Annotated in this window: 160 protein-coding genes, 4 tRNA genes, 1 rRNA gene and 1 pseudogene (1 of these 166 only partly in view); 106 read left to right on the top strand and 60 right to left on the bottom strand. The window is 59.0% G+C overall.

Going from position 1 to position 219,521, the window contains the following annotated elements; genetic code table 11:
- The first annotated feature begins 2 nt into the window (after positions 1-2).
- From rrf to AACP62_RS06910, 5 genes are all read left to right on the top strand, one after another.
- Positions 3-119 (top strand): 5S ribosomal RNA (gene rrf, locus AACP62_RS06930).
- A 192-nt stretch (positions 120-311) separates the two neighbouring features.
- Positions 312-977: an NAD(P)H-binding protein gene (locus tag AACP62_RS06925; protein WP_339347274.1), complete on the top strand. Its 666-nt coding sequence runs from the start codon at positions 312-314 to the stop codon at positions 975-977.
- A 185-nt stretch (positions 978-1,162) separates the two neighbouring features.
- Positions 1,163-1,915 (top strand): tyrosine-protein phosphatase, encoded by a 753-nt coding sequence (locus tag AACP62_RS06920; RefSeq protein WP_339347272.1) that lies wholly within the window; start codon positions 1,163-1,165, stop codon positions 1,913-1,915.
- A 68-nt stretch (positions 1,916-1,983) separates the two neighbouring features.
- Positions 1,984-2,922 (top strand): aldo/keto reductase, encoded by a 939-nt coding sequence (locus AACP62_RS06915; protein WP_339347271.1) that lies wholly within the window; start codon positions 1,984-1,986, stop codon positions 2,920-2,922.
- 208 nt (positions 2,923-3,130) lie between these two features.
- Positions 3,131-3,382, top strand: coding sequence for a hypothetical protein (locus AACP62_RS06910; protein WP_029677529.1), 252 nt, complete (start codon positions 3,131-3,133; stop codon positions 3,380-3,382).
- A 160-nt stretch (positions 3,383-3,542) separates the two neighbouring features.
- Here AACP62_RS06910 and AACP62_RS06905 read toward each other — a convergent pair whose 3' ends face one another.
- Positions 3,543-4,361: a nitroreductase family protein gene (locus AACP62_RS06905; RefSeq protein WP_339347269.1), complete on the bottom strand. Its 819-nt coding sequence runs from the start codon at positions 4,359-4,361 to the stop codon at positions 3,543-3,545.
- A 106-nt stretch (positions 4,362-4,467) separates the two neighbouring features.
- Entirely contained in the window at positions 4,468-4,833 is a 366-nt protein-coding gene (locus AACP62_RS06900) for a DUF4235 domain-containing protein (RefSeq protein ID WP_339347267.1), read from the bottom strand.
- Between the two features lie 40 nt (positions 4,834-4,873).
- Here AACP62_RS06900 and AACP62_RS06895 point away from each other — a divergent pair, with 40 nt between their 5' ends.
- The 6 genes from AACP62_RS06895 to AACP62_RS06870 all read left to right on the top strand — a co-directional run bounded on the left by AACP62_RS06895 (position 4,874) and on the right by AACP62_RS06870 (position 11,743).
- Positions 4,874-5,584: a histidine phosphatase family protein gene (locus AACP62_RS06895; RefSeq protein ID WP_339347265.1), complete on the top strand. Its 711-nt coding sequence runs from the start codon at positions 4,874-4,876 to the stop codon at positions 5,582-5,584.
- A 228-nt stretch (positions 5,585-5,812) separates the two neighbouring features.
- Positions 5,813-6,868, top strand: coding sequence for a LacI family DNA-binding transcriptional regulator (locus tag AACP62_RS06890; protein WP_198206114.1), 1,056 nt, complete (start codon positions 5,813-5,815; stop codon positions 6,866-6,868).
- Positions 6,869-7,035: 167 nt separating this feature from the next.
- Positions 7,036-8,319: an extracellular solute-binding protein gene (locus AACP62_RS06885; protein WP_339347263.1), complete on the top strand. Its 1,284-nt coding sequence runs from the start codon at positions 7,036-7,038 to the stop codon at positions 8,317-8,319.
- A gap of 48 nt (positions 8,320-8,367) precedes the next feature.
- Positions 8,368-9,252 carry a carbohydrate ABC transporter permease gene (locus AACP62_RS06880; protein WP_339347339.1) on the top strand — a complete coding sequence of 295 codons (885 nt, stop codon included), beginning with the start codon at positions 8,368-8,370 and terminating at the stop codon, positions 9,250-9,252.
- Positions 9,245-10,168 carry a carbohydrate ABC transporter permease gene (locus tag AACP62_RS06875; RefSeq protein ID WP_229281740.1) on the top strand — a complete coding sequence of 308 codons (924 nt, stop codon included), beginning with the start codon at positions 9,245-9,247 and terminating at the stop codon, positions 10,166-10,168. The genes AACP62_RS06880 and AACP62_RS06875 overlap by 8 nt, the downstream gene beginning before the upstream one ends.
- A gap of 171 nt (positions 10,169-10,339) precedes the next feature.
- Positions 10,340-11,743, top strand: coding sequence for a GH32 C-terminal domain-containing protein (locus tag AACP62_RS06870; protein ID WP_339347260.1), 1,404 nt, complete (start codon positions 10,340-10,342; stop codon positions 11,741-11,743).
- On the opposite strand, the gene AACP62_RS06865 is transcribed toward AACP62_RS06870, so the two are convergent.
- The 3 genes from AACP62_RS06865 to AACP62_RS06855 form a co-directional block, all read right to left on the bottom strand.
- Positions 11,740-12,531 carry a LacI family DNA-binding transcriptional regulator gene (locus AACP62_RS06865; protein ID WP_425332927.1) on the bottom strand — a complete coding sequence of 264 codons (792 nt, stop codon included), beginning with the start codon at positions 12,529-12,531 and terminating at the stop codon, positions 11,740-11,742. The genes AACP62_RS06870 and AACP62_RS06865 overlap by 4 nt on opposite strands.
- Positions 12,532-12,546: 15 nt before the next feature.
- Entirely contained in the window at positions 12,547-12,768 is a 222-nt protein-coding gene (locus AACP62_RS06860) for a LacI family DNA-binding transcriptional regulator (protein ID WP_339347256.1), read from the bottom strand.
- An 83-nt stretch (positions 12,769-12,851) separates the two neighbouring features.
- Positions 12,852-14,603 carry a glycoside hydrolase family 13 protein gene (locus AACP62_RS06855; protein ID WP_339347255.1) on the bottom strand — a complete coding sequence of 584 codons (1,752 nt, stop codon included), beginning with the start codon at positions 14,601-14,603 and terminating at the stop codon, positions 12,852-12,854.
- A 445-nt stretch (positions 14,604-15,048) separates the two neighbouring features.
- Between AACP62_RS06855 and dnaK the strand changes: the two genes are divergently transcribed.
- From dnaK to AACP62_RS06830, 5 genes are all read left to right on the top strand, one after another.
- Complete coding sequence (dnaK, locus tag AACP62_RS06850; RefSeq protein WP_024627812.1) at positions 15,049-16,947, top strand: molecular chaperone DnaK; 1,899 nt, start codon at positions 15,049-15,051, stop codon at positions 16,945-16,947.
- Between the two features lies 1 nt (position 16,948).
- On the top strand, positions 16,949-17,674 hold the full coding sequence (gene grpE, locus AACP62_RS06845) for a nucleotide exchange factor GrpE (protein WP_232339225.1): 726 nt from the start codon (positions 16,949-16,951) through the stop codon (positions 17,672-17,674).
- A gap of 145 nt (positions 17,675-17,819) precedes the next feature.
- On the top strand, positions 17,820-18,824 hold the full coding sequence (locus AACP62_RS06840; RefSeq protein ID WP_198206119.1) for a DnaJ C-terminal domain-containing protein: 1,005 nt from the start codon (positions 17,820-17,822) through the stop codon (positions 18,822-18,824).
- Between the two features lie 52 nt (positions 18,825-18,876).
- A complete protein-coding gene (locus AACP62_RS06835) occupies positions 18,877-19,407 on the top strand; it encodes a heat shock protein transcriptional repressor HspR (RefSeq protein ID WP_198176978.1) in 531 nt (176 codons plus the stop codon).
- Positions 19,408-19,609: 202 nt separating this feature from the next.
- On the top strand, positions 19,610-21,304 hold the full coding sequence (locus AACP62_RS06830; RefSeq protein WP_339347336.1) for a DEAD/DEAH box helicase: 1,695 nt from the start codon (positions 19,610-19,612) through the stop codon (positions 21,302-21,304).
- A 57-nt stretch (positions 21,305-21,361) separates the two neighbouring features.
- Here AACP62_RS06830 and AACP62_RS06825 read toward each other — a convergent pair whose 3' ends face one another.
- On the bottom strand, positions 21,362-22,474 hold the full coding sequence (locus AACP62_RS06825) for a LacI family DNA-binding transcriptional regulator (protein ID WP_029677544.1): 1,113 nt from the start codon (positions 22,472-22,474) through the stop codon (positions 21,362-21,364).
- A 333-nt stretch (positions 22,475-22,807) separates the two neighbouring features.
- Between AACP62_RS06825 and AACP62_RS06820 the strand changes: the two genes are divergently transcribed.
- From AACP62_RS06820 to AACP62_RS06790, 7 genes are all read left to right on the top strand, one after another.
- Positions 22,808-24,454, top strand: coding sequence for an ABC transporter substrate-binding protein (locus tag AACP62_RS06820; RefSeq protein WP_339347252.1), 1,647 nt, complete (start codon positions 22,808-22,810; stop codon positions 24,452-24,454).
- Between the two features lie 173 nt (positions 24,455-24,627).
- Positions 24,628-25,527: an ABC transporter permease gene (locus AACP62_RS06815; protein WP_232346830.1), complete on the top strand. Its 900-nt coding sequence runs from the start codon at positions 24,628-24,630 to the stop codon at positions 25,525-25,527.
- Between the two features lie 5 nt (positions 25,528-25,532).
- Positions 25,533-26,501: an ABC transporter permease gene (locus AACP62_RS06810; protein ID WP_339347250.1), complete on the top strand. Its 969-nt coding sequence runs from the start codon at positions 25,533-25,535 to the stop codon at positions 26,499-26,501.
- Positions 26,501-28,168, top strand: a complete 1,668-nt coding sequence (locus AACP62_RS06805; protein ID WP_339347248.1) for an ABC transporter ATP-binding protein — start codon at positions 26,501-26,503, stop codon at positions 28,166-28,168. Before AACP62_RS06810 ends, AACP62_RS06805 begins: the two co-directional genes overlap by 1 nt.
- Positions 28,169-28,192: 24 nt before the next feature.
- Positions 28,193-29,086 carry an alpha/beta fold hydrolase gene (locus AACP62_RS06800; RefSeq protein ID WP_339347246.1) on the top strand — a complete coding sequence of 298 codons (894 nt, stop codon included), beginning with the start codon at positions 28,193-28,195 and terminating at the stop codon, positions 29,084-29,086.
- A 42-nt stretch (positions 29,087-29,128) separates the two neighbouring features.
- Complete coding sequence (locus AACP62_RS06795; protein ID WP_339347244.1) at positions 29,129-32,845, top strand: hypothetical protein; 3,717 nt, start codon at positions 29,129-29,131, stop codon at positions 32,843-32,845.
- A gap of 239 nt (positions 32,846-33,084) precedes the next feature.
- The gene (locus tag AACP62_RS06790) at positions 33,085-34,272 is read left to right on the top strand and encodes a glycoside hydrolase family 1 protein (protein ID WP_029677551.1); all 1,188 of its coding nucleotides are present in this window, start codon (positions 33,085-33,087) and stop codon (positions 34,270-34,272) included.
- An 83-nt stretch (positions 34,273-34,355) separates the two neighbouring features.
- On the opposite strand, the gene AACP62_RS06785 is transcribed toward AACP62_RS06790, so the two are convergent.
- The 4 genes from AACP62_RS06785 to AACP62_RS06770 all read right to left on the bottom strand — a co-directional run bounded on the left by AACP62_RS06785 (position 34,356) and on the right by AACP62_RS06770 (position 38,265).
- On the bottom strand, positions 34,356-36,245 hold the full coding sequence (locus AACP62_RS06785) for a cellulase family glycosylhydrolase (RefSeq protein ID WP_339347241.1): 1,890 nt from the start codon (positions 36,243-36,245) through the stop codon (positions 34,356-34,358).
- 245 nt (positions 36,246-36,490) lie between these two features.
- Positions 36,491-36,563 (bottom strand) — tRNA-Ala (locus AACP62_RS06780).
- Positions 36,564-36,703: 140 nt separating this feature from the next.
- Positions 36,704-37,429: a DedA family protein gene (locus tag AACP62_RS06775; RefSeq protein ID WP_339347240.1), complete on the bottom strand. Its 726-nt coding sequence runs from the start codon at positions 37,427-37,429 to the stop codon at positions 36,704-36,706.
- A 185-nt stretch (positions 37,430-37,614) separates the two neighbouring features.
- Positions 37,615-38,265 (bottom strand): YesL family protein, encoded by a 651-nt coding sequence (locus tag AACP62_RS06770; protein WP_044097609.1) that lies wholly within the window; start codon positions 38,263-38,265, stop codon positions 37,615-37,617.
- Between the two features lie 398 nt (positions 38,266-38,663).
- Between AACP62_RS06770 and AACP62_RS06765 the strand changes: the two genes are divergently transcribed.
- The 12 genes from AACP62_RS06765 to AACP62_RS06710 all read left to right on the top strand — a co-directional run bounded on the left by AACP62_RS06765 (position 38,664) and on the right by AACP62_RS06710 (position 57,045).
- Positions 38,664-39,635, top strand: coding sequence for an ABC transporter permease subunit (locus AACP62_RS06765; RefSeq protein ID WP_172636693.1), 972 nt, complete (start codon positions 38,664-38,666; stop codon positions 39,633-39,635).
- A gap of 19 nt (positions 39,636-39,654) precedes the next feature.
- Positions 39,655-40,596, top strand: coding sequence for a carbohydrate ABC transporter permease (locus AACP62_RS06760; RefSeq protein WP_029677556.1), 942 nt, complete (start codon positions 39,655-39,657; stop codon positions 40,594-40,596).
- Positions 40,597-40,958: 362 nt separating this feature from the next.
- Positions 40,959-42,707 (top strand): type 2 periplasmic-binding domain-containing protein, encoded by a 1,749-nt coding sequence (locus AACP62_RS06755; protein WP_198183506.1) that lies wholly within the window; start codon positions 40,959-40,961, stop codon positions 42,705-42,707.
- Between the two features lie 159 nt (positions 42,708-42,866).
- Positions 42,867-44,618 (top strand): type 2 periplasmic-binding domain-containing protein, encoded by a 1,752-nt coding sequence (locus AACP62_RS06750; protein ID WP_029677558.1) that lies wholly within the window; start codon positions 42,867-42,869, stop codon positions 44,616-44,618.
- Between the two features lie 247 nt (positions 44,619-44,865).
- Complete coding sequence (locus tag AACP62_RS06745; RefSeq protein WP_232342861.1) at positions 44,866-45,543, top strand: SGNH/GDSL hydrolase family protein; 678 nt, start codon at positions 44,866-44,868, stop codon at positions 45,541-45,543.
- Positions 45,530-47,053, top strand: a complete 1,524-nt coding sequence (locus tag AACP62_RS06740; RefSeq protein WP_198183510.1) for an alpha-L-fucosidase — start codon at positions 45,530-45,532, stop codon at positions 47,051-47,053. Before AACP62_RS06745 ends, AACP62_RS06740 begins: the two co-directional genes overlap by 14 nt.
- Positions 47,054-47,127: 74 nt before the next feature.
- Positions 47,128-49,155, top strand: coding sequence for an alpha-xylosidase (yicI, locus tag AACP62_RS06735; protein WP_198183512.1), 2,028 nt, complete (start codon positions 47,128-47,130; stop codon positions 49,153-49,155).
- Positions 49,156-49,364: 209 nt separating this feature from the next.
- On the top strand, positions 49,365-50,444 hold the full coding sequence (locus tag AACP62_RS06730; RefSeq protein WP_029677562.1) for a glycoside hydrolase family 5 protein: 1,080 nt from the start codon (positions 49,365-49,367) through the stop codon (positions 50,442-50,444).
- A 12-nt stretch (positions 50,445-50,456) separates the two neighbouring features.
- Positions 50,457-51,959: a glycoside hydrolase family 43 protein gene (locus AACP62_RS06725; RefSeq protein WP_198178580.1), complete on the top strand. Its 1,503-nt coding sequence runs from the start codon at positions 50,457-50,459 to the stop codon at positions 51,957-51,959.
- 88 nt (positions 51,960-52,047) lie between these two features.
- Positions 52,048-54,087, top strand: coding sequence for a beta-galactosidase (locus tag AACP62_RS06720; RefSeq protein WP_198178581.1), 2,040 nt, complete (start codon positions 52,048-52,050; stop codon positions 54,085-54,087).
- Positions 54,088-54,123: 36 nt separating this feature from the next.
- Positions 54,124-55,170, top strand: a complete 1,047-nt coding sequence (locus AACP62_RS06715; protein ID WP_044097610.1) for a LacI family DNA-binding transcriptional regulator — start codon at positions 54,124-54,126, stop codon at positions 55,168-55,170.
- 126 nt (positions 55,171-55,296) lie between these two features.
- Positions 55,297-57,045: an extracellular solute-binding protein gene (locus tag AACP62_RS06710; protein WP_198178582.1), complete on the top strand. Its 1,749-nt coding sequence runs from the start codon at positions 55,297-55,299 to the stop codon at positions 57,043-57,045.
- A gap of 122 nt (positions 57,046-57,167) precedes the next feature.
- On the opposite strand, the gene AACP62_RS06705 is transcribed toward AACP62_RS06710, so the two are convergent.
- Together AACP62_RS06705 and AACP62_RS06700 are read right to left on the bottom strand one after the other, a co-directional pair.
- Entirely contained in the window at positions 57,168-57,995 is an 828-nt protein-coding gene (locus AACP62_RS06705) for an alpha/beta hydrolase (RefSeq protein ID WP_198178583.1), read from the bottom strand.
- Positions 57,996-58,071: 76 nt separating this feature from the next.
- On the bottom strand, positions 58,072-60,573 hold the full coding sequence (locus tag AACP62_RS06700; RefSeq protein ID WP_198178584.1) for a glycoside hydrolase family 94 protein: 2,502 nt from the start codon (positions 60,571-60,573) through the stop codon (positions 58,072-58,074).
- A 414-nt stretch (positions 60,574-60,987) separates the two neighbouring features.
- On the opposite strand from AACP62_RS06700, the gene AACP62_RS06695 reads away from it, so the two are divergent.
- The 6 genes and pseudogenes from AACP62_RS06695 to AACP62_RS06670 all read left to right on the top strand — a co-directional run bounded on the left by AACP62_RS06695 (position 60,988) and on the right by AACP62_RS06670 (position 68,097).
- Positions 60,988-61,890, top strand: a complete 903-nt coding sequence (locus tag AACP62_RS06695; protein WP_081708956.1) for a TetR/AcrR family transcriptional regulator — start codon at positions 60,988-60,990, stop codon at positions 61,888-61,890.
- Positions 61,891-61,910: 20 nt separating this feature from the next.
- Positions 61,911-63,383, top strand: a complete 1,473-nt coding sequence (locus AACP62_RS06690; protein ID WP_339347230.1) for a glycoside hydrolase family 1 protein — start codon at positions 61,911-61,913, stop codon at positions 63,381-63,383.
- A 396-nt stretch (positions 63,384-63,779) separates the two neighbouring features.
- Positions 63,780-64,664: pseudogene (locus AACP62_RS06685) on the top strand (ABC transporter permease); the annotation flags it as partial.
- Positions 64,665-64,698: 34 nt separating this feature from the next.
- The gene (locus AACP62_RS06680) at positions 64,699-65,619 is read left to right on the top strand and encodes a carbohydrate ABC transporter permease (RefSeq protein WP_253269646.1); all 921 of its coding nucleotides are present in this window, start codon (positions 64,699-64,701) and stop codon (positions 65,617-65,619) included.
- Between the two features lie 85 nt (positions 65,620-65,704).
- Complete coding sequence (locus tag AACP62_RS06675; protein ID WP_339347229.1) at positions 65,705-66,376, top strand: YesL family protein; 672 nt, start codon at positions 65,705-65,707, stop codon at positions 66,374-66,376.
- Positions 66,377-66,474: 98 nt separating this feature from the next.
- Positions 66,475-68,097 (top strand): type 2 periplasmic-binding domain-containing protein, encoded by a 1,623-nt coding sequence (locus AACP62_RS06670; protein ID WP_029677574.1) that lies wholly within the window; start codon positions 66,475-66,477, stop codon positions 68,095-68,097.
- A gap of 532 nt (positions 68,098-68,629) precedes the next feature.
- Here AACP62_RS06670 and AACP62_RS06665 read toward each other — a convergent pair.
- Entirely contained in the window at positions 68,630-70,186 is a 1,557-nt protein-coding gene (locus tag AACP62_RS06665; RefSeq protein WP_339347332.1) for a dolichyl-phosphate-mannose--protein mannosyltransferase, read from the bottom strand.
- Positions 70,187-70,413: 227 nt separating this feature from the next.
- Here AACP62_RS06665 and rsmI point away from each other — a divergent pair, with 227 nt between their 5' ends.
- A complete protein-coding gene (gene rsmI / locus AACP62_RS06660; RefSeq protein WP_339347330.1) occupies positions 70,414-71,367 on the top strand; it encodes a 16S rRNA (cytidine(1402)-2'-O)-methyltransferase in 954 nt (317 codons plus the stop codon).
- Here rsmI and AACP62_RS06655 read toward each other — a convergent pair.
- Complete coding sequence (locus AACP62_RS06655) at positions 71,331-71,606, bottom strand: variant leucine-rich repeat-containing protein (protein ID WP_339347226.1); 276 nt, start codon at positions 71,604-71,606, stop codon at positions 71,331-71,333. The genes rsmI and AACP62_RS06655 overlap by 37 nt on opposite strands.
- A gap of 194 nt (positions 71,607-71,800) precedes the next feature.
- Positions 71,801-72,277, bottom strand: a complete 477-nt coding sequence (locus tag AACP62_RS06650) for a hypothetical protein (RefSeq protein ID WP_339347224.1) — start codon at positions 72,275-72,277, stop codon at positions 71,801-71,803.
- A 396-nt stretch (positions 72,278-72,673) separates the two neighbouring features.
- On the opposite strand from AACP62_RS06650, the gene metG reads away from it, so the two are divergent.
- From metG to AACP62_RS06620, 6 genes are all read left to right on the top strand, one after another.
- On the top strand, positions 72,674-74,545 hold the full coding sequence (gene metG, locus AACP62_RS06645; RefSeq protein WP_339347222.1) for a methionine--tRNA ligase: 1,872 nt from the start codon (positions 72,674-72,676) through the stop codon (positions 74,543-74,545).
- 226 nt (positions 74,546-74,771) lie between these two features.
- Positions 74,772-77,792: an HAD-IA family hydrolase gene (locus tag AACP62_RS06640; RefSeq protein WP_339347220.1), complete on the top strand. Its 3,021-nt coding sequence runs from the start codon at positions 74,772-74,774 to the stop codon at positions 77,790-77,792.
- Between the two features lie 226 nt (positions 77,793-78,018).
- Positions 78,019-79,857: an ABC transporter ATP-binding protein gene (locus AACP62_RS06635; protein WP_339347218.1), complete on the top strand. Its 1,839-nt coding sequence runs from the start codon at positions 78,019-78,021 to the stop codon at positions 79,855-79,857.
- A gap of 29 nt (positions 79,858-79,886) precedes the next feature.
- Positions 79,887-81,794: an ABC transporter ATP-binding protein gene (locus AACP62_RS06630; protein ID WP_339347216.1), complete on the top strand. Its 1,908-nt coding sequence runs from the start codon at positions 79,887-79,889 to the stop codon at positions 81,792-81,794.
- Between the two features lie 114 nt (positions 81,795-81,908).
- Positions 81,909-82,976, top strand: coding sequence for a glycoside hydrolase family 43 protein (locus AACP62_RS06625; RefSeq protein WP_339347214.1), 1,068 nt, complete (start codon positions 81,909-81,911; stop codon positions 82,974-82,976).
- A 51-nt stretch (positions 82,977-83,027) separates the two neighbouring features.
- The gene (locus AACP62_RS06620) at positions 83,028-84,386 is read left to right on the top strand and encodes a glycoside hydrolase family 27 protein (protein ID WP_339347328.1); all 1,359 of its coding nucleotides are present in this window, start codon (positions 83,028-83,030) and stop codon (positions 84,384-84,386) included.
- Positions 84,387-84,391: 5 nt separating this feature from the next.
- Here AACP62_RS06620 and AACP62_RS06615 read toward each other — a convergent pair whose 3' ends face one another.
- Positions 84,392-85,975 carry a glycoside hydrolase family 43 protein gene (locus AACP62_RS06615; protein WP_339347212.1) on the bottom strand — a complete coding sequence of 528 codons (1,584 nt, stop codon included), beginning with the start codon at positions 85,973-85,975 and terminating at the stop codon, positions 84,392-84,394.
- A gap of 245 nt (positions 85,976-86,220) precedes the next feature.
- Here AACP62_RS06615 and AACP62_RS06610 point away from each other — a divergent pair, with 245 nt between their 5' ends.
- The 8 genes from AACP62_RS06610 (at position 86,221) to AACP62_RS06575 (ending at position 97,998) form a co-directional block, all read left to right on the top strand.
- Positions 86,221-88,413: a family 43 glycosylhydrolase gene (locus tag AACP62_RS06610; RefSeq protein ID WP_425332926.1), complete on the top strand. Its 2,193-nt coding sequence runs from the start codon at positions 86,221-86,223 to the stop codon at positions 88,411-88,413.
- Positions 88,410-89,492: a LacI family DNA-binding transcriptional regulator gene (locus AACP62_RS06605; protein WP_029677586.1), complete on the top strand. Its 1,083-nt coding sequence runs from the start codon at positions 88,410-88,412 to the stop codon at positions 89,490-89,492. The genes AACP62_RS06610 and AACP62_RS06605 overlap by 4 nt, the downstream gene beginning before the upstream one ends.
- Positions 89,493-89,799: 307 nt before the next feature.
- Complete coding sequence (locus AACP62_RS06600; protein ID WP_339347207.1) at positions 89,800-92,484, top strand: family 43 glycosylhydrolase; 2,685 nt, start codon at positions 89,800-89,802, stop codon at positions 92,482-92,484.
- A 138-nt stretch (positions 92,485-92,622) separates the two neighbouring features.
- Complete coding sequence (locus AACP62_RS06595; protein ID WP_045935977.1) at positions 92,623-93,615, top strand: glycoside hydrolase family 43 protein; 993 nt, start codon at positions 92,623-92,625, stop codon at positions 93,613-93,615.
- 228 nt (positions 93,616-93,843) lie between these two features.
- Positions 93,844-95,163, top strand: coding sequence for an ABC transporter substrate-binding protein (locus tag AACP62_RS06590; RefSeq protein ID WP_339347203.1), 1,320 nt, complete (start codon positions 93,844-93,846; stop codon positions 95,161-95,163).
- A gap of 111 nt (positions 95,164-95,274) precedes the next feature.
- The gene (locus AACP62_RS06585; protein WP_339347201.1) at positions 95,275-96,225 is read left to right on the top strand and encodes a carbohydrate ABC transporter permease; all 951 of its coding nucleotides are present in this window, start codon (positions 95,275-95,277) and stop codon (positions 96,223-96,225) included.
- Entirely contained in the window at positions 96,222-97,103 is an 882-nt protein-coding gene (locus AACP62_RS06580) for a carbohydrate ABC transporter permease (protein WP_029677591.1), read from the top strand. The genes AACP62_RS06585 and AACP62_RS06580 overlap by 4 nt, the downstream gene beginning before the upstream one ends.
- Positions 97,104-97,266: 163 nt before the next feature.
- Positions 97,267-97,998 carry a hypothetical protein gene (locus tag AACP62_RS06575; protein ID WP_339347200.1) on the top strand — a complete coding sequence of 244 codons (732 nt, stop codon included), beginning with the start codon at positions 97,267-97,269 and terminating at the stop codon, positions 97,996-97,998.
- A 120-nt stretch (positions 97,999-98,118) separates the two neighbouring features.
- On the opposite strand, the gene AACP62_RS06570 is transcribed toward AACP62_RS06575, so the two are convergent.
- Positions 98,119-99,183: an alpha-arabinofuranosidase gene (locus tag AACP62_RS06570; protein WP_339347199.1), complete on the bottom strand. Its 1,065-nt coding sequence runs from the start codon at positions 99,181-99,183 to the stop codon at positions 98,119-98,121.
- Between the two features lie 187 nt (positions 99,184-99,370).
- On the opposite strand from AACP62_RS06570, the gene AACP62_RS06565 reads away from it, so the two are divergent.
- The 3 genes from AACP62_RS06565 to gndA all read left to right on the top strand — a co-directional run bounded on the left by AACP62_RS06565 (position 99,371) and on the right by gndA (position 104,403).
- Positions 99,371-100,327 (top strand): TatD family hydrolase, encoded by a 957-nt coding sequence (locus AACP62_RS06565; protein WP_339347198.1) that lies wholly within the window; start codon positions 99,371-99,373, stop codon positions 100,325-100,327.
- Positions 100,328-100,502: 175 nt separating this feature from the next.
- Positions 100,503-102,824 carry a KUP/HAK/KT family potassium transporter gene (locus tag AACP62_RS06560; protein ID WP_198206146.1) on the top strand — a complete coding sequence of 774 codons (2,322 nt, stop codon included), beginning with the start codon at positions 100,503-100,505 and terminating at the stop codon, positions 102,822-102,824.
- Positions 102,825-102,936: 112 nt separating this feature from the next.
- A complete protein-coding gene (gndA, locus tag AACP62_RS06555; RefSeq protein WP_339347196.1) occupies positions 102,937-104,403 on the top strand; it encodes an NADP-dependent phosphogluconate dehydrogenase in 1,467 nt (488 codons plus the stop codon).
- Positions 104,404-104,472: 69 nt separating this feature from the next.
- Here gndA and AACP62_RS06550 read toward each other — a convergent pair whose 3' ends face one another.
- Entirely contained in the window at positions 104,473-105,507 is a 1,035-nt protein-coding gene (locus tag AACP62_RS06550; RefSeq protein ID WP_339347195.1) for a LacI family DNA-binding transcriptional regulator, read from the bottom strand.
- Positions 105,508-105,692: 185 nt separating this feature from the next.
- Between AACP62_RS06550 and AACP62_RS06545 the strand changes: the two genes are divergently transcribed.
- From AACP62_RS06545 to AACP62_RS06530, 4 genes are all read left to right on the top strand, one after another.
- Positions 105,693-106,943 carry an ABC transporter substrate-binding protein gene (locus AACP62_RS06545; RefSeq protein WP_339347193.1) on the top strand — a complete coding sequence of 417 codons (1,251 nt, stop codon included), beginning with the start codon at positions 105,693-105,695 and terminating at the stop codon, positions 106,941-106,943.
- A gap of 13 nt (positions 106,944-106,956) precedes the next feature.
- A complete protein-coding gene (locus tag AACP62_RS06540) occupies positions 106,957-107,886 on the top strand; it encodes a carbohydrate ABC transporter permease (RefSeq protein WP_339347191.1) in 930 nt (309 codons plus the stop codon).
- The gene (locus AACP62_RS06535) at positions 107,883-108,740 is read left to right on the top strand and encodes a carbohydrate ABC transporter permease (RefSeq protein WP_029677600.1); all 858 of its coding nucleotides are present in this window, start codon (positions 107,883-107,885) and stop codon (positions 108,738-108,740) included. Before AACP62_RS06540 ends, AACP62_RS06535 begins: the two co-directional genes overlap by 4 nt.
- 83 nt (positions 108,741-108,823) lie before the next feature.
- Positions 108,824-109,753 carry a family 43 glycosylhydrolase gene (locus AACP62_RS06530; protein ID WP_339347189.1) on the top strand — a complete coding sequence of 310 codons (930 nt, stop codon included), beginning with the start codon at positions 108,824-108,826 and terminating at the stop codon, positions 109,751-109,753.
- Here AACP62_RS06530 and gnd read toward each other — a convergent pair.
- From gnd to AACP62_RS06515, 3 genes are read right to left on the bottom strand one after another with little or no spacing between them, the layout of a single operon-like run.
- Positions 109,743-110,699 (bottom strand): phosphogluconate dehydrogenase (NAD(+)-dependent, decarboxylating), encoded by a 957-nt coding sequence (gene gnd, locus AACP62_RS06525; protein WP_339347326.1) that lies wholly within the window; start codon positions 110,697-110,699, stop codon positions 109,743-109,745. The two genes, AACP62_RS06530 and gnd, sit on opposite strands and share 11 nt — an antisense overlap.
- A gap of 9 nt (positions 110,700-110,708) precedes the next feature.
- Positions 110,709-111,386 (bottom strand): gluconokinase, encoded by a 678-nt coding sequence (locus AACP62_RS06520; RefSeq protein WP_232339229.1) that lies wholly within the window; start codon positions 111,384-111,386, stop codon positions 110,709-110,711.
- 36 nt (positions 111,387-111,422) lie between these two features.
- Positions 111,423-112,868: a GntP family permease gene (locus tag AACP62_RS06515; protein ID WP_339347187.1), complete on the bottom strand. Its 1,446-nt coding sequence runs from the start codon at positions 112,866-112,868 to the stop codon at positions 111,423-111,425.
- A gap of 232 nt (positions 112,869-113,100) precedes the next feature.
- Between AACP62_RS06515 and AACP62_RS06510 the strand changes: the two genes are divergently transcribed.
- Positions 113,101-113,877 (top strand): FadR/GntR family transcriptional regulator, encoded by a 777-nt coding sequence (locus AACP62_RS06510; protein WP_339347185.1) that lies wholly within the window; start codon positions 113,101-113,103, stop codon positions 113,875-113,877.
- 29 nt (positions 113,878-113,906) lie between these two features.
- On the opposite strand, the gene pgl is transcribed toward AACP62_RS06510, so the two are convergent.
- The 3 genes from pgl to zwf all read right to left on the bottom strand — a co-directional run bounded on the left by pgl (position 113,907) and on the right by zwf (position 117,265).
- Positions 113,907-114,698, bottom strand: a complete 792-nt coding sequence (pgl, locus tag AACP62_RS06505) for a 6-phosphogluconolactonase (RefSeq protein ID WP_339347183.1) — start codon at positions 114,696-114,698, stop codon at positions 113,907-113,909.
- A gap of 81 nt (positions 114,699-114,779) precedes the next feature.
- Positions 114,780-115,787, bottom strand: a complete 1,008-nt coding sequence (locus AACP62_RS06500) for a glucose-6-phosphate dehydrogenase assembly protein OpcA (protein ID WP_029677605.1) — start codon at positions 115,785-115,787, stop codon at positions 114,780-114,782.
- Positions 115,784-117,265: a glucose-6-phosphate dehydrogenase gene (gene zwf, locus AACP62_RS06495; RefSeq protein ID WP_253269647.1), complete on the bottom strand. Its 1,482-nt coding sequence runs from the start codon at positions 117,263-117,265 to the stop codon at positions 115,784-115,786. Before zwf ends, AACP62_RS06500 begins: the two co-directional genes overlap by 4 nt.
- 233 nt (positions 117,266-117,498) lie before the next feature.
- Here zwf and AACP62_RS06490 point away from each other — a divergent pair, with 233 nt between their 5' ends.
- The gene (locus AACP62_RS06490) at positions 117,499-118,164 is read left to right on the top strand and encodes an HD domain-containing protein (RefSeq protein WP_339347180.1); all 666 of its coding nucleotides are present in this window, start codon (positions 117,499-117,501) and stop codon (positions 118,162-118,164) included.
- Here the strand turns inward: AACP62_RS06490 and AACP62_RS06485 are convergent.
- The 4 genes from AACP62_RS06485 to AACP62_RS06470 all read right to left on the bottom strand — a co-directional run bounded on the left by AACP62_RS06485 (position 118,143) and on the right by AACP62_RS06470 (position 122,908).
- On the bottom strand, positions 118,143-119,024 hold the full coding sequence (locus AACP62_RS06485) for a hypothetical protein (RefSeq protein ID WP_339347178.1): 882 nt from the start codon (positions 119,022-119,024) through the stop codon (positions 118,143-118,145). The genes AACP62_RS06490 and AACP62_RS06485 overlap by 22 nt on opposite strands.
- Positions 119,025-119,106: 82 nt before the next feature.
- Positions 119,107-120,102: an ATP-binding cassette domain-containing protein gene (locus AACP62_RS06480; RefSeq protein WP_339347176.1), complete on the bottom strand. Its 996-nt coding sequence runs from the start codon at positions 120,100-120,102 to the stop codon at positions 119,107-119,109.
- Entirely contained in the window at positions 120,099-121,334 is a 1,236-nt protein-coding gene (locus AACP62_RS06475; protein WP_339347175.1) for an FtsX-like permease family protein, read from the bottom strand. The genes AACP62_RS06480 and AACP62_RS06475 overlap by 4 nt, the downstream gene beginning before the upstream one ends.
- 101 nt (positions 121,335-121,435) lie before the next feature.
- Positions 121,436-122,908, bottom strand: a complete 1,473-nt coding sequence (locus AACP62_RS06470; protein WP_339347172.1) for a DHA2 family efflux MFS transporter permease subunit — start codon at positions 122,906-122,908, stop codon at positions 121,436-121,438.
- A 160-nt stretch (positions 122,909-123,068) separates the two neighbouring features.
- Between AACP62_RS06470 and AACP62_RS06465 the strand changes: the two genes are divergently transcribed.
- Positions 123,069-126,563: an SNF2-related protein gene (locus tag AACP62_RS06465; RefSeq protein ID WP_339347170.1), complete on the top strand. Its 3,495-nt coding sequence runs from the start codon at positions 123,069-123,071 to the stop codon at positions 126,561-126,563.
- Positions 126,564-126,815: 252 nt separating this feature from the next.
- Positions 126,816-127,586 (top strand): MIP/aquaporin family protein, encoded by a 771-nt coding sequence (locus AACP62_RS06460; protein ID WP_339347169.1) that lies wholly within the window; start codon positions 126,816-126,818, stop codon positions 127,584-127,586.
- A gap of 82 nt (positions 127,587-127,668) precedes the next feature.
- On the opposite strand, the gene AACP62_RS06455 is transcribed toward AACP62_RS06460, so the two are convergent.
- Together AACP62_RS06455 and AACP62_RS06450 are read right to left on the bottom strand one after the other, a co-directional pair.
- A complete protein-coding gene (locus AACP62_RS06455) occupies positions 127,669-128,085 on the bottom strand; it encodes a glycerophosphodiester phosphodiesterase (RefSeq protein ID WP_198187578.1) in 417 nt (138 codons plus the stop codon).
- A 238-nt stretch (positions 128,086-128,323) separates the two neighbouring features.
- A complete protein-coding gene (locus AACP62_RS06450; RefSeq protein ID WP_339347167.1) occupies positions 128,324-134,428 on the bottom strand; it encodes a Spy0128 family protein in 6,105 nt (2,034 codons plus the stop codon).
- A 204-nt stretch (positions 134,429-134,632) separates the two neighbouring features.
- Here AACP62_RS06450 and AACP62_RS06445 point away from each other — a divergent pair, with 204 nt between their 5' ends.
- Positions 134,633-135,883 carry an MFS transporter gene (locus AACP62_RS06445; protein WP_339347165.1) on the top strand — a complete coding sequence of 417 codons (1,251 nt, stop codon included), beginning with the start codon at positions 134,633-134,635 and terminating at the stop codon, positions 135,881-135,883.
- A 230-nt stretch (positions 135,884-136,113) separates the two neighbouring features.
- Here the strand turns inward: AACP62_RS06445 and AACP62_RS06440 are convergent, their stop codons facing one another.
- The 12 genes from AACP62_RS06440 to AACP62_RS06385 all read right to left on the bottom strand — a co-directional run bounded on the left by AACP62_RS06440 (position 136,114) and on the right by AACP62_RS06385 (position 155,254).
- Positions 136,114-136,494 carry a hypothetical protein gene (locus AACP62_RS06440; RefSeq protein ID WP_339347163.1) on the bottom strand — a complete coding sequence of 127 codons (381 nt, stop codon included), beginning with the start codon at positions 136,492-136,494 and terminating at the stop codon, positions 136,114-136,116.
- A 98-nt stretch (positions 136,495-136,592) separates the two neighbouring features.
- Positions 136,593-137,183, bottom strand: a complete 591-nt coding sequence (locus tag AACP62_RS06435; RefSeq protein WP_198183585.1) for an SAV1803-related protein — start codon at positions 137,181-137,183, stop codon at positions 136,593-136,595.
- Between the two features lie 988 nt (positions 137,184-138,171).
- A complete protein-coding gene (locus AACP62_RS06430; protein WP_339347159.1) occupies positions 138,172-138,540 on the bottom strand; it encodes a TIGR02328 family protein in 369 nt (122 codons plus the stop codon).
- A gap of 111 nt (positions 138,541-138,651) precedes the next feature.
- Entirely contained in the window at positions 138,652-139,392 is a 741-nt protein-coding gene (locus tag AACP62_RS06425) for an SDR family oxidoreductase (RefSeq protein ID WP_339347157.1), read from the bottom strand.
- A 59-nt stretch (positions 139,393-139,451) separates the two neighbouring features.
- Positions 139,452-140,984 carry a galactose-1-phosphate uridylyltransferase gene (locus AACP62_RS06420; protein ID WP_339347155.1) on the bottom strand — a complete coding sequence of 511 codons (1,533 nt, stop codon included), beginning with the start codon at positions 140,982-140,984 and terminating at the stop codon, positions 139,452-139,454.
- The gene (locus AACP62_RS06415) at positions 140,981-142,060 is read right to left on the bottom strand and encodes a phosphotransferase enzyme family protein (protein WP_339347153.1); all 1,080 of its coding nucleotides are present in this window, start codon (positions 142,058-142,060) and stop codon (positions 140,981-140,983) included. The genes AACP62_RS06420 and AACP62_RS06415 overlap by 4 nt, the downstream gene beginning before the upstream one ends.
- Positions 142,050-144,242, bottom strand: a complete 2,193-nt coding sequence (gene gnpA, locus AACP62_RS06410) for a 1,3-beta-galactosyl-N-acetylhexosamine phosphorylase (RefSeq protein ID WP_339347151.1) — start codon at positions 144,240-144,242, stop codon at positions 142,050-142,052. The genes AACP62_RS06415 and gnpA overlap by 11 nt, the downstream gene beginning before the upstream one ends.
- 49 nt (positions 144,243-144,291) lie before the next feature.
- Entirely contained in the window at positions 144,292-145,197 is a 906-nt protein-coding gene (locus AACP62_RS06405; protein WP_339347150.1) for a carbohydrate ABC transporter permease, read from the bottom strand.
- Complete coding sequence (locus AACP62_RS06400; protein ID WP_198187570.1) at positions 145,197-146,153, bottom strand: carbohydrate ABC transporter permease; 957 nt, start codon at positions 146,151-146,153, stop codon at positions 145,197-145,199. Before AACP62_RS06400 ends, AACP62_RS06405 begins: the two co-directional genes overlap by 1 nt.
- A gap of 131 nt (positions 146,154-146,284) precedes the next feature.
- Positions 146,285-147,610, bottom strand: coding sequence for an ABC transporter substrate-binding protein (locus AACP62_RS06395; protein WP_339347146.1), 1,326 nt, complete (start codon positions 147,608-147,610; stop codon positions 146,285-146,287).
- A gap of 294 nt (positions 147,611-147,904) precedes the next feature.
- A complete protein-coding gene (locus AACP62_RS06390; RefSeq protein ID WP_339347144.1) occupies positions 147,905-153,400 on the bottom strand; it encodes an endo-alpha-N-acetylgalactosaminidase family protein in 5,496 nt (1,831 codons plus the stop codon).
- Positions 153,401-153,928: 528 nt separating this feature from the next.
- On the bottom strand, positions 153,929-155,254 hold the full coding sequence (locus tag AACP62_RS06385) for an MFS transporter (RefSeq protein ID WP_339347142.1): 1,326 nt from the start codon (positions 155,252-155,254) through the stop codon (positions 153,929-153,931).
- 153 nt (positions 155,255-155,407) lie between these two features.
- Between AACP62_RS06385 and AACP62_RS06380 the strand changes: the two genes are divergently transcribed.
- Complete coding sequence (locus tag AACP62_RS06380; protein WP_425332919.1) at positions 155,408-156,403, top strand: glycosyltransferase; 996 nt, start codon at positions 155,408-155,410, stop codon at positions 156,401-156,403.
- Here AACP62_RS06380 and AACP62_RS06375 read toward each other — a convergent pair.
- Together AACP62_RS06375 and AACP62_RS06370 are read right to left on the bottom strand one after the other, a co-directional pair.
- Entirely contained in the window at positions 156,376-158,427 is a 2,052-nt protein-coding gene (locus AACP62_RS06375; protein ID WP_339347138.1) for a DUF6541 family protein, read from the bottom strand. The genes AACP62_RS06380 and AACP62_RS06375 overlap by 28 nt on opposite strands.
- A gap of 3 nt (positions 158,428-158,430) precedes the next feature.
- On the bottom strand, positions 158,431-159,354 hold the full coding sequence (locus AACP62_RS06370) for a glycosyltransferase (RefSeq protein WP_339347136.1): 924 nt from the start codon (positions 159,352-159,354) through the stop codon (positions 158,431-158,433).
- Between the two features lie 219 nt (positions 159,355-159,573).
- On the opposite strand from AACP62_RS06370, the gene AACP62_RS06365 reads away from it, so the two are divergent.
- Complete coding sequence (locus AACP62_RS06365) at positions 159,574-160,320, top strand: SDR family oxidoreductase (protein WP_339347133.1); 747 nt, start codon at positions 159,574-159,576, stop codon at positions 160,318-160,320.
- 18 nt (positions 160,321-160,338) lie between these two features.
- On the opposite strand, the gene AACP62_RS06360 is transcribed toward AACP62_RS06365, so the two are convergent.
- Positions 160,339-160,959: an isochorismatase family protein gene (locus tag AACP62_RS06360; protein ID WP_339347131.1), complete on the bottom strand. Its 621-nt coding sequence runs from the start codon at positions 160,957-160,959 to the stop codon at positions 160,339-160,341.
- Positions 160,960-161,306: 347 nt separating this feature from the next.
- Here AACP62_RS06360 and AACP62_RS06355 point away from each other — a divergent pair, with 347 nt between their 5' ends.
- Positions 161,307-162,077: a GNAT family N-acetyltransferase gene (locus tag AACP62_RS06355; protein ID WP_339347129.1), complete on the top strand. Its 771-nt coding sequence runs from the start codon at positions 161,307-161,309 to the stop codon at positions 162,075-162,077.
- 26 nt (positions 162,078-162,103) lie between these two features.
- Here the strand turns inward: AACP62_RS06355 and AACP62_RS06350 are convergent, their stop codons facing one another.
- The 3 genes from AACP62_RS06350 to AACP62_RS06340 all read right to left on the bottom strand — a co-directional run bounded on the left by AACP62_RS06350 (position 162,104) and on the right by AACP62_RS06340 (position 166,024).
- A complete protein-coding gene (locus tag AACP62_RS06350; protein ID WP_339347127.1) occupies positions 162,104-164,377 on the bottom strand; it encodes an ATP-binding cassette domain-containing protein in 2,274 nt (757 codons plus the stop codon).
- The gene (locus AACP62_RS06345; protein WP_339347126.1) at positions 164,377-164,811 is read right to left on the bottom strand and encodes a MarR family winged helix-turn-helix transcriptional regulator; all 435 of its coding nucleotides are present in this window, start codon (positions 164,809-164,811) and stop codon (positions 164,377-164,379) included. Before AACP62_RS06345 ends, AACP62_RS06350 begins: the two co-directional genes overlap by 1 nt.
- Before the next feature lie 364 nt (positions 164,812-165,175).
- Positions 165,176-166,024, bottom strand: coding sequence for an HNH endonuclease (locus AACP62_RS06340; RefSeq protein WP_339347124.1), 849 nt, complete (start codon positions 166,022-166,024; stop codon positions 165,176-165,178).
- A gap of 185 nt (positions 166,025-166,209) precedes the next feature.
- Here AACP62_RS06340 and AACP62_RS06335 point away from each other — a divergent pair, with 185 nt between their 5' ends.
- Entirely contained in the window at positions 166,210-168,636 is a 2,427-nt protein-coding gene (locus AACP62_RS06335) for a hypothetical protein (RefSeq protein ID WP_339347122.1), read from the top strand.
- 178 nt (positions 168,637-168,814) lie between these two features.
- Here the strand turns inward: AACP62_RS06335 and AACP62_RS06330 are convergent.
- The 3 genes from AACP62_RS06330 to AACP62_RS06320 form a co-directional block, all read right to left on the bottom strand.
- Positions 168,815-168,902 (bottom strand) — tRNA-Ser (locus AACP62_RS06330).
- 126 nt (positions 168,903-169,028) lie between these two features.
- Positions 169,029-170,471 (bottom strand): catalase, encoded by a 1,443-nt coding sequence (locus AACP62_RS06325; protein WP_339347121.1) that lies wholly within the window; start codon positions 170,469-170,471, stop codon positions 169,029-169,031.
- Between the two features lie 337 nt (positions 170,472-170,808).
- Positions 170,809-172,251: an Nramp family divalent metal transporter gene (locus AACP62_RS06320; RefSeq protein WP_339347119.1), complete on the bottom strand. Its 1,443-nt coding sequence runs from the start codon at positions 172,249-172,251 to the stop codon at positions 170,809-170,811.
- A gap of 175 nt (positions 172,252-172,426) precedes the next feature.
- On the opposite strand from AACP62_RS06320, the gene AACP62_RS06315 reads away from it, so the two are divergent.
- From AACP62_RS06315 to AACP62_RS06290, 6 genes are all read left to right on the top strand, one after another.
- Positions 172,427-173,140, top strand: a complete 714-nt coding sequence (locus AACP62_RS06315; protein WP_339347117.1) for a metal-dependent transcriptional regulator — start codon at positions 172,427-172,429, stop codon at positions 173,138-173,140.
- 203 nt (positions 173,141-173,343) lie between these two features.
- Positions 173,344-175,413: an RICIN domain-containing protein gene (locus AACP62_RS06310; RefSeq protein ID WP_339347115.1), complete on the top strand. Its 2,070-nt coding sequence runs from the start codon at positions 173,344-173,346 to the stop codon at positions 175,411-175,413.
- A gap of 176 nt (positions 175,414-175,589) precedes the next feature.
- Positions 175,590-176,306 (top strand): glycosyltransferase family 2 protein, encoded by a 717-nt coding sequence (locus AACP62_RS06305; protein WP_339347113.1) that lies wholly within the window; start codon positions 175,590-175,592, stop codon positions 176,304-176,306.
- A 96-nt stretch (positions 176,307-176,402) separates the two neighbouring features.
- On the top strand, positions 176,403-178,100 hold the full coding sequence (locus AACP62_RS06300; protein WP_339347112.1) for a glycosyltransferase: 1,698 nt from the start codon (positions 176,403-176,405) through the stop codon (positions 178,098-178,100).
- Positions 178,100-179,032 (top strand): glycosyltransferase family 2 protein, encoded by a 933-nt coding sequence (locus AACP62_RS06295; protein ID WP_232339232.1) that lies wholly within the window; start codon positions 178,100-178,102, stop codon positions 179,030-179,032. The genes AACP62_RS06300 and AACP62_RS06295 overlap by 1 nt, the downstream gene beginning before the upstream one ends.
- A 17-nt stretch (positions 179,033-179,049) precedes the next feature.
- Positions 179,050-181,050, top strand: a complete 2,001-nt coding sequence (locus tag AACP62_RS06290; protein WP_339347109.1) for a DUF6020 family protein — start codon at positions 179,050-179,052, stop codon at positions 181,048-181,050.
- Between the two features lie 33 nt (positions 181,051-181,083).
- On the opposite strand, the gene AACP62_RS06285 is transcribed toward AACP62_RS06290, so the two are convergent.
- Positions 181,084-182,217 carry an acyltransferase family protein gene (locus AACP62_RS06285; RefSeq protein WP_339347108.1) on the bottom strand — a complete coding sequence of 378 codons (1,134 nt, stop codon included), beginning with the start codon at positions 182,215-182,217 and terminating at the stop codon, positions 181,084-181,086.
- 158 nt (positions 182,218-182,375) lie between these two features.
- Here AACP62_RS06285 and AACP62_RS06280 point away from each other — a divergent pair, with 158 nt between their 5' ends.
- The 10 genes from AACP62_RS06280 to rplI all read left to right on the top strand — a co-directional run bounded on the left by AACP62_RS06280 (position 182,376) and on the right by rplI (position 190,508).
- A complete protein-coding gene (locus AACP62_RS06280) occupies positions 182,376-183,215 on the top strand; it encodes an ABC transporter permease (protein ID WP_045934991.1) in 840 nt (279 codons plus the stop codon).
- Positions 183,215-184,492, top strand: a complete 1,278-nt coding sequence (locus AACP62_RS06275) for an ABC transporter ATP-binding protein (RefSeq protein ID WP_045934992.1) — start codon at positions 183,215-183,217, stop codon at positions 184,490-184,492. The genes AACP62_RS06280 and AACP62_RS06275 overlap by 1 nt, the downstream gene beginning before the upstream one ends.
- Before the next feature lie 38 nt (positions 184,493-184,530).
- Positions 184,531-185,289 (top strand): IspD/TarI family cytidylyltransferase, encoded by a 759-nt coding sequence (locus AACP62_RS06270; protein WP_339347104.1) that lies wholly within the window; start codon positions 184,531-184,533, stop codon positions 185,287-185,289.
- Positions 185,289-186,419: an NAD-dependent epimerase/dehydratase family protein gene (locus AACP62_RS06265; RefSeq protein ID WP_339347103.1), complete on the top strand. Its 1,131-nt coding sequence runs from the start codon at positions 185,289-185,291 to the stop codon at positions 186,417-186,419. Before AACP62_RS06270 ends, AACP62_RS06265 begins: the two co-directional genes overlap by 1 nt.
- A 100-nt stretch (positions 186,420-186,519) precedes the next feature.
- The gene (locus tag AACP62_RS06260) at positions 186,520-187,560 is read left to right on the top strand and encodes a LicD family protein (protein WP_339347102.1); all 1,041 of its coding nucleotides are present in this window, start codon (positions 186,520-186,522) and stop codon (positions 187,558-187,560) included.
- 61 nt (positions 187,561-187,621) lie between these two features.
- The gene (gene rfbB / locus AACP62_RS06255) at positions 187,622-188,617 is read left to right on the top strand and encodes a dTDP-glucose 4,6-dehydratase (protein ID WP_339347322.1); all 996 of its coding nucleotides are present in this window, start codon (positions 187,622-187,624) and stop codon (positions 188,615-188,617) included.
- Between the two features lie 139 nt (positions 188,618-188,756).
- Positions 188,757-189,053, top strand: coding sequence for a 30S ribosomal protein S6 (rpsF, locus tag AACP62_RS06250; RefSeq protein ID WP_015021308.1), 297 nt, complete (start codon positions 188,757-188,759; stop codon positions 189,051-189,053).
- Between the two features lie 88 nt (positions 189,054-189,141).
- Positions 189,142-189,759, top strand: coding sequence for a single-stranded DNA-binding protein (locus AACP62_RS06245; protein ID WP_339347100.1), 618 nt, complete (start codon positions 189,142-189,144; stop codon positions 189,757-189,759).
- 36 nt (positions 189,760-189,795) lie between these two features.
- Positions 189,796-190,044 (top strand): 30S ribosomal protein S18, encoded by a 249-nt coding sequence (rpsR, locus tag AACP62_RS06240; protein WP_015021310.1) that lies wholly within the window; start codon positions 189,796-189,798, stop codon positions 190,042-190,044.
- A 14-nt stretch (positions 190,045-190,058) separates the two neighbouring features.
- Positions 190,059-190,508 (top strand): 50S ribosomal protein L9, encoded by a 450-nt coding sequence (gene rplI / locus AACP62_RS06235; protein WP_045934996.1) that lies wholly within the window; start codon positions 190,059-190,061, stop codon positions 190,506-190,508.
- Positions 190,509-190,628: 120 nt separating this feature from the next.
- On the opposite strand, the gene AACP62_RS06230 is transcribed toward rplI, so the two are convergent.
- From AACP62_RS06230 to AACP62_RS06220, 3 genes are all read right to left on the bottom strand, one after another.
- Complete coding sequence (locus tag AACP62_RS06230) at positions 190,629-190,976, bottom strand: phenylpyruvate tautomerase MIF-related protein (protein WP_045934997.1); 348 nt, start codon at positions 190,974-190,976, stop codon at positions 190,629-190,631.
- Between the two features lie 108 nt (positions 190,977-191,084).
- Positions 191,085-191,591, bottom strand: a complete 507-nt coding sequence (locus AACP62_RS06225) for a GtrA family protein (protein WP_198206235.1) — start codon at positions 191,589-191,591, stop codon at positions 191,085-191,087.
- A 78-nt stretch (positions 191,592-191,669) separates the two neighbouring features.
- Positions 191,670-193,007, bottom strand: coding sequence for an MFS transporter (locus tag AACP62_RS06220; RefSeq protein ID WP_339347095.1), 1,338 nt, complete (start codon positions 193,005-193,007; stop codon positions 191,670-191,672).
- Between the two features lie 214 nt (positions 193,008-193,221).
- Between AACP62_RS06220 and AACP62_RS06215 the strand changes: the two genes are divergently transcribed.
- Positions 193,222-193,878, top strand: coding sequence for a histidine phosphatase family protein (locus AACP62_RS06215; protein WP_339347094.1), 657 nt, complete (start codon positions 193,222-193,224; stop codon positions 193,876-193,878).
- Positions 193,879-193,959: 81 nt separating this feature from the next.
- On the top strand, positions 193,960-194,820 hold the full coding sequence (locus AACP62_RS06210; protein WP_339347093.1) for a hypothetical protein: 861 nt from the start codon (positions 193,960-193,962) through the stop codon (positions 194,818-194,820).
- A 51-nt stretch (positions 194,821-194,871) separates the two neighbouring features.
- Here AACP62_RS06210 and AACP62_RS06205 read toward each other — a convergent pair whose 3' ends face one another.
- The 3 genes from AACP62_RS06205 to AACP62_RS06195 form a co-directional block, all read right to left on the bottom strand.
- The gene (locus AACP62_RS06205) at positions 194,872-195,855 is read right to left on the bottom strand and encodes a DUF805 domain-containing protein (protein ID WP_339347092.1); all 984 of its coding nucleotides are present in this window, start codon (positions 195,853-195,855) and stop codon (positions 194,872-194,874) included.
- Between the two features lie 189 nt (positions 195,856-196,044).
- Entirely contained in the window at positions 196,045-196,833 is a 789-nt protein-coding gene (locus AACP62_RS06200; RefSeq protein ID WP_029677666.1) for an ABC transporter permease, read from the bottom strand.
- Complete coding sequence (locus tag AACP62_RS06195; RefSeq protein ID WP_425332918.1) at positions 196,830-197,933, bottom strand: ABC transporter substrate-binding protein; 1,104 nt, start codon at positions 197,931-197,933, stop codon at positions 196,830-196,832. Before AACP62_RS06195 ends, AACP62_RS06200 begins: the two co-directional genes overlap by 4 nt.
- 314 nt (positions 197,934-198,247) lie before the next feature.
- On the opposite strand from AACP62_RS06195, the gene AACP62_RS06190 reads away from it, so the two are divergent.
- The 14 genes from AACP62_RS06190 to AACP62_RS06125 all read left to right on the top strand — a co-directional run bounded on the left by AACP62_RS06190 (position 198,248) and on the right by AACP62_RS06125 (position 215,643).
- Positions 198,248-199,252, top strand: coding sequence for a LacI family DNA-binding transcriptional regulator (locus tag AACP62_RS06190; protein WP_339347090.1), 1,005 nt, complete (start codon positions 198,248-198,250; stop codon positions 199,250-199,252).
- A gap of 230 nt (positions 199,253-199,482) precedes the next feature.
- Positions 199,483-200,793, top strand: a complete 1,311-nt coding sequence (locus AACP62_RS06185; protein ID WP_339347088.1) for an MFS transporter — start codon at positions 199,483-199,485, stop codon at positions 200,791-200,793.
- 35 nt (positions 200,794-200,828) lie between these two features.
- Positions 200,829-201,695, top strand: a complete 867-nt coding sequence (locus AACP62_RS06180; protein ID WP_339347086.1) for an MBL fold metallo-hydrolase — start codon at positions 200,829-200,831, stop codon at positions 201,693-201,695.
- A gap of 432 nt (positions 201,696-202,127) precedes the next feature.
- Positions 202,128-204,524: an anaerobic ribonucleoside-triphosphate reductase gene (nrdD, locus tag AACP62_RS06175; protein WP_339347085.1), complete on the top strand. Its 2,397-nt coding sequence runs from the start codon at positions 202,128-202,130 to the stop codon at positions 204,522-204,524.
- A gap of 69 nt (positions 204,525-204,593) precedes the next feature.
- Complete coding sequence (nrdG, locus tag AACP62_RS06170; protein WP_339347084.1) at positions 204,594-205,316, top strand: anaerobic ribonucleoside-triphosphate reductase activating protein; 723 nt, start codon at positions 204,594-204,596, stop codon at positions 205,314-205,316.
- A gap of 56 nt (positions 205,317-205,372) precedes the next feature.
- On the top strand, positions 205,373-206,899 hold the full coding sequence (gene gltX / locus AACP62_RS06165) for a glutamate--tRNA ligase (RefSeq protein WP_339347083.1): 1,527 nt from the start codon (positions 205,373-205,375) through the stop codon (positions 206,897-206,899).
- A gap of 68 nt (positions 206,900-206,967) precedes the next feature.
- Positions 206,968-207,040, top strand: a tRNA-Glu gene (locus tag AACP62_RS06160).
- Positions 207,041-207,081: 41 nt separating this feature from the next.
- Positions 207,082-207,153: transfer RNA gene (locus tag AACP62_RS06155), tRNA-Gln, on the top strand.
- A 315-nt stretch (positions 207,154-207,468) separates the two neighbouring features.
- Entirely contained in the window at positions 207,469-208,644 is a 1,176-nt protein-coding gene (locus AACP62_RS06150; RefSeq protein ID WP_029677674.1) for an NAD(P)/FAD-dependent oxidoreductase, read from the top strand.
- Positions 208,645-208,697: 53 nt separating this feature from the next.
- Positions 208,698-208,928, top strand: a complete 231-nt coding sequence (locus tag AACP62_RS06145; protein WP_339347082.1) for a hypothetical protein — start codon at positions 208,698-208,700, stop codon at positions 208,926-208,928.
- The gene (gene cydB, locus AACP62_RS06140; protein ID WP_029677677.1) at positions 208,925-209,977 is read left to right on the top strand and encodes a cytochrome d ubiquinol oxidase subunit II; all 1,053 of its coding nucleotides are present in this window, start codon (positions 208,925-208,927) and stop codon (positions 209,975-209,977) included. Before AACP62_RS06145 ends, cydB begins: the two co-directional genes overlap by 4 nt.
- Positions 209,978-210,038: 61 nt before the next feature.
- Positions 210,039-212,009, top strand: coding sequence for an ABC transporter ATP-binding protein/permease (locus AACP62_RS06135; RefSeq protein WP_339347080.1), 1,971 nt, complete (start codon positions 210,039-210,041; stop codon positions 212,007-212,009).
- Positions 211,987-213,888: a thiol reductant ABC exporter subunit CydC gene (gene cydC / locus AACP62_RS06130; RefSeq protein WP_339347079.1), complete on the top strand. Its 1,902-nt coding sequence runs from the start codon at positions 211,987-211,989 to the stop codon at positions 213,886-213,888. The genes AACP62_RS06135 and cydC overlap by 23 nt, the downstream gene beginning before the upstream one ends.
- 261 nt (positions 213,889-214,149) lie before the next feature.
- Positions 214,150-215,643 carry a cytochrome ubiquinol oxidase subunit I gene (locus AACP62_RS06125; RefSeq protein ID WP_029677680.1) on the top strand — a complete coding sequence of 498 codons (1,494 nt, stop codon included), beginning with the start codon at positions 214,150-214,152 and terminating at the stop codon, positions 215,641-215,643.
- Between the two features lie 259 nt (positions 215,644-215,902).
- Here AACP62_RS06125 and AACP62_RS06120 read toward each other — a convergent pair whose 3' ends face one another.
- The gene (locus AACP62_RS06120; RefSeq protein ID WP_339347077.1) at positions 215,903-216,862 is read right to left on the bottom strand and encodes a polyprenyl synthetase family protein; all 960 of its coding nucleotides are present in this window, start codon (positions 216,860-216,862) and stop codon (positions 215,903-215,905) included.
- Between the two features lie 228 nt (positions 216,863-217,090).
- Here AACP62_RS06120 and AACP62_RS06115 point away from each other — a divergent pair, with 228 nt between their 5' ends.
- The gene (locus AACP62_RS06115) at positions 217,091-218,560 is read left to right on the top strand and encodes a metallophosphoesterase family protein (protein WP_339347076.1); all 1,470 of its coding nucleotides are present in this window, start codon (positions 217,091-217,093) and stop codon (positions 218,558-218,560) included.
- Positions 218,561-218,570: 10 nt separating this feature from the next.
- On the opposite strand, the gene AACP62_RS06110 is transcribed toward AACP62_RS06115, so the two are convergent.
- The gene (locus AACP62_RS06110; protein ID WP_044097623.1) at positions 218,571-219,359 is read right to left on the bottom strand and encodes an IclR family transcriptional regulator; all 789 of its coding nucleotides are present in this window, start codon (positions 219,357-219,359) and stop codon (positions 218,571-218,573) included.
- A 151-nt stretch (positions 219,360-219,510) separates the two neighbouring features.
- Between AACP62_RS06110 and leuC the strand changes: the two genes are divergently transcribed.
- A protein-coding gene (gene leuC / locus AACP62_RS06105; RefSeq protein WP_029677684.1) for a 3-isopropylmalate dehydratase large subunit crosses the window boundary here: on the top strand, positions 219,511-219,521 show its 5' end (the start). Its footprint extends 1,393 nt past the window's final position; only the first 11 of its 1,404 coding nucleotides appear in the window; its start codon is at positions 219,511-219,513; the stop codon falls past the right edge of the window.

The raw sequence follows: 219,521 nt of genomic DNA, 5'->3' as shown, positions 1-219,521 counted from the left end.
TTCGCGGCGGTCATGGCCTGGGGGAGACGCCCGGTCCCATTCCGAACCCGGAAGCTAAGACCCAGCACGGCAATGGTACTGCACCCGGAAGAGTGTGGGAGAGTAGCACACCGCCGCCACAACACGTGAATATGGGAGGCATATTCAGGAGGAGATCCTGAATATGCCTCCTTTTTCATATTCGCATCCGATATTCAAGGCAATAATCCGTGAATTTTGGCTTGCTTTGCCTCCTGTTGTTTATGGCACGGGACACCTAGAATGAAAAGCAGCCAAATCAGGTGTGCAAACACCGTATGCGAAGAAAGCGGATGAGCATGGGCAAAAGAATCATTCTTGTAGGAGCCACCGGCAGGGTGGGTGCATCGGCCCTCGAGGACCTGGTCAAAGCCGGCCATGAAGTCGTCGCCTGCGCGCGGGGGGCCTCGAAGATTCAGGCAAGCCAGCAGGTGGAGCCTCTGACCTTGGATCTGCACAACCCGCTTTCCCAGGTAACCGACGCATTCCGCAAGACGCAAGCGGACGCTGTAGTCTTCACCGCAGGTTCGCGCGGCAAGGACATCAACCAGATCGATGCCCTGGGAGCCATGAAGACCATAGAGGCCGCAAAAGCGGTCGGCATCACCAGGTACATCATGCTGGGGGCCATGTATGCAGCCGACTGGCTGCGCTGGGAGCAGCCCCAGGTCAAGCCCGCAATCGACGCCCTCGCCGACTATTACGTGACCAAGAACATGGCCGACCAGTACCTGATCGGCTCCGGGCTGGACTACACCATCATCGAGCCAGGCAGCCTCACCGAGCAGGAAGGCACAGGGAACATCCAGGTGGAGCCGGACGGCCCCGGACCCATACCGATCCCTGACGTGGCACAATGCCTGGCCGACTGTGTCGACCTCCCCCAGACCATAGGCCGGATCTACAACATCACCGGAGGCAGCACGCCCATCAGACAGGCCCTCACCGAAAAACGGTGACGGAACTCGCTGATTCTTCAAGAGCAGTTCTGACGGTAAGCTTCGGCGTGTATGTACAACAACGGCAATAGTACCTTAGTTGCAATGCATGTTGCCGCTAATCGCGCGTTGGCACGCTGCGTCCCTATAATCTCGGTGAAGATGAGGTTGCCTTGGGGACCGGACGAATCCTAAGGAGGTCGTTAATGAACATCACCAATTTTCGTGATCTGGGAGGCATTCGGACCATTCACGGCCGCCGGATACGTCCCTATAAGTTGATCCGATCTGGACAGCTGGTGGGTCTGGACGAAGATACGAAGAGGGAACTGGTCGACCGCTACCGGGTGACGCAGGTCGTGGACTTCCGCCGGCCCTTCGAGAGACAAGAAAGTCCGGACGACAGGATTGATGGTGTGACCTTTACCAACATTGATCTGCTGGAACAAAGTGGTACCAACGGCGCCAGCTTGGACGATTTCGCCTCGCTGGGTTTAGCGGATCAGGTCAACGGCCACATGTTGAATGTCTACCATGACCTGGTCATGAATCCCGCGGCCCAGCAGGGGTATGGGCGCTTCCTGCGCATTGTTGTGGACAACACCCAGGGTGCCACGCTCTTCCACTGTTTCGCCGGCAAGGACCGGACCGGGTTCGCCGCGGCCCTGGTGCTCTGGCTGCTGGAGGTGGACGACGACCAGATATTCGCTGACTATCTGAAGACCAACCAGGAGAGGGTCGCGGCCAACAACCAGCTGCTGGACCAATTCCGCGCCAAGGGCTTCGACCAGGATTCACTGGATGCACTGCAGATTGCGCTCTGCGTCAAGAAAGAATACCTGGCTCATGCTCAACAGACCATGCTCCAGGCATACGGGGATGTCTTCGCCTACGCCCAGCAGGCTCTGGGGTTCGGCCCCGACCAGGTGGAGGCCCTGCGCCGCAACCTGCTGGAGTAATCGCACAGGGCTTGAGCTGGCCGGGACGGGTAGACTCGAGCCTAGACGCCAATCACGAGGAGGACATTGTGCGATACATGAATTTAGGACGGTCAGGATTCCGGGCCTCCCGTGTGGCCCTGGGGGTCATGCGGATCGATCAGAAGAGCCGCGAGGAAGCGCGGACCATTGTGGAGACGGCCATGAATGCGGGCGTGGACTTCTTCGACACGGCAGACTGCTACCATGCCGGGGCCAGCAGTCGTGCCCTGGGACAAGCTTTGAAGGATCTGAGCGTAGATCGGGACAGCGTGGGCATCCAGACCAAGTTCGGCATCTTCCGCAACCCGGACAGCGACCAGATCACCCGCTACGACTTCTCCAAGGATCATCTGCTGAAGGCCCTGGATGAGGAGCTGGTCAACCTGCAGACTGATCATGTCGACTTCGTGCTGCTGCATCGACCCGATACTCTGGTCGACTTGGACGATCTGGCTGAGGCTTTCAATGAACTGCAGTCCAGCGGGAAGGTTCGGCACTTCGGTGTCAGCAACGTCAACCCAATGCAGGTGGAGCTGCTGCAGAGCGCGGTAAGCCAACGGCTGGAGGTCAACCAGCTGCAGTTCGGACTGGGGCACACCGGCATGGTCGACCAGGAGATTCACGTCAACATGGGCGATGATCCCAGCCTGGACCATGATGGCGGTCTTCTGGCCTATTCGCGGCTCAAGTCCATGACCATTCAGGCCTGGAGCCCCTTCCAGACCGGATACTTCGACGGTGTCTTCCTGGACAATCCCCACTATCCCGAACTCAACGCCGAGCTGGACAAACTGGCCGAGCAGCATGGAGTGGCCAAGAGCGCTATTGCTGTGGCCTGGATCCTGCGGCATCCCGCTGGCATACAGGTGCTCCTGGGATCCATGAACCCCGAGCGCATCACCCAGATGGCCGCTGGTGCAGATGTGGATCTGACAGCTCAGGAATGGTACGACCTCTACCTGAGCGCCGGTCACGACCTGCCCTGATCCCCGGCTGTAGGGCCGCTCGCGTCCGCATGGTTTCTGTTCAGTTTCGCCGTTTCAGATTATGAAGGTTTGTGTCCTGCCAGTCTGATCTTGCATCAATCTTCTTGCGTCAGCTGGCAGGATCTGCCTGGTAGGGCATCGGACGCCGTGAGTGTATAAGATGCACAGAAGGATAGTCAGATCGGTTTCGAGGTAGTCGTACGCTGTCATGCATTATTTCACCCCACGACGTTGCGCTGCTACGTCCAAGATCATGTATCACGATCGGGTCAAGGCCCAGCAGGCCGCCGACCGCAGCATGGTCGAACGCGACGTTCTTCTATGGGTCTATCGCTGTGACTACTGCGGAAGCTGGCATTTGACCAGCCATGAGCCGGGCTCCTATCAGCGCGTGAGAGCGGTCTCACGCGCTTCAAAACCACACAGTCGCAAACGTGGGTACAAGCCACGTCACAGGTGAGGCAGTCATTGCCTACCAAGTTAATTTGGATTGATTCTGCCGGCCCCAAGCAGCAAGATTGGATTCCGTTGATTTCGCTGCTCGGGGCCGATTGCACTCGTCTGTCCAACTAAAGCTGGTCAACTAGGCCGGTGAACTTATCGGGTGGCCGTTACGTTGTCTAGCAGGCTGGGTCGAAGCCCTGTCGGCGGATCGAATCCAGCATTGGCTCATGGCCGGAGGCCGGGTTACGAACCTTGTCAGCCATCATGGCGCTGAATGAGCGGTGGGGATCATCCATGTGCCGGATGTCGCGATAGTAGCGGGTGACGGTCTGGTCGAAGTCGGCCAGGGCATCCTTCATGTCTGCATCATCATCGGCCAGCTGATAGGTGTTGGTAAAGATTTGGGCCTGACGAGGCATCCTGGGCTTGGGATCCGGATCCTGGGCTGGGTGACCGATGGCGAGACCCAGCACCGGATAGACCAGTTTGGGCAGTTTCAGCAAATCAATCAACCTGTCTGTGTCATTGATGACGCTGCCCAGAATGACTCCGCCAAGGCCCAGCGCGTTGGCCGCGGTCTCCATGGCGTGTAGGGCCAAGACAGCATCGTTCTGCGACTGCAGGAAGACATAACCGGAGTTGAGCAGGGTGGTATCCGGGTCCAGATCATCGGCGAATCGTCGGACCAGGTCGGCATTGCGACGCTGGTCTGCCAGGAAGATGTAGAGCAACGGGGCTTCGGCTACATAGCGCTGATGGGCCATATCGGCGATGGCAAGTGCCTCATTATGATCCGTTACTCTGATGGCCGACCATTCATGGAAGTACCGACTGGTCGCTGCGTGTTGGGCCGCTTGCTCAAGCAGGGCGACGGTCTCTTCGTCAACGGGTTCTTCTGTGAATCCGCGGATGGAGCGTCGCTCTAGCAAGGTCCGTATGGTGGGATTGTCGGCCGGATTCGTGGTCGGGGTTTTCTGCGAGTTTGCTAAGGTCATTTTGACATTCTGACCGTCAATGCCTTCCAATGCAAGACCTTGTCGTCAAAATCACGCAATCAGCGTTATCTGGACCGGTCTGGTTATCAGTCAGCGTCCCTTGCTTTCAGCGCTGGTGACGGCGGTCGATCAGAGCCTGGGAACCCCGCTCGGACAGACCTGTGACCAAGGCGATAACGGCTGCCGACAGAACGCTGAAGAGAAGACCGTCAGTAGCGCTCTCCTGATCTTCTTCGGGGTTGTCAACGCCTCCGTTGCGCTTGCGGACCAGTCCGCTCCAGAAAGACTGGAAGAGTTTGCCTGCCAGCAGTGCCGCAATGCTGGGAAGTGCAAACTTGACCAGCTTGTCTGTCAGCGAGTCCGGATCCGATTCAATAGAGTTGCGCATGTCATTCACCTTGTCGTCCACCTGATGAAACATGCCGACCACTTGGTCGGCCATCCCGCCAGGTTCCCGTCCTGAGTCCGTCATAGGTCCATTATCCCACACGCATGGGGTTAAAATACCATGCATGGATACTGAGAAAAACGCGGCGGGCAATGATGCCTCGGCTGAGAGTGAGGGCTACGCCGTGCTGTTACGGCATGGTCAGACTATTTGGAGCAAAACTGGACAGTATACGGGACGCACCGATATTCCCTTGACTGACCAAGGATGTGAGCAAGCTAGAGAGGCTGGTCGGAAACTGGCCAAAGCCTTTCCTAAGGGGTTTGACGCTGGTTGTGTTTTTTCCAGCCCTCTACGACGTGCCAGGCAGACAGCCGAGCTGGCCGGCTTTCCTGATCCGACACCGATGGATGAGATTCTGGAGTGGGATTATGGTCCGGCTGAGGGGCATCGTCCTCAAGATGTGGTGGCTAGTCTCGGCCGTGACTGGAAATTGTGGGTCGACGGCCCGCGGGCCTTGGGCATCAAGGAACTGACTGGTGACCGAGTGGTCGTTCTGCCTTCAGGTAATCGTGTTCCAGTGCACGTGACCCGCGGTGAAAGTCTGGATCAGGTGGCCGCTCGTGCGCGAGAGATAGTCGAATGGCTTGAACCCCAGGTATGTGCTGGGCGGCATGTGCTCCTGGTGGCGCACGCCCATATCCTGCGCATCCTGACCACGCAGTGGTTGGCCCTGGACCCAAGCAAGGCCCAGTTGTTCAGGATGAATACGGCGCGTTACGGTGTTCTTGGCATCTACCAGGGGGAGCGCGTGCTCAGGCAGTGGAATGTGTGACTCGACTCTTCACCATTACCTTTGCTGATGGTGTAATACCTTGCCTCTAGGCAACAGTCTTTTATGTGCGTCAGCTGTTCCTTACTTGGTTGACTTGCTGCTTAGGAAACATTTGCGTGACAGGCCGTAGCACCGACGGTATTATCACAGGTATTAGGGGAATAGCAGCAGCTCCGAATAGTGCTTTTTGGTATTCACGAGCGGTCTGTGGCATTAGGATTGGCATTTATGGTCACACTGCAGGATGTCGCCCGCGAGGCTGGGGTGTCGATAGCTACGGCGTCTTGGGCCATTAATGATAATAGACATGTCAGGATTCCTGAAGCGACGCAGGAAAGGGTTCGCAAAGTAGCTCAGAAACTTGGGTATAGGCAGAATGCGCTGGCTCGTGGTCTGGCGCGAGGGCAGTCCGATTTGATTGGTTTTATCAGCGATGGAGTTGCGACATCTCCATTTGCCGGTCAAGTTCTCCAAGGAGCGCAGGATGAAGCTTGGAGGAGTAATAAGCTGCTGCTCGTCATTGATACGAATGGAGATGATGAGATAGCAAGCAAAGCTTGTGCCTTCATGCTGGAACATCAAGTGGAGGGAATAGCATATTCCAGTTGGGTACATCATTTGGTTACTCCGCCAAATGAATTGTCCAAAGTGAATACTGTACTCATTAATTGTTTTGACTCAGCAATGCGATACCCAGCGGTAGTGCCGGATGAGGTGCAGGGGGGTGAGGCTGCCACAAATCTGTTGTTGGCTGCTGGACACACTCGAGTGGCATTTATAAATGACAAAGTCCGCACACCGGCTTCAGTTGGCAGGTTAAGGGGTTATAAGCAGGCTCTTGCTAAAGCAGGTATACCGTATGATCCCTCGTTGGTTATCCTGCGGACTGCTGATCAGGAGGGTGGCTACAGCGCAGCTGAAGCGGTTTTAGCAAGCGGCGCAGATTCGGTATTCTGCCATAATGATCGCACGGCAATGGGTTTGTATGATGCCTTGAAAAGTAGAGGGAAACGCATACCAGAAGACTTCTCGATTGTCGGATTTGATAATCAAGAAGTAATAGCGAATCACTTGCATCCTGCACTTTCAACGGTAGGGCTACCTCAATACGCGCTCGGAGTTCTCGGGATACGTTTATTGCTCGCAAACAATAGGCAAACGAAACAAAGTTCCGTCGCAAACGATAATAAAGAGTCCGCAAAAACCAATATGAGAATTGTATCCAGGCAAGAAACGTTGGTGCCGTGTCCAGTGGTGAAACGTCGATCGGTCAAACATGTTTGACTGATAAGCATTAGATAACCAATGGCATTGCTGGCTTAACGGAATAGTGAGTTGACAAACATAAAACCACCGGTCTATATTAATGCTTAATCGCTTAAATGTTTAAGCGATTAAGCGGTGTGATGGAGCCAGCTATAAGCCTCATCAATCTGATCAAGGAGGTTCAGATGCAAGTCCGGATGAAGGCCATCGGAGCTCTTGCAAGCATAGCGTGCATGATCTCAATCGGTGGATGTGGCAGACAAAGCGATTCATCTTCGGCCCAGGACAATACTGCATTAAAGACGATTGATGCTAAACCAGCCAAAGGCGAAATAACAATGTGGGCTATGGGTGCCGAGGGGGAGGCTATGCCCAAGTTCATTAAACAATTCGAACAGGAGAATCCCGATGTGAAAATCAAGCTCACCACTCTCCCCTGGAGCAGCTATAGAGAGAAATTCCGTACTGCTGTTGCCTCAGGTACAGGTCCGGACATCTCGATGGCGGGCAATGCCGATCTAGCGGCATTTTCTGATGCATTCTCGCCTGCGCCATCGAATTTTGACCTAACGGATATTCCGATGTCATTGCGAAAAATCTCGAATGTCAACGGACGACAGATAGCAATACCCTTCTATGCCGATCCGCGAGTCATGTTCTACCGCACTGATATCGCCCAACAAGCCGGATGGAACCGCGCTCCCAAAACATGGGATGAACTGAAGCAAATGGCTTCAGACGTTCGGAAGGTAGATGGAGTCAGCTCTGGAATTTATATAGGACCGGCAGGTACTGACTCCTTCCAGAATTATCTCTTCTGGGCTTACTCCAACGGAGCTTCAATAATGAATGCCGATCATTCGAAATATACCTTTGATACGCCTGAGTTCAAAGGAGCTTTGGAGTATACCACTGATCTATTTAAGACTGGTATCGCGGATCCGAATGTAAGTATTGAAGCGGGAGCGGATTTGCAGCAGTTCGTAGCCGGGAAAATACCCATTATGTTCACCTCGCCATATGCGCTCACAGAGCTTAAAAAGCTAGGCGGCGAAGATTTTAATAATAGGTATGCAACTGCTGTTTTGCCAAAAAGCAAATCTTCAACTTCCTTCGTTGGCGGTGCCAATGTGGCTGTTTGGAAAAATTCGAAGAACAAGCAGGCGGCTTGGAAGTATATTCAATGGTTCCTTAAGCCAGAGACACAAGTTGAATTCTATAAGGCATCCAGTGATTTGCCTGCGTCAACCAAGGCTACTCAGAATAAGGTCCTGTCCGACAATCCAAAGATGGTCCCGTTCCTCGAACAGGTTAAGGATGTTAAGTCTGTGCCATATGCCTCTACTTGGCCCCAGCTTCTTGCATACTCTGATAAAGAGTTTGAACATATTTGCAAAGGTACGGTAACTGTTGATGCCGGACTAGCAGACATTCAAAAGCAAGCCGACTCCTTGGGCGTAGGAAAGTGAATTGGTTTTATGCGTCGAGATAGGAACCAATCCTCTGACGTGAAGGCGATGACGGTCCTGCGCCGCCGCAGGACCGTCATCGCCTGGGGATTCTCTTTACCATTCGTCATTGTTTTCGTGCTGTTTATGCTGGTGCCTCTGTTGTCATCGCTGGCAATGTCTTTCACGGACATAGGCTCTAGTGATATTCAGACGCCTTTCAACGTGAACTTCGTGGGGTTCCACAATTTCATGTCTTTGTTCAGCGATAAGCAATTCTGGAGTTCCATGCGGGTTACGGCCTTGTTTGTTTTGGTTGGTTTGCCCCTTACCATGGCTGTCGCTCTGGCTTTGGCTGTGGCTCTGAACAAGGGACTGCGCCGTGTTAATGCCTTTTTCCGGGCACTGTTCTATGCGCCAGTGGTGGCATCAACCATAGCCATAGCAGTCGTGTGGCGATACATTCTTCAGAACGATGGCTTACTTAATTCATTGCTTGCGATAATTAATATGCAAGGTCCTGACTGGCTACATGATACACGAACCGCGTTGCTTTCTTTGATCGTAATGGCAACCTGGCGGAATGTAGGAACCTTGATGATTATCTTCATCGCAGGTTTGCAGGCCATACCAACTGAGGTTTTGGAAGCCGCATCTATGGATGGGGCTGGAGAATGGACAAAGTTCAGGTGCATTGTGTTGCCGCTGCTGAAACCTACGCTTCTGCTTGGCGCGGTTCTGCAATCAGTCTCGTATCTGCAATTCTTCGATGAACCGTTTGTAATGACTGAAGGAGGGCCTCTTGGGTCTACCTTGTCAGCTTCGTATTACATTTACGAAAAATTCGGATTCGGGCAATATGGTATTTCTTCCGCAGCCAGCTATGTCCTATTTATCATCATCGCAGCGGTCAGTGCTCTTCAATTCAGATTGATGAGGAATAAGGATGACTGAATCAATGAAATCATCGGTAGCAGTTCCATCGAGTCGACAGCGTCAATTGAGAATGACGGACGAAATCGTCCCTGATAACCGCCCTTCGTTATGGAGGAGGTTTCGTAAAGCTCACGGTATTACATACACTGTTCTTACTCTCTTCGCTTGCATTTGGATCTTTCCCTTCTTTTGGATGATTTTGGGATCGCTGAAAACCCAACGCGAGATCATGAGAATACCTCCTACCTTTCTTCCCCAGAACCCGACTTTTAGTAACTTCACGCGCTGGTTTACCGAACTTGATTTCGGCACTTTCTTTATAAACAGTGCTATTGTTGCCGTCGTCACAACATTAGGGAATCTCGTATTCTGTTCAATGGTTGGGTATGCTCTGGCCAAAATCGATTTCGCCGGCAAGAACTTACTCTTCGGACTGGTAATGATAACTTTGATGGTGCCGAGTGTGGCAACTTTTGTGCCGTTGTTTGTCATCATTACGAACATGCACATGCTCAATACGTACATGTCCCTGATATTGCCTTTCTTGACGCAGCCGTTAGGTGTCTTTTTGATGAGACAATTCATGATGGGTATTCCAGATGCTCTATTGGAGGCTGGAAGGATAGACGGTGCAGGCGAGTTGCGAATTTTCTTCCAGATCGTTCTTCCTCAATGCAAGCCACCTATGGCGACTCTGGCTGTCTTAACATTTCTCTCTTCTTGGAATAACTTTCTTTGGCCACTCGTTGCGGCGCAGTCAAACAAAATGTATACGCTGCCTGTTGCCTTGTCCTTGTACTCCACGGGTCAGCAGGCTACGGACTATAGCATTCTTTTAGCGGGTGCGGTACTGGTCGTTACCCCGATTCTCTTGCTGTTCATCTTCCTGCAGAAGTACTTCATCCAGGGGGTGACAATGAGCGGTATCAAATAACCAAGCATTGGAATCGATTCTCGGTTTAAGTGGAGCCCAAACGTGTCGACTGCAACTGAATGTAAAGGTGTTGCTGTTTAGCCACGGAATTCGGTCCGCATCTCCGCAGATCGTAAATTCCTTTAATTGCAATTAACCTGTTGCGCATAATCGCCCAGCAGGTTGTGGCTCATGAAAGGGCGCATGATGAACAAATTGTATTATCAATTTCCGGGCACTTGGTTCGGTGACTGTATGCCGTTTGGCAAAGGTGATGAATTCTATCTATTCCACCAGAGGGATACGCGTAGGCCTGTTCCGTTTGGTGAGCCATTTGGGTGGAGCTTGGTAACGACCAAGGATTTTGTCCACTATCAGGATCACGGGGTGGTATTGCCCCCTGGAGGGAAGGATGATCAGGATCAGTTCATATATGCAGGGAGTGTGTGTGAGGCAGAAGGTCAATATCACATTTTCTATACTGGCTATAATCGTGACTATTCAGCAAAACAGCTAACTTCTCAAGTTCTCATGCATGCGACCAGCACGGATCTGCTTCATTGGCATAAGACTAATGATGAGCTTACTTTCAAACCTCAGCCAGGATATGATGCAGATGACTGGCGTGACCCATGGATTATATGGGATCCTGACAATAAGCGGTATTTACTGATCCTAGGGACTCGCTTGGAAGGGCCGAAAACTATGCAGACAGGCCGAACCGTTCAGTTTTCCTCTCAGGATTTGCAACATTGGAATTTTGAAGGTGACTTCTGGGCTCCTGGAATGTATACCATGCATGAAATGCCAGACCTTTTTAAAATTGGGGATTGGTGGTATCACATTGTCACTGAATACAGTGATCGGCATGGAATGACATATAGGATGTCCCATAGCTTGAAAGGTCCCTGGATTGCCAAATGGGATGATGCTTTTGATGGCAGTGCATATTATGCTGGTCGTACTTTCGAGCTGAATGGCAAAAGAGTGCTATTTGGCTGGGTTGGTACCAAAGAGCATAATGCCGATGATGGCAATTACGAATGGGGAGGTACTTTCGTGCCTCACCAGATATCTCAACGCGATGACGGAACACTTGCAGCCGCACCGGTTGATACCTTGTGGTCGGCCTTTGCTGAAGGAGAGTGTCTGCCGAGTCGCACTTTAACTGGAGTGTATGAGCGCAGCGTTCAGACGCTCGCTTCAGAATGCGGCTCCCTATTCGCATTTGAAGCTGATTTGTCATATGACAAGGGAACGAGCTCATTTGGTGTTTTAATCAATGGTAATCCGAAAACTGGCGAAGCCTATAGATACATATTCAATGTGAGTGAGCAACGCGTTGAATTCGATGGTGTGCCTAATTATCCTTGGTTTACAGTTATGAATATAGGTTTAAATAGGCCTATCCAATTGGTGCCGGGGCAAGTTTGTCATCTTCAGGTGATTGTCGATGACACAATAGTTACAATGTATGTTAACGGTGTGGCGTTGACCAGCAGAATGTACAGCCACCATGGCGGTACGCTCGGGGCTTTCGTGACGAACGGATCAATTCATCTTTCGCATATGGAGTTGCATCGCGGATTACGCTAATTGACCAGTATCGCATCAAGATTCTTCGGTGGAGCTGTACTGTTTCGCTCGATGAGAGCGGCAGTACAGCTTTCAAAAGGAGCATTCGTCTTTCCTGTACTGAGCAGGTCAAGTATTTTAGCGCCGGTGATTATACCCAGCTGAATCGGCAGTTGCCTTATGGTTGTCAATCCCATTTCTCTGGCATAACGGCTATCGTCGAATCCGATTATGGAGAATTGACCAGGGACCGCAACGTTTCTACGTCGTAATTCCAATAACAATGGAATGGCAATTTCGTCGTCCTGACAAGCTACAGCTGTCGGTCGGCTCTTCATCGTCAAAAGTCTGTCAGATAGGACTTCTGCCATATTCGGCTTGCGCTCAGTCATTATTAGTCGCGGATTGATATCCTTGAGTTTACAAGTCCGAGCGAATGATTCCCAACGTCTATTTGCACTGAAGCGCAGTATATGTTCTGCCGTTCGAGTTGCGACAAAAACGATGTTCTGGTGTCCTAATGACATGAGGTGGTTGGCCATAATAGTTCCTCCGTGAAGATCATCCGTATTAACGGAGGCGGCCATCCTTGAATCGATAGGCGAATTTATGCCGATTAGTGGGACACCCATAGTCGCTAATCGGTCGATTTCGCGGGTCTTAATATCGAATGATGAGACAATGACGGCATCTACGTTGCGGCGCTCAGGCAGATCATCGAAAAAACATTGCTGTTCCCCGTAAGTTCCGATTTGCCAGATTGCGAGATCGTACTCTGCTGGGCGAAGAACCGCATTCAATCCTTCCAGAATCGAAGCGTTGAACTATGAGCGGATTGGGCCGCTGACTAATAAAGCAATCCTGAATGCTCTGCCGGATTTTAGAGCTGTTGCTGATCGAAGAATAGTAAAGTCAAGTTTTCGAGCCATTTCTATAACGCGATGCCTGGTTTTCGCCGAGACGAGGTCGGGCCTGTTGAACGCTCTGGATACAGTTGATACAGAAACATGCGCAGCGGCGGCAACTTCTTGTATGGTTGCTCCCATCGATACCTTTCTATCAAGAATCCCAATGAAATGAATAAGGGCGAGTTGTCATATTCTTGTGGACATGCAACGCGCCCTTGGAATCATATGTTCAGGTTGACCCACGCTGTCGTATCTTTTGGTAGCTTTCCTCCAGGACAATCTGAGGAGGCAATGATGATTCTCCCGTCAGGTAGAGAGATGGGCGTTTCTCCAAAGTTGGTTATTACAGCTAATCTAGAGCCTTTATGAATAGTTGGTCTGCTGTATGCTATGACATGTCTGCTATCGTATTTCCGTAGCCACGAAAGCTTTGTATCCCTTGTTTTGGTGAGGAGCTTTTTCCTCACCTCTATAACGCTCTTGTACAGCATCAACATAGAGGAGCTATCTTCACGCTCACCTTCGACGGTGAAGTCTTTGAACCATAAAGGCTGTGGAAGATGGGGGTTAGAGGGAGTGCGACTTTCAGTATCCGAAAATCCGAAGGATGCGCCAGTACCAAAATGCTTGTTCCAAACGGCTGGATCTGGCATATCCCGAGAGGACCAGGGGAGTGGTACACGACATCCGTCGCGTCCCTTTTCCTTTAAAGCCCCTTGTGATCGAACGGCAGTGGGGTCTTCGAGCATGTTCCATGGTATGTCTGCAACTTCGAACAAACCCAGTTCTTCGCCCTGATAAACATATACAGATCCTGGTAAACCCAGTTCAAGAAGAATAGCTGCTCGTGCTCTTTTAGTTCCAAGCGTTCTGTCCTCAAAATATGATTCACCGTTCCTGAGTACCCAGTCCTTGGCAATTTGATGCTGAGTCCTTGCGGGCACTTGTGGGAGCGCGTATCTGCTGGCATGGCGCACAATATCATGATTACTCATGACCCACGTAGCAGTTGATTTCGATCGGTCGGCTGACATCAGTCCAGCCAAGATTGCACGTTTCATCGATTCGGCTGTCCACGCGGCCTTTGCAAATTCGAAATTGAAGACTTGGCCTAGTTCATCTTCAGAGGAATACAAGTATTGATGATCCGGGTCCACCCAGGCTTCCCCTACTGCAAACCTAGGAGGGGTATACTCATTGAAAACTTTCCGCCATTCCTTGTATATATCATGCACTTCCGGTCGGTCCCATAGTGGGTTGGCCCCGTCAGGATTATGTTTATCTTGCAGACTCCATTTGTTTAGATCATTGAGATCACGAGTCAATACATCTTTAGCCAGTCCATGGGCAACATCGATACGGAATCCATCGGTTCCATGATCGGACCAGAACCGCAGGGTCTCAAGAAAGTCCTTGCGCACATCTTGATTAAGCCAATTGAGGTCGGGCTGTTCTTTCGCGAAAGAATGCATATACCACTCACCATCGCCAACAAGCTCCCATGCTGAGCCGCCAAATTCTGCAATCCAGTCAGTCGGCGGTATCTCACCATTCTTGCCGCGGCCATGACGGAATATGTATCTATCTCTGGCTGGTGAACCCTTTGGAGAAGCCAGCGCTTCCTTGAACCAAGGGTGTTGATTGGAGGTGTGGTTTGGGACGATGTCTACGATCACACGGATGTCAGCCTTATGCGCGGCGGCGACCATGTTATCGAAATCCGCTATTGTGCCCAAGCGTGAGTCAACATCACGGTAATTGATGACATCATAGCCGCCATCAGCTAAGGCCGATGGGTAAAAAGGGGAAAGCCAGATGGCATCAATGCCCAAATCTGCGAGATAATCGATTTTTGAAGTGATTCCTGGAATGTCGCCGATACCGTCATTGTTTGAATCTTTGAAGCTGCGCGGATAAATCTGATATACGACAGCCTGTTTCCACCAATCGCTGCTGCTCTGATATGAATGCATGTTCTTCCTTTTGCTGCTTCGCTTTAGAAGCGTCGTCGTTGACTTGTGTATGTGATTTTTCCTGTGTCTAGTGCTAATGCAAAGCGCATTGGTCCGCACTCGTCTTTTATCATATGAAGCATTGATGACAACGTTTGCAAATACTAACCATGCTGCGTCTCAAGTTGTGTCTGGTAAGTGGCGAAAACGGCATATTAGGGGTCTGGCCGTTGTGGGATATGAAGTGTCTGACATGACTGAAGTCAGGATTATCGTGAAAAAGGGAATAATATTTGCCAGAAGAAGTTGAGTGATGTAGGCTCAAGTTTCGAAGTGGTCATGATGGCTGCTTGCCCGGGACGACGGAAGTCGGCCATCGGGGCCACGAACGAAGCGCGAGCGGAGAACGTGAACGTCGAGGTGCGGGGTCAGACCCTACGCCCCATTTCATCAGGAGGTAACGAGTATGGCACGTGCAGTTGGCATCGATCTGGGAACCACCAATTCCTGCATTGCAACCCTTGAGGGCGGCGAGCCCACGGTAATCGTCAACGCTGAGGGCGCGCGGACCACGCCGTCGGTGGTGGCATTCAGCAAGTCCGGCGAGATTCTGGTCGGCGAAGTGGCCAAGCGCCAGGCGGTCACCAACGTGGACCGGACCATCAGCTCGGTCAAGCGCCACATGGGCACCGACTGGTCCGTCGAGATCGACGGCAAGAAGTGGACCCCTCAGGAGATTTCGGCCCAGATCCTCATGAAGCTCAAGAGGGACGCCGAGTCCTACCTGGGCGAGCCCGTCACCGACGCGGTCATCACCTGCCCTGCATACTTCAACGACGCTCAGCGCCAGGCCACCAAGGATGCCGGCAAGATCGCCGGTCTGAACGTCCTGCGTATCATCAACGAGCCCACCGCTGCAGCTCTGGCCTACGGTCTGGAGAAGGGCAAGGAGGACGAGCGCATCCTGGTCTTCGATCTGGGCGGCGGCACCTTCGATGTCTCCCTGCTGGAGATCGGCAAGGATGACGATGGCTTCTCCACCATCCAGGTCCAGGCCACCAACGGTGACAACAAGCTGGGCGGCGATGACTGGGATCAGAAGATCATCGACTGGCTGGTCAGCGAGGTCAAGAACAAGTACAACGTGGATCTGTCCAAGGACAAGATCGCCCTGCAGCGGCTCAAGGAAGCTGCTGAGCAGGCCAAGAAGGAGCTGAGCTCCTCCTCGTCCACCAGCATTTCCATGCAGTACCTGGCCATGACCCCCGACGGGACCCCAGTCCACCTGGACGAGACCCTGACCCGGGCGCACTTCGAAGAGATGACCTCCGACCTGCTGGGCCGCTGCCGCACGCCCTTCAACAACGTGCTGCACGATGCCGGCATTTCGGTTCAGGACATCGATCATGTGGTGCTGGTCGGCGGCTCCACCCGTATGCCCGCCGTCAAGGACCTGGTCAAGGAACTGACCGGCGGCAAGGAAGCCAACCAGACCGTCAACCCCGATGAGGTCGTGGCTGTCGGTGCTGCCGTGCAGTCCGGCGTCATCAAGGGCGACCGCAAGGACGTGCTGCTGATCGACGTGACCCCGCTCTCCCTGGGCATCGAGACCAAGGGCGGCATCATGACCAAGCTGATCGACCGCAACACCGCCATCCCCACCAAGCGGTCCGAGGTCTTCTCGACCGCCGAGGACAACCAGCCCTCCGTGCTGATTCAGGTCTACCAGGGCGAGCGTGAGTTCGCCCGCGACAACAAGCCTCTGGGGACCTTTGAGTTGACAGGCATTGCCCCGGCTCCGCGTGGCGTTCCTCAGATCGAGGTCACCTTCGACATCGATGCCAACGGCATTGTGCACGTCTCCGCCAAGGACAAGGGCACCGGCAAGGAGCAGTCCATGACCATCACTGGTGGCTCCGCCCTGCCCAAGGACGAGATCGACCGCATGGTCAAGGAGGCCGAGGCCCACGAGGCCGAGGACAAGCAGCGCCGTGAGGATGCCGACACCCGCAACGCCGCCGAGTCTGCTGCCTACCAGACCGAGAAGCTGGTCAACGACAACAAGGACAAGATCTCCGACGAGGTGGCCAAGGAGGTCACCGACAAGGTCAACGCTCTGAAAGAGGCTCTGAAGGGCGAGGACATGGACAAGATCAAGAACGCCCAGAGCGAGCTGATGACCTCTGCCCAGAAGATCGGCCAGGCCCTCTACGCCCAGCAGGGCTCCGCTGACGGTGCAGGCGCTCAGGGCGCTGCAGGTGCCGCCGGTGCTGCCTCGGGTGCAGGCTCCTCCTCGTCCGCCGATGACGACGTGGTGGATGCCGAGGTCGTGGACGACGACGACAAGAAGAAGGACGGCGAGTGACATGTCGGCCTTCGACAAGGATGATGCCGGGCCACTGAAGGGTGACCCGGCCGCCGCCGGCGGACCGGACGGGAACGAGGCCAAGGCCTCTGACGCCGCCTCGACGCCCGACCAGGAAGCGGCTCGCGGACGTCACGCCGACAAGGGCGCAGCAGACGGGAGCCAGGCTGCCGGACAGACCACGTCGGATTCCTCCGCCAAGGACGCGTCGTCAGCGGATGCTCAGGCTGATGACAAGACTGATGCTGACTCGGCCAAGGAGGAGAGCACCGACAAGGGATCAGACGGGCTGACTCCTCTGGGCCAGGCCAAGAAGGAGGCCGCCGATTATCTGGAGGCCCTCCAGCGCGAGCGGGCCGAGTTCGTCAACTTCCGCAACCGTGCCAAGAAGGAGCAGGACATCTTCCGCCAGCACGGCATCGTGGATGTACTGACCGCCCTTCTTCCGGCCCTTGATGACATTGACCGGATCAAGGAGCACGGGCAGATGGACGACTCCTTCCAGGCCGTGGCCAAGAAGATCGACAAGACCTTCGAGAAGTTCGGTGTCGAGAAGTTCGGTGAAAAAGGCGAGGACTTCGACCCCACCAAGCATGAGGCCATCCTGCACAAGCCGGACCCCGATGCCAAGAAAGAGACCGTTGACACGGTTGTCGAGGCAGGCTATCGGATCGGTGACCGGGTGATCCGGGCCGCCAGGGTAGTGGTGACCTCGCCCGGGCAGTAGCAGGGACGGTGATTGCGGACCTTCCGCAGGCTGAATCGACGCCTTTGCATGCGGCGGCTGGTGGGTATGGTCCTGCCCGCCGCCGCACGCGAAAGGGCGGATTCCAATTCGATATATTCGTAGCTTATGAGGAAAGGAGACATGGATGGCTGAGAATGAATGGCTGAGCAAGGACTATTACAAGGTCCTTGGTGTCTCCAAGGACGCCAGCGAAGCGGAGATCACCAAGGCCTACCGCAAGCTTGCCCGCAAATACCATCCCGATCTCAATAAGACCAAGGAGGCCGAGGAGAAGTTCAAGGACATCTCCGAGGCCTACGACGTGCTCAGCAACAAGGAGCAGCGTCAGAAGTACGATGCCATCCGCCAGTTCGGCATGGGGGGAGCCCGGTTCGCCGGAGGCTCAGGCCAGGGTGGCTTCAACACCGATGCATTCTCGGACATCTTCGGCTCCATGTTCGGCGGGGCCGGGGCGCCGGGAGGCACCCGAATCCGTTTCGGCGATGGTTCGGGACAACCCGACTTTGCTGACATCTTCTCCTCCTTCGGTGGGGGTGCCGGCGGTGGAGGTCGGACCACTTACCAGGAGACCAGGCCCAGGCCCGTCAAGGGTGAGGATCGCAACTCGAAAATCGGCCTGTCCTTCCGTCAGGCGGTCAAGGGGGCCACGGTCTCCCTGAGTGTGGGCGGCAAGCGCTTCAAGACGCATGTCCCCGCTGGGGTTCGCAACGGCCAGCGGATCAGGTTGGCCGGCAAGGGTCGGCCCGGCAGGGACGGGGGCGCCAATGGCGACCTCTACCTGCAGATCAGCGTCCAGCCCAGCCAGCGGTTCACCATGAAGGATAGGGATCTGGTCATGACTCTGCCGGTGACGGTCTCCGAGGCTGCCCTGGGGGCCAAGGTCCAGGCCCGGGACATCGACGACCAGGTCGTCACCTTCAGGATTCCGGCCGGCTCCTCCAGCGGCGACGAGATCCGCATCGCCGGCAAGGGAGTCCAGGACCGGCGCGGCAAGGGCGACCTGGTGGGGCGGCTTGAGATTCGCATGCCTGGTCGGTTGGGCATGGCCCAGAAGAAGGCCATGCGTGACTTTGCCAAGTCCAGCGGTGACTTCGACGAGCAGATCGCCGGGGAGCGCATGAAGATATGACAATCCGGGTGCCGGATTAAGTCGGAACGAACAGCGGGGAGGAGTGATGATCATGGTCAGGGTGGATCCCGAGACCAGGCGGATTTATCTGGCCTGCGCTCGCGGCCTGGTGGCCGGGCACATCAGCCTGGATGCTGCCGACGATGCCGGCTTGGACATCGAGTTGCCGGTCTTCACCGTCGGCCAGGTCGGGCAGTTGGCCAACATCCATCCGCAGACCCTGCGCCAATACGACCGGCTGGGTCTGATTGTGCCGGAACGGACCGAGGGGGGTGCGCGCCGATACTCCCTGCGGGATCTGGACCGGCTGGGCCAGGCCCAGCATCTGAGTCAGGACGAGTCCATCAACCTGGCCGGTGTGACCAGGATCCTGGCCCTGGCAGAGGAGAATCGTCAGCTGAGGCGCCAGCTGCGGCGCTCCCACCAGTCACAGGGGTCCAGTATGTTCGCAGCCGCTGCCGACGGCCGGGTTGTCGAAGTCAGGCGGTCCAGCAGGGCCCGGCTCTGGCGGCAGGATACGACGCATGACGAGGCTGATCCGACTGATTCCAAATCGCTGATCGTCTGGAGCGTACGCTCCTGAGACAGGTGAGGGGCCTGTGCTATGGTGTACAGGTTGGCCGCTCGCCCAAGAGCTGCGGCTGACTGTCGCCTGAATGCTTTGAGTACGGGGAAACCGCTTGCGCGAAATTCGTCATTCTCTGCTTTGCACGCGGCCTGCGAACTGTCGACCGACAGTACCGTTTTCTTCCCTGTTGTGAAAGGTCATTGTGACTGCTTCATCCATGCCCGATTCCAATTCATCCAATTCCGGCCAACCCGCCGCGGAGCCCGTGACCTTCGAGCAGCTGGGGGTGCCAGAACCCTTGGTCCGCGTCCTGCGCAAGGACGGCAAGACCAGCGCCTTCCCCATCCAGCGGGATACCTTGCCCGATGCCCTGGCTGGCCGTGACATCCTGGGCCGGGGCCGGACCGGTTCCGGCAAGACCCTGGCTTTCAGCATCCCTCTGGTGGCTAGACTTGCCGCCGATCAGGAAGGACGGGCCACCCATGGTCGCGGTGGAGCCGCCGGATCAGGCAGTCTGCCACGCCCGCGCGGTCTTGTCCTGGCTCCCACCCGCGAGCTGGCCAATCAGATCGATGAGGTTCTCAATCCGCTGGCCCAGGCCTACGGCATGCGGACCTGCACTGTCTATGGCGGGGTAGGCCAGGGCCGTCAGGTCGATGCGCTTCGGCGCGGTGCCAAGATCGTGGTGGCCTGCCCGGGTCGCCTGGAGGATCTGCTCCGCCAGCACAAGCTCAGCCTGGAGGACGTGGAGATCGCCGTGCTGGACGAGGCCGACGAGATGGCCGACATGGGCTTCCTTCCCGCCGTGGAGCGAATTTTGGCCCAGGTTCGTCCGGGCGGTCAGCGCATGCTCTTCTCAGCCACCCTTGATCATGGAGTGGATGCCGTGGTCAAGCGTTTCCTCAAGGATCCCAAGATTCACGAGGTGGATTCCGCCACCCAGCATGTGGATCTGATGACCCACCACATCTTCGAGACGACGCAGGCTGCCAAGCACGACCTGGTTCGCACCTTGGCCGCAGGGCAGGGCAAGAGGATCCTATTCACCAGGACCAAGTTCCAAGCCAAGAAGCTGGCAAAGAATCTGATTGACAACGGCATCCCTGCCGTCCAATTGCATGGCAACCTCTCCCAGAGGCAGAGGGATCGGAACCTCAAGGCCTTCTCGGAAGGTCTGGTCCGGGTCATGGTGGCCACTGATGTGGCGGCCAGGGGTATGGATGTCAGTGGGGTGGATCTGGTGGTCCAGGTGGACCCTCCAGCCGACTACAAGTCTTTCCTCCACCGTTCCGGGCGCACGGCGAGGGCTGGCCACTCCGGCGACGTGGTGACGGTCGTCCTACCCGATCAGCGGCGGGATACACGACGGATGCTGCGTATGGCCCATATAGATGCCAAGCCGATTGGGGTCACGGCCAACTCCCAGGAGGTAGGCGATCTTGTGGGACCCCACGCCCCCTTGGTTGAGGGTTGGTCCTTGGAGGCCGCCATGGCTGGAAGCCGAGGGTCACAGGACGGCAAGCAGACCGGTTCTCGTGGCCGTCGATCCGGCGGCCCTGCCCGTAGGAGACGGAAATACGATCGGTTCGAAAGGCGGCCGAGGGGCTCTGGCCGAGGATCTGATGGTGATGGGAGGAATCCCTATCGCAAGTGGGCTGACGAGCTTGATGAGAATCGCCCCTTTGACGGGCGTAGGCGGCACGGCCATGCCGACTCTAATCATTCCGCTCAAGCCGGTAGCTACCGAGGCAGGGGCAATCGTGGCCGTGCGGGCGGAGCTCGTGGGCGGGGTCGTCACGATGACGGTCGTTTCGATGACGGCGGTCGCACCTACCGCAACGGTAATCACAGGCATGGCGGAGGCAGGCGGAGGCGGGACGATAATCCTTTCCGTCAGGTCAAGTCCCACTGATCGCTCCCGCTGGGAGGATATACCTGTCGTGTTCATTGACCGGTCAGACCGCATGGGTCAGACCATGGTCCCCTCGCAGCTCTCCCGGAGTTGGACCTGTACAGGGAGTTCGGTGGAGATGGGCGGGCACTCCGGTGAGCCCAGGCGCCTGACCAGGGTGGAGACGGCGGCCCGGCCCAGATCAACCATGGGCTGGCGGACTGTGGTCAAGCGGGGTTGGGAGACGGAGGCCTCCTTGATTCCGTCGAACCCGGTGACGATGACCTGGTCGGGAACGCTGATACCCGCATCTGACAGGGCTCGCAGGACCCCAAGCGCCATCTGGTCGTTGGCGCACACCAGGGCTTGGGGGAGAGTGCCCTGCCTGGCCAGGCTGGCGGCGATCTGGTAAGCGACGGACTGGGAGAATTGCCCCCTGTAGATTGGCGCGGCGGAGGGCTCCAGCCCCTCTGACTTCAGACCCTCACAGAACCCTTCGTAGCGTTTGCCATTGTCTGGAGAATCATCCATGCCCGTCATGTAAGCCATCTGCCGCACCTGGTGTTTCTCGAACAGGTGCCTGACCAGGGTGTACATGCCCTTGCGGTTGCTCACGCGGACCAAGTCGAATTCGCTTTCCTGGTTGACCGGGGCATTGGCGATCATGACCACGGGCAGGCGTTTGCGCAGGAAGGCCAGGACGCTGTCAGGCACGGACCTTGCCAGGACAATCAGGCCGTCCACCTTTTCCGACATACTGTTGATCAGTTGGGGAATGTCGCCATCTTTCCCCTTCAATCCGATACTGACCATGAGGCTGAGGCCCTGCCGCCAGGATTCCAGTTCGCACCCCCTCAAGACCTCGTCGAAGTAGAGGGAATCCGAATTATTCTCCTGGGCGTGGGGTGGGTCGACGACTATGTCGGCGGCATCCTCACTGACCAGTTCGAAGTCACCGATCTGGTCCAGCTGATCGATGTTGGGCAGGAAAAGACCTATGGTATTGGTTCGCCGGGCGGCCAGACTCCGTGCGCTGCCACTTGGGAGGTAGCCCAGGAGGTTTATGGCCTTGAGCACGGTCTGTCGGGTTTCGGGCCTTACCCTCTCCGGGGTGCGCAGGACCCTGGAGACGGTGGCTATGGACACGTCGGCCTCGCGGGCGACATCGTAGACGGTCGGTTTCCTTGCCATCCGCTTTCCCTCTTTCATACATCTCATACAGCATATCATTGAAGCGTGCAGTTGATCGCAGGATTTGATAGCGCTAACATTTTTGCTTTGATTCGGTAATATGGGTAGTTATATCTAGTAATCTAAGGAAAGCATACGCTAAACTCCCATGACAAAAGCAGATTTGCACATTTTAATGTAAGCGCATACACTAGAAAGCGCGATGGTTGATCCGGTCCGGTCACAGGAAGCCGTGCAGGTCCGGGAGCCCACTCGTGCATGCACGTGCCGACTGGATTCCAATAGCAGAGGACGGATTTGGCCCGTGAATGTCAATGCGGACAAAGGAGACATATGAGACGGAAAACAGTGGCGGTGAGGATTCTCGCAACACTGGTTGCGGGGGCCACCCTCCTGGGACTGGGGGCGTGCGGCAGTAAGTCCGGGGAAACGCAGCAGGCTGCCGCAGGCAATCAGATCCTCTTCGGCGGTGACAGTGGCAGTCCAACTTTCACCCGTAATTTCAACCCATTCTCGACCAGCAAGAGGATAGGCATCAACTTCATCTACGAACCCCTCGAAGTGGTTAACAGCCTGGATGGGACCTCAACTCCCTTCCTGGCCAGCGAGCACAAGATCGTGGACCCCAAGACGGTCGAGTTCCAGATTCGTGACGGGGTCAAGTGGAGCGACGGCAAGCCCTTCTCGGCGCAGGACGTGGTCTTCACTTTCAACCTGGTCAAGAAGGATGCGGCCATGGACTCCCTGGGGGTCTGGCAACACATCTCCTCCCTTGAGGCCTCGGGATCCAAGGTGACCTTCCACTTCAAGGACAACGATGTGCCTGCAGTGTCGATCGTCAGTCAGCAGAACATCGTCCCGGAGCACATATGGAAGGGTGTGAAGGACCCTCTCAAGTGGACCAATGAGAATCCCGTCGGGACGGGCCCCTACAAGTTGGACACCTTCAAGCCCAACCAGTACACCCTGACGAAGAACAAGAACTACTGGCAGGCCGAGAAGGTCGCGGCCGACACCATCGTCCTGCCCGCTTCCAACAAGCAGTTGGACCTGGTCAACAAGAAGTATGACTGGGCCTACTCCTTCATCAACAACGTGGACAAGACCTGGGTGGGTGCTGACAAGCAGCACAACCACTACTGGTTCCCCCCGGGGGGCACAGTCTCCCTTTACCCGAACCTGACCAAGGCCCCCTTCAACGACGTGAACTTCCGCAAGGGCCTCAGCTATGCCCTTGACCGTGACAAGATCGCCAAGGATGCCGAGGAAGGTTACGTGGACGGTGCCACCCAGACCGGCCTCATCCTGCCCAACCACGACAAGTGGGTCAACGATTCCATTCCCAACAAGGGAAAGGTCTCCCAGGACGAGTCCCAGTCCCTGGAGTACTTCGCCAAGGCCGGTTACAAGAAGCAGGGTGACCAGTTGGTGGACTCCAACGGCAAGCAGCTCGAGGTCAACATCACCGTGCCCAGCGGCTACACTGACTGGCTGCGCGGCGTGCAGACCATGCAGGGCCAGCTGACCAAGCTGGGTATAGCCGTCAAGCTCACCCAGCCCCAGCCCGCCGCATACACACAGGCGCAGAACAATGGCGACTATGACCTCCTGATCTCCTCCTTCGGAGGTACCGGCAGCGTCTTCCAGGACTACAACGGCCTGCTCAACAGTGAGTTCGCGGTTCCTGTGGGTCAGTCGGCCAACGCCAACTTCGAGCGCTACAAGAACCCCAAGGCTGATGAACTCCTGGCCCAGCTCAAGCAGGCGGCCGATGAGAAGTCCCAGAAGGCCATAGTCGACCAGCTTCAGCAGATCGTCTACGACGACGTGCCTGTGATCGGTCTCTTCTACGGCGGTCTTTGGGGCCTGTTCAGCACACGGAACTACACCGGCTGGCCCAGTGAGGACGACCCCTATACCTCACCCAGCACCTGGACCCAGTCGGTCCTCATGGTGGTAACCCATATCAAGAAGGCCTGAGAGGCCGGGCCCATCAGGGTGGACGGGAGGACAGCCCCTCCCGGCCTCCCTGTCGGGCCGCCCCCCGCCCCTGACGGATGAAAGGTCGTCACGTGCGATATTTTTTCGGGAAAATTGGTCTATTCTTCGTTACCCTCTGGGCGGCCATAACCGTCAACTTCATACTGCCCAGGATGATGCCTGGATCACCTGCCGACGCGGCCATAGCCAAATTGTCCCAGAACGGGCCGGTCACTCCTGAGGTCAGGGCTTCCATAGAAGCCCAGCTGGGCATGCCCAAGGGCAACCTGCTCAGCCAGTACTGGCAGTATCTGGGGGATGTGGTCCACCTGAACTTCGGCGTCTCGTACAGCAACTTCCCGCAGAACGTATCGGATCTGGTGGGAGCGGCCCTTCCTTGGACCCTGACACTGGTAGGGCTGGTCACGATTATCTCCTTCATCATCGGGACTGCACTCGGGGCTCTCATGGCCTGGAAGCGGGGGACCGCCGTCGACGTGACTGGTACGATCTCCAGCTCCTTCCTCTCGGCCTTCCCTTCCTTCTGGCTGGCCCTCATGCTCCTCTTCTTCCTCGGTTACAAGGCCGGCATCTTCCCGACCTCCGGCGCCTACTCGTCCACCGCGATACCCAACTTCTCGATGGACTTCATATCTGACGCCGTGGAGCACTCCATACTGCCGGCACTGACCATCCTGCTGACCTCCCTGGGCAGCTATGTGATGGGCATGCGCAACACCATGATCAACACATTGGGTGATGACTACGTCACCTTCGCCGAGGCCAACGGCCTGCGTCAGCGGACGGTCATGCTCAAGTACGCGGCCAGGAACGCCCTCCTTCCCAACCTGACCTCCTTCGGTCTGGTGCTGGGCGGCGTGGTCGGCGGTTCCCTACTGGTCGAGCAGGTCTTCAACTATCCGGGGGTCGGCCTCCTCCTCTACCAGGCCGTGACCAACCAGGACTACCCCCTGATGCAGGCCATCTTCCTGATGATCACCATCAGCGTGCTGGTGGCCAACTTCATCGTGGACATTCTTTACGGGGTCCTTGACCCGAGGACGAGGAGGTGAGGGCGATGACGAACAGCATCGTCAGCACAGGGATGCAGACTTCCGCACAAGGGGACGGGAATGACCCTCAAGGGCCGCAGGTCCGTACAGCCAGAGGCCAGAACCCTGTCCTCAGGGCCCTGGAGGTGATAGGCAAGGGGTTCAGGACGGTCTGGGAGGTGCCCAAGGCCAGGTTCGGCCTGATCCTATTGGCCTTGATTGTCCTTTCGGCCCTCTTCGCCCCTTGGCTCAGCCCCTATGATCCCAAGGCGGGTGATTTCGAGGCCAGTATAGGACCCAGCGCCCAGCACTGGCTTGGCACCACCAGCAACGGGCAGGACGTCCTCTCCCAGCTCCTGTGGGGCGGAAGAGTCTCCGTCATGGTGGCCATGGTCTCCGGCCTCCTATCCACCTGCATAGCCGTGTTGGTGGGCCTGAGCTGGGGCTACATCCGTTCCTTCGCCGGGGAGTTCGTCGGTTTCATCGTCAACCTATTCCTGGTCATCCCATCCCTCCCTCTGATGATCATCATCGCTGCCTACCTCCAGAACGGAGGCATGAGCGTAATCATACTGGTCATCGTCCTGACCGGGTGGGCCTGGGGATCCCGGGTTCTGCGCTCGCAGACCCAGTCCCTGCGTTCCAGGGATTTCGTCACTGCAGCGGCCTTCAGCGGGGACAGCTCTTGGCGGATCATCTTCCATGAGATCTTCCCCAACATGCTCTCTCTGATCATCAACAACTTCTTCGGTGCGGCCACCTCCGGCGCCTTGTCGGAAGCAGGCCTGGAATTCCTGGGCCTGGGCGACTCGACCACAGTCAGCTGGGGCACCATGCTCTACTGGGCCCAGAACAACAATGTTATCCTGACCGGCCAGTGGGCACTCCTGCTGGCGCCCGGTCTCATGGTCGCCCTCCTGGCGGTCTCCATGACCTTCATCAACTTCGGTGTGGACCGCCTGAGCAACCCCCGTCTGCGTGAAGGGAAGGCATGATGGAACTGCTACGTGTCGAGAACCTGTCCGTCGAATATGACAGCCCCGATCAGGAACCGGTCAAGGCAGTCGAGGACGTGAGTTTTTCACTGGATCAGGGTGAATTCGTGGGCCTGGTCGGGGAGTCGGGGTCGGGCAAGTCCACCCTGGGCTTCGCCGTCACGCGACTCTCCAAGCCGCCGGCCCGGATCAGCAAGGGGCGTGTGCTCTTCGCGGGCAAGGACATTACCACCCTCAGCCAGGAGGAGCTTCGTAGGCAGCGGTGCGGCGGATTCGCCATGGTCCTCCAGTCGGGTATGAACGCCTTGAACCCGGTGCGGACCGTCCGCAAGCACTTCGTGGACATCTACAAGGCCCACGGGAACGTGGAGAAGAAGGATTACGAGGCCCATTCCAGGCAGCTGGTAGAGAAGGTAGGTCTGCAGGACTCCGTTCTCAACGCCTACCCGGGCGAACTGTCGGGCGGCATGAGGCAGAGGGTCTCCATATCCCTGGCACTGGCCTTGGAGCCCAAGCTCATGGTCTTCGACGAGCCGACCACCGCTCTGGACGTCCTGGTCCAACATGAGGTGATGGGGACCATCCGAGAGCTGCAGAAACAGGAGGGCTTCACCGCCATTCTGATCAGCCACGACCTCGGTGTGGTCCTCGAGTCCACCCAGAGGGTCCTGGTCATGCACAACGGGCGGATCGTGGAGGATGCCCCCAGCGAGCGGATCCTGACCGATCCCCAGGACGACTACACCAAGATGCTTCTCAGCCATTATGGCGACCCCAGAGCCGAACACGTTTCAGTGCCCGGCTTGAAGCCGCGCGATGAGGCCGCCGCCTCCGGCTCGGTTGGCGGAACCCCTTCGCAGGCCGACGATGAGGAAGACATGACGGTCACGGTGACCGGCGTCTCCAAAATCTATCCCGCCCGCAAGCGGGGTGAGGATTCAGTGACCGCCGTCAACAATGTCTCCTTCACCCTCTCCCCGGGTCAGTCCTTGGCCCTGGTGGGGGCATCCGGATCCGGCAAGTCCACGATAGCCAAAATGCTCACCGGTGTGGAAAGGCCCACCTCAGGCAACATCACCCTGGGTGGCAGGCGTGTGGATCAGATGAAGCGGCGCAAGGATCTGAGGTCACTGCGTTCCGACATCCAGATGATCTTCCAGGATCCCTATTCGGCACTCAACCCCCTCCACACGGTGGAGTACACGCTGACCAGGCCCATCCTCAATTACACGGACCTGAGGGGGGACGATGCCCGCAGGCGGATGTTGGAACTCCTGGACACGGTGGGTCTGACCCCTGTGGAACAGTATGCCGCCAAACTCCCCCACCAGTTGTCGGGAGGACAGCGTCAGAGGGTGGTCATAGCCCGGGCGCTGGCCAGCAATCCCCACGTCCTGGTGGCCGATGAACCGGTCTCCATGCTGGACATGACCCTGAGAGCCGGAATTCTGGCCCTCCTTGACGACTTGAGGGTCCGGTTGAATGTGAGCATGCTCTACATTACCCACGATCTCTTGTCGGCCCGACTGATCACCGATTCGATCATGGTCCTCAACAAGGGCACCGTGGTGGAGCGGGGACAGACGGCCCAGGTCCTTCAGCATCCTGAGAACGACTACACGATCAAGCTGCTCGACGCCATCCCCAGCCTGCGCACGCAGGCCTGAAGGCGGAAATCTATAGGAGAAACAATGATATCCCACCATGCCGTGGACAGGGGTGTGCCCTTTGGGGATCTACCCCTGCCGGAGAACATCGAGGCCATGGTCATACATGCCCCCGTGGGTGACCTTACCGCCCTCCATGCCCCCAAGGGGGTAAGGGGAAAGCGGGGAGTGGCCATGATGATTCCCGGTTTCACCGGTTCCAAGGAGGACTTCTACCAGATCAGCTCCATCCTGGGAGAGGATGGTTGGGATGTCTGGTCCTACTCGCAGAGGGGGCAGGCAGATTCGGTGGCCCCTGAAGGGAGGATGGCCTACGACAGGCGGTCCACGGCCGGTGATGCCCTGGATGTGGCCCGTATCCTGATCGAGCACACCGGGGCCAAACGGGTCCACCTTCTGGGCCACAGCTTCGGCGGGGTGGTTGCCCAGGCGGCCCTCCTGGCCGACCCTGACCTCTTTGCCAGCCTCACCCTCATGTCGTCCGGCCCCCACGGTTGGCCGGGCCGGAAGGCGGACCTGCGCCAGCGACTCCTGGACCACCCTGGCGGGGACCTGTGGAGGCTGGACAATCCGGACAGGGCCAGCCTGCCGGACGAGGAGCTGAATCCGCAAGACAGATTCCAGCGCCTTCGGGCAGAGCGGACCAGCCGAGACCAGCTCATCGGAGCCATAGACCAGCTGGCCGATCTGCATGACAGGACCGAACAGCTGGCTGCCACCGGCCTGCCCATGATGGTTTTCCATGGCGAGCACGACGATTTCTCCTGGCCCCAGGACTGGCAGGCCCGGATGGCCCGCCTGCTGGGTGCCCGCTATGAGGTGATTGCGGATGCGGGTCACTGCCCCAACATCGACAGGCCTGAGGAGACGGCGGCCCTCCTGGACGACTTCTGGGCTTCTGCGCAAGACAAACGGTGAATTTCAGCAGGAACAAGCCTATTAGCAACGAAAGCGGAGAAGATGAACACAGACACTCCACGCAGCAAGTCTCCCGATCAGGATGCAGGTGACGGCGAGGGAGACGGGGGCAGGATGCGACAGCCCAAAGGCATGACCGTCGAGAGGGGGGACTTCTCGGCTTCGTTCAACTTCAACGGGGACCTGACACTGATTGATGCAGGAGGCATCCAGATCAACCAGTTCAGGCCCGGCATCCATGACTGTCCCCTGGCTGGTCTCTGGCTGCGCCGCCATCGGGAGGGGCGGATCGACTCCATCCGACTGACCGGATCAGGTTCCCAGGCCTCTTTCGATCCGGTAGCCGACAGCCCCGTCTGGGAGGGGAGGGACCTGGGCGTCCGCTGGCGAGTTCGACTTGTTCCAAGCGCCATATCTCCTGCACTTTCCCGGGCTCTTCCATCTGGCGGCGAAAGCGGCGGGTCTGGCAGAGGGGCGTCCTGGACCTGGGAGGTATCGGTCACGATCGACCAGGGTGGCTCGACTGCCGATAGCGAGAGGCGGGAATGGGATGATGCCGCCTTGCCTGACGATCTGTGGGACCTGGTTTCCGCCCAGGATCTGGCCCTGGTGGAGCCGGCCATGGCTGCCGGTGCCGAGTCCTACATCTCCCAGTACATCGCCTATCATGTGCAGGACGTCCCCAATTTAGGCAGCGTCCTGTCAGCCCGGCAGACGATGGGTTGTGCCCCTCGACTCCCCTTGTACGTTACGGGAATCTCACAGGGATGCAGGGCATTCATGACCGACGGTTACGACTTTTACGGGCTAGGTGCCCGTCTGGGCGGTCAGCCTGCGGCCCTCGCCGATGCCGACTGGGACCGGGGGGGCATAGACCAATATGAGTTCGCCATGGCCTGCCTGCTCTCCCCCGGGGTGCCGCTGACCCAGGGAGGCCTCACCTGGCAGGTGTGGAACATGGCACTGTCAGATTACAGGGGTGACCTGGGCAAGGCCTGCGTCGCCTGTGCAGAGGCCTCTGAGGAAAGTCGGGGTCGGGCAGGCAAGACCGAGGCCGATGACGGTCCGTCCACCGGCTGCCACGACACCTCGCCTGCCTCTCCCGTTGCCTCTCAGGCTCAGTCAGCAACCTCACTCCTGATCTCTTCCGCACTGTTGAATGGCGACCCCCTGCCTGAGGATGAGTTCGGACAACTGGGAGGAGGGCCCATCCGCCAGCCAGAGGCGGACCAGACAGGCCATCTGCTTTCTTACTTCGGAAATGATGCCTGCCATGTGGTAAGCACACGCAAGGAACTGGAGGTGGCTCGCTCCCACGGACAGATTCTCCTGTCCGGCAACCCGGATACCGACCCGTCGCAGCCCACCATGGCAGCCACCACCTATGCCGGGGGTGTCTTCGCATCCCAGGTGGTCCTGGGCAACACCAACATGAACCAGCTGATTTCAGTCCAGAAGACCGGTTTGGGCCTCCTGCGCTCGCGGGGGGTCCGTATCCTGGTCCGGGTGGACGGGACCTGGTGTCTCCTGGGCCTTCCCTCGGCCTACATCATGGATCTGGGTGGATCCCGCTGGGTCTATCGTCTGGGTGATCGGACCCTGACGGTGTCCACCATCGCCCACCTGGACAGGGCCGCCATCGATATTCATCTGGAGGCCGATGGTCCGATTCGGGCCCTGTTGACTATCAGCCTGGAAGATCCGTCCGCCTGGCTCCGGAAGTTCGCTCCTGCCGAGCCCGCCCGGGGGATAGGAGGGTCCGTTTCCTTTACCCCTGCATCGGGCAGCCCGGCAGCTGAACGTTGCCCGAGTCTGAAATATGTCATCTCATCGCCCGACGCAAGGGCCGGGGACGACGGCCCCCTCTTCGATCCAGGCGCAGGGGTGCACACTACCGATCCGGCCATGGTCACCTTCCTGTCGAACGGGGGCCATACCCTGTCCGTCACCATCGCCGGATCCATGGATGGCGGCGCAATCGAGGAGAGCTCACCCGCTGCGGCTTCCGCCGCCTCCGAGCGGGAGCTCCTCCACGCCCATTACCTGGCTATGACATCCTTTATGCAGGGTCTGCATGTGGCAGGAGAGGGAAGATTCGCTGAATTCAATGACCTCCTGCCCTGGCTGGTGCAGAACGCCCTGGTTCATTTTCTGTCACCCCATGGGCTGGAACAGTACGGGGGCGCCGCCTGGGGTACACGTGACGTCTGCCAGGGGCCCCTGGAACTGGCCCTGACCTTCGGTCATACCGACCTGGCACGGACCATCCTTCTCAAGGTCTTCGCCCACCAGAACCCCGATGGCTCCCTGCCGCAGTGGTTCATGTTCGACCAGTATGCGGACCTCTACCAGCACGATTCCCATGGGGACATCCCAGTCTGGCCCCTGCTGGCGCTGGCTGAGTACATCGAGGCGGGCGGTAGGCCGGACCTCTTGGATGAGCCCGTGGCTTTTTGGCGAGATGATGCTCTTCGCCCCTCCGCATCAGTTGGACCGGTCGAAGCTAAAAGCCCGGTCACACACGGTAGCCCCTCATCCGACCTGCCTACGGTGGCCGACCATCTGGCTCGGACGCTGGACTATATCCAGTCGCATAGGGTCCCGGACACCGACCTCTTCTGTTATGGCGAGGGGGACTGGGACGATACCCTTCAGCCGGCCCAGGAGTCCATGAAAAGCCAGATGGCCTCCACATGGACCATCGCCCTCCTCTACCAGGCCTGTTGCGGATTGCAACCGCTCCTTGAGGCCGCCGGCCGCACCGACCTGGCCTCCCGCTTTGCGGGTGAGGCTGGCAGAATCAAGGCTGACTTCGCCGATAACTTTATCTTCCAAGGGGTCCTGGCCGGATACGTCAACTTCGTTGATGGACAACCCCTCCCGGTCATACACCCCTCGGATACCAGGACCGGCATACGGTACAGGTTGATTCCCATGACCCGCTCCATCATTGCCGGTCTGCTCACACCCGATCAGGAGGTGGACCACGAGAGAATCATCGAAGGCAATCTCCATTATCCGGACGGAGTGAGGCTCATGGACCGCCCGGCCTCCTTCCATGATGGGGTGACCAGGGTCTTCAAGAGAGCCGAGCAAGCCGCCAACGTGGGCCGGGAGATTGGTCTGATGTATACGCACGCCCATGTGCGTTACACGGAGGCCCTGGGCCTGCTGGGCAGGACCCGCCTGGGCCAGGAGCTCCTAAGAATCAGTCCGGTGGGCCAATTCCGCCGTCTGACCACCAGCGAGCCCAGGCAACGCAACTGCTACTTCGCCTCGTCGGACGCCGACTTCCCCGACAGGTACACGGCAGCCTCCCAATGGTCGAGACTCAAAGAGGGGTCCAAGGACCCCATAGGCGTGAGAGGGGGGTGGAGGATTTATTCCTCCGGTCCGGGCATCTACTGCCGACAGGTGGTCCAGCACCTCTTCGGCCTCCAGTTGCGCGATGGGCGGGTTGTCTTCGACCCGGTCCTGTCCCAGGAAGATGACGGACTGGAGGTGACCATGACCATATTCGGCCAGCTGCGTACCATCCGCTACCATGTGGCTGGTGGGCCGGTCGCTGGACCAGGAGACACCGGTTCAGAGGGTACAGGTTCGGATCGCTTGAGGGTTGAGGCTGATGGACGCAGGCTTGAGGGCCGGATTCTGGATCTGCCTTACCGCAAGGGCGGATTGGAAGTGACCCAGAGCCAGTTGGCCGATGCCGCCCATATCGACATATTCCTCACAGTCGACGGACAGACTGTACAGTAAGTGCCGACGCCCATGCTTACAAATGTCCGCCAGCCCGTGTCGGCAAGGAAGATAGCCGGGCAGCCAGCTGTCTGAGAGTGCTGGAAGTTTCAAAGCGGCTGCGTTACATTCCGAGTACAAGTTCGCGCGACATGACCAGGGGAGGGCTGGCACCCCCGCCGGGAAGGTGCAAACAGACCGGTTCAACGTGGGTTCCGGCAGGGGCCGCCCACCAAATCCAATAAGGAAGGTACATTCTCATGCCAAAGCCTACATACATCTTTCCAAAGGACTTCCTCTGGGGAGCGGCCACGGCTGCCCACCAGATAGAGGGCAACAATGTCAACGCGGACTGGTGGGAGCGTGAGCACCGGCCGGACAGCGACCTCAGCGAGCCCTCGGGAGACGCCGACGACAGCTACAACCGTTATAGGGAAGACATATCCCTCCTGGCCGACAGCGGGTTGAACACCTACCGCTTCTCAGTGGAGTGGGCCAGGGTGGAGCCTGAGGAGGGGTTCTTCTCCCAGGCCCAGCTCCTGCACTACCGAGCCATGATTGACGCCTGCCTCCAGGCCGGAGTGACCCCCATGGTCACCCTGAACCACATGACCCTGCCCCGCTGGTTGGCCAGGCGAGGGGGCTGGCGCGATCCTGCCTCCGCAGACCTCTTCGGCCGGTACGTGGAGCACCTCATCCCCATTCTGGAAGGTGTCACCTGGGTCTGCACGATCAACGAGCCAAATATGGTGGCTCTGACCCAAGGGGGGCGGGAGGGCAGCGACATGGCTGCCGCATCCCTGCCCACCCCTGACCCGGTCATCTCCGAATCCTTGGTCAAGGCCCACAGGAAGGCTCGTGCAGTCCTTTCCCGCCGACCGGGAATCAAGTCCGGTTGGACCATTGCCTGCCAGGATTTCCAGGCCTTGCCGGGCTGTGAGCAAGACATGGAGGAGTATCGCTACCCTCGTGAGGACTTTTTCACCCAGGCTGCACGAGGTGACGACTTCATAGGGGTGCAGGCCTACCTGCGCACCTTCATCGGCCACGATGGCCCCCGACCGGTCCCGGAGGATGTGGAGAAGACCCTGACCGGCTGGGAGTATTACCCTGCCGCCCTGGGCGAGGCCGTGCGCCACACCTGGCAGACCGCCGAGCACACCCCCATCGTGGTCACCGAGAATGGAATCGCCACAGCCGATGACAGACGGAGGATCGACTACACCTTCGACGCCCTGGTCGGTCTTCGTCAGGCCATGGAGGAAGGCGTGCATGTGGAGGGCTACCTCCACTGGTCCCTCCTGGACAACTACGAGTGGGGGTCCTACAAACCCACCTTCGGTCTAGTCTCCGTGGACCGCGAGACTTTCGAGCGTCACCCCAAGCCCTCCTTGGCTTGGTTGGGGCAGGTGGCCCGTTCCGGCCTTCTTGCCCATCCCCGGGGCTAATACAGGCACAAGCAGAAAGGTCCGGCCCCGAACCGACTTTGTATCGGTCCGGGGCCGGACGCTGCCACATACCGCCCTTGTGCTTACTGGTCGGCCGGGCGCGATGCCCCTGCCTGCACGGATCCAGATGAAATGGTCATTGGGACCACGATCGAGGACCCGTTGAAGAACTCGATGGTCACTTCTACTGTTCCATCAGCCACGCTGGGGTCGGAGAAGAAATTCCCGTTCAGGGTGAAGGTGCCGGCCCTCCTGTCACTGGAGAAGGCGGAACCGGCCTGCAGATAGGACCACCAGGACGAGTTGGGGCCGACGGCTCGCCCGTATTCCTTGGCGGAAACCCTGCGGACGGCGTTTCCCTCATAGTTCATGGGAATTGTGATTCCGCTGCGCTGTCCAACGGCGGGCGAGGAGGTGGCCTGCCCGGCACGAACCAGATACTCATGCCAGTCGGCGCCGGCGGTGAATGTGAGGGTCAGATCGGCCAGCTGACCGTAGGCCGGTGCCTTAGGGGCAGACAGAATCCAGTTCAGGTAGGAGGCGGTCAGGGTCACCGTCTGGGAGGAGGCGTCGTAGGTGTAGTCGGAACCGGCCTTGAGACCCTTGATCGAGTTGAAGGAGTTCCCGTTCAGGGCCAGGGGAATGGTCAGTCCCGATTGAGCCTTGGAAGCAAGATAAATAGTGTCGGAGCCTGTGGCATAGGAGGAGGTGGCACTCATGGCTGCCTGGAGTTCGGAGCCGATCCGAGGGCTCTTCCACCCATATGGGGCCTGACGTGAAATCATGGAGCCGTTGTCCCAGAGCATGAGCCCAATTCCGTCTTGGCGGGCCATCTGGTTCATATAGTCGTAGTACTTGAGTTCCTCTCCCTCCTGGAGCACGTCGCTGCCAGTGTCATAACCCAGGAGGCCGTACTCGCCAATCACTGTCCCGATGCCCTGACTGGTCAGGTTGTCCTGGATGGTCTTGAAGGTGGCGGCGGCCGAGGTTCTGGCCGTGGTCGGGCGGCCCTGGTTGTCGGTGCCGATCCTCTCGTCGAAGCCGGTGATCCCAAGGTTGGCGCTGTAGAGCCACTCACTGTAGTAGTGGACCGTGGCAGCGAGGTACGGGTCGTTGAAGCCCTTGATCAGGGAGGCCAGATGCCTGGTGTACTCGTCAGAAGGGGTGGTGGAAGGGGTGGGCATGACGATCATGCGGTGCTCGTTGCCGGGCACGGAGCGGATGATGGAGCGTGCTTCCGTGTTCAATCTGTCCAACTTCTCCTGGGCGGACGGGTAGTCCCAGGTGTTGAACTGGGGTTCGTTGATGGTTTCGAAGGCCACCTTGTCCGACTCGTCGGCGAAGGTTCTGGCCAGCTGTTTCCAGAAATCCGAGAACATGACCTCCTCCTTGGCCCCGACCTGACCATTCCACTGCTTCAGCCAGATCCAGGAGTCATGATGGATGTTGACCAGAACGTGCATCCCCAGTCCGGTCGCCTGGTCGACCACCTGGCGATACCGATTGAGCCAATCCTGATTGATCAGGTAACGGTAGCCGTCCTTGTTGGTCGAGCCCAGATCCTGGTATCGCCGGTAGACGGTCATTGGAATCCGAATGCTGGTGTAGCCCTTGTCCTTGACGGCCTTGAGCAGGTCGGGGGTCACCTTGGGATTCCCCCAGGCCTGTTCGCCCTGATCGGGGGAGGACCAGTTGGTGTCCACCGCATCGAAGGAATTGCCCAGGTTCCATCCCCTGCCCATCTCCTTGGCGAACTGGAGAGAGGGCGTCTGCCCGGTCTTCGGCAGGATGGTAGTCGAGGCAGCGGCAGTCTCTGGGTCGGCTCCAGATCGGGTTTGGGTGTCTGCGCTCGCCGCAGGTGCCAGGACCAGCCCCATGGCGGTCAGGGCTGTCGTGGCCGCGGTCAGGGCCGGACCCCAACCGTTCGTTCTCGTCTTGCCTGTCTTCGTGATAAATAATCTGAATCGCTTCATTGTCAATTCAATCCCCCGTTCCGTAACTGGGCAGGCTCTGCCTGCAGGGCAGGGCCTGCCAGATGTTTCCTGTGTGCTGCGCTGAGTATGCAGCTGCACGGCACAACCGTACTGTGCCGTCTCAGTAAGCCCGCCAACCGTGGCAGAATCTCATACAGATATTATAGTTCAATCATTAGAATAAATAGCGGAGGCTGAACCAGCTGACGGGCCAGGCATGCATGCCCGGAATCACTGGCGAAAAGTGGAGCTGAGGGTAGTCGAAACCCCGACCTCTTCGATGCGAACGAAGCGCTCTACCAACTGAGCTACAGCCCCATTCGTTGCCCGACCGTAGCCGAACAACAGACTGTACTGTATCGCACGGTGGGCACAAACGCAATCCGGACGGTCTGTGCCATGGCTCCGTGTTACAAACCAATGGCGCGGTTTCCGCGGCTGCCGGATGGTTGTCATGTTCAGTCGCTGAGGTTCCCGTCCTGCTTGATTTCCTGGAGCTCGTCCCGGTCACCGGCCATCTGCTTCGATTCGGCCTTTTTGCCCTTGCCTACCCTGGCCTTGATCAGCCCGATGATGGTCGGCATGACGGATATGAGCAGAATGAGGATGATGACCAGTTCGAAATGCTCCTGGACGGCCGGGATGCCGCCGAAGAAGTAACCCAGGAGGGTGAAGAGGGTGGACCAGACCAGGCCCCCCAGGACACTGAAGGGAGTGAACCGGCTCCACTTCATTCCCGAGATTCCCGAGATGAAGGGCATGAAGGTCCTGATGAAGGGGAAGAAACGTCCCAGGAATACGGCCAAGGGCCCCCACTTGTCTATCATTCCCTCTGTTTTGGCCAGTCGTTCCGGGGTCAGGGCCTTCACCCTGCCTGACCTGATGATGGCCCGTCCGAAAAAGTGCCCTATGAAGTAGTTGCTCTGGTCGCCGATGATCGGGGCCAGCCAGACGACCGGCAGGAGGATGTCCAATGTCATCCCGCTGGTGGGGTCGTGTGCGAAGACGCCGGCAGCGAATAGGAGGGAGTCACCGGGCAGAAAGGGCATGAAGACCACGCCCGTCTCGATGAAGATGATCAGGAAGATGAATGCATATGTGGGCACCAGTCCCATGGCAATCCACCCCGCGATGGCGCTGCGCGGATCCTTGAGTAGGTTGATGAGCCAGTGTATGAATCCCATTTGCCAAAGACCGTCCTGTTATGTTGAAACACGAACCGTTCCAAACTGTAGCAAGCCTGGTCCACAGCAGGTCGGTCTTCATCAGACCCTTGCGAGGAAGACACAACCGTTGTCCATCTCGGGTCTTGCCCTGTGCCTATTTCGCGTGAAAGGGATGCCAGCCATACGCCTACTTCCATACGACCTCACAGGGAACCGTTCTTGTAGGTAGTCTTGGTGTCTCCCTTGGTTCCGCGTTCGAAGCGGTCGAAGGCCCGTAGATAGATCAGCGACTTGGCATATGCCAGCCAGGAGAAGCCGAAGATGATGACCAGGACCCGCAGGAAGGGCACGGAGTAGATGAGGAAGGCGAAGGCCACGTCGATGGCCAGAAGGCAGATGGCGTAGAGGGGAATCCCCATGGGAACCCCCACGGAAAGCTTGAAGAAACCCCAGACCGTATTGGTATAGCGGGATTGCAAGGGGTAGAAGAACTCGTATGAGAGAACCAGTAGGACGGTCCCGATAATCAGGATGATGAGGGCCGGGTAGGTCGCCGCCCCCTTCATGTTCAACCAAAAGGCCAGTGAGTAAATGATGATGGCCCCCAGCGCCACGTGGATGATGAAAGCGACGATGGATTGTTTGAACTCCCGGATGAAACGTTGCAGGTACTGTCTGCAGAGGGGGATGTCCTCATGGTCGTCATAGGCGAAGACCGTACCGTAGAGGGCGCTGCGGGCGGGACCTATCGTGACCAGGGGTATGCAGGTGACGACGAAGAGCAGGTTCAAGGCTGTGAATCTGAGCAGGGTGTTCACGAACTGCCAGAAGGGGCTTTCGAGGTTGAAGTGCATGATCCGCCTTTCCTCTTCGACTCTACCTGCCGGTCCTCCCGGCAGGTGCGGTGACGCGGACAGAAAAGTGGGTCCGGCAACCCCCGTGTCGTGCTGTCCTCTGCCCCGTCGGCTGCAGGACCGTTTGCCGGACGGGCTTGTCGGGAAAGTGCCCGGTCCTGACCCAGTCTGGCCAATCTGTCGGATTGGAGTGCCGACGGTCTGGTCCTGCCTCACGTGGTGACATGCCTGGCGGGGGAATGCGGCTTGACAGCTTAGTAAAATCGGTGTACTAATCTATTTACAAACATATAAATAAGCCGACTACGATCTACGCGGCGCCGAGATGTAGCGGATACATACGGCGCATGGCTGGCAACGCAAGGGAGCGGGCTTATGGGAAAAGACAGGAGGGCAGGATGTCAACTGGCGACATTCCGTTGAAGGTCACCCGGCGGGGTAAGACTAAACGCCAAGGGGGCATAAGCGGTAGGAAGAAACATAGCATCAACCTCTTCCTCTTGACCATCCCCTTTCTGATACTGGTCATCCTATTCAGTTACTATCCCCTGCTCGGCTGGGTATATGCCTTCTATGACTACCAGCCCCCCATCCCACTGTCGGAGAGCCAGTTCGTCGGCTTCCAGTGGTTCAAGATGATTGTCCAGAACCCTGCCCAGCTGCATACGGTCGGTCAGGTCCTGGTCAATACTTTCGTGATGAGCGGCCTGGGCATTCTGACCTCGTTCTTCCCGCTGTTCTTCGCCATCGGCCTCAATGAGATTCGCAATAAACACTTCAAGAACGTCATCCAGACACTGACCACCCTGCCCAACTTCATCAGCTGGGTCCTGGTCTACGCCGTGGCATTCGCCATGTTCTCCTCCACCGGCATGGTCAACCAGCTCCTGCAGAACATCCACCTGATTTCACAGCCCATCCACTTCCTGGATTCCGACAGCGGGACCTACTTCAAGATGCTCCTGTGGAGCCTGTGGAAGGGTCTGGGATGGGGGTCCATCCTCTACCTGGCTGGCATATCCGGCATCGACCCCGAACTCTACGAAGCCGCCCAGGTGGATGGTGCCAACCGCTTCCAGCAGATCATCCACGTCACGGTTCCGCAACTCATGCCCACCTACCTGGTCATGCTGATGCTGAGCGTCTCCAACTTCCTCAACAACGGGATGGATCAGTACTTCGTCTTCCAGAACGCCTTCAACCTCAAGCACATTCAGGTGCTTGACCTCTACGTCTACAACGTGGGCATGGGTCAGAACAGCCTCTCTCTGGCAACGGCCATATCCATGCTGAAATCCTTGGTCAGCGTGGTCCTCCTGTTCCTGGTCAATTGGGCCTCCAAGCGGACCCGTGGCGAGTCAATTATCTGAGCGTGAGGGGAAAGCAATCATGAGCGACAGCATGGCAATCGAATCGAAGGGCGTTTCTCCCCTCCTGCAGCGGACCAAGGGCGAGAAGGTGTTCAATGTCTTCAACATCGCCTTCTTCATCCTCTTCGCCTTCATCTGCGTCTACCCGTTCTACTATCTGATCATCAACAGCATCTCCGACAACACCCTGAGTGCCGCCGGCAAGATTACCGTCCTGCCCAAGGGAGTCCACTGGAGCAACTATGTGGAGGTCTTCAAGCTGGAGGGTCTGGGCACAGCGGCCATGGTCTCCCTGGGACGTACCGTGATCGGCGCCACCCTGACCGTACTGGCCAGTGCCTTCCTGGGCTTCCTCTTCACCCAGCAGGGCATGTGGCACCGCAAGTTCTGGTACCGCTTCATCATCGTGACCATGTACTTCAACGCCGGGCTGATCCCCATGTTCATCACGATGAAGAACCTGGGCCTGACCAACAACTTCTGGGTGTACATCCTGCCGGCCATCGTGCAGCCCTTCAACATCATCCTGGTGAAGACCTACATCGAGTCCATTCCCTCCTCCCTCCAGGAGGCGGCCGAAGTGGACGGCGCCGGCACATTGACGGTCTTCTTCAAGATCGTCCTGCCCATGTGCACGCCGATTCTGGCCACGGTGGCCATCTTCTCGGCCGTGGGGCAGTGGAACTCCTTCCAGGACACCTTGATCTACATGACTGACTCCAAGCTCTACTCCCTGCAGTACCTGCTCTATCAGTACATCAACCAGGCAAGCTCCCTGGCCAGTGCAGTCAAGGCCAGCGCTGGTGGGGCCCTGAACATGGCGGCCCTGGCCACCCAGCAGACCCCGTCGTCGATCAGGATGACCGTCTCGGTCATCGTGGTCCTGCCCATCCTCTTCATCTACCCGCTCTTCCAGCGCTACTTCGTCAAGGGCATGATGCTCGGCGCCGTCAAGGGCTGATCGAGAGGAGGTACAACCTCGCCGCCGTGTGGACTTGATTCCACGCGGCGGCCAGGAAGCGTTCATGTCGATTCATCAAGGAGGACAAATCGATGAGAGATGCAAGGCCGGCAGTGGCCCCGCCGGTCCGAAGGAGATCAACCACTGGGTTGACCATCACCGCTCACGGAGTCGTCGACGGTGGGCAGGGGCTGGAGGCCGGGCGTATGGACCGAGAAGGGCCTCGCAGGCCGTTGAGACAGTCGTATAAGCCACAAGGATGTAAGCGGAAGTCAGAACCCTCCCGATGACCTGCGGTCCGCCGACCTGCCGAAGGTGACAGGACGGGCCCAGGAGCCGGACGGTGTCTGGAAAGGGGAAACATGCAAGCCAAGAAGCTGACGGCGGTGGCTGCCGCTGTCATAACCGTGTCCATGGCCTTGGCGGGCTGTGGTGGTGGCGGTAACTCCGCCAACGAAAAGGACGACGGGTCGCTCATGCAGGTGGACGTCTTCGATGGCCTGGCCAACTATCAGGGCATCCAGAAGGGCTGGTTCGCCAAGATGGTCAAGGACAAGTTCAACCTCAAGCTGAACATAGTGGCCCCCAATGTTGCGGGCGGGGGCAATACCCTCTTCGATACCCGTTCGGCAGCTGGGAACCTGGGCGACATCGTCATTACCGGCTCGGGTTCCGGGCAGGCGGCCAAGTTGGTCAAGGCCCATTTAATTGACGACATGACGCCGTACATGAAGAATGCCAAGAACATCAAGAAGTACAAGTCCGCCACCGACGCCTTCAACAAGGTGGCCGGGCAGACCAGCGGGGTCTGGGGAGTGCCCGGGTCGGTCACTTCCCTGCCACCCACGGAGCCCTCCGAGGGGCTGGAGCCCACCTTCGGCCCCTACGTGCGGTGGGACATCTACAAGGAGGTGGGCTATCCCAGGATCGCCGATATGGATGACCTGGTCAATGTCCTCAAGCAGATGCAGGACAAGGCCCGGGCAGATACCGGCGACAAGAACATCTACGCCATGTCCCTCTTCAAGGACTGGGATGGCAACATGATGAACAACGCCAAGCAGCCCACCTGCTACTACGGTTATGACGAGATGGGCTTCGTCCTGGCCAAGGCTGACGGCTCTGACTACCAGTCGATCACCCAAAAGGGCGGAATGTATGAGAAGGCCCTCCAGTTCTTCAACAAGGCATCGCAGGCCGGCCTGGTCGACCCCGAGTCGACCACCCAGAACTACGACACCATGTATGCCAAGTACCAGCAGGGCAAGATTCTCTTCTCCTTCTGGCCCTGGCTGGGGCAGGCAGCCTACAACACCACGGACAACAAGGCCCAGGGCAAGGGCTTCATGATCGCTCCCCTGGAGGATATGAAGATCTTCTCCTACGGCGCCACGCCTGACGGGGGCAGCACCTTCATCGCTCTGGGTTCCAAGGCCAAGAACAAGCAACGCCTGGTCAACTTCATCGACTGGCTCTACTCGCCTGAGGGGGTCTACGCCTCCGGTGCCCAGACCGGCGGGTCCGCTGGTCCCAAGAACCTGAACTGGACGGTCAAGGACGGCAAGCCCGAGCTGACCGATTTCGGCGAGAAGGTCCTCTTCGGCAACGGTGCCAATGTACCGGCCGATTGGGGCGGCGGCACCTACAAGGACGGGGTCTCGGCCTTGAACTACCCGACTGTGATCGTCCAGGACAAGGATCCCTCCACAGGCTATCCCTACAACGCCAGCATGTGGCCCTCGCAGCTGGCCAAGAACACGGACCCGCTCAGCACCGACTGGTCCGCCCACATGGGCGGGGCCAAGACCACCATGGAATATCTGAAGAAGAACGACAAGATCATGGTGGCCCCAGGTTCCAGCTACGTGACTCCTGATGAGTCCTCCCAGATCAAGACCCTCCGCGGCCAGGTGAAGACCGAGATCGTCAACGCCTCCTGGAAGGCCTCCTTCGCCAAGGATGACAACGAGTTCAATGCCCTCCTCGATGAGATGCGCTCCAAGGTTGACGGGATGGGCTACAAGCAGGTTCTCGATGTGGACATGAAGGACGCCAAGGATCAGAACACGGCCCGGGTGGACATCAAGAAGCAGTTCGAAGACAAGAAGTGAACAGGAAGATGAGCGTCCGGCCCCCGTCGGGATTCCCGGGGGATTCGGACCTCACATGAAGACTTGACCACCTTGGTCGGCCTGTGTCGTACGACCGGCCCGAGCCGACCAAGGGAGTCTGAAAACCAGACTATGGCAGAGAAAGGTAACAAGGAAACCATGAAGAAAAGCAAACTCGCAGTGGTGACGGCAGCGGTGCTGTCAGCCTCGCTGGCCCTGGCCGGCTGTGGTGGCGGCGGAGGCAACTCCGCCAATGAGAAGGACGACGGCTCCCTGATGAAGGTGGACGTCTACGACGACCTCGCCAACTACCAGGGCGTCCAAAAGGGCTGGTTCGCCAAGATGGTCAAGGACAAGTTCAACATTAAATTGAACATGATCTCGCCCAATGTGGCCGGTGGTGGCAGCACCCTCTTCGACACCCGTTCAGCAGCCGGGAACCTGGGCGATCTGGTCATCACCGGAGCCGGCAATGGCAGACTGACCAAGTTGATCAAGGCCCACCTGATCGAGGACATGACGCCGTACCTGAAGAATGCCAAGAACATCAAGAAGTACAAGACCGCCACCGACTCCCTCAACAAACTGTCGGGTCAGAGCAGCGGGGTCTGGGGGGTGCCGCAGAGCGTCTCCACCAAGAGCCCGACCGACCCCTCCGAGGGTAACGAGCCCGTTTTCGGCCCCTACATCCGCTGGGACTACTACCGTGAGCTCGGCTACCCCAAGTTCAACAACCTGGATGACTTCCTGCAGGTGCTCAAGCAGATGCAGGACAAGGCCCGGGCCGAGACCGGTGACAAGAACGTCTACGCCTTCTCCCTCTTCAAGGATTGGGACGGCAACATGATGAACAACGCCAAGCAGCCTACAACCTACTTCGGTTATGACGAGATGGGCTTTGTCCTGGCCAAGGCCGACGGCTCCGACTACCAGTCGGTCACCCAGAAGGGCGGGATGTACGAGAAGGCCCTCCAGTTCTTCAACAAGGCCAACCAGATGGGTCTGGTCGACCCTGAGTCTTCTACCCAGAACTACGACACCATGTCGGCCAAGTACCAGCAGGGCAAGATTCTCTTCTCCTTCTGGAGCTATCTGGGGCCCGCTGCTTACAACACCACGGAAAACAAGGCCCAGGGCAAAGGCTACATGCTGGCCCCCATGGGTGACATGAAGATCTTCTCCTACGGAGCCACCCCCAATGGCGGGGCAGCCATCATCGCCGTCGGATCCAAGGCCAAGAACAAGCAACGCCTGGTCAACTTCATCGACTGGCTCTACTCCAAGGAAGGCGTCTATGCCATGGCCGGCAGTGTCAAGGGCATGAACTTCGACATCAAGGACGGCAAGCCCGAGCTGACCGACTTCGGCAAGAAGCTCCAGAGCAACAAGTCCTCCAAGGTCCCCGCCCAGTTCGGTGGCGGTTCTTACTCCGACGGTGTATCGGCCCTGAACTTCACCACCGAGCTGGCCACTGATATCGATCCCGACACCAAGGAGCCCTATGACTCCAGCATGTGGCAGTCCACCATCGACCAGTTCAGCAACTCCGCCCTGGACAAGGATTGGTCCGAGCACATGGATGGGGCCAAGACCTCCATGCAGTACCTGGAGAAGGCGAACAAGCTCATGATCGCCCCTGGCTCCAGCTTCATCCAGCCCGATGAGTCCTCCCAGATCTCCACCCTTCGTGGTCAGGTGAAGACCGAAATCGTCAACACCTCCTGGAAGGCAGTCTTTGCCAAGGACGACAACGAGTTCAACAGCCTGATGGACGAGATGCGTTCCAAGGTCGACGGACTGGGCTTCAAGCAGGTCCTGGATGTGGACATGAAGAACGCCAAGGATCAGAACACGGCCCGTGTCAACATCAAGAAGCAGTTCGCCAACCGCGAGAAGGCGGAAGGCAACTGATTCCGCACCGGACGGTAAGGCGGGGGAGCTCTGGTGACCCTGCCCATCGTCAGGCATGTACCGGTGGGGGAGCGTTAGCCGGGCGGGTGGTCAACCACCCTCCGTCGCGCTCCCCTTGCCATGTCGGTGACACGGTGGATGTGTTTCCGGTTACCGGTTACCGGTTATGAATGTGGCCTTTGTTCCAATCAGGGGCCGTGCCGCGAATGATAGAAAACAGAGAAGGAAAACGAGGTGCGAGAGCTGCATGCTCCCATTTGAAAAGAATTCAAGAATTGTCTTCTGCGGAGACTCGGTCACTGACGTCAACCGTGATTACAAGGCCATTCCCGCCGGCTGGGGCTCCTTCGGTGATGGCTATGTCAACCTGGTTCACGCCCTTCTTACCGCCGTCTACCCTGACCGGGAGCTCATGATCATGAACGAGGGAGTCAGCGGGGACGACATCAAGTTGATGGCAGCCCGGTGGGACAGGGATGTGCTCGACATGAAGCCCGACTACGTCTCGGTCATGATAGGGATCAACGACGTCTGGCGTCACTTCGACGGTCCCTTCCGCCAGGCGGACCTGGTCTCCCTGGATGAATTCGAACACACTTACGAAGATCTGTTGGGCAGAACCGAGCCCCGGGTCAAGGGTCTGATTGTTATGAGTCCTTTCATGATGGAGCCAAACAAGGATGATCCGATGAGGGCCATGGTCGACCGTTATGCCGAAGTAGCCAGGAAGGTGGCGGACCGACATAAGGCCATCTACGTGGACGTCCAGGCTGCCATGGACCACTTCCTCGAGAAACAGAGCAGCTACATACTCAGCATGGACCGTTGCCACCCCGGGATCGAGGGGCATATGCTGGTGGCCCGGACCTGGCTTCAAGCCGTCGGCTTCGACTGGGAAAGGACCACATTCGATGACGAAAAGTGAACAGGAGCCTCGTCCCCTGCGTGAAGACGTGGTCGGGGCCGATGACCTTTCGCGGGTGGATGCCGAGATCAGCCGGGGTGCCTTCAAGGCCGATTGGGCCTCCCTGTGCGCCATGGAGCTCCCCACCTGGTTCGCCGATGCCAAGTTTGGCATCTTCACCCACTGGGGCCTGTACAGCGTGCCCGCTTACCGTAACGAGTGGTACTCGCGCAACATGTACATCAAGGGGTACCCGGAGTTCGACCACCACGTGAAGACCTACGGACCCCAGAAGGAGTTCGGCTACAAGGACTTCATCCCCATGTTCAAGGCGGAGCGTTTCGACCCCGACCAGTGGCTGGACCTCTTCCGTCGGGCCGGCGCCCGCTACTACATGCCTGTGGCCGAGCACCACGACGGATTCCAGATGTACCGCAGTGACCTGTCGGAATGGAATGCCTTCGACAAAGGGCCCCACCGCGACCTGATCGGTGAGCTGCGGCGGGCCACTCTGGATGAGGGCCTTCACTTCGCCCTGTCCGACCACCGGGCTGAGCACTGGTGGTTCATGGGTCACGGGCAGGAGTTCGACAGCGATGTGCATCAGCCCATGAAGAGGGGCGACTTCTACTGGCCTGCCATGCCCGAGCCCGACAACCAGGACCTCTTCAGCAAGCCCTATCCCACCAAGGAGTACCTGGATGACTGGCTCCTGCGGGTTTGCGAGGTGATCGACGCCTATCGGCCCGAACTCCTCTACTTCGACTGGTGGGTTCAGCACGAGGCCTTCAAGCCTTATTTGCAGCGCCTGGCTGCTTACTACTACGACCGGTCCGTCGAGTGGGGGATCCCGACCGCCATCTGTTACAAGATGGATGGCATGGCCTGGGGTTCGGGCATCGTGGACGTGGAGCGCGGCGGCTTCGCCAACCCCACTCCCTTCGTCTGGCAGACTGACACTGCCATTGCCCGCAACTCCTGGTGCCACACAACCACCCTGGAGCACAAGTCGGTGGCTGAAATCCTGGCTGCCCTCCTCGACGCGGTCAGCAAGAACGGCAATCTCATGCTCAACGTGGGTCCTTGCGCCGACGGGTCCATTGACCCCGAGGAGGAGGAGATGTTGGAATCCATCGGTCGTTGGATGGATGTGAACGGGGAGGGGATTTACGGGTCCCGCCCCTGGTGGGCCGCTCAGGAGGGGCCCACCCACCCGGCAGCGGGGTCCTTCGCGGACCAGACCGAGACCGTCTTCACTCCTGAGGATTTCCGGTTCACCTCGGCGTCAGGCGCTATCTACGCCTACCAGCTCAAGCCGTCCACAGACGGACGGGCCCTGATCAAGGCCTTTGCTCCACGAGGCAAGGAGGGGTCGGTCTTTCAGGGGATCGTCCGCCAGGTCAGTCAGTTGGGTGCAGGACCGGTCAGCTATGAGCTGACGGACCGGGGACTGTTGGTTCAGGGTCTCAAGGATCCCGTTGGGACCACGGCCACCGGCCTGCCTCTGGGCATCCGGATTGATGTGGAGTGAGATTCGGCCCTGCAGAATTTCTGTCACCGGCCGAGGACGTAGTGATCGACAATAACAAGGAAAGATAGGAAAACATGAAGTTCCTCAACGGAGAATGGCTTGTGCGCGACGGTTTTGACGTCAAATATGCGGCCAACATCTACAGCGCGGACGTCGAAGAGAAGAGACTGACTCTCTACGCCCCCTTCCAGGTGATCAGGAACCCGGGCATGACCCTGGACGGAGGACTGCTCACCATCGAAGTCACCTCTCCTCGTCCGGACATCATCACCACCCGGATCATCAACTACAGGCAGGATCACAGCCATGACCCCCAATTCACACTGAACCGGACTGATCCCCCGGTGAAGATTGAGGAGGGTGAGAAGGGATGGACCTTCACCAGTGGCAGGCTGGCCCTGAAGATCGCCAAGGGTGACGCCATCGACTTCGAGTATGAGTATGAGGGCCGTCCGCTGACCAAGTCGGCGTGGAGGGGCAAGGCCTTGGTAACCGATGACGATGGCATGCCACACGTGGTCGAGTCCCTCAACCTGGGCGTGGGAGAGAAGATCTACGGCCTGGGCGAGCGTTTCACCAACTTCGTCAAGAACGGGCAGACGGTCACCATCTGGAATCAGGATGGTGGTACAGGCACGGCCCAGGCCTACAAGAACGTCCCCTTCTATATGAGCAACCGGGGGTATGGAGTCTTCGTGGATTCCACTGACAAGGTGGAGTTCGAGATCGGTTCCGACGAGGTCTCCAAGGTCCAGTTCTCCGTCCCCGGCCAGGAGCTGACATACTCGGTGATCGGCGGCCAGGACCTCAAAGGGGTGCTGAACACCTATACCGATCTGACCGGTAAGCCCCCTCTGGTCCCCGACTGGAGCTTCGGCTTGTGGCTGTCGACCTCCTTCACCACCGACTATGACGAGAAGACCGTCAACGAGTTCGTCGACGGTATGGCGGAGCGGGACATCCCCCTGTCGGTCTTCCACTTCGACTGCCGTTGGATGGACGACCTGGAATGGTGCAACTTCGAGTGGAAACACTCCGCCTTCCCGGACCCCGAAGGGATGCTGGCCCGCCTCCACCAGAAGGGTCTCAAGGTCTGTGCCTGGATCAACCCCTATATCGCCCAGAAGTCCAAGCTCTTCAAGGAAGGGGCCGAGAAGGGGTACTTCATCAAGCGTACCGACGGCCAGGTCTGGCAGTGGGACAAGTGGCAGGCAGGCATGGCCATCGTCGACTTCACCAACCCCGAGGCGACGGCCTGGTACCAGAGTAAGCTCAGGCACCTGCTGGACCAGGGCGTGGACTGCTTCAAGACCGACTTCGGCGAACGCATCCCCACCGAGGGCGTCGTCTATTACGACGGTTCCGACCCGGTCAAGATGCACAACTATTACACCCTCCTATACAACAAGGCCGTCTATGACCTCCTGGTCGAGGTGAAAGGGGCCGACCAGGCCATCCTCTTCGCCCGTTCGGCGACGGTGGGCGGACAGTGCTACCCGGTCCACTGGGGCGGGGACTGCACCTCCAACTACCCCTCCATGGCCGAAAGCCTGAGGGCCGGTCTCTCCTTCGGTATGAGCGGATTCGGCTACTGGAGTCACGACATCGCCGGCTTCGAGGACCAGCCCACCCCCGACATCTACAAGCGCTGGACCCAGTTCGGCCTCCTTTCCTCGCACTCCCGCTACCACGGGTCCACTGCCTACAAGGTTCCCTGGCTATACGGGGATGAGGCCGTCGAGGTCACCCGTGAGTTCGCCAAGCTCAAGCAGCGTCTTGTGCCCTATCTGATAAAGATGTCGCATGAGACCCATGAGACGGGCCTGCCCATGATGAGGGCCATGGTCCTGGAGTTCCCCAGCGACCCGACCTGCGAGGACATCGACACCCAGTACATGTTGGGGGACGACATCCTGGTGGCCCCAATCTTCAATGAGGACGGGACCGCACGCTTCTACGTTCCTGATGAGGGCACGGGCCGACCCTGGGCCAACATGCTGACAGGAAAGACCTATGAGCCCGGACGCTGGTACCAGGAGACCTACGACTACCACACCCTGCCGGTCCTGGTCAGACCAGGTACCGACCCCCTCCACGTGTGAGGCGGATTCTGGTATCACGCGGCCGGCACTTCCCTGTGCCCGGTGTGGTTCTCCCCGGATCGGCAGGTCAGGGGAGGACCTGGATCGCATAAATGAAAACTCCAGTGGATGCATGTGTCCGTCGGCTTCCCTCCGTTCGGCGGCCCTGTCTGTCAGGCGGTGCATCCCTTATCAATACAGCCTTATCGGCAGAAAGAAGTGGACGGTTTATGACGACCGCTCTTGAATTCGTCAGACAGTTGGGCCTGGGATGGAACCTGGGCAACACCTTCGATGCTTTCCCGCTCCAAGGGGAGCATGAAAGGGCCATAAAGGAGGGTCGGACCTGGACCCCGGAGGATCAGGAGAAACTCTGGTTCAATCAGCCCTTCACCCCTGGGTGCGCCCGCCTGGTCAAGCAGGCCGGGTTCGACACCATCCGCATCCCGGTCACTTGGGTGGAATGGATTGACGAGGAGGGACACGTGGACTCCATCTGGATGAACGCGGTCCGCCGGGCCGTCGACTGGAGCCTGGATGCCGGGCTCAAGGTGATCGTCAACGTCCATCACGATGGTGGTGAGGGCGACCTCCCTTGGATCCGCAAGGCGGACAAGGACCCGGATGGGGTCTGCAGGCGATTCGCCGGTCTCTGGCGTGAGATCGCCGACACGTTCAAGGATTACGGGCAGGACCTCATCCTGGAGGGCGGCAACGAGATCGGTTTCGATGACATGGACCGGGATCAGGCCTATGTCCTCCTGGAAAGGCTCAACCAGATCTTCGTCGACACGGTCAGGGCCAGCGGATCGCACAACGCCGACCGTTTCCTGCTGATTCCCGGTTACAACACCGACACGGCCATGACCTGTGATTCCCGTTACCACCTGCCCAAGGACAGCGCAGCGGACCGGCTGATCGTATCCATCCACTATTACTCACCGGCCGATTTCGCCCTGGCCACACACGACACCACCTGGTGCAAACCCAGGCAGGAGTGGGGCAGTGAGGCGGACATCAAGGCGGTGGAGGCGGATTTCGCCACTCAGCGCCGCCGTTTTGTCGATGCCGGCATCCCCGTGATCATCGGAGAGTATGGTCTGCTGACCGAGGCCGTGGACGGGAAGGACCACGCCAGCAACCTCAAGTGGATATCGACCGTTCTGAACTGCTGCCGCGAGAACGGATCCTGCCCGGTCCTCTGGGATACCTCCACCAAGGAGATGTGTTTCCTGGATCGGGCCACTGGCCGTTTCTTCGACCCGGACATGGCCTCCTTATTCGCCCAGGCCAGGGCGGACCGCCGGTAGGGAGGTGCCGCGATGACCCTGTTCAACTGCAAACCCGCCCGTCGGATCGCGTCGGGATTCCACCCGGACCCGACTATCTGCCGGGCCCCTTCGGGCCGCTACTTCCTGGTCAACAGCTCCTTCGAGTATTTCCCGGGCTTGCCCATATACGAGAGTGGCGACGGGAAGCATTGGGCCCTGGTGGGGAACGCCATGGACCGCCCCTCCCAGTTCCCCTGCGAGGGCATGGGCAACAGCGGGGGCATCTATGCTCCCACCCTGCGCTGGCATGACGGCCTGTTCTACCTGATCGTCACCAACGTCAACAAGGGGACCATGATCATGACCACGCCGGATCCCCACCAGGGATGGTTCGATCCTCTGTGGATCAAGGGGTGGCCTGGTATCGACCCCACCCTGCTCTTCGATGACGATGGAACCGTCTACATCTGCGGCAATGAAAGCGACCAGGTTGACCAGGAAGGCAGGAGGGAGGTCCCCGGTATCTACCTGTCCCGCCTGGATGTGGGTACGGGGACCGTCCTGACTAAGAGGGAGAGGATTTGCGGAGGGACCACCGGGGCAAACCCTGAGGGGCCTCACATGTACAAGAGGGATGGCCTCTACTATCTGATGTGGGCGGAGGGGGGCACCGAGGCTGGCCACATGGAGAACATGGCCCGTTCCGCCTCCCCCACAGGCCCCTACGAGATGTGTCCGGGCAACCCACTGATCACCAACCGGAGTACCCACCTGACCCTTCAGGCCATCGGCCACTGCGACTGCGCCGGATTCGATGAGGACCGCACCCTGATGGTCTTCCACGGAACGCGGAACAACCATGAGTATCCTGCCCAGGGCTGGCTGGGCAGGGAGTCCTATGCGGTCTGGTTCGATTGGCAGGATGGCTGGCCCACCTTGGCCGATCAATCCTACGATGTGCCCCTTCTGGGCAAGGGGGATGCACTTGAGGATCAGATTGACTGGATCACCCCCTCCCTGGACAGCGCTGGTCGTTTCAGCGTGACCGGTTCGAGTGACCCGACGGCGGCCCGCATACGCGTGGAGGCCGCCGGCCATGACTTCGGCCTGGATGACGGGGCGCCCATGATCGGAACCCGGCAGACAGATTTCCGCTGCAGCTTCGAGGCCGCCCTCCCCGATCCGGCCCAGTTGACTTATGGCCAGGCCGGATTGGCCGTCTACGCCAATGCCGGCCATTACATGGATCTGTCGGTGGAACCTGCGCGGGATGGTCTGGTGCATGTCCAGGTCCAGGTACACAACGCCGGCCTGGTCAGCCTGGTGGGGTCCGCAGACCTGCCTGCTGGGGCACCCATAGGTCTTCAGATCAGGGGGGACGAGATGGGCTACGCCTTTCGTGCTGTGGGTCGGGACGGGGGTCACGACCTGGGTCATGCCCCGGGCAAGGTCCTCAGCTTCACCAATGCCGGTGGCTTCACCGGAATCCTTCTGGGGGTCTACGCCCACGGTTCCGGACGAGTTACCTTCGATCCGGTGGCCTACCGGGTCTGAGCAATCTGTTCGTTCGCAAAAACAACAAGAGAAGTCGCCCGCTATGGTGCCATCTGGTGCCCGTCGGACGACCTGAAGGAGATCGATCATGAAACCCACTTTCAGCAGCTTCCTGTTCGGGGGCGATTGGAATCCGGAACAATGGCCGGAGGACACCTGGGAACAGGACATCGAAAAACTCGAGGATGCCCACATCAACGAGGCCACCATCAACGTCTTCTCCTGGGCCCTCCTGCAGCCTTCGGAAGACAAATATGACTTCTCCATGCTGGATAAGATTGTGGCCCTCCTGGTCAAGCACCGGTTCAACATCGTCATGGCCACAGGTACGGCGGCCCTGCCTGCCTGGATGGTCAGGACCCACCCAGAGGTGATCCGGACCGACCAGGAGGGCAGGCATCGCGTTTTCGGTGGGCGACACAACTTCTGCCCCACCAGTGAATACTTCCGACAGGCTTCCGGGGCTTTGGCAGGCCACCTGGCCGAACGCTACGCCGACACCCCGGGCCTGGTGGCCTGGCATGTGGGCAACGAGTACGGCGGTGGCGGCGGCTTGTGTTACTGCGAGGGCTGTGCCCGAGCCTTCCGTGTCTGGCTGAAGGACAAGTACGGTACGATCCAGGCCCTCAACCAGGCCTGGTACGCCAACTTCTGGAGCCACACCATCTACGACTGGGATGACGTGGTTCCACCTGTGACCTACGGGGATGGGATCGGTGAGAACAAGTGTGTGATCTCCGGGTTGCAGATGGATTACCGCCGTTTCCAGGAGCAGGCACAGCTGGCCTGCTTCACCAATGAGCGCGACGCCATCCGCCGCCACGACGGTTCCACGCCGATCACCACCAACCTGATGGGGACTTTCAAGGACCTGGACTACTTCGAGTGGGCCCAGCAGATGGACCTGGTTAGCTGGGACAACTATCCGGGCATGGACACCCCACCCAGCTTCACCGCAATGTCCCACGACCTTATGCGGGGGGTGGGCGGTGGCCGTCCCTTCATGCTGATGGAGCAGACGCCCAATCAACAGGGCTGGTTCCCCTTCTGCAAGGTCAAGCGGCCCGGCGAGGTCCGCAAGCTCAGTTGGCAGGCCGTGGCTCATGGGGCCGACACGGTGCAGTTCTTCCAGATGAAACAGTCCCTGGGCGGCTGTGAGCGCACTCATGGGGCCGTCATAGACCACAGCGGTAGTGAGGAATCCCGAGTCTTCAAGGAGACCGCTGCCCTGGGTGCCGAGCTGGATCGGGTGGGGGCCCGTCTCATGGGTAGCCGAGTGGTGGCCAGGGTGGCCATCATGTTCGACTGGCAGAGCTACTGGTCCCTGGAAGGTTGCGTGGGCCCCACGACAGGCTTTTCCTACCCCCAGGAGGTCCACCGCTTCTACCGCCCTCTCTACCGCCGCAACCTGGCCGTGGACTTCATACCCAGCACGTCCTCGGTCGAGACCCTGAAGAAGTATGACCTGGTCCTGGCCCCGGCCCTGATCTCCCTATTGCCCGATGTGGCAGACCACCTGGAGTCCTATGTGTCCGATGGGGGCACCTTCGTCACCGGCTATATGGCCGGTATCCATGACGAACGCGACCTGGTGGTTCCAGGTGGGTACCCGGGTGTTCTAAGGAGGCTGACCGGGGTCTGGGTCGAGGAGATCGATGCCCTGGCGCCTGATGAAACCATACCGGTGGAAGGTCTGGCAGCTGTTGACGGCCAGCCTGCCGGTCAGATCGTGGCCAGCCTGATTCATTGCGAGGGAGCCAAGCCCCTTGCCTCCTACGGGGGTGGCGACTTCTACGCCGGTAGTCCGGCCTTGACGGTGAACGATTTCGGCAGGGGGAAGGCCTACTTCGTTGGCACCCCCCTGGACGAGGCTGGCATGGAAGCCTTCATGGATCCCATTGTTGACAGCCTTGGGCTTCCTGCGGTCGACACTCCCAAGGATGTCAGCCTTTCCGTCCGCCAATCGGATGACGGGACCCGGTATGCCATCGTGATCAACTCGGCCCGCTCGCCAATTACCGCCGACCTTCCCCTCCTGAGGGGAGGTGAGGACCTCCTTGCAGGAGGTCGGGTGTCTGGCCCACTGGATCTGCCCCCCTACGGGGTGGCTCTGGTCGCGCTGGCCTGACCGGCTAACGGCGAACCTGAGTATCCAGGTCCTGTTATGGCTGGCATCAAGGAGGTGGCCGCACGAGTCGGCGTCTCCATCAGCACCGTCTCCTATGCCATAAGTGGGAAACGGTCGGTTAGCGCCTCTACCAGGGCCAGGGTCATGCAGGCCGCCCGCGAACTGGGCTATGCCCCCCGGTCGCATGGACGCCTGGCCCGGGGTGGAGAGACCAGGATCCTTGCCCTGAGCTCACCCATGGACGAGCGGACGGTCTACGGGGATTGGTCGCCTTACTTCTTCGGGGTGGCCCGGCGTTCCCATCTGCGCGGGTATGACATCCTGGCCCTTATGGGTGAGGATGAGGACCTGGCTGGTCTGGCGGATTCAGGCCAAGTGGACGGAATCCTCCTGATGGATGTGACGGTGGACGACCCACGTACCGCACTGGCCGCTTACTCACGGGTTCCCGTGGTGTCCCTCGGTTGTCCGGACAGCCTGGACGGGGCCTACGCGGTGGATCTGGACTTCGAGCAGATGGGCCGTCTGGCCGTCCACCGTATGGTCGCGGCCGGCCACACCCACCTCCTCTTCCTGGGGGCCGACCCCGATGCCTACGAGGAGGGCGTTAATTTCCTGGTCCGGACCAGGAAGGCGGTCAGGTCATCGGCCGCCGGTGCCCATGTAGCTGTGACGGAGGAGTACCTCGACGGTGAGGGGGCTCGTCCCATGAAAAGCCTTGTATGTCGCGCTCTGGCCGTTGATCCGGAGATCTCGGCCGTTCTGGGACAGGTGGACACTATGGGAATGTTCAACCTGACAAGAGCCCTGGCTGCTGTCGGCAGACCAGTTGGATCGGCCATGTCGGTCATCCAGTTGGGCTCCTTCGGCAAAGGGGCCGTGTTGGACCCGCCTCTGGACGAAATCCCCCTGCGCCCTTACCTGGCGTGCGGCCGTGCCGTCGATGTCCTGGTCGAGATGGTGGAGGGAAGACGCCCCAGGCCAGGCAGGGGAATCAAGGAGTTGATCCCGGTCACATACCTGGACCGGGGTTCGGTCAGGTCTCCGGTCAGGTCCGGGAACTGTCGAAATCCTTCGAAATGATTCGTTCCCACGCTTCAGTCCCTTTTATGCTAATCAGTGCGTTCTTGCATGGCGATGAGGCCATGGCGTATGGCTCGTGATGGAAGCGAGGTAGATATGCACAGTCAAAAGACGAGGAAGTCGAAGATGTGGACCAGGCCGATGGCCCTTCTGGCCACCCTGGCAATCTCGATGACCGTGGGGGCCTGTGGATCGGGTGGCGAATCGGAGGCCGAGGGGGTTGACGACGGAGCATCGATGACGGTGGAGGTCTTCGACCAACTGGCCAACTATCAGGGCAAGCAAAAGGGTTGGTTCGCCAAACTGGTAAAGGACAAGTTCAACATCACCCTCAATATCGTGGCCCCCAACGTGGCAGGCGGTGGCAACACGCTTTTCGACACCCGTTCTGCTGCTGGCAATTTGGGTGACCTGGTGGTCATAGGCTCCAACGGCGGTCAGGCCAAGAAGGTGGTCAAGGCGGGCCTGGTGGCCGATCTGACCCCTTATATGAAAGATGCCAAACACCTTAAGGCCTATCAGGGGGCCATGGATCAGCTCAGGGCCGATGTCGGCCGTAAGGACGGTACCTGGGGAATCCCTATCTCCGTCTCGGCCCTCTCGCCTACGGAGCCCAGTGAGGGGGTGGAGCCCACCTTCGGCCCCTTCGTCAGATGGGACTACTACAAGGAGGTCGGCTACCCCAAGGTCGCCACCCTGGAGGATCTTCTGCCTGTCCTTGAGAAGATGCAGGAGAGAGCCCGTCAGGAGACCGGCCGCAAGGACATCTACGCCCTGAGTCTCTTCAAGGACTGGGACGATCAAGCCATGCAAAACGGCTTCCAGTTGCCAGCCTTCTACGGTTATGCCGAGGGAACCGGATATGTGATGAGCAATGCCGACGGGTCGGATGCCCAGTCCCTAATCGCCCCGGACGGGATTTATGTCAGGGCCCTGAAATTCTTCAACAAGGCGCAGAGGATGGGTCTGGTCGATCCCGATTCCACCACGCAGAACTACGACACCATGTTCGCCAAGTACCAGCAGGGCAAGATTCTCTTCTCCTTCTGGCCCTGGCTGGGGCAGGCAGCCTACAACACCGAGACCCACAGGCAAGAGGGGAAGGGGTTCATGATGCTCTCCATAGACGACATGAAGATCGCCTCCAAGGGGGCGCAGCCCAACGGGACCTCTACTTTCATCGGGGTTGGGGCCAAGGCGAAGAACAAGGCCCGCCTGGTTAGATTCATCGACTGGCTTTATTCACCGGATGGCATACAGGCCTCCGGCTCCCAGACCAACGGAGCCGCCGGGCTCAAGGGGCTGACCTGGAAGGTAGAGGGAGGCCGACCGGTCCTGACGGATTTCGGTGTCAAAGCTCTGTCCGGTGAGAAGGTAAACGTCCCCGAGGAATACGGGGGAGGGGGCTACACGGATGGGGCCTCCCAACTCAATGTCAACACGGTCCTGAACAAGGGGTTGGATCCCGCCACTAAAGCCCCCTACAACTATCAGATGTGGGATTCGGAACTGGACAAGCGGACCACGGCCCTCGACAGGGACTGGCAGGCGCACATGGGCGGTGCCCGCACCACGATGGAGTATTTGGAGAAAGCGAAGAAGCTGGCTGTGATACCCGGGGCCAGCTATTCCACCCCCAAGGAGTCCTCCGTTATCTCGACCATCCGGGGACAGGTCAAGACCGCAGTGGTTAACGGCTGCTGGCAGGCCGTCTTCGCCAAGGATGACGAAGGGTTCGACTCGGTCTGGTCCTCCATGGTGAAGAACGTGGACGGGCTGGGCTTCCAGAAGGTCTATCAAGTGGACATGGATAACACCCATAGTCTCTTCTCGGCGCGCAAGGCGATCGAGAAGCAGTATGCCGATCGGAAGTAAGCCCGGCTCATCCGATGCGGCCCCAGAATTCCGGTTCTTGATTGCAGGATCGGAATCCTGGAGAATGTGGATGGCAGGGACTTGTCACCTTCTTGGGGTGTGAGCAAGAGTCAGACGGTCGGCTACTCCTGCCCCCTGAAGGTCCGCTTGATCCAGGCAGCCGCGAGACGGGGCCAGATCTGCACGCAGGGCTCGATTCCATTGGTTCCCTGCCAGGCGGTCTCTTCGGTCCCCAGGCCCAGACCGTGGCCTCCATGGGGGAAGAGGTGGGCTTCCACGCTGACCCCGGCCTGCTTGCATGCTTCTACCAGCATGAGGGTGTTCTCCGGAGGGACCAGACCATCCTCCATGGTGTGCCAGACGAATACGGGTGGGGTCTTGCTGTCTATGTGCTTCTCGATGGAGACCGCCTCCAGGGCCGTAGGGTCCTCCTTCTTGTCGCCCAGGAGGTGGTCGATGCTCCCTCGGTGAGCGAGGGGACCGGAGGTGATGACCGGATAGCCCAGCATGAGGCCGTCGGGGCGGACGGCATCGGGGTCGTAGCCGTGGGCCCGGAGGTCCTGGTCTCCGGCGGTTGTGGCCAGGTTGGCTGCCAGGTGGCCACCGGCTGAGAAGCCCATGATGCTGATGGCCTTGGGGTCCACGTGCCACTGGTCGGCGTGCTCACGGATGCGCTTCATGGCTTCGGCCGCTTCGACCAGGGCTGTCGGGTACACGGAGGGCCAGCAGGAATAGCGTAGGACGAAGGCATTGCAACCAGCCGCTAGGAACTGTACGGCGATGGGTTCGGCCTCCCTGTCCGAGGTCATTTCATAGCCGCCTCCGGGGATGACCAGGACTGATGGGCGAACCCGGTCCGGCAATACCTCCTCGCTGTTGTCCAAGCTGTAGCCGACGAATTTGGCCCGGCTGCCGTCAATCCCCTCAATCTCCTGCTCAAAATACTGCATCTGCTCTCATCCTCTTCGATAGTTAGGGCCCTCAGGCCATGGCTCATTGTAAATCACCAGGTGACTCGGCGACCCCTCAGAAGGTCACGGTCACGTTCACCGGATTCTCGCTTGTCTGGGGTGGTACCATCCCGCTACTCAGTTCGTGGCCGTCCAGGCTGACCGAACGCCTTCCAGTCCGCTTCATGGAAATTCGATAGGTGACCCCCCTCCAGGTCCTGCCGACGGTCAGTTCGTTGAATTCGGCGGGCAGGTGGGGTTCGATAGCCAGTCCGTCCAAGGTGGGCCTGACCCCCAGCAGATACTGGGAGACATCCACGAAGGACCAGGCGGCCGTGCCTGTCAGCCATGAGTTCTTTCCCTCGCCGGGGGTGGGAGACTCAGGACCGGCCACCATCTGGCAGTAGACGTAGGGCTCCACCTTGCGGATGTCGGACTTCTCCTCCAGGTAGGCGGGGCAGGTGCGTCTGTAGACCGCGAAGGCCTCTTCGTCATCGCCGACCATGGCGTTGGCTATGGAGATCCAGGGGTTGACGTGGCAGAAGACGCCACCATTCTCCTTGTACCCCCTGGGGTAGGAAGAGATCTCGCCTAGTTCGATTCGGTAGGTGGAATAGGCGGGGGCCAGAATGGCCGTTCCCCAGGAGGAGGTCAGCCTCTCCTTGACCGAGGTCAGGGCCTGTCGGGCCTTGCCGTCATCGAGACCGATACCGGCCATTACACACATCCCCTGGGGTTCGATGTAGATCTGCCCTTCGGTGTCAGTGTGGGAGCCGACGGGACGGGAGTAAGCGTCGTAGGCCCTGAGGAACCACTGGCCGTCCCAGCCGGCCTCCTCCACGGTATGGGTCATCTTCTCGATGGCCTGGCGGACCGAGGCGGTCTCCTGGGCCACAGCATCCCTGTCCATCCCGCAATCCGTCCCGTAATGGTCCAGGATGTCGGCGTAGTGGCCGGCATAGAGGACGAACATGCCTCCGATCAGGACCGACTCAGCCACACCTGTGTCATTGTTTTCGACAGTCTGGAAACTCTCTCCTGGTGTATCGGAGAAGCAGTTGAGGTCAAGGCAGTCGTTCCAGTCGGCCCGTCCGATCAGGGGGAGGTCATGCGGGCCCATGTGGTTCATTGTGAACCCGATCGACCGGCGCAGGTGTTCCAGGAGGGGTTTCTCGGTCCCTGCCACATTGTTGAAGGGGACGGGCTCCTCCAGGATGGAGGAATCCCCGGTCTCGGCCAGGTAGGCGTAGGTGCCGGCCACCAGCCAGAGGGGGTCGTCGTTGAAGCCGCCGCCAATGTCGGCGTTCCCCCTTTTGGTCAGAGGCTGGTACTGGTGCCAGGCCGACCCATCCTCCAGCTGGGTTGAGGCGATGTCGATGATGCGCTGACGGGCGCGGTCGGGGATCAGGTGGACAAAGCCCAGGAGATCCTGGTTGGAGTCGCGGAAGCCCATCCCCCTCCCTGTGCCTGATTCGAAATAGGAGGCCGAACGCGAAAGGTTGAAGGTGACCATGCACTGGTACTGGTGCCATATGTTGACCATCCGATCCAGGCGGGGGTCGCCGCTGTCCAGGGTGAACCGGCCCAGGAGATCGGCCCAGTAGGCCTTGAGGTCGGCGAAGGCCTGGTCGACCTGGTCGTCCCTTCTGAATCGGTCGAAGAGGGCGTGTGCGGGCTTCTTGTTGATGATTCCCACCTTGGCAGGGTCATCGGGGTCCTCCCACTTGTCCTCCTTGGGCAGCTGGACATAGCCCAGGATGAATACCAGGCTCTCCTCCTGGCCGGGGTCCAGGGATAGCCTGACCCTGTTGGCGGCTATAGGGAACCAGCCGTGTGCCACGGAGTTGCGGGCTCTGCCCTCGGTGATGGCTTCGGGGGTGTCCCAGCCGTTGAACTTACCCAGGAACTCGTCCCGGCTGGTGTCGAACCCGCAGGTGGGCTGGTTGACCCCGAAGAAGGCGTAATGGTTTCGGCGTTCCTTGTACTCGGTCTTGTGGTAGAGAAGGGTGGCTTCCGATCCCTGCTCGACCTCCACTTCGCCCGTAGACAGGTTGCGCTGGAAGTTGCTGGAGTCGTCCACGGCGTTCCACAGGCACCACTCAACACAGCCGGTCACATCCAGAAGGATGGGGGAGTCGGTGGTGTTCCTGATTTTCAAACGGTTGATTTCGGCATCGGCATCCACGGGGACGAAGGCGGTCATGACTGTATCGATGCCCTTATATGAGGATTCGAAAATGGTATATCCGATCCCCTGACGGCAGCTGTACCGGTCCAGGGGAGTCCTGGAGGGCAGGAAGGTGGGCGACCAGGTGGCCAGGGGGGCGGACTCTGGGTTGTCCCGATCCATAAGGCTCAGGTAGTAGCTGCGGCTGCCGTTGTCGGCAGGTACCCCGTTATAGCGGTAGCGGGTTATCCTCTGGAGCTTGGCATCTTTGTAGAAGGAATAGCCACCGCCTGTATTGGAAATGAGGGAGAAGAAGTCCTGGTTGCCCAGATAGTTGATCCAGGGCAGCGGGGTGGCGGGTGTGTCGATGACATACTCTCTGGCTGCGTCGTCAAAATGACCGTATTGCATGTTCTCCCTATCCTCAATGCAACCTTGGCCCAGCCCCGTCGGGTTGGGGCCGGTTGGGCAGGCCGTAGGCGGCCCTTCCGGACTGTCCCGAGGCGTCACAACCCCTTGAAAGCAGCAGTGCCTGATAGGAATAGCTGCCGGAATCGTGCCCCATTTCGGGAAAGACTGCTAAGGCTTGCGACCCGCGTTTGTATTATCGTTTGACTAAGATGATAGCATTAATTAATAAACCTATAGATAAGCGTGTGCGGATTCCCTATAATGGTTGAACTCATGTGGCTTCCAATAGGCCGGAACCCCAAAGGTTGGGCAGATTGGAGCCGCCTGCAGTCATGATGGGGACCCGCAGGGGCGGGCGGCACTGTAAAGAGACAGGATCCCACCACCCGCCAAGTGCCTGAGTAAGGGGGGTTCATGACTGGCGTAGAGGATTGGAACCAGTACCGGGCAGGAAAAAGTGTCACCGGATCCGGTCCGACGGTCGGGTCCACCTTCTCGGAGAACCCTCGTGCCCGTCAGGTCTTTACTGGCAAGGGCTTCCCCCGGCGCAAGCGCATGACCGCCGATGAGCGCAAGGAACAGATTGTCAAGGCGGCCGTCAAGGTGATTGCCGCCAAGGGCTTTTGGGGGATGTCCCTGCAGGACGTGGCCGATCAGGTGGGCATCACCGAGGCCGCCCTCTATCATTACATCGACTCCAAGAACGACCTGTTCAGGATGGTCATGGAGCAGGCCTATGATTCCCCTGAGGCCGACGAGTTCATCTACACGACCTGCACGGGGACGGATGCGGACGGACACAACCTTCTCTTCTTCCCTCGGTTCTGCGCCAACAACGTCATTTTCAATGCCCGCAGGCCGGAGATGGTCAAGCTCTTCTCCATCTTGAACGGAGAGGCTCTCAGCCCCTCGCACCCGGCCCACCGCTATTTCATAGGCCGAAACCAGAAGTTTTGGCAGACCATCAAGTCACTGAACTGGTGCCTGCCCAGAGGGTACGACCTTGACCGCTTCCACCACATGTGGGTGCTGTGCATGTCGGCCATGGATGGCCTGCAATACCGCTGGCTGGCGGACGGGTCAGCCGACCTGGTGGCCGAGTGGCTTGCCTTCTCCGATGAGCTCTTCCCCCAGGAGAAGTGGCATGGGTTCATGGACCCCAGTGACATCGACCCGGACTCAGAAGAATGCCTGGCCTCCTACGGCCTTATTACGGGTGGAGGACCGGCGGTGCAGGACCAGCGGCTACGTCCAGACGACCCCTCCGGTGGGACAGCGGCCACCGAGGACGTCCAACGGCCGGGGGACAGCAAATGACTGCAGGAGAGAATAGCGCCATGGATATGAAAGAAACGAAAGAGAGGATTGGCATGGGCCAAGAGAGCAAGTTCATCTTCCCGTCCGATTTCACCTGGGGAACGGCCACGGCAGCCTTCCAGGTGGAAGGGGCGGCACATGAGGACGGCAGGACGGATTCCATCTGGGACACATATTGCGCCCGGCCGGGCGTGGTAGTCGACGGGTCCAACGGTGATGTGGCCTGCGATCAGTATCATCGCTACCCGCAGGACATAGCCCTGATGAAGCAGATGGGTGTCGGTGCCTACCGCATGTCCATATCCTGGTCCCGTATTTTTCCCAGGGCTGATGGTCCGGTGAACCAGGCCGGGCTGGATCACTACCTGAAGGTCCTTGATATGCTGCGCGACAATGGAATCAGGCCCGTCGTCACCCTATATCACTGGGATCTTCCCCAGTACCTACAGGATGAAGGCGGCTGGCCCAGCAGGGACACAGCCCTCCGTTTTGGCGACTACGCCTCCGCTCTGGCGGCCTCCTTCGGCGACCGGGTGGACACCTGGACCACCTTGAACGAGCCCTGGTGTGCGGCCTATCTGGGCTATGGGAACGGGGCCCATGCCCCAGGGATCAAGGACTACGACCAGGCCCTGTCCGCCGTTCATCATCTGAACCTGGCCCATGGCCTGGCCTGCCAGGCCATCAGGGCCCAGGTCGGTCAGGCTGCCCAGCTCTCGGTCACCCTCAACCTTCAGGTGACCCGGGCGGCCTCTGACAGCCCGGAGGACCTAGCCGCCAAGAAGAGGGCCGATCTCTTCGCCAACGAAGTCTTTCTGGCCCCCATGCTGGAAGGTGTCTATCCGGAAGGTGTCAGTCAGGCGGCAGGGGAGGATACCGACTGGCGCTTCGTGCAGGATGGTGACCTAGAGACCATTCATCAGCCCCTTGATGTCCTTGGACTGAACTACTACGCCACGACCTATGTAAAGGCCAGGAAGGCTGATGATGAATCCGCCGATGCGTCGGTCGGTCCCGAGGGCAAGCTGGTCGATCGTCATGCCAACGCCATGCCGGCCCAGGATGGCGTGGAGGGACTGGCCCCGCAGGGGGAGCTGACAGGGATGGGTTGGAATCAGGAACCTAAGGGTTTGACTGATGTGCTGGTCGAGCTGGGCCGACGTTTCCCCGACATAGAACTCATGGTGACCGAGAACGGTTCCGCCTGGGATGATCAGGTCAGTCGGGATCCGGACGCGCCCAGCGGAAAGATCGTTCACGACCCCAAGCGGGTAGCCTATCTGGAAGAGCATGTCAAGGCCGTGGCCAGGGCCATTCAGGCCGGGGCTCGGGTTACCGGCTACTTCGCCTGGTCCCTGCTGGACAACTTTGAGTGGGCCCTGGGCTACACCAAGCGCTTTGGGTTGATCAGGGTCGACTATGACACTCAGGAGCGGATCTGGAAGGATTCGGGAAAGCGCTACTCCCAGATTGTGCAGGCCAGTGCCATCTGAAAGAGCTCTGATATCGATTGGTCTGCGATCGGTAATGGCTCCGCGTGCGATTGGTGGTCCGCACTGCCGATCCTGACCATTTAATCAGGTTGATCATGCCGACGGAGGGGGGTGCTCTTCTCGTCGGCATGTAGGGCTGAATTGACATTTTTTACAACGTTAGATAAGCTTGCGTTGTCATAGCGGCATAGTCGCCGGATATGGATTCCCCCAGGTTCAAGGATTGAGCCGGATGGGAACGAAACTAGTCATAGAAGGGCAGAGCATGACCGGAACCGATGAAGAAGTCGACCGTCAGGTCAAGACTTCCGGTAAAACCGCGCGCCTCGCCTCCTCCAAACCCGCCAAGGCGCATAAGACCCTTTCTCGCGGGGGGGGGGGGGGTATAAATCTTCCCTGAAGCGCTGTTGGCCTTTATGGGTCATGGTGCTTCCAGCTATGCTGTTTGTGGCCGTATTCAACTACGGCCCCATGTACGGCATTCAACTGGCATTCAGGAAGTATGATTTCACCAAGGGCCTCACCGGAGGCGACTGGGTGGGCTTCCAGTATTTCAGGCAGTTCTTCGCCTCACCTATGTTCAAGCCCCTCATGGTTAACACGATCAGGATTAGTCTGTGGACTCTGGTCATGGGCTTCATCGCCCCCATCATCCTGGCTCTCCTGATCAACCAGATCCACTCCACCAAGGTCAAGAGCTTCGTACAGACCATCACTTACATGCCGCACTTCATATCTACGGTCGTGATCGTGGCCATGATCAATCTCTTCCTGACCCCGTCCACGGGTCTGCTCACCCGTTTCCTCTCCTTCCTTCACATTGACAATGCCAACTTCATGGGGAACCCCAGCACCTTTACGCCAATCTACTGGATCAGCGAGGTCTGGCAGCATATGGGCTGGAACTCGATCATCTACCTGGCCGCACTCAGTTCGGTCGACGTGGCCCTCTACGAGGCAGCCAAGATGGATGGGGCAGGCCGCTTCCAGTTGATTCGTTACATCGATATACCTGCCATAATGCCTACCGCCGGCGTCCTCCTGATCCTGAACATGGGCGGTGTGCTCAACGTAGGCTTCGAAAAGGTGTTCCTCATGCAGAACACCCTGAACCTGCCGGCCTCCGAAGTCATATCGACCTACACCTACAAAATCGGCATTCTGCAAAATCAATTCTCATATTCCACGGCTATCGGCCTATTCAACATGCTCATTAATTTCGTCTTCCTGGTCATCGCCAATCAGATCTCCAGGAGGGTGTCTCATACCGGCATCTTCTGAGGGGGAGGAAGACAAAATGGAAAACACGCAAGATATGGCACGCTCCGGGGCCCGCAGGGTCAGACGGCTGATTGGGGGCAGAACGCTGGGAGACTGGGTGGCTGACCTGATTATCGTCCTCATCCTGCTACTGATAGTGGCCTCCATCCTCTATCCAATTTGGTTCATCATCATCGCTTCGGTCTCGGATCAGACCCTGGTCAATACAGGCCAGGTCACCTGGTTTCCCAAGGGCATTTCAGCCTATGGCTTCCAGCAGATTCTGGGGGATGACAGAATCTGGAACGGCTACCGGAATACGTTGATTTACACTGTGGCAGGCACCGTTTTGAACTTGGTGGTCACGATGCCGGCGGCTTTCGCCCTCTCCCGACCCGAGTTCAAGTGGCGCCGCCTGATCATGCTCTTCTTCACCATTACCATGTTCGTCAACGGCGGTTTGATCCCCACATACCTTCTTTACAAGCAGCTGGACCTCCTGGACTCCTGGGCGGTCTTCGTCATTCCCCAGGCCCTGAATGTCTACAACCTGATCATCGCCCGGTCCTTCTTCGAGAGCTCCATCCCCGAGGACCTCCACGATGCCGCTCAGATTGACGGGGTGGGGTACTTCCGCTACTTTACGCGGATTGTCATCCCCCTGAGTTCTGCGATCATCGCCGTCATCGGCCTGTACTACCTGGTACAGCACTGGAATGACTTCTTTACCGGTCTGGTATACATACGCACCTACGACAAGCAGCCACTCCAGATCGTCCTGCGTGACATCCTCCTGTCCAACCAAGCTTTCCAGGGAGGGTCGGGCTCGACAGCCGGCGCTGGATACGGACAGGAGTTCGCTGATCAGATCAAGTACGGGGTGATCATCGTCTCCACCCTACCTCTCCTGGTCATCTACCCCTTCATACAGAAGTACTTCAACAAAGGTGTCATGATCGGGGCAATCAAGGGCTGATTGCACCGGACCGTCCTACTGACGGGGAACAAAGACAAGACGTATGGGCCGGACAGCTATGGCTGTGCCCGGGGAAGGAGGAAGCATGCACAGATTCGCCCTCGGATACGAGCAGGCGGCCCGCTTGGTCCTGGTGACCTTCATCACGAACCTGGCCCTCCTGGCACATACCATCATGGGGCTTGTTCTGGTAGGCTTCTTCCCCTCCCTGGCCGCGACCTGCGGGGTTTTCAGGAGGTGGCTGACAGATGAGGACAGGGAGTGGGGGATTGCTCAGACCTGGCGGACCTTCCACCGTCTGTGGAAGAGGGAGCTCAGAGAGGCCAACATCTTCGGTTGGGGGCAGGCCGCCATCTGGGCCCTCCTGCTGGGGGATTATTGGATTGTCAACTTTCATCGGACCGGCAGGGTCGGGGTTTTCGTCTCCGGCATCCTCTTCTGCCTCATGGTCTTCCTGATTCTCGCCACTGCCCTGTCCTGGGTCCTCTTCGCCCTTTACGACCAGGGGGTCGGTTGGATCCTGGTCAGGTCCGTTCAAATGGTCCTGGCGCGCCCCTGGATGAGTGTGGTTCTCGCTTTCGGCCTGGCCCTTATGGCCTTTGCCTGCTGGTCCTGGCCTGGCCTGGCTGTGGTCTTCGGGCCTGCACTGCCCTGCCTCCTGTCGTCGTCAGCGGTCTGGTTCTACGGCAGGCTCGATGGTTTTTCCGTCCGGATGCGCCAGGGCGCGCAGGGCGGGATGGCAACGAAAGGAGAGTGACGGATTCGTCCTTTTAAGTACATTGCCCGGATCGATGCGATTGGTGCATGGGCCCGGGGTAAGCAGAGAAGTTCACTGTCGAACAGGAGAAGCGAATCATGAGTTCGTTTGGGAAACACAGTTTCAGAAACCGTCTGGTGGCCGTGGGGGCCATGACGATGGCCATGTCGATGATGCTGGCCGGTTGCGGCGGTTCCAAGGAACCCACCACCAATGCCCAGGGCCAGCCGATTATCACGATAGCCGTGGCCAAGCACCCATTGACCAAGAAGATATCCAAGATGAAGTGGCCCAAGCAGCTGGAGAAGGAGTGTGGCTGCGAAATCCATTGGCAGGAGGCCAGCTCGGACTGGGACCAGAAGAAGCAGGCCATGCTGGCGGCCGGCGATGTGCCCGACCTCATCCTCAAGGGGATCAACCTGGCAGACATAGCCACTTACAGCACCCTCTTCGAGGATCTGAGCCAGGACCTGGATAAGATGCCGAATGTCAAGAAGATGTTCAAGACCGACCCCACGGCCAAGCAGGTGGTCTCCATGCCTGACGGGAAGATCTACATCCTGCCCGCCGTCAAGAAGGGAATCTGGCCCAAGGCAGTCAGCCACATGTACATCAACAAACAGTGGCTGGACAAGCTGGGCCTGCAGGTGCCGACCACCTGGGATGAGCTTGAGGAGGTGCTCAAGGCCTTCAAGACCAAGGACCCCAATGGCAACGGACAAGCCGACGAGATCCCCTTCGACTTCCAGTCTCCCGGTACCGGAGGCTTCGGTGACTATCAGCCCACCCTCCTGTTGGGGAGCCTAGGCATCGTGACGTCGGTAGGTGGCACCCAGGGCTACTATGCCGACAAGGGCAAGATCAAGTCCTTCCTGACCGATGACCGCTACAAGGAGCTGATCCAGTTCCTCAACAGGCTCTGGGGTGAGGGGTTGATCGCCAAGGACGCTTTCACCCACGACTACTCCAAGTCCCAGTCCACCGCACGAGGACAGGGCGACAAGGCCAAAATCGGCTTCACCTGGGGGTGGACGGCTTCCGACCGCTTTGGCGACAAGTTGGCCAGTCAGTATGTGGCCATGCCGCAGCTGAAGGCCAAGGCCGACCAGAATCCGGATGAGCTGGTCTACGACACCCAGGGGGACCGGTTGGACTACAGCGAGTTCGCACTGGTGGTCTCGGCCAAGAGCAAGAACAAGGAAACCGCCATCAAGGTGGCCAACGCCTTCTATGGGCAGGACATGTCCCTGCAGATGCTCTGGGGTGACCTAGGCACGGACGTGCAGAAGACAGGGCCGGACTCCTATAAGGTCCTGCCGCCTGCTGACTCCAGCAAGGACCCCTCCACCTGGAAGTGGACGGAGACCCTGGCTGATGATTCTCCCTACTGGATTCGTCCCAATCTCAAGATCGAGCTGCCAGCAGATCTTGAGGAGGTCAAGAGCCAGGAGCAGCCCCTTGAGCCGGCCCTGTCCCATGTGGACCCCAAGTTGGATGTCATTCCAGGCGCTCTCAAGTATTCCTCCGAGGATCAGACCACCATGCAGAATAACAACACGACCCTGATGAACACCGCTATGACCAAGTTCGCCCAGTGGGTGACCAAGGGTGGTGTGGACCAGGATTGGGACAACTATGTGCAGACCCTGAAAAAGGCCAATTTGGATCAGAACATCAAATTGGTGCAGAAGGCCTACGACCAGTACTACTCAAAGAATTGACAGATGCGGACGTGCCCTGGGGTCCCCAGTGATTCAAGGAAGGTCTCCAGGGTTCGTCGGACCCCGTGCCCGCCCAACTATACGATATGGTCTTCGGGAGGACCGATGAGGCGGCCGGGTTGGTGACTGGCCGGTTGGCAACTGGCCACCGTTTGAGTTCAGGGTGGTCTCAGTCCACCTCTCAGAGCTCGGCACAGTCTCTAGAGCGCTGCCGTATTCACGGAACAGGAGGGCTGCCCGCCGGGCTCTTGCCTTCTCCCGGTGGGTTGCCCTCTTGCACCATTGTAGCCGGCCGCCTACATTCCCTACCGGAGTGATCATGACCGGTAATCATGAGAAAGTGGTGTAGGAGCTCTATGCCTGTTTCGACGCCGTCATCGGCTACCTGTCGGCATGCATCGAGCTTTGGGCTGATCAGAGTCGACTATGACACTCAGGAGCGGTTCTGGAAGGATTCCAGTCTGAGCACGACGGCTTATAAACGCGTCCGCGAGGCGGTCGGGCATCGCTGTCCGACCGCCTCGCCTTTGTCTTAGATCCAGCTGGACAGCCACATGTGCATGCGCCAGAAGTCATAGGGGATAGGCATGGCAGTCCACAGTGGATAGAAGAAGACCGAGGTCAGGCCCAGCAGGGTCAGGCCCATGATCATGGTCTGTCGGTAGAGGACGCTGTCCGAGTTCTGCCGGAGCCAGTTGACCACGTAACAGATTGCCAGGATCATCCAGGGCAGGATGACGATGGAATAGAAGGTGAAGGTAGTTCGGTTCATGTATTGCACCCAGGGCAGCCAGCCGGCCAGCAGGCCTGCCAACACACCCCAGATGCGCCAATCTCCATGCTTGACCACGACGGCGACGAAGATGGCCAGAATCACGCAGATGCTGCCCAGCCACCAGGTCAGGGGATTGCCCAGGGATGTGACGGCGGCCACGCAGGGTGAGTCCTTGGCCAGTCCGCACAGGCCGGGGAAGCCCGTGAGCTTCTGCCAGTAGAAACTGGTGGGCCTGATCTGCAGGGGCCATGTCAGGGGATTGGCCATATATGGGTGACTGGTATGCAGGGTGGTGTGGAAGTGCCACATCTGCCGGTGGTATTCAGCCAGGGACCGCAGCCCCTCCGGCAGCCATGTCAGCCCCTGGCCAGGGTGCTGGTCCGCCCAATTGTGCATGAATGAATCGCCGTGCAGGAACCATCCCGTCCAGGAGGCCAGATAGGTGCCCGCCCAGATGGGAATCATAAGCAAGGCCGCCGGCAGCCCGTCCCTGAACACGGCACTCTGCAACCAGGATCCGTATCCTGCCTGATGGCGCTCCCAACCGTCCCAGAGCACTGAGATCAGGGCAAAGACGGCGAAGAAGTAGGCACCTGACCACTTGGTGCCGGTGGCCAGACCCAGTAGCAGGGCGGCGCCGGTCCGCCACCAGGACCAGGCGATGAAGGGGCCGGTAGTTGCCACGGGCAGCTCGACACGGCTTTCCTGCCCTTGATGCCCCTGTGACTGAATGACCTTCACCCGGTAGTGCAGACGGAAGTCAGCCTGGTCCTTGGCCCAGGATTGTCGCAGCCTGGCCCGAGCCCAGTCCCGATGGCCCATCAGGCACAGCCAGGCTCCCAGGACGAAGATCATGACGAAGTTGTCCAGCAGGCCGGTACGGCTCATGACGATGCCCAGACCGTCTATGGCCATGAGGAAGCCGGCCGTCAGGGCGATAGGCAGGTTATGGAAGAGGCGCAGGGCCACACGGCAGAGCAGCAGGATGGCGATGGTGCCGGCCAGGGCGGTGGCCACTCGCCAGGCGAAGGGGTTGCCGGCTCCACCGAAGAGCTTGAGGCCCAGGGCGATGCACCACTTGCCCACCGGCGGGTGAACCACGTATTCGGCCTGGGGCAGCCAGCCGTTGGTGTGCCCCTGGGCGAAGATCTGGTCGATGGGAAGGTCCAGCGGGCCGGCTGTTTTCGGCCAGTTGCGGGGCTCGCCGGTCATCAGCATGGTCCAGGCGTCTTTGACGTAATAGGTCTCGTCGAAGACGATGGCCCGGGGGCTGCCCAGCCGCACAAATCGCAGGAGCCCGCCTAGAAGAGCCATGAGGATGCAGGCCAGCCAGCCGCTCTGCCGATGGGAGAGCCGGGGAATCCGGTTGATCCCTCTCTTGGTATGCTGACCCTTGGGCCTGTTGAAGATGGACAGCATGGCAGGGCGACCGGACCGGTGGGCGGCGTGCCTGCCGTGTCTGGAGGAGCGATGCTGCGAAGAAAGCCCTGCCAAAGATGTCATCACCCCCTAGATTAGGCCATACTAAAGGCATGAGCAGCATGAATGGCCGGAGCGATGGACATATACAGGGCGGAGAAAGTCATGAGGAGCCGATTCCGCCCAGTGTTTCACGTGGAACGGTGGTGCTGGCGGCCACGCCTATAGGCAATGTCGCCGATGCCTCGACACGTTTGGTGAAGCTCCTGCAGTCGGCGGATCTGGTGGCAGCAGAGGACACGCGGAGGCTCTATGATCTGGCCAACCGGTTGGGGGTGCGCGTAGGCGGCAGGGTTATGGCTTATCACGATCACAATGAGAGGCGGATGGCTGATCCCATCCTGGACCAGGTTCGTGACGGGGCCTGCGCGCTGGTGGTTTCGGATGCGGGCATGCCCACTATCAACGATCCGGGCATGGCCATCGTCAGGCGAGCCATCGAACGAGGCATACCGGTCACCTGTGCTCCTGGACCCAGCGCCGTACTGGACGCCCTGGCCCTCTCTGGCCTGCCCACCGACCGCTTCTGCTACGAGGGGTTTCTTCCCCGTCGACACCAGGAGCGGCTGCGGCATCTGCGCACCCTGCGCAGCGAGGAGCGGACCATGGTCTTCTACGAGACGCCCCACCGCATCGATCAGGCTATGCAGGACCTTCAGGAGGTCTTCGGCCCCGATAGGCTCATGGCCCTCTGCCGGGAGCTGACCAAGGAGCATGAGCAGATCCGGCGGGGCACAGTTGGCGACATCGTGCAATCCCTGCGAGAAGATCCCCCCAGGGGAGAGATGGTCCTGGTCGTGGCTGGTGCCTCCGCCCTGGAGGCCAGGCGCAACGATCCGGATGCTATGGATGACCAGCAGCTGGCCACTTTGGCACGTGATCTGGCCAGATCCGAGGGCCTGCGGCTCAAGGAGGCCATCGCCCGGGTGGCTGCAGAGCATCCCCTGACCGATGGTAGCCTGCCCAATCGCAAAAGGATTTATGCCTTGGCTGTTGAAGAGGATAAGGAGGACTGATTCCCGTTCCCTTCATCAAGCAGCACCTCCAATGCCCTGCGCACACCGGGTCCGCCTAGTTGGGAGACGGCCTCCAGCAGGGCCGGCGAGGCGGCGGGATTGGCTACCAGCCATCGACGCAGCTGCGGTTCTTCTCGGGCAATGGCCCAGAGGATGCTCGGGTCGGTCTCGGGGTCTGTGGCCATCAGGGCCGTCGGCACCAGAGGAGGCTCTGGCGGTGGGGCGCGCATCTCGGTCATTGGTTCCAAGTTATCGGAATCGTCTCGGTTCAAATTGTCTTCCGCCCAGGGGTGCGACCGGCTGCTGACGGCAGTCATGAGCCGGGCCATGCGTTCAGCAGCGGAGAATCCACGACGATCCTGATTCCGATTTCGGTCGCGGCCCCGGTGTCGATGATGGCCATGACCGTGTCGGCCACCTCTCATCGCCTGGTTCATAGGATCGCCTTGAGTCGTCTTATGGTCTCCAGTCCTTGGGCGTGGCCAGGCCAGCGCGGGTTGAAGGACAGGAGCTCCTCGCAGGATCCGCAGCTGACCTGATACCGCTCCATGAGGTCATGCAAGACCGCCGTAATCTCCTCCCCGTTGCATCGGCCCGAGGAATCGCAGGCCAGATCGCAGGCCGTCCAGAGTGGCGAAGTCACCCAGAGCTTCCCGAGCTTCATCAGGTAGCGGGCATCCAGCTGTCGCTGGTGGGGTCGCAGGGGCCTGCCGTGAACCGGCGTGCGGAAGTGGGAGTTGGAGATGATGTCCAGCGTATCGGGGAATTGGCCGTTGATCCATATCCAGAGCGCCAGACCGCCGCATGCCGCTGCGCCGTAAGGAACCATGGGCGTGACGATGGAGGCGCGACCGTAGAGTCCCTCAGCCTGTTCGTTCAGGTAGCAGCAGGATTGGTCCAGACAGGTCACGATCCCCTCCTTCACCAGCAGGCTAAGGCTGAGCGGACCGGGCAGGTCCTCGGTTTGGATCAGGCTGGGCAGCGGTTTGGGTTCGGGGATCGGTGCCCCAAATTCGGCCGTAGAAGGACGGCTGCGGGTATGAGTCGGCGCTCCCCCGGCTTGTAGTGGTCGACTTGGCGGCTTGGTGGTAGCTCTAGGAGGGCGGCTGGCGCTAACGGCAGTGGTAGGCGTCCACGATGCTCCCCCGAGCGCGTGTTCTCGATTCATGGTTCGACTGTAAATGGTCCTTCCCGGGTTTGCCTGAGGGAGAGCCAAATTTGTGCATTTGTGGATAATTCGCTTGCTCGGCGGCAGTCCTGTGGACGAGCAGGGGGATTGTAGGCCTGAGCCGATAATCTTGCTGATATGAGTCATATCCTTGTTTCCGTCGCCTGGCCCTACGCGAATGGGCCCCGTCACATCGGCCACGTCGCTGGGTTCGGCGTTCCCTCGGACGTCTATGCACGCTACGAACGCATGAAGGGCAATGATGTCCTTATGATTTCGGGGACTGACGAGCACGGCACTCCCATCCTGGTGGAGGCTGACGCCGAAGGTGTGGGACCTCAGGAGATCGCTGACCGTTATAATCGGGTCATCGTCAAGGATCTGTGCGATCTGGGGCTCAGCTATGACCTTTTCACCAGGACCACAACCGGCAATCATGAGAAGGTGGTGCAGGAGCTTTTCCGCCAGTGCCGGGCCAATGGCTACATCTATGAGGGCCAGCAGAAGGTGGCCATATCGCCTTCCACGGGCCGGACCCTGCCGGACCGCTATATCGAGGGGACCTGCCCCATCTGTGGCGCCGACGGCGCTCGCGGCGACCAATGCGACAACTGCGGTAACGAGCTGGATCCGGACGAGCTGATCAACCCTGTGTCCAAGATCAATGGGGAGACCCCTCGGTTTGAGGAGTCAAAGCACTTCTTCCTTGATCTTCCCGCTCTGGCCGAGGCCAACCTGGCCTGGCTGAAGACCCGCAAGGGCTGGCGCAGCAATGTGCTCAACTTCTCCCTGGGGCTCTTCAAGGAGGTCAAGCCGCGGGCCATCACGCGCGACATCGACTGGGGAATTCCCGTACCTGTGGACGGCTGGGTCGACGACCCCAACAAGAAGCTCTATGTCTGGTTCGATGCCGTCATCGGCTACCTGTCGGCATCCATCGAGTGGGCCCGCCGTCAGGGCGACCCCGAGGCCTGGCGCAAGTGGTGGAATGACCCCAAGGCACTGGGCTACTACTTCATGGGCAAGGACAACATCACTTTCCATTCGCAGATCTGGCCCTCGGAGATTCTGGCCTACAACGGCCAGGGTTCCAAGGGCGGACAGCCGGGATCCTACGGCAAACTCAACCTGCCTGAGCAGGTGGTGGCCAGCGAGTTCATGACCATGGAGGGCAAGAAGTTCAGCTCCTCCAGGGGCATCGTCATCTATGTCAAGGACATCCTGGCACGCTATCCGGTCGATGCAGTCCGCTACTACATTTCCATCGCCGGGCCGGAGACTTCGGACTCGGACTTCACCTGGGCTGAGTTCGTCCGACACAACAACGAGGAGCTGGCCGCCTCCTGGGGCAACTTGGTCAACCGCGTGGCCAACCTGCTCAACAAGGACTTCGGCAGCATCCCCCACATCGAGGAGGACTGGCTGACCGAGGAGGACAACGCCCTGCTGGACCGCAGCCTGCAGGCCTTCGATACCGTGGGGTCTCTGATCGAGAATCACCGTCAGAAGGCCGCCCTGGTCGAGGCCATGGCTCTGGTTGGCGACATCAACAAGTACATCTCCGCCCAGGAGCCTTGGAAAATTAAGGACGACCAGAACCGATTGGCTGCTGTCCTGCATACCGCCGCCCAGGCCGTGCTGGACGCCAACATCATGCTGGCCCCCTTCCTGCCTCATGCCTCTCAACGGGTCTGGGAGACCATGGGCGGCAAGGGTACTTTCTCGCCCCTACCTCATGTCGAGGAAGTTGACGACCTGGATCGGTCCGATTTCCACTATCCCATCATCACCGGCGACTATAGGCTGGGGGAGACGGTCCATCCTTGGGCTCGTGAGCCCCTCAGGGACGGTACGCCGATTGATCGGCCCACACCCATTTTCCCGCGCATTCCCAAGGAAGCCGTGCAGGAGGAGCTGGACCGCTTCCAGGAGCAGCTGGACCGCCGCAAGGCCAAGGAGCGCGCCAGATTCGAGGCCGAGCAGGCCAAGTTGGGCGACCAGGGCAAGTAAACAGTCGACGCGCCCGGGACGGTATTCGTGATTCACAGAGAACTTTGAGGTTTTCGGACACTTCCTCCAAGGTAGCGCTGGTTATATTTGTTCTGTCGGTTGAGGTACTGGCCGATGGGGGTCATGCGGCCCCGATAACTGAACCCCTTCTTCTCTCTCTTCTCGCCCGGCGGCTCTTCGAACCGCCGGGTTCTTTCGTCATGGAAGACTCATAGGATGAGTAACCATGAAGGTTGCCCAATTCGCCTGTGTGCTCTTCGATCTGGACGGGGTGCTGGTGCCCACGACCATCCTGCACAAGGCCGCCTGGAAGGCGTTGTTCGATCAGGTCCTGCCCGCGAACGTCCCAGCCTACACGGAGCAGGACTACTACGCTTACGTGGATGGCCGGCCCCGCTATGACGGTGTCGACGCCCTGTTGCGCAGCAGGGGCATTGAGCTGGACTGGGGCAACCCCGATGACGATCCGCAGCTGGACACCGTCTGCGGATACGGCAATCGCAAGAACATGACCTTTGAGCGGATGCTGAAGCAGAAGGGCATCGATCCCTACCCGGACACGGTGGATCTGCTCAGGCACCTGCGCACCGACAAGAAGCGTCTGGCTGTGGTGTCCAGTTCGCGCAACACGGCCCAGGTCCTCCAGGCTGCCGGGATTGCCGGATACTTCGATACCGTGGTGGACGGCAATCTCAAGGACAAGATGGGTCTTCAGGGTAAGCCTGCTCCGGACACCTACGCCTATGCGGCCAAGGTGCTTGGACTGCGTAATGAGGATGCTGTTGTGGTCGAGGACGCCATCTCTGGCGTGGCCGCCGGTCATGCGGGCAGGTTCGGCCTGGTTGTGGGCGTGAACAGGGGGGCCGGCCGTGAGCAGCTGCTCAAGGCAGGTGCGGACCTGGTGGTGGACCAGCTGATCGAACTGATCGACGATGATGCTAGCGAGCGTGGGCAGAGGGAGGACCCCAGTCTGGATGAGGATCGCTTCCCTGTGGAGGACTGGGGGCTCAGCGAGGTCGGTCGGCCCGACGCGGTCAGCGCCACGGTTTTCTCAGTCACCAACGGCTCTGTCGGCGTCAGGGGCGAAGGCGGCGGGGAACGCTGCCTGGGCAACGGTACTTTCCTGAGCGGCTTCCATGACACCTTCCGGATAGCCCATCCCGAAAGCGCCTACGGATATGCCAGGGTGGGTCAGCTGATCCAGGGGGTGCCCGATGCCTCGGACTTCACCCTCAAGGTGGAGGGGCTGCCCTTGGGTCGGCCGGAGAAGACCACTCAGCGTCTGGACTTCCGAACCGGAATCGCGACCACCACCAATCTGTACGATCTGGGCCACGGCATCCACCTGAAGACCGTGCTCACCCGCATGGTCTGCCTGTATGACCGCAGCCTGAGCGTCTGCACGTTGACTGTTGAGTCGCCCGACCAGGACATGGCTGTGGTGGTCGAGGGGCCGGTCAACGCCGACAACCCCCGCCATGTCAACTCCAGTGACCCCCGAAAGTCGACCTTTGTGGACGGCTGCGGAATCCATGAAGTGCTGGACAATGCGGTCTACGGTGAGCTGAGTGCGGATTGCAGGGTCTATCGCTGCAATAATTCACGGCTCAGCCTGGCCCTGGGCGTCCGGCAGTTCAGGGACGGACGGCCTGTCGAGGGATCCGGCTGGCGCATGGACGTGCCCAAGGGCGGTTCCACCCGTCTGGTCCGTTACGCCGTCTACCGCAGTCACCCCATTCTTCCGGCCGGCACCAGCGGCAACGGTCTGGTTGTGCAGACCCGGGGCGAGGGGACCAGGAATCTGGTCGAGGACTGCCGCGATCGGCTGGAGGAAGTCAGCACCCTTTCTCTGGATGAGCTGGAGCAGCGTCAGCACGAGTGGCTGGACAGATTCTGGGAGCGGCAGGATATCCGCATCCAGGCCGACGATGGCGGTCGTACCCAGCAGATGGTGCGCTGGGAACTCTTCCAGCTGGCCCAGTCCACGGCCCAGATCGAGAACGGCGTAGGCGCCAAGGGCCTGAGCGGATCCGGCTACAGCGGCCACTACTTCTGGGACACTGAAATCTACATTCTCCCCTTCCTGATTTATTCGGCCCCTGCCCGGGCAAGGGCCGTCCTTCACTATCGCTACCTGATGTTGCCGGCGGCCAGGCGCAGGGCCTGCGCGCTCAATTTGAACGGTGCCCTCTTCCCCTGGAGGACCATTGACGGCGAGGAGGCCTCCGCCTATTTCCCCACGGGCACGGCCCAGTACCACATCGATGCCGACATCGCCTACGCGGTGGCCCAGTATGTGCAGGTCACCGGCGATGAAGACTTCCTGCAGGCCGAGGGCATCGACATCCTGGTGGAGACGGCCCGTCTCTGGATGGGCCTGGGACGGTACAAGGAGGACGGCCGCTTCCACATCCACTGTGTGACCGGCCCCGACGAGTATACGGTCCTGGTTGACGACAACCTTTACACCAACCAGATGGCCCGGTTCAACCTTCTGGCCGCTTACAAGGCCTACCAGTCCCTGTGCGAGAAGCACCCGGATCTGATCGGCGGCATACGTGAAAGGCTGCATTTCGACGACGATGAGGCCGCCAAGTGGTCTCGTGCGGCTGAGGCCATGTTCGTCCCCTTCGACGATCAGGAGGGGGTCCATGCCCAGGATGCCCAGTTCATGCAACGCCCCCGCTGGCACTTCGACCGGTTTACGGCCAGGCCCCTGCTGCTGCACTACCATCCGTTGGTCATTTACCGGCACAAGGTGCTCAAGCAGACCGACGTGGTCATGGCCCTCTACCTGCTCAGCTCCTGGTTCACTCCGGAGCAGAAGCTGGCTGATTTCGACTACTACGATCCACTGACCACCGGGGATTCGACCCTGTCTGCAGCCTCCCAGTCCATCCTCGCCGCCGAGGTGGGGCATGAACAGTTGGCCATGCAGTACTTCCGTCGGTCCTTGTTTACGGACGTGGACGATCTGCATGCCAATACGACCGATGGTATCCATCTGGCCGCCTGCGGAGGCGTCTGGTCCAGCCTGGTCTGCGGCTTCGGCGGCCTGCGGGACACCGGCGGGACCGGGCTGAGCATCGACCCCCACCTGCCTTCATCCTGGCGCTCGCTGACCTACCAGCTAGAGGTGCGGGGCACCAGGTTCCAGGTTGTCGTAACATCAGACGGTGTCGATCTGAAACGCTTGTCAGGACCTGAGTTGGACCTTCTGGTCCAGGGGCACCCACGTCGCATATGATCTCCGGATTCTAGGTCTAGACACGCCGAGAGCCGGGGTTGCATCTGGTTGAGGCTCCAATAAAATAGGCCACGCTTGGACGAATCCAGGGCGGACGCGCGCGGCCTTGCGGCGGTGAAGAACATAGCCGAGCGTCATCATCGGTCAGTCACACTCCCGGACGGTCACGGCAATGAGAAGAGACCAGATCAGAGAAGCTCAACAGGGAACGTGAGGGTGTCCTCCAATGTACGTCGATTCTGCGAAGAATCAGCACAGCAACAACCTTCGATGGATTCTCCCCTACTGCAGGCCGGACGCCGGTAGAATCGCCGCCGCCCTCGTGCTCTTTGCGGGGGATAAGGTCCTGGTCATGCTTATGCCCATTCTGGCAGGCATGATTGTGGATCAGGTCATTGGCCAGGGGCATGAGGATCGGCTGCCCAAGCTTTGTTTCGCCATGATAGCCGTCACCCTTGGTCGTAGCATCTGCCGCTATGGCTATCAGATGTTCATGGAGCGGTTCGGCCAGAACACCATCTATCGACTGGTCAGCGACGAGTACGAAAAGCTCCACGACATGGACTTCACCTACTTCAACCACACCCGTAATGGCGACATCATGAGCCGGATGACCTCGGACACCGATGCCATCCGCCACTTCGTCTCCTGGGTCTCCTACAACATCCTGGATGCTGTCTGCCTCTTTGCCGGGTCCCTGGCCGTCATGTTCACCATCGAATGGCGGCTGGCCCTGGCCTTGCTGGCTGTGACCCCATTCCTCTTCTACTTCACCTGGCAGCTCTCCAAGCACGCCCACCCGCTCTTCTACGCCATCCGCAACTCGCTGGCATCCCTTAATTCCATGGTCGAGGAGAACATCGAGGGCAACCGAGTGGTCAAGGCCTTCGTCCGCGAGCCTTATGAGACCGAGAAGTTCGATCAGCACAACGATGACTACATGCAGCGCAATATGGACTCCGCCCGCAACAGCCGCACCTACATGCCCTGGCTGGACGGCTGCTCCTACATGCTCCAGCTGATCACCCTGATTCTGGGTGGTTGGCTGGTCATCCGCCAGCAGATGACCCTGGGCGCCCTGGTCTCCTTCAACAGCTTCCTGTGGATGATCGACGGCCCGGTGCGCCAGTCCGGCTGGCTGATCAACGACGTGGAGCGCTTCAACGCCTCCTGCGTCAAGATCCGTCGGCTGCTGACGGCCGAGCCCAGGATCGTCGAGCGCAAGAACGCCCAGGCCGGCGTGGTCCAGGCAGCCACGGTCCGTGCCAAGGTCAACGGCGAGCAGACCGAGGACCCGGTCAGGATCCGTGGGGACATCCGCTTCGACCACGTCAGCTTCGCCTTTCCCGACGATCCGGAGACCCCCATCCTCAAGGACATCGACTTCCACGTGGCGGCCGGCACCCGGCTGGGCATACTGGGGGAGACCGGCTCGGGCAAGTCCACCCTGGTCAGCCTGGTGGCCCGCTTCTACGACCCCACCGTGGGACATGTGCTCATCGACGGAATCGACGCCAGGCAGTGGCCCCTGGACCTGCTGCGGCGGCAGGTCAACATCGTGGCACAGGACACCTTCCTCTTCTCGGACACCATCGGCGACAACATCGCCTTCGGAGCCCAGCGCGACGACGAGCAGTACGTCAGGACCATGGCCTCCATGGCTGGCGCTGATTCATTCATCAACCGGATGCCCGAGGGCTACGACACCGTGGTAGGCGAGCGCGGCGTGGGCCTGTCGGGCGGGCAGAAGCAGCGGCTCAGTCTGGCCCGAGCTCTGGCCGACGACCCGGCCATCCTGATCATGGACGACACCACGTCGGCCGTCGATATGGAGACCGAGGCCACCATCCAGCGGCATCTGCAGGAGATGGAGGGCACCAGGACCATGGTCACCATCGCCCACAGAATCTCCTCCATCAAGGATTCCGACCTGATCCTGGTCCTGGATCACGGCAGGATTGTGGAACGCGGGTCCCATGAGGATCTGGTCCACGCGCATGGCCGCTACTACCGGATCTACCGTAAGCAGCTGGGGCTGCAATCCGGACAGTCAGCGGGATTCTGATACATCAGCAGGCTTGGCAAGGTGAGACGATGAAGCAGCAAAAACAACGTTCGACGGGCACCGCGCGCAGGAACACCTTCCGTGAGGACGAGGACCTGGAGGAGCAGATCGACTTCGGTGACATCAAGCGCATAGGGGCCTATCTGAAGCCCTACCTGCGCCAGGGGGTGATCATCCTGGCGGCGGTCCTGTCCATGAGCGCCATCGCCGTGGCCATTCCCTACATGACCAAGACCATGATCGATACGGTCATCCCATCCAAGGACCCGGTTCGGCTCTTCGCCCTGGGCGCGGTCTTCCTGCTGGCCATCGTGGTCTACGAGCTCCTCCTGCGCTACCGGACCGTGGCCATCACCCAGTTGGGCCAGCTCATGCTCAAGGACATGCGCCGGGACCTCTTCACCCATATACAGACCCTGCCTTTCTCCTATTTCGATTCCCGGCCCCACGGCAAGATCCTGATCAGGGTGGTCAACTACGTCAACACCCTCTCGGATACCCTGAGCTCGGGTCTGATCAACGTGATCGCGGACATCTTCACCTTCCTGCTGACCCTGGTGGTCATGTTCGTCATCGACTGGAGGCTGACCCTCTGGTCCCTGGTCCTCATGCCCCTGCTGGTGCTCTATGTGCTGGTCCTCCAGCGCTTCCAGCGGAGGGCCTACCAGCGTCTGTCCAACAAGCAGAGCAACCTGAACGCCTACATCCATGAGTCCATCGCCGGGGTCAAGACCACGCAGACCTTCGTCAGGGAGCGCGAGCAGTTCCACACTTTCCAGGAGCAGCAGGGCCAGGTTCGCAGCGCCTGGATGCGGGCCGTGCACATCCAGTACCTGATGTGGCCAGGAGTGCAGAACATCTCCACCATCACCATCGCGCTGATCTACTATCTGGGGATCACCGGCCTGGGCGGCGTGCAGGTGACCACGGGTATGCTGATCGCCTTCGTCGGCTATGCCAACAACTTCTGGAACCCCATCATCAACATCGGCAACTTCTACAACCAGCTGATCACCTGCTCGGCATACCTGGAGCGCATCTTCGAGACCCTGGACGTCCGCCCGGAGATCGAGGACCGACCGGGGGCCATAGAGCTGCCTCCGGTCAAGGGCAGGGTGGACTTCAACGATGTGGTATTCAAGTACGAGCCCGGAGGCCGCAACATCCTCAACCTGGTGGACTTCCATGTACCGGCAGGCAGCACGGTCGCCCTGGTGGGGCCCACGGGTGCCGGGAAGACCACCATCGTCAACCTTCTCTCGCGTTTCTACGACGTGACCGAGGGCAGCGTCTGCGTGGACGGGCATGACGTGCGCGACGTGACCCTGGCCTCCCTGCGCCGGCAGATGGGAGTCATGCTTCAGGACACCTTCATCTTCACCGGTAACGTGCGCGAGAACATCCGCTATGGCCGTCTGGATGCCACCGACCAGCAGATCGAGGAGGCCGCCAAGGCCGTCCATGCCCACGAGTTCATCATGGAGCTGCCCGACGGTTACGATACCAAGGTCGAGGAGCGCGGATCCACCCTCTCTGCAGGACAGCGGCAGCTGATCGCCTTTGCCAGGGTTCTGCTGGCCGACCCCCGCATCCTGATCCTGGACGAGGCGACCAGCAGCATCGACACCCGCACCGAGGAGGCACTCCAGGCCGGACTGGCCCACCTGCTCAAGGGGCGGACCTCCTTCGTCATTGCCCACCGGTTGTCCACCATCGAGAATGCTGACCAGATCTTCTATATCGATCATGGGCAGATCGTGGAGCATGGCACCCACCAGGAGCTCCTGGCCAAGAAGGGAGCCTACTACCGGCTGCATGAGTCCCAGTACGCCATGATTCGCACAGCCAACGGCGACCAGACGCAATCGGCACAGCCTGGCGATGATGCAGGACAGGACAACCAGGTTCGGCAGGATTCGGCTGTCTCTGCCCAATAGCAGGCTGACCTATGTGTCGGTACCGGTCTCCAGCTAGCAGTATTACATCGTTGTAAAATAAATAACGACAAGTCAAAGCCGACAGGTTCGGCAGCCAGGGCAAAGGAGCGGACGTTGAGCAATACGGTTCACAAGGACGTCGAGGGAGCCGATCCCTACGGGTATCTGATGGTGCACTTCATCGAAGACCCCCAGGGGTATGCCGAGCGCCTCTACTTCGACCTGTCGCGAGGCGACAATCCTCTGAGCTGGGATCCGCTGTACGGGGGCAGGCCGCTGCTGACCTCGCACCTGGGCACCACCGGTCTGCGTGATCCCTACATGGTACGTGACCCGCGCAACGGCCGGGTCTATGTCATGGCCACCGATCTACGGGTGTTCGGCGGCGATCAGTCGCAGGGCAGCGGCTGGGATCACTGGTCCCGCCATGGCAGCACCAAGCTGATGATCTGGTCCACTGACGACCTGATTCATTGGTCAGGTCCCTGGCCGCTGGATGTGTCCTTGCGGCAGGACGGCAGCAGGGTCCCGCTGGGCATGGCCTGGGCGCCGGAGTGCCTATGGGTGCCTGACTACGAGGGGTCGGGTCAGGGGGCTTTCGTCCTCTACTGGTCATCCAAGCTCTTTGACCAGGATGATCCTGACCATGCCGACCCGTCGGCCTACGACCGGGTGCTCTGGGGGTCGACCACAGACTTCGCCCAGGAGCATTTCCGCTATGGGGGTGTGCTTATCGATACCGGTCGCAATTCCATCGACACCACCATGGTCCAGCGTCCCCTTCCCGGCGGTGGCCTGCGCACCTACCGGGCCACCAAGGACAACGGCTTTGGCCGGGGTATCTGGTTGGACAGCACCGACGATCCCCGCTGGTGGCTGCCGCAGGCCCGGTGGACCACCATCCAGGAGCGGATCGGCGCCGGCTGGTGCGCCGATGGCAACCCCTCGGGCGTGGAGGGTCCAGCCCTCTATGCCGACCATGCCCGGAACCGTTGGTACCTGCTGGTGGATGTGATCCCCTCCGTGGGCTACAGGCCCATGGTCAGTGATGATCCGGATGCCGGGTTCGACTACGCCCGGGAGCAGGACTTCCACCTGCGCCCCCATACCAAGCACGGCGGGGTCCTGTCCCTGACCCGACAGGAATACGAACGTCTGCGCCCTCTGGCGCAAGAGGACTGAACCAAAGGACTGAGAAAGGAGCAAGAAATGGATAAGGCCTGGAGACCACCCATGGGGTGGAACAGCTGGGACAGCTACGGGACCACCGTCACCGAGCAGGAGGTGCTGAACAACGCGCAGGTCATGCGCGACAGGTTGCTTCCGGTGGGCTGGGATACGGTCGTCATAGACATCGCCTGGTATGACCCAACCGCCAGGGCCCATGGCTATAACGCCAAAGCGCCTCTGGTCCTGGATGACTATGGCAGACAGCTGCCCGATCCGGTCCGGTTCCCATCGGCGGCCGACGGCCAGGGGTTCGCTCCTCTGGCCGCCCGGATTCACGGTCTGGGGTTGCAGTTCGGCATCCATGTCATGCGGGGCATCCCGAGGCTGGCGGTCGAGCGGGACCTGCCCGTCCTCGGCACTTCCTATACGGCCGCCCAGGTGGCTGATACCACCCATGTCTGTGCCTGGAATCCCGACAATTACGGTCTGGACCAGTCCCATCCGGGAGCCCAGGCCTGGTACGACGCCCAGGTCGACCAGTTCGCCCGTTGGGGGGTGGATTACCTGAAGGTGGACGACATGCAGGCCCCCTTCATGGACCGGGAGATCGAGGCTTACGCACGGGCCATCCGCAAGGCCGAGCAGGCCCATGGGCATTCCATGACCCTCTCCCTGTCCCCGGGCACCCGGGTGCCCACCACCCATCTTGGTTTCCTGCGGGACCATGCCCAACTCTGGCGGATTTCGGACGACCTTTGGGATCGTTGGCAGGACCTTTATGCCCAGTTCGCCCGTCTGGCCCGCTGGGCACCTCTGCAGAGCACAGGCCACTGGGCCGATGCGGACATGCTGCCCCTGGGGCATATCGGACTGCGGGCCGAGCGGGGCGGGGACCGGTCCAGCCTTCTGACGGCCGATGAGCAACGCACCATGCTGACCCTTTGGGCCATGGGGCGCTCGCCGTTGATGGTGGGCGGCGATCTTCCCAACAGCGATGAGGCCACCCTGTCGCTGCTGGACAACCCGGCCCTGGAGGAGGTTACCGCCGGTTCGGCCGACAACGGTGAGATCATCCGGGAGCCGGTCGAGGGCGGGGATGAACAAGGCACGAAGACCTTAGGCGAGGAGATCGTCTGGAGGGCCCTGGCCAGCGACTGGGCCGACGGAACTCCCTCGGCCCATGCCGGCGGGGTCTATGCGGCTGTCTTCTGGACCGGGGATCGCCCCCGGCGGGTCAGGACGGCCCTATCCTCCCTGGTGGGTCTGGATAGGGCGGATAGGGCCTGGACCCCGGTCGACCTGTGGCGGGGCCGGGCCACTGAGTCCGCCCAGGTCAGCCTGGAAGGGCAGGGTGCCGACCGGGTTCTGGTGGCCCTGGTGCCTGCACACGGCGTGGTCTGGGCGGCTCTGGATCCCCGCTGAGGCGATCAGCGCTTGGAGCCCCAGATGCAGACGTTGTTGCCCAGGGCGCTGAAGGTCATGACCTTGCGGTGGTCCTTGTCCCTGGGCAACCGGGCGAAGACGCCCTGGTAGGTCACGGTCCCATCTTCCTCCTGGAGGTCCATGGACAACCGTCCCTGGTCGTCGACCTGCCAGTGGCCCTGGCGCGCTCCGGTCACCTGGCCGCCGGGCTCCAGACGGATGTCCACGGCCTTGACCACGCCCCGGTAGCGGGTGCTGTGAGTGTCGGTCACCTTGCGCGGTCCCTTGAAGAAGATGGTCGGATCATGCTCCACCAGCTCATAGGTGCCGGCCTCGTCCTTGGCGCTGTAAGGGCCGCCGGCCTTGGTGCCTAGATATTCATAGGGTGCGGCCACCAGCCATCCGTCTGCTGTGGGCATCAGCTGCCGGACCCGGATCTGATGCTCCTCCTTGCGGTCGGAGAATCTGGTGTGGTAGACCACGTAGTCCCGGCCGTCCTTGTCGTGCAGGGCCGTGTTACCGCCCTGCGAGACCTCGATGTCGCCCTGCTTGTCCCCGCTCCACTGGTAGGAACCCATCAGACGGATGCCTGTCTCGCTGGTCCAGTTGTCGGCCTCGCCGCTGGTGGCGATGGCCGGGTTGCCCCGCTGGTCAAGATAGGGGCCGGTGATGGAGTCCGAGCGGAACATCCGCATCTGGTAGCCGCCGGTCTGCACCAGCTTGCCGTAGGAGAGGAAGAGGTACCAGTGGCCGTTGGTGTGCAGCAGCGCCGATCCTTCGCCTGAGTTGCCGAAGCCTCCGGCGAGTTTGTGTCCGTAGTAGGCGTCGGACTGGTTGGCCTGGGTGGGGTAGGTGGTGGAGTAGTCGCGCAGCCCGGTCTTGGGGTCCAGGCGGATCATCCAGATGCCACCGAACCAGGAGCCGAAGCTCATCCACAGGCCCCCCTGCCCGTCATCCTTGACACAGGCATCAATCGCATTGATACCCGTATCCGTGTAGGACTGATAGCGGTCCAGCTCCGGGTCCGAGCCCAGCACCTTGGGAACGTCGGTGCGCATGTAATTGGCCCGGGTGAAGCCGGAATAGACCACTGGCCCCACGTAAGTCCAGTCGCCGTCCACCCGGTCGGCGGTCAGCAGGACGATGACCGAACGATGCTCGGCCCCGTTCAGGCTCAGGTACATGCACCACTTCTTCATGGTGGCGTTGTAGTAGACGTCGGGCGCCCACATGTTGCCGGTCACATCCGGATTGGAGGACTGCTTGGGCCAGTCCTTCCATATCTTGGCAAAGATCTTCTTGTAATCGCGGCTCAGGTTGTTGGTGAAGGGGGTCCAGTTGACCAGATCCGTACTGCGGGCATAGGCCCGATGCGAGCCGAAGACATAGTAGTTCTTGCCGGAGCGAACCACGGAGGGATCGTGTACCGAGACGCGCTTGGGCTCCTGGGTGGCGGCGGTTTTTGTTCCGCCGGCTGACGGCTGCTGGCTCGAGCAGGCGGCCAACGCCCCTGTCAACAGCATCGCCAGACCCGCCGTCAGGGCAGTCAAGGCCTTCATGGCCCGTCCGGTGCGTTTGGGTCTTCTCATGGTTCCTCGCTTTCCGTGAAGGCAGCCCGATCGACATCGATAACGACCCGCGACGTATGGCCGACCTTGCGGAGTCGGTTTGGATGAGCGAACAGCCCGGCCTCATCCATGCGGGCATCGGGCGTCGGGGACTGGTCTCCATGTATAATTTCTATCGTTAGAAACGATAGTCGTCGGCGTTGAAGCCGGCAAGCCGGATGGAAGGAATCGTCATGGGTGAGGATGCTCTGGACGGTGGACGCGAAATTGGGAATGGGGTTGCACTCATGTGCTATACCCGGCATCCCACTGATCGGCAGGAGGCCAACAACGAGGATGTCGCCCTGAGCATGCACCTGGCCCTGCGTTCACGGGCGACCGGTCGTTGGGAGCCCCTGAACGGCGACTACGGCATCTTCTTCGCTGCGGCTGTGCCCACCAGGGCTGTGCCGGATAGCGCCCGCGGGGCCTGCACGGCCGGGGCTGCCCTGCCAGGCGAGGTGGCGCCGCAAGAAGGCGAGCAAAACCCTGGACTGGACGCTCATCAGGGCGAGGGCTCCAATGCTGATGCTGATGGCGGTGACAATGTCGATGATGGCCAGGCTTCACAGGCGGCTCAGGAACTGGCGGTGGTCCCGGGGCAGGATCTGATCCTTAAGAGTCTGATCGACCCCTTCCTGCTGCCCTTGAGGGACGGTACCTTCGTCATTCTGGCCACCAGGACGGCCAGGGGTGGCCAGCCGGACGGTTCCCAGTCCGACTCCTTCCTGACGGCTCTTTCACCGGATCTGTTGACCTATCGACGACTGCCGCAGGTCCATATCCTGGGCGCTCATGGGGTCCACAGACCCAGGGCGCGGCTCCTGGACGATGGCCAGTGCTGCCGGCTTTACTGGGACGACGACCGCGGGCGGCTGTGCACGGCCACGGTGGACGACCCGACACGGATGGGCATGGTGGCCGACATGAAGGTTCTGGAGGATGATGATCCCCTGGCCCAAGGCGACCCCCTGCCCCTGGATCGGCGGCGCGCACTGGAGGAGGACTGCGGCATGAAGGGCATCCTGGCTGGCAATGTGGTGCTGGTCAGCGCCGATTGCGAGCGTGGCCTGCTGGAACGCTTCGGCCGCATCTACAACACGGGCGTGAAGGTGGATCCGGTTCAGGTGTCCCAAGGCGACGGCCTGGAGTCGGTCCGGCAGGCCCAGGCAAGGCTCCTCTACAGTGACGGATCCACCGCCCTGCGCGGGGTGGATTGGGACCAGGGTCAATTGGATCGTCTGGCCAATGATCTGGCCCAGGGTCGCCTGAATCCTGGGCAGACCAGGCTGATCGGCGGACGGGTCCGGCAGACGGCTTACCCGGTCCCCTTCGCCCGGCAGCGAGCCGATCCCTCCATTTTCCGCTGGTCCTGGAGGGGACAGCGCCTGTTCATGTTCATCGCCACCGAGGATGCGGATGGCAACTGTGTCGACCCCTTGAACGGGCACACGCACATGCCCCTGAGGGTCGCTGACTCCATTGAAGGTCTGAGCGATCAGGCCGGTGGCCATGAAAAGGAGGTGGACCTGCTGCGCAGGGGCGATCGCAACAGCGAGGGCCGGGTCATGACCGGCTGCTTCTGGGCCCCGGAGATTCACCTCATCGGCGGCAGGCTCTCCATCCTCTTCATGCCCTGCTTCGATGGTCCGCAGACCAACCCGGACGGGACCGCCAATGATCGGGCCGGAAAGCCGGACATGTGGACGGGCTGCTGCCACATCATGCAGCTTCGCCGCGACGACCAGGGCCGGGATCTGGACCCTCGCCAGCCTGAGAACTGGGACAGCCCCCGACCCATCCTGCGGGCTGAGGGCACCCCTCTCAACCCCATCCAGCGAATCAGCCTGGACATGACGGTCCTGCACGATACCGGCCGCTGGTATTACGCATGGCAGCAGCTGGGCTCGGTCTGGATCGCCGCCTTCGACCCGGCCCGCCCCGACCGTCTGACCAGCACGCCGCGCCAGATCATCGTCCCAGAGTTCGCCTGGGACAACATGATTGCCGAGGGGCCCAACGCCGTGGTCCACGACGGCCGGATCTTCCTGATCTATTCCGGCTCCCTGGTGGGCATCGACTACACTACCGGACTGGTGACCGCGCCGGCCGGAGTCGGGGCCGATCTATGCGATCCCGGCGTGTGGAAGAAGCTGGACTACCCATTGCAGAAGTCCGGGAAGTACAATGGCCACTGGCAGCTGGGCACCGGCCACGGAATGTGGTCCCAGGACGAGGACGGCACCATGATCTACGTCTTCCATAATGCCGAGCATGACCAGGACCGCTACCTTGGCCGCGACAGTCAGGTACGGCGGGTACATTGGTCTGCTGAGGGGATGCCCGTATTGGATATGCAGACGGATGAGGAGCTCGACCCCACCCGCGCCACGGTAACCTTGGAGGTCAGGGTCTTATGAGTTTAGCCGCTTCCCCCGGCACAGGACGTGGTTCCACCCCGACCATGAAGGATGTGGCCCAGGCTGCAGGAGTGTCGGTCAAGACCGTCTCCAACGTGGTCAATGACTACGAATTCGTCTCCGAGGCCACCAGGGGCAAGGTCAACAAGGCCATAGAGGAGCTGGGCTACCGGGTCAACGTGCCGGCCAGAAACCTGCGGCTGGGCTATACGGGGATGATTTCACTGGCCATACCGGATCTGGCTATGCCCTATTTCGCTCAGCTCTCCTCCCTGGTCATCGAGGAGGCTAAGAAGCTGGGCATGAGGGTGCTGGTGGAGCCCACCCTCTACTCGCGCGAGGGTGAAATCGAGGCCCTGCACGGCTCACAGCGATCCATGATCGACGGCCTCATCTACAGCCCGCTGGAGTTGGGCATGGACGACCTGGACCAGCTGCGGGTGGACTACCCCCTGGTGGTTGTGGGGGAGCGGATCTTCAGCGATCAATTTGATCATGTGGCGACGGAGAACGTGGAGGGTGCCAAACACGCAACCGCTTATTTGATCAACACCGGCTGCCGTCGGGTGGCGGTCATCGGCACCCACCCCGGCGAGAAGCTGGGTTCGGCCGCTCTTCGCCTGGAGGGGTACAGACAGGGCCTTGAGGAGGCCGGCCTGGACTATGATCCCCGGCTGGTGGCCCCATCGCGCATGTGGCACCGTATCGACGGGGTCAACGCCATGAACTCCCTGCTGGACCAGGGCATCGTTCCTGACGGGGTGGTGGCCTTGAACGACATGCTGGCGGCAGGGGTTCTGCATTCCATACAAATGCACGGTATGTCGGTGCCGGACGACATCTCGGTCATCGGCTTCGACAATTCCGACGATTCCCAGTATCTGTCGCCCTCGCTGACCAGCATCTCGCCCGGGCTCAAGGCAGTGGCCAGGCTCTCGGTCCGTGTTCTCAAGGACAGGATCAACGGGGTGCAGCCGCTGAACACCAAGGAAAGCGAGCACGTCTTCCGCAAGGTATCCTCCTCGCTGGTGGTCCGCAATTCAACCCGTGCCCTGCCAGGAAACGAGATTGCCGTCTGATTGCTGATGTTCTTTTTCGTGTGTTCCTGGTTTCTTGATTTCTAACGTTGTAATATACTGAAGACGTTCTCGAACGATTCGAGGTGGCATCGGCGGACCATGGAGGCCTGCCGGTCGGAGCGCAGTCGCTCCGATGCCGACATGGAAAGGTGTGAACATGCGTCATCAATCGTCATCAGGCGCAGGACGACGGAGCCGAGGAGGGGTTGCAGCGGCAGCCCTCGTGGGCATGGTACTGGCGGGCGGCACAGTCGTTTCTCCAGCATGGGCGGATCAGTCCCCAGCCGACGGCAGCGTCACAACAAGGATGTCAGCCAGTCAGCCCCAGCCCCTGCTCGGCTACGATTTTTCAGCCCTTGCTACAGGAGACAAGGAGGCAAACAATACTGTCTCAGGCTCATCCTTTGGCCCGGCCCGTATCCTGGACGCCGATGGCCAGCCGACCGGGGCAGTCAAGGCCGACGACGCGCTCCTGTTCGATGGATCCACCTATGTCAAGCTTCCTGATGACATACTGAGCGGACGCGCCAGCGCCACGGTGTCCATTCGCGTGCGCAATGACCGGTTCAACGTCTCAGGCCCCTGGACCTACCTCTGGTCGCTGGGGGGGACCGGTCAGCAGGCCGTCGGCTCCTGGACCACATCCACCCACACCTCCCTGTACACCTCCATCACCTCCAAGGCCAACGGCCAGGGCGAGACCTATCTGCCGGCATCCAAGAACCTGCCCGATGACCGCTTCTCCACGCTGACCGCCACCATCGATGGCAAGAACAATATGGTCCGGCTCTATATCAACGGTCTACAGGTGGCTGAGGGCAAGGCTGCGGTCAATCCTGCCGCCTTTGGCGACCATCATCACAACGTAATCGGCCAGTCCCGATACCCCGGCATAGGCGATGCGCTCTTTCACGGCGCAGTGCAGTCATTCGCTGTCTATCCGCAGGCCCTGAATGCCGACCAGATTGTCGCCACCCTGCCTTCGGAGGACCTTGGGGATCTGATCGACCAGCAGGCCGCATCCCTGGCGGTTCCCGCAGCCGTGGACGGTGATTTCAACCTGCCGGTCTCAACAACTGTCGCATCAGTGGGGTGGACCTCTTCGGCTCCTGGAACGGTCAGTGTCAATGCGGCCACCGGCAGGGCCCATGTGGTCCCCGGCAAGCGGGATGTCCCAGTTACGCTGACGGCCCGGCTGCAGGCCAACAAGGTCTCGAGGTCATCCCGGGACGCTAAAGCCATCCAGCAGGACTACCGGCTTATCGTCAGGGGCACCTCCAAGGACGGTCAGAACGCCTACTCGCGCGTCTCCGTGCATGACCCTTCCGTGGTCAAGGCCGGAGGGCGCTACTACATCTTCGGCTCCCACCGGGCCTGGGCCCGCAGCACCGACCTCAAGCATTGGGAGCCCTTCACCAACAATCTGAGCCGGGATTACCAGCGCATTCTGGATCCCATCTGGAAGGCATGGCCCAAGCAGTCCTCCAATCCGGATGTGACCGGCAACATGTGGGCGCCCGAGGTCTACTACAACGCCACCATGAAGAAGTGGTGCATGTACCTGAGCTTGAACGGGGGAGGGTTCCCCTTCCAGAAGTCGGTCATCGTCCTGCTGACCGCCGACGACATCGAGGGGGACTGGAGCCTGGTGGGTCCGGTGGTCTACTCCGGCTTCCAGAAGTCCAATGTGGCGGCCACCGACGTTCCCAAGGTGCTGGGTCCCAATGCCGATTTGTCGCGCTATGCCAGCCTCACGGATACGGGTATCAATGCGATTGATGCCTGTGTCAAGGATGACGGTCAGGGGGGCCTGTGGTTGAGCTTCGGCTCCTGGTTCGGCGGCATCTGGATGATCCGCCTGGACCCCAAGACCGGGCTGCGCGACTACTCCACCACCTACCCCACCCAGGCCAACCAGTCCGACGCCTACTACGGGCACAAACTCGCCGGAGGCTTCGGCAACTCAGGCGAAGGTACCGCCCTGGTCCATCGGGGGGACTGGTGGTATCTGATGCTTTCCTACGGCGGACTCGGGCAGACCGGGGGCTACCAGATGCGTGAATTCCGCTCCCGTTCCATCACCGGCCCCTACCTGGATCAGAACGGCAAGCCGGCCGTCTATGGGCGCGCAATGAATGATCTGGATGCCAACCGGGGCCTGCGGATCGACTCCTCCTTCGCCCAGCCCGGGCAGGACCAGGTGCTGACCTCGCAGGGGGGCAACGCACTGTTGATTGACGACAATCGCGTCTTTAACGTTTACCACACCCGCTTCGTGCGCGCTGAGGGCAACCTGGAAGAGCATCAGGTCCGGGTCAAGCAGATGGTGCAGACCCCTGACGGATGGCTGGTCATGACGCCCTTCGAATACCGGGATTCGGTGGGCAGGGTCTCCGCCAGCCAGGTGGTCGGCGACTACCAGGTGGTGGTCCATGATCCGGTCCGTTACTATGCGGGGTCCGGTCTGTCCAGCCCGGCCATCTACCGGTCGGTGTCAGTGAGCCTGCTGTCCGGCGGTCGGCTGGGCGGCCAGGTGCAGGGCTCCTGGAAGGCGACCGCCGGCAATCTGACCATCAAGGTGGACTCGGCGGATCCGGGCACCCTGTTGCACGGCGTCTATCGGGCCAGGCTGGGCCGACAGCTTGACGAGCAGGGCCATCCGGTCGTCTTCTTCTCAGGGCTGGGCGGCGATGTCTTCACCGATGCCGGTGCCGATGTCTCCAGGGCAGCAGGTGCCGCGGCAATCTGGGGTTCGCGTCCCCTGACCGATGCCAAGGTTCAAGAGGAGGCCGATGGCGATGCCAATCATGCGACTGTTCCCGCCGCGGACCCCACTCCTGCACCCGCAGGTCGGTCCGGCAAGGAAGGCAAGGCCGGTCGCCTGCCCTTGACCGGATCGGCCCTGTCGGCTCCCGTCGCTGCCGCATCTGCGGCCCTTGTCCTGGGGCTGGGCGCACTGGTGTTCACCGCCATTCGCCGAGCCCGGGGCTGAACCCGAACGGGCCCGCTGCACAAGCCACCCTCCGCCTTCAACTTCGTTCGCCCGGCGGAGGGTGGCGGCCCGTTAATATTCAACGTTGTATATTGGTCATACAGACCAGTACCTCTGTCTTCGTGATAGGAACACATGATGAGCGCATACCACAATCCCCTGGTACTCCAGCGGGCCGATCCCTGGGTCATCAAGCACAGGGACCTCTACTATTTCACCGCCTCCTACCCGGCCTACGACAGGATCATCCTGCGCGCCGCCGCCAGGCTGGACGACCTGCAGGCCGCCCCTGAGCGCACCATCTGGCGCAAGCACGAGTCCGGTCCCATGAGCAGGTACATCTGGGCGCCCGAACTCCACCGGATCAATGGGGCCTGGTACATCTACTTTGCGGCTGCAGAGGAGGACTTCGGCTCTGCCGATCTGCCCACCCACCGCATGTACGTACTGGAGAATACCGGCGAAGACCCCATGGATGGCGAGTGGACCGAGAAGGGGCAGATCCATACCCCGATCGATTCCTTCTCCCTGGATGCCACCACAACGGTGATCGGGGGCAGTCAGTACCTGATCTGGGCCCAGAAGGATCCGGCCATCGAAGGCAATTCCAATCTCTACATCGCCCGCATGGCCGATCCCTGGACGCTGGCCACCGATCCTGTCCTGCTCTCCAAACCCGAATATGACTGGGAATGCATCGATTTCAAGGTCAACGAGGGGCCGGCCGTTCTGCTTCACCAGGGCATGATCTACCTGACCTACTCAGCCTCGGGCACCGGGGTCCCCTACGCAGTGGGCATGCTGACCGCCCGTGAGGATGCCGACCTGCTGGATCCGGCCTCCTGGACCAAGAGCGATCATCCCGTCTTCAAAACGGCTGAGGAGAACCACCAGTATGGGCCCGGCCACAATTGCTTCACGGTCAGCGAGGACGGCAGCCAGGACCTGATGATCTACCATGCCCGCAACTACACGCATATCGAAGGGGACCCACTCTTCGATCCCAACCGCCATGCCAGGGTGGGACTGGTCACCTGGACCGACCATGGCCCGGACTTCGGACGGCCTCTGCCTGACGATCGGTGGACCCCGACGAGCCGCCAGATCCTGCCTCCCGATGGCAGTCATTGAGGGCATTGCCGGGCCATGCCCGACACGCTTGTACATCGTTGGAGAAGCGAGTATTATATAATTTGCAACGTTAGAAAGATGTCGGTTTACAAAGGCGTGGGCTACGTTCACGTATCTGGGAGCGTGACCAGGCGATGCAAGCCATTGGACCAGATGGGCAGGACATGGTTGTTCCGGTCGTCATCGGTTCCTTTGTAACCGTTGCTTGATGTCGAAAGGACAGAGACAATGAAGGCAATCAGAAAGGCTGCGGTAGCCGCAATCGCGCTCGCCACGCTCAGCACCGTGGGGCTCTCGGCCTGCGGTTCCGGCAGTGGTGGCAAGGATGCCAAGGGCAAGGACGGCGTCACCAACATCGTCATGTGGCACGGATTCTCCGAGGCCGATGGCAAGACTCTGAAGAAGATCGTCGAGAACTTCAACAAGTCGCAGAAGAAGTACCACATCGACGCCCAGCTGCAGCCCTGGAGCACCATCGGCGAGACCATGGTCACCAAGGTCACCTCGGGCGACGGCCCCGACTTCGTCACCACCGGCGCCGACAACGGCCAGGGTTGGTCCATCGACGGCACCTTCCAGTGCGTGCAGGACTTCTATGACGATCCCTCCAACGAGACCAAGAACTACCTGCCCAACGTGACCAAGCAGACCGAGTTCACCATTGATGGCAAGAAGCAGCAGTGCGCGGTCCCCATGGGCTACGCGCCCACCACCGTCTGGTACAACACCGATATGTGGAAGGCTGCCGGTCTGACCGATCAGGACTATCCCAAGACATGGGACCAGCTCCTGGATGTGGCCAAGAAGCTGACCAAGGGTGACGGTTCCCAGTACGGCATGGCCCTGTCCGACTCCGGATGGGCGGCCTTCATGAAGGGCAACGGCACCGGTCTTTACGACACCAAGGGCAAGGTCACCATCAACTCCGAGCAGAACAAGGCCTTCCTGCAGAAGATGCGCGAGTTCTACAAGGGCGGTTACTCCAAGACCGGCATGGATGACACCGCTGCACGCGAGTCCTTCGAGTCCGGCCAGTCCGCCATGGTCATCGTCGGCCCCTGGGAGGACCAGGCAGCCACCGACAAGGGCATCAAGCACGATCTGTTCCCCGTGCCCAACGGAGACGGTACCTATGTCTACCCCGACGGCAAGAAGGGCTCCAACACCGGTTCCACCGGCCTGTATTGGTGGGTCACCTCGCAGGTCAAGGACGAGGCCAAGAAGAAGGGCATCTACGCCTTCTTCAAGTACTACAACAACCATGACAACCAGGTCATGTGGTCTCTGGGCTCCGCCTATCCGCCGAACAACAAGACTGTGACCACCGAAGAGCTCTCCAAGCGTCCCCTGATCGCCAAGGTCTCCGAGAACACGGATAACTCCTACATCGGCATCGCCGGCCTCAAGGGTGGCTTCGGTGATATCTCGGCCACGCTGGATTCAGTGACCCAGAACACCGCCCGCACCGACGATGACATTTCCGCCTCGCTGTCCAAAGCCTCCAACAAGATCCAGAAGTATCTGGACGAGTACAAGGCTGAGGACTGATTGACCATCCGCCCATGAGAAGCCGGTCTGGCGGCCAGTAGTGCCGCCGGCCGGTCCCTCATGGCTGACCGTCGCCCGGGCCCGGTGTCCGGGCGGCACTTTGGAGTACCTATGTCCACTACCACTGGGATCCCACCCGCGCAGGGCGCCGACGCGGCCATCAAGGAGAACAAGAAAACTCTTTCCAGGCGCAATATCCGCATCGGGCTGAGCTTCATAGCCCCGGCCCTGATTGTTCTGTCGGTCTTCGTCTTCTACCCGACCATCAAGACCTTCTTCACCTCGCTGACTACAGACCGCATCAACCGTAAGGGCATCTTTGTCGGTCTGCACAATTACGCCGAGCTGTTCACCAATGCGGACTTCTGGACAGACTTCCGCAACACGGTCATCTACGCGGTCGCCTATGCGCCGCTGGTGGTCATCGTGGCCCTGGCCTTCGCCCTGTTGCTCAACCGCAAGGACATCAAGGGGGTCGGCTTCTTCCGCACCTGCCTGTTCATGCCCTACATCATCTCGCTGACTGTGGCCTCCATCGCCTGGAGCTTCCTCCTCTCGCCCTCCCTTGGTCTTATACCCTACTGGGGCAAGATGCTCTTCGGCATCCAGCACATGGATCTGTTGGGAACCAAGTCCACGGCTCTGGCCACCATCATCTTCATCACCGTATGGAAGAACTTCGGCTATTTCATGGTCATCTTCCTGGCCGGTCTGCAGGGGATCAACCCGGACCTGTACGAGGCGGCCTCCCTGGATGGGGCCAACGCCTGGCAGCGTTTCCTGCACATCACATTGCCTGGGTTGCTGCCCACTTTCAACTACGTGGTCATCTTCGGACTGATTGGATCCTTCCAGGTCTTCGACCAGGTCTTCATTCTGACCTCCGGAGGCCCCGACCGCGCAACGGAGACCATCGTCTACCGCATCTACACCGAGGCTTTCGGCAACGGCAAGATGGGTTACGCATCGGCCCTGTCCTATGTCCTGCTGATCATGACGCTGATCATCGGCGTTATCCAGCTGGTCTGGAACAACAAGCATGAGAAGGAGGAAATCGGATGAGCCAGTCGACTCCTACCGCAATCGAGCACGATAAGCTGCTCAGGAGGGCCCATGCCCGACACATGGTGGCAAGGGTTCTGACCTACTTCCTGCTGATCCTGATGACGGTGATCATCATCTTCCCCCTGCTGATTGTGCTGATCACCTCCTTCACGCCCAACAAGCTGACCCAGACCTGGCCGCCCAAGGTGATTCCCTCCTCATTCACCTTCGACAACTACACCTCGCTCTTCCAGCGGATGCCCATCGGCAGGCAGCTGATGAACACGGTGATCTTCGCCGGGGCTGTGACGGTCTTCTCGGTCTTTTTCGACTCCCTGGCCGCCTACGGGCTCTCCAGGATCGACTTCAAGGGGCGCGGCTTCCTGCTGGGAATCCTGATCGCCACCATGATGATCCCTGGCATGGCCCTGTTGATCCCGGTCTACAAGCTGCTGGCAAGCATGGGTTTGGTCAACTCCTACTGGGGCATCATCATCCCCAGACTGGCTGATGTGGGCGGAATCTTCCTGCTGCGGCAGTTCTTCATATCCCTGCCCAAGGATTTGGACAACGCGGCCCGCATCGACGGTGCAGGCGAGTTCCGCATCTTCTGGCAGATCATCCTGCCCAACGCCAAGTCCGCGGTGCTTGTGGTGACCATGTTCAACTTCATGGGCAACTGGAACGACCTGCTCTGGCCGTTGATCATGACCAGCCGCCCGGAGACCAGGACCATCACCGCCGGTCTGGCCATGCTGACCGGGCACGGCTCCTCGGTCACGCCTTACGGCGTGGTCATGGCAGGCGCTCTGATCTCGGCGCTGCCCCTGCTGATCGTCTTCTTCTTCATTCAGAAGAGTTTCGTGCAGGGCATCGCCATGACGGGCATCAAGTGACCGACGAGGCCGACATCATCGGCACCAGGTACAGGGCCCGTTGAGGGGTGGGCCGCTGTGCTTGGTGCCCAAAGGGCCGACGGGGGTGACCAACCTCCGTCGGCCCCTTGCTTGTTCTGGATTTAGACTGGGCTGGTGAACATTGCGGGCGAGGAGGTCAGGCATGGATGAGCGTCAGGACGATCAGTATGGGCTGAGCTCCGACCAGGAGGAGGCCCTGGGGGTTCTGGCATCGGCGGATCCCCATGCCGGACAGTCCAAATGGACCATCTTCAGGCAATTGCCGCCGGATAAGCGTTGGCCCTACTTCGCCCAGCACTTCCTTCCGGGTATTCTGACCGCTGGTCTGGTACTGGCCCTTCTGGTCAGCTTGGTCGTCACCAGACTGACCAGGCCGCCGGACCCGCTTATTTCAGTCCAGGGCTTCAACATGAGCACCCATGAGGAAGGGTTCGACAGCCTCAAACAGGGATTCATGCGCGACCGGGGAATCAAGGATGGTCGGCTGGTGGACATGGAGGCGACCCTGACGTTAAACGGTCAAGGCTACGACGATTCGGCCAAGGCCCTGACCCGGGTCACCGCAGGCGAGATCAACATGGTGATCGCCCCTGCGGGACTCTTTCCGACTCTGTGCAAGCGCGGGCTGGTGGCTAAGCCCTCACAGGGATTGAAGGGCGACGACCTGCGGCGGTTGGCCAGCCAGGGCGTTCTGGTGGATTCCAAAGGCCGGCAGGTATCGAATCCGTCCCATGCCATGGGTCTTGACCTCTCCCGCTCATCTCGCTGGAGGCAGATGTCCGGCCTGCCTGATCATGCCATCCTGGGGATGAGCAACGTAGCCGATACCGCAACCTACGTCCGGGCCTTCGTCGACTATATGGATTTCGACTGAGTCTGCGAGTATCTATGTCATGTATCTGCATGTGGATGGCAAGGGGGATTGCCGTTATGCCCATGTGGGCACGACTGACAGGCATGGGCCTACGCGTGCCCGAACCTGCCGAGAAGCCGTTCAGCGGGTCAGGGTCCGCTGCAAAACCCGATACTCGCTCTGAGTGATGGGCATGATGGAGCCATGGCGCTTGGTTAACCGACCGAAGTCCATGTCCGTGACCAAGGCCCAATCCTGTCGCCGCCTGGATGACAAATCCGCCGAGCAGAAGGGCAGGTAGCCCCGGCCCTCGGCAAACTGGTCGCAGATCAGGCCGAAAGGCATGGCCCTGCCGTCAGGTCCGGCGGCATCGGCATCGTTGTAGAGAAAGAGCTCGGGGCCCTCCAGGTAGCGTGAGGAGTAGCGTCCCTGGCCGAAGATGTCGGTCAGGTTGGACAGGTAGGACCAGGCCTGATCGTCGTCCGTGCGCACCAGCTCATGGGTGACCGCATAGGGGTTGCGGGTGCGTTCCAGGGTGATCTGGTCATCCTTGGAGGCCCGGTACCACCAGCCGTCGGGCGCCTTGAGCATGGTCGTGTCGATGATCCCGTTGCTGCGGTCGATCCACTTGACCGGGCGGGAGAAGGTGATCAGATCGGTGCTGGTGGCGTAGTACATGTTGATGCCGTCGCCCAGCTCGTTGGCAAGATCGGCTGCAGCCGGATCCTCGGCGCTGTCGGCTGCCGCCGTGGCCCAGAAGACTATCCATTGCTCCCTGTCGGCATCCCAGCAGGCCTCCGGTGCCCAGGCCATGCCGGCCCTTGGAATGGCCGAGGCCACATCCACCAGGCGGGGCCTGCCCCAGTGGGCCAGGTCGGGCGAATCCCAGATGACCAGGCCGGTGGATCCGTTCATGGTGGCCCGGCCCTCCTGCCAGCCGCCCCTGTGGTAGACGGACAGATCGGTGGCGATGATGTGGAAGAGGCCGTCTGGTCCCCGGACGACACAGGGGTCGCGCACGCCGCCCTCGCCCTCGCTCCAGGTCAGCACCGGGTCTCCCAAGGCCCGCAGGTCATGCCAGTGCAGGCCATCGTGGCTGAGGGCGAAGTAGAGCTGCTCGTCCGTCTCAGCCTGTTCGTGGCCGGTGAAGTGGACGAAGAGGTAGGCGCTTGTCGCCTCCAACGAGGGTTGCCAATCCGTAGACATGTTCCACCTTTCCTGCTGACGGCAACGGTACCGCGGCTGCGGGGGCCGGCGGATGGGCGGCGGGTGCCCCTTCGCTCTTCCGTTCCGGGGCCGTCATGGGCGATTCTAGCTGCCGACCCTCCCTTTGGCGGAGCGGCCGTCCGGGCGGGTCGCAGGTTGGGCCGTACGGGACCCTAGACTGTGGACCATGAGCAGGCATCATCGCGACCGCAGCTGGGCTCCCGACCCCGAGCCGCTGCCCGAAGGCATTGGAGTCATCGACGATCACACCCACATGGCCTCTGTGGTCCCCTTCGCCCAGGAGATGGACCGGCAGGCCAGGGAGCGCGGACAGGATCCGGTCCCCGTCCGCACGGTCGACCAGCAGCTGGAAAGGGCCCGGGCCGTGGGCGTGGTCGGGGCCATCGACGTGGGTTGCGAGCTGCCCCATCTGCAGACGGCTGTGGATCTGGCCCTGGCCCATCCCGGGGTGGTCCACGCGGCCCTGGCCATCCACCCCAATGAGGCCGTCCTGCATGGCCATCGAGGGGTGCCGGGCCCGGATGGACTGCCCTTGAAGTATCAGCCCTGGCATGAGGTTTCTTTCGAGCAGGCGCTTGAGGAGGTCGCCCGTCTGGCTCGCGCATATCCCGACCAGGTGGTGGCCATCGGGGAGACGGGCATGGACCTCTTCCGGACCGGCCAAGGGGCCGAAGAGATCCAGCGGCAGGCCTTCCGTGATCACATCGCCCTGGCCAAGGAGCTGGACCTGCCCATGCAGATCCACGACCGCGACGCCCACCGCCAGGTCATCGAGACCCTGCTGGAGGACGGCGCCCCCGAGCGCACGATCTTCCACTCCTATTCGGGGGATGCAGGGATGGCCCAGGTGGCTGCCGAGCACGGCTGGTATCTGAGTTTCTCGGGAACGGTCTCCTACAAGGGCAACGAGGGAATCCGCCAGGCCCTGTCCGTGGTCGGCATGGACCACATCATGGTGGAGACCGATGCGCCATACCTGAGTCCCATGCCCTACCGGGGACGCACCAACTCCCCCTACATGATTCCATACACCCTGCGTGCCATGGCCGATGCCTTGGACTGCCCCCTGGCCCAAGTGGCCGAAGCGACGGCAGCCACCACGCGCCGGGTTTACGGCCTGTGAGGGATGCTGGACGGACGGTGCCGGACCGGGATTAAGCTAATGGTGTGTCGCGGTCTGAATCGCCCCTGCCAAGTGTGGGGGGAGAGTGCTACGGTTGTCGTCGCACGTGTGCGCAAACAGCAACATACGGCACCCGGAAGTAGATGAGTGAAGGCATTGGCCGATGGAGGGCTCTATGGCGGATGAGCGGCATGAGTTGGCGGCTCAGGATGATGGCAGGGGCGCTGACGAACCACCCCGGTTATCCGGTGAAAAAGCGGCGAAGCCGACGGCGGCCTCCCGTAAGGGTCGGCTGACGAAAGAATCGATACTTCCCCCGGAGAGCTTTACCAAGGCTCCCAAGATCTCAGCCAAGTCCCGCACGCGCGAAGAGGAGAACGAGCTCAAGCGGGTTCGGCGCGAGGCCCAGCGGGCGGCCCAGCGTCGCCGCACCCCGCCAAAGGGTCCTCTGGGCCGCTGGTGGCGGCGGGTGCAGTCCTCGCCGGACAGGATCAGCCTGGGCATGTGCATCGTGGCCCTGGGCGTGGTCTACGGCGACATCGGCACCTCGCCCCTGTACACCATGCAGGCCTTCGTGGCCGGGCAGGGCGGTATGGCCAGTGTGGACAGGGCGGCCGTGCTGGGCATGCTCTCCCTGGTCTTCTGGTCCATCACGCTGATCACCACGGTCAAATACGTTCTGGTGGCCATGCGCATCGACAACAAGGGCGAGGGCGGCATCTTTGCCCTGTACACCCTGGTCCGGCACTACGGCAAATGGCTGGCCATCCCTGCCATGGTCGGCGGCGCAGCCTTCCTGGCTGACTCGGTGCTGACCCCCGCGGTCTCCATATCCTCGGCAGTCGAAGGCCTCAAGACCATCCCTGTACTGACTCCTATCTTCCGTGAAAACGGAAATCTGACCATGGTCATCACCTTCGTGATCATCCTGATCCTGTTTGCGGTCCAGTCGCGTGGAACCGAGCGGATCGGCAAGGTCTTCGGCAGCGTGGTCATGGTTTGGTTCGCCTTCCTGGCCCTGATCGGCATCTACTGCATAGGCAACGACTGGTCCATCTTCGAGGCCCTGAATCCGGTCTATGGCATCCGTTTCCTCTTCAGCCCGCAGAATCCGGTGGGTCTGACCATCATGGGCACGGTCTTCCTGTCGACCACGGGAGCCGAGGCTCTTTATTCTGATATGGGCCACGTGGGCCGTGGCAACATCTATGCCACCTGGCCCTTCATCAACGTCGCCCTGGTCTTCAATTACTTCGGCCAGGGGGCCTGGATCCTGCGCAACAGCGACAATAAGGCACTGCAGGGTGTGGACGGGCTCAACCCCTTCTTCCAGATGATGCCCACCACCGTGCGTTACGTGGCGGTCCTCTTGTCGGTGACGGCCGGTGTCATCGCCTCACAGGCCCTCATCACGGGCGCCTTCACCATGGTCTCGGAGGCCACCGGCCTCAACTGGATGCCCCACCTGCAGGTGCGCTACCCGGCGCGTACCCGCGGCCAGCTCTACATCCCCACCATCAACTGGGTCCTGTGCGCGGCCACGCTGACGGTGCTGGCCATCTTCAAGGATTCCGAGCACATCTCGGCCGCCTACGGATTGGCCCTGACGGTGACCATGATCACCACAACCGTCCTGCTGGCCGACTATATCTGGCACGACGGCAAGCGGGCGCTCTCCCTGCTCTTCGCCCTGGTCTTCCTGGCCATCCAGATCCTCTTCTTCATGGCCTCCATGGCCAAGTTCATGCACGGCGGCTGGTTCACCATGCTGCTGACCGCGGCCATCCTGTACATCATGTACACCTGGGACGTGGGCACCAAGGTGGAGCGCTCGCAGCGGCGGCATATGACGGCCAAGGAGTGCCTGCCCGCCCTGGAGATGCTCCACAACGACTTCCGCGTCCCCTACTATGCGGACAACCTGGTCTATCTGACCTCGGACGCGGAGATGCGGCGGCTGGACACCGACATCTTCTTCTCCATCTTCGCCAACCGACCCAAACGGGCCCGGGCCTGGTGGGCCGTCTCGGTCCAGACCACGGATGCCCCCTACACCCGCAAGTACTCGGTGGAGAACTTCGGCACCAACTACCTCTTCCGCGTGCGCATGAGGCTGGGCTTCAAGGTGGACCAGAATGTGGCCACCTACCTGCACCAGATCATGCACGAGCTGATCGACAGCGGCGAACTGCCCAAGCAGCCCTCCATCTACCCCAAGGTGGACGAGGACCCGCAGATTGGCACAGTCACCTATGTGCTGGTCCACAAGGCCCTGATGCCCGAGTCCAAGATCGACTCCCGCGGTGCCTTCTCGCTGAAGGTCAAGTACGCCATCCGCAAGGTGGCGGGCTCGCCGATCAAGTGGTTTGGTCTGGCTCCCTACAACCCCATCGTGGAAGTGCAGCCCCTGTTCGTCTCCACGCGGGCGGTTCCCAAGCTGACGCGCGTGGTCCTGCCATCCCGCAAGATCAAGGGCGGCAAGCATCACAAGGGCTGAGTGAGTGGAATCTCACCCTATCCAGCCTGGCCCAAATCGGGTCCAGGCCATAGAATTGACGGCATGGAACCTGGTGCCCGGCCTTTCCGGGCTACCGTCGAAAGGTGATGTGATGACACAAGCTCAAGCCAATATCGGAGTCGTGGGTCTGGCCGCCATGGGTGCCAGCCTGTCCAGGAACCTGGCGCGGCACGGCAATACCGTAGCGGTCTACAACCGCCACTATTCGCGTACCGAGACCCTGATCCACGATCATGGCCAGGAAGGCCGTTTCGTCCCGGCCAAGACCCTGCAGGAGTTCGTGGCCTCGCTGACCAAGCCCCGTACGGCCATCATCATGGTCAAGGCCGGGGACCCCACCGACCAGATGATCAACGACCTGGCCGACCTGATGGAGCCGGGTGACATCATCGTCGATGCCGGCAACGCCTACTTCAAGGACACCATCCGCCGTGAAAAGGCCATCAGGGCCCGTGGGCTGCACTTCGTGGGCTGTGGCGTCTCAGGCGGTGAGCAGGGCGCCCTCTTGGGACCCTCCATGATGCCCGGTGGGACCGATGAGTCCTGGAAGACCCTGGGGCCCATCCTGGAGTCCATCGCAGCCAAGGTCGATGGCGAACCCTGCGTCACCCACATCGGCACCGATGGGGCGGGCCACTTCGTCAAGATGGTCCACAACGGCATTGAGTATGCCGATATGCAGGTGATCGCCGAGTCCTATGACCTGATGCGCCGGGGCCTGGGCATGGAGCCCGAGGCCATCGCCCAGGTCTTCGAGGAGTGGAACCAGGGGGATCTGAACTCCTACCTGGTGCAGATCACCGCCGAGGTGCTCCATCACACCGATGTCACCACAGGCAAGCCCTTCATCGACATCGTCACCGACCAGGCCGGCATGAAGGGCACCGGCACCTGGACCGTGCAGACCGCGCTGGACCTTGCCGTGCCCGTGACCGGCATCGGCGAGGCCGTCTTCGCCCGGGGACTTTCCTCTTCGCCGGAGCTGCGCAACCAGGCGGCCCAGGAGGGTCTGAAGGGTCCGCAGCCCAAGGCCGTCATGGCCGATGTGGCTGCCGACCCCGAGGCCCGCAAGTCCTTCATCGAGGACATCCGCCAGGCTCTCTACGCCTCCAAGATCGTGGCCTATGCCCAGGGATTCAACGAGATGCAGGAGGGCGCACAGGTCTATGGCTGGAAGCTGGACATGGGTGCCATCGCCCGCATCTGGCGCGGCGGCTGCATCATCCGGGCCAAGTTCCTGAACCGGATCTCCGATGCTTACGCCTCCGGCCGTGAGCCGGGCTCCCTGCTCTTCGACCCCTTCTTCAAGCAGGCGGTCGAGCAGGCCCAGGACTCCTGGCGGCGTGTTGTGTCCCGTGCCACCCAGGCCGGCATCCCCATCCCCGTCTTCGCCAGCTCCCTGTCCTACTACGACGGGCTGCGTTCAGATAGGCTCCCTGCCGCCCTGATCCAGGGCCAGCGCGACCTCTTCGGTGCCCACACCTATGGGCGTGTGGATCAGCCAGGCGCCTTCCACACCCTCTGGGCCGAGGACAAGTCCGAGATCAAGCAGGACTAAGCTTCTCGCCGGAACCGCAAGGGTCCGCACAGCCGCTGAAACGGCTGCGCGGACCCTTTTGTCATCCTGTCAGCGGATCCTGGCTGTGGATTCCCGGACCACCAGCCGGCATGCGGCAGTCGTCCGAGTGGGAGGACGATTATCGTCCTCGCCCTGCAGACGGGCCAGGAGGGCATCCACCGCCTTGCGGGCCAGGTCCTCCTTGTCGGTGCTGATGGTGGTCAGCGAAGGGATATAGGACTCTCCCTCCTGGATGCCGTCGAATCCCACAACGGCCAAGTCCCGGGGAACCTCCACTCCGCATTCGTGCAGTCCTCGGATCAGGCCCAGGGCCAGGGAGTCGGTCATGCAGAAGATGCCGTCAAAGGGCAGGTCGGACGTGTCCGTCAGATGATGGCCCAGGTCGCGGGCCATCTCCCCGTCCCAGCGCTCCAGGGGCAGGAAGTCTTCGCGCCGGGCCTTGATTCCGGCGGCCTTCAGGGTCTTCAGGCAGCCGGCCACCCTGCGGCCACGGACCGAGTGCCGTTGGACCGGATCGGTGCTGTCCGCCATGTCGGCACCCACCACGCCTATCCGTCGGCATCCGCAGTCCAACAGGTGCCGCACGGCCATGGTGGCTCCCTCGAATCCGGCCGTCATGACCGAATCGAAGACCGGCTCGGCTGAGGGGTCGTCCAGCAGGACCAGAGGCTTGCCATCGGCCAGCTCCTGCATCTCCTCATTGGTGATGCTGCCTGGGCTGAAGATGGTGCCGTCGCAGAGTTGGCTGGTCACATGCCGGAGGATGGAGACCTCGTCCTGTTTGGAGTTGGAGGTCTGCTGGATGATGGCCTGCATGCCGTGGGCGTTGATCTGCCGGGAGATGGCCGCACTCATCTGCGCGGGGTAGGGCTTGTCCAGCTCGAAGATGGCCACGCCGATGATGCCGCTCTTGCCTGAGCGCAGGCTTCTGGCTGACAGATTGGCCGAGTAGCGGAGCTTGCGGGCGGCAAGCAGGACTCTGCGCCTGGTGTCATCCGCTATGCGGGTATCGCCTCGAAGGGCATAGGAGGCAGTGGCCCGAGAGACCTGCGCCTCCTTGGCCACGTCGCTCATCGTCACCATCTCGCACCTTTCCCGGGGTTCAGTCATCATCTTAGGCGCGCGTGTGGTCCTGTCAGCATGTAATTGACACGATTCAACCAACGTGCTATACCATATTGTGATAGCAGTTGAATCGTGTCAATTCCCGGGTCTCGACGTTGAACAGCCCGGACGGATGTTCAGAGGATTGATTGCAAGGAGGAGTCATGAAGCTGAAGCGAGCATGGAAGGGCATAGCTGCGGCGTTGGGGGTCGGCATGTTGGTGTCGGCCATGGGTGCCTGCGGGGCTGGTGGCGCTGACGGGTCCAAGACCACGCTGACCTTCCTGTCATGGAACAACGAACAGGTGATGAGGCCATACATCGACCAATTCGAGCAACAGAACCCGGGGATCAAGGTGGACTTCAGCTACTCGCCGCCGACCCCCGAGTACATCCAGACCCTGCAGACCCGACTGGTCGGCAACCAGGCCCCGGATGTGTTCATCATCACCTCCGAGAACAAGGCTGACCTGATCAAGAACGGCTACGTGCGGGACCTGACCAACGAGCCCTTCATGCGCAACATCTCCCAGGCCAACAAGGACTTCGTCAGTCATGAGGGCAAGGTCTACGGTATGTCCGTGTCCTCCTGGGCCTCCGGCATCGTCTACAACAAGGACCTGCTGGCCAAGGCTGGCGCCAAGGAGGTTCCGGAGACCTGGGACGGGTTCCTGCAGCTGTGCAAGAAGCTCAAGGCCGCCGGGGTCACGCCCTTCCTGGAGACCATCGCCGATGGCCCCAGCAGGATTCCCGATGCCTTCATGGGCTCGCAGTTCGACAGGGACAAGGTCGATGTGACCAGCCTGATAGACCGTCGCCCTCAAAAGCCCGGCAGCGACCAACGCGAGGCGGCTGCGGCCTGGATGAAGCTCTACGACCAGGGCCTGGTCACCCGGGATACGGTCGGCATCAGCGGCGACGACATGAAGACCCAGTTCATCAATGGCCAGGTGGCCATGATCTGCACCGGCCCCTGGGACCTGCCATCCATCGGCCAGGCCGGGCTCAAGTATGGCATGGCCCCCATGCCGCTCATGGAGAAGGGCATGGTCAATTACGCCCAGGGATCGCCATCGCCTGCCTACGCCATCTACTCCCATCTCAAGGGCGACAAGCTCAAGGCTGCCCGGAAGTTCCTGACCTTCATGGACAGCCACTGGGCCCTGCAACGTTCGGCCGACAACGGGGATGCCATCACCGTCCAGGGGTTCAAGGCCAAGGTCAAGCCCGAGTACGAGCAGGTCTATCGGGCCAACGTGCAGCCGGGCCATTACTTCCTGCTCATGAACTTCTATGCCAAGCCTGATGTGCTGACCACGGTCCGCCAGTCCGAGACCCAGCAGCTGGTGCAGGGGTCCATCAATCTGGATCAGTGGGCCAAGGCCATCGACGACAAGATGGCCTCGGTCAAGTAGGAAGGGCTGGAACATGGCTTCCCAATCCTCGGCAGAGCAGGTCAACGCCCATCGGCGGCGCATGGTCGGCCTGCGGCAGGATCTGACCTCTTTCTGGTTCCTCCTGCCCATCCTGGCCGTCTTCGTCATCCTCTTCGCGGTGCCGCTGGTGCAGACCATCATCTACTCGGTGACCGACTTCAACGGCTACAGCCTGAACATGCACTATGTGGGCTGGAAGAACTATCACAGCGTGTTCACCGATTCCTCGACCATGCAGGGTCTGGTGTTCACCATCCTGTATGCCGTGGCCCAGACGGTTCTGGTGACCATCTTCGCCATCCCCCTGGCCGTCACCCTGAACCGGAAGTTCTGGGGCCGCAACTTCGCCCGTTCCCTGTTCTTCTTCTTCAGCGTGCCTTCGCTGGCCATCATGGGCATGGTCTGGAAGTACATCTTCTCGCCCATGAAGTCAGGTGTCTTCAACACCATCCTGGGTGTCTTCGGCCTGGGACCGGTGCCCTGGCTGTCCAATTCGACCCTGGCCCGGTGCTGTGTCATCTTCATCGCGGTCTGGGCGCAGATCGGCTGGCATGCCACACTCTACCTGGCCTTCCTGCAGTCCATTCCCGGAGACCTCTATGAGCAGGCCACGGTGGACGGGGCCACCAGCCGCCAGCAGTTCGTCCACATCACCCTGCCCCAGCTGATCCCAGGCATCGTCACCTCCAGCTTCCTGCTTATGTCAGGAGGCCTCAAGGTCTACGACCTGCCCTACACCATGACCAAGGGCGGTCCCGGGTACTCCACCTATACGGTGACCCAGTCCATCATTCAGCAGGGCATCGGCCAGTCCCAGTACGGGCTGGGCTCGGCCCTGGCGGTCCTGTTCACCGTGGCCACGGCCCTGGTGGTCTTCGCTCAGATGGGCGCCGCCAGCCTGATTTCCAGGAGGTTCCAATGAGCAGCAGCAAGAGCTCGACCCTGACTCTGAGCCAGCGGGAACGGCGGCGTTCGGTGGTCAGGAGCGTGGTGGTCCTGATCATCGCCCTGATCTGCGCCGTGCCCCTCTGGTATATCCTGATCAACACCTTCAAGACCGTCCCCGACATGGCCACCAATCCGCTGGGCCTGCCCAAGCAGTGGACGCTGCGCAACTACACGCGGGCCTTCGCCACGGTGCCCATCGTCCGCAGCCTGGTCAACACGCTGATCGTCACCTTCTTCGGCGTGCTCTTCCAGGTGTTGATCGGAGCCCTGGCCGCCTACGGGATGATCCTGCGCAAGTCGATTTTCACCTCGGTCATCGGGGTGATCCTCATGATCGCCTTCGTCATTCCCACCCAGTCCACCCTGATTCCCCTCTACCGGATGGAGTCCAGCGTGGGGCTGGTCAACACGCTCCTGGGCCTGATCATCATGTACCTGGGAGGGGCGGTCTTCTGCTACTTCCTGATCGTGGGCTACATGCAGTCCCTGCCCTTCGAGGTCATCGAGGCCGCCAGGATCGACGGTGCCGGCCCCTTGAGGATCTTCTGGAGCATCGTCTTGCCCCTGATCAGGCCCATCCTGACCACGGTGGTGGTCTTCCAGACCATGTCGACCTGGAACGACTTCATGACGGCCAACGTCTTCATCAGCAGCTCCAACCTGCGCACCATCGTTCTGCAGGTCTACAACGCAGTCGGCCAGTTCACCACAGATTGGCCAAGCTTCATGACCATTACGGTCCTGGCCCTGATTCCGGTCTTCGTCTTCTTCATCTTCTGCCAGAAGTGGATCGTTTCCGGGCTGGTTGCCGGCGCGGTCAAGGGGTAAGGCGGCCCATCGGAAGGTCGTAGTCAATGGCGGCGGTCGGAGGTTCCGGCCGCCGCATTCATGAAGGATCGGAGTCACAGTCCATGGAGGAATTCGCAAACGCACATCAAGGGTCGGAGGGGACGGGATTGGCGAGCAACCCCCTGCATCGCTACTGCGCGGACCCGGATCTGGTCATGGTCGGGGACCGCTGGTACCTCTACTGCACCGAGGATGGTCTGCCCGGATGGTCCTCGCATGCCTTCTACGTCTATGAATCAGGGGACCTGTGCCACTGGACCCGCAGGAGGATCCTGGACCTGGACCAGGTCCCCTGGTGGCATGGGGGACAGGGTGCCTGGGCTCCCTGCCTGTTGGTGCGCCGGGGACGCTGCATTCTGTATTTTGTGGCCGACGGGCAGATCGGCCAGGCCGTGGCTCCCGGTCCAACCGGTCCCTTCCGGGCGGCCCAAAAGCCGTTCATCGCCCGGGGGGACTACGACTGCCTGCCCATCGATCCCTCGGTCTTCGTGGATGACGACGATGTGCCCTATCTGCTCTGGGGCAATGGCCGTGCCTACATGGGGCGGCTGAGCCCGGACGGCCTGCGTCTGGAAGATGGCTCGGTGCGCTCCGCCGTGCCCGACAACTTCCGCGAGGCCGTCACCATCTGCCGACGTGGGGACACCTACTATGCCTCCTGGTCGGAGAACGACACGAGGGATCCGGGCTACAGGATCCGTTGGTCCAGCGCGCCATCGCTGGACGGGCCCTGGACCGTGCCCCGGATCCTGATCGAGGCCGATCATGCCAAAGGGATTCTGGCTACCGGGCACCACTGCATCACCCGTGTGCCGGGCCGGGACGATTGGATTGTGGCCTATCACAGGTTCGCCAGGGACGGCCGCGGTGACGGCTGCCATCGCGAAATCGTCTTCGCCCCCTTGGATTTCGCTGATGACGGCGCCCTGGTCCAGGTCCGCCCGCAGGTGGGATCCTACTGGTACCCGGCCCGGAATCCGGTTACTCCCTGACGATGGGGTGGCCGCCGAAGGCGCTGCGCAGGGCAGAGACCACCTTCATGGTCATGGGGTCCTCGATCTTGGAGGACTGGCGGGCATAGAGGGCCGAGGTGATGGCCGGTGTGGGCACCCCCAGCTCCAGGGCGTCCGCGATCATCCACTTGGTCTCGCCGGTCTCGTCGGCCTCGCCGGCGATCCCGCTCAGGTGTGGGTCCTCCTTCAGGGCCTGGGCCAGCAGGTCCAGCAGCCAGGACTGGATGACCGAGCCCTTGCGCCAGGACTCCACCACTTCGCCAGGCTCCTTGATCAGGTCGGAGGCCTCCAGGACCGCATACCCCTCGGCCAGGGCCTGCATCATCCCGTACTCGATGCCGTTATGGACCATCTTGGCATAATGGCCCGCGCCGGTGCCTCCAGCATGGACCAGACCGTAGTCACCCTCGGGCTTCAGGGTGTCCAGAATGGGCTGGATCCGGGCCACGTCCTGGTCAGAGCCGCCGACCATCAGGGCGTAGCCCTTCTCCTTGCCCCAGATGCCGTTGGAGGTGCCCACATCCACCAGTCCTATGCCCTTGGCGGCCAGGGCTTGGGCGTGCTCCTGGTCCTGGGTGAAGCGGGTGTTGCCGCCGTCCACGACCAGGTCGCCACGCTCCATCAGCTCGCCCAGCTGATCGAGAGTGGACTCGATGGGCTTGCCGGCCGGGACCATGACCCAGATCACTCGTGGTGCCTCCAGTGCCTGGACCAGTGCCCCAAGGCTGTCCACATCCCTGCCCGAGTCCGGAGCGATGTCGTAGCCGACCACCTGGTGGCCGCCGGTGCGTAGGCGGTCCGCCATGTTCTTGCCCATGCGTCCCAGGCCGATCATGCCAATCTTCATAGTGTCAGTTCCTCTCCATTGACTGCAACAGTGTGAAGTTGACCGCGATGGTTGGTGGTCGGCCGCGGTCGGGCCGATTTGTCGGTGCTACTGGCGGGCTGCCTGCCGGGCACGCTCGGCCTGAACCTGGGAGGTGTGCGCCTTGACGTCGCACTGCAGTCCCAGGGTGTCGATGACCTCTTCGGCCTCGATCTCAGGGGACATGCGCAGGCCCACGTCGATGGTCAGGTGGACCTCGTCCGGTCCCAGGGGCTCCAGATCATCGAACTGGGAGCGCAGCATCTGCGGCTTCATGAAGTGGCCCTTCCGCTTGGAGAGCCGTTCCATGATGGAGTCGTAGTCCCCGCTCAGGTGGATGAAGACCACCCCAGGCATCCGCAGCCGGTCACGATAGATCCGCTTCAGGGCCGAGCAGGTGACGGTCCCAGGCACCCCACGGCGTATGTGGTCCTCAATCCATTCATGGATGCTGTCCAGCCAGGGCCATCGGTCCTGGTCGTTCAGGGGGATGCCACGGGCCATCTTGTCGATGTTGGCCTGGGGGTGGAAGTCATCGGCCTCGGCCATGTCCCAACCCAGCTTGTTGCCCAGGTGCTCGTTCATGGTGGTCTTGCCGCAGCCGGCGACCCCCATGATGACCAGAACGGGGGTGCGGCCTTGGAAGTAGTCCGGGGGAACGGTGTTGTCCACTGCTGAGGGGACCTGGGGCTCCGGGTGCTCTTCTGCGCTCAGTGCGTCTGAATTCTTCAACGATGTGTCGACCATGTGCAACCTTTCTGAAAAGTGATCCGGCAATGACGCTCAGGCGGTGATGGGCACAAAGATGCTGGCGATCATGACCAGGACCAGGACCACTACCGACAGCAGGCATTCCAGAACCGACCAGGTCTTCAGGGTCTCGCCGACACTCAGACCGAAGTACTCCTTGATCAGCCAGAAGCCAGCGTCGTTGAGGTGGGAGAGGAAGATTGAGCCCGCGCCGATGGCGATGACCAGGAGGGTAGTGGCCGTGGAGCCTGCATGCATCATGGTCATGGCGTTGCTGAGGATGCCGGCCGTGGTCAGGATGGAGACGGTGGCCGAGCCTGTGGCGATGCGCACGAAGACGGCGATGACCCAGCCCAGCAGGAAGATGGAGATGTTGGAGTGCTCGACAAAGGTGCCGATGATCTTGCCGATGCCGGTGGAGACCAGAACACCCTTGAAGCCGCCGCCTGCGCCCACGATCAGCAGGATGCCTGCCACAGCGGGCAGCGAGGCTCCCAGGGAGTCATTGACGGTCTTCCAGGAGATGCCCGAGGCGGCCTTGAGGACCAGCATGGAGACGATCAGTGCTATGGCCAGGGCCATGACCGGGTTGCCGATGAAGTTGATGGTCTGTGCCAGGCCGTCCGTGCGATCCTTGAACCCGGGGACGGCGATTTCGAAGATGGAGGTCAGCAGCATGAGGACTGCCGGCAGCAGGATGCAGCAGACCGAGAGGCCGAAGGAGGGCAGCCGGGTCTCCTCCTTGCCCGCCTGCTCGCTCTTGGCCACGAAATCTGCCGGTGCCTGGATGGGCACCCAGCGGGAAGCCAGCCGGGAGAAGGCCGGGCCCACGACGACCAGGGTGATCAGGGCGAAGGGGATGCCGAACATCATGGTCAGGCCCACGTTGCCGGTCTGCTTGAACTGGCTCAGGGCGGCCAGGGGACCGGGGTGGGGAGGCACACAGGCGTGCATGATGGACAGGCCTGCCAGGGTGGGGATGGCCACCCGCATCAGGGGGAGCTTGGTGCGGCGGGCCACCAGAATGATGACCGGGACCAGAATGACCAGGCCGACCTCGAAGAACATGGGCAGGCCGATCAGGGCGCCGATCAGGGCCATGATCCAGGGGATGGTGGCGGGCTTGGACTTGGCCACCAGGGTGTTGACCACCTGGTCGGTGGCTCCGGTGTCCATGAGGACCTTGCCGATCATGGCTCCCAGGCCGATCAGAATGCCCACGGAGCCCATGGTGGAGCCGAATTCGCCGGTAAAGCTGGTCAGGGTGGCCACGGGACCGTAGCCGGAACCGATGCCGACCACCAGGGCGGCACCCAGCAGGGAGACAAAGGGGTGAAGTTTGACGACGGTGACCAGGAAAATAAGCACCGCCAGGCTGAGCACCAGACTGATGCCCAATCGGGTGGTGTTCAGGGATATGGCCTGACTCGCCGCCAGGGTTAGGTACCCGTCGGCTGCCGGCTGCGACGCTAAAAGCATGGCTGCCTCTTCTCTGAGGATGCGAACCGTTCGGCTTCAGCGGCGTCCCGGTTCTTATTTTTGCATTACTTAATATCGACAGCATGATATTAAGTATGCCTTAACAGACAGTATCTTACACGATCTTGGGATGGATTGGAAGACGGCATGCTGAGGGCAGGGTTGAGTCTGAACTTGTTTGCAGACCCCTATGATCCGCTTGGGAACGAGCCTGGTTGCTAGAGTGGAATTCGTGGAAAACGCGAGGAAACCTGATGACGAAACGGCTGCAGAAGGTACCCTGCATGATCGATTGCTGGACCAGTGGGGGGCAGCCATCGTCGGTGGCGCCATCGCTCCGGGCGACCGGCTGCCCGCCCCGGACCTGGATAGCCAGAGGCCTTCACGCACGGTCACCCGAGAGGTCACCAGGGTTCTCGAGGCCATGGGCCTGGTAACCGTCAAACGCAAGGTCGGTGCCACGGTCAACCCCCGTCATCTATGGAATATCTATGATCCGCGGGTCATCGAGTGGAGGCTGCGTGGACCTGACCGGGGGCGGACCCTGCATGAGCTGTCCGAGCTCAGGGCGTGCGTGGAGCCCATGGCTGCCCAGCTGGCGGCCAGCCAGGCTGATCATGATCAATGGGTGAAACTGACGCGGGCCGCTATAGATATGGTTGCCAACGCTGACCGGGCCGATGGGCCGGACTATCTTCGGGCTGACGAAACCTTCCATCGAACCCTGCTTGAGGCATCGGGCAACGCTATGTTCGCGGCGCTGGGCGATGTGATTGCCTCAGTGCTGTCCGGGCGGACCCGACATGAGCTTATGCCCAGAAAGGCCGATGAGAAGGCTCTGCGGCTGCACGGCGACGTAGCTGCCCTGATACGTCGGGGCGATGCAGAGGGGGCACGGCATGCCATGGATTGGATCGTCGACGAATCCGATCGGGCTATCGAACAAATGACAAGAAAGGACCCCGAAGACTCCGATCGTGCTGCAGTTAAGGAATCTTCGGAGTCCTGAAATCTGTAGAGGCTCTTGGTACAGAAGGGTCAGCTCAGTTTCGAGGCGGCATCAGCGTCCAGGAGCCAGAGAGTCTCCAGGGTGCCCCTGGCATAGGAAGAGGGGACGTGGGGATCGTCTGTGGTTCCCAGGGCAGCAGCCACGGCCGAGGCTTTCTCTGCAGTTGAGGTGAAGAGCCAGACCTTGGGGGTCCGGCGGATGAACGGCGTGGTCATGGTAACCCTGAGCGGGGGCAGTTTGGGTGAGTTGCTGACACCCGTCACTAGCAGAGAGTCATCCTGCAGCCTGACCTCGGGGCGGTCGGGGAAGAGGGAGGCATAGTGGCCGTCGGGGCCCACGCCAAAGACCGCCAGATCCATCCGGCCCTCAGGCCCTAGCTGATCGATGATCTCCTGCTGATATGTGGCTGCCGCCTGGGTCAGGGCCCGTTCGTTCTCCTCCTGGTCGGCGGCCTCAACCTGGGCTGGGCTGCGGGTGTCCACAGGCATGGAATGTACATTGGCCTGTGGCAGCAGCCCCTGGTCGATCAGCGCGCCGTACCAGGCCCGCCGTGCCTGTTCGTCGTTGCGGTCCGGGTCTTCCAGTCCCACGAACCGCTCATCGCTCCACCAAAGGTGGACCCGGCTCCAGTCCACGCTCTGGCTCAGGGGATCAGCACCCATCAGGGCGTAGACATCCGACGCGTCCCGCCCGCCGGTCAACGCCAGGTCGGCCCGGTCCTGACGGGCCAGGAGGTCTCCCAGCTCCAGCAGGATGCGGGCTGCAGTGGCCTGATTGAGCAGCTTGGTTGTGGCATAGGTCACGGTACGACGATCGGTCATCTGATCCTCCTTGCATGCAGGTGATGCTGGACTCAGCCTACACCCGGGCGTTTGCATGTGAATTGAGTCGCTACGGGGCGCCTACTGGTGGTCGACCATTCCCCAGCCCGTGTGGATGACATCCTGATAGACCTCGTCAGGATCCAGCCGACCCAGTTCCTCGCTCATGCAGTCCACGGCAGAGCGCAGGGGCATGGAGATGGTCTGTGGAGCTTGACCGGGCTGGTTGATCCGGGCCTGGTCGTCATGGTGGCGCTCCATGCTCATTACTCCGTCAGGGCGTTCGAAGTAGACACCGGTGACAGCCTGGGCTTGCGGGTCACGCTCCACAGTGACCGGCACCTTCAATTTCAGGGCCAGCCAGGAGGCCAGCAGCTCCAATGGCAGGTAGTGGGCCTGGCCGGTCACCCTGACTGAACGGATGGGCAGGTGGGGCGGCTGCTGCACCATGGATGTCAGCAGCGCTCGCCAGATGGTGATCCTGGTCCAGGACAGGTCCACGTCCTGATTGCGCGAATGGGCCAGCAGCCCGGCGAAGGTGGCCTGACGATCGTCGGCTTCCATGGCATCGGTGATTCTGCTGGCGGCCATGGTCCCGATGGGATCCTGCGAGGGGTCCGTGGGCGGATTGGTGGGCCACCAGACCACCAGAGGGGCATCCGGCACCAGGAGGGGGATGACCAGAGCATCGGAATGGTCAAGCAGAGCCGCCACTGGTCGCAGGACCACTACCTCGCCGGCGCCGGCATCTGATCCGAAACGGATTTCGGCATCCAGCGTGTGGTCACCGTCATGGTCGGTGTTCTTGTAGGAGACGCAGTCTTCAGAGGACTGTGCCGCAGTTGTCGGCTGGTCCGCTTCTTGTTCGGTCTGACGGTCTTCGGCATTGGTCACTATGGCGATCACCCGGCAGGGGTGTTCACGACTTGCGGCGTTTACGGTCTCCAAGGCCGTCTCCAGATGGGCCTGCTCGGTGACGATGACCAAGGTCAGTACCCTTCCCTGGGCGGCCTCTCCGCGTTCGACGTGGAGCTCGTCGATCTCCCGAGCGATGGCGGAGGTAGTGGTGTTGTTCAGTCTGACGATCATGGCATCCTCCAGTGGTATCCGTCGCGGGCCAGCATCAGATCAGCCTCCCGCGGACCCCAGGTGCCGGCACGGTAGGGCTGGGGCTGACCCTGTCCGGCCCAGAACTCCTCGATCGGGTCCAGGATCTTCCAGGAGAGATTGACCTCCTCGGTGGTGGGGAAGAGGGGCGGGTCTCCCAGGAGTACGTCCAGGATCAGCCGCTCATAGGCCTCCGGTGAGGCCTCGGTGAAGGAACGCCCGTAGGAGAAGTCCATGTTGACGTCACGCACCTCCATGGCAGATCCAGGGGTCTTGGCCCCGAAGCGCAGGGTCACACCCTCGTCGGGCTGTACGCGAATGACCACCGCGTTGGCGCCCAACTCGCGGGTGGCCGTGGCCTCGAAGGGCAGGTGGGGGGCACGTTTGAAGACGATGGCGATCTCGCTGACCCGCTTGCCCAGGCGCTTGCCTGTGCGCAGGTAGAAGGGGACGCCGGCCCAGCGGCGGGTGTCCACATCCAGTCTGATAGCCGCATAGGTCTCGGTGGTGGAGGAGGGGTCGATCCCGTCCTCATCCAGGTAGCCGACCACATGCTGGGATCCCTGCCAGCCAGCCGTGTACTGGCCTCGGGCGGTGTGGGCCGCCAGATCCTTGGGAAGACGGACAGCGGAAAGGATCTTGGTCTTCTCGGCCGTCAGATCCGACGCTGAGAAGGAGACCGGCTCCTCCATGGCCGTCAGGGCCATCAGCTGCAGGAGGTGGTTCTGGATGACATCCCGGGCTGCTCCGATTCCGTCGTAGTAGCCGGCCCTGCCGCCGATGCCCATGTCCTCGGCCATGGTGATCTGCACGTGGGAGACGTAATTGGAGTTCCAGACCGGCTCGAACATCATGTTGGCAAAGCGCAGGGCCAGGATGTTCTGCACGGTCTCCTTGCCCAGGTAGTGGTCGATTCGGAAGACCGAATCCGGTTCGAAGACCTCGGAGACCACCCGGTCAAGCTCCTTGGCCGAAGCCAGGTCGTGACCGAAGGGCTTCTCGATGATGACGCGGCGCCAGGCCCCTTCCTTGGAGTGGGAGAGTCCCGACTCGGCCAGCTGGCGGGCCACCTGGGGGAAGGCCTTGGGCGGTACCGACATGTAGAAGGCATGGTTGCCACGGGTGCCCCGGACCCGGTCCAGCTCCGAGACGGTGGCCGACAGGCGGCGGAAGGCCTCGGCATCGTCGAAGCTGCCCTTGACGAAGCGCATACCCTGGCTCAAATGCCGCCAAGTGGACTCGTTGAAGGGGGTGCGGCAGTGGGCGCGGACGTTCTCCTCCGCAAAGGCGACGAACTGCTGGTCGCTCCAGTCGCGCCGCCCGAAGCCGATCAGTCCGAAGCTGGCTGGCAGCAGCCCCCGGTTGGCCAGGTCATAGACGGCCGGCAAGAGCTTTTTCTTGGCCAGATCTCCGGTGACGCCGAAGATGACCAATGAGCTGGGTCCTGCGATGCGCGGCATGCGCAGATCGCGCGGGTCCAGCAGGGGGTTGTGCCAAGGCGCCTGTCGGCCGCCGTCCTCGTCGGGGGGAGTGGGCTGGTCGGCGGAGCGCGCAAGTGGTGAAGTGTCCATAGTGCTCCTCGTGAAATACCGTGGCTCCCAGTGTACTGTCGGCAGTAGAAGGGCAGGGCTGATTATCCGCTGAAGTGTGCATAAGCGTCGCAAAGGTCACATTTGTGGCAAGGATCCTTAGAATGGTCGGTATGATTCCCAACGTTCCCATGGCTGAGGCCCTGCATCGTCAGTATGCGCCCTCCCAAGCCGCCTATGAACTGATACACACCCACTGCCAGATCATTGCCGCGCTCGCGGTGCGCATGACCGACCAGGTCAACGAGCGCCTGTCGCGTGGCGATGACCCTGACGGGGTCCTGCCCGAACGGCCGTTGGACCGTGACCTGGTCCGCACGGGTGCCCTGCTGCATGACATCGGCACTTACCGGATCCTCAAGGATGACGGCTCACAGGGCCGGCCCCTGACCTTTCAGGGCGAGCGATACATCGAGCACGGGCTGGAGGGCTACCGCCTGCTGCTGGACGCTGGGGTGGACGAATCGGTGGCCCAGTTCGCCCGCAACCATACCGGGGTGGGGCTGACCCGCCGTCAGGTGGAGGAGGAGCATCTGAACCTGCCGCCGGACGACTACCTGCCGGTCAACCCTGAGCAGGAGGTGGTCATGTATGCGGACAAGTTCCACAGCAAGCACCAGCCGCCTATCTTCGTCTCCGAGCCAACCGCCGCCAAGCGCACGGCAAAGTATGGTCCCGACAACCTGGCCCGATGGAAGCAATTGGTGGCCCGGTACGGGGTGCCGGACCTGCAGCCCCTGGCTAGGTACTACGGCATGACCATCGTCTGATCCTGCCGGACCGGACCCCAGGAACTGCGGAAGCGGCTGCCGAATTCGCGCAGCATCCACGGGTCTGGTTGATATGGTTCGACTGGATCGGTCCGGCAGGCAGCAACGGCTTTCAGGAAAGAGGCCATGCCCTGTGGCCCGTAAGCGTAAGGAGCTGCGCACCAGATCGGGTTTCCCTCCAGAACGAGAGGCTGATCCGATCCACGGAGGAAGGCCAGATCCACGCTGATTGGGGCAGGTGATCGACCCTTGGCTGCCTGGAGGGCACAGTCTTCGGCGATCGTCCGATGTCGGGAATCGAAAACGGCGCCGTCGAAGATCGTGGTAATGACTCTGGAGTCCTCGCCCTCATGCAGGCAGTATCCGCTGGAGGCTGCAATCCGGCCCCTGTCGATGATGACCCGCCATTCCTCATGGATATCGGGCAAGTGTGTCTGGATGCGGATCAGCGATTGCGGAGGTGCTGTCCGTAGATTGCTCTGCAGATCTTCAAGGGTTCGTCGGGCTGCAGGCAGGCCCGATACCCGACCGGCGGCCAGCTGTGACCAGGGGCGCTGTCCCAAGCCAGATGGCAGTCGGTGCCAGGTCAGGACGGTTTCGGCCGTCACGGTAAGAATCCTGCGTCCGGTCAGGGACTGGTCCAGCCCATCCAGCCACATGGTCGGTGGGGATGACAGGGCCCAGGAGGGACGGCCATGGGATGCCAGCCAGGCGTTCTGGGCGATCAGCAGTCCTGGAGTAATCCATATGGCTTCCTTGGCGCCGACCTCCCGAACGGGTCCGAATCCATGGTGATGGTGCAGGATGACCGCCTGCTGCCGACGTGGGTCCGTGTTGTACAAAGCGATCTGTTCGGCCATGACCCGGGGTATCCACTCCTCATGGGTGATGACCGAACAGATCAGTGCAGCGTCGTCCGTTCCCGGTCCGGAAGGGTGGGACTCAATCGACGATGAACCGGTCGTCGTAGGTGCCCTCGTCTACAGTGTCCGAACCGACCGAGGTCAGGATGATTACGGCGCAGTCATGACGGCGGGAGACCCGTTTCAGCGTGGCCAGCAGGGTGTCCCAGTCGCCCGGCTCCAGCCCCTCGGTGGGTTCGTCGGCGACGAGCACGTCACACTCGCAACACAGGGCTCGGGCCACGGAGGCCAGGCGGAAGTCCAGGTGGTCCAGATCTGCCGTCAGTTTGTCCTGCAGACGCTCCGGGAAGCCCACCTCATCCAGCAGTTGACGGGCCAGGTTGTCCTTGGGGCCCAGGAAGGTGCGCCCACTGGCATCCATGGTGTAAACAAGGTTCTGCACGGCGGTCAGGTCGCGCCTCAGAGCATCGGTGCCAAAGATGGCTCCGATCTGGTGGCCGCGATAATCGGAGGCCAGCAACTGGCGCAGGTCCGTGCCCCGGAAGAGCACACTGCCCTGGGTAGGGGCGCGCAGACCGGTCATCAGGGCCATCAGAGCGGCTCGTCCGGAAGGCGAGGTGGTCTCCACCGAGTAGATGCGGCGGCGCTGGAATTCCAGGTCGACATCGTCCAGGATCTGTTCGGGGCGACCCTGGACCTTGCGCGTGTAATCCACGTGCTTCAGGGAAAGCACCGGGTATCCGCCAGGAACCAGCACCCGCTGGTCATCGGTCTCCAGCAGCGGATCCTCCTCCTGATCGTCATCGATATCTTCGGTATCTTCGTGCTCGATAACCACTTTGAAGGCAGCCAGCGAGACACCTTCTTCCGAAGAATCATCCTCCTCGGACTTTTCGCCCGTCTGAGTGGCTGCTTCTTCCTTGGATTTGGGCAGCGGTTCGGTGTTGGTGTTCTTGTCGGCTTTTTGTTCAGTGTTGGCCTTTGTTTGATCGGCTTGCTTCTGATTAGCCTGTTTCTGATCGATCTTTGCCTGGGACTCTTCGTCTGGCTGCTGGTCTGATGTCTTTTCGCTCATGCCTCGTCCTCCAGGTCGTTGGTGTATAGCTGGGCGGTTCTGAAGGCCGCTACCCTGGCGGCCGCTGCCAGAGCGAGGACCAGGCAGACGGCCAGGCCAATCAGAATCATCTTCCAGATCAGACCAGCGTGGGGCATGCTGGCCAGGCTCCCCAGCCGGAAGAGCGACCGGCCCAGCGGTCGACTGATTGCGGCACCCAGAGCCAGGCCCAGGGCAAGTCCGGGCAGGGTGAGCAAGAGGGTCTCCAGGGCGAACTGCCAGCCCAGCCGGGCCTTGTGGACTCCGATGGTGATGGCCATGCCGATTTCGTTGGCACGGCCGCGCAGCATGAGAATCAGGCAACCCAGCAGAATCAGCCCGCCCAGCAGGCAGACCAGGATAATGGTGGTTCGCGCCTGATCGGCGGCCTGGTGGACCGGCTTCATCCGCCGCTGGTAGTCCTTCAGGCTGGGAGAGTCGATGTCGTACTGCGAGGCCTTGAGTCCGTCCTTGCGCAGCTCCTTGATGAACTTTTGGTAGGTGCTCGGTGAATCCAGGACGAAGGCCACGAGCAGTTCGTGGCCAGGATCTCCTGGCTTGCTGGCCGTATCCAGCCCCAGCATGGCAAAGGTGGGATAGGCCGTGTAAATGGCTCGGTTGGCTGCCTGGTCGGCGGCCTTGCGGTAGTGATAGATGCCAGAGATGGTCAGCTTGACCTGTTGATCCTGCTGGCGGGGATCCTTGATGGTCAGGGTATCGCCCACCTTGAGCTTGTTGGCCTGTGCCATCTGCTTGGAGATCACCACGGTTTGGGTACCGGAAGTATTCTGCGAGGCGTAGTCCAGTCCTTTTCCCTGGTCCAGCATGAAGGGGCCGTGAGGCAGGGTGGGTTCGGCTGCCTTGTCGGAGACGCCCACCAGGGAGTATGTGCCTGACTGAGGCAGCCCCTCCGGGCTGATGTTCGCGGTCTCATGGAAGTAGGCCTTGTACTGCATGCCATCCATCTGCAGACGCTGGGCGTACTTGGAATACTCGTTCCAGCCCAGGGGAGAGGCTTTGGTTCCCTTGCGCGGGCTGATGACGGCATCCACCTCTTGGGATTCGTAGTCGGTGGTACGTGCCTTGGTGTCAGCCTGGAGCACGGTGGCCGCCGTCGTGGCCAGCGCCGTCACAACCAGGCAGGCCAGAACCATGACCAGGCTCCGCGCCGCATGCCGCCTGATGGTGAACCAGGCGTTCTTGAGAACGAACATGACACCCTTCCTGATAGCGTTCCAGGGATGACCGGGCGGCCCGCGATGGCGGGCCTTAAGTCCGGTCGCCGTCCTCCAGTCTAGCCAGGGACGCTCCCAAGCTAGCGGTGCGAACTTGGAGCTTGCTGAATGTCCTGCTCGGCCTCTGCCAGGTCGGCGTGGGAGAAGTTGCGTACCTTCAGGGAGACGGCCAGAGCGGCCAGAATCAGCACCAGGGTGAAGACCAGTCCATAGTGGGTGCCCCTGGTGAAGGCCTGGGCTTTATCTACTCCGGCTGCCTGACCTTCGCCCATGGCCAGCAGGGAGGTGGTGATGGCCGTGGCCACGGCTCCCACGATCTGCTGCATGGTGTTGATGATGGTGCTTCCGTCGCCGGACTGCGGGCCGCTCAGAGAGTTCAGTGCGTAGGTCTGGGCCGGTGACATGGCCAGGGGGCAGCCGATCATGAGGATGATGTGGGCTGCCACCACCAGGGCCACAGGGGTGTGCGGGCCTGTGAACAGGAGGATGACCGTACCAACCAGTGCGATAAGGAATCCGCAACGGACGGGCATTCGGGCCCCGAAGCCGTCATAGAGCCGGCCTGCGAAGGCCGAGACCAGGGCGTTGATGACGCCCCCGGGCAGCATGAGGATGCCAGTCATCGCCACGGGCAGGAGCAGCCCCCGCTGCAGGAACTGGGGCAGCAGATACATAGAGGAGAGGATGACTGCGAAGTCAAGCATGACCAGGGTGGCGCCATAGCGGAAGGCCGGGATGGAGAAGATGCGCAGATTGAGCACCGGGTGTTCCAGGCCCAGCTGACGACGAATATAGAGGACCAGGGCTACCAGGGCCACGACCAGGATGATCAGGGTGACCGGGGAGAGCCATCCGTACCTGCTGGCCAGGCTGACTCCTGCCACCAGTCCGCCGAAGCCGACAATGGACTCCAGAATCGAGGCCAGGTCGGGCCGCTGGTGGGTGATGGTTCCCACGTTCTTCAGGAAGCAGACGGCGAAGATCAGGGCCACAACCAGGAAGGGGGTGAAGAACCAGAAGATCCAGTGCCAGGTCAGCTTGCCCAGGATGATTCCGGTCAGGGTCGGGCCGATGGCGGGGGCGAACATGATGACCAGGGCGCACATGCCCATGACCGTGCCCAGTCGCGCCGGCGGGAAGATCAGCATAGCCACGGTGAACATGAGCGGCAGGATGAGGCCGGTGCCGATGCCCTGGATCAGCCGTCCTGTCAGAAGGACAGGGAAGGTGGGGGCCATGGCTGAGACCACCGAGCCCGCCAGGAAGGCGACCAGGCCGAAGATCACGGTCTGCCTGGTGGTGAACCACTTGGAGATCAGACTGGAGAAGGGCAGGACGATGCCGATGACCAGCATGTACCCCGTGACCAGCCACTGCACGGTGGCAGCGGGAATCTGGAAGCTCTCCATCAGGTTGGGCAGGGCGATATTGAGCGAGGTTTCGCTCAGCATGCCCACGAAGGCCCCGATCATCAGCGCGGCGATGGCCGGCCAGGGATGGGGGACGGCCGGGCGTGACCGGTGAACGGAGGCAGAGGTGGACGTGTTTTGCACGATAATGATCTCCTTCTTCAGACAAACAGCACGCCATCTTAGGGAGGCGGTCATTTTTTCGTAAGTCGGCATGTCTACTCGCTTCGCCGAAGGCGTGCCGCATCGGGACGGAAAAGGTTATGCTCGGGAATGGTCGTCAGAGACCATAAGGAGGGTGCGTGTGGATTGGCATGCAACGGTCTACGGGTCAAGAGCCGTTGGTTCAGCAGGTCATGGTTTCTATGATTCGGGCGACGACGAGGAGGGGCGGACCTTCGGCGACCCGGACACCATCTCTGACGCCGCTCTGCGTCGATTGGGCGGCAAGGCCTACTTCCGTGCCCATCAACTGCTGGATGACCGCCGCTTTACAGACCTGCGCCTGCGGCACCTGGGAGCTTTGACCGTTCTCAAGGGGCGTGTGCCTGCCACCTATCAGCCGGACGGTGACTGCATGGTCCAGGCTCGGCTGGATGAGCAGGCCCATCGGGTCATCGACTCCTCATGCACTTGCCGGGCCTTTGGGCGCCAGGGTCCTGCCTGCAAGCATGTGGTCGCCCTGATCATGGCCTACAACGAATCCAGCCAGGCCTTTGCAGGATCGGATGACTGGGCCGGCGACGAGGGCCGATTCCGGTCCGCCCGGTCGACCTCGGGACCCCTGGCAGCCTACATGCACCGGCAGGAGGGCCGGCGGCGACAGGCCTTTCGTGAACGTCAGCTGAGCCTGCTCAAGCAGGAGAACGGGTCGGTTGGCGGTCGTCACCTGCCTATCGGATCGGTCGGGCTGATCCCCGATCTGACCAGTGAGCGCGGCGGCTGGCTGGTCCGCCTTCACATCACCCTGTCCTCCCACGGAGTCGCCTATCTGGTTAAGGATCTGCCTGCCCTGCTGCGTGCCGTGGACCAGGGCGAATTCATGTCTTACGGACGGCGGCTGGCCTTCATTCATTCTCGTGACACCTTTGACGACCGGGCCCAGGCTCTGCTGACCATTCTGGAAAGGGCCGGCGCCATCCGCCGCAGTCTGGCCGAACAGGAGGGGGGCATGCGTCGCCGTCTTACCCGTGTAGGGTTGGCGGGGATCCGGCTCAGCGACGACGAGGTGGCGCAGATCCTTGACCTGTTCGTGGATTCCGGGCTCACCCTGGACTACACGCCTCCCGAGGACTCCTTCCTGCAGGCCATGCCTGCCCCGGTGGTCGACGGAGACCCGGACCCCGGCATCGCGGTCAGCAAGGAGGCGGACGGCTACCGAATCACCCATTCCCTGGCCGTGGAACGTTTCATCGTAGGCCAGGCATCTTCCTTCGTTATCGTGCGCCCCTCGCAGCCTGGCCTGGGGCTGGATCCGGGGCCGGTCATCCACCGTTGCAGCGCGCATTTCATGCGGCATCGGGACCTGTTGGAGACTCTCTGCCGCCCTGGCGATGATCGGGATCTGCATCTGGATGCCAACGACTTGGATCTGTTCGCCCGGACCGTCCTGCCCGACCTGAATCAGGGTGCCCAGGAAGGATCCGGACTCTCCGCCAGTCTGCCCGAGGATCTGGATGCCCGGCGGCGGCCGCCCTGCAGGATCGAGCTTTACCTGGACAGGGATCGGCAGGGGGTCAGCTGTGACCTCAAGGCCCGCTATGGGGATCGTCTTCTGTCCGTCGGTGCTGACCCTGCTTCGGAGGATGAACCTGGCAGGGACCGGGAGAACGAGTCCTTGGCCCGGCAGACGGTCCGCCGCTATTTCCCCTTGATGGAGGATGGGTTGGCGCGCATCCCCGAGGAGAATGAGGAGGCTATCCACACCCTGCTGACCCAGGGCCTGCCGGTGCTCAAGGGTCTGGGACGGGTCTTCTCCACCCCGGCCTTTGACGGGCTGAGCGTCGTCTCTCATCCGCAGATCCGCGTGGGTGTGCGTGTGCGCTCCGGTCTGGTCGAGATCTCGCCCATCGCCGATGAGGTACGGCCCGATGAGGCTGCTGCCATCCTGGCTGACCATCGCCGTCGTCGCCGCTTCCATCGCCTGCGTAATGGTGCCTTCGTCGAATTGGCTGATCTGAATACGGATGCTGTGGACACCCTGGCCGAAGACCTAGGCATCGACCCGGCTGATCTGGCCAAGGGGCCGGTCCGGGTGCCTGACTTCCAGCTCGGCTACCTGGATGCGCTGGTGCCTGAACAGGATCGCGATTCCAGCTTCCGCGACTACCTGAAGGAGCGCAGGCCTGACCCTCAGGGGTTCAGGGTCCCCGACGGGCTGCGCGGGCAGCTCAGACCCTACCAGGTCGAAGGGCTGCGTTGGTTATGCACCCTGAGCGACCGCGGATTCGGCGGCATCCTGGCTGACGAGATGGGTCTGGGCAAGACCATACAGATGCTGGCCTACCTGCTTTCCCGTCGGGATCAGGCCAGGGATCGGGGGCCTTCACTGATTGTCTGTCCGGCCTCCTTGGTCTACAACTGGGAGGCTGAATGCCGCCGCTTTACGCCGGATCTGCGGGTGGCGGTCCTGGCCGGGGGGCGCAGCCAGCGTCAGGATCTGCTGGATCAGGCCAGGTCCTACGATCTGCTGATTACCTCGTATGATCTGCTCAGGCGGGACCTGGACCGGTATCGGAGTCTACCCTGGTATGCCTTGGTTCTGGATGAGGCCCAGTACATCAAGAACCATGCCACCAAGGCAGCTCGGGCCGTACGCGCTCTGGATAGTTTGCACCGGTTTGCCCTGACGGGCACGCCCATAGAGAACCGGCTGTCCGAGCTTTGGAGCATCTTCGACTTCCTGATGCCGGGTATGCTGGGCCCTTACTCCCGGTTCCGGGATCGCTTCGAAATGCCCATACTCAGCGGAGACCAGGATGCCCAGTCCCGGCTCCAGGCCCTGGTGGGACCCTTCATCCTACGCCGGCTCAAGTCCCAGGTGCTGACGGATTTGCCTGAGAAAATCGAAAACGTGATCAGCGTGCCCCTGCAGGGTCGGCAGCGCAAGCTCTATGCAGCCCTTGAGCAGGAGCTGAGGGCCACGCTCAACAAGGAAAGGGATCAGGAGTACGAGGTCGGCAAAATCCAGGTCCTGGCCCAGCTGACCAGATTGCGGGAGGTCTGCTGCGATCCGCGTCTGGTTTATCAGGACCAAGGCCGGGACCGACGCGGCGATTCGGCCAAACTGGATGCCATCGAGGATCTGGTGGTCTCCTGCCAGGATGCCGGACGGAAGATGCTGATCTTCTCCCAGTTCACCTCCTATCTGGACCTGATAGCCCAACGGCTCCGTCGGCTGGACGTGCCCTACGATCTGATCACCGGCGCCACCTCCAAGAAGCGGCGGCTGGAGCTGGTGGAACAGTTCAATAGGGATGCTACGCCGGTCTTTCTGATCTCTCTGAAGGCCGGCAACACCGGGCTCAACCTGACCGGAGCCTGCGTGGTGGTCCATGCGGACCCTTGGTGGAATGCCGCAGCCCAGGAGCAGGCCAACGACCGCGCCCACCGGATCGGCCAGACCCAGGATGTCAACGTCTACCAGATCGTAGCCAAGGACACTATCGAGGAGCGTATCCTCAACCTGCAGCATAGCAAGAGCGACCTGGCCTCGCGCTTTGTCGATTCGGCCGCATCCACTGGTGCCGCCGGCGTTGCCAGACTGAGCAGAAAAGACCTCCTGGCCCTGCTGAATTGATCGCCTCTGGATGTGGATCTACTCGAATCTATTAGTCAGCGGTTTTGAAAGCGGAGGCATCATCGCTGGCAAGGACCTTGGGTCACGGTTCCGGTTATTCTTGATTCGGTAGTCAAATCGAAAGACTATGTGTATAAGCGGATTGACGGTTGCTTCACTGCGGACTTGGCGGTTTGGCGGCGGTCGATTACCGGGTTATGGGAGCCTGGCCATCTTCAGCTCCTTTGATTACGGGAAGCCGAGGGAGAGAGCATGATCAGCGGCGTGCAGATGTTCTGGTCAGAGTTTTTGGGCACAGCACTTATGATGGCCATCGCTTTCATGGTCGCCGCCAGCAGGTCGCTCCCCAAGACAGGCGCCTATCGAGCCGACTGGATCAATGCTTCGCTGGGCTGGGGCCTTGCTGTCTATGTGGGCGTATATGCGGGGTGGAGAACGGGCGGCCATCTGAATCCGGCGGTGACGCTGGCCAGGGTGGTCGGTCACTGGATTGATCCACAGGCGACCTTGAACGGCCTTGCCATGGGCAAAGGTGGCATTCCGGTCACCTTGGCCAATGTGGCCATCTTCATTTCCGCCCAGTTCCTGGGGGCTTTCTTTGGCACCTGCCTGGGCTACCTGGGCACTCGCAAGCATTTCGAACTTCCGACCGACACGGATACCAAACTCATGATTTTCTGCACCAAGCCGGCCATACGTTCGAATTTCTGGAATCTGGCATCGGAGGCCATCGGCACGGCCATCCTGGTTACCTGGGTTTTCCTCAATGGGGGAACGCCTACGCAAGTCGGGCCTCTGGGCGTGGCCCTGGTCATCACGGTTCTGGTAATGGCACTGGGTGGGGTTTCTGGTGCCGCCATGAACCCTGCACGTGACTTTTCCGCTCGATTAGCTTACTGCCTTCTGCCCATGTCCGGCAAGAAGGATGCGGACTGGAGCTACGCCTGGATACCTTTTGTCGGGCCGATCGTCGGAGCTTGTATCGGAGTGTTAGCGCCTGCCTGGATGGGGCTTCTGCCTTGATCGTCGACATGGAAAAGCCCCTGGCCCTGCCAGGGGGTTATTACGACAGGACCGGGGGTCGAGTTAGTCAGCTAGCTCGAGCTCAGTAACTGGCTGAGGTGGGCTCCTGGAAGCGGACCGTCAGCCCGCGGCCGTGGTGAAGGAACATCTCTGCGCCATGGCGGTCAACGTCGCGATGGGTGAAGAGCATGCGGATGGCGAATGCCGTCTGGGCATCATCGGGCAGGTCCAGGAAAGCCTTATGGGCATCCCAGCCATCGGCTGCGACAGCCTTGTTGGGTACGTAGGCATATCCATAGCCGTCCTCGTCCACGTAGCCCAGGAAAGGCAGGTCCCATGCCTGGTGGTAGCTCAACTGATCCTTGTAATCCTCGACTTTCTTGAGGGCCTCGTCGCTGATGCCGTACTTGCGGGCGACCTCGTTGGCCTTGGCGGTCTTCGCGGCGGCATCTTTTCCGAACATGGAAGTATCAACAACAATGACTGTATCGTCTACCATGACTGACCTTTCTGTGTGACGGCCTGCACGTGTGACAATCGACATCATGACCGTGCAGGGCCATGACCGTTCAGGTGACCGTCCATCATCGACGGTGACCCCTGGATGCGAGATTCCTTCCACTTGCAAGGATACCAAATTTCATCTGCAGATAGGGGCAGAGAACCGTGAGGTTCGCCATAGGTGGCTGTCACTAGTGAAGAAGGGGCCTAGCGGTGTTCTCTCATACAGGGAACAATCAGTCCAGGCCGGCATCCCGATCCCTGCGATGCCGAAACAGGTACATCAGTGCCAGGCCTAGTACAGCAGTGCCGACAGTCAGGGCTACAGGCATGATTATGTCTGCGCCGGAGGCGGCTAGGGCCTGAGAATTCGTAGAAGACTTCGCTTGGTCACTAGAAGATTGGTTTCCTGGTGCCGGCTTTTGGCTATTGGAATTGGTTTGATCTGTTTTGCTGGGCGCATTATTAGACTCGCCCGGCTTGCTCGGTTCTACCGGTTGATTCGGCTTGTCATGTTCTCCGGAGCTGCCAGGGTCGTCGTGGTTATCCGGCTTATCGGGCTTGGCCTGGTAGGTGTTGGTGAAGGTGGTGTCCTTGCCGTCGACGGTGGCCTGGAGCTGGCCTTGCTGGTCGTCGGTGACGTGGACGTCGACCGTGGCCTCGTGCCGGTCGTAGGTGATGCCGGGCAGGCTGCCCTGGTCCTCGCGGATGGTGTAGTGGTAGTCGCCGGGCTGGTCCAGGGCCAGGTTGGTGAAGGCGATCCTGCCCTGGGCGTCGTTGGATGCCGAGCCCGCTTCAGCGTTCTTCCCGTCGTACAGGTGGAAGGTGAATTCGTTGGCCTTCAGGTCCCGGCCCTGCAGGTGCTTGACGGCGGTGATGACGGGCTTGGCCGGCTTGGCCTGGTAATGGTTGGTGAAGGTGGGGTTGTTGCCGTCGATGGTGGCCTGGAGCTGGCCTTGCTGGTCGTCGGTGACGTGGACGGTGATCCGGTGCGTGTCCTGGTCGTAGGTGATGCCGGGCAGGCTGCCCCGGGCCTCGCTCACGGAGTACGTGTAGTCGCCGGCCTCGGACAGGGTCTGGTCGGGGAATTCGATGGTCCCGTCGGCCTTGTTGGATGCCTGGGCCGGCTTGCCGCCCTTCGTGTTCTGCAGGAGGAAGTCGAACTCCCCGGCCTTCAGGCCCCGGCCGTCCAGGTGCTTGACGGCGGTGAGCCTGACCGTGGCGGGCTTGGCCTGGTAGGTGTTGGTGAAGGTGGTGTCCTTGCCGTCGACGGTGGCCTGGAGCTGGCCTTGCTGGTCGTCGGTGACGTGGACGGTGATCCGGTGCGTGTCCTGGTCGTAGGTGATGCCGGGCAGGCTGCCCTGGTCCTCGCGGATGGTGTAGTGGTAGTCGCCGGGCTGGTCCAGGGCCAGGTTGGTGAAGGCGATCCTGCCCTGGGCGTCGTTGGATGCCGAGCCCGCTTCAGCGTTCTTCCCGTCGTACAGGTGGAAGGTGAATTCGTTGGCCTTCAGGTCCCGGCCCTGCAGGTGCTTGACGGCGGTGATGACGGGCTTGGCCGGCTTGGCCTGGTAATGGTTGGTGAAGGTGGGGTTGTTGCCGTCGATGGTGGCCTGGAGCTGGCCTTGCTGGTCGTCGGTGACGTGGACGGTGATCCGGTGCGTGTCCTGGTCGTAGGTGATGCCGGGCAGGCTGCCCCGGGCCTCGCTCACGGAGTACGTGTAGTCGCCGGCCTCGGACAGGGTCTGGTCGGGGAATTCGATGGTCCCGTCGGCCTTGTTGGATGCCTGGGCCGGCTTGCCGCCCTTCGTGTTCTGCAGGAGGAAGTCGAACTCCCCGGCCTTCAGGCCCCGGCCGTCCAGGTGCTTGACGGCGGTGAGCCTGACCGTGGCCGGCTTGGCCTGGTAGGTGTTGGTGAAGGCCGCCGTGTCTATCTTGCTGCCCTCGCTGTCAGTCCACTGCGCAGTGGCGGTACGGTGCAACTGAGCTGCATCGGTTGTCAAAGTGATGGTCAGGGTTGCAGTGCTCTGATCATACGTCAGACCAGGAATGGAGCCGGTTTCCTGGTGTATACGATACTCGTAGCTGCCATCGTCGGGCAGAGCAGACACGTTGACAGGCACCTGGGTATTTTGGTTGTCGGCGTCTATGGTGATTTGGCTGGGCAACGCTGCGGACGGTGCGCCACGCAGGGGTTCGACAGCCAGTGTGAAGGAGTCTGTACCGAGCCAGTTCCTGCCTTGGATCTGTACTTTGACTCCGGCAGACACTTCATTGGTGTCCATTGTTCCTGTCAGGCCGCAGTTATTGAAATCCAAGGATTGGCTGGCTGTGTCCACCATATCCTCGGCCTTCTGGAACTCAATATCGTTGATGACGGCGCCTTTCATGGTTCCGCCCTCCAGTATGTCGCTGGCTGAGGAGTTTTCGCTCGGGCTGGCTCCGCTGGCCTTTTGGATTGTTGTAGTCAGGTGGGTCCAGTTCGTGTTCGGAGCGGGGTCGAAGCGCAGGTGGAATTTCCCTGCCGGTATATTGGTCAGTTCGTACTTGCCTTGGGAATCAGATTTTGTGCTCAGATCATCATGTGGGGTGACGACCGACTTGGCGGGCTTGTCGTCAGTATCGTTGAGCAGGGTCACTTTGACATCTTTAAGCAGAATATCGTCCGAAGAGCGGGCGCCGTCCCCATCGCGGTCGTACCATACGATGCCACTGATGGAACGTTGAACAACCATGGCCTGGGCAGGCATTTGGTTCAGTGCATTGCCCCAGCGATTCCGATAGAGGTCGCCGGAGGAGTTGTTTCCGGGATTTATATGGAAAGTAATGTCATAGCGGAATTGGTTGGGCTGCCCATCGATGATGAAGGCCCAGGCGACCACGTTTTCAGGCATTTTCACTTCGCCACTTGTTGTGTTGAAGTTAGCCTCGTTCCAAGAAAGGTAATCCTGGGATTGTATGGAACTCGTGTCATTCACCCGCCATCGAGAATCTGTGGTGTAACGGATGGTGATTCCGCTCAGACTAGCCCCCGCCGAAGCTTTTACGTTCATATCAGCAAAAGTAGGTTCCCCGTGGAAGTCGGGTTTGCCGCTTGTCTGTTTGTACGGCATGATGTCGATGGCATAGTGATGCTGCTTGCCACTGCCCGAGGTGCTGCTCAGCATGTTGGTGAAGCCGATTGGTACACCGGCTTCATTAGTGTCCTGCACAGCCGAAGTGGAAAGGCTGGTTGTGTTGGTCCGCCAAGCGTGGATGGTGAAGGAATCGGCAGTCTTCAAGTATGTGTTGGGCTGGGACATATTCTGTTTTGACTGAACTGTGGCAGAGGTCGTCAGGTCTTCGTTGGAGCCGATGTCTTTGCTGGGGTCAGTCAGGTCACCCAGGGAGGTGGAGAAGTGGATGACGCGGTTGTTGCCGTCCACAGGGATGTTGGTCAGTGTCCAGGACAGAGTGGTGATTCCGGTTACGGGGTCCGTGCTCACTGATGGCTCACAGGCGGTTCCGCCCTCTATGTGGCCCATCTCAGGCGTGGCTTCCGTATATGTGCCGCCCAATCGGGCGCTGCCGGGGATGTAGTGGAGCTTTGCCGGTAGTTTGTCGGTGATGTAGAGTTCGGTTTTGGCGCCCTTGTTGGCTTGCGAAGCTGAAGTGCCGGTGTTGATGGTTAGCCGCCAGTCAACGAACCGTTGATCGCTGTCTATGTCATAGTATTCTTTGGGTTTGGAATTGGTGCTTGTTTGTGCTACGGCGTTGGAGATGGTGTTGGTTTCGCCGGCTACATAGAGGCTGTCCCCGTGCTCATTGCCGCCGGTGTCTCCGCCCAGGTAACCGTTTATTTGGTCATAGCTGGCCTTGGTATAGCCTCCGGCGGATGTAGCTAAGACGGGAGATTTGATTTTGGCCAGCTCGTAGGGGTTCTGTTGCTTGGCCCAGTCCTCCCATTCCTGATCGCTGGAGTTCTCGGGGCTCAGCCCGGCCATAGCTGCTAATTGGCTGCGGGTGAAGGTGCGCGAAACTGATGTCAGCTGGGCTACAGAACCTACTTTGGCGTCGGGGAGGACGTTGATCACAAATCCGCCGAAGCCGAATCGGGAATTCACTTCGGCAACGTTGGTGGGCGCGGCAGTGCGCCCGCCCAGCAGCATGCCTACAACCGTGCCATGCTTCTTTGCTTCCTCCTGTGTGCTATAAAAGTTCAGATCCTCTATGTCGGCATTGGCTTGCTCAGTGTCGTTTTTCCAGTCCTTTCCGTCGGGTTTGGTGGCGTACATGACCAGGTCCTGTAACGGGTTTTGAATGCTCGTTGGCTGGTATTTATCGTAGTTGCCGTTCTGCCAGATGCCATTGCCCCAGGGAAGATCCAGGCCGTCGGAGTCCGGCAGCCCAACTACCTTTGGATCGATCTTGACCAAGGACATTCCCAGCAGTGGCAGATCGGCCTTGCTGGTTTTGAAGTTAAAGCCGGCCGTTACCCGCACTTTGGTCCCTGCGACTGCTGAGTCGGTCCCCCGTAGATTGTCAGGAGCAGTCCACCACCCGCAGTCCACGCCGTCATCAAAATAGTTGGAAGCCGTCATGCAACTGTACTGAATGATGTTGCTGATGCCTGCCTTTATTGTGCTGGAGCCTTGCGTGAAGATGACGTTGTGCCACATGTCATCGGACTGGTCGGTTTGGTTTGACGTGTCCGTGGGGCCAGAGGCAGGGGGTAAAGACTGGTTTGATAGCGATTTCGCGCTCAGGTCGCCGTCGTCGACCTTGCTCTGCAAGCTGAGACCGGTCTGTCCATAGTAGTTGGCCACGTCCTTGCCGCCGACAGTGGAGGGGTTGAAGACATATAGGTAACCAGTGGAGATTTCGGCCACTTCCTGTCGCGTGCAGTCAGTCGAGGCCAGGGCAGGCGTGCACTTGGCGTCTCGTGCATAGGTGTGTCCCAGGTAGGGGAAGGGGTCGTTGGTTTCATAGTCCTTCAAAGTCAGGTCCAGCTTGAGTCCCTGGCTGTTGCGCTGTTCAGCCACGGTGTATTGACCATTGCCTTGGACTTGGTCCTTCCCAGCCGTGCCACCCGTGGATCGGGCATAGCCATAGTTGCTGAGAGTGGGTCTCCAGCCCTGATCGCCGGTGTTGCGCCCGCTGTTGTTGAAGTCGCCGTCGATGGTGCCGATGTCCCAGAAGTAGGGTTGCAGATCCTCTATCTTCGGATAGGCATCTCCGCCAGCGGTCTGCCATAAATTGCTCAGCGACAGGGAAAAGGTTATGGGGCCAATGGGAGCCTCTAGACCCTTGAGACCCTTGGTCCGATCGGGCCAACGCATGTCAACGGCCCAGTTGAACTTGCTGATGATCCCCTTGCGCTTGCCCAGCTCATGGTTGGGGTAATTGCCGGCGGCTGGGGTGTTGAAGTCGAAGGTCTGGTTGCCGGAGCCTTCATTGGTTCCGCCAGTGATCCGCAGGTTCAGATTGAGCTTGGCCGATACAGTGACCGAATCGGACGTGGCCGAAGCAAGATCGGTCTTGGTGGTGGTATCCGGAGCGCCCCAGGCCTGGATCTCGGGGGCGAATTTGCTGCCATTGGGCATGCTTCGGACCCGAAGGACCAGAGTGACGCTGGAGGATCCCGGAATAACGGTGGACAAATTCTCTGTGGCGGTGAGTAGCCGGTAAACGGTTAGCACCTGTGTCGGTTGACCGTCGATGGTCTCTGTAATTTGCTTTGGCTGGTATCCCGGCGTATTGTCCACCCAGCCCATGGAATCCACATCAAAGGTGACCCGATCCTCAGGCTGGCTCAGTTTGAATTGGAAGCCTATTCGGCCCCTGCGGTAGCTGGTTGTCTCGCTGCGGGTATTTACGGCAAAAGAGTAGGTGTAGGACAACTTATCGAAAGTGCGCACTATGTCATTGTCCGCATCGTGGTCATTGCCGGGGTTGTTGTCCTTGTCGAAAGGAGCCGTGCCGGTGGAACGTGAGGCCTGGGATAGGGTGGTGACCACGGCGTCGTCGGTGTCCAGCATGTCCTTGATTGCCGATTTGGCGGTCGGCCTTCTGCTGGGTTGTATGGGCGCGGCCTGGTTCGAGGGGGTTGACTTCGACTTCTGAGTGGTTTGGGCTACCCCGGATGTGGCAGTGTCCAACTGTGGAGTAGAGGTTTGGGTCGACGTGGACGACGTCTGGTTTGTCGCAGTCGCCTGCTGTACACGTGTTGTTGGAGATGTTGATATGGATGCGGCGGTCTGGGCATCAGCCGGCTGCTTACTGTCGGCTATGGCCATGGTGGGTATCAACATGGCCATAGCCATCAGGCCGGCCAGGACTTTACCGCTCAAATTACCCTTTGCCACGTTTCTCCTTTTGAGCGCCGACGACCGCTTGGGGCGTCGGGCCGGGCATCCCCTTCGGGTCATCCGGTCGACTGTCTACGATGGTTCTCAAGTCATCCGATAAAAGTGCTGTGGAACAGTATACAGAATCCTTGGCTATGATTCCGCTATTGCTGTGCGCCTCCGGGAAAAAGGGTCAACCAAGAACAAAGCAAGGAGGCCCGCATGAGTGAACGGGATCATCATGGGCTCTCGATGGCCGATTTTCCGGGTCATGGAATGCGTGAGCGGTCGGCTGTTTATGGGTTCTTCATCATCATGGGCATCGGCACTTCGGCATGGATTTCTCGACTGCCAACAGTCAAGGCCAGTCTCGGTCTGCAACCTTCGGGCCTGGCTCTGATGACCATCCTGGGCGGCTGTGGCGCCCTGGTCGGCATGCTGGTCTCAGGGGTTCTGACCGATCGGCTGGGTGTGCGGCGGGCCATGCTGCTGGCTGCGTCCACCTGGTGCCTGGGCATGGTAATCGCGGCCCTGGCCGTCACCCTTCGCTCAGTGCCTGGGGTAGTTTTAGGCCTGCTCTTCAATTCGGCGGGAATCAGCCTCTGGGGAACGGTCAACACCGTCGAGGCCGGCGCAGTGGAGCGTTTCTCCTCTCGGTCGATAATGCCGCGCTTCCATGCCTCATATAGCCTGGGCATGTTTCTTGCCCTGGGACTGGGCTCGCTCCTGTCCCATCTGGGTGTAGCCATAGGTGCGCACCTGGCGGTCAATGCGCTGGTCAGCCTGGCACTGGTGGTCGCCTGCGTCCTGCTCTGCCCGGCTCAGCCACTGGGTGATTACAAGGGCGGCGCTGACGAGGAACGTTCGGATCGGCAGGCGGGGGCAGGGCAATCGTCCGCCTTCGGCAAGCAGTTGGCGGCCTGGGGCGATGCCCTGGTTCTCATTCTTGCCCTGATCAACGTGGCCCTGGAGGCCAGCGAGGGTGCCGTCAACGACTGGAGCGGCATTGGCCTGGTCGATGCCTTCGGTGTCCCTGAGTCTCAAGCCGGTCTTGCTCCCACGATCTTCGCTGCAGCCATGATCGTCTCAAGGTTGCTGGGGACGCATCTGATCGAGCGGTTGGGGAACATGCGCTCGCTGGTCCTGACCCTCCTGGTCTCGGCTCTGGGCATCCTGGTCTATGCTCTTTCGCCCTCTTTTGTGTTGAGCCTTGTGGGCGCTGGAATCTGGGGTGTCGGAGCTGCTCTGGGCGTGCCCATTGTCACTACTTTGGCAACCAAGGATCCAGCCGTGGCGGCCCAGCGTGCTTCGGTCATCTCCACTGCCTACTACGGAGTCTCCTGGATCATTCCTCCGGCTATCGGGTTTCTGGCCGATCATACCGGTGTCAGGCCGGCCCTGTTGCCCTTGGCGTTCTTGCTGACGGCGGTTACCCTCCTGGTGCCCACGGTGTCCAGACTCACTCGGGAATGACGCCCTTCGGTTGGCAAAACTCCGCCAACCGGTTGTCGGGCGAAGTACGGTCTCTTGGCAGATACTCGGATTCAAACAGCCGTTCCCGAATATTGCCGTACACGTCAGTGAATTTTGTGGCCACAGCAGTCAGTCGACAGCGGTCCTGAGTATCGCCTTTGTCCAAAAAGCGGGGGGATTCGAAGATGTCCTTAGGGCAGATGGTAGGCAGGCTCCAGACAAATCGTTTGTCAGGATCCATAGGATATAACCCAGTCAGCCGTTGGCAGTGTGCGCCAGACGTGATGATGGCCGAATCCAGGCACCCGGTAATAGTCGGCTTTGTTGTGCTGGAGGTTGATGGCTCGTAAACGGGAGTGTTTCAGGAGATCCCAGTGGACCGGGATTGAGACTTGGCGAATGGTGCCTTCGCTGTAGTTGATGATGATTGGACATTCATCGGCTACATGCTCCTGATTCTCGTTCCGAGCAGTCTTGGACTTCCAAACATAAACTCGTGAAGCTTTTTTGAGCAGGGTGTAGTAGAGGTCATAGCTGCGCCGTTCATCGTCTTTGGCAAAGGTCGTTTTCATCTGCCAAGCGGAGTACACGATGGCCGCAGAAATAGCCACAACTGTGGTTAAGGCTTGGCGAAATTAATGATTTATTTTTTACGCTTTAGTATGTTCTCAACTAACAATTGGGGGTGACACTTTACAAGGGGTTATCGTCAGTATTGGAAAGCTTCACAGCCCTCCTTTAGCTCTTTCTTGGTCACAGACGGATAATGGTCGAAAAGAAACCTGTCCATTTGCTTGATCATTTTCTTAGCAGCATGTCTGTTCATGAATACTGCGTTACGACATGCTATCTGCCAAGGAAGCTTGGGCTCCACTCCATCGATGAGCCACTGAATAAGGTTCGGACGTATGAAGTTCACATATCCACCGACACCTGGCAGACAACCGAGTTCGAATCCTCTGCCATAGGTCTCAGAAGCAATAAGCAGATGAAGTATCCCATGCTCGATGAGATTGCAGTATACGAGCCGGTTCTTACGCTGGTAATCAAAGGGAATGTCCAGATACCTGATAAATTCCGGCGATGCCATCATAATCATCTTGTCTTCGTCGATGTGATGACAATACAAACCCTCAGAAGTGCGGGAAATCTTTCTCTTGGTAGGTGCTTTAATTTCCCCGGCTTTGAATCGTGCATAAGACTTCTCGGAAAAGTAATCGTCCGTCGCCCCTCCATATTTGGTCAAAAAAACATTTACGGCCTCTTGATAGGTGCCCTGCAAAAGTTCAAGTCCGTACACTCAGACCCTCCTGTTTATATAGCTTGAGAATGATTTATAAATACAACGCCCTACACCGCTGTCGTGTATCTTAAAGCTAACTCATCAAGGATAAAACATGCCACTCGGTTAAAGTGGAGCGGCAAATTTTGCACTTTCGGGAACAGGCATCGGTGAATTTACTGGTGATATCCAAGCCGAAAATACTATGCCACAGCGATCTACTCGATGCCAACCGATGCTTTGGCTGTTCCTTAGAACGTGCCTCAATGACTTTATCGCGGTACTCTGGTTGGCTATCTGCGACTGAAATGATGCGATGAGCTGTTCCCACTGGCGGGTACGTTCACGCAGACGCTCCAACACAAATCTGTCATCTTGGGTCAATTGTGTCATGCATTGCCAAGCTGTCGGCGTGCGTGTACGTTGTGGCCGGTCTTCCATGCTGGCATAATCGAAAAAATAAGGGGATATTTGGCTCGTCTAAATCGAACGTAGGGCATAGGGCGTGTATGCATGTTCCAGGTCGCGCCCAACTCCAGAATATCCGATCAGTGTCATGAGTCCGAAACGATGAATGCCACTAAACTCATTCAATATCTCAAGTCCGTCAATCACCACCGAAAGGGTCTGTTGGTATCTCAGTAATAATGCCGTTGGGACGTCTATATGCCTCACTCAGCGTCGAAAAATCAGAATCCTGGGGGATGAGGGGACTCAAAGGTTCCAGACGGGTGCAAAGCAACATAGAAAGCGCAAGGAGAAAGCTAAGTGTCAAACCTGCCAGTAATGTACTCCCGTCTCACTCTGTAGGAATCCGCATCAGAAAGACCATCACTAAGCAAGTTGTTCAAAGGTACCTTCCCATCTACGGGGCTAATTTATCAATATATGAGATTGAAAACGTCGATGATGGGCACGGGCACTTCCCTAAATATCTGCGACATAGTTCCAAGTATGATCGTACATTTTGTTATAAGCGATCCTATGCCGTCGAGAGGGGCGACCGTCAGAGGGGAAGATGGATGCCTTTCCCTGCCAGGTTCTCCAAGCACTCCTGCAGATAGGCGGCATCGTGCTCGGGATAGATGGGGTTCATCAACGGCACGGCAGTCAAATCCTTGTATGGCAGGCAGTGCCTGCCGCGGTAAAGCGGATCATACCAGGCAGGATTAGGATGGTAGCCGCGCTCGCGCATCGTCGCCATGACCAGCAGATGAAATTGAAAGAGCTTGTATGGGCAGTGGTGGAAGACATAGTCGACGGTGGCATGCCGCCGACCCCAGCCCAGGCCCCGCAGTGCGGTGATCTCCCGATGCTGGCCCAACAGCTGTTGTCTGGGAAGCAACGGGATCAGATCCTGATGCCACAATCGCATGACGCCCCCTCGTTGGGGCCGCAAGTGAACCCCTCCTTCAGCCTAGCCACTTGTATTACTGTGAGGCGGATAAGCGAGGGAGGGGTTGGGGCTATTCCCTACGGCAATTCCTTACTGGGCGATGAATCCACCGTCCACAACGAATTCAGCACCCAGCGCGAACTTGGATTCGTCGCTGGCCAGGTAGATGCAGATCTCGCCGATGTCCCGGGGTTCGCCGATATGGCCCAGGGGCGTCAGCTTGCTCATCCTGTCCTCAAGGCTCTGGCTGATCAGAGGGGTCTTGATGAATCCGGGATGGACCGAGTTGACACGAACGCCGTAGCCGTTGTTGGCGGAATCCAGGGCGGCGGACTTGGTCAGCAGCCTGGTGCCGCCCTTGCTGGCGTTGTAGGCTCCGGCCCGGCTCAGGCCCACGAAGCCCTCGATGGAGGAAATGTTGATGATGGATCCGCCGCGGCCCTTCATGACCCTCATGCCATGCTTGGTGCCCAGGAAGGTCCCGTTCAGGTTGATGGCGATGATCTTCTTCCAGTCGTCATAGCTTTCCTCGTCCATGGTGACGCCTTTGTCGCCGATGCCGGCATTGTTGACCACGGTGGTCAGCTGGCCCAGCTCCTTCTCAACGGTGTCGATGGTGGACACCCACTGGTCCTCATCAGTCACGTCCAGGGTGTGGAAGACGACCTGCCCGGGATGCTCCTGCATGAGGCTGCGGGAGGCATCGCTCTCCTTGATGTCGGTAAGGGCCACCTTGGCTCCCTCACGGACGAAGCACTCGGCGATGCCCACGCCCATGCCGCCGGTTCCTCCGGTGATGATTGCTACCTTACCTTGTAGACGATCAGTCATATCCACTCCTTTATAGAGATGTGCTGTCGTATTCCATCCTATGGGATGGCATGCCCACGCTACCGATCAACGAATCCCAGCCCGAGCAGGAAGGCCCGGGTCTGCATAGGATCCTTGAATACCGCAGTGTTGCCCAGGATCCGCTTGCAGACATCGCCCAATTCCCGGCGTATGGCCGAACGAATCTGTTGAGGATCGCGCGATCCCCCCAGCATGACCCTCAGCTCATCCCACTGATTGCGGAATTCTTTCAGGGACGCTGGAAGATCCTCGCCATCTTCCAGGGCCCGGGCGAGTCTTGTCAGCTGTGGCACCAAGCGGCCTGGCAGAACGAAGAGACCCTGGGCTTCGATTAATCCAATGGGCTCCTGCTTGATGGCGTAGAACTCAGGATGAACGTGGAAGATGCCGTCCGGATACTGCTCACTGACCCCGTTGTTGCGCAGAATCAGGTTCATCTCGTATCCCCGGTCAGTGATGAGCACACTAGGCGAGAGCGCTGATTGACGGCCCCGGGGACCCTGTGGACGGATGTTGAGAGCTTCGTCGGAGTAATCGATCCAGCCGCGCCGGATCAGGTCGCTTACCTCGATGATGTCCTCCCGATCATGACCTATCAGGCGGATGGCCGTGCCTGGCCAGTCCGGAATCTCGATCAGAATGCCAGGCGTGCCAGGCAGGGACATGGCCATTCTGGCCGGAGCCTTATGCAGGGGTAGAATCTCTCCTCCGCCCTGGTAGTGGTCGTGGGCCAGCACCGACCCGCCGATTCCCGGCAGGGCGGCATTGCATCCCAGGAAGTAGCCTGGAAAACGATCCACGAAGTCCAGAAGGTTGCCGAAAGTCTCTCGGTCCACACGCATGGGTCTGTGTTCGGCATTGACGCAGATGCCGTGCTGGTCGAAGTAGCCGTAGGGGGAGAACTGCCAGAACCAGGGATGACCGCCAAGGGTCACGCCTAAAGTGCGTAGGGTGCTCCTGCCTCGTCCCGCGAAACCTTCATTGGCTCTGCATATGGTGCATGCCGGGTAGCCGCTTCCCACCCGATTGCCGGCTGCGGCTTTGGCCATGGTGCGGAACTCGGGTTTGGCTTGGTTGATGGTGATGATCAGGCCCTGGGATTCGAATCTGGGGTTGCGATCCAGGTTGGCTTTTTTGATGTAGGTCGATGCAATCCCGTAGTCATAGAGCCAGCGCATGGCGGCCATGGATCCCTTTTCCGCCTCAACGGCGGCGAACCTGTCAGCCACCTGGGATGGGGAACGCGTGATCTGGCCCATGAGTCGATCAGTGACCGCTGCATCCCGATCGGCTGTGAATACGCCTGCGACGTGGGCATCCCGGCGAAAAGCCGCCAGCAGGTCGGTGATCTCTTCGGCTGTGGAGCCTTGGCTCGTCGATTGACGGGCGGAAGCTCGGTCGCTAGGAGTATAGGAGTCCAAATCCAGTAGTGCCAGCAGGCGATTGCGCGTCCAATCCGTGTCGCGTTCGTCCAATTCCAGATGTCGGCGGGCAAAGTCCAGAAGGGCATCCAGGTCTGCATCCAGGGCAGGTTGTTTTTCGGACTCCCGTGAATCGGTCTGTGGGCTCATCTGGTGGCCTCCATGACCTGGCCGACCATGCTGGCAGTCTGATCTGTTGATTTTTCCATCTGACGGGCCAGGGTCACCTGGGTGCGGCAGCGCACCAGATTGTGCTCCGGATAGGCGACGGCGAAGTAAGTGTCCCCTTGCAGGTAATCAGTCAGGAATCGCATGCCGCATTCCTCGGTCATCAGCAAGGCGCTCAGAGGAAGCAGACTGGCCTCCCGATCAGTGATGCTTGAGCGGACCGCTCCAATGAACCCTTGGGCGTAGGCCTGGAAAAGATCGGTGTCAAAGTGCACCTTTTCCAAGTCCTGCTCGTCCTCCAGCGCAGTGGAGGCCCCGAAGCGGATGGCATCACCGAAGTCGAAGAGCATGGAGCCGGGCATGATCGTGTCCAGATCGATGATTGCCCTGGCTCGGCCGGTGGTCTCGTCCATGAGAATGTTGTTGAGCTTGGTATCGTTATGGGTCACCCGCAGGGGTATGGTCCCATCTGCCAGGCCCTCCATCACGATGCCGTACCGGTCCGCGCGCTGTCGGAAGAAGTCAATCTCCTCCTGGCATTCCCTGACCCGGCCTCGGCGGTCATCCTCGACAGCGGTCATCAGGTTACGGAAGCGTTTGGGCGTGTCATGGAAATGGGGGATGGTCACGTTCAACTGGGAGGCATCGAAGTCGGCCAGATAATTCTGGAACCGCCCGAAAGCATCTCCGGCGTTGCGGAAGACCTGGGGGTTGGGCACCATCTCGTAGGATCGGGTGTGCTCGATGAATTTGTAGACCCGCCAGGCCCCTTGGTCGTTTCGGTACCAGGAGGCGCCCTGGTCGGTGGGCACAATGTCCAAGGTTTCCTGTCCCTGCGAGCGCAGGAAGTCGGTGACCAGCTCGATGTTGTGCATCAGAGCCGCAGTGTCGGGGAAGACCGTCGTGTTCATCTGCTGCAGGATGTACCGGTGCCGGTCGGTCCTGGCCAGGTAGGTAACATTGATATGCCCGTTGCCGTAGGGGGTGACGTCCTCCAGATTGCCCTCTATGGCGAAGTGTTCTGCCACCTGACGCAGTGCGCTCTCATCAATCTTCATTATCCCTCTTTTCCGAAGGCAACGGCTGCCAGACTATGGCAGAGGGGCCCAGGTCAAGGACTCGGCTTGCTCCACCGGGAAGTCGAATCTCTGTCCTCTGCGCCATTTCGCTGTTGTTGATCACGCAGAAGGTTTCCGACTGAGGAAAGACGGCCACTTCGCATTCAGGATTGTCGCTGCTCCACTTCCGGTACCGCTCCTCCTTGTGGGCCGCCCAAAACAGAGCTCGTTCCAGCAGGCGGGCATTGACTGCCGAATAGGGAAGTCCAGACAGATAAACTCCGCGTCCGCTGCCGTAGTCACGCACCGCCAGCTGGACCTGACCGCCATCGGCCCTGAGCAGGCTTGTATGTCCATCGATAGGGTAGGTGTCGAGAATCGGGTGGCCGAAGTCAGCAGGGGCATTCCCCGGCAGGTCATGGGTGATGAAGTGGTCTTGTATGGTTGGGGAGAAGTGTTTGTCTACAGAAAGCGTCCGGTAGCGCTCCTGATCCACGCCGAAGATGTCAGCCAGCTGGAAGAATCGTCCCTGCCAGTCCAGAGCCGTGGGCTGGCCGACTCCAATCAGGCCGCCGCCGTTTTCCGTCCAAGTGCGCAGAATTCGGACCAACTCGGGGTTCTTCCAGACTGTTCCGCCGCTGAAAGCGGTGCCTTCCGGCCCGCCGCAGATGATGACGTCGATGTCCTGGTCCACGCCCTGACTCAGCAGATCGTCAAAGCTGATGAAGCGGACAGAGACCCTCATGCCGGAAAGGGCTTCCAGGATGCCATAGTAGGAGGCGGTCTGCTGGTTGGGCAGGGCGTGGGCCACTGTGTAGGCCATCCAGGAGCGCATGGCCCCCCAGGAGTTGAGCACCGCCACGGTCAGCTGGGTGGCGGCAGGGCGGCTGCCTGTGTGTCGGTGCAAGTCACGGAACTCCTCCGCGATGGCTGCTACGGTGTCCACGAACTTGGGGAACTTTATAGCCAGCGAAGGATAGCCGCCATAGCCCATGCGCGATATGGGGCTGCGCAGGATGGCCCGACGGGCCTTCCTCCAGTTGTCCAGGCCCTCGATGCTGGGGTCGTTGCCCTCATGGAAGGTGTCTGGGAAGAAATATGGAAGGAAGCGTCCCTCGGTGTACCGAACCCCAGGTATGTCGGCAATCATGCGCAGGGTGGTTCCGTCGCCGACGGAACCGACCACTGCATCCAGTTTAAGGTCGGAGAACCCGGGCCGATAGGGTTCGGTGCCGATCCACTGGTCGCCTAGGAACATCATGGCTTCCTTGCCCGCGGCGTGGGTCATGTCGACCATGGTGGCCACATTTGCCCTTACAAAACGGCTGATGAAATCCATCCAGTCGCGCTGTGTTTGCGTGGGGACCAGGAAGGAGGAATTGTAGGAGCCGTCCCTAACGAAGTCCTCGGCCCGTGGACGGTATCCATATTCTTGTGAGAAATCCTCGAGGGCTCTAGGGCTGACCGTACAGGCGTATCCCAGCCAGTCGACGATCTTTTCCTGCTGATGCTGGTCGTAGAGCAGCGTGAATTGGTAGAAGAAGGTGGTGAATCGAACCACGTCGGTGGAAGGGTTGTCCCTCAGCCATCGGGCGAAGGCCTTCATGGCGAAGTCGCGGGTGGCGGGGTGGTAGATGTCCAGGGGAATCTGGTGCTCCCGATCGCCCCAGTTGTTGGTCAGGTGGTTGTACATCTCCACAGGATCCCAGATGATGCGAGCCAGGAAAGTGACCGTATATTCATGCATGGGCATGGCACCCTCGATGTGGACGCGGTCCAAGTCAGGGTCAAGATTCCAGGATTCGTCGGGCAACACCGCACCGGTGGTCCGGTCGATCACCTCCCAGTATCGGTGGGGGTCGTCGTCGCGGTTGGGGGTGAATTGCTGGTCGAAGAAGCCGGCCATCAGATCGATGTCGACCCGTCCGTTCTGAGCCAGGACCCGATCCGTCAGCAGAAAGACCTGAGGTGTCTCGTCCATATGCTCGCGGATCCACTCGTTGTAGCCCCTGGCTGGGAAATAGGCGCTATAGACTTTTTTCCCCAGTCCAAGCAGTTCCTTGTCCAGGCTGGTGCCGTCGGAGTTGCGGATGGCATCCGCCCCCCACCTTCGGCAAAGCTCCTCGGTTTGTTTGACAAAGTGCTCCTCGCCAGGCAAGGTGAATCGGCCTGTGGTGCTCATATATCAACATGCTCCTTCGCGGATGGATGAATTGGTTGGTGGATGAGCCTCAGCCCTTGACAGCGCCGGCGGCAAGACCGGCCTGCCAGAACCGCTGCAGGCACAGGAAGAGAATGATGACCGGCAGCACCCCCAGCAGGGCCCCCATCATCAGAGCGCCTCGGTCGTTGAAGGTAGGCAGGGAAACCATGCCGTACAGACCCAGGGTCACTGGGTAGAGTCCCTCGCCGGAGAGCATCATCAGTGGCAGCAGGAAGTTGTTCCAGGTCGCCACGAACAGGAAGAGGAAGATGGTTACCATGGCTGGTGCCAGCAGTCTGAGGACAATGGTGAAGAAGATGCGCGCCTCGCCGGCTCCGTCAATCCTGGCTGCTTCCAGCAGTTCCGTGGGCACTGAGCTCTGTGCATATACCCTTCCCAGGAAGAATCCGAAGGGTGATACCGAGCAGGGGATGATGATGGACAGCATGGTGTTGTCCAAATGCAGGGCCTGGAAGATGGAGTACTGAGGAATGGTCATCAGCGCGGCAGGCATGAGCAGGGATGCCATGACGACGGCCATCGCTATGCCCTTCCCGCGGAAGTTGAACTTGGCTGTTCCATAGCCGGCCATGACCGAGACGATGGTTCCGATTACTGCGGATACGCCCGAGTAGATCAACGAATTGGCAACCCACTGCCAGAATCTGGCATGTGTCCAGCCCAGCAGCTTGCTGTAGTTGGTGGCAATGGCGTCGGGCAGGTCCTTGAGGCTCGATGCGAACCAGATGCCATTGCTGCCGATCAGCTGGGAAGGCGACTTGGTAGAGGCGATGACAGCCCAATAGATAGGGAAGAGGAAGTAGATCAAGGTGATGATCAGGACGGCCACGGTAATGATTTTGGCCAGGTGGGAAGGGCGCATGGAACGTGGCAGTTCCTGGGTGGATCCGGCTTTTGAGTGAAAGATGCTCATTATTCGTTCACCTTCCTTTCAATCCAGGCGTAGAGGAAGGCCAGCACGCCGGCAATCAGGGCCATGACGATGGCGATGGCCGATGCCGGACCATTGCCCTTGGGGGTCAGTGTTCCACGGGAGGTGTTCATGGCCATCATCATGGGTGTGAAGGAGTTGGAGATGCCCGGATCGGCTGTCTGCATGACCTGGGGCTCATTGAAGAGCTGGATGGTGCCGATGATGGAGAGCAGCATGGCCAGCAGGGCGGCGCCGCGCACATTGGGCAGTTTGATGTGCAGGGCGATCTGCCAGCCGGTGGCCCCGTCTATGCGGGCCGCTTCGTACAAATCATGGGGGATGGCCTGCAGGGCTGCCAGGAAGATGAGCATGTTGTACCCGGTGAAGGTCCAAGTGGTGATGTTGGCCATGGATGCCAGGACGACCTTGCCGGCGAAGAAGTCTACGGTGATGCCTATGGAGGATAGGCCCTTGACGATGGGTGAGATCTGCGGATTGTAGAGGAAGACCCAGATGATGGATGCGACCACCCCGGGGATGGCATAAGGCAGGAAGTAGCCCAGACGGAATGGGGTCACGTGCTTGACCATGTAGGAATCCAGCACCATGGCCAGGGCCAGGGCGGCGATGATCATGATGGGCACCTGGATCAGGGTATATATCAGCACACGGCCGATTCCCGACCAAAAGGCGGCCGAGGTCACCACATACCTGAAGTTGGCCAGACCCACGAATTTATTGACCATGGTTCCGCCCCCGTAGGCGCCGCCACCCGAGGCGACGTCCTGGAAGAAGCTGGAGTAAATGGCATAGATGATAGGGATGATGAAGACCACGATGAACAGGATGCCGAAGGGGGCCATGAAAGCCCAACCCGTGCGTTCGGCACGTTTCACCGCATCCGAGCGTCCCGCCCTGCCTGGTCGGGCAGCTGACGACCGCCGTGTAGCACTCATTCTGGGTACACCTGTCCTTGTCTTGAAGAGAAAATGAGATTATGACCGAGCATGTTTGGGACCCGAAACACGTTCACCGGCTTCGGGTCCCAAACCTCGGGAATGGTTCCGCTCGGTCCTGATGGTGTCGATTACTTGGCGACGGCCAGGCCGTAGTCCTTGAGGGTGGCTATGGAGGTGGTCTGTGCCTGCGAGAAGATGTCAGCGACTTTGGCCTGCCCGGTGGCAGCCTTGGCAGCAGTTTCTGTCATGGCCGCAGCTACCGAGGAGAAGCCCGGCATGTAGGTGAAGTCGCCCATGTTCTTGTTGGCGGTGGCGAATTCCTTCATGAGGTCCTGATCGCCGAAGAAGGATGACCAGCTCTCGGGGGTCTTCGCTTCCTCGGTTGTGGCGGCCAGTACCAGACCCTGGGAGGTCAGGTCCTTGACCTGGGTGTTGAACCAGTTGAGGAACTCCATGGCCTGTTCAGGATGCTTGCTGCCTTTGAGCACAGCGACGCCGGATCCGCCGTCGGGGCTGGATTTGCCTGAATTACCGAACCAGTCGCCCAGCTGGGCTACGCGCCATTCACCCTTGCCGGTATCGCCCATGGTGTCAACGATGAGAGGTGCCTCCCAGGCGGAGCCCACAGTACCGATCAGCTGGCCGTTCTTGAGCGAGGCATCGAAAGAGGGGTCCCAGCGTGGATTGGTTGGAGCAGCCTTGGCATCCAGCAGCTGCTGATAAACGTCGGCCACCTGCTTGGAGCCGTCGGTCTGGGTGTCCACCACCCAGGCGTCGTTCTTCACGGTGTACCAGGGCTTGGTGGCACCGGCCAGGCCTGGCATCATGTTGCCGGCCTCGTCGGGCTGGTAGGACATGATGTACTTGCCCTGTGCAGCCGCCTTCTTGGCGGTTTCGATCAGTTCGTCCTTGGAAGTGGGCACTGAAATGCCCAGCTTGTCAAATTCAGCCTTGTTGTAGAAGTAGACCAGCGGGCCAGTGTCCTGCGGCAGGCCGAACATCTTGCCATCAATGCCCATAAGCTTGTATGCACCGGGGGAGAAATTGTCCTTGTACTTGGAAGCTTCGGCACTCACGTCCTCCAGCATGCTCTTGGTATAGACCTCCGGCAGCTCGGCATAACCCACTTGGGCCAGATCCGGTGCGTTGCCGGCCTTGACATCGGTCTCCAGCTTCTTGATCATCTCGGCTGACTTGCCGTTGAACTTGGTTGCCTTGACCTGAATGTTGGGGTGGGACTTGTTCCACCGCGCGACGATGTCATTGACGGGGGTCATGTTCGGTTTGTCCGGTAGCCGATGCAGGTAGGTGATCTGCACTTTTTCGTCCGACTTGGAAGACTCGCTTTCAGATGAGGACTTTGACGCCCCCGATGAACCGCAGCCCGACAGGGCGATGCTCAGGGCCGCCAGCGACGTCACCGCAGCGAGTAGTCGTTTCCCTTCAGATATCATTTCCCGCTCCTTTACGGTAAATGGCCGTCGTCGTCACCAGACGACCAGTTTCAGATTAACACATTAGGTCTAATTGTCAACACTATTTACAATTCATGGATCGGTCTTCCCTGCCTGGGCACTAAATCAATTCCCCGCCATGGTCTTGGTTTTGCCGCCTTCATGTCGGTCATGGCTGTCGGTGTTTACTTGTTGATAAATTTGTATCAGCTGTAATTGCATGTTAGAGATATGAAAAGGGGCGGCGGGGTATAAGACCTCGCCGTCCCTTTCAGTCCGAGTTGCTGTTATTAGTTAACTTCGTTTCCCCTGACTGCGCCTGGTCAGGAGGAGACCAGTTGTCAGTCCGAGCATAACTACGACCAGCAGGGAGGTCACCGCGACGCCTGTCGCCGATAGCCATCCGTCCTGCCCGTGAGCATTGGGATGGGTTGGCTTCTGCTGTATATTCCCCTTGCCGCCGCCGAGGCCAGAACCATTGCCTGAGCCGGTGATCGGATTCTTTCCGGTATCTGATCCGGTGCCGATACCACCTATGCCTGTGCCTCCTGTGCCTCCTGTGCCGGTTCCGGGCATTGCAGGCTGAAGCTTGCTGATGGCCGTCTGCAGATTGGCAGCCGCCAAGGCAACCTGATAGGCCGTGGCCTGCTCGTCGGCCAGCACCTGCTTGGCTGCGGCCAGCTTATCCTGCAAGGTCTTCCAGCTGTCCGGAGTGTAGTCGGCCTCCTTGAGTCCGGCAGCCTGATTCACCAAATCCTTCAGCTCGTCCTTGTCTACCGGTTCCGCCAAGGTCGGCAGGGTGCAATCGGTGGTCAGACGGAGTTCGGCTGCTGATACATAATGGTTGGCTTCCGAGTCGCTTTGGCCCGTGGTCTCGATTGCGGTCAATCTTACTCTGATCACATTGGATACCGGGGTGAAGGAGATCTTCTGCCAGGTAGTCTGCGTGTCGAAGGTGCCGGTTATCTCTACCGGCTCCGACTGCCCACTACGGGTCAGAGTGATCTTGTAGCCTTTGATCTTGCCATTGACCGAATAGCCGCCCGGCCGGGGGAGATAGCGCAGTCCATTGACAGTGGTGGGCTCTTGCAGGTCGAATTGATACCAGGCTGAGCCGTCCTCAAGGGCGTTTGCGCCCCACTTGGTGTGCCAGTAGGTTGAGGGCTTGCCGTCCTGGGCGTACTCCTTGGGTCCCTCGACGCCGCCTGCATCGGGCTGTTCACTGCCCGTGCTGACTGCATACTTATCCTTGGCTATGTCGCAGGCATCGCTTGCTTGCGACCCAGGCGCTGTGGCCATGTAGTCCTCAAGAGCCGTCAGGATTCCGTAGGCATGTGACCAGTCCTGCGGTCCCGAGCCGTCCTTTTCAATCAATAGGCGGGCCTGATCCACTGTATGCAGGTAGGTCAGCCAAGCCTGGTCACTGTACTTGGCGCGGCTGTCGTCGAAGCGGTCCCGCACCTGCTTGAGCTTGGCTCGGGCCTCTTCCTGGGTCTTGGATGTGTCTGGAAGCCGCTCGATGCGCAAGTTATCCAGGACAAAGTCCTGATACCCTCCGAAGTTGGCCGCATCGCCAGATGTTCCCTGGCGGTCGGGTGCCTTGTCGGTCGAGTAGATGCCGAACCAGGAGGCATCCCGAGGTCCGCCAGTCAGTTCGAATTGGTAGTGGGCCGTGGTGCCCAGGGCCTTCTCCAAGGGCTTCAGCTGGGTGTGGGCTGGGTCGAACTCGCCCTGCCCTATGGCCAGAGCGTAGGAGCCGGTGGAACCGGCCTGGTAGTCAAAGGAGATTCGGTAGGTGGCTCCGGTCAGGAACCGGGCATTCTGCGGAATGGTCTGGTAGACCAAGGTGTTGTCCTCAGTAAGCCCGTTGATCTTGACCGACCAATCTCCTTGCAGCACATCGTCCATCTTCTTGACGTCCCAGCCCGCCTGAGTGTAGGGGGCGTGAAGCTCGGACAGGTGGACGCGGTTGTCCTCCACGCCCTCGGCGCCCGAAACCACAAAGGGCCATATGCCTTGGGCGTTGTGCTCGAAGTCGTTGGTCAAGGTCTTCACGCCACCATCTGCGTCGGTTTCCAGACCCTTGTATTCGTTCTTCACCAGGCGCAGATTGTCGAAGTAGGCAGATCCGTCACCTTGGTGGGACAGGGCCAGAACGGAATTGCCCTGATCCGGCGCTGTGAAGAAGACGTACATGTTCTGGAAGAAGCTGCTGCCGTCCACCGTGGCGCAGTTGGTGTTGTGGGGATCGGCCTGCACGAAGTTCCTGGCCAGGCTGCGTCCAGTGGAGTTGGCAGCCAGTACCTGGTCACCGTTGCGGACCTCCAGGCGTGCCTGGCCGTCACTGCGGTTATCCACGCCCACATAGAGGGCATAACGTGCACCAGGCTCCAGATCTTTTATGGTCTGTGACGATTCGACTCTGCCATCCAGCTTGAGCATAGGATTGCTGGAAGCGCTTTTGACGATGGTGGCGCTCCCGGAGCCCTTGGTCTGCCAGTTATCCTCGAGGCTTTTCTTGCCGCCGTTGAAGCCTGTGTCGACCAAATGGGAACCTGTGCTCCAGGCGATGTCCGGATTGGCTGAGGTCCCGCGATGAACCACATAGGGGGTTCCCGCTTTGGCGTTCAGAGTGATCTGTCCGTTGACTACAGGTATATCCAATGGCTCGGTCTTTCCTTGGTCACTCAGTCGGTAAACCTTGACTGCGGACAGATCATGCCAGGAGTCAGGCAGGGTCCAGGTGGTCGTGCCGCCGCGGGTGTTCCAGTGATAGAGTTTCTGGTCGTTCGTTGTTAGCGGCTTGCCGGTCTTGGTGTCCCAGAGCCATGGCAGCAGGTAGGACTCAGTTCCTTGGCCGCTGCCGTCGCCGGGCGAGACCGCTCCCTGCAGGATGGTTTGGCCGTCCAGCGTAATGGTGCGCTCGCGGTAGGCCGACGATGATTGGTCGTTGGATCCGCGGTCGATGACCACTTGGTGGCCTAGGTCGTCCTTCAAGATTATCCGCTCATGGCCATTGTTGGCCGAAGGATCCATAGGAGACTGCTGATCCAAGGGATTGTTGACCCAGCGAGTCACCTTGAAGTGCTGGATGAACTTGGTAGACAGATCGTGGGTGTAAAGGTTGGTTATGTAGGCATCATAATCGTTGCGGCCCTGCCAGCCTTCGAAGTCCTTCATGCTGTAGCCGCCTAGGAGAGGGGCATTGGCTGCGCCGCCGTAAGCGGGGTAGTCGCCGTCCCAGCTGTCCTTCTGGTGGTTGCGCAGGAAACGCATGACCTGGGAGTTCTGCCCCTTTAGGGTGGAGCCTCCGTAGGTCAGATCGGCCGCCCAGTGCTGGAAGGTGGCGTCATATTCGTTGGCTGCACCCCATTCGTTGGCTACTCGCCAGCCATTGTCGGTAATCATCTTCGAAAGCTTGCGGGTTTCCCAGGAGTCCTCGTTGCCGGAGGTCCGATTGCCCCAGACGTCCACATAGATGAAGTCCAGATTGTCGCCAACCTTTTTCTTAAGCTCGCCGAATCTGTTTTGGCGGGAACCCGAGGCCAGGTCATGGATACCGTCGATGCCGACAGCTTGGTCAAGCCAGTTCCAGCCGTATTGCAGGCTGCCGTCAGACCGGCGGCGAACCAGATCCTCGTTGAAGGCCTTGGCCTCCGGGTACATCTCGTCGGCGTTGACATGCACACCGAAACGGGCACCGTACTTGGCTCCCTCCTTCATCAGGGTGTTCATGTCTTTGGCGCCGCCCATCCGGGTGCCGATGTCTCCGTAGTCCGGGTGGCCGGAATCATGTCCCTCGTTGGCGTAGCCCTTGAGCAGGACGGACTGACCCAACCCATCGGTGTTGAGGTCTACCTTCTTCACATTGTCCAAGGTGCTGAGGAAGGGATTCTGGGCCTGGCTTCCGAAGTTCATGGAAATACGCCAGGAAACCAGATCAGGCACCTCCTGAGCCCCATAAGGGTTGTTCATGATGGCTCGGTAGGCGATGGCCCCGTCCTGCCAGTCGACCCTGCCGTCCTGATTTTCGTCGCCTGTGATGGCCACGGCCATCTTGGGCATTTCGGTCTGCTCAACAGTGAACGCGCGGTTCTTGGAGTCCCGAACCTGACGATGGTAGTACCAGGCAGGGCTGGACAGTCCGAGTGAAGTTGACCCATGAACGCTGGCGACGTCCGTGAGTACACGGGTGTTTTGACCGCCTCCGGCAGTAGAGCTGCCGGCCGTGGTGCCGTCATGTTCGGTGTTGCTCCATAGTCCAGCGCTCAACGATCCTCCTGAGACGAATCCGTAGATGTAATCGGACTTGTTCGGATCGACTGTGGTGTCGTCGGTGATGGGGAAGGTGGTGTCGCCGGATACCTTGGTGTTCGAGGACATGCGTGCGCCTGTGAATTGAGCTCCGTCCTGATCGCTGCTGACGGATACCAAATCCTGCCCGGGCAGGGCTATGGTCTGGATGGGATGGTCTTCTCCGGCAGCGTTTTCGATCTTGGTAATGTCCAGGTGTAGGGTGTTGGCCTTGAGCCAGAGGACTGCTGTTACGGTGGCATCGATGTTCTGGTCGGGTTTTTGGGCGCGAAGCTGGTAGGTGGCCTTGTCTGTTCCTTGCTGGGTGAAAGTCACGTCCGAATCAGTCAGATCCATGTCTGTGCCGTTGATGTTCAGACGACGCAGATCCTCATGTCGGCCGTACATGACCCTGTTGTCCAGTTTGGTCATGGTGTATTGAACCACAGATGGGAAGTGTTTTCTGACCTGTACGCTCATCTCGGGGGTGCTCAAGGTGACCTTGGCCTCTGGGGTGGCTTTGTTCAGTTGCAAGGATCCCAGGTCCAGATCGGCACGGTCCACCTGTATGTCCTTAGTGATGTCCTCGTAGCCCTGTTTGCCGATCTGTAGGGTGTATTTGCCTGATTTGATCTGTTGCAGGGTGAAGGCGCCTTCGGCGTCTGTCAATGTCGAGGCTCCCGTCATATGGACCTTGGCCCCGGCGATGGCTCCGCCGTCTGTATCGACGATTCGTCCGGCGACCGAGTGCAGATCAGCCGGGTCTTCCTTGAGCTTGAGCTTGACTTCAGTGATCTGGTTCTGGTAGACGCCAGCCTTCATGGCCAACCTTCCGGTTAGCGCGCCAGCCATGGGGCCGTAGTCGACATCTTCGAAAGCCGCGCGCCCGTCTACGGTGAGTCCTGCGCGCTGGCCGGTCCAAGTGATTCCTATCGTGGTCGGGGTATCCTGGGCCGGTGCCGGAAGTCTGGTTCCCGTGTACCACTGGCCGTCCCCGCCGTAGCGCTGCCAGAACCAGCCGCCCGAGTCATAACCGATGAAGAGTCCGGAGTTGGGATTGCCATACCCGAGGTAGAACCCGAACCTGTTCTCAGTGCCAGGCTGGGGCGAGCTCATGGTCAAGGTCAGAGCTCCTGGGCTGGTGAAGTCGTAAGTGGTAGCGTCCAAAGCGATGGCCGGGTATTGTTCGCTGACCGTCGTGGAATTACCGTTGGCGGCTGAGGCCTTGAAGCGCAGCCAGCCATTGGACTTTTCCAACACCTCGCCGCCTTTGTTGGTGGAGGGATCCAGCGTCCATTCGTGGTCTGCAGGATTGACGGGAGTAATCCGTGGATTGATACCAGCAGTTCTGGCCTTTGCTTTCGATCCTGTAGTCAGGATTGACGGGGTATTGGCCTGGTAGGGCCGACTCCCCGTGGCAGCGAAGGCCGGATCCGCGGCCCCTGCGGTGGCCAAGGCGAATACTGTCGCCAGGGCCATGGATATGATGCGTTTCATATTTTAGACAAGCCTCCTTGCCGTCTATGTGATGACGGACGACTGAACCATGAACCGGGGAAGAGGCCGCCCGGAACCTACTACGTCGTTGTTTTGGTCAGAACGTCACGTCAATGTCAAATGTAAGTGTAGTAAAGATAATGTTATTGCACAAGTAGAGATGGGTTCAAAAATCAGGCTTGGTTATTTGTATATGTACTTGTCGTATTGTGGTAGAAAAGTTCTTCGAAGCTGCATTTGCAGATTGTACGGTCGTCGATGCATATGGCTGGAGATCCGGTGAACGAACGATTCTCCCCTTATGGATTTATTGCCGTAGCTGCGGTCAGAGGCGAGCGGATGGCGTTGGAGGTGATGATCTACAGGTCGGTCAAGACCGAGGCCGGCGATGGTGACAAGCCCCCGGATCTAGCTGGGCGGCCCGGCTTCTCTGCGGAACGTGAGGTCCCTATAGCGGCGGTCTGTCGTCCCCTGTCGGCGCATGACGAAAATCGGGATGTTGCGGAGGCTGTTGGTTGCAGGGCTCGGTCAGGCGGTTTGGGTGACCGACTTGCGTGCACCTTTCAGGGGGATAATGCCCAGGAGCAAGGCCGCAACCATAATCAGGATGCTCAGGCCGAACATGATGAGGTAGCCATGGGGCTGGTCAGCGATGGCGCCCCAGAAGAGAGCGGCGAAGGCTGAGGCCAGGGACCCTACCATCTGGATGCGGGCGTAGATGTTGGTGTAGTCATACGAGCCGAAGACCGCTGTAACCAGGATTGGCGTCTGCACTGTAGTGCATGCGTAGACCAGACCGAAGGCGAAGGCCCCCAGCAGGAGGAGTGCGGGCAATGCGGGGAAGGCGACCATGAGACAGACACCGAGAATGCCGCCGCTGATGCCGAGGCATAGCCCGCCCACGATGCTGCCGTCATTGACCATACCCAGGATGATCTTGCCGATAGCCTGGCCGGCCATGCAGGAGGACGCTATCAGGCCCGTGTATGCTGCCATGGATGGCAGGGATGCCGCATAGGATGGCAGGAACTGGTAGATGGTCTGATTCATGGTGATCAGGCCGCAGAAGAGCGCCAGCGCCCAGAAGGCAGGGGCGCGCAAGGCCTGGGAAGCGGTCATGCCCACGGTCGACGCGGCAAGCTTTGAGTCCTTTTTGTCTTTGCTTCCAGTGTCTGCGCTGTTGGAGGCAGCCTCAGCCGCAGCAGGCTCCTGGTCGGTGGCGCCGTAGGGATGCAGACCCATCTGTTCGGGCGTGCCGCGAATGACGAAAATGGTGAAGGGCAGGGTGACCACCAGAATCAGGATGGCAAAGACCAGGTATCCCCGCCGCCATCCATCAGGGGCGGACCTGATGATCATGGTGCCTATCTGGTTGAAGATTACCCCGCCTATGCCGGTGAAGGCCATGCACAGACCGATGAAGAACCCGACCCGTTTGCGGAACCAGGCGTTGATGAGCGTGGGCACTGACAAATAGAGTATGGGCGGCATGCCGATTCCCAGAACCACTCCGCATAGATAGAACTGCCACATGGCTGATGATCGGGACATGCCCAGGCAACCCAGTCCGGCCAGGATGGTGCTTGCCGTCAGGACGATGCGTAGATCGTAGCGGTGCATCAGCCATCCGGCAACCGGCAGGAAGATGACCATGGTGATGCTGAATATGCTGAAATATCCGGTGAATGCGGCCTTGGGAACATGGAAGTAGCTGCTGACAGGAGTGAAGAAGATGCCCGCACAACTGCAGACCAGCGATACCGGGATGGCCGTGAAGACGATGCCCGAGAGCACGATCAGGTATGGATAGACAGCCTGTTTTCGTGATGAGGGCTGTGTCGGTGTCGTCGACATGACTGGGGCCTTCCTCTCGCGGAATCGGGACTAGCCAACTGCTGCTCGGTTTGTATGCTCCCATTGATCTGCGGCTCGTCTGTTCTGAATGTCCACTATGGGAAATTTAAGAACTGATTGTAGTTCAATATTTGACCCTCACCTATCGTTACAATGCAGACTATGAGGTTTTTTGTCGTCGCTGTTGTTGTCTCCTACAACCGCTCCAAACTCCTTCAGGAGTGCCTGGATGGCATAAGTAGCCAGTCCCACAAGCCTGATCAAGTCCTTGTCGTAGACAATGCCAGCGAGGACGGACCGGTGGAAGTGGTCATGTCGCACCCCTTGAAGCCTGACTTGGTTCGTTTGCATCACAATATGGGCGGTGCAGGGGGATTCGTGGCTGGAATGGCGGCGGCCTTGGCGAAGATTCCTCCTCAGTGTGAGGCCTACCTGTGGCTCATGGATGACGATGTGGTGCCGCAGCCTAATGCCCTGTCCAGCTTGCTTAATGCTGCCTCCGAGGCTTATGCCGATAATGGATCATGGCCGGCCGTTTTGGGCTCTGAGGCTGTGTGGGTCGACGGCAGGGTGCATGGGATGAACAAGCCGCGTCGGCGTCTGCCGATTAAAAGAGGCAGACCGCAGTTGCAGACCAGCGCCCATGCCTACCAGGTCCGCTCCTTGTCCTTTGTCTCTTGCCTGGTGAACGTCAAGGCCATCCAAGCTGCAGGAACCCTGCCACGGGCCGCCTTCTTCCTTTGGAATGACGACTTCGAATACACCACCAGACTGCTGAAAACGGGTATCGGCTATTACGTTCCCGCCAGTCGGGTATGGCATAAGACCAAGGTCTTTGGCTCCAGTGATGCCGACCCGGGTTCTCGCTTCTTTTACGAGGTGCGCAACAAGATATGGATGTTCCGATTCAGCAGGGGCAATTTCACAACGATTGAATTTCTTGCACTGCTCCTTGCTACTGGCAGACGGTGGCTTCTTACCTTTATTAGGGCGCATGATCGGCGGCAGATCCAGCATTGTTTGTCTCGAGGATTCAAAGCCGGCATGTCTACACACCCTGGCAGCAACCACGACCTGTTTGCCCAGGAGCCCGAGATTCAGGCACTGATCGACCGTGCCGATCAGGGGCGGCAGGCGGTGATCCGGTAGAGTTTCGCCCGACCCTGGCTGTCGACCAGTTGAAGGGCTTGCGGAACGGGGTGGAGCCCATTGAAAATCTGATGCTGAGGATCGTTGGCAACGTATGGTCCGCCCATATCCGCATACCAGTCGATGTGATGATCGGTCAGGATCCTGCACACCTGCGGGTCTGAGTCGATGTGCTCGAAGTTTGTGGCCAGATAGGCATGGTCATGATCCCAATTCATGTTCAGATGGGCGTAGAAGGGTGTGGTGCCACCGACAGCCAGCATGTAGCCGCTGCCGTTCCATGGATCGGACAGGACTTGCTCGCTGGTCGAGACATGGCGGCCCATTCTCTTCATCAGCAGGAATTCGTCGGTTGACAGCATCGGGGCATCGGCGTCGTTGGCTGCGAAGGCATATGTTGAGCCCAGAGTCTTCTGCATGGAGTCCAACTGCGGATTCACAGCGCAAATCAGCACGGCTACCGTGGCTGCCAACATCATAGCCGGCATCGATACCATCTTCTCGGCCTGCGGTGTATATCGTTTCAAGGCTTCGATGCCATGCTCCAAGGCCATGCCCATGATGGGGATGGCTACTACAGGCCAAGCAGAGAACAGGCGGCGTTGATCCTTGTACCATAAGGCTGTAAGAATCTTGGCCCAATCGGCATGGGTGCCCGCACAGGCGACGAAGACCAGACCCAGCAGCAGGAAGGAGGAGACAAGGAGCATGTCCTTTCTGTTGTGGTGCAGGCAGAGCACGATCAGAGCCAGGACCAGGGCCAGAGCCAGGGGCCAGTAGACCGGCAGTCGGCGGTTGCCTGAATCGATGGGCTGCCCCAGCAGAAAGCGCACTATGGCGGCTGGCAGGTCTTCCGTGGGCTGTGCCGGGCCGCCGTTGAGATGATCCGATATTTTCCGTGCAGGGCCACGCAGGTACAAATTATGGAAGATCTTGAGGCCTATAGCCAGCAGAACCAGGAATCCGGCAGTCAGCACTCCGGCGGCCACTCGGAAACGATGCTTGTTGGTTTGGGCCAGCTGCCTCCCTGCAATGATCAGCCAACTGAGGATCAGTGGCAGCACAAGAAGAGCGCCGGTCATCATGACCCTGAAATGGCAGAAGGATACGGCGACGACGCTGAGGAGAATCCAGGCAAGGCCGACTATGGATCGGCGGCCTTCCTGCCATCCGTCTGTACACCAGGACCAGGTAAGCGCGACGAAGACGGGCAGTATGACCTGGCCGGCGAACATGGAATATAAGGTGCCCCAATCCAACAAGAGGAAGGGGAATCCCGCGCAGCATGAGGCGAGTACCGGTGCGAGCAGATCGCTCCAGGCATGTCTGCCCAACAGGGTTCTGATCAGAAAGAGCATGGAGACCGGCCATATCAGAGCTGCAAAGACCAGCCAGGTGCAGGTGACTGCGCTAACTGCCGTGGCAGGTCTGTAGGCCATCGCTCCCATGGCAGCGAACTCCTGAAATGCTATGGGGTATATTTCCCTGATGGGCGGAAGAGCATGCAGGGATGAAGCCTGGCCGGTGAGCACAATTCGTGCCACTACGTTGTAGTGGAAAACCGAGTCGTAATTTTGTGTGACCTGATCAGGCGAAGGCGCGGCGTGCATCAGTCTGATGCCGATGTTGCAAGCAGCCAGTGCTGTGCCGATGACTGCCGGAAGGAAGTGTCTTAATCGAGGTTTGGTTTTTCCGCCTTCGCTTGCCAGTGCCGAGGATTCTCGGCCAGCTCCATCAGGATGACGAAAATGATTGAAGAGCTTACGCGCTAGAAGAATGACGGCAATGAGTACTATGGCCGAAAGCCCGTAGGAACGCCAGTTCCAGGATATGCCGAGCGGCTGGAAGAGCACGCCATCGATGCCGGCCAGTGCAATGGAGGCCACAGGGCCGAGTGCCGTCACGAAGATAGGTTTACGGCTACCCAGTGCTGCCACCAGCAGGCAGCCGGGCAGATACAGGGCTGCGATGATGAAGAGCAGCAGTGGCCAGGATTGTTGCCAGGTCATCAGGGTTGATTGCATGAATCACTTCTTTCGGCTGTCATCCACCGACTTCCTATGGAACCGGTTGAGCAGGGTGGTCATGATGGCATACAGACAGCTGCGTACTTGGTCGGGCAGCAGACGGTAGCAGGCACGGATAAGGATGTTTCTGACATATTGTATGGGGTTGATGAAGCGGTCATGCAGAAAATCGTTTTGCAGTCGCAGCTCGTCCCGAAACATGCGCATGCCGCCTCTGCGGTGATACATAGCCGTATCGGATCGATAGAGAACCAGGGGTTCTTTGATATTGCCGATATGCTCGCCGGCGACCAGCATGGTTTCCCAAAGACGGTAATCTTCAAAGCGCCCTGATTCTTCCGGATAACCGCCCACTTTGCACACGCTGGTCTTACGAAAGGCCACACTGGGGTGATGCAGGGGGGAATGCAGAGTGGCATATGCCCGCAGTTCGGATCCACCGCTTGGCAGATAACGGATTCGACCGGGGGTGCGTTCGTCATTGTCGAACTCCTGGATGGCACTACCCAGGGCATCTAACCCCGATGAGGCAAGCAGGGGGATGAGAGCCCTGAATCTTGATGGCCGGGAGATGTCGTCGCTGTCCGCTCTGGCCACCAGCTCGTGCTTGCAGGACTTCAACCCGAGATTCAGTGCGTGTGCGAGTCCTCTGTTGGTCGACAGATGCACAATCGTAAACTCGGGCATTTCCCCGGCCCTGTCAGCCTGAAGCAACTGTCTCTTCAACTCAGCTGGATACCGATCAACCAGTTGGCCTAGTTCTTTACCCAACGGACCGTCGCACACAATGACGATCTGATCGGGCATAAGGGTTTGATCGATGGTGTCGGATTTCAATGCGCGGGCAACGAAGGAGGGCCTGTCTCCGGCATAGACAGCCATCAGGAGGGAAAACGGAGTGTGACTCTGATTCCTTGCGCTCATGGCAGTGCAGCCGCCTTTCTTCGTGGATTACTGCGTCGATTCTACATGTGTCCAGCCAGCGCAGTCCTGACTGACCTGCCCTTCTCAATAGATTCAGTCCCATGCCACGCATTTGATCACGATTGTTGGTTTGGGCTTGGCTGTAGCAGGATTTGCACTTCCAGCGACTCGAGGTTGTACCATCAGGCCGACTGAAGATCAAGGAAAGGTGGAACTGTTATGACTGTTGTTGATAAGACGGTGTTGATCACCGGAGCTTCGTCCGGCATAGGGGAGGCCACGGCGAGGCTGTTGGCACAGCGAGGGGCCAAGGTGGTGCTGGGCGCTCGCCGCAAGGATCGGCTGGATAAAATCGTCGACGACATCGTTCAGGCGGGTGGTCAGGCGGCCTCCATGGCTCTGGATGTGACCGATCGCCAGGCCAATGAGGACTTCGTGGCTTTCGCTAAGAAGCAGTTCGGCGGGGTGGACGTGGTATTCCTCAACGCCGGGCTCATGCCTAACTCGCCCCTGTCGGCCCTGCATGTGGACGAGTGGGATCGGACCATTGACGTCAACCTCAAAGGTGCACTGTACGGCATTGCTGCGGCCCTGCCGGAGTTCATCGGGCAGCGTCACGGGCAGTTCATCGCTACCTCTTCGGTGGCTGGGCTCAAGGCCTACCCGGAAGGAGCGGTCTATGGGGCAACCAAGTGGGGTCTGCGCGATCTGATGGAGGTGCTCAGGATGGAGTCCGCCCAAGAGGGGACCCATATTCGTACCTCTACCATTTACCCGGCGGCCATTCGGACTGAGTTGCTGGATACCATAACGGACAAGCAGACCCTGGCCGATATGAACAAGACCTACGACAGCTACCAGATTGATCCAGAACGGGTGGCCCAGGTGGTGGCCTTCGCTATCGATCAGCCTGAGGATACCAATGTATCGGAGTTTACTGTAGGCCCTACCATCCAGCCCTGGTGAATTCCTCCGCCGCTGCCCTTAGTCGCCACTGGAGGAAAGAAGACGAATGCCTGCTTGGGCCATGGCCTTTCGAGCCTCAACGCCCTGATCCTCGCTGACCGGGACAGTCAGATCCTCGAAGACCGTGACCTGGTAACCCAGCTTTGCGGCATCCAAGGCCGTCTCCTTGACGCAGTGGGATTCGGCGATGCCGACTACATCCACCTGGTCGACTCCTGCTTGCGCCAGTGCGTCGGCCAAGGTGACTCCAGATGCTTTGGCCGCAGCGAACTCCTGCCTGCTCTGGATTTTATCGGCGTTGTCTTCGATGCCTTCGAATCCGGAGTAGGCAGCTGAATACTGGCCTTTTTTGAAGTGATGGGTGATGCCCAACTCCCGGATTTTGGAATGAAGCTCCGCCCCGGGTGAGCCGGCTACGCCGTGTTTGGGCCAGGTATCCGCAAAATCCGGGTGATCGGACCAATGAGATCCGGGTTCGATGTGCCAATCCTGGGTGGTGGCCATGTAGGCGTAGTCCCCGGCATGGCCGTGGACATAGTCGGCGATTTTACTGGCTGTAGCGTTGCCTCCCTCAACTCCCAGTTCACCCCCTTCGCAGAAGGTCGGTTGAACATCAACGACAATCAAAGCCTTGGACATGGTAATCACTCCCTTGGTCGATGCTGACGGTAGGCAGAGGAAATACCGTTTGAAGTTCGGCGAGCATTCCTCTTACGTATCAGTTTAATTCTCGCTTCCGCGTCGGCCCTTCCGCTTGGGTGCATGTGGACAAATATGGCGGTGAAGCAGCATCTTGTGGACAAGATGATAAAGGAGGTAGCGGGGGAGAATAAACACGCATGCGTGAGATGGATCCATACGGGCTTTTGGGGTGTTTGCTTGGTATTCTAAGTGCCAGGATTGTACGGAGTTATAGCCGGTGCTTCTGGGGCTGACTCTTCCATAGATTACAGAGCGGGCATAGTTCCAAGGGAGGAGATGCGGGTATGAGAGTCAATGAGTTTGGGCAACCTATTGGTGATGCGATTTCGTTTCCCGGGGCCATGATGCCGGAGCCCGTCATCTTGACTGGCAAGACCGTTCTGGTAGTGCCCCTGTACGAGAATCAGGGCGATGCCTTCTATGAGCGAATTTTCAGTCCAGAATGTGACAAAGCCATCATGACCTATAGCACTCACGATCTCTACCCTGATAGACCAACATTCGACTCAGGGTTCGAATCCATGATTGAAAGTCGCGATCCTCTCTTCTTTGCCATTCTCCGCAATCCGTCTGCACATGGACTCAGTGTCGGTCAGTCTGCAGATGGAGAGGATGCGGATATACGGAAGCATGTGAAGCTTCTTGATTCGTCGGATCTGTTGGGCATGTATGCCTTGCAGCGGATAAGGTCCGACGTGGGAAGCATTGAGATGGGCCACGTTATCTATACCCGGGAGTTGCAGAGAAGCAGGCAGGCTACCGAGGCTCAGTATCTGATGGCTCGGCATGTCTTCGAGGACTTGGGCTATCGACGATACGAGTGGAAGTGCGACAGCCTCAATGCGCCCTCACGGACGGCAGCGCTGAGGCTGGGATTCAAGGCTGAAGGCCGGTTCAGGAACGATATGGTCTACAAGGGCCGTACTAGGGATACGGATTGGTTTTCCATATTGGACAGCGAATGGCCGGCAGTGAAAGAGCGGTTGGAGACTTGGCTGGATGATGACAATTTCGATCAGGATGGCATGCAGAGGCGCCGTCTGCAAGATTGCTGACCGATTATTGATCTGAATGCAGCCGCTTATGGTTGCGCCGCGGCATCCTTGATGAGACCGAAATAAGCATTCATGGCTCGGGCTGTAGGAGTGTCATTGCGACGCATCAGCGCAAGCGGAGTTCCTTCAAACAGCACCTTTCCGCCTGCGCTTCCGGCTCCCGGGCCCATATCGATCAACCAGTCGGCCTGGCCGATGAAGCGCAGGTTATGTTCTATGGCGATAATAGTGAGTCCTTTGTTGGTGATGAGTTTACGTAAGAGAGCAATCTGCTCCAGGATATTGGATTCATGCAGGCCGCTGGTGGGCTCATCCAAAATCAGGGTCTCGCGAATCCCCTCCTTGAGTAGCCTGGCCAGCTTGAGGCGTTGCAGCTCACCGCCGGAGAGCGTATCGAGAGCCTGTCCAACGGATAGGTAAGACAGACCCACATCCTCCAGGGCCTTCATAGCTGGCCCCAGCACTTCATGATATTGGTGCATGGCCTCGCTGGCAGTCAGTTTCAGCACCTGGGCGATGCTGAGACCACGGTATCTGGCAGATAAGGCCTGCGTTGAATACCTGGTTCCATGGCAGCTTTCGCAGATAGTGCTGGTGTCGCCCATGTAGGCAATATCCAGGGTGACGACCCCCTTGCCCTTGCAGACCGGACAGGCTCCGGCAGCGTTGAATGAGAAGAGTGAGGGGGATTCGCCTGTGGCCTTGGCAAAGGCCTTGCGCAGCGGGTCGAAGACACCCAAGTAGGTCAACAGGTTGGAGCGTCCGCTGGTCTTGATTGGTTTCTGATCCAGGAGTAAGGCCTCATGTTGAGCCATGAAGCCTTCCTTAATAAGGGTGCTCTTACCTGAGCCGGCCACCCCGGTCACCACTGTCAGCATTTGTCGGGGTATCTTGGTGCGGGCTTCTCTGACGTTGTGGGCGGTGACCTTGTCTATTACATAGAATCCATGCGAAGGCGCCGATGGTTCATTTACCATGCCTGGATCTGCCAGGGATCTGCCAGTTGCTGTGCCGCTTCTCAGCAGAGACTGATAGTTCCCTTCAAAGACGATCCGACCGCCTTCATTGCCTGCCCCTGGCCCCATGTCGACGATATGGTCCGCAATGGCGATGAGCTCGGGGTCATGATCCACGATCACTACCGTATTGCCCTTGTCTCGCAAGCCTTCAAAGATTTTCTTGATACCAGTCAGGTCATGGGGGTGCAAGCCAACGCTTGGCTCGTCGAAGATGTAGAGGACGTCATTCAAGGGGCTGTTCAGGCAGTTGGCAATTTTCAGACGCTGTCCCTCTCCTCCGGAAAGTGTGGAGGTGCCACGCTCCAAACTCAAGTAGCCCAGACCAACCGTTATCAGGTTGGCTATCTTGCGCATTAGGTCCTGCAGAATGGTCTCAGCTTGATCGTCATGAATCTTCCCGAGCCATTCCTGGAGGTCTGCCACGCTCATGGCGGAGCAGTCAGCTATGTTCAGTCCGCCGATCCTGGCTGAGCGCACCTTGGCGTTGACTCTGGCCCCCTGGCAGTCGGGGCACTGGGTGATTCGCGTAACCTCCTCCAGCTCATGCTGGTACTTGTCGTTGCTCTGGTTGATGAAGGTCTTGGTGATCCTGGGCACCAATCCCTCATACATGGCCGTTTTGTGCCAATCGGGGCCAGGGTGTGTCGGCTTTTGCCTCTTGCCGTGGAGCAGGAAGTCGAGGTCATCTCTGTCCCACTCCTGTAGAGACAGGTCGTTGTCAAAATAACCTGAATCCGTATACCTGGTCAGCCTCCAGCCGCCTGGCTGGAAGGTGGGAAAGTTGATGGCTCCCTGGTTCAGCGAGAGATTCATGTTGAGCAGGTGATCAAGCACCAGAGTGCGCACAGTTCCCAGTCCCTGGCAGGTCGGGCACATCCCCGCAGGATTATTGAAGGAATATGTCATGGAGTACCCGATGAAGGGCTGGGCCATACGGGAGAACAGCAGGCGCAGGGCGGTATAGATATCGGTGTAGGTGCCCACGGTGGAGCGGGCATTGCCCGAGAGCTGCTTCTGGGTGACGACAATTGAGAAGGGCAGGTTATCGATACGGGCGACTTCCGCGGACTCATACTTGGGCAGGAGCTGCTGGATGTAGGAGCTATAGCTGCGGTTGATCATGCGCTGTGACTCGGCTGCCAGCGTGGAAAACACGAGGGACGACTTACCTGAACCTGACATGCCGGTGACCACGGTGATGGCCCGTTTGGGTATGGCCAGCGAGACTTGCTTAAGATTGTGCGTAGAGGCCCTATCAATAAGGATGGATTCTGTCCTCATCAGGCGATCCGCTCCTGGCGCAGCTTGGCGATGAGCCTGTTGGCAAGAGCAGTGAACTCTTCCTGCTCGTCTTCGGACCAGACCTGTCGGGCATCCTCCTCAAGGGTCTTGTGCTGGTGATCGATAATGTCAAGCATGTCCTGGCCATCCTGAGTCAGACTGGTCTCCAGCTCTCGCCGGTCGTGGGCGTCAGGCACTTGCCTGATGTATCCGAGATCGCGCAGCGTGCCGAGGTTCTTGGAGACCTTGGATCGGGTTATACCGAGTCGCTGACCAATCTGTGAGGGCATGAAGGCTCCGGTGCGTAGAACAGTCAGGATATCGAACTGTTGCCAGGTGATGTTTCCTGGGTTGACCCTATTACGCTCTGCTACGAATTCGCACTGCAGATACATGAGAGCGTTATAAAGAAAGGATGGCTTATTTGATTTCATAATAGAAACTATATCATATTGGAAACTATAAATCTCCCGAGAGGCTTGGATGCACTCTAGCTTCTGCCTTGTCTTGCTGCATTGAGACGATGAAGTTAGGCATGCTGGAGGATGTCATTGCTTCATATTTGGCCTTGTTTCGTTGAAATATGACAGGGCGCTTCATGGATCGCGTAAGTACTTGGCTGCTTAATCCTCCGCTAATAAAGCGCGTCGTGATGCGGTGAAACAGGTCATTATGAATCTCAGGCTGGCAGAGCAACCTGCGGACATAATCGATGCCTTAGAAGAAAAAGGCGGGGAACGGTTTGCCCAATATTTCCGGGTAGCGCCAAGCGTGTAAGGGAGGGGATTGTCCCTGTGGCTATGCCGCATCGGTAAGGAAGATGTGTTTGTGATGATACTCGATAAATTCATGCGAGGGTCGGCTGATCGATGGCAACGTGATTCTCTGGTCTTCGAAGGCATAGAGCCATTGATCGTTGATCGGTGAGTGCCTTACCTTGTCGTGGTTGACCATGATGCGGTAATCGTCGTCGATGGAGATAAGCCCTTGGTCAAAGGCTTGGTCGTGGAATGCATTGAGCAACAGGCCGTTCGATGCGGCGGTTTTTTCGGTCGGGGTTGATGCTTTCCATGGTTTGATATGGCTGGCAATTAGCATCGAAGGTATCTGCATGCCAGTGATGCAGCATGTGCTCTGGTAGTTCAAAAGCAGCGAATTGCGGAAGTAAGACTGGTTGATCCGCTGAATCGTGGTTGCTTCGCGCTCGCCGCCTTCTGGATTGCGCTTGTCAAGCAGCATTTTTGTTGCGGTTTCGAGCGTAGAATATCGGTCAGAGGCCAATGGTGCTGGGTGGAAGTGTTGTTTGTTCGCTTGCAGGAGTGCATGTTGGAGCAAATCGAGGCATTCCGCCATGAAGGTATCGGGATTTTCGGTGTACCATTGCCAGACTTGGGCATCCAGCTTGCTACCATGCTTCATGCCTGCCTTGCCCTGGGCCCTTCGATTGATGTCATGGGCTGCGATGTTCCATATTTTCAAGGCAACAGAGTTGGGTGTGCGGTGCAGGAATGATGCCAGACGCTGCACGTCTAGCCCATTGTCGTCACACTCTCTGGGCTCAAGCACGATGTACAGAGCAAAGGCCATCATCGTTTCTTCACACGACCAGTTGCGGCGGCGCGATGCGACATTGACGTTCATTGCCATACCCCCAGGATAATCGGCTATGAAGCTTCTGGGATGTGTATCTGACGTAATTTTGAAGTCTGCAAGGGTAAATGAGAATTACGAGCGAGGGAAGTGCTGGTTGACTGTTTGCAGACGTTCCAATTGCTGCTTTATTCTGGCTATATTGCTTTGTTTCTATGCGCACTGTGGAGGGAGAGGGACGGATGGCAAGGGAGTTGGAGCTTTCGCCACGGCACGGTGGTGATTTGGTCTCTGTTGAGTATTCGCTGGAGCTTGCTGATGACAAAGGAATAGAGGCTGGATTCCACGCTGATAAAACAACCGAAGATTTTGGTGATGGAATCTATGTGGAATCCATTGAAGAAGACCCTGCAAGTGGCCATGTGCAAGATGACGCGCAGCTTGATTACAAGATCGCTGCGGCTTGTGGAGTGGTCGCGGGTTTATGTGATTCGATTTTTGTTGGCAAGTTCTCTCTGGACAAGGCGAACGAGTGGGGTTCAGAGAAAGTCAATGAATTCGTGGTTTGGGTGGCAAAGCAGCATTCTGGTTTTAAAGGAGAGTCCCTGCGTGATGCCATTCAATTCCTAGAAAATCAATATCCTTTTGTTGGCGATAAGTACACGGCCGAATTCGGCGGCGGTTTGCAACATCATCTCAGAGATTTTTCTCACCACTTCTCCCTTGAAGGATTGGTGTTCTCGATACTCACTCAATTTACAGGAAAGGTATACGGCACCAATCAAAACGGAGATTTCATTGCAGTCCCGGTGGAAGAACGATGGTTTAAGGAAGGTTTGATCGGCGATACCGTCTACGAAAAGCTGTTCCTAGGCACGGTGCGATGGTTCTTTCACATGGCGTCAGACGCGCCGGGATCAAGTTCGAATCCCGGTCAGGGCACGGGGATACCTGGGCCTTTTCTTTCTATTATTAAGGAATTGTCCGCCTTGCCCGTGTTTAAAAACGCCATGGATTCCGGCATGGGGTTACGGAAACTTCTTTCCAAGATGTTCAATGGGACCTTATTCGCTCAAGTTGACGATGAAGGTCGTAAAGTCCTTCGTAGGTTTAACCTGCGAACTGAAATCGGAATTGTGCATGTACTGGGGCGTCAGGCGCTTCCAGTGTTGCTGAATGAGTGCCTGACACGGGGCTGCTATTTTCTTCATCATCTTTATCTGGAGATGAAAAACAATGAAGTCGACTCTTTGGACGACCTGTCACAGCTGGATATGGGTGTGGTCCTTCCATTCAATAATTCCAGAGTAGTCCGCATGGTATCCATTGCTTCGGCTACCTTTACTGCAGTGGATCTAGCGGATGCCGCTATTCGGGCCGCCTTGGTCGGGATTCTAGTAAGGGGATTCGATGGCAAGCTCTTCCTGCTGAAAATCAACTATGTAGGTGTGACTCGTCTGGTTTTCGCAATAGGTGTGGATGTCAAAACGGTGTGGGAACGAAGAGCGAGCCACAGGCAGCGGCAGCAAAACGACGATTCGGCCGGTCGGGTGACAATGGAAATGCTCTCGTTGAAGCCGGAGCATTTATCTGTATTGTTCTCGATAGAGCGACTCGCGCTTTATGAGGACATAGATCGAAGTAAGGCAGTGGATCGAAGAGAAAAGGAAGAATGGTTTGACAGGTGGTCTGAAAACCTGCCTGATGACTGTGATCTCCTTAATCGCGGGCAAGTGAAACGGAGAATTGAAGAACTTGTTGCGCGGGATGGGAACACATGGAAAGCCTTGGTTCTGATTGAACTTGCACGGTTCACTCCGTATGACCTATATCGTTTTGAAACGGAGTCAGAGAATCCTGAGGGAGGGCCGGACTCCTCGATCAAGAGAACTAAACGTCCAAAATTTGATTCAAAAATTCTCGAAGAATTATGGCGTGACGTAAGCGGCGATTCGGATAAATTCCCTGTGCAGCAGACCGCCAAGGCGCTGAATAAGAATGCCGGCGTATTGAATGGTAGCCGAACCAAAAAAATTGTCGGTGCTGCGGGGACTGCCGCGGTTGCGGTTGCTACGGGAGGTGCAGCGTTTACATTAGCACCAGTCATAGCGCCAGTCATAGCTCCGTTGTTTGCCGGATCGGCTGTTGCCGGCCTATCTGGTGCTGCTCTTACCAGTGCGAGCCTTGCAGCGGTTGGCGGTGGTGCATTGGCTGCTGGAGGCTTCGGTATGGCAGGCGGCACAGCCATAATCGCTGGTGGCGGTGCAGTCTTGGGTTTGGTCGGTGGTAGTGGGGTAACTGCTGTTGTTTCGCTTCTCACTGATTCCAAAGGAGCGTTTGCCCTCGACGAATGTTCGAAGCTCCTAACATTTTGCCAATCCGACTTCGCTCAAGCTGATATGAAGCCAGAGACGATTGAACGGATCCGACAAGGCTTGCTCGATCAGATTGAACGAACGGAAATTCAGCAGGAGGTTCTCTCTATGCGTTCTGAAGATAAGGACCTAGACAAGGCTGAGAAGAAGGAAACCAAGAAAGAACTCTCCGGTCTTAAGAAGAGCTTGGGATACCTGCGTAACTGCGAAAAGGAATTGGCGAAGCTTATTAATCAGAAAAGTCGCTCAAAGGAGAATGCGAGAGTTACGAAAGGTGATGTTGGGTCGGCCTGATCAATGACGGCGCTGGGGTGGGAATCATGCCGAGATGTGCAAGCATCGGATTCCGCGGATTGCTGTCTTGGGGAACGAGGACGCGACGTCAATCTTTGCTAGCTTGACCATTGTCAATCCCAGTGAGGTCGTGGAGGTGAGTAGCAAAAAGGGGTTTTGGAACCCCAAAACCCCTTGCTGGCGGAGGATACGAGATTCGAACTCGTGAGGGCGTGAACCCAACACGCTTTCCAAGCGTGCGCCATAGACCACTAGGCGAATCCTCCAAAGCTGCAATGAACAGGGCCTTAACCTACGTGACCCTTATCAAGGCAACTAGGAAATAGTAACACAGGGCGGGGATTGCAGGCCAGTCCAGACGTGTCGCCGGCAGTTCCCGCCCTGTTCCTGTGCTACTTGATCTGATCCATGGAAAGGCCAAGGGCTTCAGCCACGCGCTGGCCATAGTCAGGGTCGGCCTGGTAGAACTGCTTGGTCTCAAGAATCTGGATCTCCTGGTCGTTGACAGAGCCCAGGTTGTTCTTGATGGTCTGGATCAAACGGTCCTTCTCTTCCGGGCTCATCAGCCTGTAGAGACGGCCGGCTGCGGAGTAATAGTCCTTGTCGTATGGGCGGGAGTACTCGGTTTGCCCTTGGACGGTATCGCCGTGCATACGGGCATCGTTGTCCTCCACGGGACCACCCTTGCTGTTGGGCTCGTAGTTGACTGATCCGTCCTGGCCCTGGGACATGAACCCATCCCGCTCGTAGTTGTGGACCTCATTGACCGGGCGGTTGATGGGCAGCTGTTCGTAGTTGGCACCCAGACGGTAACGCTCGGCGTCCTTGTATCCGAACAGGCGGCCCTGCAGCAGCTTGTCGGGCGAGGGTTCGATGCCGGGGACGAAGTTGGCGGGTGAGAAGGCTGCTTCCTCCACATCATCGAAATAGTTGGTCGGGTTGGTGTCCAGCACGAACTCGCCTATCTCAATGCGCGGATAGTCCTTCTTGGAAACCACCTTGGTCACGTCGAAGATATCGTCCTTATAGTCCAGGCCCTCCTGGTAGGGCAGGATCTGCACGCAGACCTTCCACTTGGGGTAGTCGCCTCGGTCGATGGCATCGTAGAGATCATGCAGGAGGAAGTCCGTGTCCTCGGAGGCGACCTTGGCGGCGGTCTCGTCGGTCATGTTCTTGACGCCCTGCTCGCTCAGGAAGTGGTACTTGACCCAGAACTGCTCGCCCTTGGCATTGACCCACTTGAAGGTGTGACTTCCGTAGCCGTTCATGTTCCGGTAGCTGGCAGGGTTGCCCCTGTCGCCCATCAGATAAGTCACCTGGTGAACAGACTCGGGGGAGTGCGACCAGAAGTCCCACTGCATCTCCTGGCTGCGCAGGTGGGTGGCCGGGTCGCGCTTCTGCGAGTGGATGAAGTCGGGGAACTTCAGAGGGTCGTTGACGAAGAATACGGGAGTATTGTTGCCCACCACGTCGTAGTTGCCCTCCTGGGTGTAGAAGCGCAGGGCGAAGCCGCGCACGTCGCGCAGGGTGTCGGGATAGCCGGATTCGCCGGCCACCTGGGAGAAGCGCAGCAGGATGGGCGTGGTCTTGCCGGCTCCGTTGAATACGTCGGCCTTGGTGTAGGAGCTCATGTCCTTGGTCAGGGTGAAGGTTCCCTTGGCTCCGGCTCCCTTGGCGTGGACCACGCGCTCTGGTATGCGCTCGCGGTTGAAGTGTGCCAGCTTTTCGAGGAGCTGGTAGTCCTGCATGAGGATGGGCCCCCGGGTACCCGCCGTCTGGCTATGATTGTTGTCTGCCCAGGGCTGCCCTTCGTTGGTGGTGAGTTTGTCGTTCATGTCTGCTCGATTCCTGTGACATCTTTGATTTTTGCGACCTACAGTCCCATTCAGGCCAGTTCTGTGACCCTGCTTCTGGTCGACTGTCCGGTCGCTGATAGCAAGACCCTTGATAAAATCCTGCTATCCTCCACCGTATCTGACAGGCAATGGAGTTGGTGGATATGCGCGCTGAGCGAGAGTCAGATATCTCACTAATCAAGTGAGGCGTCTAATCGGATGAGGCGTTTATGGCATCCAAAGTGGTGGGCCTGCTGCAGACAGCATTGTGAAAAAGCCGCCGACACTGCCTCAAACAAACGGCAAATGTCGGCGGCTCTTATCAGCGCACTGGTGCTCAGAGCATCTGTATCAGTTCGCCCACATCCTGGATGACCAGCTGGAGGTTGAGCCCGGTCAGGACAGCCACCACAATCCAGGCCAGGAAAGCCATCCATCGAGGGTTGGCGTACTTGCCCATGATCTTCTTGGAGGAGGTGAACCAGACCAGGGGGATCATGGATATGGGCAGGGCCACGCACAGGAAGACCTGGGAGTAGACCAGCAGGCTATCGAGGGCGGACTCCTTGCCACCGAAAGCGATGGTGCAGATCAGCACGGGGATGATGGAGATCACTCGGGTGACCAGCCTGCGCAGCCAGAGAGGAATCCTCATGCGGATGAAGCCCTCCATGACGATCTGTCCGGTCAGAGTGCCAGTAATGGTTGAGTTCTGACCTGAGGCCAGCAGGGCTACGGCGAAGAGGGTGGAGAGCAGTCCGGAGGCGACCGGCCCGGCGATGGTCTTGTCGCCAAGGGCGTTGTAGAGGGCGGTGAAGGTGTCCAGCCCTTCGCCGTGTCCGAAGAACATGGCAGCACCCAGTACCAGCAGCAGGCAGTTGACCACGAAGGCGGCGGACAGCTGGATGTTGGAATCCCAGGTGGCGAAGCGGACCGCGTTGGCAACCTGACGGTCGTCGCTACGGTCGAAGTCGCGGGTCTGAACGATGGATGAGTGCAGGTAGAGATTATGGGGCATGACCGTGGCACCCACGATGCCCAGAGCCATGGTCAGCTGGCCATTGCCCAGGATGGCCTTGTCAGGGATGAAGCCGCGGAAGACCGCCGGCAGGTCGGGCCTGGCCAGGAAGACCTCGTAGAGGAATACCGCCATGATGACCAGAATCAAGGTGGCCACGATGGCCTCGATGCGTCGGAAGCCGATCTTGGTCAGCAATAGGAGGATGAGCACATCCAGCACGGTCAGCGTCACACCCAAGATCAGCGGAATGCCAAAGAGCAGCTTCAGAGCGATGGCTCCGCCGATCACCTCGGCGATGTCGGTGGCCATCACAGCCAGCTCCGTGCAGATCCAGAGGGCGAAGCTGAGTCGGCGGCTGGTGTGCTGGCGTGTGGCCTGGGCAAGGTCCAGACCAGTCACGATTCCCAGCTTGGCCGACATGTACTGCAGCATCATGGCGATCAGGCTGGAGATGAGAATGACGCTCATGAGCAGGTAGCCGTACTGGGCGCCGCCGCCGATGGACGTGATCCAGTTGCCTGGGTCCATGTAGCCGACTGCCACCAGAGCGCCCGGGCCGGAGAAGGCTGCCAGATTCTTCCAGAAGGAGGAGGTCGAGTTGGGCACGGAGACCGTGGCGTTGATCTCCTCCAGGGAGCGTCCATTGGCCGTCTCGATGATGGGATGGGATTGGTGCTGCCGGCTGGACGGCGGATTCATGACTTCGGATCCCGCTGGACTGGCGGACCCTGAGGCGGGTCGGGTCTGAGTGTTCGGCATGTCACCTTCCTTGATTCTGGACCATGGCGGTCGTGTGGCTGGCTATAGACTTCGACCCTTCGAAGTCTAATGGCGCTCGATGAAGAATACCAGAGGTGATCCGTGACAATGTCGAAATATGCCTGCGGGGTTACCTGCGGGTCTTGCTGTGGAGCTGTGCTATAGACTGTGGAGCATGGGAATTGCCGAACTGTCTTCCAGCGCCCAGGATTATCTCAAGGTCATCTGGGATCTTCAGGAATGGGACCAGGGCCCTGTCCAGCCGACTGCAGTGGCCGATAGGACGGGCATGAAACAGTCGACGGTATCAGGAGCGCTGGCCCGTCTGGTCGATGCCGGTCTGGTCACCCACAGGCCTTACGGCAAGGTGGAGCTGACTGAAACCGGTCGTCGCTATGCGGTCACCATGGTCCGGCGCCACCGGCTGCTGGAGACCTTCCTGGTGCAGGTCCTCGGTTATGGCTGGGATGAGGTGCATGAGGAGGCCGACAGCCTCGAGCATGCCGTCTCCGACAAGATGGTCGACCGCATCGACGACTATCTAGGGCACCCCACCATGGATCCGCATGGAGATGCCATACCAACCGGTAGCGGATCTCTGCCTGAACTTCCTGCTACCTGTACGCTATCCGAAGTGCCGGTCGGCTCAACGGTTCGAGTTCAACGCGTCAGCGACGAGGATTCGAATGCTCTCAGGTACCTGGTTCGCATCGGCTTGGTGCCGGGAAGTCTTGTGCGTGTGGAGGGCAAGGATGCCCCTCAGGGACAGATACGCTTGAATCTCCTGAAGAGCGGGCGCATTGCTGATGAAAGCAATCAAAACAAGCTTTCTTCCAAACAAACCATTCATCTTAAGGACGCGGACCGCATCCAGACTGTCATCTTGTAACGGTTGATGTGTTTGTGAATCGCATATACAGGCATGAATGCAAACTCGTAGTCGCACTTCGTCGTCGAATTCTTGCACAGTAGAGAGAACGCATAAATGTAGTGGACTGTCTTGCCATGGTAAGTTTGCCCAGCGCCAGGCTATTCTAAAATAGAGCGAATTTGACTCTGCAATTGTGATCTTGCAGAAAGTAGGGGCACAAGATGGGTGTAAGAACTATTGTAACGACGTTGCTTGCCGGGCTGATTATGTTGATTTCGCCGATCTCATCATTTGATCTGCAGGATGGGTATGTAGACCAACATAAAGATGTGCCTGAGTTTATTGTGAAGTCCATTCCTGATGACGCCGTCTTGGTTTCTCAGGACTTAGCGGTTACAAAAGATGGATCGCTGAAGTCTGTCAGCAACGGGCACTTGGTTACTGATAAACAGCTGATTGGGACCTCTGCCAAGCCGGCTGACCCACTCGCAAAAACCTACGGTCGCAGCTTTATTCCTGTCAAGGTTGGAGATGCTCGCCGCCAAGAATCCTCGCTTGGTGAGGGGCCACTTGAGAAACCCGGCAGAACTACTCGTCATATTGAGAAAAAGGGTAAATCGGTGAAATCGGCTGCCCTCCGTCCATCTGCGCAAGCAGGTTCGGTCATTTCCTCATCGTTGGCAGGCAACTCGTATGGGGCATATTGGGGTGCATATTCAGGCTCTCCGGCATTTTTTGAAGCTGATGGTTCCTTATTCGCCCAGAAAGCAAAGGGGGTAATTGATGTATCTCAATGGCAGGGGACAATTAATTGGGATCAGGTCCGCCATTCGGGTGTAGAAGGTGCAATTATTCGTATTGGCTGGGGTTGGGGCAATGGCTTCGACGGCAAGGCATTGTGGAATATTGCCGAATGCAAGCGATTAGGCATCCCGTTCGGCATCTATCTGTATTCTTACGCCTATGACGGAGGGACTGGACGGGCCGAGGGCAACAGCATTGTGGATCTTCTTCGCCGGGCTGGAATTAGTCCGAATGATCTCACCTACCCTATTTACTACGATCTTGAGCAGTGGGTATGGAAAGATCACGTGCCACCGAGTTCGCCAAGCACTTACAAAGATATTGTTAATGCCTGGTTTACTTGTTTGCAAAATGCTGGATTTCAAAATTTGTCTGTATATTCTTATGCCTCTTACCTTAATTCAGCGTTGAATTCTCCTGATATTCTAAGTAGAACAACTTGGGTTGCCAGTTACGGCCCTCGTCCTGGTTTTAATTTTTACACTAACTATCGCTGCTGGCAATACGCGGATAATGGACGCATCAGCGGTATAGGCGTGAACACGGATTTGAATGCTTGCGGAGTCAAGGATTCTGATTCGGGAGTTGATGACCCGAATCAGCTTGAGGCGTTGACCGATATGGTTGAGGGAGATTACTACATCGAATCATCTTTGGACGATAAGTACTTGGATATTTCCGGAGGAACACAGGCGGAGGCTTTCCCGGTTCAGGTCTGGGCACCCACCGATGGTTCGAATCAGCTTTTTCACATAAAGCCCGAAGGATCCGGAACTTACTCTATTGTTACGAAACATTCAGGGAAAGCCTTGGACGTCAGATATGGATCAACACAAAACGGCAATGAGATCATTCAATACACACAGAACGGTGGGGCAAATCAGCGATGGCGGTTTTACCGTGCTTCTGATGGTTTTGTCTATATCACTTCGGCATTAAATGGTGGCAAATCAGCAGCACTTGACATACCTGGCGGCAACACTTCATCCGGGACGCAGCTGGAGATATGGCAATTCAATGGTGGAATGAATCAGTCCTTTAGACTCTTGCAGGCTAGCGAGGCTTTCCAGGGTACCAACAGTATCACCAATCGATTTGCCAATGGGAATAGCTTTGATGTGGAGGGCGCCAGCCAAGCGTCTGACGCACATTTGCAGACATGGACTCCTAACGGCGGAGATAACCAAAAATTCATATTTGTTTATAAAGGAAATGGGCAATTTGCTCTTCAAGCTGCTCATTCGGGACTGTATCTTGATATTCAATATGGTTATCAGGGGGATGAAGGTAATGTCGTTCAGTTCCCCTCCACTGGCGGAAGCAACCAATTATGGTATCTTCAACATTATTCAGGAGGCTATTCAATACGCAGTGTATTGAACAACAAGGCTATCGACATATGTGGGGCTAACGTCAACCCTGGTGCAAGGCTCATTTCTTATACTTTTCATCGACAAGCTAATCAATTATGGGATATACGCCAATAAGAATCTGTGGCATCTTTTTGATTGGTGATGACACGGACACTTCGGTTCTTGGTCCTCATTAAAAGGTGAATGTTTATGGGTGCTGTATGATTTGAAAAGATATCTTCGGGACATTGAGTCGCCTATCTTAGAGGATTTAGGACTCAACCGGGTGGCTATAAGAGGAGTAACAGGCAATGATAAATGGTTTGACTACCTCCTTGGTTATGCCTTGCCGAAATGAGGCAAAGCATCTGACTCAGATGGTTGCCGAGCTCCCCGACTTTTATGATGAAATAATATGCGTCAGCAACAAATCAACGGATGATACCGTCCAACTGGGCAAGAAGTTGGAAAAAACCAACAATCGGTTTCATATGTATATAGACGATAGATGTGCCTCAGGCATCGGTTATGGATATGCACATATGACTGGCATCGCTCACGCTAAAGGAGACATCATTGTCTGTGCGGATTCAGACTGCACTTATCCTGTCGAAGATGCGCCAAGAATTCTCAATGAAATGAAAAAGCGCAACTTGCTGCTGGCTTCCTGCACGAGGTATCCTGATTCAACGATTCCGTTTGCTTTGCAACTTGGCGTTAAAGTACTCAACTTTGAAATGTTTCTTCTATATGGAGTCGTCATTCACGACTCCCTCTCGGGCATGTGGGTTTTCCGTCGTGATGTGGCCCCTCGACTCCATTTGACTGAGGGCGACTGGAACTTGTCGCCTCAGATTAAACTTAATGCGCATCGATATCTCGGTACTCGTTTTGGCGAAGTGAAAATTGTGCAGAAAACACGCCAAGGTGAGACTAAGCAACGATATCTGAAGACTGGCCTCGGTCACCTATGGTGGGTGGCCAAGAACCGTTTTGTGCAACGCAAAGGTGTGCAACCAGCTGATTAGTACGGAGACTAAGGTGAACCGGCAAATATGGAATTTGTGGGCAGTAGCCAACTCCATCATCGATTGGCGTACCGTGTTCAGGTTACCATTGGCCACATGCAGCATCTATTTGAAACCGGACCTGATGCCTGGAAGCAACTTGGTGGTTTGAGCGAGCGGCAACGCCGATTGGTTATTTCAGCAGTTAACTATCATTCGTTGATACAGCCTGGTCGAGAGCTGCTCTACAAGATCTATATGGGTGAAGATTGGCAGTATCCCCGCTTGACGGATACGTCGACTCTGAATGGTTCTCTAACCAAGGGTGCAGGGCTTAAACCTGTAGTCGAATTCAAAGCACGGTCCGTATCCAAGCCTAAGACCGCCTTTACGCCTCATTATTTCGACTTGCATCATCAGCTGGTTGACTGGAATGAACGGTATGTGTTACTTACTCCGGACGATGCCACTGATATGACAGTCAAAGCCAGGAATCTGTCCGCCCGATTGCCCATGCGCAACCAAATTTATAACTACTGTGAGCTGCATTTCCCTCTTCTGTTCGATCAGGTTCGTGAGCTGCTCAGGCGTAAGCGTGAGAAAGCGGGATACCAGGCTATTGAGCCTTATCACCCCGATTCAACCAGCGATCTGTTCGCTCGCGGGGCTGCGCATCATCCCGGCAGTTCTATCGAACCTGCGCAACCGGATTCTTCGGCTCCTAAGGCTGTCATTATTCCCATGCATTGGCTGCAGCCCGGGGGAGCCGAGCGTTGGGCCATGGAAACAGTTGCTCTGGCCCGTAAAGCGGGACTATTGCCTATCGTCATCACCAACAATGACAGTCATCAGCCATGGATTGTCAGCAAGGATTTGGACGATGCACTCGTCATCAATCTGACCTTTCCTGCGCAAGAGAGCATCGGTGACGTACCCCTGCTCAGGGCTCTGTTTGAGCAGTATAACATCCGTGGCGTCCTGATTCATCACAATCAATGGATGTATGACCGGCTCTGGTGGATCAAGCGGTACTATCCGCATACGTTCATTGTCGACTCACTGCATATTCTTGAATACCATGATCGCGGTGGCTATCCCAACCAGAGCGTGAGCCGCGACCCTTACATCGATCTGCACCATGTCATTTCGCCGCAACTGCAGGATTGGCTGGTAAATCATCATGGCATATCGGCGAAAAAGGTGGTTATGGCACCCTTGGTTGGTCTGACTGCCGATCAGATGCATCCAAGGTACAAGGATCGGGTGCAACAGGATGTCTTTCATATCGCCTTTGTAGGGAGGATGACCAGGCAGAAGCGCCCGGAGGCATTTATCAATGTCGCCAAGGAAATGGAGCATCGTTTCCCGGGTCGTTTTCGGTTCATTATGCATGGCAGCGGCGATATGGATTTGGAGGTACGCAAACTTCTTGAGAAATATGGCCTGGATCATGTAGTGGAACGTCGTGATGTCTCTCAGCCTGTTTCTGCAACATATGATTGGGCGGATGCTCTGCTGATCACCTCGATCAATGAGGGTATTACACTTACGACCATCGAGGCTATCAGTCGGGGCATGCCGGTGTTGAGCGCTGATGTCGGTTCCCAATCGACGCTGGTTCCTGTTCAGGGGCTGTTGCCTCGGCAATCGTTGGGGCTGGTCCGCCAATCGGTCCGTTCCTTGCTCAGGATGGATGGTCATGAAGAGGATCGCAGGCGGTTGTGGACGGCGGAGCTGGAACGGCTTCAGGAGTTTTCAAGGAAGGAATCGGCCGACTCCTTCTTCACCCGAATGTTGGGAGAATGGGCGCAGTGATGAATGCTGTAGATAACCGGAGGAATGTGGCCGCTGTCGTCGTCACCTTCAACCGTCTGGAAAAGCTGAAGAAGGTTCTGGCTTCCCTGGAGTCCCAGACCTTTCTGCCCAAGGCCCTGATTATTGTCGACAATGCTTCGACCGATGGGACTGCGGATTATCTGCATGAGTATCAGGACGCATTCCCCCTGGAAGGGAAGGTGGAGCTTCGCATTGTCACCCTGCCCGAGAATGTCGGCGGGGCCGGTGGTTTCTCTGCTGGCATGCGCGAGGGCTACCGGATGGGTTTCGACTATGTGTGGATCTTCGATGATGACGGATATCCTGAGCCGGATGCCTTGGAAAAACTGCTCGGAGGCTACGAACAAGCCACCCAGGCTTTGAGCCCGGATATTCCCTTTGCCTGCTCCCTGATCAAATACATCGACGGAACCATTTCAGAAATGAACAATCCTGTACCTACCTGGGACTGGGGTCGGTTGCGGGCCATGGGGCTCAGGGATCTGGTGCTGATCAATCAGGCATCCTTCGTATCTGTGCTCATCCCACGTTGGGTCATGGAAGCCTATGGTCTGCCATACAAGGAGTACTTCATCTGGTTTGACGATGCTGAGTACACCTTGCGTATTACGAGAGACTGCCCCGGAGTCCAGGTTCTCGATAGCGTAGTGGTGCACGATATGGGTGAGAACAAGGGAGTCAATTTCTCGATGATCAACGAGAAGAACGCCTGGAAGTTCGCCTATGGCATTCGTAATCAGGGATCCTACAGACTGCATCACAAGAGCCTGGTCCATTATCTGCTCTTTTGCGCCCAGGTTTGGTATGCCATGCGGTCCGGTGGAGTGGATAAGAAGTTGCGTCGACAAATGTATGGCAAGATGATCGAAGCTATAAGGTTCAACCCGTCAATTGATTATCCGCAGTTGTGAGTAATTCGGAGAGACTAATGACCAGCAAAACAAATAGGCCACGCGTGCAGACGTTGCGCTGTCTTTTATCTGTGGCCGTAGGGATTCTTTGTGCTCAGTCTTTGGCGTTTAGGAACGTGGATTCTGCGGCGTTCGATAACTTCGCGAATTTAACAGCCAAAGGTTTGGATTCAATTGCACAGTTTGGCCCAGCTGGTTCTATCGCTCTTGCTGTGTGTCTTGGAGTCTTATTTTATCGGTTTTATCCGAATTTTAATCATGCAGGAAAGAGAGATCAGCTGATTTCTGCAATTCTTTCTTTCTTCTTGGCTCTTTCAATTGTTGTACCGCGTCTAATGAAACTGCCTAATGTGTCTTTCGACAGTTATCCGAATTATGTGGGTGGTGCGCCACAGTGGCACAAGCCGATCTTTTGGATGGTTGCTAGTGTCCAATTGCTGACAATTGGTTTTACTCTTGCTGTTATTGTTTGTTGGCTAATGCATAAAGCGACTGACTTTGTTGAGAGCAGGAACACAGACGAGGCGTCTACCGCTATCCCTCATACAAACCTCAGTATCTGGGAAAGAGGAATTCGTTTCTTTGACGGCAAACCTAAGCACATGACCGTGGCTACCTTGACCATGGTCCTTTGCTGGGTACCTATGCTCATAATTCAGGGTCCAGCGATTATAGGCGTGGATTCCATGGTGCAGTTAGTTCAGTTTCGCACCGGGCATGTTTGGGATCCCATGACGATGGCTGAATTACCGGGATATGCGGGACAGGATCACCACCCTTTTTTTGATACTTATCTATATGGACTATTTGATGAACTTGGGTTATGGCTTGGTCAGGAAATTCTGGGTTTTCGCATTCTTATAGCATTGCAAAGCATAGTGGCGGCCTTTGCGATAGTTGTATCGCTAGTATGGATTAAGAAAAGAACGAATCTTCCGGATTCCTGTATTTGCGTCTGTTGGTGCCTGGCAGCAATATTGCCAGCATTTCCTATGTATATGAGTATTGTGCTCAAGGATTCAACCTGGGTTTCCATCTTTCTCTTATGGATGGTGGCTTTCTTTGAAGTGATATATCGGTGTAACAATAACCAGGCAGTTGGTTGGAAATTAGTGCTGTGCCTTGTTGTGCTCGGCCTGTTCTCAGGTCTAACAAAAAAGCTGGGGATTTATGTTACTACAGTGTCGCTTCTATTAGCGATAATTGCCGTTAGAAAGCAGTTCGTCGCTTTCTTGGTTTCTATGCTTGTGCCTGCTGCTCTAGTGATTGGTTTTGTGCCTGTGGCGGTGCTTCCCGCGTTGGATATAGCACCTGGAGGTTCTCAGGAGGCCATATCTGTCCCTATTCAACAGCTGTCGAGAGTTGCGATACTTCATCAAGATGAGTTAACAAGATCCGATCGGGATGCGATTGACAAAGTTCTTGATATTAATCATTTAAAGCCGTATTGGCAAGCTGATTCAGCTGATTATGCCAAGCACTATGGGTACAGACTGAATGCCAGTTCGTCTGACAGGAAAAACTTTATTTTAACTTGGATACGTTTGTTTTTCCGATACCCAAAGGATTACATTGCTGCAGTGCCTTATCTAATAAATCCATTTATATATGGAGATACCTATTACTATAGCGGACCCGTTCGCTGTGGTTGGTGGGAAGCAGGTGGGTCGCAGATTCTCAATGAATATCCTGAATGTGGACTCAGCTATACGCAAGAGAAGATTGCACTTCCCTTGAAGAACGCATTAAATAAAGTGCCGCCTTTTTCTTTTCTTGGTAGTGAAGCTTTGTATACTGTATGGCTACCGATGGGAGCATTAGGACTGACCATATCGAGCAGACGCTATAAGAACCTTTGTTATCTAATTCCTACTGTGGTATCTTGGTTCAGTTTGCTGCTCCTGCCATCGCATCAGGCGAGGTACACGCTTAGTTTCCTTTTTGCTTTTGCACTTACGATCGCTATTCCATTTGCCAAAGTGCTAACCAAGAAGTGCAATGTAAGCAGATTGGCATAAAAGACGCTCCGCTGTAGCTTATGCGTTATTGAATCATCCCATTTTGTTAACGACGAGATTACGCAATGGATGGGTGAGCAATCTGTCGATCAGCATAGCAATAATGTCAAGAACGGCAAAGATGAGCAATCCCGTAACTATATAAGTTAAAACGAAACCAGTCTTGCTGGATATGTTTGGTAGCCACGAAGCGACAGTGCCCCAGATGAATCGGAAACCAAATGTGTTCTCATGCAGGAGGTAGACACCGAAGGTCCCTGCTGATACCTGCAGTAGGAAATTGCTCCATATATGTGGGAGGTGGAGCTGTGGTAGCCGACAAACTGCCACGAAAAGGCAAAAAGCAATGCATATAGGCAGTATTTGCAAGCCTTGATGGATTTGTGCCGTCCATGTCAGTCTCTGTGCCCAGTAGGATTCTGACAAGACAAAATGATTGAACCCCAGCATGAGTGCTGTGCATAAGACTGTGCAAATGGCCAGTACACCATTTGATATGGCCCGCAACGAATTTCGGTAGGTCTGGATATAAGCGCCGATGATATATCCCAGAACGGCATAGACTACATTGTTCCAGTGATTAGCTCGACTGAAAAACAGGGGCCAGGTACCGATGAACATAAGAAGTGCGATTAGCGCACGAATCTGCTTCTGGGACATGTGAGCATATACAGTATTGATAAATGGGCTAAGAAGCAGCATCAGAATGTACGCATCTATAAACCAGTAGCTATTGTACAAAAATGGGCACAAACTCCACAGAACTGTATCCAGGGTCTGGGAACCAGATAGCAGCCCATTCGTGCCGAAAGGCAGGGGACGGAATTGCTTGGCAACGATTGCAATCACTAGACATAGAACTGCATAGAGAAACATCTGGAACCAGGTTGAGAAAATCCGCCTCCACGAAAACTGCTTCTTGACAAGGAAATATCCCGATATCATGAAAAAGATGGAAACGCCTACTTGTCCGTATTGCACAATAGTAAAGCTGATCGCAGATTTCCAGCCTGGGTACATAGGCAATACGATGCGTGAGACCCCGTTAGTGAAATCAACGTGGATGATCATGTGGCAATACACGACCAGCAGCATTGCCAATATGCGTAGGAGTTCGATATTGAGACTGCGAGCTGATCGGCCTGTTACCTTATCCGGTTGAGACATCACTTTGATCTCCCATCGAGATGACATGAATACGTCACAGGATAATGCCTGGTGCCTACCTGAAGCAGCAGCTGTAAAGTATCAACAAGCCGTTGTTATTTGTGAGGATGCCGGGTAAGAAGGATAACTTTCACGGCTGTTTGGTAGTCTGTACGCTTGTGAGAAGCATCGTAGATAGATTACGCCAGCGATACCACTATTCATTGGTTATCCTGCGTGAGCTTGTCAAGACCGATTTCAAGCTCAGGTATCAGGGATCCTTCCTTGGGGTTGCCTGGTCCGTTCTGCAGCCGCTGATGCTCTTCGTGGTTATGTATCTGGTCTTCGCCAAATTCCTCAGGATGACCGATGGCACGCCGACCTATCCCGTCGTGCTGCTTCTGGGTATAAGCTCCTGGCAGTTCTTCAACGAGTCAACTTCCATAGGCCTGCGTTCCATTGTGGATCGTGGCGACCTCCTGCGTAAGGTGCATTTCCCCAATTACATCGTGGTTGTATCTGCTACCATGGGGGCGCTGATCAGCTACGGTATCAACCTGATCGTGGTTCTCATCTTTGCCATCTTCTGCCGGGTGCATTTCACTTGGAGAGTCCTGTTGCTGCCCATCAGCGTATTCCAGCTGTATATTCTGGCCTTGGGCTTCACTCTGATCATGGCTACCATGTACGTCTACTTCCGTGACGTCTCGCATATCTGGGATGTGTTGCAGCAGGTGATTTTCTATTCCATCCCTGTCATCTATCCTCTGACGGCGGTGTCGGGAATCCATCATTGGTGGGGTCCCGTCGTTGCTAAGCTGCTTCTGCTCAACCCTATAGCTCAGTCCATCCAGGATATCCGGCATTCATTCATCGCTCCGGAAACCACCCCCACGGTATGGAATCAGATCAGCAATCCCTTCGTGACCATGATCCCTATCCTGCTCACTGTGATCATGGTGGTGCTGGGTGTATGCGTATTCCGCAAGTACAATCACAAATTCGCCGAGGTGATGTGATGAGCAAGGCTGGGGAACCAATCCGTCAGAAAAAGGACGATCGGCCCGTGGTCCTGTCTGTGGAGCATGTGGATAAGGTCTTTCGTCTGCCTACCGAACAAGCCACAGGACTCAAGCAGGCCTTTATCAACTGGACACGAGGAATCAAGGGATACAAGGAGCAGCAGGTGCTGCAGGATGTGTCCTTCCAGGTGCATCGGGGTGACTTTTTCGGCATCGTTGGACGCAACGGCAGCGGCAAATCAACCCTGCTCAAGCTGATTTCGGGCATCTACTATCCTGAACGCGGTCGCATCTCCTATACGGGCAAGCTGGTGCCTTTTATCGAATTGGGCGTGGGTTTCAACCCGGAGCTGACAGGCCGTGAGAACGTCTACTTGAACGGAGCCCTGCTGGGATTCACCCGCAGCGAGGTCGATGCCATGTACGATGACATCGTGGACTTCGCTGAACTGGGCGAGTTCATGGATCAGAAGCTGAAGAACTACTCCAGCGGCATGCAGGTGCGCCTGGCTTTTTCCGTGGCCATCAAGGCCCAAGGCGACATACTGATCCTGGACGAGGTACTGGCTGTCGGCGATGAGGCCTTCCAACGCAAGTGCGATGATTACTTCACCGAGGTCAAGAAGGATCCCAACAAGACGGTCATCCTCGTCACCCATGACATGGGTGCCGTGAAGAAGTACTGCGACCGGGCGATTCTGATCAAGGACGGCCATGTGGTGATTAATGGCGACAAGGATGATGTCGCCAACCGGTACACCTTGGAGAATCTCAAGGCCCCCGACAAGCAATCCGATGGCAAGAAGCAAGGGGACGAATATCCGACCGGTCTCAGCGCCCAGGTACCCCTCCTGCGCGCCTATCCGGTATCATCCTCGGTCTGCAAGAGCTCGGATACCTTCCGTTTTGACGTGGAATACGACTGCGCTGAGTATGACAATCTTTATATGGCCATCGCCATGCACGACACTCGACGCGGCGGCATAGCCTATGACACAGGTTCCGATGTCATCCGTCTAAAAGCCTGTGGGCATCAGGTGGTGCATTGTTCGGTGCCCTTGAACATTTTCAACAATGGCGAATTTCGTCTCGTCGTATCCCTGCGCGTGCGGGATGCCGCGCAAGCGGACAAAAATGCCCCCACAAAAATGATTGCCTTCACCAATGACGAGAACTCCTGTGTCTTTGCCATCAGAGACAAGCGAAACAGGGAGTACGCCTTGTTGAGCGACCGTGGGCTGCAGATCAGTCTTTTGGGCGAGGAATCACTCTGACCTGTCTATACCCGCAGCATTTTCGCTAGAATCGGAATATGAGTCACGAGAGTTGGGGAAAGAGGAGTATGGATTCCCCGGATGAGCCCACCGTCAGGGTCGTCGCCCTGGTATTGGCCGGTGGGGTTGGCGCCCGTATGCGCGGACCGGTGCCCAAGCAGTTTCTGGTAGTTCGGAACAAGCCGGTACTGGTCTACACCTTGGAGGCTTTTCAACGAGCAGTGGCCGTCGAGGACATCATTGTCGTATCCCTGCCCGAGTGGACAGGAATCGTTGAGCAGTATGTCAAAGATTGCGGGCTGACCAAGGTCCGAGCTGTTTTACCTGGAGGTGCCAGCGGTTTCGAATCCATTCGTTGCGGTCTGCGTTATCTTGAGAAACAGTATTCGCCTGAGGACATCATTCTGATCCATGACGGTGTTCGCCCCTTGCTGACTGAAGAAGTGATCAACGCCAACATCGCAGGTGTGGAGAAATACGGCAATGCCGTCACTGTAGTGCCGGCAACCGAGGCTTTGCTTCATACCGATGACGGCGAGTCCAGCAGCAGGGTGGTTGAACGTTCTCACGTCATGCGAACCCAGACCCCACAGAGCCTGCGTTTGCGCGATCTTTCACTAATCCATCGCCAGGCTGATGAGATGGGTATTCATGATTCGGTAGCTACCTGCACGCTGCTGATCGAGACTGGTCATGTGGTTCATGCGGTAGCCGGTGACAATTCCAACTTCAAGCTCACCAGTCCCGAGGATGTGGCGCTCTTCGAGGCCTATCTCGATGCCAAGGGAATGTCCTGATGACGGGGAGAGGACGAGTCGATGCAGACATTCTGCAACAGGATGTGAATGGTCTGGCCGACGCCCATCCGGACTTGTGGCGGGAGCTGGATGGCTGCAGGATACTGATTACCGGCGGAACAGGCTTTGTGGGTTCCTTCATTCTGCATCTGATAGCTGCTTTGCGTCGTCGCCATGGCCTGCATATCGATGTTCTTGCTGTGGTCAGGAGTCGAAAACGTCTGCGAGATGTTTTGGGCGACGACTGGGAGGACTCATGGCTGCAGGTCGTGGAACAGGATCTTCGCGCCCCCCTCTCGCTGCAAAACGAAGGTCCGATAGAGTATTGCATCCACGCCGCCAGCAATGCCGACCCCGTGGCCTACCAATCCGATCCCATGGGGACCATGATGACCAACGTGGTTGGGACTGAGCAGATTCTGCAATATCTGGCGGATCTGGACACCAAGCCCTTCCGAGTGGTTTATCTGTCCAGCGTTGAAGCCTATGGAGGTCATAGCCAGGAGGGGATCCTCAAGGAGGGGGACAGGGGAAGCTTTGACCCGGCAGTGGTCCGCAACTGCTACCCAATCAGCAAGCTAGCCGCTGAAAACCTTTGCGCAGGGGCACGTCTGCAGCTGGGCCTTCCTGTGACTGTGGCACGTATGGCCTACCTGTATGGCCCGGGTGACCGGCTGGACGATCCCAAGATCATTACGCTTTTTCTGCGGATGCTTCAAGAGGGCAGGGACATCGAAATGCACAGCCCGGGTCTGCAGCGACGTAGCTACTGCTATATCAAAGACGCGGTCTATGGCATCATGCTGCTTCTGCTGCGCGGCCAGGATTCGACTTACAACATCGCCAAGGGCAAGGAAGAAGTCACCATAGCCGGGGTGGCCCGGAAACTGACTCGGCTTTTTGGACGTCCGGGCGGTCTGGTGCGGTATGAACAGCCTGATCAGGATGAGCTTGCGCGCTTCTCTCCTCCGGAGGACAATATTCTTGATACTTCCAAAATGCGGGCTCTGGGATTTGAGGCAGAGGTCGGACTGGCGCAAGGACTGGAACGCACCGGTCGGTATTTTGGCATGCGGCCGTCAACATGGCAGACCGGCAATGTCGCAGGGAAAGGCATGGACAATGAATAGCCGTCTGATCGCCGGCATCAAGGGGCGCTTGCCCATCTCCTCCCGGTCTTTGCGGGACTTCCGGGCGCAGGATGATGCCAGATATGCGCAACTCCTTCAGGTGATCGATGATCAGCGGAAGGCCCTGGACAAGGCTCAGGAGAGTCTTGACCGCCTGGAGAGGCAATGCCGTGCGCTGAATGAGACCTTGGAATACGTCCACGATTCGAATAGCGTCATGTACTGGCAGCTGTTCCGGGGAGATCATGAGACCACTGAGCAGGCTCAACTCAGATTCTTCAGAGGGCTGCCCAAGGCCGAAGGCATCCATGCGCTCTTCCAGGATGCGGAGGCAAGGCTGTTTGAACTCTTTGATCAGTTTTGCCGGGATCATGAAATCTCCTATTGGGGTACCGGCGGCACAGTGCTGGGCGCCTTCCGTCAGCAGGATTTCATCCCCTGGGATGACGATATTGACGTCTACATCACTCGCGAACAGTTGAGCAGGTTGGAAAAAGCCGTGCACGAGGATGGACGTTTCCGTGTCACGGTCGTCTGGGACTGGTATGTGCCTTGCAAGCAGATCAGATTCCGGTCAATAGATGAGGCCAACCCCTGTTTTGTTGATCTTTTCCCCCTGGATTGGGTGTCTGGCGATCCGGAAGATGCATGGCAGGTCTGCACGCAGGAACGTTTACAGTTTGTCCAGGGAATCCGCGAACAATACGCGAGTTCCACCTGGAGCCGGGATATTTATATTTCCGGCGCGGATCCTCTGATACCTGCCTTGGAATCTGACCTGAACGCACACCTGGAAGATCTGGCGACTCGCGTATCCATCCTGCCGACAGCTGATGGCGCTACAGGATTGATCAGAGGCATTGAGAACATTGACGAGGTGCGCTCATCAGGCCCATACTTAATCAGTGATTGGACCGGGTCGACGACTCTGGCCTTCCGCGGGATCTCTGTTCCAGTGCCCAGCAATTATCGTGAGTACCTGAGTAAGGCCTATGGCGATTACATGGCTCTGCCGCGCGACATGCATTCCCATGAGCATGTCGCCGATGCGTACATTGCCTCGCAGGAATCGGTACAAGCCATGCGTCGGATGCTTTCGGATGGTGGGGGACAGGCCCTTGGCGATGAAGAACGAAAGTGAGGTGTACGAGCTTCGTTCAGGCAGTGTTGAGGACTGTGAGTCTGCCGACCCCTCATGCCTGATGGTGACGGGGGGTGCCGGGTTCATCGGTACGAACTTTGTGCGTTATGTGCTGGCCCACCATCCCGACACGCACATCGTGGTTTACGATCTGCTCACCTATGCAGCCAAGATGGATAACCTCCATGGCCTTATTCCCGATCGAATCGACATAGTCCATGCCGATATCTGCGACTCCGAATCCGTGGAACGGGCCATCCGCCAGTATCATGTTGATGCCATCGTTCATTTTGCGGCTGAGTCACACAACGACAACTCCATCCAGGATCCAGCGCCCTTCATCAGGACCAATCTCTATGGCACCTATGTTCTGCTGGAGGCCGCCCGTCGCCACGGCCTTCGCTTCCATCAGGTGTCCACTGATGAGGTTTTCGGCGATCTCGGCTTCGATGATCCGCACCGTTTCACCGAAGCCAGCCCTTACCGGCCCTCGAGTCCGTATTCGGCCACCAAGGCAGGGGCGGACCATTTAGCGCGAGCCTGGTGGCGCACCTATGGGACCCGCGTGACCATCTCCAATTGCTCCAACAACTACGGTCCCTATCAGCACATTGAAAAATTCATTCCTCGGCAGATCACCAACATCCTGTCCGGAATCCGTCCACGAATCTATGGCCAAGGACGTGCGGTCCGGGATTGGATCCATGTGGAGGATGACTGCCGGGCCATTTGGAGCATCCTGGTCCATGGAGCGCCTGGATCAACCTACCTCATCGGCGCGGATGGCGAGTTGAGCAACATGGAGGTGCTCAGGATGATCCTGCGCCTCATGGGCCGTGGGCCAGACGAATTCGATTTGGTGGCAGATCGGCCTGGAGGGGATCGTAGATATGCCATCGATGCCGGAAAGATACGACGGGATCTCGGTTGGCGGCCTCTGCACCGAGACTTCGAGCAGGGTCTGGCAGAGACGATCGACTGGTATCGCCGTCACCGCAGGTGGTGGGTAGGTGATAAGCAGGCAGTCGAGGCTCGCTATCGGGAGCAGGGACACTGATATTTGTAGCTGTACCACCCTTGGATGTAAACTAGTCTGGTTCCCGTCGTGGCCAGAGGATCGTTCAGCCACGATTGGCGTGCAATACACCCTCCTGTCACGGAAGGTCCGTGACCTGTAAGTCCAAAGGAGGTGGGTGATGTCTGCGCATAAGTATGAATTGATGTTCATTGCCGATCCGGCCATGGATGAGCGCTCGCTGAAGAAGCTGACCGACCAGTATCTCGAGGTGGTCACCAAGGAAGGCGGCTCTGTCGACAACATCGATGTCTGGGGCCGTCGCAAGCTGGCCTACGAGATCGACAAGCATAAGGAAGGCAACTACGTGGTGGTCGAGTACACCTGCGAGCCTTCCGCCAGCGCTGAGCTCGATCGTGTGCTCAACCTGAACGAGTCCGTCATCCGAACCAAGATTCTTCGCAAGGATGACAAGTAAGCAAACAGTAAAAGGACATCGAAGCGTCGGCTGACATTCGCCCCAGCAGGCCCATTCCCAAGTCCTCATTCCGAGGAAAGGTCGTGACATGGCGGGAGATACATACATCACCGTGGTGGGTAATCTCACTGCGGATCCGGAGGTGCGTACGACCTCCAATGGAGGCACGGTGGCCAACCTGACCATCGCGTCCACGCCCAGGCAGTTCAACAGGAACTCCGGGCAGTGGGAGGACGGCGACTCGCTCTTCATACGCTGCTCGGCCTGGGATTCCACCTACAGTCCCATGGCCTCCAACATTCAGGCCAGCCTGACCAAGGGCATGAGGGTGATCGCTCAGGGTCGTCTGGTGCAGCGCTCCTATCAGGATCGTGAGGGCAACAACCGCACGGTCGTGGAGCTGCGTCTGGACGAGATTGGACCCGCACTGACACGGAACACCGCCCAGGTCACCAGGAATGCCAACACTGGTGGCGGAGGATCCCGTGGTGGTTTCGCTGGCTCCAACAACGGCGGATACCAGGGTGGGGCTTCCTACCAGGGCGGCGCCGGCGCGGCATCGGCCCCCATGGGTCGTCAGCAGCCAGCGCAGAGCCAGCAGGCCCCTGCTCAGGATCCCTGGTCATCGACCGGGTCCGGCGATTCCTTCGGATCCTTCGGGTCCACCGGTGAGTTCGGTGGTTCCGGGGACGAACCCGAATTCTGAAGTTTCATAGCGTCATCATTCATTTAAGGAGTACCAATGTCACGTAAAAGGCCGCAACCGCCGGTCAAGCCCTTCAAGAAGAAGCCGAATCCTCTGAGGGCCGCCAAGATTCATACCATCGATTACAAGGACGTGGCTCTGCTGCGCAAGTTCATCTCTGACCGCGGCAAGATTCGTTCCCGCCGCATCACCGGCGTCACCGTCCAGGAGCAGCGCGAGATCTCCAAGGCAATCAAGAACGCCCGTGAGATGGCCCTGCTGCCCTACGCCACCAACGGTCGCTGAGGGAGGTCAGGATTATGGCAAAGGAAACCAAGGTTATTCTGACCGATACCGTGACCGATCTGGGTCACAAGGGCGACGTCGTCGCAGTCAAGCCCGGCTATGCGCGCAACTTCCTGATTCCCCAGGGACTGGCTTTCGCCTGGTCCAAGGGCGCCGCCGCGCAGATCGAGTCCCTGCAGCGGGCCCGTCGCGCCAAGTCCATGGCTACCCGTGAGGATGCTGTGGCTGCCAAGACCGCCATCGATGGGCAGACCGTCGAGATCGCAGCCAAGGTGTCCGATTCGGGCAAGCTTTTCGGCGGCATCTCCAACGATGCCATCGCCCAGGCCCTTCGCCCCCTGGCCGACGTGGATCCCCGCGCCATCTCCGTGGAGACCATCAAGACCACTGGCGAGTTCCCGGCAACCGTAGCTCTGCACCCCGAGATCTCGGCTGCTTTCACGGTCAAGGTCGTCGCTGAGTAGCAAATGCGACCTATCCCATAAGGATCCCTTGAAATAGGGATCTGGGCTTAAGCAGGAGGCCTTCCCGCAGCGGATTATGCGCGGGAAGGCCTCCTTATGCGTTACAGGGCATTATCCGATTTAGAAATTGCCGCCGTTCCAACCCCAGTCGGTGGTGGCCGTGTAGCGGATGTAGGTGCGGTCCTTGGGGATGGACAGCTCCGATTCCAACGTATCCATGATGGTCTTGGTCAGGCTTTCCCAAGCGGACTTGGGCACATCGCTGCCGAAGACGTTGACCTCAACATAGGCCGCCGGTTTGCTGTCATCACCACCGAAGTAGATGGGCATGTCCGACTCGAAGGGGCACATGAGCCAGCCCTCGGACTTGCCGGGGACAGCGGTGATGGCCTTGCCGTAGGCGGTCTTGATCCGCTCGCGCTGTTCGGCGGTAAGGGGCGTGCTTACGTGAGTGTGGATAACGGGCATGGTGCTTCCTTTCGGGTCCGCCCGGCATGACCAATCAGGATGATTCGGTCCGCCCGGCGGATAGCTGACTATTCCCGTCCCATAGTAGCCTCGACCGGACGGGCTGGTTCAGCGCCAGCCGAAGGGCCGATGACTTAGGGACCAGGCCCCCAGACGGTGGGCCACCGAACGCGGGTTGACCGGCTTGCCGGGGGCTGGCGCGTCCAGCAGCCATTTGCGGATCAGGAAGTTCCAGATGGCCACCACCACGGTGGCTGTGATCTTGGCGATGTTGGCGTAGAGCAGGTAGCGGGCGTGCATGGTGGTGATGGCATCCGGGGGCAGCATGGCGGTGCCCATCCACAGGATCACCTCGTTGATCCCCAGGCCGATGACCGAGGAGACCAGGAAGACCGCCATCTCCATCCACCGGGCCATGTCCTCCCGATGCTTGAAGACGTAGCGCATGCTGGCCAGATAGTTGAAAACCAGGGAGATCAGGAAGGAGATGGCTCCTGCCAGGACATTGTTCAGATGCGGACCCATGATCAGCAGGTTCATGATGCCGATGTCGATCAGGAAGGCGATGACGCCCACGATGCCGAACTTGAGCAACTGTCCGATTAATCTACGCACGGTAGCCCATTCAATCATTCCTCCTGTGTTGGCGGGGTACCGGGAGCCGCTTGTGCGCAAAAGCCTTACGTTACGCCCTCAGGCGGGCAGCTCGGTCAGAATGGGCTCCTCGGTGCTGTTGCGGATCTGGCGGAAGCCCACAAAGGCGATGGCCAGCGAGGCCAGAGCCAGAGCAGTGACCACCCCGAATCCGCCCTGGGATCCGTAGCGGTCGATGAACTGCCCGGCCACAGCCGAACCGGCCGAGGACCCGATCGAATTCATGGCGCTCAGCCAGGCCATGCCTTCGGTGAATCGGATGGGTGGCACCAGGTGGAGCATGAGCTGGTTGCCGTTGATCCAGGTGGGTGCCTGGCAGACGCCGATGATCAGGTAGATGACCATGATGGTCCACAGATTCCTGGCGAACATGAAGGTTCCGATGCCCAGGTTGACCACCAGCAGGCAGAAGTAGAAACGCTTCCAGAGGGGGATGGTCCAGTTCTTGGCCCCGTAAAGCAGGGCGCCGACCAGGGAGCTGAAGGAGAAGCAGGCGAAAACAAACCCGGTCATCTGCTTCATCCCCTGCTCGGTGGCGAAGGCGATGATGGAGATAGAAGCCGCGCTCTGGAAGGCTCCCAGACCGAACCAGGTGGCACAGACGGCAATCATGCCGGCGCTCCAGAAGGCCCCGCTGCGGCCGTTCCCGCCCTCCTGTGCCCGCAGGCGAGCCACCTGTTGAGCCTGCCGCTCCCGGTACTCCTTGCGGGTGATGCCCTGGGCGCGGGCCATGTCCGTCTGCGAGGGCGGCTCGGTTTCTCGGCAGGAGAGGAACATGAAGGCCCCGACCAGCACGCAAATCCCGGTGAAGGAGAAGGCCAACACGCCTGAAATAACCGCCAGTATGGAAGCCAGTGGGTTGCCGATCACCCACATGGCCTCATCGAAGACGCCTGACAGGGACAGGGCCTGGTTGGTGGCCCGATGGTCGCCACGCAGCAGATGTGTCCACCGGCTACGGCTCATGGCTCCCCAGGGCGGAATGGCTGCCATGAAGGGGGTGACCAGGTAGAGCACCCAGGTGGGAGCGTGGGCGGTGATGGCCGTGATCAGGACCGTGGCGGCCACGATCCAGACCAGAACCGTGGGGATGGAGACCTGCCGCTGGCCGAACTTGTCGACCAATTTGCCCAGCATGGGGCTGATCAGGGCCAGGGCCACGGCCTGGATGGCGGTCAGAGCGCCGGCCAGGGAATAGCTGCCGTAGTAGTGCTGCACCGAGATGGTGATGGTCATGCCCACCATGGGGAAGGGCATGGAGGCAATGACCGATCCGACTGCGAACCGCGCCGTATGAGGCAGTCGCAGAAGCGCTGAGTATCCTCCGAAGACTCTGTGACCGGCTTCGACCAGAGCCGCCTTCAGTTGCCGTGGCATGGGCTGTTCGTCTCGCTTTCCCTTGGTGTTTTCACGGTCCCGAAGCATGTTTTCCACAAGACCTTCTAGACGCACGAAAAGGAAGTGGGGATGCTGGGGGGACTGCTACAGTGGTAACCATATTGGCGCCTGATCGGTGCCATTCGGATAGTGATAATTCTACCCCCCGCCATGGTCACTTAAGGGGCCCGTCGGGGAGCTTGGGAGGTGGGTCGTGCCTGCGACGACCATTCATTTCGTCCGTCATGGCCAGGTTGATAATCCCGATCATATTCTCTATGAGCGATTGCCGGGATTCCATCTGTCTGACAGAGGCAGGGCTATGGTCGAGGCTACGGCCCGCTTTATGGCCGAGGCTCCTGGCATGCGCGATCTGGCAGCCGTTTACTCCTCTCCGCTGGACAGGACCCGGGAGACCACGGCCATCTTGCTTGAGCAGATCAACCCCGCTCGTGTTCAGCACGGATTGAAACCGCTGGAGCCTATCTACGACCGTCGTCTGGTCGAGGCCGGCAACGAATTCCGCGGCAAGCGCATCGGTCACGGGCAGGGGGCCCTCTGGCGACCCTCAAACCTGCGGCTGATCCTGGACCTGCGCCGTCCCAGCTGGGGGGAGTCCTATCGGCATATCGCCCGACGAGTGGGGGATTTCGTCCGGCAGGTTGTTCGCAGCCATCCTGATGCGCAGGTCCTTGCCGTTTCGCATGAGTCGCCCATCTGGTCGTATCGTCATCTCCTGGAGACCGGCCACCCCGAGCACAATATGCTCCTTAGGGCCACCGCCCTGGCCTCGGTGACCTCCATCACCCTGGACTGTAAAACCGGAAAATTGCTGGGAATCGCCTATGCGGACCCGGCGGCAGGCATGTAAAGACCGCTTGAGCGGCCTAGGATGGCTGAGGATACTGTCGTGGATGACTGTCCGAGAACCCGATGAAGGAGCGTGATGATCATGGTGGATGTACAGGCAAGCGCGAAGGCGATAGCCGGACGGCCCGCCCTGGCCCAGGCAGCTGAGCAGGGGGCCAGGCTGGTAGACCTTTGGCCCTTGACGAATGCCGAGCATCTGGCCAACGACGCCAAGTATGCGGAGGACCTGCAGGTGCGCATCAGCATGGTGCTGGCGCAGCTGATGACGGGCGAGGATGTGACCATCCCCGACGCTGAATACGTCTATGAGGGCGCTGAGGACATCCCTGGCCGTCCCCAGGATTTGGTGGATGCGCTCATGGCGGCCAACGACGCCATTGAAGCTGCTGCACAGGCGCAGGACGACCAGTCCAAGACGCTTGCGGATTTGGCCGAAACCTTGGGCAGCGGCTGGAACCAGGCCCGGCAACAGGATGTGGTTGCCGGTGTGACCAAGGTCGAGCAGTCCCTGGATGAGCAGAACAAATCCCCCGAATCCCCACTGGGCAAAGAGGGGGTGGCTCATGCTCTGGCTACGAGTCTGGAGATCTGCCGTAATCTGCTTCAGTGCGCAGGCGCCGACTCTGACCATGCTGCCGCCGCCGCACCGGTCCTGGTTTATGTCAATGAGCTCAACGAGCGACTGGGCATTCCCCGGGCCTTCCTGTCTGACGAGGATGTCGTCCGCGCCCTGAAGGTGCTGGATGATCCTGAGGCTTTCGCCGACCTGTTGGCCCCTCTAGTGGGCGCAGAGTGGGACCACCATCGTCAGGAGGTGCTCTGGGACCCCGAGGAAGCCAAGCGCAAGGCCAAGGAGGATGACGAGCGCAAGAGCCGCGAGGCCCTGCAGGCCAAGTTCGCCCATGTGCCCGAGGACCCCAACAAGCCCCCCGTGGAACTTTGAGAACATCTGCCCCTCGCCGAGCCACAAGTCAAGGCGAGGGGCAGATTCGATTCAGCGGTCGAAACGGGCTCCTCGTGGATCGCTGGGCCGGGCCAGCAGAATGATCCCAGCGACGGTTCCGGCGATCACAATCAATACGCCCAAGCCAAGCAGGGAGAGCGAGGATTCCGGATGCCCGTCTGCAATAGCCACGATGGCGAAGATCAGAGGGACGCTGCCCACCAGCTCGCTTACGAAGGGCAGGAGTATCCAGAAGCCGGACATATTGGTGTCATGAAGGCGCCGTATACTCACGGCCAGATTGGGTATGAAAAGTCCTATGGTGACCAGGAGGGACAGAATCCGTCCCACAAAGGTGGATCCTGAGCTGATGATCGAGATTGCAAGGTTGATGAGGAAGATCATTAGAAAAGCCCACCAGAATTCCCCACGGGAGGCCCTCCCGGAGAAGACGGTATATTTGACGAAGAAACGCTTGCAGGCGTTTACGAAGTCAATGCCGTACCAGGGTGCATTCAGTGGCGGCTCGCCATTGTACCCGGCATCCGCATAGGGATAGGCCGGATACTGCGGGACCTGAGGTCCGGGCTGGTACCCTGCCTGATACCCCGATTGATAGCCTGCCTGCGACCAACCTTCAGGCGACTGATAAGGGTTGTTAGATGTATAGCCAGCCGGCGGGGTTGTGCCATTGGGCTGGCCATTTGCTTGACCAGGATCCTGACCTTGACCGTAGGGCGCCTGCTGCTGTTGACCATAGGGCTGTTGCTGGTTGTAGCCTGGTTGCTGACCCTGTGGCTGTTGACCGTATGGCTGTCCTTGGTTTGGTTGTTCTCCGCGGTAACTGTCGGCAGGTTTTTGGGCTTCGCTGATTGGATGGTAGATGTCGTTCTGATGCGAGGCTGTCGGCGCATAACTGGATTGTCCTGGTTGAGGCTGATTCAGGTAGGCTGCGGGTCCTGAGCCGGTTCCGTTAGCCGTACCCTGGTCATTTGGGGCTTGGTTCCCGTTGTTGGTATCATCTGGATGGCTCATGGATATCGTCCCTCTCATCTTCTATTGATTATTCCGGATCAGACTTCTTCGTACATCCCTATTATGGCAGGCCAGTTCTTCTGTTTGCTAGTCATGGATAACTCAGGGGATATCAGGGGGTAGGAGACTCGTCATATTTGCCTTGGACGGTCTGTCAGGTTCGGTGTGTGGTTGCTGCTGCAGGACCCTTCACTCGTCGTCTGGATTGACCATGTGATCATCGCCGGCATCGCCCAGCAGTAGCCGTTCAGTCAGGGTGATCAGGCCCAGTAGGACGGCGGTCAGCAGGATGATGACCAGGGTGGCCGAGAAGATCAGCGGGGTTCTAAAGGAGTTGAAGGCTGATTGCAGCCATATGCCCAGGCCGTTCCTGGCACCCAGATACTCCGAGGTGGCCGCGGTCGCGAAGACATAGGCGGCGCTGATGCGCAGACCGCCGAAGATCTGCCCGGCTGCCACTCGCAGCTTGACGTGCCAGAGGGTCCAAATTCGTGTTGCCCCGCAGTTCAGCGCTACATCCTGGTAGAAGCGGGGCACGGATTTGAGTCCCCGGTAGGTCTGCACCACTATAGGAAAAAGGGCAAAGACGGCCACGATGACCACCTTGCCTACTGGCTCGAATCCGAACCAGATCACGAAAAGGGGGGCGATGGTGATCAGAGGAATCATCTGGGCGCCAGCGATCAGGGGGTAGAGGGCGTCGTGCAAGGTGCGCCAGCTGTAGAGGGCCAGGCCGATCACTATTCCCAGGACCGAGGCCAGGAGGAAACCCAGAAGGCCCTCAAGGGCGGTGATGGCGGTGGCGGGCAACAGGTCCTCCCGGGACTGCACTGTGGCAGCCAGGATTCGGCTGGGTGCTGGTAGAGCCTGTTCGCTGACTCCGCCCAGGCGGGCAGCCATCTCCCAGATGATCAGGAGCGCCAGCAGGGTGAGTGTCGGGGGCAGCGCCCGGGTTCTGCTCTGCTTCCGCGCCCTCATTGACCGGCTGCTTCCCGAACGTAGCGATCAGTCCACAAGTCCGTGGCCTGAGGGGCCTTGTTGGGGTCGCCCTTCTTGGCGTCCCGGTAGGTGCCCGCCTTGAACTGAAAGTCCAGATAGTCCTGGGCATCCTTGACGTTGATCAGCCCGGTGATGCTTCTTTGATCCGGGCTGTCAACCCAGTACCCCTCCTTGACGATGCTTTCCATGGAGCGCTTGGCCAGGGTTGGGTCGATGGCCGATCCCTTGGTCTCCTTGACCAGGATGTCCGCCGCCTGGTCTGGATGGCTCAGAGCGTAGTTGTATCCCTTCAGGCAGGCCTTGACGAAAGCCGTCAGGGCGCGACGGTGGCCGGCCTGCTGTAGCCAGGAGTTCTTGACCACGAAGCCCAGCTGGTCGGGGTTGCCGGGCACCCCCCAGTCGGCCTGGGTGAAGCAGTGCAGTGCCGGGCCCTTGAGCTCGCTCTCCACGCCCTCCCAGTTGGCGTAGAACCCGGCAAAGTCTCCCTTGCCGCTGGTCAGGGTGGCGAAGGTGTTGGTGCCGCTGGTCACCCGTTTGAAGTCTCCCTTGCCACCTGCATAGCGGATCATCTGCTTGACCACAGCCGTCTGCTCGGCCGAGCCGAAGCTGACGAAGGTCTTGCCGTCGAAGTCCTTAGGGGTCTGGATGTCGGTGCGCGAGGCCAATGAGCACCAGCGCGCCACGGAATGCTGGCCTATGTTGAAGACCTGCCGCAGGTCGGCTCCCTGGGAGTTGAAGGTGGCCAGGTTGCTCAGCTTGGAGAAGCCTACGTCGGCAACTCCGTTCTGCACGGAGGTCTCGGCTCCTGCCTGGGCCGTCGGCAGGATGGTCAGCTTCAAGCCGGCCTTGTCGAAGTACCCCAGGTGCCGGGCCACGTAGATGCCCACATGATTGGTGTTGGGTGTCCAATCCAGCATGAAGGAGAGTTTGGAGCCGTCATCGGCCTTGTTGTCTGCCCCTCTGGCCCCGCAGGCTGCGCTCGTAGCTGCCATACAGAGCGCCGCTACCAGGGCGAGCGCCCGCACAATCAGTTTGTGGCCGGGAAGTCTCCTGAAGCCGCTATTCTCCGACATGCTCATCACTGTCACCTTGCCTCTCCGGCACCCCTGGTGCCCATCCGCATCGGGGCCGCTACGGGAAGGTGAGGAGCCCGCGCGACGATTCGATACGGTCTTGACCGATGGAATTCTGCGATGTGTGCTACGGCTGCTGCCACCAGCCGCGCGAACAAGACCACTCTAGTCCAACCCAGCCGGTCCTGCCTCGCCGTGATGAAAGGTTGCATCATTTGCCCTTATACTGGAGACTCACGAGAGGTCCGTGCGGGCCGACCGCTGTCGGTCCCGTCCGGAGCAAGACAACCGATTTCGGTAGGGTTCGACGGAGGGTTCCCATGTCGGTGACCATCAGTGATGTGGCCAAGCAGGCGGGTATGTCCGTATCCACGGTCTCCCAGGCGCTCAATGACAAGGGGCGTATCTCCCCGCCCACCAAGGACAGGGTTCGCAGGGCTGCCATGGAGCTGGGATACATCCCCGACAGCCGAGCCCGTTCCATGCGATCCTCGCGCTCGCATGCCGTAGGTCTGCTGGTACCCGACATCCGCAACCCTTATTTCTCCGAGCTGGTCTACGCCGTCCAGGACCAGCTCTACTCGGCAGGTTACGCGCCCCTGATCGGCGTGTCCTCTTGCCAGGCCAGCAGGCAGGAGGACTATTACCGCATCCTTCTGTCTCGGCATATGGACGGTGTGCTGGTCGTGCCTGACGGGCCTACGTCGCCCATGCTGCGCACCATGCTGGCGCGAGAATTCCCCGTTGTTTTCGTGGATCGTCCGGATCGGACCCTGCCCGGTGTCCCTCTGGTGGATTCCGACCCTGTGCCCGGCTTGGAGGCGGCCCTGGACGCTCTGGCAGCCAGGGGATGCAGACGAGTGGCCTTCGTTCCGGGCCCAGAGAGTCGCTCCTACACCTTCCGCGAGCGCGAGCAGGCTTTCCTGGACGGCGTGGATGCCCGTCAGGGGTTGACGGGGTTGGTGGTCCGCCAAGGGTTTGAGGACCGTCCACGGGCGGCCTCGACCATGCGCCGCCTGCTCGGCCGAGGGGTGGATGCGGTCATCTTCGGATACTCGGCCGATGCCATCAAGGCTGTCGCCATGGAGTGGAAGGGCGATTTGCGTTCGCGTGTGCCCCTGGTCTCCTTCGACGACCTGGAGGTCTTTCAACTGATCAGTCCCCAGGTTTCGGTCATCTCCCAGCAGGTGGATCGCATGGGTCGCCAGGGCGTTGACATGCTCCTATCCATGATTGAACCGGGTCGACAGGCTCCGCAGGGCATGAGTGTTGATCGCCGGCTGCGCACCCAAACTCTATTCGTGCCAAGGGGTTTGCTGGCCTAGTAATCTATTGCGTTCATACCTTCTCTTCTGGCCGTTTATAAAAACCTGACTGTCCGGTTATTGCCGGGCCGTGCTGTGTCGGGGGGGGGGGGGGTAGCTTTTTGCCCTGTGAACTAAAAGGGTTCACGACTCCACGGGATTGAGTGATTCGAAGCAGAGTCGCTCTTACGTGGGTGGGCGGTTTCGCCCGGGTGCGTTGAAGCACCATCAACCCTATAAGGAGATTGGTAATGAAGTGGCTCTTGGACTACTTGGGTATGTCTCGAAAACAGTTTGGTATTTTCATAGTCATTACCTTATCCACCTGTATTTATTGGTTTTCCAGCATCAAGAGTGTAATTTACGAACCCTTTCGCCAGGCTCTAGGGGTATCTAATGCCCAGCTTGGATTTTTGCTGGGTCTCATAGGCTTCGTGCAGATATTCGGTTACGCCCTGTTGGGTTGGTTGCAGGATCTGCTGCCTATCCGCAAGCTCATCGCCGTGGATCTGTGGGGTTATGGAATATTTGCCCTCATTTTGGGCCTAGTGCCTCATCTGCCATACTGGTTCCTGATACTGGCTTTCGCGGCCTTTGGCTTTTTCGGCGATGCCATCTATTGGCCAACAATTCAGAAGTCGACTAAGAGTTTGGCCACAGAGCGGACGCAGGCTGCCGCTTTCAGCACTCAGGAATGTATACGTTCCGCCATCGGACTGGTGCTCAATGCCTGCACCTTAGGATTGTTCACGCTCGGGGGCTCGCAGATTTTCGGTGCTCGAATCGCTATGTGCACCTACCCGGTGTGCATGATGCTCTACTCTTTCGTCGTGCTTCGGTTTATTCCCAAGGACTTCCTGCATGAACAGGCTGGCACAGTCAAGGGCAAGGCCCCGAAAAACAACGGGGCTGCGATGGTCCTGCGGGCTATGAAACTGCCTATTGTGTGGACTACCGGCTTCGGTGCAGCTGCCACCTATTTGATCTACGTGGCTGCCAACACTTACTTTCTTCCTTTCGTTCAGGCGTCATTCAAACTGTCTGATGCGGCTGCGGGTCTTTTCGGAATAGTCAATTCTGGGCTTATGGGTCTGATTGCAGCGGCTTTGTCCGGTGTGCTAGCCACAAAGAGGTTTAAGACAACCCCCCAGTGGATGGCGCTGCTCTATGTCATCGTTTGCGTTATCAGCATATTGGTTATCTTCACGCCCCGAAGTTCGGGATGGATGATCCCTGTGGTCGTCCTCTGCTGCCTCGTGACTTTCATCTGTGTGGCTTTGCGCGCCGTCTACTATGCACCCATAGGTGAGTACGGGGTAGATTCAGAGATCTCGGCCACCGCAATGTCCATTGCCTCCTTCATCGGGTATTGCCCCTCGTTCTTTGCTTACATGCTCTTTGGAGCCATCATCGACAATTTCGACACCCAAAAGGCATATAACCTGATCTTTGGCATGCTGGCGATCTTCAGTATTTTGGGGATTCTGGTCTGCCTGGTTGGCAACAGGGTCATACTTCGCAAACGCTATGCCGAGTCGCATGACGTGTCTGCCCAGGCATGAAGATTTCCAACCATCACAAAGGAGTATGAATAATTATGAAGTTTGAACATCTAGGGACAGCCGCAGCCGAAAGAATCCCTGGCATTTTCTGCATGTGTGATCTGTGCAAGCAGGCCAGACGCATCGGAGGCAAGGAAATTCGTACCCAGTCCCAGGCTCTGGTTGACGATGCACTCCTGCTTGATTTCCCTGGTGATACTTATTGTCATTTTATTGATAACGACAACTTTGATTTGCCGGCAATTACCCAGCTCTTCATCACCCACTGGCACTCTGATCATTTTTACGGTGAGGATCTGGCTTATCGCATGGATTCGTACGCCGATGGCAATCCCACCCACATGGATGTCTATGGTTCTGAAACTGTCAAAGGCTTTTACGAGCGGGCTTTCTTCCTGGAGGAGCATTACGATTACGACAAGTTAACGTATCATGCACTTCATCCTGGTGACAGTGTCACTGTGACGGCTGGGAATGGCAGGACCTACACGGTATACGCTTTTGAAGCTAAGCATGGCCATCATTTCGGCGATTGTCTCTTCTACGGACTGACCGACGGTCAAGTCGGTCTGCTGTATGCGCATGATACGGCCTACTTCTACGAATCGACCTGGAAGGATTTGGCCAAAGCTGGGCTTAAATACGACTACGTTTCCTTGGATTGCACCCATGGGCTGACTGATTTCAGCTCCGACGTCCACATGAACTTTTCTGACAATCTGCGAGTCAGGGATCGCATGGTGAAGATGGGACTGGCCGATTCGCACACTATGTTCGTGTGCAACCATTTCTCCCATCACGGCAATGCCAGTTATGAACAGATGCAGGAGGCCGCCGTCAGAGAGGGGTTTGTCAGCTCTTACGACGGAATGGTGACGAACATCCAGCCCCAAGCAGTCTAAACGTTGGGGTTCGCAGGCGACTCTGACTTTTGGTCAGGGCCGCCTTTCTGCGTCTGTACAGATGGAAGCTGGAGTGGAGATGACCTATGCCTTGTAGCGAGGTCTCGACAAAAGAAGTGCATACCGTGCGGAGTGTCGGGCGGCTGTGTCGTGCCTGTCACTGACCTTCAATAGCCTTTCGGCCATTTGCCGCCCTTGTCCAGACCCCGCTATTTGTGACTCAGTTCACAAAACACGAAAATTACTAAATGTAGGAAACGAATCACCCTCGGGCACTACATATGGTGGTCACGACGTGATAGAGTGAGTCTTGTCATCAAGAATGACATCCATGTGATTCGCCGTTCCCAGGATGGAATTTGGGAACGCCAAAGCAACTGCACATGAACAACCTTATGAACCGTATGAGGAGTGACGATGGATACTGAGGTCATGACCGATAGCGTGAAGGAGCGTGGCATTTCGGATCGCGATGCTGTCGACGGCATTCTGGTCGAGAAGCGCGACGGCCGGATCGTCGATTTTGATCCCGTCAACATCATGAACGCCATCGAAGCTGCCTTCAAGGATGTCAAGCATGAGGTCAGCCCCGAGGATCGCCAGCAGATCCGTGGTATGGCCCTGACCGTCCAATCCGAGATCACCGATCGCTACACCAATCCGGTCAAGATCGAGGACATCCAGACTCTGGTCGAGCACGCGCTGGTCAATGCCCATCTCTACGAGATCGCTCGCTCCTATACTTCCTACCGCCTTGACCGTGACATTCAGCGAGCCAAGGCCACTGATGTCAACGAGGCTGTTCACCGTCTGACCAGCAAGGACGAAACCCTGGTGCGTGAGAACGCCAACAAGGATGCCAACGTCTACGCCACTCAGCGTGATCTGCTGGCCGGCGCGGTCTCCAAGGCTTCGGCCTTCGCCATGCTGCCCAAGGATGTTTCCAATGCCCATATGAAGGGTGACATCCACTTCCACGACGCGGACTACTCGCCCTTTACGGCCGAGACCAACTGCTCCCTGCCTGACTTCGGCGACATGCTGGCCCACGGCTTCGAGCTGGGCAACGCCATGATGGACTCGCCCAAGTCCATCGGCACGGCCGCTACGCAGATCACCCAGATCATCAAGGACATCGCCGGCTCTCAGTACGGCGGCCAGACGGTCAACCGCTGCGATGAGATGCTGGACAAGTATGCGCGTCTGGATTACAAGAAGAACTATTCCATGGCTGAGGCCGTCCTGCCGGACGAGGAGCCCATCGACGTGGCCAAGGATGTCGTCCGCGGCCTCAAGGCTCGGGAGGCTGACTGGCTCCACCTGGATGATCGTGCCCCCATTGGTGAGGATGCCCCCTTCGATCTGGACGCTCCGCAGATTGTTCGGTTGCGTCAGGTCTATGCCAAGATCCTGACCCGCAAGAACATCTATGATGCCATGCAGACCATGGAGTACCAGATCAACTCCAACCGTGTCTCCAATGGTCAGACCCCCTTTGTCACCGTGGGCTTCGGCCTGGGCACCTCCTGGTTTGCCCGGGAGATTCAGCGTGCCATCTTCCTGATCCGTATCCGCGGACTGGGCAAGGACCGTCACACCGCCATCTTCCCCAAGCTGGTCTTCACCATCAAGCACGGTCTGAATGCGGACGAGGGCGATCCCAACTACGACATGAAGCAGCTGGCTCTGGAGTGCTCGACCAAGCGCATGTACCCTGACGTGGTCTTCTACGAGAACCTGATCAAGATCACCGGCTCCTTCAAGGCTCCCATGGGCTGCCGTTCCTTCCTGCAGGCCTGGACCAACCCCGAGACGGGCGAGGACGAGGAGGACGGCCGCATGAACCTGGGCGTCGTCACCGTCAACATCCCCCGTATTGCTCTTGAGTCCCGTGGCGACAAGGATCGCTTCTGGAAGATATTCGACCAGCGCATGGAGGTGGCCCACCACGCCCTGCAGTTCCGCATCATGCGCTGCAAGCAAGCCACGCCCATCAACGCCCCCACCCTCTACCAGTACGGCGCCTTTGGCAGGCTGAAGCCGACCGACAGTGTAGACACCCTCTTCCGCAACAGCCGCGCCACCGTCTCGCTGGGCTATATCGGTCTCTACGAGGCCACCAGCGTCTTTTACGGCAAGAACTGGATGAAGGACCACTCCTGGGATCCGGATGGCAAGGAATTCGCCCTGAGTATCGTGCGCCGGATGAATCAGCTCTGCAAGCAGTGGGAGAAGGCCGAGGGATACCACTACTCGGTCTACTCCACCCCGGCCGAGTCGCTGACTGACCGCTTCGCCCGGATGGACAAGGAGAAGTTCGGCGTAGTCGACGGCGTGACCGACCACGACTTCTACACCAACAGCTTCCACTATCCGGTCTGGCTGCGGCCCACGCCCATGGAGAAGCTCAGCTACGAGCGGGACTTCCCCTACCTGGCCTCGGGCGGATTCATCAACTACTGCGAGTTCCCATCCATGCAACAGAACCCCAAGGCTCTGGAGGCTGTCTGGGATTATGCCTACGACATCGGCATCGGCTACTTGGGCACCAACACGCCCATCGACCACTGCTTCGTCTGTGGCTACGAGGGTGACTTCGAGCCCACCGAGGAGGGCTTCAAGTGCCCCGAATGCGGCAATGACGACCCTGACAAGTGCAACGTGACCAAGCGTACCTGCGGTTACCTGGGCAACCCGGTCCAACGGCCGATGGTCCACGGCAGGCACGAGGAGATTGCCCACCGCGTCAAGCACATGGAGGGTGAGACCGGCCACGTGGTCCTCAAGGACGGATCCACCAAGGAGTGGTTCGACGACAAGGCCGAATAGGCTCTGAATAGACGCAGTTAATGGCGGGTCGGGTAGTTTGCGGCCCGCCATTGTCATGAGGAGGACCAGATGACGGACAAACAGGGAGCCATGAGAAAGACAGGTGGCCACCGTGACTTCGCTGCTGATGAACAGGGGCGCGGTCCTGGGGTCCCCTCTGTGCTGACCAACAATCCCAGGGCCGGCCAGTGGGACGGCCGCCGGCTCAGTCGGGGAATCGTGGCGGACTACAAGCGTCTGGTCATGACCGACGGCGAGGGGATTCGCTGCTCCCTCTACGTCAGCGGCTGCCCCTTCCGTTGCCAGGGGTGCTACAACGCCTCCATCTGGGACTTCGGCGCCGGGCATCCCTATACCCAGCAGCTTGAGGACCGCATCATCAAGGACCTGTCGCTGTCCTATGTGCAGGGCATCACCTACTTGGGCGGGGAGCCTTTGCTCAACACCCCCATGCTGCTCGGCCTTTCGGAGCGGATCCGGCGCGAGTTCGGCCATGAGAAGGATATCTGGTGCTGGACCGGCTATACCTGGGAGGAGCTGAACCGGCCGGGGGAAACTCCGGACAAGGCCCAGCTGATCTCTTACCTTGACGTGCTGGTGGACGGACGCTACTTGGAGAATCGGAAGAACAGCCTGCTCCAGTTCCGAGGCTCGGACAACCAGCGGATCATCGATGTGCCGCGTTCCTTGGAGCAGGGCCAGGTGGTCATCTGGCCCAAGCTGCACGACCAGACCAGGTTTATTCCGGAGACCTACAGCAAGGACCGTCAGCAGGAGCAGCAGCGGGGCTGATACCGGCTCCTGCGCTGGATTGGTCTACGTCGCCTTGCCGGGGCACAATGGGTGTCATGACTGATGAGCATGATCACGACGCTAAACCCGACCTGCCCAAGGATCTGAGGGTCCGCTTCTGCCCTTCGCCGACCGGCACCCCGCATGTGGGCATGGTCCGAACCGCACTCTTCAACTGGGCACAGGCCCGACACTCGCATGGCACCTTCGTCTTCCGCATTGAGGACACCGATGCTCAGCGCGACAGCGAGGAGAGCTACCGGCAGATCCTGGAGGCGCTCAGGTGGCTAGGGCTGGACTGGGACGAGGGCGTGGAGGTCGGGGGCCCGGATGGCCCCTACCGGCAGTCCGAACGCGGAGACATCTACCGCGATGTAGCCCGGCAGCTGCTGGATGCCGGCTACGCCTACGAGTCCTACTCCACCGCCGATGAGATCAAGGAGCGCAACCTGGCTGCCGGTCGTCCCGCCGCTTTCGGCTACGACGGCTACGACCGCGATCTGAGCGACGAACAGCGTCAGGCCTTCCGTGATCAGGGCCGGCAACCCGCCCTGCGCATCCGCATGCCAGACGAGGACATCGCCTTTGACGATCTGATTCGCGGTCATATCGAGTTCAAGGCCGGGTCTGTGCCCGACTACGTGATTGTGCGACCCAACGGCGACCCCCTTTACACGCTGACCAACCCAGTGGATGATGCTCTGATGCACATCAACGTGGTCCTGCGCGGCGAGGATCTGCTCAGCTCCACCCCCCGGCAGATCGTCCTCTACCGGTATCTGATGAAGCTGGGCATAGCCCGGGCCATGCCCCTGTTCGGACACCTGCCATACGTCATGGGCCAGGGCAAGAAGAAGCTGTCCAAGCGCGACCCTGAGTCCAACCTCTTCCTGCACCGGGAGCACGGCTTCATTCCCGAAGGCCTGCTCAACTATCTGGCTCTGCTGGGTTGGTCCATCGGCCCAGACCGGGATGTCTTCTCCATGGATGAGATGGTTGAGCACTTCGACATCCGCGATGTCAAGGCCAATCCGGCCCACTTCGACATCGATAAGGCCGTGGCCATCAACGCCGAGCACATCCGTATGCTGGAGCCGCAGGACTTCCTGAATCGCTCCCTGCCCTACCTCAAGCGTGACGGGCTGGTGAGTGCCGAGCGTTGGCAGGACCTGAGTGATCGGGAGCAGCGGATTCTGAGCTCTGCCGCCCCTCTGGTCCAGCCTCGCGTGCGTCTGCTGGGAGAGGTATCAGGCATGGTGGGCAGTCTGCTCAGCCAGGAGGAGTACCTGGAACCCGAGCCGGATGCCCGCAAACAGCTCAAGGACTCGGCTGGGCAGGTTCTGGACCTGGCTATTGCCGCCCTGCAGGATGTGCCCGAGCAGGACTGGAAGACCGATCACCTGCACAGCCTGCTCACTCAGGCACTGGTGGATGAGGGTGGCTATAAGCCCCGTCTTGCCTTCGGGCCAGTCAGGGTGGCGGTCTCGGGAAGGCGCGTCTCGCCGCCCCTGTTCGAGTCTTTGGAGATCCTGGGCAAGAGAACAACACTCCGAAGGATGGCCAACTTGCGCCAAAACCTTTGAGCGGGTATATTTCTTTTTTGTTGTGCTACTGACCTGTTGAACCGGGTTCGTACGCGGCGAAAAGTGAAGCCCCCGTCGTCTAGCGGTCTAGGACTACGCCCTCTCACGGCGCCAACACCGGTCCAAATCCGGTCGGGGGTACGACATGTGGCAATCGTCCAAGCGGTTGTCGCACAGCCAATTGGGGTATGGTGTAATTGGCAACACAGGTGATTCTGGTTCATCCATTCTTGGTTCGAGTCCAGGTACCCCAGCGATAGAGACATGGAGTCCCAAGGAGCGGAACGCCGACACGGTGTTCCGCTCTTCTTATTTACGCATTACCATGGATTCTAGGAATGCTTCTAGTCTGCAAAGCGGCGGACGGAGGCGTCCACCAGAGTTGTTCACGGTGTGAGCAAGCAAACAAAAAGAGGAGGCCCGGCAGACTGTTATGTCAGAGTTTCCGATGATGGAATCTGATACGTTGAGCATAGAAGCTTGAGTGATGAACCTAATCATCGGCTGATCGGGCAACATCACCCGGTATATGAATCATTGTACGATTTTTTCGGTAAAGGTGTGTGATTATGACGACAATCATGGTGTTGGGAGCTGGTTATGCGGGTCTTCGCGTGGTCAAGAAGCTGGCTCACGCAAAGACTGATGCCCATATAGTCCTGGTCAATAAGAACGAGTACCACTACGAGTCCACCCAGCTGCACCAGGTGGCGGCGGGAACCAAGGAGCCGGCGGACGTGGTCTTCGACCTGCGCAAGTCCCTGCCCGATTCGGTGGAGCTGATTGTCGACAAGGTGGTCGGCATCGATCAGGACAACCGCCGGGTCAGCCTGGAGCATCACGATCCTCTGTCCTATGATTACCTGATCAACGCCCTGGGCTTCGAGTCCGAGACCTTCGGCATCAAGGGTGCCGATGAGTACGGATGGCCGCTCGTTGACGTGGACACCGCCCTGGCGGCCCGCAAGAAGTTGGAACAGACGCTGGCCCGCTACCAGACCAGCCACGATCCGCTGGATCTGAGCATTGTGGTCTGTGGAGCAGGTTTTACCAGCATCGAGTACCTGGGCGAGCTGGTCTACCGTCTGCCCCAGCTCTCGAAACGCCTGGGCTTCCCCATGGATCAGGTCAAGGTGGACTGCATAGAGGCCTCGCCCAAGATCCTGCCCATGTTCAGCAAGGACCTGGTCGACTGGGCTGTGGATTACCTGCGCAAGCGGGGAGTCAACTTCCACACCTCGACCCCAATCACCGAGGTCAAGCAGGATGCCGTGGTATCCAATGACCAGGAGTTCAAGGCCCATACGATCATTTGGACTACGGGTGTGCGTGGTAGCCACGTTATTGCCGATTCCGGGTATAATCAAAAGCGTAACCGTGTAGTGGTCAGGGATGACCTGTCGGTCGAGCAGCATCCAGAGGAGTTCCTGGTGGGTGATGTCAGTGCCGTTCCCGACCCCGAATCGGGTCGGCTCTACCCAACCACTGCACAGATTTCGATGGCCCAGGCTGATACCGCGGCTGCAAACGTCCTCGCCAGAATGCGGGGGCAGGAGCCTCAGCGGTTCACCTTCCGAAGCCTAGGGACCGTGTGCTCTCTCGGTCCCCATGCTGGGGTCGCTGAAATCGACCGTATGGGCACGCTGAAGCTCAAGGGCAAGGTGGTCTCGGTCCTGAAGTGGATCGTGAATGAGCGGTCGGTCCTGGAGTTGGCCGACGTGCGTACCATGTTGGAGAGTAACTGAACCAGCGTCTCAAGGACGCAAGGGGCTAGGCGATGAGGGAGAGGAGGACGAACATGATTCAGGTCATGAGGATGTGGGGCATGTTCGTCCATTTCCATCCTCGGTTTGGATCGTTCCGGACGACGATGGCCATTGGTCCTGCGTTCATCGACATCATTGACTACCTCCTGCTCCTCCTCATTCCGGCGGAAAACACGGCCGACTGTGGCCTCCGTCGGGATGGTGGAGGCCCCCGTGCCCGTGCGCGGATCGGCAGGAGCGAGAGGAGAGTGGCATTAGCATGAGTTTTCTACAAGGTTTGTGGTTCTTTGTCATCGGCCTGCTTTTTGCGGGATTCCTTCTGCTTGAAGGGTTCGACTTCGGCGTCGGCATGGCCACCAGGTTCGTGGCCCGTGACGGTGATGAGCGCGCCACTTTCATGAGGGCCATCGGCCCCCACTGGGATGGCAACGAGGTCTGGCTGATCACCGCTGGCGGTGCTATGTTCGCGGCTTTCCCGCTCTGGTACGCCTCCCTCTTCTCGGGGTATTACCTCCTGCTCTTCCTGGTGCTGGTCGCTCTGATTCTGCGTGGTGTCTCATTCGAGTTCGCCTCCCATGCGCTGACCAGCCGTGAGCGCGGTGTCTGGCAGTGGGCCAACTTCATCGGTTCGCTCTTTGCGCCCTTCTTCCTGGGCATGATGCTGACCAGTCTGATCCAGGGCATCCCCATGGATAAGAACGGCGATGCCTGGCCTGGGTTCTTCGACGTGTTCAACTGGCTGTCCGTGGTCGGCGGCATTGCTGTTGTCTTCTTCAGCTTCGTCCATGGCTTGCACTTCCTGAGCCTGAAGCTGGGCGTCATGGATTCCCGCCGCATGCTCAACGTCAGCGAGAAAGCCTACTGGATTGCATATCCGGCCCTGGTCGTCTTCGTGCTCCTGGCCATCTTCAACACCGACTTTTACAGGGCACGTCCGCTGTCCACCTGGCTGATCACCGTAATCATCCTGGCATCGGTTATCGGAGGCCACGTTGCCGTCTTCAAGAAGCACGGTGGCTATGCCTTCACTTGCTCGGGCATCACCTTGATGGCCATCATCGCCTTTATCTTCAACGGGCTCTTCCCGCGCGTGATGATTGCCGATGATCCGGCTCATAACCTGCTGATTCAGGATGCCTCGGCCTCACCGTTGACTATGAAGATCATGACCGTGGTGCTTTGCATCTTCCTGCCCATCATGCTGGCCTACTTCATCTGGAGCTACTTCATCCAGCGCAAGCGGCTGGACACTGATGGTGGCCATCTGACCTCGCCTGTGACCCCCTCGGCTACAGTGGCTGAGACCGTCTGAAAGTTAAAGGAGGCAGGGGGGCAGTGCTGGCAGGACCGGAGCGCATCCGGAGGATAATGCATTGATTGACAAAAATCTCTTCCGTTTCGACGGAGTCCGGTCTACCTTGGGCCTGCTGGCTGCCCTGTCCCTGATCCAGGGAATAGGTGTGGTGGTTCAGGCCTATGGGTTGACCCTTGCCCTGGTGCGTATCTGGCGCCTTAAGGACCTCAAGGTGTTGGTGGTGCCGGTGCTGATTTTCCTGGCTGCCTACACCTGTCGACAGCTCTGCGACGTGGCCAAGGATCGTATTGCCACCGACCGTGCCGATGCCATCGTAGCCGAGTTGCGGCCTCGTATTCAGGACAAGGTCTTTTCACTGGGGCCGTCGGCTCTGGCGCGGCGAGGCACGGGCTCGGCCGTCACCATGCTGGTGGATGGACTCGATCAGGTACGTACCTACGTGCTGACGGTCCTGCCAAAGATGATGGATCTCATCTTCATTCCCCTAATCGTTCTGGTGGTGGTCTGGACCCAGGATGCAGGTTCCGGGCTCATCCTCCTGCTCATGCTGCCCCTGCTCATCTTCTTCATGGTCATCCTGGGTCTGGCAGCCAGGGATCGCTCCAGTCGACAATATGCACAATTCCGCAAGCTCAACACCAGATTCATGGATACGGTCCTGGGCCTGCCGACCCTGAAGATGCTGGGGATTGACAAGGAGTACGAGGACGAGATCTATTCGGTCTCGGACCGTTTCCGCAAGAGGACCATGAGCGTTATCCGGGTGGCAATGACCTCCACCTTTGCTCTGGACTTCTTCGCCACCCTGGCCATCGCCATCATGGCCGTCTTTTTGGGCAACAACCTGATCAATGCTAAGGTGGAGCTCTTTCCAGCCCTTTTGGCTCTGATTCTGGCTCCTGAGTACTTCATGCCCATCCGCCAGTTTGGCGATGATTTCCACGCCACGCTGAACGGCAAGAACGCCCTGGACGACATTGCGGATATGCTGGCCCAGCCAGAGCCCAAGCGTTTGGAGGAACTGGACTGGTCCGGGTGGAAGGAAGATAGCCACCTGCGCCTGGAAGGAATCGACTTCGCCTATCCTGGTCCCAAGCTGGTAGAGAGCAATGCTTCAGCCGGGGCGCAAATGGATGCCATGGCCAAGTCCGAAAGCCAAAAGACCAGCAAGAAGAGCCGCAAGCCCAAGGCAGTCAAGGCACATGACGGTGACGGGGGATCGGCCTCGGTAGAGTCCGGCTCCAAGACATCGCAAGGAACTGCAGTCGAAACTGCTGCGGATTCACAGATCAGGGGGTCCGACGGTACTTCGGAGGAACAGCCTCTGGCCCTGAACGGCCTGGATTTCAACCTGCACGGTTTTTCCAAGGTGGCCATTGTCGGTCGTTCCGGAGCCGGCAAGTCCACGCTGATGGATCTGCTGGCAGGTTTTGACCAGCCCAAGGCAGGCACCATCGATCTGGATGGTCATCAGCTGGAGCACTGCAACGTGGCTGCCTGGCAGCGGCACATCAGCTACATTCCGCAGAACCCCTTCATTTTCCATGGCACTGTGTCCGACAACATCCGCTTTTACAACCAGGAGGCAGACGATGCCCAAGTGGCCCGTGCAGCTGACCGAGCTGGACTGACCGACTGGCTGAAAACGTTGCCCGACGGTCTGGCCACCCAAATCGGAGAGGGCAACCGCGGCATCAGCGGGGGTCAGGCCCAACGAATCGCCCTGGCCAGGGGCATCCTGGACCCCTCGCGCGAGATTCTGTTCTTTGACGAGCCCACCGCTCACCTGGACATCGAGACTGAATACGACCTGAAGCAGACCCTGTTGCCCATCATGGACGGGCACTTGGTCGTCCTGGCCACCCACCGGCTGCACTGGCTGGCCAACATGGACTGGGTGATCATGCTGGAGCATGGACGAATTGTGGCCCAGGGCGATCCGCACGAGCTGATTGGTCAAGGTGGACCCTTGGATGCGCTGATTGATGAGATGGGAGGGAACCAGATTGCCGACTATCAGCAGGACTGAAACCGCCGGAAGAGACGGCACGGGATCGTCGAAGACCTCCCGCCGCGGCCGCGGGCTGTCGGGCTATGTGCATATCTGGCACCGGGATCATTGGTTCTGGCCCTACCTACGTCAGAACAAGGGGTTGCTTGCCCTGATCTTCTTCCTGGGAACCATCACCTTCGTGTGCGCGGCCGGACTGATGTTTACATCAGGCTTCCTGATCAGCAGGTCAGCCCGCCACCCCTTTAACATCTTCGCCGTGTACGTGCCGGTGGTCCTGACCAGGGCCTTCGGCATTGGACGGCCCACGTTCAAGTACCTGGAGCGCATCAAGAGCCATGACTGGGTGCTTCGGGTGGTTTCCAAGCTACGGGTTCAGCTTTACCGTACCCTTTCCAAGGACGCAGCTTTCCTGAACGAACATGAGCGTACGGGCACGGTCCTGGGCATGCTCTCGGACGATCTGGACCACTTGGAGAACTTCTACCTGCGCACCATCTTCCCCACGGTCGTGGCCTACATGATGTGGGTGGTGGTCACCATCGCCGTAGGCGTCTTCTCCTGGCTGACCTCACTCCTGCTCTTCCTGCTTTTCGCTTTGATTCTGATTCTGGTCCCGCTGGTCTCGCTGGCTTATTCAGACGGGCGTTACGACAGGGAGAAGGCACGGCGGCAGGACCAGTACACTGCAGTCACCGAGAGCTACATGGGCCTGGGGGATTGGGTGATTACCCGCCGTCGGCGGCGCTTCGTGGATACGGCGTCTGGCGACTTCAACGACATCGCCACCGGCCGCAGAGAGCAGAAGCGGTTTGAACGCTGGCGCAACTGTGGCATCCAGATGATTTTCGCCCTCATGGTGGTGGCTCTGATCGTTGGAGCTGATCTGCGTATGACCGGCTCCACCTCCATTGCGGACTTTGCGGCCGCCGTAGTCCTGGCGGTGTTCCCGCTGGTCGACTGCTTCATCGTGGTCTCCCAGGCCGTGGCTGAGGTCCCCCTCTATACTGATTCGCTGGACCATCTGAATGATTTGACCGAGCGGGTCGAATCCCGGCAGATTGCGCCAAGTCCCCAGACCAAGCTGGAGGGTCCGATCAAGTCAATTGTCTTCGATCATGTCAGCTTCTCCTACGGCCCTGATGACCCCCTGTTGCTGGACGACTTTTGCCTTCGGATAGATGGTGGGCAGCGGGTGGCTCTGCTCGGTCCCAGCGGGGAGGGCAAAACGACGGTTCTTCAGCTGCTCCTTGGCGACCTGCGCCCCACCAGTGGCCGCATCCTGATTAATGGAATACCAGTCGATGCCTTGCAGGATCAGCGTCCTGAACTCTTTGGCTACCTGAATCAGCAGGCCTTCCTCTTCAACACCACCATCGCCTCCAATGTGCGTCTGGGCGCCCCTCAGGCCGATGATGATCAGGTTCGCCAGGCCTTGAAGGCTGTACAGCTGGATCAGGTCGTGGATGACATGCCCCAGGGAATCGACACGCCGGTGGATGAGGCCGGTGGCCGACTTTCAGGCGGACAGCGCCAGCGTCTGGCCCTGGCCAGGATTGTGCTCAAGCGCACCCCGATCATCCTTCTGGACGAGCCCACCATCGGTCTGGATCCCATAACTGAGCGGCGGCTCATGGCCATGATCTTCAAGGTCAGCCAGAATCGCACTCTTCTTTGGGTGACCCACCACCTGCAGGGGCTGGAGGAGGCCGACCAGGTCGTCTTTATGCAGGACGGGCATATCGCCATGCAGGGGCGTCCGGTCGATCTGTACCGCGAAAACGCCCGTTTCCGTGAACTTTATCGCATGGACGTCTCGGACGTGGACAATGGTGCCGGTCAAGGGATATACTTAAAGAAGCAGTCAGATTCAGATGGACGGAACCCTGTTGAATGACCATCAGGCTGTTTCCCGAGCAATGAATTTTGCACGGTTGTCGGGTCGCCGATCCTGGCGGATGGCTTCCCGGCCGGTCACCGTGCGCCGTCGGTTCATGGACTGGACGGTTTGGAAACCGGAGCCCGTGGAAGCGACCGGGTCGCGAAGTCGGGGAGAGCTGAAAGGTTCTTGTGGGCACAAGCCTGGTTATATCTGAATCCGTCCGGATTCGACCCGTGTACCCGCGCTCGACGAACCCTGCAGAGATTGGGAGGAACGATGTTCACTGTATTGGGATTGTCTAGATTCCAGTTCGCCATGACGACGATATTCCACTTCTTCTATGTCCCTATGACCATCGGTCTGGTCCTGGCGGTCGCCATCATGGAGACTATTTATGTGGTGACCAAGAAGGATGTCTACAAGAAGATGACCATGTTCTGGTCCAAGATCTTCCTGCTCTCCTTCGCAGTCGGCGTGGTCACCGGCATCATCCAGGAGTTCCAGTTCGGTATGAACTGGTCCAACTACTCCAGGTTCATGGGTGACATCTTCGGAGCCCCCCTGGCCATCGAAGCTCTGCTGGCATTCTTCCTGGAATCAACTTTCATCGGCGTGTGGATGTTCACTTGGAATAGGTTCAAGCCGGCCGTGCATGCGGTCTTCATCTGGCTGACCTTCCTTGGTTCCTCCATGTCGGCCATTTGGATTCTGGCTGCCAACAGCTTCATGCAGCATCCGGTTGGTTTCGAGATTAACCAGGCCACCGGTCATGTGAGGCTGCGCAGTTTTGGTGACGTCGTATCCAATCCCCAGCTATGGATTGAGTTCCCCCACGTCTTCTTCGCCGCCGTCTGCACAGGAGCCTTCGTGGTCATGGGTTGCAGTGCCTTCAGCCTGCTGAGGATGCATATGGGAAACAAGGGCCAAGCCGTGGCCGCTGTCGAGGCCGACTCCGAGAAGCAGGCCAAGGTCACCTTGTTTACCAAGTCCATCCGTCTGGCTGCGCTGCTCGGGCTTATCGGTTCCATCTGCGTGATTACCTACGGTGATTTGCAAGGCAAGTACATCGTGACTGATCAGCCTATGAAGCTGGCTGCCACCGAGGGCATCTATGAGGACACCGGTGATCCCGCCCCTTGGAATGCTGTGGCTCTGATCAATGAAAAGGACCATAAGATTGAGGGGTCCGTCGAGATTCCCGGAGCCATGTCGCAGCTGGCTTACGGCAAGAAGACAGGCGCCGTCAAGGGCATGAACACCGTCAACAAGGAGCTGCACGAGAAGTACGACGCCAAGTTTGGCAAGGATATGAACTACTACGTGCCGGTAACCACCCTATTCTGGGTCTTCCGTCTGATGGTCGGGATCGGGTTTGCCTTTGCCCTGATATCGGCATTGGTGCTCTGGTTCACACGTAAGAAGAAGAACACCTTGTTCACCTCGCGCTGGAAGCTCTGGATTATGGGTATTTTCACCTTCGCTCCCTTCGCTGCGACGACCAGTGGCTGGCTGGTGACTGAGCTTGGACGCTATCCATGGCTGGTTTACGGTTACCAGACTATTGCCGATGGAGTTTCGCCCACCAGCACGGTGCCGAACCTGCTCTTCACCTGCATTGTTTACTTCCTGCTTTTCCTGGTTCTGGGCGGAGTCATGATCTTCTACACCAGGAGGACCCTGCACCAGGGACCCTTCTACAAGCCGGATGACGGCAATGGGCCGCAGCCTGCCAAGGTTCATGGCGCACCGGCTCGGGTTGCCTTGGCCTGATGGTCGACTGACCTCAAACCCTTTCTTCCCCTTCGGTAAATCCCCCGCTTCGGACCGCATGGTTCGGAACGGGGGATTTGCTGTCATCGGGGTTTGCTATTAGCACCATTCAGTTGCAGCCAGTGGCGATGAGATTTAAGAGAAGAGAGCAATGACGAGCATGAAGTGACAGATGTGACGGATGCTCGGTTCGTGGCTGATACCAGGCTGGGCTCACTCGCTCTGGTTATGCTGCGTGGGTTCCTTCGCGCCGATTCGGTCAGACCTGGGCGGTCAGCTTGGTCACGATTCGCTGCAGCAAGTTGCATACGCCCTCAGGCATGGGGGAATCGTCGAGACCGCTCGCAGCCCGTTGCAGGTAGTCCTTGGCAATTCGCCGACTGCCCTCAATCAACTGGGGGTGTGCTCTGAGGTAGTCGACCACCCGGTCGGGATCGTCCTGCTGGACCAAGGTTCTGAAGTTCTCATCCTCCTGGAACCCCAGCAGAACCGGCAGGGTGTAGATTCCGTCGCGAATATCCTCCAGCTTGGGTTTGCCGGTGTCACGATCCAGATCAAAATCGTTGATGTCGTCGATGATCTGGAAGGCCATGCCCAGATTGCCGCCAAAGTCTCTGGCGGTCTGCTCCAAGGCCGGGTCAGCTGGCTGGCCATCAAGGCGGATTCCGGTCAGGCAGGCCAGGCGGAAGAGGGCTGCGGTCTTGCCCGAGATGGCCCGGTCGTAATCGTCAATGGTTATATGGGTGTGGTGGCGGTCCGACTCCTGGTAGAGCTCGCCGCCTACGATCTCACAGACCGTACCGGCCTGCTCGCGGATAAAGGCTGTGTCAGGAGCGATGGAGGCCATGATCTCCATGTAGCGCGAAAGGATCAGATCTCCCAGATAGATGGCGGCCTTGTTGCCCCGGATGGTGTGGACCGTCGGCTTGTTGCGGCGGATGGGGGCGTTGTCCAGGACGTCGTCGTGGACCAAGGTGGCCAGATGAAGCATCTCGATGGCGGCGGCACCGGTAATGACGGTGTCGTCCAGGCGCCCTCCGGTCCGTGATCCGGCCCGGGCAAAGAGGACCACCATGGCAGCGCGAATCATCTTGCCATGGTTATCCAGCAGTCGACGGTAATCATCCTGGTAGGGAGCCACATGGGTACGCTCCTGGTGTAGACGATCAACGACCCGCTCAAGATCCTTGCGCAACAGGAGCTCTTGTCCTTCTGTCATGGAGGTACGCTCCCTCTATCTCGTTAAGAACCGCAACGTATCCAATATACCAAGACCGGGGCCAGCCCTGAAGATTGCTGGCCCGGTCCTGGCTGTCGTCGTAACCACTGTGGTCAAGCTAACACCAGGGTGTCACCGTGCTGTAATGACGCTGAGGCCTGAATCCGGTTCGTAAGGGGGCTGCACAGATAGTCCTAGGAGCGAAGCCGGGTGAAGTAGGCTAGACGTATGAGTCAGCATAACCACGCGGATCAAGTCTCCCCACAAGGCGGCGAGGGAGAGCATGATCGACCGCTGTCTGTTTCGGCCCGGCTGGGACGACTTCAGTTCCATTACTCGGGCAAGTTCAGACTTCTGCAGCTGGCCGACGTCCAAGAGGGTCCCAAGGTCTCTCCGGACACAATCAGGCTGATAGGCGCGGCTTGCGATGCGGCAAAGCCCGATCTGGTGGTCTTCTCGGGCAACCAGGTGGCCGGTTACGACACGGCCTACGAGCGCACCTTCCGTAAGAGACGTTGGAGCACCCCCCTGGATGGCATCTATTCGGCTGGTCTGAGCATGGGCGGTGCCCTGGGATTTGGGGGAGCCTCCCTGAAGCGCTCCGCCAAATCCCAGGATGGTCAAGCTGATGCGGACCACAGGGAGCTGAGTCGCAGGGATGCCGAGCGTGTACGTCGGCAGAACATCAAGCACACCGAGGACCTGGTCCGTAGAACCGTTGGCCTGATCACCGGTCCACTGGTTGAACGTGGGATTCCATTCGTCGTCACCTATGGCAACCACGACTTTCAGTGCGGCCTGGACACCGATCAGATGGATGCCATCTATCGGGAGGTGCCTGGTTGCTTGAACCCGGAGGCTACAGTTGCCCATCCTGATCGGGTTCATGCGCTGATTGGATCGGCCCTGCCCTCTCAGACGGCCTTCGTCTGCGCCCCGGGCACCTTCGCCCTGCCTGTGGCGGATCGCGACGGTCACGGGGTGGTCATGGGACTGGTCCTGCTTGACTCTGGCGACTATGCCCGTACAGGCGGCTATGGCTCACCTTCGGCCCAGGCCCTGGACTTTCTGGCGGCCGCTCCTGAGCTACTAGGCAACCGATCCATCGTCTTCCAACACATGCCCATTCCTCAGTTCTATGATCTGCTCAAGCCGGTGCCGGCCACCACAGCCTATGCGGTCCAGGGCTATCGAAGCTTCGATTCCCGTTGTTACGTCTTGGATGAGACGCGCACCTACCCGGGCTCCTACCTGGGCGAGGGCGTCTCCTGTCCGGACGAGGACAGCGGCGAGTATGACCTGCTGACCCGGAACCGGGGCTACTTCGCCCTCTTCGCCGGGCATGACCATCGCAATGGCTTCGTCGGACGCAGCGGGGATCTGACGTTGGGGGCCACGCCCACATGCGGATTCGGATCCTACGGTCCGGTGCCCAGCAAACGGGCGGCACGGCTCTTCGAGTTCGACATCCGCCATCCCCATCATCCTCGCACCCAGCTCCTGGAGTTCGGGCAATTGGTTGGGCGGCCAGGATCCCACAAGGTATACACCTTCGCCATGAGCCACGTGCCAACCTCTACCGGGGATGCAGTCAACCTCCTGCGTCGGCCCGGGGTCTTGGCAGGCGGCCTGACGGCCCTGGCCGGGTTGATCGCCTCCTGGGGCTCAACCCGGCGGCGATCAGGGCCAAGGGGTTAGGAATTTCCGCTCAGACCCTACGACGGGCGGGAGATGAGGCTCGTAGCAGGGCTTCGGTCAGATATTTGCCGGCGGCCATGACCAAGGGGGCGTAGCGCCTCCCCGGCGTGGTGGACATGCGGTTGACCGGCCCTGAGATGGATATGGCGGCCATGACCTGCCCGGATCCGTTGCGGATGGGGGCCGAGATGGAGCAGACGCCCTCTTCCCGCTCGTTGATGGACTCGGCCCAACCGCGCTTGCGAACCGTAGCCAAGGTCGCTGCGTTGAACTTGGCGTGTCGCAGTCCCTGATGGAGGCGCTCAGGTTCCTCCCAGGCCAGCAGAATCTGTGCCGCCGACCCGGCCTCCATGGACAACAGGGCGCCTACGGGAATGGAGTCGCGCAGGCCCGAGGCGCGTTCCACTGCAGCGATGCAGACCCTGACCTCGCCCTGGCGGCGGAAAATCTGGGCTGATTCGCCCGAACGGTTGAGCAGTGTATGCAGAATGGGCCCTGAGGCGGTTAGCAGTCGATCCTCGCCGGCGGCAGCGGCCAGTTCGGCGAAGCGGGAGCCCAGGACGAAGCGGCCATGCGCGTCCCGCAGCACGAAGCGATGGCGCTCCAAGGCGATGGCCAGTCGGTGTGCTGTGGGTCGAGCCAACCCGGTGGCGTTGACCAGCTGGCCCAGGGTCATGGGTCCGGTCTCCAGGGTATCCAGAATTCGCACCGTCTTGTCCAGAACGCCGACACCCGAATGAATCTCCTCCTGATGCATGTTTGTATCGTTTACGGAAGGGTATCTGTCGTCGTCGTTCATAGAAGGTGTGTCCATGGTTGAATTATGCCATCTCAGTATATGAAATGCAAAAGCTCATAACGGTTGGGCAGTTCCATACTCGGTGGTAAGAGGCCGGCGGGGTGCTGATGAGGTTGGTAACCCAGCCGGTCGTGGACTTTCAGGAGGCGATATGGGACGCAC

The sequence above is a fragment of the Bifidobacterium apis genome (assembly GCF_036986835.1).
In the GTDB taxonomy this organism is placed as follows: Bacteria; Actinomycetota; Actinomycetes; order Actinomycetales; family Bifidobacteriaceae; genus Bombiscardovia; species Bombiscardovia apis_A.
Note: the sequence above shows the minus strand (reverse complement) of the source record. Positions and strands in the feature narration are given on the sequence as shown.

Coding starts and splice junctions, on each gene's coding strand:
- nrdG (WP_339347084.1), top strand. CDS start 204,594: ATGACGGACAAACAGGGAGCCATGAGAAAGACAGGTGGCCACCGTGAC.
- AACP62_RS06110 (WP_044097623.1), bottom strand. CDS start 219,359: ATGAACGACGACGACAGATACCCTTCCGTAAACGATACAAACATGCAT.
- AACP62_RS06455 (WP_198187578.1), bottom strand. CDS start 128,085: ATGGTAGACGATACAGTCATTGTTGTTGATACTTCCATGTTCGGAAAA.
- AACP62_RS06585 (WP_339347201.1), top strand. CDS start 95,275: ATGTCCACTACCACTGGGATCCCACCCGCGCAGGGCGCCGACGCGGCC.
- AACP62_RS06200 (WP_029677666.1), bottom strand. CDS start 196,833: ATGAGGGCGCGGAAGCAGAGCAGAACCCGGGCGCTGCCCCCGACACTC.
- AACP62_RS06385 (WP_339347142.1), bottom strand. CDS start 155,254: ATGTCGACGACACCGACACAGCCCTCATCACGAAAACAGGCTGTCTAT.
- AACP62_RS06520 (WP_232339229.1), bottom strand. CDS start 111,386: ATGGTCGACACATCGTTGAAGAATTCAGACGCACTGAGCGCAGAAGAG.
- AACP62_RS06145 (WP_339347082.1), top strand. CDS start 208,698: ATGATTCAGGTCATGAGGATGTGGGGCATGTTCGTCCATTTCCATCCT.
- AACP62_RS06515 (WP_339347187.1), bottom strand. CDS start 112,868: ATGCTTTTAGCGTCGCAGCCGGCAGCCGACGGGTACCTAACCCTGGCG.
- AACP62_RS06775 (WP_339347240.1), bottom strand. CDS start 37,429: ATGGGATTCATACACTGGCTCATCAACCTACTCAAGGATCCGCGCAGC.
- AACP62_RS06420 (WP_339347155.1), bottom strand. CDS start 140,984: ATGAGCCCACAGACCGATTCACGGGAGTCCGAAAAACAACCTGCCCTG.
- AACP62_RS06870 (WP_339347260.1), top strand. CDS start 10,340: ATGAAAGGGCGCATGATGAACAAATTGTATTATCAATTTCCGGGCACT.
- AACP62_RS06690 (WP_339347230.1), top strand. CDS start 61,911: ATGGATATGAAAGAAACGAAAGAGAGGATTGGCATGGGCCAAGAGAGC.
- AACP62_RS06730 (WP_029677562.1), top strand. CDS start 49,365: ATGACGACCGCTCTTGAATTCGTCAGACAGTTGGGCCTGGGATGGAAC.
- AACP62_RS06290 (WP_339347109.1), top strand. CDS start 179,050: ATGACCAGCAAAACAAATAGGCCACGCGTGCAGACGTTGCGCTGTCTT.
- AACP62_RS06325 (WP_339347121.1), bottom strand. CDS start 170,471: ATGAACGACAAACTCACCACCAACGAAGGGCAGCCCTGGGCAGACAAC.
- AACP62_RS06210 (WP_339347093.1), top strand. CDS start 193,960: ATGGTGGATGTACAGGCAAGCGCGAAGGCGATAGCCGGACGGCCCGCC.
- AACP62_RS06895 (WP_339347265.1), top strand. CDS start 4,874: ATGGATACTGAGAAAAACGCGGCGGGCAATGATGCCTCGGCTGAGAGT.
- AACP62_RS06860 (WP_339347256.1), bottom strand. CDS start 12,768: ATGGGAGCAACCATACAAGAAGTTGCCGCCGCTGCGCATGTTTCTGTA.
- AACP62_RS06925 (WP_339347274.1), top strand. CDS start 312: ATGAGCATGGGCAAAAGAATCATTCTTGTAGGAGCCACCGGCAGGGTG.
- AACP62_RS06575 (WP_339347200.1), top strand. CDS start 97,267: ATGGATGAGCGTCAGGACGATCAGTATGGGCTGAGCTCCGACCAGGAG.
- AACP62_RS06770 (WP_044097609.1), bottom strand. CDS start 38,265: ATGCACTTCAACCTCGAAAGCCCCTTCTGGCAGTTCGTGAACACCCTG.
- AACP62_RS06800 (WP_339347246.1), top strand. CDS start 28,193: ATGATATCCCACCATGCCGTGGACAGGGGTGTGCCCTTTGGGGATCTA.
- AACP62_RS06545 (WP_339347193.1), top strand. CDS start 105,693: ATGAAGCTGAAGCGAGCATGGAAGGGCATAGCTGCGGCGTTGGGGGTC.
- AACP62_RS06365 (WP_339347133.1), top strand. CDS start 159,574: ATGACTGTTGTTGATAAGACGGTGTTGATCACCGGAGCTTCGTCCGGC.
- AACP62_RS06205 (WP_339347092.1), bottom strand. CDS start 195,855: ATGAGCCATCCAGATGATACCAACAACGGGAACCAAGCCCCAAATGAC.
- AACP62_RS06150 (WP_029677674.1), top strand. CDS start 207,469: ATGACGACAATCATGGTGTTGGGAGCTGGTTATGCGGGTCTTCGCGTG.
- AACP62_RS06190 (WP_339347090.1), top strand. CDS start 198,248: ATGTCGGTGACCATCAGTGATGTGGCCAAGCAGGCGGGTATGTCCGTA.
- AACP62_RS06630 (WP_339347216.1), top strand. CDS start 79,887: ATGAAGCAGCAAAAACAACGTTCGACGGGCACCGCGCGCAGGAACACC.
- grpE (WP_232339225.1), top strand. CDS start 16,949: ATGTCGGCCTTCGACAAGGATGATGCCGGGCCACTGAAGGGTGACCCG.
- rpsR (WP_015021310.1), top strand. CDS start 189,796: ATGTCACGTAAAAGGCCGCAACCGCCGGTCAAGCCCTTCAAGAAGAAG.
- AACP62_RS06855 (WP_339347255.1), bottom strand. CDS start 14,603: ATGCATTCATATCAGAGCAGCAGCGATTGGTGGAAACAGGCTGTCGTA.
- AACP62_RS06400 (WP_198187570.1), bottom strand. CDS start 146,153: ATGAGTGCTACACGGCGGTCGTCAGCTGCCCGACCAGGCAGGGCGGGA.
- AACP62_RS06185 (WP_339347088.1), top strand. CDS start 199,483: ATGAAGTGGCTCTTGGACTACTTGGGTATGTCTCGAAAACAGTTTGGT.
- AACP62_RS06745 (WP_232342861.1), top strand. CDS start 44,866: ATGCTCCCATTTGAAAAGAATTCAAGAATTGTCTTCTGCGGAGACTCG.
- AACP62_RS06830 (WP_339347336.1), top strand. CDS start 19,610: ATGCCCGATTCCAATTCATCCAATTCCGGCCAACCCGCCGCGGAGCCC.
- AACP62_RS06395 (WP_339347146.1), bottom strand. CDS start 147,610: ATGATATCTGAAGGGAAACGACTACTCGCTGCGGTGACGTCGCTGGCG.
- gndA (WP_339347196.1), top strand. CDS start 102,937: ATGACACAAGCTCAAGCCAATATCGGAGTCGTGGGTCTGGCCGCCATG.
- rpsF (WP_015021308.1), top strand. CDS start 188,757: ATGTCTGCGCATAAGTATGAATTGATGTTCATTGCCGATCCGGCCATG.
- AACP62_RS06230 (WP_045934997.1), bottom strand. CDS start 190,976: ATGCCCGTTATCCACACTCACGTAAGCACGCCCCTTACCGCCGAACAG.
- AACP62_RS06390 (WP_339347144.1), bottom strand. CDS start 153,400: ATGAAACGCATCATATCCATGGCCCTGGCGACAGTATTCGCCTTGGCC.
- AACP62_RS06425 (WP_339347157.1), bottom strand. CDS start 139,392: ATGACTGATCGTCTACAAGGTAAGGTAGCAATCATCACCGGAGGAACC.
- AACP62_RS06810 (WP_339347250.1), top strand. CDS start 25,533: ATGACGAACAGCATCGTCAGCACAGGGATGCAGACTTCCGCACAAGGG.
- AACP62_RS06590 (WP_339347203.1), top strand. CDS start 93,844: ATGAAGGCAATCAGAAAGGCTGCGGTAGCCGCAATCGCGCTCGCCACG.
- AACP62_RS06445 (WP_339347165.1), top strand. CDS start 134,633: ATGAGTGAACGGGATCATCATGGGCTCTCGATGGCCGATTTTCCGGGT.
- AACP62_RS06675 (WP_339347229.1), top strand. CDS start 65,705: ATGCACAGATTCGCCCTCGGATACGAGCAGGCGGCCCGCTTGGTCCTG.
- gltX (WP_339347083.1), top strand. CDS start 205,373: ATGACTGATGAGCATGATCACGACGCTAAACCCGACCTGCCCAAGGAT.
- AACP62_RS06910 (WP_029677529.1), top strand. CDS start 3,131: ATGCATTATTTCACCCCACGACGTTGCGCTGCTACGTCCAAGATCATG.
- AACP62_RS06195 (WP_425332918.1), bottom strand. CDS start 197,933: ATGAGCATGTCGGAGAATAGCGGCTTCAGGAGACTTCCCGGCCACAAA.
- AACP62_RS06920 (WP_339347272.1), top strand. CDS start 1,163: ATGAACATCACCAATTTTCGTGATCTGGGAGGCATTCGGACCATTCAC.
- AACP62_RS06345 (WP_339347126.1), bottom strand. CDS start 164,811: ATGAAATCAAATAAGCCATCCTTTCTTTATAACGCTCTCATGTATCTG.
- AACP62_RS06180 (WP_339347086.1), top strand. CDS start 200,829: ATGAAGTTTGAACATCTAGGGACAGCCGCAGCCGAAAGAATCCCTGGC.
- AACP62_RS06315 (WP_339347117.1), top strand. CDS start 172,427: ATGGGAATTGCCGAACTGTCTTCCAGCGCCCAGGATTATCTCAAGGTC.
- AACP62_RS06725 (WP_198178580.1), top strand. CDS start 50,457: ATGACCCTGTTCAACTGCAAACCCGCCCGTCGGATCGCGTCGGGATTC.
- AACP62_RS06750 (WP_029677558.1), top strand. CDS start 42,867: ATGAAGAAAAGCAAACTCGCAGTGGTGACGGCAGCGGTGCTGTCAGCC.
- AACP62_RS06720 (WP_198178581.1), top strand. CDS start 52,048: ATGAAACCCACTTTCAGCAGCTTCCTGTTCGGGGGCGATTGGAATCCG.
- AACP62_RS06350 (WP_339347127.1), bottom strand. CDS start 164,377: ATGAGGACAGAATCCATCCTTATTGATAGGGCCTCTACGCACAATCTT.
- AACP62_RS06490 (WP_339347180.1), top strand. CDS start 117,499: ATGGTCGGTATGATTCCCAACGTTCCCATGGCTGAGGCCCTGCATCGT.
- nrdD (WP_339347085.1), top strand. CDS start 202,128: ATGACCGATAGCGTGAAGGAGCGTGGCATTTCGGATCGCGATGCTGTC.
- AACP62_RS06880 (WP_339347339.1), top strand. CDS start 8,368: ATGACGGTCCTGCGCCGCCGCAGGACCGTCATCGCCTGGGGATTCTCT.
- AACP62_RS06760 (WP_029677556.1), top strand. CDS start 39,655: ATGAGCGACAGCATGGCAATCGAATCGAAGGGCGTTTCTCCCCTCCTG.
- AACP62_RS06805 (WP_339347248.1), top strand. CDS start 26,501: ATGGAACTGCTACGTGTCGAGAACCTGTCCGTCGAATATGACAGCCCC.
- AACP62_RS06670 (WP_029677574.1), top strand. CDS start 66,475: ATGAGTTCGTTTGGGAAACACAGTTTCAGAAACCGTCTGGTGGCCGTG.
- AACP62_RS06245 (WP_339347100.1), top strand. CDS start 189,142: ATGGCGGGAGATACATACATCACCGTGGTGGGTAATCTCACTGCGGAT.
- AACP62_RS06875 (WP_229281740.1), top strand. CDS start 9,245: ATGACTGAATCAATGAAATCATCGGTAGCAGTTCCATCGAGTCGACAG.
- AACP62_RS06840 (WP_198206119.1), top strand. CDS start 17,820: ATGGCTGAGAATGAATGGCTGAGCAAGGACTATTACAAGGTCCTTGGT.
- AACP62_RS06825 (WP_029677544.1), bottom strand. CDS start 22,474: ATGGCAAGGAAACCGACCGTCTACGATGTCGCCCGCGAGGCCGACGTG.
- AACP62_RS06430 (WP_339347159.1), bottom strand. CDS start 138,540: ATGCGATTGTGGCATCAGGATCTGATCCCGTTGCTTCCCAGACAACAG.
- AACP62_RS06550 (WP_339347195.1), bottom strand. CDS start 105,507: ATGGTGACGATGAGCGACGTGGCCAAGGAGGCGCAGGTCTCTCGGGCC.
- AACP62_RS06700 (WP_198178584.1), bottom strand. CDS start 60,573: ATGCAATACGGTCATTTTGACGACGCAGCCAGAGAGTATGTCATCGAC.
- AACP62_RS06740 (WP_198183510.1), top strand. CDS start 45,530: ATGACGAAAAGTGAACAGGAGCCTCGTCCCCTGCGTGAAGACGTGGTC.
- rsmI (WP_339347330.1), top strand. CDS start 70,414: ATGAATGGCCGGAGCGATGGACATATACAGGGCGGAGAAAGTCATGAG.
- AACP62_RS06565 (WP_339347198.1), top strand. CDS start 99,371: ATGAGCAGGCATCATCGCGACCGCAGCTGGGCTCCCGACCCCGAGCCG.
- AACP62_RS06765 (WP_172636693.1), top strand. CDS start 38,664: ATGTCAACTGGCGACATTCCGTTGAAGGTCACCCGGCGGGGTAAGACT.
- AACP62_RS06320 (WP_339347119.1), bottom strand. CDS start 172,251: ATGCCGAACACTCAGACCCGACCCGCCTCAGGGTCCGCCAGTCCAGCG.
- AACP62_RS06125 (WP_029677680.1), top strand. CDS start 214,150: ATGTTCACTGTATTGGGATTGTCTAGATTCCAGTTCGCCATGACGACG.
- AACP62_RS06475 (WP_339347175.1), bottom strand. CDS start 121,334: ATGTTCGTTCTCAAGAACGCCTGGTTCACCATCAGGCGGCATGCGGCG.
- AACP62_RS06335 (WP_339347122.1), top strand. CDS start 166,210: ATGGCAAGGGAGTTGGAGCTTTCGCCACGGCACGGTGGTGATTTGGTC.
- AACP62_RS06270 (WP_339347104.1), top strand. CDS start 184,531: ATGAGTCACGAGAGTTGGGGAAAGAGGAGTATGGATTCCCCGGATGAG.
- AACP62_RS06530 (WP_339347189.1), top strand. CDS start 108,824: ATGGAGGAATTCGCAAACGCACATCAAGGGTCGGAGGGGACGGGATTG.
- AACP62_RS06460 (WP_339347169.1), top strand. CDS start 126,816: ATGATCAGCGGCGTGCAGATGTTCTGGTCAGAGTTTTTGGGCACAGCA.
- AACP62_RS06785 (WP_339347241.1), bottom strand. CDS start 36,245: ATGAAGCGATTCAGATTATTTATCACGAAGACAGGCAAGACGAGAACG.
- AACP62_RS06905 (WP_339347269.1), bottom strand. CDS start 4,361: ATGACCTTAGCAAACTCGCAGAAAACCCCGACCACGAATCCGGCCGAC.
- AACP62_RS06275 (WP_045934992.1), top strand. CDS start 183,215: ATGAGCAAGGCTGGGGAACCAATCCGTCAGAAAAAGGACGATCGGCCC.
- AACP62_RS06615 (WP_339347212.1), bottom strand. CDS start 85,975: ATGAGAAGACCCAAACGCACCGGACGGGCCATGAAGGCCTTGACTGCC.
- AACP62_RS06415 (WP_339347153.1), bottom strand. CDS start 142,060: ATGAAGATTGATGAGAGCGCACTGCGTCAGGTGGCAGAACACTTCGCC.
- AACP62_RS06815 (WP_232346830.1), top strand. CDS start 24,628: ATGATGCCTGGATCACCTGCCGACGCGGCCATAGCCAAATTGTCCCAG.
- AACP62_RS06900 (WP_339347267.1), bottom strand. CDS start 4,833: ATGACGGACTCAGGACGGGAACCTGGCGGGATGGCCGACCAAGTGGTC.
- AACP62_RS06305 (WP_339347113.1), top strand. CDS start 175,590: ATGATAAATGGTTTGACTACCTCCTTGGTTATGCCTTGCCGAAATGAG.
- AACP62_RS06285 (WP_339347108.1), bottom strand. CDS start 182,217: ATGTCTCAACCGGATAAGGTAACAGGCCGATCAGCTCGCAGTCTCAAT.
- AACP62_RS06295 (WP_232339232.1), top strand. CDS start 178,100: ATGAATGCTGTAGATAACCGGAGGAATGTGGCCGCTGTCGTCGTCACC.
- rfbB (WP_339347322.1), top strand. CDS start 187,622: ATGGTGACGGGGGGTGCCGGGTTCATCGGTACGAACTTTGTGCGTTAT.
- AACP62_RS06220 (WP_339347095.1), bottom strand. CDS start 193,007: ATGCCACGGCAACTGAAGGCGGCTCTGGTCGAAGCCGGTCACAGAGTC.
- AACP62_RS06370 (WP_339347136.1), bottom strand. CDS start 159,354: ATGAGCGCAAGGAATCAGAGTCACACTCCGTTTTCCCTCCTGATGGCT.
- AACP62_RS06405 (WP_339347150.1), bottom strand. CDS start 145,197: ATGAGCATCTTTCACTCAAAAGCCGGATCCACCCAGGAACTGCCACGT.
- AACP62_RS06265 (WP_339347103.1), top strand. CDS start 185,289: ATGACGGGGAGAGGACGAGTCGATGCAGACATTCTGCAACAGGATGTG.
- AACP62_RS06360 (WP_339347131.1), bottom strand. CDS start 160,959: ATGTCCAAGGCTTTGATTGTCGTTGATGTTCAACCGACCTTCTGCGAA.
- zwf (WP_253269647.1), bottom strand. CDS start 117,265: ATGCCGCGCATCGCAGGACCCAGCTCATTGGTCATCTTCGGCGTCACC.
- AACP62_RS06795 (WP_339347244.1), top strand. CDS start 29,129: ATGAACACAGACACTCCACGCAGCAAGTCTCCCGATCAGGATGCAGGT.
- dnaK (WP_024627812.1), top strand. CDS start 15,049: ATGGCACGTGCAGTTGGCATCGATCTGGGAACCACCAATTCCTGCATT.
- AACP62_RS06710 (WP_198178582.1), top strand. CDS start 55,297: ATGTGGACCAGGCCGATGGCCCTTCTGGCCACCCTGGCAATCTCGATG.
- AACP62_RS06665 (WP_339347332.1), bottom strand. CDS start 70,186: ATGGCTCTTCTAGGCGGGCTCCTGCGATTTGTGCGGCTGGGCAGCCCC.
- AACP62_RS06715 (WP_044097610.1), top strand. CDS start 54,124: ATGGCTGGCATCAAGGAGGTGGCCGCACGAGTCGGCGTCTCCATCAGC.
- AACP62_RS06355 (WP_339347129.1), top strand. CDS start 161,307: ATGAGAGTCAATGAGTTTGGGCAACCTATTGGTGATGCGATTTCGTTT.
- AACP62_RS06595 (WP_045935977.1), top strand. CDS start 92,623: ATGAGCGCATACCACAATCCCCTGGTACTCCAGCGGGCCGATCCCTGG.
- AACP62_RS06655 (WP_339347226.1), bottom strand. CDS start 71,606: ATGACCGAGATGCGCGCCCCACCGCCAGAGCCTCCTCTGGTGCCGACG.
- AACP62_RS06380 (WP_425332919.1), top strand. CDS start 155,408: ATGCAGACTATGAGGTTTTTTGTCGTCGCTGTTGTTGTCTCCTACAAC.
- AACP62_RS06485 (WP_339347178.1), bottom strand. CDS start 119,024: ATGGCCGAACAGATCGCTTTGTACAACACGGACCCACGTCGGCAGCAG.
- AACP62_RS06310 (WP_339347115.1), top strand. CDS start 173,344: ATGGGTGTAAGAACTATTGTAACGACGTTGCTTGCCGGGCTGATTATG.
- AACP62_RS06535 (WP_029677600.1), top strand. CDS start 107,883: ATGAGCAGCAGCAAGAGCTCGACCCTGACTCTGAGCCAGCGGGAACGG.
- AACP62_RS06300 (WP_339347112.1), top strand. CDS start 176,403: ATGCAGCATCTATTTGAAACCGGACCTGATGCCTGGAAGCAACTTGGT.
- AACP62_RS06605 (WP_029677586.1), top strand. CDS start 88,410: ATGAGTTTAGCCGCTTCCCCCGGCACAGGACGTGGTTCCACCCCGACC.
- AACP62_RS06500 (WP_029677605.1), bottom strand. CDS start 115,787: ATGATCGTCAGACTGAACAACACCACTACCTCCGCCATCGCTCGGGAG.
- AACP62_RS06705 (WP_198178583.1), bottom strand. CDS start 57,995: ATGCAGTATTTTGAGCAGGAGATTGAGGGGATTGACGGCAGCCGGGCC.
- AACP62_RS06340 (WP_339347124.1), bottom strand. CDS start 166,024: ATGGCAATGAACGTCAATGTCGCATCGCGCCGCCGCAACTGGTCGTGT.
- AACP62_RS06580 (WP_029677591.1), top strand. CDS start 96,222: ATGAGCCAGTCGACTCCTACCGCAATCGAGCACGATAAGCTGCTCAGG.
- AACP62_RS06540 (WP_339347191.1), top strand. CDS start 106,957: ATGGCTTCCCAATCCTCGGCAGAGCAGGTCAACGCCCATCGGCGGCGC.
- AACP62_RS06480 (WP_339347176.1), bottom strand. CDS start 120,102: ATGAGCGAAAAGACATCAGACCAGCAGCCAGACGAAGAGTCCCAGGCA.
- AACP62_RS06570 (WP_339347199.1), bottom strand. CDS start 99,183: ATGTCTACGGATTGGCAACCCTCGTTGGAGGCGACAAGCGCCTACCTC.
- yicI (WP_198183512.1), top strand. CDS start 47,128: ATGAAGTTCCTCAACGGAGAATGGCTTGTGCGCGACGGTTTTGACGTC.
- AACP62_RS06885 (WP_339347263.1), top strand. CDS start 7,036: ATGCAAGTCCGGATGAAGGCCATCGGAGCTCTTGCAAGCATAGCGTGC.
- AACP62_RS06755 (WP_198183506.1), top strand. CDS start 40,959: ATGCAAGCCAAGAAGCTGACGGCGGTGGCTGCCGCTGTCATAACCGTG.
- AACP62_RS06695 (WP_081708956.1), top strand. CDS start 60,988: ATGACTGGCGTAGAGGATTGGAACCAGTACCGGGCAGGAAAAAGTGTC.
- AACP62_RS06560 (WP_198206146.1), top strand. CDS start 100,503: ATGGCGGATGAGCGGCATGAGTTGGCGGCTCAGGATGATGGCAGGGGC.
- AACP62_RS06375 (WP_339347138.1), bottom strand. CDS start 158,427: ATGCAATCAACCCTGATGACCTGGCAACAATCCTGGCCACTGCTGCTC.
- AACP62_RS06120 (WP_339347077.1), bottom strand. CDS start 216,862: ATGACAGAAGGACAAGAGCTCCTGTTGCGCAAGGATCTTGAGCGGGTC.
- AACP62_RS06620 (WP_339347328.1), top strand. CDS start 83,028: ATGGGGTGGAACAGCTGGGACAGCTACGGGACCACCGTCACCGAGCAG.
- AACP62_RS06790 (WP_029677551.1), top strand. CDS start 33,085: ATGCCAAAGCCTACATACATCTTTCCAAAGGACTTCCTCTGGGGAGCG.
- pgl (WP_339347183.1), bottom strand. CDS start 114,698: ATGACCGATCGTCGTACCGTGACCTATGCCACAACCAAGCTGCTCAAT.
- AACP62_RS06890 (WP_198206114.1), top strand. CDS start 5,813: ATGGTCACACTGCAGGATGTCGCCCGCGAGGCTGGGGTGTCGATAGCT.
- AACP62_RS06640 (WP_339347220.1), top strand. CDS start 74,772: ATGAAGGTTGCCCAATTCGCCTGTGTGCTCTTCGATCTGGACGGGGTG.
- rplI (WP_045934996.1), top strand. CDS start 190,059: ATGGCAAAGGAAACCAAGGTTATTCTGACCGATACCGTGACCGATCTG.
- AACP62_RS06835 (WP_198176978.1), top strand. CDS start 18,877: ATGGTCAGGGTGGATCCCGAGACCAGGCGGATTTATCTGGCCTGCGCT.
- AACP62_RS06115 (WP_339347076.1), top strand. CDS start 217,091: ATGAGTCAGCATAACCACGCGGATCAAGTCTCCCCACAAGGCGGCGAG.
- cydB (WP_029677677.1), top strand. CDS start 208,925: ATGAGTTTTCTACAAGGTTTGTGGTTCTTTGTCATCGGCCTGCTTTTT.
- AACP62_RS06680 (WP_253269646.1), top strand. CDS start 64,699: ATGGCACGCTCCGGGGCCCGCAGGGTCAGACGGCTGATTGGGGGCAGA.
- AACP62_RS06635 (WP_339347218.1), top strand. CDS start 78,019: ATGTACGTCGATTCTGCGAAGAATCAGCACAGCAACAACCTTCGATGG.
- gnpA (WP_339347151.1), bottom strand. CDS start 144,242: ATGAGCACCACAGGCCGATTCACCTTGCCTGGCGAGGAGCACTTTGTC.
- metG (WP_339347222.1), top strand. CDS start 72,674: ATGAGTCATATCCTTGTTTCCGTCGCCTGGCCCTACGCGAATGGGCCC.
- AACP62_RS06600 (WP_339347207.1), top strand. CDS start 89,800: ATGTCAGCCAGTCAGCCCCAGCCCCTGCTCGGCTACGATTTTTCAGCC.
- AACP62_RS06820 (WP_339347252.1), top strand. CDS start 22,808: ATGAGACGGAAAACAGTGGCGGTGAGGATTCTCGCAACACTGGTTGCG.